220 protein-coding genes and 1 tRNA gene (2 of these 221 only partly in view) are annotated in these 230,686 nt (G+C 38.2%); 125 read left to right on the top strand and 96 right to left on the bottom strand.

Annotated features, from left to right (window positions below; translation table 11 throughout):
- Positions 1–1,026 carry the 5' portion of an aspartyl protease family protein gene (locus tag ESY88_RS05670; protein ID WP_147085661.1) on the bottom strand. The gene continues 330 nt to the left of window position 1, outside the view, so the window shows 1,026 of its 1,356 coding nt (coding positions 1–1,026); the start codon lies at positions 1,024–1,026; its stop codon lies off the left edge, out of view.
- 104 nt (positions 1,027–1,130) lie between these two features.
- Here ESY88_RS05670 and ESY88_RS05665 point away from each other — a divergent pair, with 104 nt between their 5' ends.
- The 10 genes from ESY88_RS05665 to ESY88_RS05620 all read left to right on the top strand — a co-directional run bounded on the left by ESY88_RS05665 (position 1,131) and on the right by ESY88_RS05620 (position 11,637).
- Positions 1,131–2,321, top strand: a complete 1,191-nt coding sequence (locus tag ESY88_RS05665; RefSeq protein WP_147085660.1) for a pyridoxal phosphate-dependent aminotransferase — start codon at positions 1,131–1,133, stop codon at positions 2,319–2,321.
- Complete coding sequence (gene murB / locus ESY88_RS05660) at positions 2,322–3,335, top strand: UDP-N-acetylmuramate dehydrogenase (RefSeq protein WP_147085659.1); 1,014 nt, start codon at positions 2,322–2,324, stop codon at positions 3,333–3,335. It abuts the gene before it with no gap.
- 243 nt (positions 3,336–3,578) lie between these two features.
- Positions 3,579–4,115, top strand: a complete 537-nt coding sequence (locus tag ESY88_RS05655) for an RNA polymerase sigma factor (RefSeq protein ID WP_147085658.1) — start codon at positions 3,579–3,581, stop codon at positions 4,113–4,115.
- A gap of 4 nt (positions 4,116–4,119) precedes the next feature.
- Positions 4,120–4,920 (top strand): anti-sigma factor, encoded by an 801-nt coding sequence (locus ESY88_RS05650; RefSeq protein WP_147085657.1) that lies wholly within the window; start codon positions 4,120–4,122, stop codon positions 4,918–4,920.
- Positions 4,921–5,013: 93 nt separating this feature from the next.
- Positions 5,014–5,217, top strand: a complete 204-nt coding sequence (locus tag ESY88_RS05645) for a membrane or secreted protein (RefSeq protein ID WP_147085656.1) — start codon at positions 5,014–5,016, stop codon at positions 5,215–5,217.
- A gap of 3 nt (positions 5,218–5,220) precedes the next feature.
- On the top strand, positions 5,221–6,336 hold the full coding sequence (locus tag ESY88_RS05640) for a glycosyltransferase (protein ID WP_317128664.1): 1,116 nt from the start codon (positions 5,221–5,223) through the stop codon (positions 6,334–6,336).
- Positions 6,327–6,878, top strand: coding sequence for an RNA polymerase sigma factor (locus tag ESY88_RS05635; protein ID WP_147085655.1), 552 nt, complete (start codon positions 6,327–6,329; stop codon positions 6,876–6,878). Before ESY88_RS05640 ends, ESY88_RS05635 begins: the two co-directional genes overlap by 10 nt.
- A gap of 603 nt (positions 6,879–7,481) precedes the next feature.
- Complete coding sequence (gene lipA, locus ESY88_RS05630; RefSeq protein ID WP_147085654.1) at positions 7,482–8,360, top strand: lipoyl synthase; 879 nt, start codon at positions 7,482–7,484, stop codon at positions 8,358–8,360.
- Positions 8,360–9,376 carry a type I glyceraldehyde-3-phosphate dehydrogenase gene (gene gap, locus ESY88_RS05625; RefSeq protein ID WP_147085653.1) on the top strand — a complete coding sequence of 339 codons (1,017 nt, stop codon included), beginning with the start codon at positions 8,360–8,362 and terminating at the stop codon, positions 9,374–9,376. Before lipA ends, gap begins: the two co-directional genes overlap by 1 nt.
- 29 nt (positions 9,377–9,405) lie before the next feature.
- Positions 9,406–11,637: an ATP-binding protein gene (locus tag ESY88_RS05620; protein ID WP_147085652.1), complete on the top strand. Its 2,232-nt coding sequence runs from the start codon at positions 9,406–9,408 to the stop codon at positions 11,635–11,637.
- Here the strand turns inward: ESY88_RS05620 and lpxK are convergent.
- Positions 11,634–12,647, bottom strand: coding sequence for a tetraacyldisaccharide 4'-kinase (gene lpxK, locus ESY88_RS05615; protein ID WP_317128663.1), 1,014 nt, complete (start codon positions 12,645–12,647; stop codon positions 11,634–11,636). The two genes, ESY88_RS05620 and lpxK, sit on opposite strands and share 4 nt — an antisense overlap.
- A 49-nt stretch (positions 12,648–12,696) precedes the next feature.
- On the opposite strand from lpxK, the gene ESY88_RS05610 reads away from it, so the two are divergent.
- The 3 genes from ESY88_RS05610 to msrA all read left to right on the top strand — a co-directional run bounded on the left by ESY88_RS05610 (position 12,697) and on the right by msrA (position 15,369).
- Entirely contained in the window at positions 12,697–13,791 is a 1,095-nt protein-coding gene (locus ESY88_RS05610) for a Nif3-like dinuclear metal center hexameric protein (RefSeq protein ID WP_147085651.1), read from the top strand.
- 2 nt (positions 13,792–13,793) lie between these two features.
- Positions 13,794–14,573: a zinc ribbon domain-containing protein gene (locus ESY88_RS05605; RefSeq protein WP_147085650.1), complete on the top strand. Its 780-nt coding sequence runs from the start codon at positions 13,794–13,796 to the stop codon at positions 14,571–14,573.
- 130 nt (positions 14,574–14,703) lie between these two features.
- Positions 14,704–15,369 (top strand): peptide-methionine (S)-S-oxide reductase MsrA, encoded by a 666-nt coding sequence (gene msrA, locus ESY88_RS05600; RefSeq protein WP_147085649.1) that lies wholly within the window; start codon positions 14,704–14,706, stop codon positions 15,367–15,369.
- Between the two features lie 73 nt (positions 15,370–15,442).
- Here msrA and ESY88_RS05595 read toward each other — a convergent pair whose 3' ends face one another.
- From ESY88_RS05595 to purH, 9 genes are all read right to left on the bottom strand, one after another.
- Positions 15,443–16,333, bottom strand: coding sequence for a M28 family peptidase (locus ESY88_RS05595; protein WP_147085648.1), 891 nt, complete (start codon positions 16,331–16,333; stop codon positions 15,443–15,445).
- A gap of 329 nt (positions 16,334–16,662) precedes the next feature.
- Positions 16,663–18,405: an autotransporter outer membrane beta-barrel domain-containing protein gene (locus tag ESY88_RS05590; RefSeq protein WP_147085647.1), complete on the bottom strand. Its 1,743-nt coding sequence runs from the start codon at positions 18,403–18,405 to the stop codon at positions 16,663–16,665.
- Positions 18,406–18,415: 10 nt separating this feature from the next.
- On the bottom strand, positions 18,416–18,886 hold the full coding sequence (locus tag ESY88_RS05585; RefSeq protein WP_147085646.1) for a T9SS type A sorting domain-containing protein: 471 nt from the start codon (positions 18,884–18,886) through the stop codon (positions 18,416–18,418).
- Between the two features lie 256 nt (positions 18,887–19,142).
- Positions 19,143–20,423 (bottom strand): rod shape-determining protein RodA, encoded by a 1,281-nt coding sequence (gene rodA / locus ESY88_RS05580; RefSeq protein ID WP_147085645.1) that lies wholly within the window; start codon positions 20,421–20,423, stop codon positions 19,143–19,145.
- Positions 20,424–20,425: 2 nt separating this feature from the next.
- On the bottom strand, positions 20,426–22,372 hold the full coding sequence (locus tag ESY88_RS05575) for a peptidoglycan D,D-transpeptidase FtsI family protein (RefSeq protein ID WP_147085644.1): 1,947 nt from the start codon (positions 22,370–22,372) through the stop codon (positions 20,426–20,428).
- Positions 22,369–22,875: a rod shape-determining protein MreD gene (gene mreD, locus ESY88_RS05570; protein WP_147085643.1), complete on the bottom strand. Its 507-nt coding sequence runs from the start codon at positions 22,873–22,875 to the stop codon at positions 22,369–22,371. Before mreD ends, ESY88_RS05575 begins: the two co-directional genes overlap by 4 nt.
- Positions 22,868–23,695, bottom strand: a complete 828-nt coding sequence (mreC, locus tag ESY88_RS05565; RefSeq protein WP_147085642.1) for a rod shape-determining protein MreC — start codon at positions 23,693–23,695, stop codon at positions 22,868–22,870. Before mreC ends, mreD begins: the two co-directional genes overlap by 8 nt.
- A gap of 19 nt (positions 23,696–23,714) precedes the next feature.
- Positions 23,715–24,743, bottom strand: a complete 1,029-nt coding sequence (locus ESY88_RS05560) for a rod shape-determining protein (protein ID WP_147085641.1) — start codon at positions 24,741–24,743, stop codon at positions 23,715–23,717.
- Positions 24,744–25,151: 408 nt separating this feature from the next.
- A complete protein-coding gene (gene purH, locus ESY88_RS05555) occupies positions 25,152–26,684 on the bottom strand; it encodes a bifunctional phosphoribosylaminoimidazolecarboxamide formyltransferase/IMP cyclohydrolase (protein WP_147085640.1) in 1,533 nt (510 codons plus the stop codon).
- 146 nt (positions 26,685–26,830) lie between these two features.
- Here purH and ESY88_RS05550 point away from each other — a divergent pair, with 146 nt between their 5' ends.
- On the top strand, positions 26,831–28,084 hold the full coding sequence (locus tag ESY88_RS05550; protein WP_147085639.1) for an ABC transporter permease: 1,254 nt from the start codon (positions 26,831–26,833) through the stop codon (positions 28,082–28,084).
- 308 nt (positions 28,085–28,392) lie between these two features.
- Here the strand turns inward: ESY88_RS05550 and ESY88_RS05540 are convergent, their stop codons facing one another.
- Positions 28,393–28,851: a GAF domain-containing protein gene (locus ESY88_RS05540; protein WP_147085637.1), complete on the bottom strand. Its 459-nt coding sequence runs from the start codon at positions 28,849–28,851 to the stop codon at positions 28,393–28,395.
- An 89-nt stretch (positions 28,852–28,940) separates the two neighbouring features.
- Between ESY88_RS05540 and xrtF the strand changes: the two genes are divergently transcribed.
- From xrtF to ESY88_RS05505, 7 genes are all read left to right on the top strand, one after another.
- Positions 28,941–29,492: an exosortase family protein XrtF gene (xrtF, locus tag ESY88_RS05535; protein WP_147085636.1), complete on the top strand. Its 552-nt coding sequence runs from the start codon at positions 28,941–28,943 to the stop codon at positions 29,490–29,492.
- Complete coding sequence (locus ESY88_RS05530) at positions 29,485–29,922, top strand: exosortase F system-associated membrane protein (protein ID WP_147085635.1); 438 nt, start codon at positions 29,485–29,487, stop codon at positions 29,920–29,922. The genes xrtF and ESY88_RS05530 overlap by 8 nt, the downstream gene beginning before the upstream one ends.
- A gap of 50 nt (positions 29,923–29,972) precedes the next feature.
- Positions 29,973–30,386 (top strand): HYC_CC_PP family protein, encoded by a 414-nt coding sequence (locus tag ESY88_RS05525; protein ID WP_223270736.1) that lies wholly within the window; start codon positions 29,973–29,975, stop codon positions 30,384–30,386.
- A gap of 68 nt (positions 30,387–30,454) precedes the next feature.
- Complete coding sequence (locus tag ESY88_RS05520) at positions 30,455–30,859, top strand: cupredoxin domain-containing protein (protein WP_147085634.1); 405 nt, start codon at positions 30,455–30,457, stop codon at positions 30,857–30,859.
- A gap of 127 nt (positions 30,860–30,986) precedes the next feature.
- Entirely contained in the window at positions 30,987–33,227 is a 2,241-nt protein-coding gene (locus tag ESY88_RS05515) for a TonB-dependent receptor (RefSeq protein WP_147085633.1), read from the top strand.
- A gap of 282 nt (positions 33,228–33,509) precedes the next feature.
- Positions 33,510–33,866, top strand: a complete 357-nt coding sequence (locus tag ESY88_RS05510) for a heavy-metal-associated domain-containing protein (protein WP_147085632.1) — start codon at positions 33,510–33,512, stop codon at positions 33,864–33,866.
- A 105-nt stretch (positions 33,867–33,971) separates the two neighbouring features.
- On the top strand, positions 33,972–34,880 hold the full coding sequence (locus tag ESY88_RS05505; RefSeq protein ID WP_147085631.1) for a hypothetical protein: 909 nt from the start codon (positions 33,972–33,974) through the stop codon (positions 34,878–34,880).
- A 103-nt stretch (positions 34,881–34,983) separates the two neighbouring features.
- Here the strand turns inward: ESY88_RS05505 and groL are convergent, their stop codons facing one another.
- The 7 genes from groL to miaB form a co-directional block, all read right to left on the bottom strand.
- Positions 34,984–36,618, bottom strand: coding sequence for a chaperonin GroEL (gene groL / locus ESY88_RS05500; protein ID WP_147085630.1), 1,635 nt, complete (start codon positions 36,616–36,618; stop codon positions 34,984–34,986).
- Between the two features lie 156 nt (positions 36,619–36,774).
- Positions 36,775–37,050 (bottom strand): co-chaperone GroES, encoded by a 276-nt coding sequence (gene groES, locus ESY88_RS05495; protein ID WP_147085629.1) that lies wholly within the window; start codon positions 37,048–37,050, stop codon positions 36,775–36,777.
- Between the two features lie 510 nt (positions 37,051–37,560).
- On the bottom strand, positions 37,561–37,920 hold the full coding sequence (secG, locus tag ESY88_RS05490; RefSeq protein ID WP_147085628.1) for a preprotein translocase subunit SecG: 360 nt from the start codon (positions 37,918–37,920) through the stop codon (positions 37,561–37,563).
- A complete protein-coding gene (locus ESY88_RS05485) occupies positions 37,917–38,903 on the bottom strand; it encodes a hypothetical protein (protein ID WP_147085627.1) in 987 nt (328 codons plus the stop codon). The genes secG and ESY88_RS05485 overlap by 4 nt, the downstream gene beginning before the upstream one ends.
- A 173-nt stretch (positions 38,904–39,076) precedes the next feature.
- Entirely contained in the window at positions 39,077–39,583 is a 507-nt protein-coding gene (locus tag ESY88_RS05480; RefSeq protein WP_147085626.1) for an LptE family protein, read from the bottom strand.
- 72 nt (positions 39,584–39,655) lie between these two features.
- Positions 39,656–40,924, bottom strand: a complete 1,269-nt coding sequence (locus tag ESY88_RS05475) for a sigma-54 interaction domain-containing protein (protein ID WP_147085625.1) — start codon at positions 40,922–40,924, stop codon at positions 39,656–39,658.
- Positions 40,925–41,101: 177 nt separating this feature from the next.
- A complete protein-coding gene (miaB, locus tag ESY88_RS05470; protein ID WP_147085624.1) occupies positions 41,102–42,547 on the bottom strand; it encodes a tRNA (N6-isopentenyl adenosine(37)-C2)-methylthiotransferase MiaB in 1,446 nt (481 codons plus the stop codon).
- 243 nt (positions 42,548–42,790) lie between these two features.
- Here miaB and ESY88_RS05465 point away from each other — a divergent pair, with 243 nt between their 5' ends.
- The 9 genes from ESY88_RS05465 to ESY88_RS05425 all read left to right on the top strand — a co-directional run bounded on the left by ESY88_RS05465 (position 42,791) and on the right by ESY88_RS05425 (position 54,307).
- Entirely contained in the window at positions 42,791–43,234 is a 444-nt protein-coding gene (locus ESY88_RS05465; protein ID WP_147085623.1) for a hypothetical protein, read from the top strand.
- Positions 43,235–43,255: 21 nt separating this feature from the next.
- A complete protein-coding gene (locus ESY88_RS05460) occupies positions 43,256–44,479 on the top strand; it encodes an LVIVD repeat-containing protein (RefSeq protein WP_147085622.1) in 1,224 nt (407 codons plus the stop codon).
- A gap of 164 nt (positions 44,480–44,643) precedes the next feature.
- Complete coding sequence (gene topA, locus ESY88_RS05455) at positions 44,644–47,202, top strand: type I DNA topoisomerase (RefSeq protein WP_147085621.1); 2,559 nt, start codon at positions 44,644–44,646, stop codon at positions 47,200–47,202.
- A 7-nt stretch (positions 47,203–47,209) separates the two neighbouring features.
- Entirely contained in the window at positions 47,210–48,376 is a 1,167-nt protein-coding gene (locus tag ESY88_RS05450; protein ID WP_147085620.1) for a formimidoylglutamase, read from the top strand.
- Positions 48,377–48,560: 184 nt separating this feature from the next.
- Entirely contained in the window at positions 48,561–49,931 is a 1,371-nt protein-coding gene (gene porK, locus ESY88_RS05445) for a T9SS ring complex lipoprotein PorK/GldK (protein WP_147085619.1), read from the top strand.
- A 59-nt stretch (positions 49,932–49,990) separates the two neighbouring features.
- A complete protein-coding gene (gene porL, locus ESY88_RS05440) occupies positions 49,991–50,629 on the top strand; it encodes a type IX secretion system motor protein PorL/GldL (protein ID WP_147085618.1) in 639 nt (212 codons plus the stop codon).
- Between the two features lie 52 nt (positions 50,630–50,681).
- Positions 50,682–52,247, top strand: coding sequence for a type IX secretion system motor protein PorM/GldM (gene porM, locus ESY88_RS05435; protein WP_147085617.1), 1,566 nt, complete (start codon positions 50,682–50,684; stop codon positions 52,245–52,247).
- 42 nt (positions 52,248–52,289) lie between these two features.
- Positions 52,290–53,189 carry a type IX secretion system ring subunit PorN/GldN gene (gene porN / locus ESY88_RS05430; RefSeq protein ID WP_147085616.1) on the top strand — a complete coding sequence of 300 codons (900 nt, stop codon included), beginning with the start codon at positions 52,290–52,292 and terminating at the stop codon, positions 53,187–53,189.
- A gap of 74 nt (positions 53,190–53,263) precedes the next feature.
- Positions 53,264–54,307 (top strand): NAD(P)/FAD-dependent oxidoreductase, encoded by a 1,044-nt coding sequence (locus ESY88_RS05425; RefSeq protein ID WP_147085615.1) that lies wholly within the window; start codon positions 53,264–53,266, stop codon positions 54,305–54,307.
- Here the strand turns inward: ESY88_RS05425 and ESY88_RS05420 are convergent, their stop codons facing one another.
- Positions 54,308–54,703, bottom strand: coding sequence for a DUF983 domain-containing protein (locus ESY88_RS05420; RefSeq protein ID WP_147085614.1), 396 nt, complete (start codon positions 54,701–54,703; stop codon positions 54,308–54,310).
- Between the two features lie 81 nt (positions 54,704–54,784).
- Here ESY88_RS05420 and ESY88_RS05415 point away from each other — a divergent pair, with 81 nt between their 5' ends.
- The 6 genes from ESY88_RS05415 to ESY88_RS05395 all read left to right on the top strand — a co-directional run bounded on the left by ESY88_RS05415 (position 54,785) and on the right by ESY88_RS05395 (position 59,551).
- Positions 54,785–56,692, top strand: a complete 1,908-nt coding sequence (locus tag ESY88_RS05415) for an ABC-F family ATP-binding cassette domain-containing protein (RefSeq protein WP_147085613.1) — start codon at positions 54,785–54,787, stop codon at positions 56,690–56,692.
- A gap of 31 nt (positions 56,693–56,723) precedes the next feature.
- Complete coding sequence (locus tag ESY88_RS05410; RefSeq protein ID WP_147085612.1) at positions 56,724–56,906, top strand: CPXCG motif-containing cysteine-rich protein; 183 nt, start codon at positions 56,724–56,726, stop codon at positions 56,904–56,906.
- 140 nt (positions 56,907–57,046) lie between these two features.
- Complete coding sequence (locus tag ESY88_RS05405; protein ID WP_223270735.1) at positions 57,047–57,955, top strand: leucine-rich repeat domain-containing protein; 909 nt, start codon at positions 57,047–57,049, stop codon at positions 57,953–57,955.
- Between the two features lie 156 nt (positions 57,956–58,111).
- Positions 58,112–58,184: transfer RNA gene (locus ESY88_RS05400), tRNA-Met, on the top strand.
- Between the two features lie 375 nt (positions 58,185–58,559).
- Positions 58,560–58,736, top strand: a complete 177-nt coding sequence (locus tag ESY88_RS21345; protein ID WP_223270734.1) for a hypothetical protein — start codon at positions 58,560–58,562, stop codon at positions 58,734–58,736.
- 5 nt (positions 58,737–58,741) lie between these two features.
- Positions 58,742–59,551 (top strand): ParB/RepB/Spo0J family partition protein, encoded by an 810-nt coding sequence (locus tag ESY88_RS05395; protein ID WP_223270740.1) that lies wholly within the window; start codon positions 58,742–58,744, stop codon positions 59,549–59,551.
- Positions 59,552–59,701: 150 nt separating this feature from the next.
- On the opposite strand, the gene ESY88_RS05390 is transcribed toward ESY88_RS05395, so the two are convergent.
- Both ESY88_RS05390 and ESY88_RS05385 read right to left on the bottom strand, forming a co-directional pair.
- The gene (locus ESY88_RS05390; RefSeq protein ID WP_147085611.1) at positions 59,702–60,418 is read right to left on the bottom strand and encodes a LytR/AlgR family response regulator transcription factor; all 717 of its coding nucleotides are present in this window, start codon (positions 60,416–60,418) and stop codon (positions 59,702–59,704) included.
- Positions 60,411–61,472, bottom strand: a complete 1,062-nt coding sequence (locus tag ESY88_RS05385; RefSeq protein ID WP_147085610.1) for a sensor histidine kinase — start codon at positions 61,470–61,472, stop codon at positions 60,411–60,413. The genes ESY88_RS05390 and ESY88_RS05385 overlap by 8 nt, the downstream gene beginning before the upstream one ends.
- Before the next feature lie 379 nt (positions 61,473–61,851).
- On the opposite strand from ESY88_RS05385, the gene ESY88_RS05380 reads away from it, so the two are divergent.
- The 39 genes from ESY88_RS05380 (at position 61,852) to ESY88_RS05190 (ending at position 98,308) form a co-directional block, all read left to right on the top strand.
- Complete coding sequence (locus tag ESY88_RS05380; protein ID WP_147085609.1) at positions 61,852–62,217, top strand: hypothetical protein; 366 nt, start codon at positions 61,852–61,854, stop codon at positions 62,215–62,217.
- Between the two features lie 29 nt (positions 62,218–62,246).
- Entirely contained in the window at positions 62,247–63,488 is a 1,242-nt protein-coding gene (locus ESY88_RS05375) for an alpha/beta hydrolase-fold protein (RefSeq protein ID WP_189702527.1), read from the top strand.
- A gap of 151 nt (positions 63,489–63,639) precedes the next feature.
- Positions 63,640–65,073: a serine hydrolase domain-containing protein gene (locus ESY88_RS05370; RefSeq protein ID WP_147085607.1), complete on the top strand. Its 1,434-nt coding sequence runs from the start codon at positions 63,640–63,642 to the stop codon at positions 65,071–65,073.
- Positions 65,074–65,420: 347 nt separating this feature from the next.
- A complete protein-coding gene (locus ESY88_RS05365; RefSeq protein WP_147085606.1) occupies positions 65,421–65,981 on the top strand; it encodes a Crp/Fnr family transcriptional regulator in 561 nt (186 codons plus the stop codon).
- A gap of 73 nt (positions 65,982–66,054) precedes the next feature.
- A complete protein-coding gene (locus ESY88_RS05360; RefSeq protein WP_147085605.1) occupies positions 66,055–66,690 on the top strand; it encodes a hypothetical protein in 636 nt (211 codons plus the stop codon).
- Positions 66,687–67,226 (top strand): AAA family ATPase, encoded by a 540-nt coding sequence (locus tag ESY88_RS05355; protein ID WP_147085604.1) that lies wholly within the window; start codon positions 66,687–66,689, stop codon positions 67,224–67,226. Before ESY88_RS05360 ends, ESY88_RS05355 begins: the two co-directional genes overlap by 4 nt.
- Positions 67,227–67,298: 72 nt before the next feature.
- Positions 67,299–69,596 carry a S41 family peptidase gene (locus ESY88_RS05350; RefSeq protein WP_147085603.1) on the top strand — a complete coding sequence of 766 codons (2,298 nt, stop codon included), beginning with the start codon at positions 67,299–67,301 and terminating at the stop codon, positions 69,594–69,596.
- A 121-nt stretch (positions 69,597–69,717) separates the two neighbouring features.
- Positions 69,718–70,317 carry a Crp/Fnr family transcriptional regulator gene (locus tag ESY88_RS05345; RefSeq protein ID WP_147085602.1) on the top strand — a complete coding sequence of 200 codons (600 nt, stop codon included), beginning with the start codon at positions 69,718–69,720 and terminating at the stop codon, positions 70,315–70,317.
- Positions 70,318–70,408: 91 nt separating this feature from the next.
- The gene (locus ESY88_RS05340; protein ID WP_223270733.1) at positions 70,409–71,206 is read left to right on the top strand and encodes a DUF2306 domain-containing protein; all 798 of its coding nucleotides are present in this window, start codon (positions 70,409–70,411) and stop codon (positions 71,204–71,206) included.
- A 161-nt stretch (positions 71,207–71,367) separates the two neighbouring features.
- Complete coding sequence (locus ESY88_RS05335; RefSeq protein ID WP_223270732.1) at positions 71,368–71,703, top strand: DUF6326 family protein; 336 nt, start codon at positions 71,368–71,370, stop codon at positions 71,701–71,703.
- Between the two features lie 76 nt (positions 71,704–71,779).
- Positions 71,780–72,502, top strand: a complete 723-nt coding sequence (locus ESY88_RS05330) for a DUF4386 domain-containing protein (protein ID WP_147085600.1) — start codon at positions 71,780–71,782, stop codon at positions 72,500–72,502.
- Positions 72,503–72,729: 227 nt separating this feature from the next.
- Positions 72,730–72,930 carry a hypothetical protein gene (locus ESY88_RS05325; RefSeq protein ID WP_147085599.1) on the top strand — a complete coding sequence of 67 codons (201 nt, stop codon included), beginning with the start codon at positions 72,730–72,732 and terminating at the stop codon, positions 72,928–72,930.
- 117 nt (positions 72,931–73,047) lie between these two features.
- The gene (locus tag ESY88_RS05320; RefSeq protein ID WP_147085598.1) at positions 73,048–73,656 is read left to right on the top strand and encodes a hypothetical protein; all 609 of its coding nucleotides are present in this window, start codon (positions 73,048–73,050) and stop codon (positions 73,654–73,656) included.
- 452 nt (positions 73,657–74,108) lie between these two features.
- Positions 74,109–75,332, top strand: a complete 1,224-nt coding sequence (locus ESY88_RS05315) for an alpha/beta hydrolase-fold protein (protein ID WP_147085597.1) — start codon at positions 74,109–74,111, stop codon at positions 75,330–75,332.
- Between the two features lie 975 nt (positions 75,333–76,307).
- The gene (locus tag ESY88_RS05310) at positions 76,308–76,652 is read left to right on the top strand and encodes a single-stranded DNA-binding protein (protein ID WP_026813265.1); all 345 of its coding nucleotides are present in this window, start codon (positions 76,308–76,310) and stop codon (positions 76,650–76,652) included.
- Between the two features lie 122 nt (positions 76,653–76,774).
- Positions 76,775–77,158, top strand: a complete 384-nt coding sequence (locus tag ESY88_RS05305) for a DUF6876 family protein (RefSeq protein ID WP_147085596.1) — start codon at positions 76,775–76,777, stop codon at positions 77,156–77,158.
- An 11-nt stretch (positions 77,159–77,169) separates the two neighbouring features.
- Positions 77,170–77,367, top strand: a complete 198-nt coding sequence (locus tag ESY88_RS05300) for a hypothetical protein (protein ID WP_147085595.1) — start codon at positions 77,170–77,172, stop codon at positions 77,365–77,367.
- A 430-nt stretch (positions 77,368–77,797) separates the two neighbouring features.
- Positions 77,798–78,196, top strand: coding sequence for a BfmA/BtgA family mobilization protein (locus ESY88_RS05295; RefSeq protein ID WP_147085594.1), 399 nt, complete (start codon positions 77,798–77,800; stop codon positions 78,194–78,196).
- 38 nt (positions 78,197–78,234) lie between these two features.
- Positions 78,235–79,266: a MobB family relaxase gene (gene mobB / locus ESY88_RS05290; RefSeq protein ID WP_147085593.1), complete on the top strand. Its 1,032-nt coding sequence runs from the start codon at positions 78,235–78,237 to the stop codon at positions 79,264–79,266.
- A 5-nt stretch (positions 79,267–79,271) separates the two neighbouring features.
- On the top strand, positions 79,272–80,852 hold the full coding sequence (locus ESY88_RS05285) for a type IV secretory system conjugative DNA transfer family protein (RefSeq protein ID WP_147085592.1): 1,581 nt from the start codon (positions 79,272–79,274) through the stop codon (positions 80,850–80,852).
- Positions 80,853–80,988: 136 nt separating this feature from the next.
- Entirely contained in the window at positions 80,989–81,381 is a 393-nt protein-coding gene (locus tag ESY88_RS05280; protein ID WP_147085591.1) for a hypothetical protein, read from the top strand.
- A gap of 179 nt (positions 81,382–81,560) precedes the next feature.
- On the top strand, positions 81,561–81,890 hold the full coding sequence (locus ESY88_RS05275) for a hypothetical protein (RefSeq protein ID WP_147085590.1): 330 nt from the start codon (positions 81,561–81,563) through the stop codon (positions 81,888–81,890).
- 39 nt (positions 81,891–81,929) lie between these two features.
- Positions 81,930–84,329: a TonB-dependent receptor gene (locus ESY88_RS05270; RefSeq protein ID WP_147085589.1), complete on the top strand. Its 2,400-nt coding sequence runs from the start codon at positions 81,930–81,932 to the stop codon at positions 84,327–84,329.
- An 18-nt stretch (positions 84,330–84,347) separates the two neighbouring features.
- Positions 84,348–84,899: a type 1 periplasmic binding fold superfamily protein gene (locus tag ESY88_RS05265; RefSeq protein ID WP_147085588.1), complete on the top strand. Its 552-nt coding sequence runs from the start codon at positions 84,348–84,350 to the stop codon at positions 84,897–84,899.
- A gap of 173 nt (positions 84,900–85,072) precedes the next feature.
- Positions 85,073–85,393, top strand: coding sequence for a hypothetical protein (locus ESY88_RS05260; RefSeq protein ID WP_147085587.1), 321 nt, complete (start codon positions 85,073–85,075; stop codon positions 85,391–85,393).
- A 300-nt stretch (positions 85,394–85,693) separates the two neighbouring features.
- Positions 85,694–86,314: a cupin domain-containing protein gene (locus tag ESY88_RS05255; RefSeq protein WP_147085586.1), complete on the top strand. Its 621-nt coding sequence runs from the start codon at positions 85,694–85,696 to the stop codon at positions 86,312–86,314.
- Complete coding sequence (locus ESY88_RS05250; protein ID WP_147085585.1) at positions 86,284–86,463, top strand: hypothetical protein; 180 nt, start codon at positions 86,284–86,286, stop codon at positions 86,461–86,463. The genes ESY88_RS05255 and ESY88_RS05250 overlap by 31 nt, the downstream gene beginning before the upstream one ends.
- A gap of 83 nt (positions 86,464–86,546) precedes the next feature.
- A complete protein-coding gene (locus ESY88_RS05245; RefSeq protein WP_147085584.1) occupies positions 86,547–87,212 on the top strand; it encodes a YiiX/YebB-like N1pC/P60 family cysteine hydrolase in 666 nt (221 codons plus the stop codon).
- Between the two features lie 251 nt (positions 87,213–87,463).
- Complete coding sequence (gene folE, locus ESY88_RS05240) at positions 87,464–88,120, top strand: GTP cyclohydrolase I FolE (RefSeq protein WP_147085583.1); 657 nt, start codon at positions 87,464–87,466, stop codon at positions 88,118–88,120.
- Between the two features lie 4 nt (positions 88,121–88,124).
- Positions 88,125–89,345, top strand: coding sequence for a GTP-binding protein (locus ESY88_RS05235; protein WP_147085582.1), 1,221 nt, complete (start codon positions 88,125–88,127; stop codon positions 89,343–89,345).
- Positions 89,346–89,356: 11 nt separating this feature from the next.
- Positions 89,357–90,058: an ABC transporter ATP-binding protein gene (locus ESY88_RS05230; RefSeq protein ID WP_147085581.1), complete on the top strand. Its 702-nt coding sequence runs from the start codon at positions 89,357–89,359 to the stop codon at positions 90,056–90,058.
- Between the two features lie 11 nt (positions 90,059–90,069).
- Positions 90,070–91,479, top strand: a complete 1,410-nt coding sequence (locus tag ESY88_RS05225; protein ID WP_147085580.1) for a DUF3526 domain-containing protein — start codon at positions 90,070–90,072, stop codon at positions 91,477–91,479.
- The gene (locus ESY88_RS05220) at positions 91,476–92,792 is read left to right on the top strand and encodes an ABC transporter permease subunit (RefSeq protein WP_147085579.1); all 1,317 of its coding nucleotides are present in this window, start codon (positions 91,476–91,478) and stop codon (positions 92,790–92,792) included. Before ESY88_RS05225 ends, ESY88_RS05220 begins: the two co-directional genes overlap by 4 nt.
- On the top strand, positions 92,789–93,142 hold the full coding sequence (locus ESY88_RS05215) for a MerC domain-containing protein (protein WP_147085578.1): 354 nt from the start codon (positions 92,789–92,791) through the stop codon (positions 93,140–93,142). The genes ESY88_RS05220 and ESY88_RS05215 overlap by 4 nt, the downstream gene beginning before the upstream one ends.
- Before the next feature lie 80 nt (positions 93,143–93,222).
- Positions 93,223–93,630: a hypothetical protein gene (locus ESY88_RS05210; RefSeq protein ID WP_223270731.1), complete on the top strand. Its 408-nt coding sequence runs from the start codon at positions 93,223–93,225 to the stop codon at positions 93,628–93,630.
- Positions 93,631–93,693: 63 nt separating this feature from the next.
- Positions 93,694–94,233: a hypothetical protein gene (locus tag ESY88_RS05205; protein WP_147085577.1), complete on the top strand. Its 540-nt coding sequence runs from the start codon at positions 93,694–93,696 to the stop codon at positions 94,231–94,233.
- Between the two features lie 17 nt (positions 94,234–94,250).
- Positions 94,251–96,458, top strand: coding sequence for a carbohydrate binding family 9 domain-containing protein (locus ESY88_RS05200; RefSeq protein ID WP_147085576.1), 2,208 nt, complete (start codon positions 94,251–94,253; stop codon positions 96,456–96,458).
- Positions 96,459–97,388 (top strand): DUF5829 family protein, encoded by a 930-nt coding sequence (locus tag ESY88_RS05195; RefSeq protein WP_147085575.1) that lies wholly within the window; start codon positions 96,459–96,461, stop codon positions 97,386–97,388. It abuts the gene before it with no gap.
- 107 nt (positions 97,389–97,495) lie between these two features.
- Entirely contained in the window at positions 97,496–98,308 is an 813-nt protein-coding gene (locus tag ESY88_RS05190) for a hypothetical protein (protein WP_147085574.1), read from the top strand.
- Positions 98,309–98,386: 78 nt separating this feature from the next.
- On the opposite strand, the gene ESY88_RS05185 is transcribed toward ESY88_RS05190, so the two are convergent.
- A complete protein-coding gene (locus ESY88_RS05185) occupies positions 98,387–98,878 on the bottom strand; it encodes a hypothetical protein (RefSeq protein ID WP_147085573.1) in 492 nt (163 codons plus the stop codon).
- 187 nt (positions 98,879–99,065) lie between these two features.
- On the opposite strand from ESY88_RS05185, the gene chrA reads away from it, so the two are divergent.
- Complete coding sequence (chrA, locus tag ESY88_RS05180; RefSeq protein ID WP_147085572.1) at positions 99,066–100,187, top strand: chromate efflux transporter; 1,122 nt, start codon at positions 99,066–99,068, stop codon at positions 100,185–100,187.
- A 185-nt stretch (positions 100,188–100,372) separates the two neighbouring features.
- On the opposite strand, the gene ESY88_RS05175 is transcribed toward chrA, so the two are convergent.
- A complete protein-coding gene (locus ESY88_RS05175; protein WP_147085571.1) occupies positions 100,373–101,155 on the bottom strand; it encodes a DUF2971 domain-containing protein in 783 nt (260 codons plus the stop codon).
- A 68-nt stretch (positions 101,156–101,223) separates the two neighbouring features.
- On the opposite strand from ESY88_RS05175, the gene ESY88_RS05170 reads away from it, so the two are divergent.
- The 3 genes from ESY88_RS05170 to ESY88_RS05160 are packed head-to-tail and all read left to right on the top strand — an operon-like array spanning position 101,224 to position 103,786.
- The gene (locus ESY88_RS05170; RefSeq protein WP_147085570.1) at positions 101,224–101,511 is read left to right on the top strand and encodes a helix-turn-helix domain-containing protein; all 288 of its coding nucleotides are present in this window, start codon (positions 101,224–101,226) and stop codon (positions 101,509–101,511) included.
- Between the two features lie 5 nt (positions 101,512–101,516).
- On the top strand, positions 101,517–102,767 hold the full coding sequence (locus ESY88_RS05165; protein ID WP_147085569.1) for a type II toxin-antitoxin system HipA family toxin: 1,251 nt from the start codon (positions 101,517–101,519) through the stop codon (positions 102,765–102,767).
- Between the two features lie 26 nt (positions 102,768–102,793).
- Positions 102,794–103,786: a hypothetical protein gene (locus ESY88_RS05160; protein ID WP_189702526.1), complete on the top strand. Its 993-nt coding sequence runs from the start codon at positions 102,794–102,796 to the stop codon at positions 103,784–103,786.
- 128 nt (positions 103,787–103,914) lie between these two features.
- On the opposite strand, the gene ESY88_RS05155 is transcribed toward ESY88_RS05160, so the two are convergent.
- Genes ESY88_RS05155 through ESY88_RS05115 form a run of 9 tightly spaced genes read right to left on the bottom strand, consistent with a single transcriptional unit; the run spans position 103,915 to position 111,189 of the window.
- On the bottom strand, positions 103,915–104,283 hold the full coding sequence (locus ESY88_RS05155; RefSeq protein ID WP_147085568.1) for a hypothetical protein: 369 nt from the start codon (positions 104,281–104,283) through the stop codon (positions 103,915–103,917).
- A 7-nt stretch (positions 104,284–104,290) separates the two neighbouring features.
- A complete protein-coding gene (locus ESY88_RS05150; protein WP_147085567.1) occupies positions 104,291–105,148 on the bottom strand; it encodes a DUF4138 domain-containing protein in 858 nt (285 codons plus the stop codon).
- 31 nt (positions 105,149–105,179) lie between these two features.
- Positions 105,180–106,109, bottom strand: a complete 930-nt coding sequence (gene traM, locus ESY88_RS05145) for a conjugative transposon protein TraM (RefSeq protein ID WP_147085566.1) — start codon at positions 106,107–106,109, stop codon at positions 105,180–105,182.
- Positions 106,110–106,139: 30 nt separating this feature from the next.
- Entirely contained in the window at positions 106,140–106,754 is a 615-nt protein-coding gene (locus ESY88_RS05140) for a conjugal transfer protein TraK (RefSeq protein WP_147085565.1), read from the bottom strand.
- Between the two features lie 11 nt (positions 106,755–106,765).
- On the bottom strand, positions 106,766–107,608 hold the full coding sequence (locus ESY88_RS05135) for a hypothetical protein (RefSeq protein WP_147085564.1): 843 nt from the start codon (positions 107,606–107,608) through the stop codon (positions 106,766–106,768).
- Positions 107,609–107,610: 2 nt separating this feature from the next.
- Positions 107,611–108,192: a conjugal transfer protein gene (locus tag ESY88_RS05130; RefSeq protein WP_189702525.1), complete on the bottom strand. Its 582-nt coding sequence runs from the start codon at positions 108,190–108,192 to the stop codon at positions 107,611–107,613.
- Positions 108,193–108,196: 4 nt separating this feature from the next.
- Positions 108,197–110,599 carry a TraG family conjugative transposon ATPase gene (locus ESY88_RS05125; RefSeq protein WP_147089823.1) on the bottom strand — a complete coding sequence of 801 codons (2,403 nt, stop codon included), beginning with the start codon at positions 110,597–110,599 and terminating at the stop codon, positions 108,197–108,199.
- Positions 110,592–110,870: a hypothetical protein gene (locus tag ESY88_RS05120; RefSeq protein WP_147088463.1), complete on the bottom strand. Its 279-nt coding sequence runs from the start codon at positions 110,868–110,870 to the stop codon at positions 110,592–110,594. The genes ESY88_RS05125 and ESY88_RS05120 overlap by 8 nt, the downstream gene beginning before the upstream one ends.
- 31 nt (positions 110,871–110,901) lie before the next feature.
- Positions 110,902–111,189: a hypothetical protein gene (locus tag ESY88_RS05115; protein ID WP_026813281.1), complete on the bottom strand. Its 288-nt coding sequence runs from the start codon at positions 111,187–111,189 to the stop codon at positions 110,902–110,904.
- 189 nt (positions 111,190–111,378) lie between these two features.
- On the opposite strand from ESY88_RS05115, the gene ESY88_RS05110 reads away from it, so the two are divergent.
- The 4 genes from ESY88_RS05110 (at position 111,379) to ESY88_RS21340 (ending at position 113,404) form a co-directional block, all read left to right on the top strand.
- Positions 111,379–112,008: an N-acetylmuramoyl-L-alanine amidase family protein gene (locus ESY88_RS05110; protein WP_147088462.1), complete on the top strand. Its 630-nt coding sequence runs from the start codon at positions 111,379–111,381 to the stop codon at positions 112,006–112,008.
- Between the two features lie 201 nt (positions 112,009–112,209).
- Complete coding sequence (locus ESY88_RS05105; RefSeq protein WP_147088461.1) at positions 112,210–112,581, top strand: ArsR/SmtB family transcription factor; 372 nt, start codon at positions 112,210–112,212, stop codon at positions 112,579–112,581.
- 11 nt (positions 112,582–112,592) lie between these two features.
- Positions 112,593–113,198: a mercuric transport protein MerTP gene (gene merTP, locus ESY88_RS05100; RefSeq protein ID WP_147088460.1), complete on the top strand. Its 606-nt coding sequence runs from the start codon at positions 112,593–112,595 to the stop codon at positions 113,196–113,198.
- Positions 113,198–113,404, top strand: coding sequence for a GDCCVxC domain-containing (seleno)protein (locus ESY88_RS21340; protein WP_147088459.1), 207 nt, complete (start codon positions 113,198–113,200; stop codon positions 113,402–113,404). Before merTP ends, ESY88_RS21340 begins: the two co-directional genes overlap by 1 nt.
- A 79-nt stretch (positions 113,405–113,483) precedes the next feature.
- On the opposite strand, the gene ESY88_RS05090 is transcribed toward ESY88_RS21340, so the two are convergent.
- From ESY88_RS05090 to ESY88_RS05070, 5 genes are all read right to left on the bottom strand, one after another.
- A complete protein-coding gene (locus ESY88_RS05090) occupies positions 113,484–114,146 on the bottom strand; it encodes an ATPase (protein ID WP_147088458.1) in 663 nt (220 codons plus the stop codon).
- Entirely contained in the window at positions 114,130–114,882 is a 753-nt protein-coding gene (locus ESY88_RS05085; protein ID WP_147088465.1) for a hypothetical protein, read from the bottom strand. Before ESY88_RS05085 ends, ESY88_RS05090 begins: the two co-directional genes overlap by 17 nt.
- 3 nt (positions 114,883–114,885) lie before the next feature.
- A complete protein-coding gene (locus tag ESY88_RS05080) occupies positions 114,886–115,170 on the bottom strand; it encodes a helix-turn-helix domain-containing protein (RefSeq protein ID WP_147088457.1) in 285 nt (94 codons plus the stop codon).
- Between the two features lie 323 nt (positions 115,171–115,493).
- Positions 115,494–116,330, bottom strand: a complete 837-nt coding sequence (locus ESY88_RS05075) for an RteC domain-containing protein (RefSeq protein ID WP_147089821.1) — start codon at positions 116,328–116,330, stop codon at positions 115,494–115,496.
- A 188-nt stretch (positions 116,331–116,518) separates the two neighbouring features.
- Entirely contained in the window at positions 116,519–117,853 is a 1,335-nt protein-coding gene (locus ESY88_RS05070) for a phage integrase SAM-like domain-containing protein (RefSeq protein WP_147085553.1), read from the bottom strand.
- Between the two features lie 224 nt (positions 117,854–118,077).
- On the opposite strand from ESY88_RS05070, the gene ESY88_RS05065 reads away from it, so the two are divergent.
- The 4 genes from ESY88_RS05065 (at position 118,078) to ESY88_RS05050 (ending at position 119,407) form a co-directional block, all read left to right on the top strand.
- Positions 118,078–118,350: a GIY-YIG nuclease family protein gene (locus tag ESY88_RS05065; RefSeq protein ID WP_317128662.1), complete on the top strand. Its 273-nt coding sequence runs from the start codon at positions 118,078–118,080 to the stop codon at positions 118,348–118,350.
- Positions 118,351–118,428: 78 nt separating this feature from the next.
- Positions 118,429–118,704: a GIY-YIG nuclease family protein gene (locus ESY88_RS05060; protein ID WP_317128661.1), complete on the top strand. Its 276-nt coding sequence runs from the start codon at positions 118,429–118,431 to the stop codon at positions 118,702–118,704.
- Positions 118,705–118,782: 78 nt separating this feature from the next.
- Positions 118,783–118,995, top strand: coding sequence for a GIY-YIG nuclease family protein (locus tag ESY88_RS05055; protein ID WP_317128660.1), 213 nt, complete (start codon positions 118,783–118,785; stop codon positions 118,993–118,995).
- A gap of 139 nt (positions 118,996–119,134) precedes the next feature.
- A complete protein-coding gene (locus ESY88_RS05050; RefSeq protein ID WP_317128659.1) occupies positions 119,135–119,407 on the top strand; it encodes a GIY-YIG nuclease family protein in 273 nt (90 codons plus the stop codon).
- A 474-nt stretch (positions 119,408–119,881) separates the two neighbouring features.
- Here the strand turns inward: ESY88_RS05050 and ESY88_RS05045 are convergent, their stop codons facing one another.
- The 3 genes from ESY88_RS05045 to ESY88_RS05035 all read right to left on the bottom strand — a co-directional run bounded on the left by ESY88_RS05045 (position 119,882) and on the right by ESY88_RS05035 (position 121,672).
- Positions 119,882–120,619 carry a haloacid dehalogenase type II gene (locus ESY88_RS05045; RefSeq protein ID WP_223270728.1) on the bottom strand — a complete coding sequence of 246 codons (738 nt, stop codon included), beginning with the start codon at positions 120,617–120,619 and terminating at the stop codon, positions 119,882–119,884.
- Between the two features lie 87 nt (positions 120,620–120,706).
- A complete protein-coding gene (locus ESY88_RS05040; protein ID WP_147085551.1) occupies positions 120,707–121,354 on the bottom strand; it encodes a DsbA family oxidoreductase in 648 nt (215 codons plus the stop codon).
- Positions 121,355–121,357: 3 nt separating this feature from the next.
- Positions 121,358–121,672, bottom strand: coding sequence for an EthD family reductase (locus ESY88_RS05035; protein WP_147085550.1), 315 nt, complete (start codon positions 121,670–121,672; stop codon positions 121,358–121,360).
- Positions 121,673–121,920: 248 nt separating this feature from the next.
- Here ESY88_RS05035 and ESY88_RS05030 point away from each other — a divergent pair, with 248 nt between their 5' ends.
- From ESY88_RS05030 to ESY88_RS05010, 5 genes are all read left to right on the top strand, one after another.
- On the top strand, positions 121,921–122,364 hold the full coding sequence (locus tag ESY88_RS05030) for a hypothetical protein (protein ID WP_147085549.1): 444 nt from the start codon (positions 121,921–121,923) through the stop codon (positions 122,362–122,364).
- 94 nt (positions 122,365–122,458) lie between these two features.
- Positions 122,459–123,643 (top strand): TolC family protein, encoded by a 1,185-nt coding sequence (locus tag ESY88_RS05025; RefSeq protein WP_147085548.1) that lies wholly within the window; start codon positions 122,459–122,461, stop codon positions 123,641–123,643.
- Between the two features lie 18 nt (positions 123,644–123,661).
- The gene (locus ESY88_RS05020) at positions 123,662–124,000 is read left to right on the top strand and encodes a hypothetical protein (RefSeq protein WP_147085547.1); all 339 of its coding nucleotides are present in this window, start codon (positions 123,662–123,664) and stop codon (positions 123,998–124,000) included.
- 110 nt (positions 124,001–124,110) lie between these two features.
- A complete protein-coding gene (locus ESY88_RS05015) occupies positions 124,111–125,616 on the top strand; it encodes an efflux RND transporter periplasmic adaptor subunit (protein ID WP_147085546.1) in 1,506 nt (501 codons plus the stop codon).
- A 594-nt stretch (positions 125,617–126,210) separates the two neighbouring features.
- Entirely contained in the window at positions 126,211–129,291 is a 3,081-nt protein-coding gene (locus tag ESY88_RS05010; protein WP_147085545.1) for an efflux RND transporter permease subunit, read from the top strand.
- A 103-nt stretch (positions 129,292–129,394) separates the two neighbouring features.
- On the opposite strand, the gene ESY88_RS05005 is transcribed toward ESY88_RS05010, so the two are convergent.
- Together ESY88_RS05005 and ESY88_RS05000 are read right to left on the bottom strand one after the other, a co-directional pair.
- Positions 129,395–129,796, bottom strand: a complete 402-nt coding sequence (locus ESY88_RS05005; RefSeq protein ID WP_147089819.1) for a hypothetical protein — start codon at positions 129,794–129,796, stop codon at positions 129,395–129,397.
- A 71-nt stretch (positions 129,797–129,867) separates the two neighbouring features.
- On the bottom strand, positions 129,868–130,233 hold the full coding sequence (locus ESY88_RS05000; RefSeq protein ID WP_147085543.1) for a SprB repeat-containing protein: 366 nt from the start codon (positions 130,231–130,233) through the stop codon (positions 129,868–129,870).
- Between the two features lie 473 nt (positions 130,234–130,706).
- Between ESY88_RS05000 and ESY88_RS04995 the strand changes: the two genes are divergently transcribed.
- The 3 genes from ESY88_RS04995 (at position 130,707) to ESY88_RS04985 (ending at position 135,293) form a co-directional block, all read left to right on the top strand.
- Positions 130,707–131,918 (top strand): serine hydrolase domain-containing protein, encoded by a 1,212-nt coding sequence (locus ESY88_RS04995; protein WP_223270727.1) that lies wholly within the window; start codon positions 130,707–130,709, stop codon positions 131,916–131,918.
- Positions 131,919–132,214: 296 nt separating this feature from the next.
- On the top strand, positions 132,215–132,532 hold the full coding sequence (locus ESY88_RS04990; protein ID WP_223270726.1) for an Hsp20/alpha crystallin family protein: 318 nt from the start codon (positions 132,215–132,217) through the stop codon (positions 132,530–132,532).
- Positions 132,533–132,647: 115 nt separating this feature from the next.
- The gene (locus ESY88_RS04985) at positions 132,648–135,293 is read left to right on the top strand and encodes a cation-translocating P-type ATPase (protein ID WP_223270725.1); all 2,646 of its coding nucleotides are present in this window, start codon (positions 132,648–132,650) and stop codon (positions 135,291–135,293) included.
- A 399-nt stretch (positions 135,294–135,692) separates the two neighbouring features.
- On the opposite strand, the gene ESY88_RS04980 is transcribed toward ESY88_RS04985, so the two are convergent.
- Complete coding sequence (locus tag ESY88_RS04980) at positions 135,693–136,280, bottom strand: superoxide dismutase (protein ID WP_223270737.1); 588 nt, start codon at positions 136,278–136,280, stop codon at positions 135,693–135,695.
- Between the two features lie 238 nt (positions 136,281–136,518).
- Positions 136,519–136,743: a heavy-metal-associated domain-containing protein gene (locus tag ESY88_RS04975; RefSeq protein ID WP_147085540.1), complete on the bottom strand. Its 225-nt coding sequence runs from the start codon at positions 136,741–136,743 to the stop codon at positions 136,519–136,521.
- Between the two features lie 385 nt (positions 136,744–137,128).
- Here ESY88_RS04975 and ESY88_RS04970 point away from each other — a divergent pair, with 385 nt between their 5' ends.
- The 3 genes from ESY88_RS04970 (at position 137,129) to ESY88_RS04960 (ending at position 142,672) form a co-directional block, all read left to right on the top strand.
- Positions 137,129–138,190 (top strand): mechanosensitive ion channel family protein, encoded by a 1,062-nt coding sequence (locus ESY88_RS04970; protein ID WP_147085539.1) that lies wholly within the window; start codon positions 137,129–137,131, stop codon positions 138,188–138,190.
- Positions 138,191–138,239: 49 nt separating this feature from the next.
- Positions 138,240–141,536, top strand: a complete 3,297-nt coding sequence (locus ESY88_RS04965; RefSeq protein ID WP_147085538.1) for a PAS domain S-box protein — start codon at positions 138,240–138,242, stop codon at positions 141,534–141,536.
- Positions 141,537–141,601: 65 nt separating this feature from the next.
- Positions 141,602–142,672, top strand: a complete 1,071-nt coding sequence (locus tag ESY88_RS04960; protein ID WP_147085537.1) for a response regulator — start codon at positions 141,602–141,604, stop codon at positions 142,670–142,672.
- A gap of 322 nt (positions 142,673–142,994) precedes the next feature.
- On the opposite strand, the gene ESY88_RS04955 is transcribed toward ESY88_RS04960, so the two are convergent.
- On the bottom strand, positions 142,995–143,312 hold the full coding sequence (locus tag ESY88_RS04955) for a YtxH domain-containing protein (RefSeq protein WP_147085536.1): 318 nt from the start codon (positions 143,310–143,312) through the stop codon (positions 142,995–142,997).
- Between the two features lie 204 nt (positions 143,313–143,516).
- Between ESY88_RS04955 and ESY88_RS04950 the strand changes: the two genes are divergently transcribed.
- Positions 143,517–144,017: a hypothetical protein gene (locus ESY88_RS04950; RefSeq protein ID WP_147085535.1), complete on the top strand. Its 501-nt coding sequence runs from the start codon at positions 143,517–143,519 to the stop codon at positions 144,015–144,017.
- A gap of 809 nt (positions 144,018–144,826) precedes the next feature.
- Here the strand turns inward: ESY88_RS04950 and ppsA are convergent.
- A complete protein-coding gene (ppsA, locus tag ESY88_RS04945) occupies positions 144,827–147,238 on the bottom strand; it encodes a phosphoenolpyruvate synthase (RefSeq protein ID WP_147085534.1) in 2,412 nt (803 codons plus the stop codon).
- Between the two features lie 265 nt (positions 147,239–147,503).
- Between ppsA and ESY88_RS04940 the strand changes: the two genes are divergently transcribed.
- The 4 genes from ESY88_RS04940 to ESY88_RS04925 all read left to right on the top strand — a co-directional run bounded on the left by ESY88_RS04940 (position 147,504) and on the right by ESY88_RS04925 (position 150,055).
- A complete protein-coding gene (locus ESY88_RS04940; RefSeq protein WP_147085533.1) occupies positions 147,504–148,262 on the top strand; it encodes an SDR family NAD(P)-dependent oxidoreductase in 759 nt (252 codons plus the stop codon).
- A gap of 163 nt (positions 148,263–148,425) precedes the next feature.
- Positions 148,426–149,205, top strand: a complete 780-nt coding sequence (locus tag ESY88_RS04935; protein WP_147085532.1) for an RNA polymerase sigma factor — start codon at positions 148,426–148,428, stop codon at positions 149,203–149,205.
- A gap of 193 nt (positions 149,206–149,398) precedes the next feature.
- A complete protein-coding gene (locus ESY88_RS04930; RefSeq protein WP_147085531.1) occupies positions 149,399–149,623 on the top strand; it encodes a hypothetical protein in 225 nt (74 codons plus the stop codon).
- Positions 149,624–149,695: 72 nt separating this feature from the next.
- The gene (locus ESY88_RS04925; RefSeq protein ID WP_147085530.1) at positions 149,696–150,055 is read left to right on the top strand and encodes a hypothetical protein; all 360 of its coding nucleotides are present in this window, start codon (positions 149,696–149,698) and stop codon (positions 150,053–150,055) included.
- Between the two features lie 3 nt (positions 150,056–150,058).
- Here ESY88_RS04925 and ESY88_RS04920 read toward each other — a convergent pair whose 3' ends face one another.
- A complete protein-coding gene (locus tag ESY88_RS04920; RefSeq protein WP_147085529.1) occupies positions 150,059–150,814 on the bottom strand; it encodes an LOG family protein in 756 nt (251 codons plus the stop codon).
- Between the two features lie 497 nt (positions 150,815–151,311).
- Between ESY88_RS04920 and ESY88_RS04915 the strand changes: the two genes are divergently transcribed.
- Positions 151,312–151,794: a fasciclin domain-containing protein gene (locus ESY88_RS04915; RefSeq protein WP_147085528.1), complete on the top strand. Its 483-nt coding sequence runs from the start codon at positions 151,312–151,314 to the stop codon at positions 151,792–151,794.
- Between the two features lie 792 nt (positions 151,795–152,586).
- On the opposite strand, the gene ESY88_RS04910 is transcribed toward ESY88_RS04915, so the two are convergent.
- From ESY88_RS04910 to ESY88_RS04870, 9 genes are all read right to left on the bottom strand, one after another.
- Positions 152,587–153,858, bottom strand: a complete 1,272-nt coding sequence (locus tag ESY88_RS04910) for an MgtC/SapB family protein (RefSeq protein ID WP_147085527.1) — start codon at positions 153,856–153,858, stop codon at positions 152,587–152,589.
- Positions 153,859–153,894: 36 nt separating this feature from the next.
- Positions 153,895–154,281 carry a hypothetical protein gene (locus ESY88_RS04905; protein ID WP_147085526.1) on the bottom strand — a complete coding sequence of 129 codons (387 nt, stop codon included), beginning with the start codon at positions 154,279–154,281 and terminating at the stop codon, positions 153,895–153,897.
- Between the two features lie 436 nt (positions 154,282–154,717).
- On the bottom strand, positions 154,718–155,902 hold the full coding sequence (locus tag ESY88_RS04900; RefSeq protein ID WP_147085525.1) for an acetate/propionate family kinase: 1,185 nt from the start codon (positions 155,900–155,902) through the stop codon (positions 154,718–154,720).
- A 13-nt stretch (positions 155,903–155,915) separates the two neighbouring features.
- Positions 155,916–158,009, bottom strand: coding sequence for a phosphate acetyltransferase (gene pta / locus ESY88_RS04895; RefSeq protein WP_147085524.1), 2,094 nt, complete (start codon positions 158,007–158,009; stop codon positions 155,916–155,918).
- A 494-nt stretch (positions 158,010–158,503) separates the two neighbouring features.
- Positions 158,504–159,028 carry a hypothetical protein gene (locus ESY88_RS04890; RefSeq protein ID WP_147085523.1) on the bottom strand — a complete coding sequence of 175 codons (525 nt, stop codon included), beginning with the start codon at positions 159,026–159,028 and terminating at the stop codon, positions 158,504–158,506.
- Positions 159,029–159,421: 393 nt separating this feature from the next.
- On the bottom strand, positions 159,422–161,812 hold the full coding sequence (locus ESY88_RS04885) for a DUF2309 domain-containing protein (RefSeq protein WP_147085522.1): 2,391 nt from the start codon (positions 161,810–161,812) through the stop codon (positions 159,422–159,424).
- Complete coding sequence (locus tag ESY88_RS04880; RefSeq protein WP_147085521.1) at positions 161,809–163,296, bottom strand: proton-conducting transporter transmembrane domain-containing protein; 1,488 nt, start codon at positions 163,294–163,296, stop codon at positions 161,809–161,811. Before ESY88_RS04880 ends, ESY88_RS04885 begins: the two co-directional genes overlap by 4 nt.
- 98 nt (positions 163,297–163,394) lie before the next feature.
- On the bottom strand, positions 163,395–163,637 hold the full coding sequence (locus ESY88_RS04875; RefSeq protein WP_147085520.1) for a hypothetical protein: 243 nt from the start codon (positions 163,635–163,637) through the stop codon (positions 163,395–163,397).
- Positions 163,637–163,942, bottom strand: coding sequence for a hypothetical protein (locus tag ESY88_RS04870; protein ID WP_147085519.1), 306 nt, complete (start codon positions 163,940–163,942; stop codon positions 163,637–163,639). The genes ESY88_RS04875 and ESY88_RS04870 overlap by 1 nt, the downstream gene beginning before the upstream one ends.
- A 115-nt stretch (positions 163,943–164,057) precedes the next feature.
- On the opposite strand from ESY88_RS04870, the gene ESY88_RS04865 reads away from it, so the two are divergent.
- The 3 genes from ESY88_RS04865 (at position 164,058) to cysM (ending at position 167,179) form a co-directional block, all read left to right on the top strand.
- Positions 164,058–164,981, top strand: a complete 924-nt coding sequence (locus tag ESY88_RS04865) for a LysR family transcriptional regulator (RefSeq protein ID WP_147085518.1) — start codon at positions 164,058–164,060, stop codon at positions 164,979–164,981.
- 511 nt (positions 164,982–165,492) lie between these two features.
- A complete protein-coding gene (gene epsC / locus ESY88_RS04860; RefSeq protein WP_317128658.1) occupies positions 165,493–166,320 on the top strand; it encodes a serine O-acetyltransferase EpsC in 828 nt (275 codons plus the stop codon).
- Positions 166,301–167,179 (top strand): cysteine synthase CysM, encoded by an 879-nt coding sequence (gene cysM, locus ESY88_RS04855; RefSeq protein ID WP_147085517.1) that lies wholly within the window; start codon positions 166,301–166,303, stop codon positions 167,177–167,179. Before epsC ends, cysM begins: the two co-directional genes overlap by 20 nt.
- Positions 167,180–167,354: 175 nt before the next feature.
- Here the strand turns inward: cysM and ESY88_RS04850 are convergent, their stop codons facing one another.
- From ESY88_RS04850 to ESY88_RS04815, 8 genes are all read right to left on the bottom strand, one after another.
- A complete protein-coding gene (locus ESY88_RS04850; protein WP_147085516.1) occupies positions 167,355–168,479 on the bottom strand; it encodes an efflux RND transporter periplasmic adaptor subunit in 1,125 nt (374 codons plus the stop codon).
- An 11-nt stretch (positions 168,480–168,490) separates the two neighbouring features.
- Positions 168,491–172,804 carry a CusA/CzcA family heavy metal efflux RND transporter gene (locus ESY88_RS04845; RefSeq protein WP_147085515.1) on the bottom strand — a complete coding sequence of 1,438 codons (4,314 nt, stop codon included), beginning with the start codon at positions 172,802–172,804 and terminating at the stop codon, positions 168,491–168,493.
- 70 nt (positions 172,805–172,874) lie between these two features.
- Complete coding sequence (locus tag ESY88_RS04840) at positions 172,875–173,267, bottom strand: hypothetical protein (RefSeq protein ID WP_223270724.1); 393 nt, start codon at positions 173,265–173,267, stop codon at positions 172,875–172,877.
- A gap of 125 nt (positions 173,268–173,392) precedes the next feature.
- Positions 173,393–173,602: a YgaP family membrane protein gene (locus ESY88_RS04835; RefSeq protein WP_147085514.1), complete on the bottom strand. Its 210-nt coding sequence runs from the start codon at positions 173,600–173,602 to the stop codon at positions 173,393–173,395.
- 18 nt (positions 173,603–173,620) lie between these two features.
- Entirely contained in the window at positions 173,621–173,926 is a 306-nt protein-coding gene (locus ESY88_RS04830; RefSeq protein WP_147085513.1) for a hypothetical protein, read from the bottom strand.
- A gap of 159 nt (positions 173,927–174,085) precedes the next feature.
- On the bottom strand, positions 174,086–177,280 hold the full coding sequence (locus ESY88_RS04825; RefSeq protein WP_147085512.1) for an efflux RND transporter permease subunit: 3,195 nt from the start codon (positions 177,278–177,280) through the stop codon (positions 174,086–174,088).
- A gap of 58 nt (positions 177,281–177,338) precedes the next feature.
- Positions 177,339–178,469 (bottom strand): efflux RND transporter periplasmic adaptor subunit, encoded by a 1,131-nt coding sequence (locus ESY88_RS04820; protein ID WP_147085511.1) that lies wholly within the window; start codon positions 178,467–178,469, stop codon positions 177,339–177,341.
- A 120-nt stretch (positions 178,470–178,589) separates the two neighbouring features.
- A complete protein-coding gene (locus ESY88_RS04815; RefSeq protein ID WP_147085510.1) occupies positions 178,590–179,897 on the bottom strand; it encodes a TolC family protein in 1,308 nt (435 codons plus the stop codon).
- 337 nt (positions 179,898–180,234) lie between these two features.
- Here ESY88_RS04815 and ESY88_RS04810 point away from each other — a divergent pair, with 337 nt between their 5' ends.
- A complete protein-coding gene (locus tag ESY88_RS04810) occupies positions 180,235–180,684 on the top strand; it encodes a KTSC domain-containing protein (RefSeq protein WP_147085509.1) in 450 nt (149 codons plus the stop codon).
- Between the two features lie 221 nt (positions 180,685–180,905).
- Here the strand turns inward: ESY88_RS04810 and ESY88_RS21865 are convergent, their stop codons facing one another.
- Both ESY88_RS21865 and ESY88_RS04805 read right to left on the bottom strand, forming a co-directional pair.
- Complete coding sequence (locus tag ESY88_RS21865; protein ID WP_394343948.1) at positions 180,906–181,145, bottom strand: type II toxin-antitoxin system HicA family toxin; 240 nt, start codon at positions 181,143–181,145, stop codon at positions 180,906–180,908.
- A 2-nt stretch (positions 181,146–181,147) separates the two neighbouring features.
- Positions 181,148–181,513, bottom strand: coding sequence for a hypothetical protein (locus ESY88_RS04805; protein WP_147085508.1), 366 nt, complete (start codon positions 181,511–181,513; stop codon positions 181,148–181,150).
- Positions 181,514–181,711: 198 nt separating this feature from the next.
- Here ESY88_RS04805 and ESY88_RS04800 point away from each other — a divergent pair, with 198 nt between their 5' ends.
- Together ESY88_RS04800 and pncA are read left to right on the top strand one after the other, a co-directional pair.
- Positions 181,712–183,109: a nicotinate phosphoribosyltransferase gene (locus ESY88_RS04800; RefSeq protein ID WP_147085507.1), complete on the top strand. Its 1,398-nt coding sequence runs from the start codon at positions 181,712–181,714 to the stop codon at positions 183,107–183,109.
- 64 nt (positions 183,110–183,173) lie between these two features.
- Entirely contained in the window at positions 183,174–183,779 is a 606-nt protein-coding gene (pncA, locus tag ESY88_RS04795) for a bifunctional nicotinamidase/pyrazinamidase (protein ID WP_147085506.1), read from the top strand.
- A 95-nt stretch (positions 183,780–183,874) separates the two neighbouring features.
- Here the strand turns inward: pncA and ESY88_RS20880 are convergent, their stop codons facing one another.
- From ESY88_RS20880 to ESY88_RS04740, 12 genes are all read right to left on the bottom strand, one after another.
- On the bottom strand, positions 183,875–184,015 hold the full coding sequence (locus ESY88_RS20880) for a hypothetical protein (protein ID WP_189702530.1): 141 nt from the start codon (positions 184,013–184,015) through the stop codon (positions 183,875–183,877).
- Between the two features lie 73 nt (positions 184,016–184,088).
- On the bottom strand, positions 184,089–185,546 hold the full coding sequence (locus ESY88_RS04790; protein ID WP_147085505.1) for an NAD(P)/FAD-dependent oxidoreductase: 1,458 nt from the start codon (positions 185,544–185,546) through the stop codon (positions 184,089–184,091).
- A 66-nt stretch (positions 185,547–185,612) separates the two neighbouring features.
- A complete protein-coding gene (locus ESY88_RS04785) occupies positions 185,613–186,734 on the bottom strand; it encodes an ABC transporter permease (RefSeq protein ID WP_147085504.1) in 1,122 nt (373 codons plus the stop codon).
- A 171-nt stretch (positions 186,735–186,905) separates the two neighbouring features.
- Positions 186,906–188,012 (bottom strand): ABC transporter permease, encoded by a 1,107-nt coding sequence (locus ESY88_RS04780; protein WP_147085503.1) that lies wholly within the window; start codon positions 188,010–188,012, stop codon positions 186,906–186,908.
- 360 nt (positions 188,013–188,372) lie between these two features.
- Entirely contained in the window at positions 188,373–188,759 is a 387-nt protein-coding gene (locus ESY88_RS04775) for a GxxExxY protein (protein ID WP_147085502.1), read from the bottom strand.
- Positions 188,760–188,879: 120 nt separating this feature from the next.
- Complete coding sequence (locus ESY88_RS04770) at positions 188,880–189,608, bottom strand: ABC transporter ATP-binding protein (protein ID WP_147085501.1); 729 nt, start codon at positions 189,606–189,608, stop codon at positions 188,880–188,882.
- 38 nt (positions 189,609–189,646) lie between these two features.
- Positions 189,647–190,549, bottom strand: coding sequence for an ABC transporter ATP-binding protein (locus tag ESY88_RS04765; protein WP_147085500.1), 903 nt, complete (start codon positions 190,547–190,549; stop codon positions 189,647–189,649).
- A gap of 6 nt (positions 190,550–190,555) precedes the next feature.
- Positions 190,556–191,014, bottom strand: a complete 459-nt coding sequence (locus tag ESY88_RS04760; RefSeq protein WP_147085499.1) for an OsmC family protein — start codon at positions 191,012–191,014, stop codon at positions 190,556–190,558.
- An 18-nt stretch (positions 191,015–191,032) separates the two neighbouring features.
- Positions 191,033–191,536 carry a hypothetical protein gene (locus tag ESY88_RS04755; RefSeq protein ID WP_147085498.1) on the bottom strand — a complete coding sequence of 168 codons (504 nt, stop codon included), beginning with the start codon at positions 191,534–191,536 and terminating at the stop codon, positions 191,033–191,035.
- Positions 191,537–191,547: 11 nt separating this feature from the next.
- Positions 191,548–192,462 carry an HlyD family secretion protein gene (locus tag ESY88_RS04750; RefSeq protein WP_147085497.1) on the bottom strand — a complete coding sequence of 305 codons (915 nt, stop codon included), beginning with the start codon at positions 192,460–192,462 and terminating at the stop codon, positions 191,548–191,550.
- Positions 192,463–192,657: 195 nt separating this feature from the next.
- Positions 192,658–193,908 carry a TolC family protein gene (locus tag ESY88_RS04745; protein WP_147085496.1) on the bottom strand — a complete coding sequence of 417 codons (1,251 nt, stop codon included), beginning with the start codon at positions 193,906–193,908 and terminating at the stop codon, positions 192,658–192,660.
- Between the two features lies 1 nt (position 193,909).
- Positions 193,910–194,524, bottom strand: a complete 615-nt coding sequence (locus ESY88_RS04740; protein ID WP_147085495.1) for a TetR/AcrR family transcriptional regulator — start codon at positions 194,522–194,524, stop codon at positions 193,910–193,912.
- 513 nt (positions 194,525–195,037) lie between these two features.
- On the opposite strand from ESY88_RS04740, the gene ESY88_RS04735 reads away from it, so the two are divergent.
- From ESY88_RS04735 to ESY88_RS04725, 3 genes are read left to right on the top strand one after another with little or no spacing between them, the layout of a single operon-like run.
- Entirely contained in the window at positions 195,038–195,892 is an 855-nt protein-coding gene (locus tag ESY88_RS04735; RefSeq protein ID WP_147085494.1) for a universal stress protein, read from the top strand.
- Between the two features lie 17 nt (positions 195,893–195,909).
- Entirely contained in the window at positions 195,910–196,746 is an 837-nt protein-coding gene (locus ESY88_RS04730) for an ATP cone domain-containing protein (protein WP_147085701.1), read from the top strand.
- Positions 196,747–196,750: 4 nt separating this feature from the next.
- Complete coding sequence (locus ESY88_RS04725) at positions 196,751–198,124, top strand: MBL fold metallo-hydrolase RNA specificity domain-containing protein (RefSeq protein WP_147085493.1); 1,374 nt, start codon at positions 196,751–196,753, stop codon at positions 198,122–198,124.
- A 240-nt stretch (positions 198,125–198,364) separates the two neighbouring features.
- Here the strand turns inward: ESY88_RS04725 and trxA are convergent, their stop codons facing one another.
- The 3 genes from trxA to ESY88_RS04710 are packed head-to-tail and all read right to left on the bottom strand — an operon-like array spanning position 198,365 to position 199,965.
- Complete coding sequence (gene trxA / locus ESY88_RS04720) at positions 198,365–198,661, bottom strand: thioredoxin (RefSeq protein ID WP_189702524.1); 297 nt, start codon at positions 198,659–198,661, stop codon at positions 198,365–198,367.
- 12 nt (positions 198,662–198,673) lie between these two features.
- Positions 198,674–199,684: a c-type heme family protein gene (locus ESY88_RS04715; RefSeq protein ID WP_147085491.1), complete on the bottom strand. Its 1,011-nt coding sequence runs from the start codon at positions 199,682–199,684 to the stop codon at positions 198,674–198,676.
- The gene (locus ESY88_RS04710) at positions 199,681–199,965 is read right to left on the bottom strand and encodes a heavy-metal-associated domain-containing protein (RefSeq protein WP_147085490.1); all 285 of its coding nucleotides are present in this window, start codon (positions 199,963–199,965) and stop codon (positions 199,681–199,683) included. The genes ESY88_RS04715 and ESY88_RS04710 overlap by 4 nt, the downstream gene beginning before the upstream one ends.
- 1,026 nt (positions 199,966–200,991) lie before the next feature.
- On the opposite strand from ESY88_RS04710, the gene ESY88_RS04705 reads away from it, so the two are divergent.
- A complete protein-coding gene (locus ESY88_RS04705; protein WP_147085488.1) occupies positions 200,992–201,624 on the top strand; it encodes an arsenate-mycothiol transferase ArsC in 633 nt (210 codons plus the stop codon).
- Positions 201,625–201,627: 3 nt separating this feature from the next.
- Entirely contained in the window at positions 201,628–202,668 is a 1,041-nt protein-coding gene (gene arsB, locus ESY88_RS04700) for an ACR3 family arsenite efflux transporter (RefSeq protein WP_147085487.1), read from the top strand.
- A gap of 154 nt (positions 202,669–202,822) precedes the next feature.
- On the opposite strand, the gene ESY88_RS04695 is transcribed toward arsB, so the two are convergent.
- Genes ESY88_RS04695 through ESY88_RS04685 form a run of 3 tightly spaced genes read right to left on the bottom strand, consistent with a single transcriptional unit; the run spans position 202,823 to position 205,572 of the window.
- Positions 202,823–204,787, bottom strand: coding sequence for a heavy metal translocating P-type ATPase (locus ESY88_RS04695; protein ID WP_147085486.1), 1,965 nt, complete (start codon positions 204,785–204,787; stop codon positions 202,823–202,825).
- A 44-nt stretch (positions 204,788–204,831) separates the two neighbouring features.
- Positions 204,832–205,248, bottom strand: coding sequence for a Fur family transcriptional regulator (locus tag ESY88_RS04690; RefSeq protein WP_147085485.1), 417 nt, complete (start codon positions 205,246–205,248; stop codon positions 204,832–204,834).
- 15 nt (positions 205,249–205,263) lie between these two features.
- The gene (locus ESY88_RS04685; protein WP_189702523.1) at positions 205,264–205,572 is read right to left on the bottom strand and encodes a methyltransferase domain-containing protein; all 309 of its coding nucleotides are present in this window, start codon (positions 205,570–205,572) and stop codon (positions 205,264–205,266) included.
- 113 nt (positions 205,573–205,685) lie between these two features.
- Between ESY88_RS04685 and ESY88_RS04680 the strand changes: the two genes are divergently transcribed.
- The 5 genes from ESY88_RS04680 (at position 205,686) to ESY88_RS04660 (ending at position 209,603) form a co-directional block, all read left to right on the top strand.
- Positions 205,686–206,345 carry a peroxiredoxin gene (locus ESY88_RS04680; RefSeq protein ID WP_147085484.1) on the top strand — a complete coding sequence of 220 codons (660 nt, stop codon included), beginning with the start codon at positions 205,686–205,688 and terminating at the stop codon, positions 206,343–206,345.
- 156 nt (positions 206,346–206,501) lie between these two features.
- Positions 206,502–206,855 carry a rhodanese-like domain-containing protein gene (locus ESY88_RS04675; protein WP_147085483.1) on the top strand — a complete coding sequence of 118 codons (354 nt, stop codon included), beginning with the start codon at positions 206,502–206,504 and terminating at the stop codon, positions 206,853–206,855.
- 273 nt (positions 206,856–207,128) lie between these two features.
- Positions 207,129–207,737 carry a class I SAM-dependent methyltransferase gene (locus ESY88_RS04670; protein ID WP_189702522.1) on the top strand — a complete coding sequence of 203 codons (609 nt, stop codon included), beginning with the start codon at positions 207,129–207,131 and terminating at the stop codon, positions 207,735–207,737.
- A gap of 79 nt (positions 207,738–207,816) precedes the next feature.
- Positions 207,817–209,148 carry an MBL fold metallo-hydrolase gene (locus tag ESY88_RS04665; RefSeq protein ID WP_147085481.1) on the top strand — a complete coding sequence of 444 codons (1,332 nt, stop codon included), beginning with the start codon at positions 207,817–207,819 and terminating at the stop codon, positions 209,146–209,148.
- A complete protein-coding gene (locus tag ESY88_RS04660; protein WP_223270722.1) occupies positions 209,145–209,603 on the top strand; it encodes a methyltransferase family protein in 459 nt (152 codons plus the stop codon). The genes ESY88_RS04665 and ESY88_RS04660 overlap by 4 nt, the downstream gene beginning before the upstream one ends.
- A gap of 230 nt (positions 209,604–209,833) precedes the next feature.
- Here ESY88_RS04660 and ESY88_RS04655 read toward each other — a convergent pair whose 3' ends face one another.
- The 5 genes from ESY88_RS04655 to ESY88_RS04635 form a co-directional block, all read right to left on the bottom strand.
- A complete protein-coding gene (locus tag ESY88_RS04655) occupies positions 209,834–210,466 on the bottom strand; it encodes a TlpA family protein disulfide reductase (RefSeq protein ID WP_147085480.1) in 633 nt (210 codons plus the stop codon).
- 12 nt (positions 210,467–210,478) lie between these two features.
- Positions 210,479–212,137, bottom strand: a complete 1,659-nt coding sequence (locus tag ESY88_RS04650; RefSeq protein WP_189702529.1) for a bifunctional metallophosphatase/5'-nucleotidase — start codon at positions 212,135–212,137, stop codon at positions 210,479–210,481.
- Between the two features lie 14 nt (positions 212,138–212,151).
- Entirely contained in the window at positions 212,152–212,574 is a 423-nt protein-coding gene (locus tag ESY88_RS04645; RefSeq protein ID WP_147085479.1) for a sulfur reduction protein DsrE, read from the bottom strand.
- A gap of 6 nt (positions 212,575–212,580) precedes the next feature.
- Entirely contained in the window at positions 212,581–212,979 is a 399-nt protein-coding gene (locus ESY88_RS04640) for a DoxX family protein (RefSeq protein ID WP_147085478.1), read from the bottom strand.
- Between the two features lie 91 nt (positions 212,980–213,070).
- Positions 213,071–213,433, bottom strand: coding sequence for a hypothetical protein (locus tag ESY88_RS04635; protein WP_223270721.1), 363 nt, complete (start codon positions 213,431–213,433; stop codon positions 213,071–213,073).
- Positions 213,434–213,753: 320 nt separating this feature from the next.
- Between ESY88_RS04635 and ESY88_RS04630 the strand changes: the two genes are divergently transcribed.
- The gene (locus ESY88_RS04630) at positions 213,754–215,688 is read left to right on the top strand and encodes a M1 family metallopeptidase (RefSeq protein WP_147085477.1); all 1,935 of its coding nucleotides are present in this window, start codon (positions 213,754–213,756) and stop codon (positions 215,686–215,688) included.
- A 101-nt stretch (positions 215,689–215,789) separates the two neighbouring features.
- On the opposite strand, the gene ESY88_RS04625 is transcribed toward ESY88_RS04630, so the two are convergent.
- Entirely contained in the window at positions 215,790–217,640 is a 1,851-nt protein-coding gene (locus ESY88_RS04625) for a monovalent cation:proton antiporter-2 (CPA2) family protein (RefSeq protein WP_147085476.1), read from the bottom strand.
- 310 nt (positions 217,641–217,950) lie between these two features.
- Here ESY88_RS04625 and ESY88_RS04620 point away from each other — a divergent pair, with 310 nt between their 5' ends.
- Positions 217,951–218,331: a rhodanese-like domain-containing protein gene (locus tag ESY88_RS04620; protein WP_223270720.1), complete on the top strand. Its 381-nt coding sequence runs from the start codon at positions 217,951–217,953 to the stop codon at positions 218,329–218,331.
- A gap of 324 nt (positions 218,332–218,655) precedes the next feature.
- On the opposite strand, the gene ESY88_RS04615 is transcribed toward ESY88_RS04620, so the two are convergent.
- Positions 218,656–219,870, bottom strand: coding sequence for an MFS transporter (locus ESY88_RS04615; protein WP_147085475.1), 1,215 nt, complete (start codon positions 219,868–219,870; stop codon positions 218,656–218,658).
- A gap of 888 nt (positions 219,871–220,758) precedes the next feature.
- Between ESY88_RS04615 and ESY88_RS04610 the strand changes: the two genes are divergently transcribed.
- Together ESY88_RS04610 and ESY88_RS04605 are read left to right on the top strand one after the other, a co-directional pair.
- A complete protein-coding gene (locus ESY88_RS04610) occupies positions 220,759–222,792 on the top strand; it encodes a protein-disulfide reductase DsbD family protein (RefSeq protein WP_147085474.1) in 2,034 nt (677 codons plus the stop codon).
- 320 nt (positions 222,793–223,112) lie between these two features.
- On the top strand, positions 223,113–223,622 hold the full coding sequence (locus ESY88_RS04605) for a DUF3124 domain-containing protein (RefSeq protein WP_147085473.1): 510 nt from the start codon (positions 223,113–223,115) through the stop codon (positions 223,620–223,622).
- Between the two features lie 20 nt (positions 223,623–223,642).
- On the opposite strand, the gene ESY88_RS04600 is transcribed toward ESY88_RS04605, so the two are convergent.
- Entirely contained in the window at positions 223,643–225,859 is a 2,217-nt protein-coding gene (locus ESY88_RS04600) for an FUSC family protein (RefSeq protein WP_147085472.1), read from the bottom strand.
- A gap of 905 nt (positions 225,860–226,764) precedes the next feature.
- On the opposite strand from ESY88_RS04600, the gene ESY88_RS04595 reads away from it, so the two are divergent.
- Complete coding sequence (locus ESY88_RS04595) at positions 226,765–227,238, top strand: MarR family transcriptional regulator (protein ID WP_147085471.1); 474 nt, start codon at positions 226,765–226,767, stop codon at positions 227,236–227,238.
- A gap of 385 nt (positions 227,239–227,623) precedes the next feature.
- Here the strand turns inward: ESY88_RS04595 and ESY88_RS04590 are convergent, their stop codons facing one another.
- The 3 genes from ESY88_RS04590 to recR all read right to left on the bottom strand — a co-directional run.
- The gene (locus ESY88_RS04590) at positions 227,624–228,994 is read right to left on the bottom strand and encodes a dihydrolipoamide acetyltransferase family protein (protein ID WP_147085470.1); all 1,371 of its coding nucleotides are present in this window, start codon (positions 228,992–228,994) and stop codon (positions 227,624–227,626) included.
- Positions 228,995–229,080: 86 nt separating this feature from the next.
- On the bottom strand, positions 229,081–230,181 hold the full coding sequence (locus tag ESY88_RS04585) for a glycosyltransferase family 2 protein (RefSeq protein WP_147085469.1): 1,101 nt from the start codon (positions 230,179–230,181) through the stop codon (positions 229,081–229,083).
- 7 nt (positions 230,182–230,188) lie between these two features.
- Positions 230,189–230,686: the 3' portion of a recombination mediator RecR gene (recR, locus tag ESY88_RS04580; protein ID WP_147085468.1), read on the bottom strand. Its footprint extends 120 nt past the window's final position; only the last 498 of its 618 coding nucleotides appear in the window; its start codon lies off the right edge, out of view; its stop codon occupies positions 230,189–230,191.

Here is a 230,686-nt window from a genome sequence, read left to right as displayed (position 1 = left end):
GTTTCGTTCTTGCACAATTCTTTGGCCTCGTTGTTCTAAGACAATACCGCTGCGATTGTATCTGAAATCATCATTGAAATTTTTATTTTTCCGAAGCGAAATTTTAGAGTTGGGGTAATCCATTATAACGTGAAACCGTTTTAGGATTTCTCCAGAAAGGCTGCCATTGCGGTCTTGTATGAGTCTAGCGTGACTTATGGAGGTAGAATCTGGAAACGCCACGTTAACATTGGTCAATTGAAATTTGTCCAAGCTAAATGCATCAATTTTAGAGCGTTTGCCATACACATTACCGCTGAGTCCTCTACCGAGAAAATCCTCAAAATAATTGATGCTGTCTGAAATGATCCCAATACTGTCATTTTCGAAAAGCCAAAGTCCATCGGAACTGCCAGAATCAATCAATAATTTTACTTTTTTAGACTGATCAGCGATTTCGATATTGCCTTCTATGTAAGGTTTGTCATTATGGAAGTTCAGGTTAAAGGAAGTACATTTTCTACAATCCTTGTAGGTATAGGTTTCTGGCTTGTGAAGTTTTATGAATTTTCTTCTGTAATTGATCTCCACAACAAAGTCTTTAAAAAGGTCGTAGCCTATGATGCCATGGATGGGAACGCCCAGTCTAGGAGTGAAATTGATGCTTTGATCAAATACAACATAAATATCCTGGTTGATGTTGATCGCATCGCCGATCTTTATAAAATTCCTTCGGGACCTTAAGGCTCTTACCGCTTCCCCTCCACCGAGCCCTCGAAGAAAAATCGTTTCCACCTCGTTGATCTGTAGGGAATCGGTGTTTGTGATATTGAATAAAATGGGTTTGCTTACTCCAGAATCCAACAGGAAGGAAAGCTTTACACCATTGAGCTCCACGGGCAAAATGATAAGGTTGTTGATAAGCTCAAATCTTATTTTGTCCTGGTCTTTGGTAGGTAGGTTAAACTTATTTTGGGCGAATACCTCCGGTGCTCCTAAAGTGAAGATAAAAAAGCACAGGGCATATTTGATATAGGTTATGATCATTATTTACTAAGTTACAAATCCTTGATTAAATATTAAGTTAATATAGTGGCTTTTTAAAGGCGGTTCCATAATATTTTCAGAACTTTGCAGCTTAATTTTCAACTATGCCAAAGATTTCTGAAAAAGGGCAATCCATGCCACAATCGCCAATTCGAAAATTGGTTCCTTTTGCTGAAGCAGCTTATAAAAAAGGAAAAATTGTTTATCATCTCAACATTGGTCAACCCGACATAAAGACGCCTGAAATCGCCATGGATGCAGTACGAGTGCACTCTTTGGATATTTTAAGTTATACCCGCTCAGAAGGTTCTGAAGAATACCGAAAAAAAATCGCCAAGTATTACGCCAAAAACAGTATTGATGTCAATCACGATGATATCATAGTGACTACTGGTGGTAGTGAAGCCTTGCTTTTTGCCTTCGGAAGCATAATGGATTCTGACGATGAGATTATTATCCCAGAACCATTTTATGCCAATTATAATGGGTTTTCAATAGCTTCAGATGTTAAAGTCGTGCCTGTGATTTCGAAATTTGAGGATAATTTTGCCTTACCAGAAATTGCTGAATTTGAAAAACTCATCACGCCAAAAACAAAAGCTATCCTAATTTGTAATCCCGGTAATCCAACTGGTTATCTCTATTCAAAAGAAGAAATCAAAAAGTTGGCAGAGATCGCTGTAAAACATGATTTATTTATCATTGCTGATGAGGTTTATAGAGAGTTTGTGTACGACGATAAAGAGTTTTACAGCATCATGCAGGAAGAGAGTTTGAAAGAGCATGCCATCATGATCGATTCTGTTTCTAAACGTTACAGCATGTGTGGTGCCAGAATTGGTTACTTGGTGTCCAGAAATAAAGAGGTTATTGCTACAGCACTCAAATTCGCACAGGCGAGATTGAGCCCTCCAACACTCGCGCAAATCGCAAGCGAAGCAGCATTGGATACACCACAATCTTACTTTGACGATGTCATTGAGGAATACGTTGAACGTCGTAACGTGCTCATTGAAGAACTGGAAAAAATTGATGGTGTTAAAGTGGCTAAACCACAAGGGGCTTTTTATTGTATTGCAGAACTGCCTATCAATAATGCCGATAAATTTGCACAATGGCTGTTGGAAGAATTTGACGTTGATGGGGAAACCGTCATGGTGGCTCCTGCTGCCGGTTTTTACTCTACCAATAACGTCGGTCAAAATCAGGTAAGATTGGCTTATGTGCTCAACAAAGCGAGCTTGGTAAAAGCAGTCGCGATTTTGGGTAAGGCTCTCAAAGTTTATCGCGATTAGATGCATATTGAAACCAATATATCATTAAAAACTTTAAATACTTTTGGCATTGATGTCAAGGCAAAGCACTTTGTCTCCATTCATTCGGTTTCAGATTTACAAACCCTGTTGCGTAAAAAGGAGTACCCCAAAAAGCTTATTCTTGGCGGCGGCAGTAATATGTTGCTTACCAAGGATGTGGATGCACTCGTGATTCTTATTGATATAAAAGGCATTGAGGTTATAAAAGAAACTCCAAAAGGTGTTTGGGTCAAAGTCTGTGCCGGTGAGAATTGGCATGACTTCGTGCTATATACCATAGACCATGATTTTGGCGGATTGGAAAACCTGTCGCTTATCCCAGGCAATGTGGGTACTGCGCCAATCCAAAATATTGGTGCTTATGGCGTTGAGTTGAAAGATACATTTCGATCGTGTGATGCTGTACATGTTGAGACTGGTAAAGTCAAAACATTTTATAAGGAAGATTGTGATTTTGGATATCGGGATTCTGTGTTTAAGTCCCAGTTGAAAGGCCAGTATATCATAACCAGTGTTGTTTTCGAACTTAGTAAAGAGGCGCATGTGCTTAAAACGACCTATGGTGCTATTTCATCCCAACTCGAGCAACGGCAGATTTCCAATCCAAGTTTGAAAGATGTTTCTGAAGCGGTCATTGCAATTAGGCAGAGTAAGCTGCCAGACCCAAAAAAGATAGGAAATAGCGGGAGCTTTTTTAAAAACCCAATCATTTCTATAGCACAACTCGAAAAATTAAGAAAATCCTTTGAAGGGATGCCAAGCTATCCAATATCAGACACTGAGGTAAAAGTGCCTGCTGGATGGCTCATCGAACATGCGGGTTTTAAAGGAAAAACTTTTGGCAATTATGGGGTGCATAAAAACCAAGCCTTGGTTTTGGTGAATTATGGAGGTGCCACAGGTTTAGAAATTCTAGGCTTGGCAAGACTTATTCAAAATACCATTTCAAGACTTTATGGGATTGACATTGAAGCCGAGGTAAATGTCATATAATATAAAAAGCCTCAATCTCTTGAGGCCTTTCATGCTTTAAAATATAATTTGAATAAGCTATTAATCAATTCACCTTTGAGGTAGAAGTATATTATATTTTAAAGAATTTATTGCGATGCTTAATCAATTCCGATTAAGTATAATTTTACTAATTTTACCAACTTTATCTATAGATACGTTCAAACTTTTCATTTAGATCTCTTTGACGGAATTTATTAAGTCGAAAAAATAAAATACTGATTTTTGAGCACACCAATCGAAAAAAATATTGTTTCCTTATTAGAACAAGGTGACGAAAGAGCTTTGGATCTTCTCTATGAATATTATGGAGATAGTTTGTATGGTGTAATCCTTCAGGTCACCTCAAATGAAGAGCTAGCTCAAGATGCACTGCAAGAGACCTTCATCAAGGTATGGAAAAACGGTAAAAAATACGATTCCAGCAAGGCTAAACTATTCACTTGGTTGTATCGAATAGCCAAGAATACGGCCATAGATAAATTGCGAAGTTTTAAAAATAGATTTGAAAAGGAAGTCCAAATCGATAAATCAGACGTATATATCCTACCAACAGCGAGTTTAAATCAAGATGTTATGGATTTAAAAGAGCATGTTGCGCGATTGGAGGACAAGTACCAAATTGTATTGAAAGCCTTGTTTTTTGAGGGGATGACTCAACAAGAAGCAAGTGAAGAGCTAGATATTCCGTTGGGTACCATAAAATCCAGATTAAAAATAGGCCTTAGAGAACTTAAAAAAGTTTACGTCCCAAAAATTTAATACTATGGAAAATAAATTACATACGTTTTTACAAAGCGACATGCTTGAACGCTACGTGCTTGGAAACACCTCTGCTTTAGAAAATCTAAAAGTGGAATCTTATATTGAGATGTATCCTGAGGTCGAATTGGCTTTTGAAGAAATGCAAATCAATTTAGAGATCTTGGCAAAATCCAACGCAGTGGTAGCGCCAAAACATGTTTTGGAAAATGTTAAAAAAGTAATTGAGGTTGATAACACACCGGTTATCACTTTAACCAATGATCGAAGAAGAACACCGTGGTACAGTATTGCGGCTAGTATTACAGCACTATTATTTGCAGGCGCCTCATTTTTAATGCATCAAAAGAATTTAGATCTACAACATGAGAACCAAGTGGTTGTTGATGAGGTTTTTGACTTGCGAAGTGATATTGATGCTAATAATAAAAAATTAGATGAAGTCATGCGTCAGTTTAAGGATCTTAATAATCCTGAAACCGAAAAATACGTGATGCGAGGCAACTCACGCGCTAAAAATCTTAAGACTGTAGCATACATCAATCCCGTGGATAAGACCTCTATGATTGATGTTGTGACCCTGCCCCAGATCAATGATAATGAAGATTATCATCTATGGGCAGAAATGGAGGATCATTTTGTGAGTTTAGGGATCTTAAATCCTGCTGAGAAGAAGATGCAGTCGATGCCATATATGGAGAATGCCCTTGGGTTGAGTATTACCATAGAGCCAAAAGGGACTAAGAACAGCAATTCAGACAATGCGGTTGCAGAAATAGAGCTCAATAATAATAAAAATAATTAATAGCAATTTTCAATTATGCAAAGCCACTTTTGATTGATCAAAAGTGGCTTTTCTTATTCAAAATCGGTACCTTTGCGCAAATAGTTATCTATTATGAAATTAATCATAATCACATTAATCCTATTGGGATTGGGCGTTGCGGGAATCGCAATAAAAATCTGGGCTAAAAAGGACGGAAAATTTGCAGGGACCTGTGCAAGTCAAAACCCTATGCTCAATAAGGATGGAGATGCATGTGGCTTCTGCGGAAAAACGCCAGAGCAATACGAGAACTGTAATGAACCTCAACATTCTTAGGCATTGATTGTAGTTTTTAACGTGATCTTTTACGCTTTTATTGCTGTTGTTTGTGTTCAAATCTATTATTACACGGTTGTCTTTGGACGATTTTCTGCGCTAAAAACAAAAAAAGCCGCTTTTAAAACACCTCCTGTCTCTGTAATTGTTTGTGCTAAAAACGAGGCAGACAACCTTAAAAGAAACATTCCCTTCCTATTATCCCAAGAGTATCCAGAATTTGAATTGATTTTAATCAATGATAATTCCAGTGACCATACCCTAAAGGTCATGACTGGATTCCAAAAGCTACATGAAAATATTAAAATCGTTAATGTAAAGCCGGTGGAAGCATTTTGGGGCAACAAAAAATATGCGCTTACTTTAGGTATAAAAGCAGCTACCCATGAAACGCTTTTATTTACTGATGCTGACTGTTCTCCCAATTCCAGCCATTGGATCGCTGAGATGTGTGTTCAGTTTGATCAAGAAAGGCTGTTGGTACTCGGTTACGGTGCGTACGAAAAAATAAAAAGGTCTTTTTTAAATCGGCTCATTAGATTTGAGACCTTTTTTACTGCAGTGCAATATTTTTCTTATGCTACGACAGGCAATGCATATATGGGCGTGGGCAGAAACCTTGCCTATAAACGATCTCTTTTTTTTGAAGCAAATGGCTTTATTGGGCATATTCAGGTTAAATCTGGTGATGACGATTTATTTGTGAACCAAGTGGCGACGAAATTAAATACTGCAATTTGTGTCTCAGAACACGCATTTACAAGCTCAAAGCCTAAAACTGATTTCAAATCCTGGATCCTTCAAAAACGCAGACACGTAAGTACAGCCAGTCATTATAAGACCAAACATAAACTTATGTTGGGCTTATTTTATGTTTCCCAAATTCTATTTTGGATACTAGGGACAACGGTTCTAATCTTAATGTTGCATTGGGAAATCGCGGTGGCGCTCATTGCCTTGCGGTTTGCCATACAATATATGGTGTTGTTTGCAGCTGCAAAAAAACTCAATGAAAAAGATCTCATATTTTTATTGCCTGTCCTTGAAGTCTTCTTGTTTAGCGCTCAAATGGTTATATTTATACAAAATCTCATCTCAAAACCAAAGTATTGGAAATAAAACAAGCCATTGAACGCGCAAAGAACAACGACCAAATGGCCTTTAGTTTCTTGTTGGATCGTTTTTGGAACGATGTGTATGGGTTCCAATTGAAGCGCACCGAAAATGAAAATGACGCGGAGGATATTACCATTCAATCCTTCTCAAAGGCCTTTGATAAAATTGAGACCTATAATAGTGATTATGAATTCAAAACCTGGTTAATCGCTATCTCAAAAAATCTTCATATAGATCTCATTAGGAAAAAAAAATCAATCATCTCCAGCACTTCTGCCAATAACGACGAAGAAGATTATTATGGTGTTATCGATGATTCGCCTTCACCAGAAGATCAGCTTATTACCGAGCAAAATCTTAAAAAGCTGCTTAGGGATATTAAGAAACTCAAGCCACATTATCAGGACGTAATCAACTTGCGTTATTTTCAGGAATTGACGTATAAGGAAATCGCAGCGCATTTGGATGAGCCCATTAGTAATATAAAAGTGAAACTGCTCAGATCAAAGAAATTATTGGCCGAGATTATCAAAAAAAGCGCATAGACTTCAGCTGAAAAACAAAAGTTCCATTTTACTTACCGAAACTGCCAGTAGCTGCCATCTAAAAATTGCAGAAGCCTACTTCGGATTAATCCCTTTAGAGGGTTTTATTCCCCCGAGGCTTACCTCGAAATATAAAGAACATCTTTCAAATCATACCTTTTGGGCTTGCCTCGAGGTTATTGATTTCAAGCTGAGGTATAGACTGAATTTTGAGATGCGCAAATGGACAGCTCGTTAAAAAATAAGTTTTGGGATTTAAAAAAAATGCGGTTCTGTGTGACTCACATTAATTAAGCTGCTATGCTCATATTCACTGATAAAGCCAAAATACACTCAAATATTTTCAGAAAACGACTTGGCGTGTTTGAATTTTATGGCATCCGGTGCATCGTTAAACTTTCATGACCCTTCTATCTGCTTTAGGAGGAACAATGATTTTAACTGGTAGTTTTTAACCAACAGTCTGTTTTCCAATTCATAAAATCCACTCAATAACTACCTGTAAAATTTTATCCTGAATTGGCTTTAGTCTTTGGTGACTTACTTTAATGTGGCCGCTTGTTTGTAATTAACTTTGTATCTTTGTAATCCTAAATCAATGGCATGAATACAGAGACATTATCCAAACCTATTGTTGAGCGTCAACCGAAACCAAAATGGTTGCGGGTTAAGTTGCCAACAGGTCAAAAATATAAGGAATTACGAAGCCTCGTTGATAAATATGAGCTCAATACCATTTGCACGTCTGGCAGTTGCCCCAATATGGGCGAATGTTGGGGTGAGGGTACAGCTACCTTTATGATTTTAGGAAACGTGTGTACCAGATCATGCGGCTTTTGTGGTGTAAAAACTGGACGTCCAGAAACCGTTGATTGGGATGAGCCAGAGAAAGTTGCCCGTTCTATAAAAATCATGGGTATCAAACACGCCGTTCTTACCAGTGTGGATCGAGATGATCTAAAAGATATGGGAAGTATTTTGTGGAGTGAAACTGTAAAAGCAGTGCGACGCATGAATCCTGAAACCACTTTAGAGACCTTGATTCCCGATTTTCAGGGTATCGAAAAGCATATCGATCGTATTATTGATGTGGCGCCAGAAGTGGTGTCCCATAACATCGAGACCGTAAGACGTCTCACCCGTGAGGTGCGCATTCAAGCAAAATACGACCGCAGTTTGGGCGTGCTCAAGTATTTGAAGGAGCAAGGCCAAAGGCGCACAAAATCGGGCATTATGTTGGGCTTGGGAGAAACACGTGAGGAAGTTATAGAAACACTTCACGATCTACGGGCCAATGATGTGGATGTGGTCACTATTGGGCAGTACCTTCAGCCTAGTAAAAAACACTTACCAGTGAAGTATTTTGTGCAGCCAGACCAGTTTGACGAGTATAGAGCCATTGGTTTGGATTTAGGTTTTCGCCATGTGGAGTCTAGCGCCTTGGTAAGATCTTCTTATAAAGCACAAAAACACATCAATTAATGATCAAGGTTGCCATTAACGGGTTTGGTCGCATCGGTAGACGTGTTTTTAGACTTATTGAAGCGCGAAATGACATGGAAGTGGTTGCCATCAACGACCTTGCAGATGCCAAGACTCTAAGTCATTTGTTGAAATATGATAGTATTCATGGGGTTTCTAAGCAGGAGATCAGTTCTAAGGACGGTACGATCATCATCAACGGCCGGGAGATTCCCTTAAGTCATGATGCACACCCAAAAACCATTGATTGGCGCATGCATCAACCCGATTTTGTGATTGAAGCCACTGGGAAATTCAAACAAGAAAGCGACTTAAATTATCATATTGAAAACGGCGCCAAACGAGTCATTTTAACAGTTCCGCCTATTGAAGACAGCATAAAAACTGTTGTTTTGGGTGTTAATGAAGACATACTTCAAGGCGATGAAACCATCATTTCAAATGCCTCCTGCACCACCAACAATGCCGCGCCAATGATCAAGGTCATCAAAGAGCTTTGTGGCGTAAAGCAAGCTTATATAACTACAGTGCACTCTTATACTACAGATCAAAGTTTACACGATCAACCCCATAAGGATCTCCGCAGAGCAAGGGCTGCGGGACAATCCATAGTGCCCACCACTACAGGAGCCGCCAAGGCACTTACCAAGATTTTTCCAGATTTATCTGAAGTCATTGGTGGTTGCGGTATTCGCGTACCTGTGGCGAATGGATCTCTAACGGATATTACCTTCAATGTAGAAAAAACCGTTTCCATAGAAGAAATTAACAATGCCTTCAAACTTGCAGCCAAGACGCATCTTAAAGGAATCCTAGAATATACTGAAGATCCCATAGTGTCTATAGATATCGTTGGCAACACCCATTCCTGTGTCTTTGATGCCTTAATGACCTCGGTGATAGGGAATATGATAAAAATTGTGGGTTGGTATGATAATGAGACGGGTTATTCTAGTAGAATTTGCGATTTAATTTGCAATTTATCGATGAAATCATCACGTTTATCGAATAAATAATTATATTTGTTTATCATAAATGGCTAATAATGTCAAAATCAAATAATTTTATTTCCATTTTTTTCATGCTACTAGCTTGTGTCTCTTTTGCACAAGACTTAGATACTGAGGATCCCGAGGTTTTAAAACTTCGAATGGAAAACAACATGCTCCAATCTGAATTTGATATAGGCCATGGGAATTATTTTAATGCCAAGGATAACCTTGAACGGGCAATGGCTTTGGCAATTCGCATTGAAGATAAAAAAAGCGAAGGCTTTATTCATACTAGAATAGGCAAACTCCAACACACCGTTAAAGAATTTGATAAGGCTTTTGTGTCACTCACAAAAGCTGCCGAGATACAACGCGAGCTCAATGACTACAAAAATTTAGCCATTACCTATAGCATCCGTGGCTCACTGCATGCTAGTAAAAATGAATACCAAAATGCATTGGATTACTACAATTCTGCCAAAACTTTATTTCATGAACATGACCTTGAAAAGTTAAGCACCGAAGTAATGCTGAATGAAGCCAAGATTTATTATGAATTAGAGGAATATGATAATTCAAAGGTTTTATTGGACGAAGTCATTGAAAATGCAACACAATTCAATCAAAAAAACACGTTGTCAAGTGCCATGATTTACAATGGCAAGACCTTGAACAGATTAAATCAAGAAGATTTGGCCATCACTGCGGTCAGTGAAGGTTTAAGCCTAGCCAAAAGCAATGACTATTTAGAAACTATTAACGAAGCGTATCTTACGTTTAACGAAATATTCCAAAAAAAGGAAGATTATAAAGCGGCCCACAATTACTTGTTGAAGCACATGCAGCTATCAGACTCGATCTTAAATGTGGAACGAAAAAACCTGACGCCAGAAAGCCGTGCGGCTTATCTGGAGGCCTACAGCATTGCAGATTATGAGAAAATGAAAAAGCAACTTGAGGACATTGAGTCTGAGAGCAGCCTTTCAAGAATCACTACCATTTTAAGCATCGCATTAATAAGTATTCTATCGTTGTTAACACTCGCATTGTATAAAAACAACAATATCAGGTTGAAATCCAATAACATGCTGCTAGAGAAAAATGACGATTTGGTAGAGGCCATGCGATTAGCTGAATTGGCCTCAAAAACCAAGGCCAATTTCCTTTCAACCGTTACCCATGAGCTGCGAACGCCATTATACGCGGTCACAGGATTAACAAACATGCTATTGGAAGAAGAACCAACCAAAGAGCAGATACCGCACCTCAAATCCTTGAAATTCTCTGGGGATTATCTCTTGCAATTTATTAACGATATTCTCCAAATCAATAAAATTGAAGCCAACAAGGTGGATTTAGATCCCATTTTATTCAATTTGAAAACCAAGGTGGAGAATGTCTGTTCTGCGCTCAATAATTCAGCGTTGGATAATAATGTCATCTTGCATTATGAATTCCAAAAAGACCTGGAGGAAACCTTTATTGGCGATAACCTCAAAATTTCGCAAATACTAATCAACCTCATTGGCAACTCCATAAAATTCACTAAAGATGGTGATATTTGGGTACGTGTTTACAGTATTTCAAAAAACGGAAATGAGCATTTGATTCGATTTGAAATTGAGGACAATGGAATCGGGATTTCAAAGGAAAAGCAAGAGCACATGTTCGAGAGTTTTTCACAGGGCTCCATCCAAATCAATAGAAAATATGGTGGTACTGGCCTTGGGCTTTCCATTGTTAAAGGTCTTATTGATATTTTGAAAGGTAATATCTATCTCAAAAGTGACCTGGGCAAAGGCACCACGTTCTTTTTTGAAATTCCATTGACTTACGCGCCAGAATCTGTTAAAATCGAAAAAGTGGACTATTCAAAAAACATAAGCAGTTTAGACATTAAAAACATTAAGATCTTGATTGTGGAAGACAATAAGATCAACCAGATGATCACCAAAAAAATATTGACTAAGATGAATTTAGAATGCGAGGTCGTAGATAATGGTGAGGATGCCGTTGAAAAGGTACGCGAAAACCGTTATGACGTTGTTTTAATGGATATTCACATGCCAGGAATAAGTGGTTTGGAAGCCACCAAGATCATCAGGGGCTTTGATAAGACACTTACAATTTTTGCCCTCACGGCGGTGACCTTAGAAGATAAAATGCACGAGTTTGATGAGGCCGGATTTGATGATATCATTTCCAAACCGTTCAAGCAAGAAGATTTCGAAAAGAAATTGTTTGACACTTTATCATCAAACGCAAATACCATAGCTTCAGCTTAGCGAGGCTTAACAAACTGCTTTATGCAACGCTCAAAGGCCTCTGCACGATCAATTTCAAAAAAGATCGGTAAATAGTATAGTTGCGTTGGTGTTGATGCAAAATGAGGTTTCAAGCGCACATAATCCTTTTCAGTGCTAAGAATACATTGCTTTTGCTTCAATACTGCAATCTCTTCCGCAGTAAAATCATGGTGATCCTTAAAATTTAGATGTTCAAAGTCAATCTGCTCTGATCTTAAGAAATTCAGAAACGGATCTGGATTGGCAATTCCCGTGACCACTGTGACTTTTTTATTTTTCAATTGTTTGAACGCCTTCCTGCCGACTTCGTTATAAATAGCGTCGCTGTAGTTGATAGAACTAAAAAAGACCTTCTGTTCAATGCTTGGTTTCAATGCGGCAATGATTTCCTGTTTTTTTATTTCTGAAAGATTTGGTGGGCATTTGGTTACCACAATCATATTGGCGCGCTTGGCACCAGACCTTGGCTCACGTAAATCACCCGTTGGCAAAACGATATCGTCGCTGTACAGGGATCCAAAACCGGTTAGAAGGATGTTATAGCCGGCAGTCACTTTTCTATGCTGAAAAGCATCGTCCAAAAGAATGACGTCGGGTTGCTTAAGCTTTAAGAGACGTTCAATGCCGTTTTGTCGGTTAGCATCAACACTTACTGTAATATCCTTGAACTTCGAATAGAACTGAAAGGGTTCATCACCCAAGGTTCTGGCCGATGCATTTTCACTGGCCAGCACAAAGCCAGAGGTCTCCCGTTTATAACCGCGACTTAAGGTGGCAACGCTGTAATCTGTTTTGAGCAATCGAATCAAAAATTCGATCATCGGTGTTTTTCCAGTGCCACCTGTACTTAGATTACCAACGCAAATCACTGGAAGGTCATAGGACTTTGAAGTCTTCCAGCCCCAATCATAGCCTTTATTGCGCAACCAAGTGATCGCGTAGTAAAAGGGAACTATGGGCAACAGTAATTTTCGGAGTAGCTTCATCATAACGAATGTAAAAATTTTATCTTTGTTTTTAAACTTAACAGGCTTTAAAATGAAGATTCAAGAAGTTATTGATTTCTTAGAGGAACTTGCCCCTTTAGATTATGCAGCCAATTTTGATAACGTAGGGCTTTTGGTAGGCGACAAAAATCAAAAACTCACAGGCATTCTAGTAACTTTAGATACTTTGGAAGAAGTTGTGGATGAGGCCATTGCCAAAAACTGTAACTTGATTGTGAGTTTCCACCCCATTATTTTCAAGGGTTTGAAAAATTTAACAGGAAAGGATTATGTGCAAAGAACCGTCATCAAGGCCATACAACATAACATCGGCATTTATGCCATACATACCGCTCTAGACAATGCCTACAAAGGGGTAAACGCTATTATTTGTGATCAATTGAAGCTCATCAATAAGCGTATTTTAATTCCGCAGCAAGGGACGATCAAGAAATTGACGGTATTCGTGCCCAGTAGTAACGCGAAAGCATTGAGAACGGCACTTTTTGAGTCTGGAGCTGGAAATATTGGCAACTATGATGCTTGTAGTTTTAATTCCGAAGGCATTGGGACCTATCGCGGCAATGAAGATTCTAATCCAAAAATCGGTAAAAAGGGAGAACTGTACGAAGCTGCTGAAACTAAAATTTCAGTGACCTTCAATAAGCACGTTGAAGCCAAAGTGCTCAAGTCGCTTCTGCAAGCCCATCCTTATGAAGAAATTGCCTATGAAGTAACCACCCTAGAAAACAGCAATCAACACATCGGTATCGGCATGGTGGGCGAATTGGTGCAAGCGCAAGAGACCAGGTCTTTTTTCAAGGATTTGAAGTCGCTCATGCATGTGGGTTGCATTAGGCACTCAGCACTCACTACCGAAAATGTCAAAAAAATCGCGGTTTTAGGGGGGTCTGGCAGTTTTGCAATTGCTGCGGCCAAAGCTGCAGGAGCCGACGTTTTGATTACCGCAGATCTCAAATATCATGATTTCTTTGCGGCGGAAGGGCAGATTATTTTGGCAGACATTGGCCACTATGAAAGTGAGCAGTTCACAAAAACCTTTTTAGTGGACTATCTCTCGAAAAAAATCACTAATTTTGCAATCGTTTTATCAACAACGATAACAAATCCTGTAAAGTATTTATAATTATGGCAAAAAAAGCTGAAGCATCTGTTGAAGATCGTTTAAGAGCCTTGTATGATCTCCAATTAATTGATTCTAGAATAGATGAGATTAGAAATCTTCGAGGAGAACTACCTTTGGAAGTTCAAGATCTAGAAGATGAAGTGGAAGGACTCAATACACGTCTCGAAAAAATGGGAACAAGTCTTGAGTTGATCGACAATGACATTAAATCCAAGAAGAACTTGATCGAGGAGGCTAATGCACTTATAAAAAAGTACAGCGAGCAACAAAAGAATGTTAGAAATAACCGAGAATATAATTCCTTGACCAAAGAGGTTGAGTTTCAAGAATTGGAAATCCAATTGGCCGATAAGCACATCAAAGAATTTAGGGTGCAAATCGAGCAGAAAAAAGAGGTCGTCACTGAGACCAAAGACCGGTTGAAAGAACGCAAGTCCCACTTAAAGCACAAACGCGGTGAACTGGACGCCATCTTATCTGAAACACAAAAGGAGGAAGATGCGCTTCTCGGCAAGTCTGAGGATTTTCAGAAAAAACTGGATGAGCGTTTGGTAAATGCCTACATGCGTATTAGAAATAATGTGAAAAACGGTTTGGCAGTTGTACCTATTGAAAGGGGTGCTTCTGGAGGTTCGTTTTTTACAATCCCGCCTCAGGTTCAAGTGGAAATCGCTTCACGTAAAAAAGTGATAACCGATGAGCATAGTGGGAGAATTCTTGTAGATGCTGAGTTGGCAGAGCAAGAACAAGAGAAAATGAAAAAAATGTTCGCTAAACTCTAAGCGATCACATACAATTCACAAAATAGCCTCTGCATCTGCAGAGGCTATTTTTTTTAGCATAATTTTCACATCTTAGCGCTTAAGGTTGTCTAACTTATAGCGACATAACATAAGAACAAAAAACATGTATATGAAAACCTTTCTAACAACACTTTTTACCGTTATTTTATTTAGCTGTCAAAATACAGCACAACAAGCCAATTTGAGCAAGGAGCAGCAAGAGGTCATCAATGCCGATCCTGTTGCGGTCCCGATGGAAAATGGCATGGCCAAGGCTTATTTTGCCAGCGGTTGTTTTTGGTGCGTAGAAGCAATTTATGACAGTGTAAATGGTGTTGACGATGTGATTAGTGGGTATGCGGGAGGCCATACAAAAAATCCAACCTACGAGTCAAGCAATACTGGTAAAACAGGGCATGCTGAATCGGTAGAGGTTATTTATGATCCTGAGGTTGTGAGTTTTGAAACTTTGGTCGATGTGTATTTCGCCTCTCAAGATGTAACCCAAGTAAATGGGCAGGGCAATGACCGTGGATCGCAATACCGCTCCATCCTTTTTTATCAAAATGAGGCACAAAAGAAAATCATTGATGAAAAGAAATCAGCTTTAGGCGCTAAAATGAACGAGAAGATCGCTGCTGAAGTCTATCCTTTTCAAAAATTCTGGATCGCGGAAGACTACCATCAAAATTATGAGCGTTTACATCCTAACGATGGGTATATAAGAAATGTGTCTGTGCCTAGATTAAAACGGTTTCAAGCCAAGATGCCAGAAGTGTTGAATAAAAATCATTAAGATTTCCAAAATATGATAGAAGAGGATCTTTCAGTTTTAAGTAACTGAAAGATTTTTTTTTGTGGAAATGTGCCTAATCTGATAACCCAACAATGAGTTGAAGTATGTAATCGCGTATTGTAACGATGCCTTCATAATTTATATATTGGGCGTCATCACTAGGTTTGTGATAATCTAAATGTACGCCAGTGGTCATACTTAGGCAGGGTAGGTTTTGGGCGTGAAAGGTTTTGGTGTCTAAGAGTTCCAGTTTTTTTTCTGAACCTTTAAGCACAAGGAGGTTTGGGTCAATTTCAGTAAAATTTTCAAAATAGGAATCTGCAGCTTTGTTACTGTAAATGCGGATGCTTTTGAGCTCAGGATCAAAGCGTCCTACCATGTCAATATTGATTACCGCACTAATAGTATGATCCATTTTTGTTTGATGCTGTAATACTTCAGCAAAAGCAGAGGACCCATGAAGCCCCAGCTCATGGCCAGAATAAAAGGCAACAACATAGTTGAAATCCGTTAATTTACGTTCTATTATGGCTTGAAATAAGCTTATCGTCAATGCCACTCCAGAGGCATTATCATCGGCACCATTGTGTATTTGACCTGCAGTAAATGCAGTCGATAAATCGCCACCTAAACCAATGTGATCATAATGGGCGGAGAGTAATAGGGTAGTATCTGAATTATTGTCTAAAAAATAATAACCATTGTTGGCGATTAGTGTTTCATAAGTAGCCGTTTTTATATCAAAGGCTTGGCGCTGCATCTTTAGGTCGGTAAACTTGGTAATGCTGTGCTCAATATAAGCCAATGTTTTAAGCTCCTCTGCACTTCCAGCGGCTCTTCCGTAGAGACTGTCATTAGCCAATGTGTAAATGCAGTGCTTTATGGATGCAATAGAAGTGGCATCGTAGGTTGACTGCGCAAAGCTTGTAATAGAGAAAAAGAAGTAAATGAGTAGGTGTTTCATTGTTATAGATCATTAGTGTGCCATTAAAAATAGTTTAGTTTCATGAATCTTTTAGGCATAAAGGGTTTCCCTTTTTTTTAAAAATGACACCTTGCTTTTTAGAAATAATTTTAAGGAGATGGAGAAGCCATTGTTCCTTTTAAGCTATATCCGTTTGTCAGATAGTTAGAGTCAAGTCTTTCCCGAAAGCTTTCGGGATTGGTTCTAAAAGCGAAGCGCCTGCCTGCGGTAGGCAGGGTCTTATGTCTTTTATCGTACAACAATGGTTATAAATATAAAGGCTTCCGTTTAATTGGGAAGCCTTTTTTCTATAATAAACCAGATCAAGATTAATTAGCGCCTTTAGGTCTTTCAACTTTGGTAAGATGGGCAGGCATATTTCCGAAGCGAATATTGGCTCCATCCCACCAAATACCTTGGCCTTTAGCATCTGTATTGCCATCGTTGAACAAGACTTGCTGAATGTTCCTTTCGAACGAAGGATCGGTTACTTTCTTTGTGGCTTTATCCATGCCGTTGTCGATACGGTTTCCAACTGAAATCCAAGAAACGTCCACATTACTTGAGCCATTGTCCATTTCTTTGATGCTAAACCCGTTTCTATCTATAGACGCAATATAGACGCCATTGCAATTGCCCTTTGGCGTCACGGTCACTTCCGGACTTTCGCCCAATAAGGATTTGAATTGCTCATCAAATAAAATGCGCGCCTCTCCATTTACTAATTTGGCGTTTCCTTTGGCGTATATGGTAGACTCTACGCTAGTCACTGCATAAACAGGTGTTACTTTATTATTTGCTGTGGCTACCAATTCTACATTTTTTCCTAGAGTATAGAGATTTCCAGAGTTGTAGGAAGAAAACAAATCACCAGCATTTAATTGACCAATAAGGCTCCCTTTGGAAGCTGAGCCAATCATTCCGAAAAAGCCACCTCCAAAACCAGAGATTTCAGTGTTTGGTAAAAATCCAGCACCAGCACCGTAGGCATTCGATCCATAAACTCCATAGGTAAGAGAGGCGCTTGTTCTGTATCCAAGTGCTCCCCAATAGTTACCACCGTTATCTGCACCTAAAACACCGCCTGTTCGCGTAAAATCGTTGAAGTTCCAACCCCCAACGCCGAAAGAATACTTGTCTCCCCAAAAGCTGTTTCCTGCCGTGCCTGTATTTGTTTTAGTCAGGCTGTATCCAGTACCTTCATTAGGGCTGTTTCTTGTTCGCCACCCTATAAGTGAATGCTGGCCGTCACCTTCATTTGTCAATTGGTTTTTATAGACATACATTAAATATTTTTGATTCGGACTCGAATTGACGGCCACTGCGGTACCATTATCTTGGATCATGGAGTTGCCAGCAACAGCGCCAGCGGTTGTCCATTTAAGATGAAAGTTGTTGTTGCCAGTTCCTGAAATACCTGAACCCCCAGTAGCACTTCCAATAACGAAATTGCCATTTTCGTCCACAGCAACAGGTCGTGTTCCTGTACCTGCTAGGCCTGTGACTTTACCATTGGTAGTAATGGAAGTACCGTTTACGCTGTGCGTATTGGTAGCGTCATCCCATGTGAGATTGGCGCTTCCCGCGGCATTACCTTCATTATTGAAAGTGATTTGTGTATTCGTTCCTGCAATTGGCCCTGCAGGACCTTGTGGACCTTCAGCCCCTGTGGCTGAATTGGCTGCATAAAGTGCATAAGGCACGCTCAACATTTGACTTACGCCAACGATGGTATAATTATTACCACCTGTAGGATCTGTTTCGGTTTTTATGAAATACGGTCCGTTTGACCAATCAATGGCAGACATCGAACCTGATACAACCGTCCCATTGCCAATGATCAAACTTATGAGGCCGTTTGAATTTGACGATGTTAATTGGGTTTCTGTGTATACACTAGTGCCTGTCTCGGTGCCTTGCAAAATACTTAAGCGCATCCCAATGTTTGCATTGCTAGTTAATTCATCGGCAGAATTGCGCACCACTGCTTGATAAGTGAAGCCTTCTGGGGATTGGGCAAAAGTGAACGTGCTCAAAACGAATAGAGTTAAAAAGAGTAATTTCTGTTTCATCGATGGGGTTTTAATTTTTAATGAGTTTAAAGGTTTTGATGCGTTTTTTGTTCAAAACGATGTTGAAAAAGTAGTTAGCTGTCTCTAAATGGCTTATATCAATTTGGGTGTGATTGGCACTAATACTACTTTGGCTCAATATCCTCCCGTTGATATCCACAATTTCAAAGCGGGGAGTGCCTGAAAACTTGGTTAAGTTTAATTTTAAATTTACAAGAGTGGTCGCAGGTACGGGATAAAGTGTGGCATTGATTGCAGTCTCTACACCTGTGACTGAGAGCGCATAAATCTCAACAGGTTGCTGTACGCCTTCAAGCATGGAGGCATTGGTGTTGGATTTGGTTTGATAGGCCACTTGACCAACCGTATAATCTACAGATCCTCCAGTTCCAATAGCGTTTCCGCCACTGCTGACTATATCTTTTTGAGCATAGCTCATGGTGACCAGGAGGAAGATAAAAAGCGGGAGAAGGTTTTTCATAAATAGCGATTGGTTTTAGAGTACCAAATGTAGTCGGAATTGTATAAGAAACAAATTATTTAGGTATATAATCGGTTAAATTTGCGTTTTAACGAAAAAAGATAGTAGTGAATGCGATTAAAAAACGCTTTATATTCGAATTGAGGGTATTAAGATTGTCAATGTTTCCATAGGTCAAAAGCCTTCCGTCCAAAACGGGATGTTCAAAAACTAAGGTGTCGCGATGAAAAACGAACGGGAGTCCTTTGGTAATTTGCTACCACTCGTTGATTTTATTGCTATCCAATTTCACGAATATAAATAATAGAATCGTGAATCCCCAAAGTCCGGAGCCACCATAACTAAAGAAGGGTAGGGGGATGCCAATCGTTGGAATCAAGCCCATGACCATCCCAATATTTATAGTAAAATGCACAAATAAGATAGATGCCACCCCATAGCCATAGACCCTACTAAAGGTAGATTTTTGGGATTCTGCCAACACTAAAACGCGAATGATCAATGCCATAAATAGGATGATCACGATAGCACTACCTAGAAATCCCCATTCTTCACCAACGGTGCTGAAAATATAATCGGTATGTTGTTCGGGCACAAACTTTCCTGTTGTACGGGTGCCTTCCATAAAGCCCTTCCCCGATAATCCGCCCGAACTGATGGCTTGTTCTGATTGGATGAGGTTATAGGCTTCCTCTTTTTTCATCTGTTCCAATTTCGCAGGATCTTTCTCTAGGCGCAACCAAAGGCTAATTCTGTTTCTTTGATGTGTTTGCAAGCTATTTTCATAGAACAGTTCAACGCCATAGGAGAAGCCAACGCATACCAGTAAAAGTACGATGGGCTTCCAAAACGCAGCTCGCTTTTTTCTTCTGAAAAAATAGGAGATAAAAATCACAAATGCGGCCGAACCAGCAGTAATGAGGATGCCAAATTTAAGTGAGATTACGGCCAAGAGAATCGCAGATATTGCGATAGTTAGATATACTTTTTGGAGACCTTCTCTATAAAACACAAAGAAAAATGAAGCATAAACCAATGTAGAGCCCGTATCATTTTGCAGCAAAATCAATATGGAAGGTAATAGAATCAAACCAGCGGCTTTAATTTGATCACCAAGGGTCTTCATGTTTGTTTGCAGATCGCTCATGTATTTTGCTATGGCAAGTGCGGTGGCGAATTTTGCAAATTCACTGGGCTGTATGGTCATGCTTCCAACACCATACCAAGCCAATTGGCCATTGACGTTTTTTCCGAAGATAAAAAGTCCCACCAAAGACAACATGGCAATTATATAGATTATGGTTGCAAAACGCTCATAGAATTTTGCTTCCAACGATAGGATGAGAACGATTAATAGTGTGGAAAGACCAATAAAAACGAGATGTTTCCCATAAAGTTTAGTGATGTCAAAATAGCTATCAATCTCACCAACATGCGATGCTGATACAATGTTCAACCATCCAAAGCCCACAAGCAACAAGAACAAAATAATTGTAATCCAATCAAACTTAAAGTCTCTATCGGTTTCTCTCAACATATTTAATTAAGGGGTTGATTGGTTTCGAATTCAAGAGCGAAATGATCGACGGGGTGGTCTTTTACATTGGGGACCACTTTTAGGGTGGTTTCCCTATTGATTTTGAAGGGTTCGCCAGAATAGGGTTTTAGATACTCATCTTCCAAGCTGTGGGTAAGGATCCAATCTTCCATATCGGTTCTAGTGATGTTTCCATTAATATGCTTTTCTATCATCAAACTGGCAATTCGTCCTGCAAAACGGCTTCCCCAATATCCATTTTCAACAAATACTGCAATTGCGATTTTAGGATTATCCTTCGGTGCAAACGCCACAAAAATGGAATGGTCTGTCAATTGCGTTTTTACACTATCAATTTTCATGAAGTTCTCGGCAGTTCCTGTTTTTCCGCAGATATCTATACCGGGAATTCTCAAGGATGTGGCGGTACCTTCATTATAAACATCAAACATGCCTTGCACCACAGGCTCGAAATGCTGTTTGTCAATTGTGGTATATTTAGGTTTGGTAAATGTGCTATCAATCTCACTCCCTTCAATATTCTTGATGATATGAGGCGTGAAATAATAACCACGGTTGCCAATGGCAGCTACCATATTGGCTAATTGTATGGGTGTGGTTTCCACTTCACCTTGGCCTATGGCATTGGAGACAATATAGGTGGAGCCCCAACGATTGTCGCCATAGGCACGATCGTAGTAGTCACCATCGGGAATGCGGCCGGGTTGGCCCACTGCTAAATCATTATTCAAGAAGTTGCCCAGTCCAAAACTCTTGGCGTGATTGGCCCAAACATTCATGCCCTTACCGGGGTCCTTATATTTGTCAATGATTCGTCTATATACATTTACGAAATAGGCGTTACAAGATTGAGAAATGCCACCATTCATGGCAAGCGGGCTGGGATGGCTGTGACAGCCTGTAAGTTTTTGACTGCCGTAGTAATATCCCATGCGGCATGGGTAGGTATCATTTGTATCTATTACGCCTTCCTGTAAGCCAATAAGCGCATTCATTACTTTAAAGGGCGATCCTGGTGGGTATTGTGCCTGCAAACCTCTATCAAAAGTGGGCTTTAAACGTTTGTCTAAAAATAATTTGGAAAAATTTTTATTGCGCTGTCTGCCCACCAAGAGATTTGGGTTGTAACTAGGAGCTGTGACCATTGCCAAAATTTCCCCTGTGCTTGGTTCTATAGCCACAATGCCACCGTGCTTGTTGGTCATAAGCAGTTCACCATATTTTTGCAGTTCAGCATCAATGGTAATCGTGATGTCTTTGCCAGGTTTTGGTAGCGTATCGTAAATGCCTTCCTTGTAGGGGCCGATATTTTTATTAAAACGGTCTTTCTGTATAAATTTGATGCCCTTTACCCCTCTAAGCACTTCTTCATAAGAAAGTTCAATACCCTGTTTCCCAATGAGGTCTCCTAAATTATAATAGGGTTTGTTTTCAATAGTGCGCTGATTCACTTCTCCCAAATCGCCCAAAACATTCGCACCTATTGAGGTTTGGTAATCTCTTATGGATCGTTTTTGGATATAGAATCCCTCAAACTTTCTCATTTTTTCCTGTAAGGCCGCATAGTCTTGTTTGGAGAGCTGAGGAACAAAAGGTGAAGGCAGGCGAGGCGAATAGTGGTTGGCCTTATTAAAAGTTTCAATAAAGTAATCTTTGGTTATTTTTAGGAGTGCGCAAAATTCTAAAGTGTCCAAGGGCATGACTTCTCTTGGAATGACCATCACGTCATAAGAGGGCTGGTTGGCCACTAAAAGCTTGCCATTTCTATCGTAAACATAACCGCGTTTAGGGTAGTCGTAGACTTTTCTAATGGCATTATCTTCATAAAGGGCATCGGTATTTTCTGTATAGATTTGCAAATAAAATAAACGTGCAATAAATAACAGACCAACAGTTATGACGGTAATAAATAAAAGGAGTTTTCTCATCGTTGCTTGCTACTAAATAATACTGTAAACAGGAAACACAAAAGTATAGTGAAAATACTAGAGAACAAGGTTTTTTGAAGGATCATAATTACATTCGAAACGTTAAAAATCTCTAAAGAAAACAGGATCAAATGATGGCATACCGTTAATACGGAAAAGTAGAGCATGCGGTTGGTCAAATCGGTTTGGTTAAATTTGATGCTTTGGTGCTCATAGAGCATTCCGAAACAAAACTTTAAAAGGCCAGGTCTAATGTAAGCGATGGTTACACAAGCTGCCGCGTGTACGCCGCCTGAATTTGAAAAAAGGTCTACAAACAAGCCGAAAATAAAACTCAACAACAAAAACAAGGTTCTATTGTTTTTTACCGGATAGAGCAAAACAAAAAGAATATAAGGATAGGGATTGATTTGCCCCATGAAATTGATATGATTAAATACCAAGACTTGAGCCAAGATCAATACAATGAACCTTAATATGATATTGGTGTTCAAACTATTCACTCAACTGGTTTTCTAATGCTTTTATCTCTGAAGCATCTTTGTTTTTTATAATATATACGTGATACAAACTGGTCATATCGTTAAAAAGTTTTACACTTATCGTGTAAGTATCTCCACCAGGATCGATGTCAAAGGACACGATGGAGCCAATAGGAATGCCCTTGGGAAATATGGCCGACTGGCCTCCAGTGGTAATCGTGTCGCCTACCTTTACAGGGGCAAATTTTGAGACGTCTACAAGTTGTACAATTTCTGATGATTTAGCGTCCCACCTCAAAGAGCCAATATGATTAGACTGCTTCAATTGTGCATTGATTCTACTTCTACTGTTTAAAATAGAAAGCACTCGCGAATAATTTGCTGAGGTATTGTCAATGATACCAACGATGCCTTTTGAGGTAATGACTCCCATATCTTCGGTAATGCTGTCATTTTTTCCAATATTAAGGGTCAAATAATTTTTGCTCAAGCTGTAATTGTTGTTTATGACTTTCGCTTTATTAAACCGATATAGGGCACCTGTTGAACTCGTATCCAATGTGATTGGCTCTTTTTGCAAAGAATCGCTTGGATTGAAAATTTGGCTGCGCAACCTGCGATTCTCCTCAAACAATTGCTGATTTTGTTCCTTTAGGGTAAAATACGTTGTAACCTCATTGGCACGCTCATAAATACCGCCTGTAAAAAAATTGGCAGAATTGATGAACTTGCTTCTGTGGTAAGAATGGGATTGAATGGTTAGCCCCAGAGAAATTCCAAACAGCAACAGAAACAAAAGGAAATTCTTGTTTCTAATAACAAAATTGATAATTTGTTGCATGTGATGTGGTTGTTCCCTATTACTTAATCAATATGCTCTTGAATCTCGCAAGGTTTTTAAGAGCGATACCTGTACCTCTAACCACTGCTCTAAGTGGGTCTTCAGCAATGTAAACGGGAAGATCGGTTTTTTGGGAAAGACGTTTGTCCAAGCCTCTTAACATCGATCCACCACCAGCGAGGTATATGCCGGTATTGTAAATATCGGCTGCCAATTCTGGAGGGGTTTGCGATAAGGTTTCCATGACAGAGTCCTCAATTCTCAAAATGGATTTATCGAGTGCTTTGGCAATCTCACGGTAAGAAATTTGAACTTGTTTTGGCTTGCCTGTCAATAAGTCACGACCTTGAACGCTCATTTCTTCTGGTGGAAGATCGAGATCTTCCGTAGCCGCTCCAATTTGAATTTTTATTTTTTCCGCAGTGCGATCACCAACATAAAGGTTGTGTTGGGTGCGCATGTAATAAATAATGTCGTTGGTAAATACGTCGCCAGCAACCTTAACCGATTTGTCACAAACAATGCCACCCAATGCGATAACCGCAATTTCAGTGGTGCCACCGCCAATATCTACAATCATGTTCCCCTTGGGTTGCATGATGTCAATCCCAATCCCAATCGCTGCTGCCATTGGCTCATGGATCAAATAGACTTCTTTGCCATTCACACGTTCACAGGATTCTTTTACCGCACGCATTTCCACTTCGGTAATGCCTGAGGGAATACAAACCACCATACGCAAAGCTGGTGTGAACAATTTCTTCTTGAGTGCAGGAATGTTCTTGATGAACATGCTTATCATCTGCTCAGACGCATCAAAATCGGCAATAACACCATCTTTTAAAGGTCTTATGGTCTTTATGTTTTCATGGGTTTTACCCTGCATCATGTTGGCTTCCATACCAACGGCAATGATTTTTCCTGAAATTCTATCTCTTGCAACTATAGATGGACTATCCACCACAACTTTGTCATTGTGGATAATTAGTGTGTTCGCGGTTCCTAAGTCTATGGCTATTTCTTCAGTTAAGAAGTCAAAAAATCCCATTCGTTATTTGGTATTGTGAGGTTGTTATTCAGTTAAGTTTGACGTTTTGGGCGTGCTCGGTAAAAATAGTAAAACTTAATAAATATATATGGTTTATTTTAGATTTCAATTAAATTGGTGTTTAAGGTTTTACCGCCTTCTTATTAAACGTAAGTTTTTTGGTTTTGGATGTTTTTACAGTAACCTATTTGAGCTGCTGCTTTTGATCATTTTTATCTGCGGAAGTTGGTTCCTGCCAATTTCAGCATTAATCAAAACCATTAAATCCTTGGCATCACATCAAAAGGGCTAACCTTTCTAATCGGAAGAGGTATTCGCCATACCAATCACATTCTATTACCAGTGCTCTTTTGAGACCAGGCTCACAGTGCTTTTGTTGGTCATAAGCTGCTTGGTGTTGCGATGATTCTAATGTTTGAAGTGACGTATGCCGGTCATTACCATAGAAACCTCATTGTCATTGCAATAATCAATACTTAACTGATCCTTGATAGAACCACCTGGCTGAATCACAGCGGATATACCAACTTTATGGGCATTTTCAACACAGTCTGGAAACGGAAAAAAGGCATCACTCGCCATTACCGCGCCTTGCAAGTCAAATTTAAAGGATAAGGCTTTATGTATGGCCTGGTTTAAAGCATCCACACGACTGGTCTGTCCTGTGCCACTTGCACATAATTGTTTGTTTTTAACCAAGACAATGGTGTTTGATTTGGTATGCTTGCACAGTTTTGAAGCAAAAATCAAATCGTCCAATTCGCTGGCGTTTGGTTTGCTGGTCGTGGCATAGGTCAAATCTTCTGGAGCATCTGTCTTGCTGTCTTTTTCTTGCACCAATACGCCGTTGAGACAGGTTCTCACGGTGGTTTCGGCTAAGGGTGCATCTTTCAGGATCAATAAGATTCTGTTTTTCTTGCCTTTTAATATTTCTAAAGCTTCGGAAGAAAATGAAGTGGCGATCACAACCTCACAAAACAGATTGTGAATCTCTTCTGCAGTGGCTTTGTCAATTTCAGTGTTGGCGATAAGAATGCCTCCAAAGGCCGACACAGGATCACCAGCCAAAGCATCAACATAGGCTTGATGAATACTGTCGCGTTGCGCAAAACCACAGGCGTTGTTGTGTTTTAAAATGGCAAAGGTGGGTTTTTCGCCCTTAAATTCGTTGATCAAATTGACCGCTGCATCCACATCGAGCAAATTGTTGTAACTGAGTTCTTTCCCGTGAAGTTTATCAAACATGGCGTCAAAATCGCCAAAGAAATAACCTTTTTGATGCGGATTCTCACCATACCTCAAGACCTGACCTTGATTTTCACTGATTTTGAAAGACGCAATCTCATGGTTTTTGTTGAAATAATTGAAAATAGCCGAGTCGTAATGTGAAGAGACATTAAAAGCTTTGGCTGCAAAATGTTTTCTGGTTTCTTCGGAAATGCTTCCGTTGCCCGATTTCAAAAGTTCTAGGAACTCCGCATAATCTTCCATGGAAGACACGCAAACCACATCGGCATAATTTTTTGCTGCTGCGCGAATCAATGAAATCCCGCCAATATCAATCTTTTCAATAATATCTTGATTGGAAGCGCCTGAAGCCACCGTTTTCTCAAAAGGATATAAGTCCACAATGACCAAATCAATTTGCGGTATGTCAAATTCCATAAGCTCTTTTTGGTCACTATCATTTTCCTGACGGTTTAAAATGCCACCAAAAACTTTAGGGTGCAAGGTTTTTACACGACCACCCAAAATGGAAGGGTAGGAGGTTACCTCGTCAACAGGGATCACTTCGATGCCCAAATCCTTGATAAATTTTTCGGTGCCCCCTGTAGAGTAGATCTTGACGTTTTGTGAATCAAGTGCTTTAACAATAGGTTCTAATCCCTCTTTGCTAAAAACCGATATCAATGCCGATTTTATGGTTTTGTTGTTGCTCATGCTGTTGTGTTGTGGTTTAGAAAGTGCAAAAGTACATATTCTAGTAAAGCTTTTACGGGTAGAAACCGCAGTTTATTTGTATTTTTTGTAACAATAGATTGTTGAAAACGTCCTATCTTTAAATCCTATTAAAATCAGCCTCATTCATGCTCGTCTATTTAAGGTTATTTGCTGAAAGTTTTTCTTTTGCCATCAACGCCTTGCGCAACAATAAGCTTCGTACCTTTCTCTCCCTATTGGGTATAACCATTGGTATTTTCTCGATCATTGCGGTTTTAGCAGCTGTAGATTCTTTAGATAAAACCATTAAAGATCAATTGAGTGGTCTGGATAAAAACACCATGTATCTGGCCAGATTTTCTTTTGGCCCAACAGATGTGCCAACCTGGAAGCGTCTGCAATTCCCTGAGGTTTCCTACACTGAATATAAGTATTTGAAATCCACTCTTTCTGATGCCGAGAATATGGCTTTTCAGCTATTTGTCAAAAGAGAGAATATTAGTTTCGAGTCCAAATCTGTAAATAGGGTAAATACCGTTGTGGCAAGTCATGAGTTTGAAGACATACAGGCTCTGAAATTTTCCAAAGGTCGATTTTACAGTGAGTCCGAATCCAATTCTGGGCGGCCAGTTGTTGTTATCGGCGATGATATTGCAAACCAGCTTTTCGGTAGTTTGGATCCCATAGGCAAGCGCGTACGCATCTACGGTCAAAAATTTACGGTCATAGGCGTAGTGAAAAAAGAGGGTTCTGGTTTGTTTGGTGACAGTAATGACGTTTCAATGTTCTTGCCCGCCAATTATGTTCGAAATCGTTTTGGCGATAACAACAAAAACATGAATCACATCATTATTATAAAACCTACTGAAGATGTTGATATTGATGCACTCAAGGCTGAAGTCACACAGCTCATGCGCAGCCAACGCGGCTTGAAACCCGACGAGATCGATCCATTCTTTATTAGTGTCATTTCCGGGTTACAGGATGCCATTGATGACATTATCTCCACCTTGAACATTATTGGATGGGTCATTAGTGGGTTCTCGTTGTTGGTAGGTGGTTTTGGTATTGCCAACATCATGTTTGTAAGTGTGAAGGAGCGTACCAGCCTTATTGGCATTCAAAAATCACTGGGTGCAAAAAACCGATTCATACTGTTTCAGTTCTTATTTGAAGCGGTCATTCTTTCTATCTTGGGCGGTATTGTTGGCATCATTATGGTTTGGTTGGTAGCCTTGGCTGCTAATGCCTTTGTGGAGGATTTTACCTTTGTATTGTCCTTTTTCAATATCTTTTTGGGCTTTGCGCTTTCAACGGTAATCGGATTGATTTCTGGTGTGATTCCTGCGATTTCTGCCTCTAAACTGGATCCTGTGGAAGCGATCCGAACGGGGATGTGAAGCAAATTAGTGTTGAGTCGCAGTCTCAGTTTGCGGTTTTCCGTCCCTCGGTCTTCCGTCTTCCGTCTTCCGTCTTCTGTCTTCTGTCTCCCGTCTCCCGTCTCCCGTCTTCCGTCCTCCGTCTTCCGTCCTCCGTCTTCCGTCCTCCGTCTTCTGCCTCCGTCTTCTGCCTCCGTCTTCTGTCTCCCGTCTTCTGTCTCCCGTCTTCCGTCTTCCGTCTTCCGTCTTCCATCTTCCGTCTTCTGTCTTCCGTCTTCCCTATCAGTTTTCAGAACCTTCGAAAATAAAATTGTGAGATAGTCTCTGTGTTATGCCAGCATCATTGCCACTTCCTCACAAACAAATTCCAAAAACCGTTCATCTTCCGCAGTAAAAGGATCTGCTGTGTTGGAGTCTATATCTATTTGTCCAATGTTTTCGCCATTCACAAAAAGAGGGATAACAATTTCTGCTTTCACATTGATACTGCAAGCGATGTAGTTATCTTGAGCCGAAACATCGGGCACCACGAAATTCTTGTTGGAGACTGCTACTTGCCCACAAATGCCTTTGCCAAACGGAATGATGGTATGGTCGGTTGGGGCGCCTACATAAGGGCCTAGCTTGAGCTCATTTTTGTCGCCATTCTTAAAGTAAAAACCTACCCAATTGTAATGAGGGATCTGTTGTTCCAAAAGACTGCAAATGCTTAACAAGCGTTCATTGGTGCTCGCAGTTGTCTGATTTATTATAGTTTTAATTTGTGGTTTTAAGGGGTCGAAAGTCATATGTTGATTAAATTTTGGTAAAAGTATTCAAAAAGTGGGATTGGGGAATTCATTTTATATAATTTTAACGGTCAATAAAAGAATCGCATTTGAAATCTCTTTTTTTAAAATATAAATCGGTTGTAGTATTTATCCTCACGTTTCTAGCGGTTTATTTTGTGCTTTCTTTTGCCTATAATCTGTACTTGGAGTTTTCAAATGGGTCGATATATTATCCAGATTATATTACCAATCTCGTTGCCAAACAAAGTGATGAACTGTTGAACACCTTTGGCTATGATGCCAAAGTATTGCCTCATCCCGATGAGCCTTCCATGAAAGTGATTGTAAATGGCAAGTATTTGGCAAGGATTATTGAAGGTTGCAACTCAGTAAGTGTGATTATCCTCTTTGTATCGTTTATAATTGCTTTTGCAGGGAAACTGAAAACCACATTTTTTTACATGCTCTCTGGCAGTGTTTTGATTTACGTGGTCAATTTAATGCGCATTGTTATTTTAACCATTGGCCTCTATAATTATCCATGGCGACGCGATATTCTCCATACCGTTATATTTCCCATGATCATCTACGGGATGGTATTTTTGTTATGGATGTTTTGGGTCAACCGATTTTCTAAACTGAAGAAACGCCATGCGTAACCCCATTCGTTTCATAGTGCTGTTGGTATTGTTTGGCTTGCTGGTGCTGGTTAGGGTGTTTGAGAATGAGCTCTTTTATGATCCTTACCTCTTGTTTTTTAAAAATGACTATCTGTACATGGATTTTCCAAACAGGGAGATTTTGAAGCTAACCTTATTTACAAGCCTAAGATATGTTTTGAATTCTGCGTTGTCATTGGGCATCATCTACTTGTTTTTCAAGGATGTGTCTATCCTGAAATTTTCAACACTCATTTTCAGCATCGCTTATGTGCTGTTGATTTTAGTCTTTTTGTATTTCGTGATCCATCCGCGCCAAGAGGATTATTACCTTTTTTTCAACGTTCGGCGATTTTTGATTCAGCCCCTTCCATTGCTATTACTGTTGCCTGCATTTTATTATCATAAACTGAGGCATGACAAAAATTAAGACCTTCGTGAAAAAAAGAAATGCTGAATTAATTTCGTAATTTTGCAGCTATGGTAAAACAGCACTTCCGTAGAATATTTTCCCTGCTTATGGCATTTTTCGTGCTGTTGTCTACGGTTTCATTTACCATTGGTAAGCATTTTTGTGGTGATGAGTTGATAGATGTTTCTGTGTTTGTTCAAGCCGATCACTGCGGAATGGCGATGGAAAGCGACAAAAACTTAGTTCCAGAAAAAAAGAGTTGCTGTAATGATGAGTTTGAAGTAGTAAAAGGTCAGGATAAACTGAAAATAACCAAATACGATGATCTGCAGTTTGACCAACAGTTCTTTCTATCAAGTTTTGCTTATCCCTATAACAAACTCTTTGAAGGGGTGCCTTTGCAAATCATTCCGCATAAAAATTATTCTCCGCCCAATTTGATCGCCGATATACAGGTTCTAGATCAAGTGTTCCTTATTTGATTGCACGTTTTAAGTTGATTCCGCAATGTCGGGACTCGCATAATGTGTTTAATCAAATAACGTATTCAATGAAATCCCAATTATGGCTTTTAGCCACTTTGCTTATTCTGTCGATAAAGCAGTCTTACGCACATTGTTCTACAAATGAACTGGCGATAAGGGAACATATCCTTAAAGCCGAAAAACAATCTGGTACTAAAACAGATAACTACAACGCGAGCAGAACACTTTACCGAAGCATTCCTAATCCCACTTTAGCGCTTAATGAGGACGAACAAGCAGTCGTTTACGTGACCAATAGGCTGGCTGTGGCTGCTTCCGTCCACTGGCGAGTTGTGTGTTATCCATCGTTCGTTGGCATCGGAACCCCTTCCGCAGATTGCCCCAAATTTATATTTTATTCGAAACGGGAATCACTCAGTGTGCCGGCTCAGCGTATGTGTTATCAAAAACGCAGTTATAATGCCATGTGACGGTAATCGATTGGTTCAAGGCTGGAAAAGGGTTCTTAGGCCTGCCAGCCCAAATTTTGAGAACCATGCCAACTGGCTATATTATTGAAATCTACCTCAGATTTACAACTACAAATTTTTAAAAAAAATGAAATACATACTTTATATATTCTGCCTACTACCAATCACGATGTCGTCCCAAGACAAGATTGAAGGCATCATTACTGAAAAAACTTCAGACAATACAATGTTTCCGCTGGCAGGTGCCAATGTATTTTGGATGGGCACATCGGTTGGAACCGTAACAGATATTGACGGAAAATTCAGCATTCCTTATCAGGAAAATTACAAAAAACTGATTGTTAGCTTTATTGGTTTCAAAACCGATACTTTGACCATTGAAAGTGTGAAATACATCAAACACGAGCTCAAGGCCACCAGTGATTTGGATGAAATTACACTTACCGCAAGAAAACAGGCAAGTTCTCGCTCCTACATGCAAGCCCAAAATATCCTTACCGTAAGTAGCGACGAATTGCTAAAGGCAGCCTGTTGCAACCTGAGTGAGAGCTTTGAGACGAATCCTTCCATCGATGTCAATTTTACCGATGCCTTGACGGGTGCGAGACAAATAAAAATGTTGGGTCTTACCAGTAAGTATATTTTGATCACTACGGAGAATATTCCGTCCATTCGAGGGGCTTCACAGGCCTTCGGATTGAGTTTTATCCCAGGAACTTGGGTGGAGAGCATCCAAATCACCAAAGGTGCCGGCAGCGTAGTCAACGGGTTCGAAAGTATCGCAGGACAAATCAATACCGAACTGCGCAAGCCTTCCACCGACGACCGCCTTTTTGTGAACTTCTATGGAGCCAATAGTGAGCGTATGGAACTCAATACCCACATCAATACCAAAGTGAGTGAGCATTGGGATACGGGGTTTTACATTCACGGGAATTCGCACAAAAAGAAACACGATGTCAATAACGATGGTTTCATGGACATGCCACTTTACGAACAAATCAACGTGATGAACCGATGGCAATATACCAATCCCGAAAAGGGTTTGGTCAGTTTTATAAATGTGCGCTATCTCAACGATTCCAAGCAATCGGGACAATTGGATTTTGATCCAGACACCGATAAGTTCACGACCAACTCCTGGGGAAGTGAAATTGATACCGAGCGTTTTGAGATGACCTCGAAATTAGGCTACGTGAATCCGGAGTTGCCATGGCAAATTCTTGGCGCGCAATTGAGTTTTAGTAGTACTAATCAAATTTCATATTATGGCTTGAATCTCTATGACATCAATCATAACAGCTGGTATTCTAACGTGATTTATAATACGATCATCAGTGATTCTAGGCACAAAATTAAAACCGGTCTTGATTTTACTTACGACCATTACGATGAGTTGGCCATCAACCGTGATTTTGAACGAAGTGAGCGTAGTTTTGGAGGTTTCTTTGAATATGCTTTTGATGATTTGAGTAATTTCAGCATGACTGCGGGTTTGCGTTTTGACACGCATAATCTGTTGGGTGAATTTGTAACCCCTCGTTTACATGTGCGCTATACGCCTTGGGAAAAATCGGCCTTTAAGGCGTCTGTGGGAAGAGGGAAGCGCAGCGCCAATATATTTGCTGAAAACCAAAGCATTTTTGCAACATCGCGATCGATTAATATTTTGGATTCAGGTGGAAGGATTTACGGTTTAGATCCTGAAATCGCTTGGAATTACGGTATTTCTTATCTGCAAGGTTTTAATCTCTTCGGAAGAAAGGCAGATATCACTCTTGATTTCTATAAAACCGATTTCAAAAATCAAGTGGTGGTGGATTGGGAAAACGCTAATGAGCTTAATTTTTATAATTTGCAAGGCGAAAGTTATGCCAACAGTTTTCAGGTGGAGCTTAATTATGATATGTTCGAGCGTTTCGCTTTTAGAACGGCTTACAAATATTACGATGTTCAAACCCAATATCAGGTGGGTAAACGCTCAAAACCCTTGACGCCAGAACATCGCTTTTTTGCAAATGCTTCCTATGAAACCGATGTGAGCCAGGGGCAAACCACCCAGTGGAAATTTGATGCGACCTACAATTGGTTGAGTGAGCAGCGCTTTTCTTCCACAGCAGCAAACCCTGAGGCGTTTCAACTGCCAGAAGAGTCGCCAACCGTGGGCACTTTAAATGCGCAAATCACAAGGGTGTTTTCTCCCAGATTTGAAGTATATTTAGGAGGGGAAAACATCACGAATGTGAGGCAGAACAATCCCATTCTTGGAGCAGAAGACCCTTTTGGGCCAAATTTTGATACCAGCTTCGTTTATGGCCCAATATTTGGGAGCCTGTATTATGCAGGTTTGCGCTTCAGGATTCCTTAATTCCTGCGCAGGCAGGAAACTTGCGATAAGCAACTAAATTTTGAAACCTAGAATGAGCCAGAAAAAAAAAGGAAAAATTAATATGCCACGAATACACGAATTTTTTTATTAATATTCGTGAACTTGCCTACCGGCAGGCAGGCTCGTGGCAAGACAAAACAACATTATATTAAAATTGAATAATAAATAATCCACACGCATACACAAAACCTTTAGACAAACATTCGTGAACTTACCTACCGGCAGGTAGGTTTGTTGCAATAAAAATCAAAAACAATAATTATGAAAAAACTAGTATTCACTTTAACCGTATTAATTTCAACACTAACATTTGCACAAAACAAAAATGCCAAGGCCTCTTTGGAAGTTGATGGCGTTTGTGACATGTGCAAAGAGCGCATTGAAAAAGCAGCCATTAGCACCAAAGGTGTCAAATCGGCAAAATGGAGCGTTGCCACCCATGAACTCAAGCTCATTTTTGACGAGCGCAAGACCAATTTAGACAGCATCTCCAAAAGCGTTGCTGCGGTAGGTCATGACACCAAAGCCTATACAGCTACAGATGAAGCTTATGATTCGGTACACCCATGCTGTCGCTATCGGGATGAAGCTGTTAAGGAAGATCATAAACAAGACTAAATAAAAGTCCAAATCTTGATATTGGTTTTATTATCACGACTTAACGCAACCTCTTACATCTCATTGAGACTATAGGTAAAGAGGTATAACTAACAAAAGCAAATTATGAAAAAATTAGAGCGTGTATTGATCGTAGTAGCTGTTTTAATTCTCACTTACTCATGTGAAAACGAACCTATAAATGATCCTGTCGTCAATAGTGAGCAGCTTACATTCATACAAGAGGTATTTACCATAAATAATCAAAGTGCGTCAACTATAGGTTTTACGTTCGATAATAACCAAAACACTAAAATCGATTATGGTGGAAGTCGCGCTGAACAGTTCTTTTCAAATGGAACTATGAACTCAATACAAAATTTTGATGCCAATAATGTTCAAATAGGGGAGCTCAATTTCTCATACAACGATTCAAAACAACTAACCGAAATAAGTATAAGTTCAATAGAAAACGGAACGACTACTTTACAAAGTAAACTTGTATTTGAGTATGCTGCTAATCAAATTACTTCTACAAGGACCTATTACACCATGGATGGCAGTATTGATGAAATCGATTCGACTAATATTTTCACTATTAATGGAGCTAATCAAATTATTAGATTCGATGATACTGGAATTGATGCATTTTGGGAAGCTACCTATGCTGATGGTGATCTTTCAACAATACTCGTTAGCGGATATGGAAATAAAGACGGTTCGGGCAACTTTACCCATACGGTCAACTTAGCTTCCGATAGTTACCAAAAGGAAAAATTTAGATTTGGACCAGAATGGAAAAATAACATTATGCTTTTTAATCAAGTAGGTGGTTATTCCTTTAAACAATTAGCAGAGTTAGGGACTCATTATTTATCTGGATATACTTATACTTCGGCTTCAGATTCAAATATGCAGATTACATTATCTGTGACTTATGAATTTGACAATCTCAACCGATTAACAAAGCAGACCAAAAACAAGCTATTTTTTCAAAGCGCTCATGATCACGTATTAACCTATGACTATCAATAAGAAGTATTAAAAGACTATAAAACAAAAAGCCTTTGATTTTCATCAAAGGCTTTTTTAGTTATAAAAGGTATTGGTCAAAGACCTTGTGAATCGAGACTATCGATTACATCATGCCTGGCATGCCGCCACCCATTCCTCCTGACATTCCGCCAGCAGAGTCTTCTTTGATGTCTACCAATGCACATTCCGTCGTCAAGATCATACCAGCAATTGAAGCTGCATTTTCCAAGGCGATACGTGTCACTTTAGTAGGGTCAATAATTCCCGCTTTTAGCATATCTACGTAGGTCTCAGACTTGGCATCAAAACCGTAATCTTTTTTGCCTTCCAATACTTTGGCAAGTACAACACTGCCTTCGCCGCCTGCATTCGAAACGATTGTTCTCAATGGCGACTCGATTGCTCTAGCTACAATTTGAATTCCAGTAGCTTCATCTGCATTATCTGCAGATAATTTTTTGATCACTGCAATGGTTCTTACCAAAGCAACACCACCACCAGCAACAATACCTTCTTCTACAGCTGCTCTCGTAGCATGCAAGGCATCATCAACGCGGTCTTTTTTCTCTTTCATCTCCACTTCACTGGCTGCACCAACATAAAGTACTGCAACACCTCCAGCCAATTTAGCCAAACGCTCCTGCAATTTTTCTTTGTCGTAATCACTAGTTGTGGTTTCGATTTGCGCTTTGATTTGGTTTACTCTTGCTTTGATATCGGCTGCTTTTCCGGCACCATTTACAATAGTTGTAGTATCCTTATCAACGGTTACAGTTTCAGCGGAACCTAACATGGTCAAATCGGCATTTTCCAATGAAAATCCTCTTTCTTCAGAAATCACAACACCTCCTGTTAAGATGGCGATGTCTTCTAACATTGCTTTTCTTCTATCACCAAAACCTGGTGCTTTTACTGCGGCGATTTTTAAGCCTCCACGTAATTTATTCACTACCAAAGTTGCTAAGGCTTGACCGTCAACATCTTCTGCAATGATTAATAATGGACGACCAGATTGTGCCACAGGCTCTAATATTGGAAGTATTTCCTGTAAATTGGAAATCTTTTTATCGAATAAAAGAATATATGGATTTTCTAAATCAGCGATCATCTTGTCAGAATCCGTCACAAAGTAAGGGGAGAGGTAGCCTCTGTCAAACTGCATGCCTTCCACAACATCTACATATGTATCTGTTCCTTTTGCTTCTTCAACAGTGATCACACCTTCTTTACCAACTTTACCAAATGCTTTGGCGATGAGATCACCAATGGTCTCGTCGTTATTTGCAGAAATGGAAGCCACTTGCTTAATCATTTCTGAAGAGTTGCCTACTTTCTTGCTTTGCTTTTGAAGCTCTCTTACAATCTCAGCAACCGCTTTATCGATACCGCGTTTCAAATCCATTGGGTTTGCACCTGCAGCTACGTTTTTCAAGCCTTCAGTTACAATGGCCTGAGCCAACACAGTTGCAGTGGTTGTACCATCACCCGCCAAATCGTTAGTCTTGGAAGCAACTTCCTTAACCATTTGAGCGCCCATGTTTTCAAGTGCATCCTCGAGTTCAATTTCTTTTGCTACGGTAACACCATCTTTGGTCACTTGTGGTGCTCCAAAACTTTTACCTATGATTACATTTCGACCTTTAGGGCCTAATGTTACCTTAACTGCATTAGCCAATGCATCTACACCGCGCTTTAATCCGTCGCGGGACTGTATATCAAATATTATATTCTTTGCCATCGTTTAAATTTTGTTTTAGCGTTTCCACGAAAGTGGAAATCTGTTTGTTTTTGGATTTTAGCTGTTTGCACTTGGCATATAGCTAAAAGATTGAATTAGTTGCTCTTTTATGTAGTGTTCTAGCTTCGGGCTAACAACCCATAGCTAATGGCAATTTTACACAATTGCCAATATATCACTCTCGCGCATGATGAGGTAATCTTTACCTTCTAATTTAAGCTCAGTACCTGCGTACTTTCCGTAGAGAACGGTATCGCCTGACTTTACAGTCATTTTTTCATCCTTGGTACCTTTACCAACAGCGATAACTTTTCCTTTTTGTGGTTTTTCCTTAGCGTTATCTGGAATGATGATTCCTGATGCTGTCTTTGTTTCAGCTTCAACAGGTTCAATTAGAACCCTATCTGCAAGCGGTTTGATGTTTACACTCATTTGTATGTTTGTTTTTATAATTAGTTAATAATGTGATGCTGCCTGTAGAACAAAAAATGAGCCAATAGAAGTGAACTGACAAACTTGCAGACCTGAGTAACCCGGGAAAAGAGAATTTAGATCGCTTTGCTTCTAGAGCCTAGATCGCTGCGCTTCTAGAACAAAGACCGCTTCGCTTTTAGAACCAAGAGCGCTACGCTTCTAGAGCCTAGATCGCTTCGCTTTTAGAACCAAGAGCGCTACGCTTCTAGAGCCTAGATCGCTTCGCTTTTAGAACCAAGACCGCTTCGCTTTTAGTACAAAGAACAAAGACTTGATTGTGGTTGATTCAAACGGATTGTAGATTTTAGTTCTAGTTCTATTTTTTACTCTATTTTTTTTCTAACCTCTAACCTCTAACCTCTAACCTCTAACCTCTAACCTTTATCCTCTAACCGCTGCTAAGTCATTGCTGCAAACAAAAAATGCCAACTGTAACAGCTGGCATTTTGTATGATTAAAAAAAGAATTTTAGTTTGTGGAATCTGCTGGTGTCGCAGTATCATCAGCTTGTGCTGGTGTTGCCATTGGTGTTGCAGGAGCCGATTCGATAGTTTGTTCGCCGCTTATGATTTTAGACTCGGTATTGCCACCAGCGCCTGGGATTGCAAAGTTGGAAATCAAAATCAAAGCCAACAATAAAGTTGCCAAGGCCCAAGTACTTTTATCTAAAAAGTCGGTCGTTTTTTTGACACCTCCCATTTGTTGGGTACCACCTCCACCGAAGGAAGAAGACAATCCGCCACCTTTAGGGTTTTGAACCATAACAACCACGACTAGTAAAAATGAAACTAGTATAATTAGGATTAAAAAGATAGTAAACGTACTCATTGGTTTTTTGGATTATGTTCTTGTAATTGTTTTACCGCTTTAATTTGGTCTGCAAAGAAACCACTTTTTTCTGGATATTTCAAACTTAAAACTTTATAAGATTGAATTGCCTTTTCATAGTTGTTTTGTTCGAGGTAAATTCGCGCCAAAGTTTCAGTCATAAGCCCGTCATTACTGGTGTGGTCGTTTTTTACCAACTCAATTTTCGGACTCTCTTTTGATGGGACTATTTTGGGGTTATTTTTTAAGAACTTGTCGATGAGCTTGAATTTTTCATCAATGGCAGCACTGTTTTTCTGCGGAATTTCATCGTCTTTCACTTCCTCTTTTTCTGAAGTTGATGGCTCCGATTCTTCAGAAGACAGTTCTTCTGCTTTGCGCTCAATAGGTTTGAAACCAGTAATATTAAGCCATTCTGCAAAAGAATGGGTTTCGTTTTGGTCAAATTCCAGGGGTTGACCCATTTTCAAGGTTTTTTCTGGGGCATCAGGACTGTTATTGTCACTTATTTTAGAAGCGGTTGGTTGGGGTGACTGTTTTTGGGAGGCCAGAGATTCTGGGATATTTCCTGCTTTTTTCTCAAACAATTCTGGATCCAATACACCTTCGGTATTTGCAATTTGCTGTTTAAGCGCATCATCTATAGTCACTTTCTTAGCAACTGTAATATCGTCGTGGGCATTGACTTCAATATCCCTGAGCTGTTCAGAATTTTGCTTTATTCGCTGGGAGATTTCATTTTGATTAAATACTTCGGAGGTGATGTAATCAAACAATACGCTGCGATCTGTAGTATAGGCTGCAGTGACCTTGAGTTCTTGATTGTATTGGGGACTGCCCTTGGCCATCAAGCCTTTCAAGTATAAGGCCCTCGCCGACTGCACAAAAGGATACGTTGCCAAAAGTTGATGCAAGGCCGTGGTTTGATCAACACTGATGTGCTGCGGTTGCTGAAGCAAATATGTAAATTGTTCTTTATTCAATGTTCAATGTTCAATGTTTGGCTCCTAAATCCCCAAAGGGCGACTTTTGGAGTAGTTGATAGCCCCGATTTTTCAATATTTTTTTAATGTGTTTTCAATGACTTTATTGAGATCAACAACTAGTTTTTTTAAGTTTCAATCGTCAATCGTCAATCGTCAATCGTCAATCCCCATTACCATTGTGCCAGGGTTGCATTGAAAATATCTTGGGTCAATCGCTCAAAAATCTCCTCAATGGCGGTGTCTTTCAAGTTGCCAACCAATTGTGCGCTTCCAGTGTAATCGTAGAAAAACGAAAAACTCTGCTCAAATTCCTCCTCGGGTTTGCTTTGGTCGTAGAAACGAACGCGCACCGCAATGGTCAATCTACTTTGCGCTGCAGTACTATTGGCTTGTGCGGTGGTTGGTGAGATGCGGTACTCTGTAATTTCGCCTTCATAGACCAAATCACCGTTGGTATTGGTAAGTGATAGATTGGTTTGATTCAAGATGAGATCTTGCAATGCCAAAGTAAAATCGCGATCTAAACCCGGTTCTACCAAGATGGCAGAATTTTGGAAATAATTGACCTGAAAGGTTTCTATGTTAGGGGCAATTGAAATCCCGGATAATGAATAAGCACCACATCCTAAAAACATGGGGAGGCTGCAAAACGCCAGTATGTATTTGATTAATTTCATCTTTAGCTTTTAACTTTCTCAAATAAACGAATTGCAAATTAGAATTAATTGTAATGCGCTCATAAACTTCTCTTAAAGATCAAATTGCTTAATCTTTCTGTACAAAGTGCGCTCACTAATGCCCAACTCGGCAGCTGCCAATTTGCGTTTGCCTTCGTGGCGCTCCAAGGATTTTTTGATGAGTTCCAATTCCTTGTCGTGTAAGGAGAGCGTTTCTTCTTCTTCAATTTCTTCGGCAAAATAGTATTTATCCTTCTGCTTTTCTTCTAAATCTTCTATATCCTGTTCAAATTTTTCAGGTATGGAGAGTACTTCCAGGTCCTCAAAATCTTCCTCGTAGTCTTCTTTTTTACGCTCGCCATAGATTTTATTGATGAGGCCTTCATGGTCTTTTTCAACATTGTCATCCTTGCCACTTTTTATGAGTTCCATGGTTAATTTTTTGAGATCATGAAGGTCGCTTTTCATATCAAAGAGCACCTTGTAAAGAATCTCACGCTCGTTGCTGAAATCACTTTCAGACTTAGAATTATTGACCACCGCGGGCAGGTTATTGCTCGCATTGGGTAAGTAATCGTTGAGTGACTTGGCGTCTATGGATCTTTTCTGCTCCAACACCGAAATCTGCTCTGCAATATTACGCAGTTGTCTGATATTTCCATTCCAACGGTGTTTTACGAGCGCGTTTACTGCATCATCTGTGAGTTTGATGGTGGGCATTTTATATTTGAGAGCAAAATCACTAGCGAATTTACGGAAGAGCAAATGAATATCCTCCTTACGTTCCCGAAGTGGAGGAATGTTGATATCCACAGTGCTCAATCGGTAATACAGGTCTTCACGGAAGCGTTCTTTTTTAATGGCTTCAAATATATTCACGTTGGAGGCAGCCACGATGCGTACATCTGTTTTTTGAACTTTGCTCGAGCCTACCTTTATAAATTCGCCATTTTCAAGCACACGGAGCAAGCGCACCTGTGTGGTCAAGGGCAGTTCTCCCACCTCGTCCAAAAAAATGGTGCCACCATCGGCCACTTCAAAATAGCCAGAACGGGTATTTGTGGCACCTGTAAACGCGCCTTTTTCATGACCAAATAACTCACTGTCAATTGTGCCCTCAGGGATTGCGCCACAGTTCACTGCAATGTATTTGCCATGCTTGCGATGCGACAATTGATGGATGATCTTTGGGATACTCTCCTTACCAACACCACTTTCTCCAGTAACCAGCACCGAAATATCGGTAGGCGCGACTTGGATGGCTTTCTCTATGGCACGGTTGAGTTTGGGATCATTACCAATAATCCCAAAACGTTGTTTTATAGCTTGAATTGAGTCCATAAGCGCCTTATATCCCTAAAGGGAAACGGTTATGGTTAGACTCAATGGGGGATTTTATAGTATATGTCATGGCTTTTTTGCTGTTTGAGTTTTATTTGCAAGAGAATTTATTGATTTATCATAATTTTTGATTCCAAGTCATCACAAAATCGTACCCCTTTGGGGGCTAGGGGGCTTCTAGGAGGCGATTTCTCCAATCAAGGTCGCACTGGTGCAATCCATCACCTTGACCTTTACCAAATCACCTACCTTATAGTGTTCCTTAGGAAACACTGCCACGATATTTTGCGAAGTTCTTCCAGACCATTGTGCATCTGATTTTTTGGACTCCTTTTCAATTAACACTTCAACGATGCTGTTGAGGTATTCTTTGGTTCTTATTTCACTGTGTTCTCGTTGTCTCTGCACGATTTCTGCCAATCGTCGTTTCTTGGTTTCCTCTGGCACATCGTCTTTGAATTTACGTTCGGCCGTGGTTCCTGGTCGTTCCGAATAAGTAAACATGTACCCGAAATTGTACTTCACATAATCCATTAAACTCAAAGTGTCCTGGTGATCTGCTTCCGTTTCCGTAGGAAAACCAGAAATCAAATCCTGACTTACGGAGCATTCTGGAAGAATACGCTTGATGTTGTCAATCAATTCAAAATATTGTTCACGGGTATGCAGGCGGTTCATGGCCTTTAGAATGCGGTCGCTACCGCTTTGAACAGGCAAATGAATGTGCTTGCAAATGTTGTCGAATTTGGCCATGGTCTCAATCACATCCAAGGTCATGTCCTGTGGGTTAGACGTTGAAAACCGAATGCGCATGTGCGGTTGCGCCTTGGCACAAAGTTCTAAAAGGGCAGCAAAATTAACCGCCGTGGCTTGTTGCAAATCGCTGGCTTTGACAAAATCTTTTTTGAGTCCGCCACCATACCATAAATAGCTATCTACATTTTGGCCCAATAGCGTGATTTCCTTGTAGCCTTTATCCCAAAGATCATTGACTTCCTCGATGATGCTTTGTGGGTTTCTGCTGCGCTCACGACCTCTTGTAAAAGGCACTACGCAAAAGGTACACATGTTATCGCAGCCCCGGGTAATGGAAACATAGGCAGTGACGCCATTGCTATTCAAGCGCACTGGCGAAATATCACCATAAGTTTCCTCTTTGGAAAGAATGACGTTTATGGCATCACGACCTTCGTCAACTTCGGCCAAAAGATTGGGTAGATCTTTATAGGCATCTGGTCCAACCACAAGATCCACGATTTTTTCCTCTTCCAAGAATTTGGTTTTCAAACGTTCGGCCATGCAGCCGAGTACGCCCACTTTCATTTTTGGGTTGATGCGTTTTACGGCATTGTATTTTTCGAGGCGTTTTCTCACGGTTTGCTCTGCCTTGTCCCTAATAGAACAGGTGTTTACCAAGACCAAATCGGCATCCTCTAAATGCGGGGTGGTATTGTAACCTTGATTCAAAAGTATGGAAGCCACAATTTCACTATCGCTAAAATTCATGGCGCAGCCATAACTCTCGATATAGAGTTTACGGGTATTGCCTTGCTTTTGCTCCAAAACGAGTTGCTCGCCCTGTTTACTTTCATCAATGGGTTTTTCCTTTGTCGTTTCCTGCATATTGATTTGCCTTTTGTTCAAGGGGTTTTGATTGAACTTGCAAAGATACTATAAATTTAAATGTTGTGACAAAGTGTCAGCAGTGATTTTTAATTTGTATGCAAGAAAATTATATTTTTCCATGAAATGCCTATTATTGCGCGATTAGTTTTTTGCTTAGCCTGGTCAAATGGAAAAATTTGAAAATTGTAACTAGTTTGACGCAACGTTTCAGCATTTTGGTATCTAATTAAAAAAAGGTGTATGTTTTCGAAATTGCCCAAGTATCTAATATTGTGCTTATGTTTTGCGTTCTTATTTGTCAATTCAAAATGTAGCGATGATGATGAAGTTGACGGTAATTGTGGTCCAGCTGCGGTAATCGATTATGGGTATTACAATGCGGCTGAGTCCAACAATTATGACATGGTGAGTGCCAACATAACGGGCAATTGCCTTAATGTAGAAATAGCTGCAAGTGGTTGCGATGGCAGTAATTGGAGTTTGGTACTGTTAGATTCTGGCGACATTGCAGAATCGAATCCTGTACAACGTGATTTGAAATTGGTGTTTTCTAATTTGGAAGACTGTCAAGCCTTTGTTAGCCAAACTCGTGTTTTTGACCTTGCAAATCTTCAAACTCCAGAAGATCATTCGGTCATTTTGAATATTGATGGTTTGGATGAATCTTTGACCTATATATACTAACAACATTGAACCTTTATAAAGATGAAAAATTTCGCTCTTTTTTTAGTGGTCTGTTTCCTTTGGTCTTGCAACAAGGACGACCAAGTTGAAACCTATACCTACACCTTGGGTATCCCAGAGACTATGACCAAGGTTGAATGGAGATCCCAAGTTGCTGTTCAAGCGCCTAAGCCAATAGCCAGCGTTGGTAAAATTTACGCCTATCAAAATTACATCTTCATCAACGAAAAGCACAAGGGTGTGCACGTTATAGATAACAGTGACCCCACAGCGCCACAGGTGGTAAGCTATATCAATATTCCGGGAAACGAGGATATTTCGATTAAGAATGATTTTTTATATGCCGATAACGCCATTGATTTAGTGGTGTTTGATATTTCCAATATTAATTTAATTCATGAGGTCGAGCGCTTAGAAGATGTGTTCAACTATTACTCCGATTATCAAATGCCAGCCGAGGTTCAAGCAGCAGATTACAGTAATTTTGATGCCGATTCCCAAGTTATTGTGGGTTGGCGCGTTGAGGAGCGCACAGAAATTGTAAATTATAATGAATCTTTTTTTTCTGATAATTCTTTAGCAACGAATACTGTGGGTACGGGCGGCTCTCTAGCGCGTTTTCAAATTGTGAATGATTTTTTATATACGGTGGGGAGCTTTGAACTTAAAACCTTCGACATCTCCAATTTATCACAGCCCAATTTAGTCAATACCAATACGGCAGGCTGGAATATAGAAACCATGTTTCATGCAGATGGTTTTCTGTATCTCGGTGGGAGCAATGGCATGTTTATCAATAGTATCGCCAATCCAGCTGCACCAGAATATGTGTCTATGTTTACCCATTGGGATGGCTGTGACCCCGTCGTCGTTGATGGTGATTACGCCTATTTGACCCTAAGGGGTGGTAATGCTTGCGGACAAGAGTTAAGCACCCTAGAGGTCATAGATATTAGCGATAAAAGTAATCCTACGCTTGTTGCACAGCACGCGTTAGACAGTCCTTATGGGCTTGGTTTTAAAGGGAATGATCTTTTTGTTTGTGATGGAGCCTCAGGCTTGAAAATTTACGATAAGACCAATCCGTTAGATCTGCAGCTGTTACATGTTTTTAGTGATGTGCAGGCGACCGATGTCATTCCTTTGGAGGATCGATTGTTGATGATTTCCGACGCGGCACTTTATCAATACAACTATGATGACCAAAATAACATCGTGCTGTTGAGCACTTTCAATCTCAATTAAAAAAACCGTTATTCTGTAAAAAAAAGCCTGAAAATTCTCAGGCTTTTTTTATTCGGTTTATTGGACAAGCTCCGTACTTTTTAGGATAAAATGCTAGTGATATTCGTTTAAATTAGGAAGATAACTTTTTTTTCACATACATTTGTAGCTCTAAACATCCACATATGCCGAAGAATTTAGTTATCGTAGAGTCCCCAGCAAAAGCCAAAACCATTGAAAAATTTTTAGGAAAGGACTATAAGGTCGAATCCAGTTTTGGACACATTGCCGATTTACCTTCCAAGGAATTGGGGGTTGATGTTGAGGGTGATTTTGCGCCTAAATATCAAGTATCGAAAGACAAAAAGGATATTGTCAAGAAATTGAAGGAGCTCGCGAAAAAAGCAGATATGGTTTGGTTAGCGAGTGATGAGGATCGCGAGGGAGAAGCCATTGCATGGCATTTGGCAGAATCGTTAAATCTCGATAAGGCCAAGACCAAACGAATCGTTTTTCACGAGATTACCAAATCGGCCATTCAAAAGGCGATTGAAAACCCAAGAGGCATTGATTATGACTTGGTAGACGCTCAACAGGCGCGTCGGGTTTTAGACCGTATTGTAGGTTATGAGTTATCACCAGTGTTATGGCGTAAAGTCAAGGGCGGCCTTTCAGCAGGACGCGTGCAATCGGTTTCTGTGCGCTTGATTGTTGAGCGTGAGCGTGACATCCAGAATTTTACCGCAGAAGCTTCCTACCGTATCGATGCCGAATTCTCCAATGAAGATGGACAGAGTTTTAAGGCGAAGCTTCCGAAGAATTTCTCAACCAAAGAAGAGGCCTATAAATTTCTTGAAGATAATGCCAAAGCCGAATTCAAGGTGGCAGACCTTCAGAAGAAACCTGCCAAGAAATCGCCAGCCGCACCGTTTACAACTTCCACTTTACAGCAGGAAGCTGCCCGTAAACTAGGCTATTCCGTGGGAAGAACTATGAGCAATGCCCAACGTTTATATGAAGCGGGTTTGATTACTTATATGAGAACCGATAGTGTGAACCTTTCCGAAGAAGCCAGAAAAGGAGCACAGGCCGAAATTGAATCGGCTTACGGCAGTAAATTCAGCAAACCAAGAACTTATAAAGGGAAGTCCAAAGGCGCTCAAGAAGCACACGAGGCCATTAGACCAACCGATTTCAATACACACAGTGTCAATATAGAACGCGACCAAGCACGGTTATACGATTTGGTTTGGAAACGCGCCATCGCCTCACAAATGAGCGATGCCCAATTGGAACGTACCAATGTAAAAATAGAAGCCAGCACACATGCTGAAACCTTTACTGCTAACGGTGAGGTCATTAAGTTTGAAGGTTTTCTAAAGGTGTATTTGGAAGGGACTGATGATGAAGATACCGAACAAGATGGGATGTTGCCAGCCATGAAGGTCAATGAAACCTTATTGAACAGTTGCATCACAGCGACCCAGCGCTTCTCAAGACCGCCATACCGGTATACGGAAGCCTCATTGGTAAAACAATTGGAGGAATTAGGCATTGGCCGACCATCAACTTACGCACCAACCATCTCGACGATTCAAAACAGGAATTATGTAGACAAAGGTGCCAATGAAGGCGTAGAACGTGATTACACACAATTGACGCTTCAAGAAGGCAATATAAAGGATAAAACCTTAACCGAAAAAACCAATAGCGATAAGGGCAAATTGATCCCAACCGATATTGGGATGATCGTTACAGATTTTTTGGTGACCCATTTTGGTGGGATTTTAGATTATAACTTCACTGCCAAAGTAGAAGCCGACTTTGATCAAATTGCTGAAGGCAAGGAAGATTGGAAGAAAATGATGAAAAACTTCTACAAGGAGTTTCATCCAAGAGTGGAAGATGTTCAGGAAAATGCCGAGCGTGAGTCGGGTGAACGTATTTTGGGCAAAGATCCAAAAACCGGAAAGCAGGTAAGCGTGCGTTTGGGTAAATTTGGGCCTATGGTACAAATTGGTACGGTTGACGACGAGGAAAAACCACAATTTGCCAGTTTATCGCCAGACCAACAATTAACCTCCATTACTTATGAGGAAGCGATGGAATTGTTTCAATTACCAAAGCAATTGGGTACTTATGAAGGCGAAAATGTGGAGGTCAATAATGGCCGTTATGGGCCTTACGTGAAACATGGAGAGATCTTTGTCTCGCTTCCAGCAGGTACAAATCCTGTGGATGTTGAAAAAGATGTGGCGATTGAACTCATCAAGGAAAAGCAAAAAGCAGATGCTCCTATATATATGTTCCAAGATTTACCTGTTCAAAAAGGAAAAGGGCGTTTTGGACCTTATATAAAGTGGAACAACATGTTCATCAATGTGAACAAGAAATACGATTGGGACGATCTATCTGACGACGATATTGTAGAGTTGATTGAGACCAAAATCCAAAAGGAGAAGGACAAGGTAATTCACAACTGGGAAGCAGAGGGCGTGAGAGTAGAGAAGGCCAGATGGGGAAGGCATAACATTATCAAGGGGAAAACCAAAGTGGAGCTTCCAAAAACTGTGGATGTTAGCGATATGACCCTGGAAGCCGCCATGGCAGAATTGGCTAAGAAAGCACCAAAGAAAAAGGCTGCGGCAAAAAAGAAGGGCGCAAAGACCGCTAAGAAGTCCACCGCCAAGAAAACAAGCACTACAAAGAAAGCAGGCAGCAAAAAATCATCTTCCAAAAAATAAGCAGTAAATGAATTTTAATTTTTTGTCTCCAGTTTCAGAGGAAGTGCTATCGCATAATGCGACGCTTTCTGCACAGGCGCTCGGCAAAAAAATACGAATTCACTCCAAAACAGAAGGCATTCCAGAGTTGGATGGTGTGCAGTTGGCTATCATTGGCGTTTTGGAACATCGCAATGATGTTAATTATACAGGCCAATCCTTCGGTTTAGAAACCATCAGAACCTCATTGTATTCGCTATTTCCAGGAAATTGGAATACGACCATGGCAGATTTGGGAGACATTCTTCCAGGCGATTCAGTTGAAGACACTTACTACGCTCTTAAAACGACCATTTCACTTTTAATAGAGAAAAAAATCATCCCCATCATTTTAGGGGGTAGTCAAGACTTGACCTATGCCAATTATCGCGCTTATGATACCATGGCGCCTATGGTCAATATCGTTAATGTGGATAGCAATTTTGATTTGGGCGATGTGTCCATCGAGATGAAAAACAATAGTTTCCTCGGAAAAATAATCTTGGAGCAACCCTATAATTTGTTCAATTACTCGGCGATTGGATACCAAACCTATTTCAATTCTCAAGAAGAAATCGATTTGATGGAGAAGCTTTATTTTGAAGCTTATCGTTTGGGAGAGGTGAGCAATAAGCTCAACTTGGTAGAGCCCGTGATGCGAGATGCACATATTGTGAGCATAGACTTAAAATCGGTCAGAGCTTCAGAGCTTGGTGACAACCAAAAGTATTCACCCAATGGTTTTGATGGAAAGGAAATCTGTGCCATTGCACGTTATGCAGGTATTAGTAATAAGGTATCCTCATTTGGCATTTATGAATTTAAACCTACCAAGGCGTTGGACACTACGCCCATGTTGATTTCCCAAATGATTTGGTATTTTATTGAAGGTGTCAACTGTAGGGTAAATGATGATGATTTTGCAAAAGAGGATCAGCATCAAAAATTCAATGTCTTGATAGATGATGACGAACTGATTTTTTATAAGAGTATAAAATCAGGCCGTTGGTGGATAGAAATACCTTTTTTGCCAAATGTTAATAATAAATTAAAAAAGCATGCGTTATTACCTTGCACTCATGAAGACTATATGGAGGCAAGTCACGGTAAAATACCAGAACGATGGTATAAGGCGTATAAAAAAAATAGCTTCTAATTAGCCCGTGAATTCGCATTTGAACGTGTTTTTAATCGACGAAATGTTAACTTTTAGGGATTAACTGCAAAAAAAGTAGAAAAAAGTTGGTAATTACAAATTATATAAATATGTTTACCGCCTTGAAAACATTAAGCGCAAATTTACGCACGATTACAACTAAACAATTTAACCTCGAGTTTCTATGAATTTTAAAAAGTTTGCTTTATTAACAGCTGTTTTAGCTCTCTTAGTTGGTTGCAACTCTGGTGACAGAGGTCAACTTGTTGGAGTTAAAGGAAAGAAATGGCATCCTGAAAAGCCTTACGGTATGACACTTGTACCTGGTGGCGCTTTTATTATGGGGAAGTCAGATGACGATTTACCGGGAGTTCAAGATGCTCCAACAAAAACGGTCACCGTGAGAGCCTTTTATATGGACGAAACGGAAATTACAAATTCAGAGTACCGCCAATTCGTAGAATGGGTACGTGACTCGACCTTACGATTGAAGCTGGCCATTCTTGCCGATGATATTGGCGAAACTCCAGGAAACGGTGGTATTGGTGAATTTGCATTTATGGATGCAGATCCAGCAAATATGACAGTTTACGAGCAGTATATGTACGATAATTACGCTGGTTTGGGACCAACAGGTTACGAAAGCAGAAAATTGAATCGCGATATACAGCTTGTTTTTGACACTGCAGATTATCCTGATGAGTATTACGCTGAAGTCATGGACACCATGTATTTGCCTATTGAAGAGTCTTACAACGGTCAACGTACTTGGGATGTGGACAAGTTTAAGTTCCAGTACACGTATATGGATATCAAGAAAGCCGTAAAAGACAGAAGCTTGAAACGCAGTGATGTTTTGGTAACTGAAGAAGTCAAAGTGTATCCAGATACAACTGCTTGGATTAGAGATTTTTCTTATTCTTACAATGAGCCAATGCACAACGATTATTTTTGGCATGATGCCTACAGTAACTATCCAGTAGTTGGTGTGTCTTGGAAACAAGCCAATGCGTTTTGCCAGTGGAGAACACTTTATCACAATGCCGATAGAAAGAAAAGAGGCAAGCATAATGTGAATACCTATAGATTACCTTCAGAAGCAGAATGGGAATATGCTGCAAGAGGTGGTCTTCAAGGCGCGACTTTTCCATGGGGTGGCCCATACATTAAGAACGACCGTGGTTGTTTTATGGCCAATTTCAAACCTTTAAGAGGAGATTACGCCGCCGATGCAGCACTTTACACTGTAGAAGCCGATTCTTATGAGCCTAACGATTTCAACTTATACAACATGGCTGGTAACGTTTCTGAGTGGGTGCAAGGGTCTTATGATGCTGCGTCTTATGAATACATGGCGACCTTCAATCCAACTGTGAATGATCCTGATAATGAACGTAAGGTTGTTCGTGGCGGATCTTGGAAGGATGTTGCTTATTTCTTGCAGGTAAGCTCACGGGATTATGAGTATGCCGATTCCGCAAGAAGTTACATTGGCTTTAGAACCGTACAGGACTATTTAGGGACCGAGGTCACCAAAAATGCCGCAACCAATTAATTCAAACTAATTAACACAACTAAATTAATCGATTACTCAACTTAAATCAAAAAAAAATTATGGCACAAAAAGGTAAACTCTCACAAATGAATATGGTCTATGGCCTAGGAGCGGCAATTGTAATTCTTGGAGCATTATTTAAAATTCAACACTGGCCTTATGGTTCTTTGATTCTTACCATAGGTATGGTTGTTGAAGCGATCGTATTTACAATTTCTGCTTTTGAAAGACAACAATCAGATTTGGATTGGTCTTTGGTTTATCCAGAATTGGCAGGTGGTGCAAATTTTGGCAAAAAGCAAATCAAAGGTGAAGATCCTAAAGATGCTGAAGGCTTGTTATCCAAAAAATTGGATAGTCTATTAAAAGAAGCCAAAATAGATGGTGAGTTAATGGCAAGTCTAGGCACTAGCATCAAAAATTTTGAAGGTGCAGCTAAGGGAATTAGCCCAACTGTTGATGCAATGACAGCACAGAAAAAGTACAGCGAAGAAATGTCTTTGGCTGCTGCTCAAATGGAATCCTTGAACAGTCTTTATAGAGTGCAAATGGAAAGTGCAAATCGTCAAGCGACCATCAATGAGGAGTCGGTTGAGAGCGCAACCAAATTGAAAGAACAAATGAAGTCTTTAGCATCTAACCTATCTTCTCTTAATGGAGTTTACGGTGGAATGCTCTCTGCAATGAACAAAAACTAATTGGTTTTTTTGAACTAGTAATATTAATGAATAACACTAAAAACTAATTAAGATGGCAGGAGGAAAATTATCTGCAAGGCAGAAAATGATTAACTTGATGTACCTGGTCTTCATTGCGATGATAGCCATGAACATGTCAAAAGAAGTATTGTCAGCCTTTGGTCTAATGGAGGCTAAATTTGAAGAGTCCAATGAGACAATGACAGAAATGAACACTAAGTTATTGGCTAACTTAGAAACAAAAGCTGAAGAGAAACCAGCAGAATTTGCAACAGCCGCAGAAAAGGCGAAGCAAATCAGCACGGTTTCAGATGAGTTTTTTAACTACTTGGAAAGCTTAAAGAGCAATATAACTAAAACAGGTGATTATAAAGTAGATCCCAAAACCGGCAAGCTGCCTTTTGAAGAAATGGATAAAACCGATATCTTGGATGAAGCTTGGTTTACTGGAGATAGATTGACCAAAGAAGGTCAGGAGTTCATGGAAAAGATTGCCGCTTATAAAGCTGAAGTCAAGAAAATCATTGGAGACGACGTTAAATATACGAGGGCTATCGAAAACTTTGAAAAGCGCTTTAACACTACGCCAAAAACCAATACAGACGGTAAAAAGATTGAATGGTTGGATTACAACTTTAAGGGATTCCCAGCGATTGCCTCTTACACCAAACTAACCGCATTGCAAAATGATGTCAAGGTGACGGAAGCGAATATGTTTAACGTATTCCTAGGCAACACATTGGATGAAGCGGTCTCTCTTAAAAACTATACTGCCATTGTAATTGCTGATAAGTCTGCGTTTTTTGCAGGTGAGAAATTTCAAGGGAAAGTGGTTTTAGGTAAATACGCTAATGTTACTCCAACAGGTTTAAGTATTGGTGGACAGTCTGTTGATTTGGAAGAAGCAATTGACTCCACAGGAGCTGCACGCTTAGATTTTAATGTAGGCGGTGTTGGTGAGCAAAAAATTGATGGAACCTTTACGTTTTTGGAAGATGGCAAGGCATTGGAAATCCCAATCAAAGGAAACTATGTGGTAGTGCCTAGACCAAACTCTGCAACCATTTCTGCAGATAAGATGAATGTGGTCTACCGTGGTGTAGATAACCCAATGACCATTTCGTTTGCAGGTGTTCCAGATAACAAAGTTACTGCAAATGGTGCTGGTCTAACTAAGGCATCAGGCATGGGTAAATACACTATGAAGCCAACCTCTGGAAGAGAAGTTGCAATTAATGTAAGTGCAACCTTAGACGATGGTTCTAAAGTAAATGACAAGGCGGTGTTTAGAATCAAGGATATACCAAAGCCTTCTGGACAGATTGCTGGTCAAATAGGGACAGCTAAATTACCAAGAAAGAATGTTGAGATTGGTAGAATTGAAGCGGTATTGGAAGATTTCGACTTCGATTTGCCTTTAACAGTAACAGGCTTTAAAATCAAGGTGGAAGGAAAACCGTCCATCACAGTTTCAGGAGATCGTTTGAACGGAGCTGCAAAAGCTGCTTTGAGCAGTGCACCTCGTGGCTCACAAGTGCAAATATTTGAAATTAAATCAAGAACAAATGGTCCTGCAATTAAACCTGCAAACCCCTTGGTAATTGAATTGACTAACTAATAGGTGTTTTATTAGTTAACCCAAATTTAAAAATTGAAAAAGATGACTTATAAATTTTTATTATCAATCGTTGCCTCAGTGGGTTTGACATCTGGAATGTTTGCCCAGGCAAATATTTTAAATGCCAAGACACCTAAGGAGGTTGGCGTTAAAACCGAGGCTCAGTTAGCTTTGGATCATGACAAGCCGCTGGAATATGGGTATGTTGATGATAGAGACATTCTGTTTTCTAAAATGACCTGGGAAAAGGTGGTTTTGGATGAACGTGTCAATTTTCCGCTTTATTTCCCTGTGGATACCAACAATATTGGTAAAAACAGACGTTCATTGTATCACACCTTGATCAGTGCTGTTAAATCTGGAAAAATCAAGAATATTTATAACGATTCTTACTTTTCAAGCAAGAGAACCGAAAAGGAACTTCAAGACATCACAACAAAAGTGGATACTTTGGATATTGGTTATGATCAATTGAATGCCGATGGTTTTGTGTCTCCAGAGTATATTACAACCACCAATATTGAAGCTTTTCATATCAGTGCCTACTTAATCAAAGGGCTTTGGTATTTTGATAAGCGTTTGGGTGAGTTGAAGTATCGTATTTTGGGGATAGCGCCAGCAGCACCAGATGTTAACTTTTTGGAATCAGAAAACGAAGCTCAGAAAGTGCCGAATGCCTTATTTTGGGTATTCTATCCAGAAGCGCGTCAAGCCTTGAATGATGCAGATGCGTTTAACAATCAAAATAGTTCAGCGCCAATTACCTTTGACCATTTGTTGAACTCTAGACGTTTTAGCGGTTTCATGTACAAAGAAGAAAATGTATATGGTGATAGAGAAGTCAAGGATTATGTGGCAGATAACGCTTTAATGCAACTGTTGGAATCTGACCGAATCAAAGACAAGATTAGAGACTTTGAACAGGATATGTGGAATTACTAAAGCTGCAATTCTTATACTAATTAAACGCCCGCTAATTTTAGTGGGCGTTTTTTATTTCAACTATCTTTGCCAGGATGAAAAAGGTAGATTATATCGTAGTAGGTTGCGGCTTGGCAGGCATTGCTTTTTGTGAGCAACTCCGCGCAGCGAATCGCTCATTTATGGTTTTTGACAATGCGTCACAGCAAGCCTCCAAAGTGGCTGCGGGTTTATACAACCCTGTGACTTTAAAGCGGTTTACCAAGGTTTGGAATGCGAAATCGCAATTAGACTTGGCCATTCCCAAATATAAAGCCTTGGAGCAATTGCTTCAGCAGAAACTAAATCACGAATTACCGGTTCGAAGAAAATTTGCTTCCGTAGAAGAACAGAACTCATGGTATGTGGCGTCAGATCAGCCTGTACTTAGTGATTTTATGCTGCCAAAAATTCTGAAGAATGCGAATGCCGATTTGATTGCCGCTCATGGATTTGGCGAAGTGCTCCATTCGGGCAGAATCGATACGTCCCAATTGGTGCCGAGTTATCAAAGCTATCTTGAGGAACGCAATCAACTGGAACGTGCTGGTTTTGAACATGCGGCGGTTGGTTTTGAGTCTGGACACATTCAGTATAAAGACTTTGAATCAAAATATATCGTTTTTGCTGAAGGCTTTGGCTTGGCGAAAAATCCGTTTTTTAGCAAGCTTCCGCTTAGGGGTTTAAAAGGCGAAATGTTAACCATTAAGGCTCCAAATCTTCAAATGGATTTTGTATTGAAATCCTCCATTTTTTTGGTGCCCTTGGGCGATGATTTGTTTTGGGTTGGTGCCACTTACGAGCATCATGACAATACGCATACGGTTTCCGAAGAAGGAAAAGAACAATTACTGTCCAAATTAAAGTCTGTGATTACCTGCGAATTTGAAATAGTTGATCAGGTTGCTGGCATTAGGCCAACCACAAAAGACAGAAGACCAATGGTAGGACGTCATGATACCCATGAACAGATGTTTGTGCTAAACGGTATGGGATCCAGAGGCGTAATGATTTCGCCATACGCGGCCAAACAGCTTTTTGAACATATCGAGCTTGGTACGGCGTTGGATCCTGAAATTGATATCAAAAGATTCAATTAACTAATCTTGCTTCCCTTTTTCAGCCAATTCCTTATTATAGTTCACGAACATGTTGATCCAGATATTCCTGGAAAGTCGCATGATGATTGGCCCAAAAGCGATCAAAGTGATAACGATGGCGATAAAGGCAGCGGTAAGTGTCAAACCTAAAAAGAGATGAGTTATCACAAAGGCAGCAGTTGCAAAAGCGACACCAACACCATAACTCACATACATGGAGCCATAAAAGAAGGCAGGTTCCAAACGGTATCTAAATTTGCAATGCGCGCAATGACTATACATTGTCAATACATCGCGAAGCACATAAGGGTTGCTGGTTTTATACATCGATTCTTGTTGACATTTAGGACAAGTTCCTGTAAATATGCTATAAATTTTTGTGCCTTGAAACATGATTTAAAATTGATTACTTTTGCGCTTTGTAATAAAACACAAATTTAAGGCTTAAATAATAACTATCTGTAACAAAAGTTCCAAATGCTCAACATCCATAACCTTTCCATATCCTTTCAAGGCGAATATCTTTTCGAGGAAATCACGTTCAAACTCAGTGCCGGCGACCGGGTTGGTTTGATTGGTAAAAATGGCGCAGGCAAATCGACCATGCTCAAGATCCTCTCCAAAGAAATGGAGCCCGACTCTGGTCAAATTGCTGCCGATAAAAACTTGAGCATTGGCTTTTTAAAGCAAGACATAGATTTTGTGTTGGGAAGAACCGTTTTGGAGGAATCTTATGAGGCGTTTCAGGAAATCAAAGATCTTGAGGGTAAAATGGAGCACATCAACACCCAATTGGCAGAGCGCGCCGATTATGAGAGTGAAGGTTATAATCAAATAATGATAGACCTCAATGACGTGCAACACCAATATGAAATCATTGGAGGTTATAATTATCAAGGAGAGACTGAAAAAATATTGCAAGGTCTGGGCTTTAAGCGCGAGGATTTTGAAAAGTTGACCGATACCTTTTCCGGAGGTTGGCGTATGCGTATCGAGCTCGCCAAATTGCTTTTACAAAACAACGATATCTTATTACTGGATGAGCCCACCAACCACTTGGATATTGAATCCATTATTTGGTTGGAGAGTTTCTTGAAGGGTTATGTTGGTGCGGTAGTAATTGTTTCTCACGATAAGATGTTCTTGGATAATGTGACCAATCGCACCATAGAGATTTCCCTCGGAAGGATTTACGACTACCCAAAACCCTTTACCCAATTCATGGTATTGCGCAATGAACTCAAGGCGCAGCAATTGGCTTCTCAAAAGAACCAGCAGAAGCAAATTGACCAAACCGAAAAACTCATCGAAAAATTCAGAGCAAAGGCCAGTAAGGCCACTATGGCGCAGTCGCTCATCAAGAAATTGGATCGAATGGATCGCATTGAAGTTGATGAAGATGATAATAGTGTGATGACCCTTAATTTTCCGGTGTCAGTCATACCCGGAAAAGTCGTCGTGGAGGCCAATCAAATTGCAAAAACCTACGGAAAAAACCATGTGCTATCCAACGTCAATCTCATGATCGAGCGCGATAGCAAAACCGCATTTGTTGGTCAAAACGGACAGGGAAAATCAACCTTAGCCAAAATTATTGTTGGTGAGTTAGAGTACAAGGGCCATTTGAAACTGGGACATAACGTACAAATTGGTTATTTCGCCCAAAACCAAGCCGAATATCTCAATGGCAACAAAACCGTGCTGGACACGATGATCGATGCCGCCAATGAAACCAACAGGAGCAAGGTTCGGGATATTTTGGGATCCTTTTTATTTAGAGGTGATGAGGTTGAGAAGTATGTGAAAGTGCTATCTGGTGGTGAGCGTAACCGTTTGGCATTGGCCAAATTGATGTTGCAACCATTAAACGTCCTTATCATGGATGAGCCTACCAACCATTTGGACATGAAATCGAAAAACGTACTTAAGGGAGCGCTCAAAAAATTTGCGGGCACATTGGTAGTGGTATCTCACGATCGGGATTTCCTTCAAGGTTTGACCAATGTGGTCTATGAATTTAAAGACCAGCATATCAAAGAATATTTAGGTGACATTGATTACTACCTACAGCAACGAAACGTTGAGAATTTAAGGGAAGTTGAAAAACGTACCGTAATAAAAGAAGTCCCCAAAGAGACGAGTAAGCAATCTTACGAAGACCAAAAGAAACTGAAATCCTTGAATAATAAATTGAGCAATATTGAGTCAAAGATTGCGAGTTTAGAAAAGGATATTAAAAAGGACGACGTAGATCTGGCCACCAATTACAATAAAACCATCGCCGATAACAGTTTTTTTGATCGTTATCAGTCTAAAAAGAAGAAGTTAAAGCAACTCATGAGCGATTGGGAGAATGTCACTCTAGATTTGGAGGGGATTTCATAAACCGAAATTGGGTATTAACTACAAGAAACTAATGGAAGAACAATTTTTTCAATGTCCGTATTGCTGGGAAACGATTTCGATGTTAGTGGATGTTTCCCAATCCCATCAATCTTATATTGAAGATTGTGAAATTTGCTGTAATCCTATACAATTGATAATCAGTTCCCAAAATAATGAGATTGTAGGATTTGATGCCCTAAGTATAGAACAATAGGAAATTACATAAAATACTAAAAATCAATTTAATATATATTTTTTCGATGAACGGCTTTGCATTTCATCGAAAAAAATTGGTAGATCGTCGATATTATTATACTTTCGTTTTCATAAGTGTCCTTAATTAATTCTGTGTTTATGAAAACCGCAAAACTATCCCTACTACTGTGCTTGGCCAGTTTATTCACATTTGCCAATGTGTCTCCTAAAGAAAAAGCAGCTTTGGTTGCCTTTTACAAATCGACCCATGGCGAATCCTGGACCAATACATGGCAACTAGACAAGCCCGTAGAGGAGTGGTTTGGCGTCGTGGTGGAAAATGACAAGGTAACACAACTCAATTTGTCTTTCAATAAGATCAAGGGTGAACTTCCTGAGAATTTTGGAGACTTGATTCACTTGACGCAAATCAATTTTTTCAGAAATCAAATATCTGGCAAGTTGCCAAATTCCATATCCAACTTCAAGGCATTAGTAACCTTGAACATGGCTTTTAATGAGATAAGCGGTGCGCTGCCAGATTCTATTGGTGGTTTGGAATCTTTAGTGACACTTCAACTCTTCATGAACCGAATAGAGGGCAAAATACCAGTTAGTATTGGTCAGCTCAAAAATTTGGAGCATCTTGAATTGTACAATAATAATATAACAGGAGAGTTACCCACTTCTTTGAAAAATTTGACTAAGCTGAAATCCATTTTGGTAAGTAGCAATAAGTTTTCAGGCAAGCTGCCCTCTGAGATCTCTTACTTGAAAAATCTAAAGGTGCTTAGTCTTTTTGATAATAACTTTTTTGGGACGCTGCCAAATTCGATTTGTGATTTAACTGGTTTGGAAGAATTAGTATTAAGCAACAATGCGTTCTACGGAAATTTACCTACAAATATTGCAGCATTAAGCAAGCTCAAAGTATTGATGTTGGGCAATAATGCATTCAAAGGCGAATTGGTTAAATTGGAAGCCAAATTCCCTAACATGCAGCAATTTGACATCATAAACAGTGACAATCAAGGTACCATCGTAACCTTGGACGAAGAAGAAGATTAATCATGTTAGCTTTTAGTTAGAATAACTCTCAACATTAATTTGTTGGGAGTTATTTGTTTTATTGAGAAAATGCTTTTATATTTGCAGTCCCAAAATGATGGAGTCGGTATTATGAGCCGGCAAGTTGAAAGCTAAAAAGTCACTTGGAAATTATATCGCGGGATAGAGCAGTAGGTAGCTCGTCGGGCTCATAACCCGAAGGTCACTGGTTCGAGTCCAGTTCCCGCTACTAGTAAAGACAAGGCTTCACAGAAATGTGGAGCCTTTTTTTATTCTACCTAGTACAGAATAAGTACAGAATAAACGTATTCTCAACATTTAATAACTTTTGATGTCAATTACTTCCATTTAGCTTTAAACTACGTTAAAGTACTGTAGATATTTTAGATTTTAGTTGGATATAAACCTTATTCCTTCGTAAGGGGGAGTTTATTATCATACAATATGACCGCAATTTAAACTCGTAAAATACTTCCATCAAAAGACTACGGCATAAAGCCATCGCTTCTTTCCCTACTCATTTATTCCGTTTCCTTTTGAGCCAAGATTTTATCTTCCGTTTGGGTTCTGCTTAAAATATTGTTTAATCTAAAATTTAAGTATTATGACAACAGAAGCAAGTACAACGAGAAGGAGCGGGAGAAAGAATGTACCCGTTAAGAAAGAAGTCAAAGAGAAATTGACACAAAAGGCCATTGAGCTAAAAATCCAGAATTTACCTATTGGGATGATTATTCCAGACCCGATGAACCGAGAAAGAACTTTGATGACAGCCATTTAAAACAACTGTCTGAAAGTATTGCAGAACACGGTGTATTACAACCAATAACGGTAAGAAAATCTGTAAAGGATTTTACAATCGTGATGGGCGAACGTCGCTATCGAGCCAGTAAATTGGCTGGCAAGAAAACGATACCCTGTATTGTTAGAACTTATAAGAACAATGATGTTTTGGAAGTTCAAATCATAGAAAATCTGCAAAGACAAGACGTTGAGCCTACCGAAGAAGCAGAGGCGATTGCGTACCTAAGCGAAAAATATACGCCTACTGAAATTGCAAAAAGATTGGATAGAACGGATAATTTTATAAGACAGCGCTTAAAGTTAGCTGGTCTAATTGAAGGGTTTAAAGAATTTGTCCGCAGAGCCGAAATGACTATTTCATTGGGTGTAGGTGTAGCTCTCTTTGAACCAGAGGAACAACAGATGATGTTGGAAACGATGGGCGAAGATTTTAATGCGCATCAAATTAATCGTATGATTAAAGAGCAGACCTTCGACTTAGAGAAAGCATCTTTTGATGTAGCGGATAAAAAATTGGTAGCAAAGGCTGGGGCTTGCATTGAATGTCCGTTTAATGCAGCAAATCAAGGCAATTTGTTTGGCGATGGTAAGATGGTCTGTACAAAATCAGCTTGTTATGAAACGAAGAAAAGTAAATCATTCTTGAACCTGATTGAGAAATCGAAGAAAGAGAATATTCTCTTAATTCCTGAAATACGACAGTACTGGGCAGATGACGAAAACAATCAACTGGTTATATCGCAATTGGAAAGAAATGGCAGGAAAGTCTATCTTCTGGATAATGTCGAATGAATAGAAGAACCCATTAAGGTAGAATACCAGTATTACGATAATTCTGAAGATGAAGTAAAAGCAGAATTGGAAGAAGCGCTTCAGAGTTATAATGAGGAATTGTAAGCGTTATTTAAACAGCTTTTAATATGTGTTTATATTGAATGAATTTCAAATATTTTCGAGGAATTGCAAAACCTTTTTTTTGTAAGTTCTACTTATGGGAAGTATTTTATTATTAATTGTAATACGTTCGTTCTTAAATGATTCGATATGATTTACAGCGATTATATACGAACGGTGTATTCTCAAAAATTTCTGTATTGGGAGTTTAGCTTCAATGGTAGTGATTGTTTCTCTTGTTACGATTGTGTTTTGATCCAAATGCATTTTTAAGTAGTCACTATAACTTTCAATGAATATAATAGAGTCATAATCTATCTTAATCATCTTACGATCTGATCTTACAAAAATAAAATCTGATTTTTCATCGCTTGACCTCTCTGTTTCTGGTGTATTTCCGTAGATTTCAAAATAGGTATCTAAAGCTTTTTTTAAACGTTCAAAAGAAAATGGCTTTAGTAAATAGTCAACTGCTTTAAGCTCAAAACCCTCTACAGCGTAGTCTCTGTAAGCGGTTGTGAAAATAATTTTAATATGGGTATTAATTGATTTTGCAAAAGAAATCCCAGAAATCCCAGGCATATTTATATCTAGGAATATTAAGTCAATTTGCTGATTGCTGATCTGCTCAAAAGCTTCAATTGCATTACTACAACTTGCCACTACTTGTATGTTGTCTATTTTTGACAAATGTGTTTCGATGATTTCTCTGGCGATATCCTCATCATCTACAATCAAACAAGAAATAGTTTGGTCTTTAGACATTAGCTGTAGTTTTTAATTCCAAGTACACCTCAAAATTATCATCAGTAGTAACTATAGATAATTCGTGTTTATTGGGATACAATAAGTCTAACCGTTTCTTAATATTTTCTAATCCAATACCACCTTGAGCAAGTGTATGATCAGAAATAGAATTTTTTATCCTGAAATAAAGCACCTCATTAGCTACTTTAATGTCAATATCGATTTTTAATACTCCATCTTTTAGGCTGCCGTGCTTAAAGCTGTTTTCTATAAATGGAAGTAGAAGCATAGGAGCAGTAGTCATATGTTCTGATTTTAATTTCACATCCATAGTTACACGTAGCGTATCATTAAAACGCATTTTCTCAAGCGATATATAATCTTTAATATGGTCTATTTCTTCGGTAATTGCTACCAAAGGCTTTTCAGTTTGGTATAATAGGTAATCAAGTAAATTAGAAAGTTTTAAAATCATATCTGGTGTTTGCTCAGCTTTCTTTAGCGCCAGACCATATATACTATTGAGAGTATTAAACAAAAAATGTGGGTGGATCTGCATTTTGAGATACTTAAGTTCTTGTTCTTTCAATTTGAGTCGCGCTTCTAAGATTTTTGCTTCCAACTCAGCACTATTCTTTGATTGTTTAAGATTTAACTTCAATAACTTAAAAGCACTAACAACGATAACAACTAAACAAATACTAATAATTATAAAAACACTGCTTTTACTTAAAACAGTCATTTTTTCAAATTTAAAATTTGTTAGATATGCCAATGCAAAAAAGATTGAAAAAACAGCAGTTAAAACTAAAATGATTAACGCGTAAATACTATAAAGTCCAAATAAAAAGTAACGTTTTGAAATTAAATAATCGGGTAATAATTTGTATATAGAAACGTATGTAGCGCCTATAGTTACAGGCATTAAAAAGAGAGAGAAGTAAAAAACATTCATCTCAAACGTATTACCAACTCCAAAAATAGAGGTGAAGAATAATAAAATTAAACTCCAAAATAAAATATGACGTAGTGTACGTTTTAGAGGTTTTGTTATTTGTGGTTTTATCTTCACTTTAATCGTTTAATTCACCTTAAAAATCCACCTGCTTTGCGGGTGGTGATGTCCTGATGGCTATGCCTGTATTGCGTATTCTTTGATACTGTTGCGTTCTATTTTTGAGTAAAAGGGCAAAGTCGTACAGTTGAAAGCACTTGCCATAGTCGCCCCCTACGGGAGCTAGCCAAAGCCACCTTCTAAGAAGGTGTGATTTTTACTACTACAATAATAGTGCATTTTTTGTTCCCGATTTTTTTTTGTAGATGAATTACAGGTTTAAGTCGAGTTTTAACCATAACGTAGAATCCCGCCTTAAAATGGTTGTTCGTCGCATAATTAATTTTTGAAGCAAATTTCATCTTAAATTTGGATAATTAATTTTAAACTTTAAACTATGATGGTATTAAATGAAGGTGGGCCAGCGATGTATATTATTCTATTGTTATTATTACTGTCACTATTTTTTATTGTAAAAGCTTTTTTAAGCAAAACCAAAGACGAAGCACATTCAAAAAAAATGATTGGCTTAGCTATAGACTCAAGTTTATTATCACTTGTTATAGGCTGTTTAGGCTCACTATTAGGAATTATAGACCTGTTTGATATGGCCCAAGCGCTTGGGGAAACAAGACCAGACCTTTTTTCGGTAGGATTAAAAGTATCTCTATTAACCATTGCTTTTGGGTTGCTTTCATTTGTAATAGGAAGGTTAGGAATCTTAATCTATAAATGGAGCTTAAAATCAGAATTAGAGAAATAAATTTTTTTATCACAATTAACACACAACTTATGAAATTAAAATCACTTAGCTTATTTACTCTAATAGTACTATGTTATACTGTTAGTATCGCTCAATCAAAACAGTTAATAAATATTGGTCAATCCAATACTATATATTCTAAGATCCTTAAGGAGGAGAGAACAATCTGGGTTCAAGTTCCAGAAAGCGTAAATGCAAAAACAAATCACCCTAATAAATATCCTGTGGTTTATGTCTTAGATGGTGGAGTACATTTTCTTTCTGTTTGTTCTGTTATTAATCAATTATCACCAAGCTCAGTTCCTGAAATGATTGTAGTAGGAATAGGAAATTCAGAAAATAGAACAAGAGACCTTTCACCTACTAAAGTAAAAGAGGCACGTGGTTCTTCAGAATGGGTAAAAGATTCTGGAGGAGGAGAGCGTTTTACAGATTTCATTGCGCAAGAATTAATCCCTTATATAGATAATACCTATCCAACTGCAAATAATAAAACTTTTATAGGTCATTCGTTTGGTGGATTGTTAGTTGTAAACACGTTAATAAATAGGCCTGAATTATTCAATAATTATATTGCAATTGACCCAAGTTTATGGTGGGATAATGAAGTGCTAACAGGTAAAATAGCAGATAGATTACCTAGTGAAAAGTACAAAAATAAATCGCTATTCCTTTCTATGGCAAATCCCTTACCACAGGATACAGAAAAAGATATTAATGTATTGATAAAAGATAATTCGATGAGCACTGAAGGATTACGTGCCATACACCGATTCTCAAAAACAGTTTCAGAAGCTACCAATAGTTCTTTAGATTTTAATTACAAGTATTATGAAAATGAAGATCACGGAACTATCCCGCTTATTTCTATATATGATGGGATGCGATTTCTTTTTCCTTGGTATAAAATGAGTGGAAAACTTGTGGATATTATTAAGAATCCAAACACAACAGCAGAAAAACTAAAAAATGCTTTTAATACTCGTTTTGATATGCTTTCTAATAATTTGGGTTATCAAGTATATCCAGAGGAAGAAATGCTAAATAATTTAGGGTATATGTTTATGTCTAATTCGCCAAAAAAATCTTTTGGACTCTTAGAAATGGCAATCAAATACTATCCAAAAAATGCAAATGGATATGATTCTATGTCCGATTATTATGTATCACAAAATGACTTTCAAAATGCTATTTTGTACAGTGAAAAAGCATTAGCAATAAGTGGTTCTGATTATCATAAAAATAAATTACAGAAATTGAAAAACAAATAGAATGTTTGAATAGAAAATCTATGAGCACACAATCTTAAAATTGGGACTCAGAAAATTTTGGTTATAACTGTGAGTTGATATGGGTGGAAATTAGCATACACATTTTAGAGTTTTAGCCAATTATTACAAGGAACCAAAACATCATAAACGAATGAAAAAAACCCTTCTTGCTCTAATTATCTTATCAGTGATAACTGCTTGCGAACAACAAAAGGAGAAAAAATACAATGAATTTGAAATTGTAGAAAATACAAAAACCAAGAGGCTTGATTCGTTGTTCATTGAATTCAGGAAATATGAAGAATTTAGCGGAAACGTATTGGTCGCTGAAAATGGAAAAATTGTTTTTCAAAATAGTTATGGACTTGCCAATGAGGAAACTAATCAAAAATTAAATACTGAAACTGTTTTTGAACTTGCATCTGTTTCCAAGCAATTTACTGCAATGGGTATAGTACAACTACATAAAGATGGAAAGCTCTCATACAATGACTTGATAGACAAATACATTCCAGAACTAAAAAATTACAAAGGAATAACGATAAAAAATCTTTTAACCCACACAAGTGGACTTCCTGACTATATGAGTGTAGCGGATAAAAAATGGAATAAATCTCAAATTGCGACTAATGATGATATAATTTCATTATTTCAAGAATTTGAGCCTGAACAGGAATTTGAGCCTGGACAGGATTATGCATACAGTAATACAGGTTATCTTATATTAGGAACAATAATTGAAAGGGTTAGTGGTAAAAGTTTTGAGGAATATCTGAACGAAAAGATTTTTAAGCCTCTCGAAATGAAAGAAACTCTTGTTTATCGCAGAAGATATGAACCTAAAGAAGTGTCAAATTATGCTCAAGGTTATATCTACTCTGATAGTCTTAACAGAAGGATATTACCCGATGAGAATGGAAAGGAAAACTTCTATATTTATTTGGATGGTATTGTCGGAGACGGAATGGTTAACTCAAACCTTCACGATTTATTAAAATGGGATAGAGCTTTATACACAAATTATTTAATCAACGAACAGGATAAAAACTTGATTTTTTCGCCAAATAAATACTCTGATAGTTTAGAAACAAATTATGGATTTGGTTGGTATATCAAGAAGGACACAACATATGGAAAAATAGTTAGCCACGGAGGAAGTTGGGCAGGATACAGCACTTATATCGAACGGCATTTAGTTAATGATAAGACAATTATTATTCTTCAAAATCACGGAACTCGAAAAATAAAAATGCCTTACAAACAGATACAAAATATTTTATATGACTTACCAGTAGACAAAACAGTAAGATTAGAAGATAAGACCCTTAAAAGATATACTGGTATTTACAAAGAAGAAAATGGTAAAGATGTAGAACTAATTTTCAGGGAAAAATCATTATGGGTTCCAATAAGTGCAACTACAAAATTTCCTTTAATTCCAATTTCAGAAACTAAATTTAGATTATATGGTTTTCGTCCAGAAGTTATTTACGAGTTTATTTTGAATGATAAAGGAGCTGTAGAAAGCTATAGAGTAATACTAAAAGAAACAGGAGTTGAAAGAACTGCAAAAATTAAGGAATAACTGGCTGCAACACACAATAAAGACTAGATAGTTCAAAAGATTTCCATAACCCACTTAGCATATTCCCCTACATTCCAAACTTTCTGCTGAAAAAGCAGAAACCAATATATTAAGTGAAAAGAGCTTCACCACAAGAGTCTTGGACACAATCCCCAATTTCAGCTTTCCGTTCCGCTAACCCTTCCCGTTCCGAACCGTCGGGACTAGGAAGGAAGACTTCATTACTAAGCCAAAATCGTGAATCAAGTCCGCTTTTATCTTTTTTTCATAACGATAATACTATATTGGGCAAACATTAAAAGCAATTATCAATAATTTATGCTTAAGGACAAGAACTAAATAGAACGATGGATAAATCAATTTTAGAACTTCTTAAAAAGGCTGGGAATTTTTCTGAAAAAGAATCCATACTTCTAAAACAAGAACTTCAACACAGAAAATTAAACAAGGAAGATTTTTTACTTGAAAAAGGCACTACCTGCTCATCATTATGTTTTGTGATTTCAGGTAGCTTTTATCAATATAATGTTGATTTGGATTGTAACAAAAATGTTATCGACCTTAACATACCTAATGATTGGGTCATAAATCATAAAAGTTTCACGACTAGAAAGCCATCAGAATATGCAATTCAAGCTTATGAGGATAGTTTTATCTATGAGCTCTCAATAAATGCAATACATAGACTCATTGCTAAATCGCAATCGTTTTTGCAAATGGGTAAAATTTTAGAAGAGTCAACATCACGAATTGATTTTTTCGACAACAATAATACACCAGATGAAAAGTATTGCTTCATACTTAAAAACAAACCAGACCTACTTCAAAAATTTCCACAAACTATATTAGCGTCTTATCTTAAAATCACGCCAGAAACGTTGAGTAGAGTTAGAAAAAGAATTAAATAATTTCTTGATTTCAATCAAGTGATGGACTTTGATAAGCCATTGATATTTGCTTTCTAAGACAAATATCACTTCAATGGAAAATCAGTATTACAAAAGCACAAGTATTTCACTTATTGTAGGAGCATTGCTAATTATAGTAACAATGGCGCTACATCCTAGTGGCGGAAGTATTGAGCATATTATCAAAATTTCCAAAACTATCAAAATTGCGCATTCATTGGCTATTTTCAGTTTGCCCATCATTCTCTTTGGTTTTTATGGACTAACAATTCGTCTTTTAGACAAATGGAGACTGTCAATATTAGCCTTCATAATTATTTCGTTCGGACTTGTTGCAGCAATGTTTGCGGCAATATTTAATGGACTGACCTTACCTTATTTTTTAAATCAATATTCGGAAAGATTAGAAGAAAATATCGAAGTGTTAAAACCAATAACAAACTACAGCTTTGCTATAAATATACCGTTAGATTATATTTTTATTGTGGCTTGTTGTTTGACAATAATGATATACTCTATTATCATATTGTTAGAAAATAAATTACCAAAATGGATTGGGTATTTAGGAGTTTTTATCGTGCTGTTTTCAATCATTGGTGCGTTAACTGGCTTTATTTTTACAAGCTTAACAGGTTTTAGAATTTTCACATTCAGCATAGCAGCTTGGATTCTATCTAGCGGTGTATTACTATATAAATCTAGTCAATGAAAATACTACTATTTGGAGCTTCGGGTTGTGGTACGACGACACTTGGAAGAGAAATTCAAAAAAGTACAGATTTTGTCCATTTGGATGTGGACGATTATTACTGGAAGAAATCCGAAACACCTTTTCAAGAAAAAATCCCTTTAAAAGAAAGAAACAAGAATCTGAAAAAGGATTTTGAAACATTTCAAAACGTCATAGTAAGCGGTTCAATGGTAAGCTGGGGAAAAGAATGGGAAACAGCGTTTGATTTGGTAGTTTTTATCCGATTAGAAAATGATGAACGAATGAAACGACTCGGAGAGAGAGAAAGAAAGCGGTATGGAAAAAAGCTATATAGAGATAAAAATGTTCAACAGAGTTCAAAAGCTTTTTTGGAATGGGCTAATCAATACGAAAACCCAAATTTCAATGGCAGGTCACTAAAAACTCACAATGATTGGATGAAATCAATTGATTGTAAGGTTTTGAAAATGGATGGAGAAACTAAGTTAGAACATAAAGTAGAAATAATTATTAAAGAAATAAAAATTTTATGACTCATAACAACTAAATCCTTAGTTGAAACTAAATATTTAGTTATATTTGTGAACCACTCAATATTGCATCCTATGAAACACTTCCTTTTAAGTATTGTTTTTTTATCGTTTAGCTTAGTTTCAGAAGCGCAAACAACAGGCTATTTTAAACATCTCGTTTTTCGAGAAACACCTTATTCTGAAATCAAAGGAAGAATACCTCTAACAGAGGAGGAAGCCCAAAATGTAAATCATTTTAAACTAAGTTATGATTTATCTAATAGACTAATCCGTATTGAATATCTATACAAAGAAATTCGTATCGACTTAAATAGAAGCGGTATTCTTGATGGTAAAAGAGCGTTAGCACCGAAAACGGAAATAACCTATACCACAGACACCGAAACGCGAATGTTCTTTGATATTGACGGTAAACCAACTACCAACGGAATGGGCGTATTTAAAGAAGTGTATTCCTATAATAAAAAAGGAAAAAGAATTGGTTTGAAGTTTTTCGATAAAAATGATGAACCTATCAATAATAGCTGGAATATTTTTGAATATACTTGGAAACACATTGATAACAATTCTGTTTTTGAAACAAGAAAAAATGTTGGAGGTGCAGATGTCTCTATGAGACCTTATTACAAGTTTTATAACGTGCTTTACAAATTTGACGATGACGGATTATTACTATCAATGAATAATGTAGATAGTAAGTTGAAACTATTAAATGATGAAACAGGAATTGCCATAGATAAAGCTACTTACGATAAAAATAATAATCTTGTGAGCTTCAAGTTTTTCAATGCAGAAAACAAACCTGTGGTGGGTTCTTTCTTGGGGTCAGCTGGAGGTTTTGCAACCTATGACAAAAATGGAAATTGCTTAAAATATGCGACCGTTGATTTAGACGGAAATCTTAAAATGAGTACAAGAAGTAATGACGCGTATTCAAAATACACCTTTGATAGCATCGGTAATTTGATTGAACGTAGTAGTTACGACACAAATAACAAAATACTAAAAAAGCGAGATGTTACAAGCGTAAAGTATGTTTATGAAACGGAAAACCCAGTACAGCTTTTAAAAACTGAATTATACCACACCATACCAAATAAAACAGCTAAAGATTCTATTCTTGAAAGCCTAAATAAAAAAACCGAAAAGGATAAGTTAGTTGAAGATTTTAATCAATTATTAGAAACGCTAAAAGAACATCCGGCACAGTTTGAATTTATTGATAAAACAGCTTACGAGAAACTTGTAAATTATCAACGAGAAAAAATAAAAGACTCGATGACCGTTACGGAATTTTATCAAGTAACATCGCCCATAGTTGCGAGTTTAGGTTGTTTACACACGCGTATTGTAGATACTCGATTTTTCAGAACACCTCAAAAATATTGGTTGCCACTAATTGTATGGTTTGAAGATGAAAAGATGTACGCCATAAACAATTGTGTCGAAAATATTGAGATGAATGCAGGTTCTGAAATATTAGAAATCAACGGAGTTTCATCAAATGAAATTTTCAAAATTCTAAAAACGACTATTTCTGCTGATGCTTACAATCAAAGTTTTTATAGAGGCGATTTGAACGTCAACTTTTTATACTACTACCACAGTTACTATGGATTTGATTCTGAATACAGGATAAAATTCAAGCCCTACAATTCTGAAAAAATAATTACAACCTCATTTCTTATTGATGAACCTGCACCAGCCTATAAAGAAGAAATCAATAACAAGCCTATATTAGGTATCGATATAAACAAAGAAAACAGGACTGCTATCATCAAGATTAAGAATTTCAATTTCTTCCCAAGAGGTAGACAAAATATCGATTATTTTAAGGAAACAATTGATGCTTATATGAAACAGATAAAAGATGAAAACATACCTAAAGTGGCTTTTGATTTAAGGGGAAATAGAGGCGGAAATCCTGAATGCACTAACCATATATTATCATATATCACTAATACTGAAATAGACTTTTATGAAGATAATGAGCTCAATAAGAGCAGAGATAGAACTATATCTGTAACGCCCAAATCTGATAATAATATAAGTGGCAAAAATATTTTCATATTAACAGATGGTCGTTGCGCATCTGCTACTGCTCAAATGTTAGCTGTTATAAAGCATAATCAATTAGCGACCATTATTGGAGAAGAAACTGGAGGTACATACAGCACGCATCCGGGACGAGGAGTGACAGCACTAAAAAACACAAAACTTGGGTTGCAAATAGGTACAGAAAGAGAATCTGTGAATGTTCCTAATTTAGAGCTTGATAAAGGTATAATTCCACATAAAGAAATCGAATTAAAGCTATCTGATATCATAAACGGAGAGGACCCATTATTGAACTATATTTTGAAACAATAGGCGATTGAATTTAAAGTTAATGTTCCAAAGCTTTGCTATCGGATAAAAAACAACATTTGCAATCACAAAATAACAATAAAATAAAAAAAGTTAAATTTGTCACAAGAAATTAACTAATAAAATGATTGATTCACAAACAACCGAGCACTATTTTGATGTCTTATTTACTTACGTTCGCTTACTTGTGGACATACCGAAAATTGACCAGCATATTTGTCGAGAATATTTCAAACCAATAGTCGTAAAAAAGGATACCTTATTAGAAAAGGAAGGAACTGTTCACGGATATCACAATTTTATAGTTAAAGGCTATATGCGGATTTTCCATCACGACCAAAATGATGAAGAAATAACAACCAATATAAATGACGGCCCACGTTTCTTTACATCATACAACCATTTTGTACACAAGTCCATTTCCAACGAAAACCTTCATTGTATTACCGACTGCGAATTGTTAAGAATTAAACGTGATGATGTTGACATTACTGCTAAATTAGGTATTACTCAACTGGATTACAGTATGAAAATACTACAATATCATTTGGAAAAAAATAAACAACGAACTATTGATTTAACTACATTGACAGCGGAAGAGCGTTATCTTAAGTTTATGAGAAACAGTCCGTCTATACTTAAAAATGTGCCTTTAAAATATATCGCATCCTATCTTGGTATGAACCCTGGTAGTTTGAGTAGAATAAGAGCACAGATAGGATAATCTTTAATTCCCCAATTAATTCACATTTGTGAAGTTCATTTTGTTTCAATCATCCATAGTTTTGTTTTTAACAAAACTATAAGAAATGCGATTGAGCCAATCATCAATTCCAGAACGGGTTTTGGGAATATCAACAACACTATTATTTGTTGTTATATTTCTAGGACAATTTATTTTTGCCCTCTATATTTTGGGTTTGTATGGAATAAGTGGTTTAGCAGGGGATTTTGAACGGTGGAATACAGCTGCACCACACGGTTATGATAAGAATGACATAACAGGCAATATCTTTTTTGGAATGCATATGGCATTGGCAGCGGTAATTACAATTGGTGGCCCGCTACAATTGATTAAAGGGCTTCGAAATAGGTTTAGAAAACTTCATCGAATTAGTGGTAGAATTTATATTACGTGTGCCTTTTTGATAAGTCTTGCAGGTTTCTATTTAGTTTGGGTAAAAGGTAGTGTAGGCGGTTTGGTAGGTTCCATATTTATAAGTTTTAATGGAACGCTCATATTTATATGTGCATTTTATGCTTTGAAAAAAGCCTTGAACAAACAATTTTCAGAACATCAAAAGTGGGCAATTCGCTTGTTTTTGGTAATGAGTGGTGTTTGGTTTTTTAGAGTTTTTTTGATGCTGTGGCTTACCATTTTTAAAGGACCTGTAGGTTTTGACCCGATTGCATTTCAAGGGCCTGCATTAGTATTCCTATATATGCTAAGCTATTTATGTCCAATTCTATTGGCAGAATATTATTTTAGAACAGTTAAAAAATCAAATATAAATAAAGTAGTTGGCGCAGTATTGCTATTAATTATTACTGTAGGTGTGTCAATAGGTTCATTTGCAGCAACAATGGGCTTATGGCTTCCAAATATTAAATAGTTTTTTGATTATACTTCTGTATTTTGAAGAGGGATTTTGATATGATATGCAGAATCATTAAGAAGAAGTAAGTATAATTTTCAAAGGCCAGGCAACCATTAGTGAAAAAACCACGTCTATATAATTAATAGACCAAGTTCAATTTAATAACCAACCAAAGGATGTTAGAAAACCCAAAAATAAACATTAAAATCAAGCTTGCTGCGTTGTGGGCTTCCGTAACGTTCTGCTACTTATATGGCGACTATTTTGAGCTCTACACACCAAATAAAGTAAACAGCTTAGTTACTGGCGATAATATAATGGACAGTCCCACCACCTTATTAATAGCATCAATAATTTTGGCGATTCCATCGGTTATGGTTGCAGCTTCAATTATCCTGAAACCGAAAATAAACCGGATTCTCAATATCTTATTTGGAATAGTATTTACTATAATGATGGTCGCAATAGGAATAATATCAACTGATGAATGGTATCTATTTTATGTATTTTAGCGTTTTTAGAAAGCATTATTACCGCATTAATTGTTTGGTATGCTTGGAAATGGCCTAAAGAAAAAACTATTCAATAATGGAAGAAATATCAAGAAATAAAAAAGCAAGACTTGCTGGAATATTGTATTTATTACTCGTAATCTCTGGATTTATTTACCTTGTCTATATACCATTGGAGTTAATTGATTTAAATAATGCAGCAAAGACTTTGGAAAATATTCAAAGTTCAGAACTCTTATTTAGACTTGGCATTGTTACCGCAATTTGCTCTTCTCTTATTTTTATGTTATTACCATTGGCGCTTTATAGCCTTCTAAAAAGTGTAAATAAAGTTTCCGCAAAATTTATGGTACTGTTTGCATTAATAAGTATACCAATTTCGTTTATAAACATCTTAAATAAATTTTCTGTATTAACCTTAATCAATAAATCAGAATACGCAGAAAAACTTGGACAAACAGAATTGCAAACCCAAGTAATACTATATCTTGAAAATTATAATAATGGAGTTCAATTATCACAAGTATTTTGGGGACTTTGGCTCTTACCCTTTGGCTATTTGGTCTATAAATCTGGCTTTCTTCCAAAAATTTTAGGCATATTCTTAATGGCAGGTTGCTTTGGTTACTTGATTACATTCTTTGGTGGTTTCTTATATCCAGACTTCAACAAAACAATTGTCTCTGATATCGTTGGGTTTCCAGCACCAATTGGAGAAATCGGAATTTGTTTGTGGCTTCTAATTATGGGAACTAATAAGTTGAACATAAGAAGAAAACCTTTGATTGACAATAGATAATTTAATATTTATAAAATATACATTTAACTACCATACAAACAACTGAATTACAACAAAGAACAAGCTGACATTTTTATTGATAATTCTATTTTTTGGAGTTATTTCCAATGGGTTGAAAACTATTTGATGGGAATGAAAAATATGAAACAAAATAGGGATTAAGAAATTCAAAACACGGTTTTTGTTGGTATTCGGCTGACTATAAAGGAAATAAAATTAATTATGGAATGGGTTATGGAGGACAGGTCATAATTTTGATTCCAGATAAGGAACTAATTATCGTTACAACGCATAATCACGACACACCAATTGGAATTGAGCAACAAATAAAATTTTTAAAAGAAAAATTACCAAAAACTCTTAGAAGAATATGTGAGTTTATAAAATACAATAATATTCAAAATCCAATGATTTTCTTAATGTATTAAAGCTAAAAATAATCATTAGTTTCAAGTCCTAAAAATAATGAATTCAAACAGTTTTTAGATATCACAATACAAATTACAATTTTTTACACGGTTCAAATAATCATAAAATCGGCTTAAATGAAACAAATACATCTCTGGTTTTTTAGTATATATTTCTTGATTTTTATGGTTCATCAAAATTATGGGCAAGATATTCAAATGGAAATTGGATTAGCAATTGGTAAAGTTAATGGCAAGGGTCACAATTTAGGGAAAGGTGAAATCCATTTTAATATTTTAAAGACTTATAAATTTGGACAGATAGGATTAGACTTTTCTAATGGAGGGAATTTTATTCCTGGCACTAGGGCTATAGAAGAGGATAATATAGAAACGCTTTCTTCTTCAGACTCAAAATTTGGAGCAATTGCAATATTATTCAGACTAAAAATTAAGAAACATTTCTTTATTGAACCGAGATTTGGATATGCATCATTGTATTCTTTTGTAAACACTGTGGATAGAAACAGTATATCTCAAGATAATATTACAGCTGGCTTAGGAGTTGGAAGTAAAATTAATAGGTTTACAATTTCGTTACGATATCAGTATTTTGGAACAACGGATAATTATGAAGGGTTTAGAAACTCTACACTGATTAAATCAAATTCGGAAACTTTAGAAATAATATTCTTAAGAATGTCTTATAGTTTTGGTTTGGATAAGCTATTTAAAAGCAAGGGGTAAAACAAATAGGCTGTTTTTAAGATAATTTTAGAAAATAATCTTAAGAATATGTTCTGATGTTAGAACGAGAATATTATCTTAAAAACGGAACCACCCATTTGTAAAAAATCTATATTTTAAGAAAAGAGCTTCGCTACAAAACTTCTTGGACACAATCCCCAAGTTTGACTTTCCATTCCGTTAACCCTTCCCGATACTCTGGGAAGGAACACTTCATTCCCGAGCAAAAATTGTAAATTAAGTCTTCTCACTAATTTTAAGAAATGAATTTTGCTAAAAGTTGCCTTATCCTTATTTTTTTAGAGGGATAACATTATATTTATAGTGTATATAACAAGTTAGAGACAATTTAAAAAAAACCACCCAAGTTCAAAACAGAAAAGTCAGGAGTAATTTTTAATGTTGTGGTTTAACCAAAATGAATATACTAAAACTAAAACCTTACCAAAGAAATGAGAAAGTCTAAAATTGTAATTACTATCATCACGGTTTTCCTATGTTTCAAAGGGATAGCACAATTCAATCAAAATGATGAAAAGCAAATAGTAATCGGAAAAGTTGATAGTTTATATTCAAAAATACTACAAGAACAAAGAGAAATTTGGGTACATATACCTGAAGACTTTGACAACACTAAACAATATCCTGTTATTTACGTATTGGATGCATCTCAAAATTTCTATGTTATTACTGGAATGTTAAAACAACTATTACCTTGGCAAATACCTAATTCTATTGTAGTTGGCATTATAAATACAGATAGAACAAGAGATTTTACACATACTAATGTTCCTTTTCAGCGCGGACACGAATCCGAAACTTCTGGAGGTGCCAGTAATTTTATAAAGTTTATAGATGAAGAGTTAAAACCATTTATAAATAACAAGTATCCAACCGAAAATAACAGTACCATTATCGGCCATTCAACAGGTGGTTTATTTGTACTTTATTCATTCTTACATCACGAAAATTCTTTTGATAATTATTTGGCAATAGACCCAAGCCTTTGGTGGGACAAAGAAAATTTAGTTAAAGAAACTCAAGAACTACTAAATAAAGGAAACCGAAAAGAAAAATCATTATATGTAGCAGTAGCTAATAGTATTGGTAAGGCAATGGATACAGTAAAAGTTAGAAAAGACAAAACTGAACCAACCGAACAGATTAGAGCTAATTTAAAGTTTCACGACCTATTAGTGAAAAATAATAAAGAGCTTAATTTTAAATGGGAATACTTTAATAACGAAGACCACGGAAGCGTTGTTATACCAGCCCAATATAATGGATTAAGGTCTATTTTTTCTTGGTTTCCATTCCCGGAAATGTGGCGTTTTAATACACCAAAAGAATTTACTAGTAAGCAATTGACAGAACCATTTCAAACGCATTATAAAAAACTAAGCATTCGTATGAAACGTGAAGTAAAACCTGATTGGGAATTACTAAATCAAGTTGGGTTCTTTATGCTGGACGGACATAATCTTCCTAAAAAAGCATTAGCGTATTTAGAATTGAATGCCGAATTCTACCCTAATCAATCAAAAAGTTTTGTTGCTTTAGGAAATTATTATTTATCTCAAAAAAACAAATCAGAAGCAATTAAACACTATAAAAAAGCTGTAGAAATGGATGATAATCAAGAGGCTCAAACTAAACTAAAAGAAATAGACGAGTAAAAAAATTGTCTCTAACAAGTGATATAAATAATTACATTATCCTTTCCATAACCCATTCAGCCCATTCCCCTGCATTCCGCAGAAAAAGCTTCATTTCGGGAAAAGCGCTTCATTATATGAGGTCTTGGACACAATTTAAAAGACTACGATTTCCATTGCGCTGAACCTGCCAGAAAAATGGCAGAATCGCTTCATTCCCAATCTACATCTTTCAAATCAAGTCCGCTTTAAATACTACGGAATAGAATAATACACTTTCATAATACGGTCAGCACATTCCCCTACATTTCACGCTTTCTGCTGAAAAAGCAGAAACCACTACATTCCGTGAAAAGAGCTTCACTACAAACATCTTGGACACAATCCCCAATTTCAGCTTTCCATTTCGTTAAACCTTCCCGCTGCGCTGGGAAGGAACACTTCATTCCCGAGCCAAAATCGTGAATTAAGTCCGCTTTTTCATCGGAAAGGCATCGCCTCGATTTTCTTAACGGAATTTTCGGCGCGGTCTTCTTGAGCCCTTACTCGAAAATGCCTAAAAAACGAACCGCTGCCTTGCACATTTTAAGGGGTTTATAATGGATAAAGCCTTTGTTGTTTTTCGGTACAGCGAAAAACAGGCACGACATAACCACTTCTAATTTAAACCCAGCTGCTTATTTCGCTTAACTGTCGGTACGCTCAAACGCAACTGCGTTTAAAAGAATTGCTAATGCCCTTATGGAACTTGTCAAGACTATACAAGTTTTAGTGAAAAATAAGGTTTCTACTTCCTTGAAATCCGCCGAAAAAGGCGGATTTACTACGTCGCAAACACACCTGATTTGTTCCCTAAAAGTCTGGACAAAACCCACTCTATCCATTGTGCGGTGCACAGAAGAAAAGAACAAACACCCCTTAAAATTCAATTCAGTTTAAATCAAAAAGGGGAAATATAAACCAGTCTGTAACAAAGCAGACACAAATCTTTTTATTATGAGTACTATAAAAAATCACGTACAGTTAATTGGAAACGTTGGACAAGAGCCAACCATTACGAACCTTGAAAGCGGAAAGAAAGTCGCCCGATTTTCTTTAGCAACAAATGAGTATTATAAGGACAAAGAAGGCAACAAGCAAACAGATACTAATTGGCATACCGTAGTAGCTTGGGGAAAGACTGCCGAAATTGTAGAAAAGTATGTCGTTAAAGGCAAAGAAGTTGGAATATCGGGAAAACTTAAAACCCGAAGTTATACAAATGATGATAACGAACAACGCTATGTTACCGAAGTGGTGGCAGATGAAATTTTATTACTTGGAAGCAAAGACGACAAGTAAATCTTAAAAATGAAAGAGGGCGTTCCTCTCGAAAGTTGCGCCCTCTTTTTCATTATTCACACTTTAAATAATATGTACAATGAAATCGAAGATTCACGATTTCAATTTAAAAATATAAAATTATGAGTAAAGCACAAGTTAACGAAATTAAGGAAGGATTGCAACATTTTCACGGAACGGAAATGTTCTATCAAATCCCATTATTAAGAACTCGTTTTACAGACGGATTGAAATATTTATCAGAAGTAGCAGAATGTTTTTGGCTCATTACAGATACCTCGGTAATTGCAAAAAGTCTGATGAACAGAAGCGAATTTGTAACCATAGACTTTAAAAGATTGCCCAAAGAAAAACAAGATTATTCTGGTTATGAAGCCGAGATAATTTACAGCGATGGCAACGATAATATTCTGGAAAAACACGGGTATCGAGCGACAGATTTTCCACTCGATGAACTGCGGTTATTTTTTGTAAATGACACGCTGATGTTACCAAGCGAATACTAAATTTTGAAGTTATGATTTATATAAAATTTCAAGATTTGAGTATGGAAAAACAAGAGGAACTTTTACAAGTTTCAAGAGAACACGTTACACATCTTTTTGGGGATTCCATAAAAAAGTATGTTGAAGAAACTGGGGCAAATTATGAAAATTTAATAGACGAAGAAATGATTAAAAACCTATATAATTACAACTTCGTTTTTAACATCTAATTTCCTAAAGTTAGTTTTAGCACCTCTAAATTTTAGAGGTGTTTATTATATGCTAATTCATCTCATATCAATAAAAAAACGTATCTTTATTTCGCTGGAAATACAGCACACAAATTAAAGTAGGGTTATCCACTTTTCGACTTTCGCCGATAACCGTACACATCGAAAAATAACATATCGGAAAATTATTTTCCTAAAATGGCAATCGGTTTTTTAACCGGATTGTATGGAATTTTGTCACGCTTGCGCGTGACGAAAAGGAATAGCAAGAGGGTAACACGCTGCGCGATGTTTCGGATTCCTTTTCGTTTTCAAATAGCTGATTATCAGCGATTTGAATATATTTTAATTTCCTGACAATCAACGATTTGCGACAAACGGGCTGGAAACGCCCATTTTTAGGGACGGTTTTGCGACAAATCGGCGAAATATGGACTCATTTATCGGAATTAGATTCAAAAAGGAAACTGCAAAACGTTTCCAGACTTTCTCACGTACTTACTTTAAATCGCACACCGAGGCAATGGTAACGATGCTCGATTTTTTCTTCTACAATGAGATTTCCCCAAAAGAAAAATTAGGACCAACAGGGCGAACTATCGAAGCTAAACTTTTGAAAAGAATTAATGCAGTTATCGCCATAATGAGGGACGTTGAAAAGACACAAACTAAACCTACGGTAGCGATGATTCAATCACTTTTTGAAACCGAAGAGCCAACTAAAAAACCGCTCATTGTAGAAAAGAAATATGCAGAAGAAAAGAAAGAAGTACGCTTTCGCGAAATCGAGTCTGCGAGATTCACGACCAAAGGGAGAGCGAAGCGGTAAAAGCAAAATCCAAACAATCAACTATAAATATTTTAAGGATGTATATCACAATCACAGCTCAAAAATTAGGCGGTAATTATAGCCAAAGTTCAGCGGATTTTGTAGGCTATTTAGAGAAAGAAAATGAAGGCTTAGAACAACGAGATATGGAACATTTTTTCAATCAATATGGCGATGAAACTTCTGCTGAAAAAGTGGTCAAAGAAATCGATGGAAACACCGCAAAACTGAAAAAGAAAGAACCCAAATTTTATTCCATTACGGTCAGTCCATCCAAGTATGAATTAAAACGATTACAGAACAGTCGTGATGATTTGAAAACCTATACTCGTGAGCTAATGAAAGATTATGTGGCATCCTTCAATCGGGAAATTAATGGACGACCCATAACAATTGATGACATTAAATATTATGCAAAAATTGAACATCAGAGAACCTTTAAAGGAACAGATTTTCAAATAAAAGAAAACCAACCTATCGCTACAAAAATATTGCAACTCAAAACCGATATCCGAAATATTCAAGAAGGGCGAGCTGAAGGGAATATTAAAAAGATGGAAAAAGAAATTGCCAAATTGGAACGCCAAGCACCACATCAACAAAATGGAAAACGGATAGTTCAAGGAATGGCAAAAGACGGAAACCAAAGTCACATTCATATTATCGTGAGTAGAAAAGATGCTTCAAATTCCGTCAGTCTTTCCCCAGGAAGTAAACACAAAGCTTCGGAAGTTGAGATGCACGGCAAAAAAGTAAAACGTGGTTTTGACCGAGATAAATTTTTTGACAAAGCAGAAAAGACTTTTGATAAAACTTTTGGCTACAAACGCAACTTTGCCGAGACCTATAAAGCACGAAAAGATTTTGTGAAAAATCCCAATCTCTACTTTGCTGCCTTGATGAAATTACCAGCCAACGAAAAAGCATTGGCATTCAAAATGATTACAAAAACGGGATTACCAGTCATCCCAAGTATTCCAGTAAGTCAGGCGCAAATTGCACTTCGAGTTTTCAAGAGATTAAGACGTGGTGCTGAAATTGCCATAAAATCAAGTTCCATCGGAATCTAAATAGTATGCAAATAGACAATCTTATAACGATACTTTCAATTATTGGTCTGGCCAGTACTGTTTTCTATGCAATGTTTCGGGTAAGCAGATATGCTTTTCTTCTGAATATTTTATTGCTTTCAATTCTTGTATTCTATGTTTCCGAAGGAAATGAATTAATAAAATTATTGCTCTATTTAGTTTGCCCTCTACTATTAATTAATACAGGATTGTATGTTTTTCTGCATAAAACCGAACAAGCACAAAATGGCGAAAGTAAATATCAAGTCAATTTTGCAACAACCAAAGGAAATTTCAAATTAGATAATATCAAGCGTGGTGCATCCATCATCGGTTCTGCGGGAAGTGGTAAGACTGAAAGTGTGGTTTATGGTTTTCTGAAACACTTCCAAAAAGAAAACTTCTGCGGAATCATTCACGATTACAAAGATTTTGAATTAACCGAAATGGCATATCCACTTTTTAAGGATAGCAATATTCCGTTTAAGGTCATATCCTTCGATAAAATCATTCATAGGGTAAATCCTATTGCACCACGCTATTTAGAGAACGAGGAAAGCGTAAACGAGGTTTCACGAGTGTTAATTGAAAACCTTTTAGAGCAAAGAGAAAGCGGAACAACCGGCACAACAAAATTTTTCAACGATGCAGCTGAAGGTTTGATTGGTGGCTTGATTTGGAAATTGAAAACGACCTATCCACAATTCTGTACCCTTCCGCATTTGATTGCCATTTATCAATATCTGGACACGGATAGTCTAATTCAATTTTTAGAAACTAATAAAACATCACGAGCGATGGCAGATGCTTTTATTAGCGGAAAAGATTCTGATAGACAGACCGCAGGTGTTAAAAGCACCTTGGCAAATGCGCTCAAACGAATTAGCACACAGCGTATTTTTATGGCATTGTCCGCAGACGAAGTGCCACTAAATATAAATAGTCCAGAAAATCCTTGTGTGATTTCGATTGTAAATAATCCAAAATTTGAAACTTCGTATTCGCCGGTTATAGCCACAATCATCCATACAATTACAAAGCAAATGAGCGTTCGGAATAGCGAACCTTCATTTTTATTAATGGAAGAAGCGCCAACCATCCGTTTATTGAATATGCATCGTATTCCTGCAACATTAAGGAGTTATAATATATCTACAATCTACGTGATGCAAGACAAAATTCAGAACGATATGATGTATGGCGACAAGGCAAGTAAAGCCATTTTAAGTAACCTATCCTATCAATTCTTCGGAAAAGTTAACGACCCAGATACCGCCAAATATTACGAACGTTTTTTTGAAATTATCAAAGACCCAACAAAAAGTATAAGTCGTGGCCACAATCTTGATTTTGATACTCGAATTACGACTGGAGAGAAAGAGATTCCAAAAATTAGAGCGGATGTGTTTTTCCGTTTGAAGCAAGGCGAGTTTATTACGTATGCAGATGGTAAAGATAAAAAGGTGCAGTTTAAATTATCAAAAATTCAAAGAGAGCTTCCAAAAGAATCCAACCAATTTTCGCCAGATGATTTAGCTGCTAATTTTGAGCGGGTTTATGATGAGGCGAGGTCGATTTTTAAGTAAGTAATATTAAACACACAAACCAAATTTATTTCTTAATCCTTTGAAATATTGGCAGATAAAATTATATTTATTGTTAATACAACAAGTTGTAAATAATTTAAGCAGCCCTTATTAGTTGAACTTACAAAGCATAATTATGAAAAATTTAAAATTTATCGGAATTTTTTTACTCTTCGGAATCTGCTTCTCTTGTAGCGATAATGATGAATTGACACAAGAACAAGAAGAACAAAACCTAATTCAAATGTTCTCTGAAATTGAAAGCTCAGCAAGGAGTGTAAATTGTAATGATTCATCTGAATGGGATTTTACTAGCTATGGAAGTAAAAATTGTGGCGGTTTCGGTCCAGTTGGATTTATAGCCTACTCAATAAATATTGACACGCAACTTTTTCTTGAAAAAATAGAAAAGCACAAGAGGGCGCAACAAAGATTTAATGAAAAATGGGAAATAATAAGCGATTGTTCTCTTGCATCCACACCAATTAGTATAATATGTGAAGATGGAAGTCCTGTTTTTGCATATTAAAAGTCGAATTTAATATATACAAACACGATATGTGCCCCTTACAATTTGAAATTTAGTCCTTGCTCAAATCTTCACATAGAAGAACTTGAAACAAGAAAATTAAAACCAATAATACTTCTTACACTATTTTTAACATATTTCCCCAATATTTCATTACTTTTGCACTTTCTAAGCAAACAATGGATAATACAAAACAGATTGGTAAAAATATAGCGGCATTTTTGCTCTTAGTAGCTTTAATGTTTCCTACTGCCATTCAGCTATTACATAGTTGCGAAGGTCACGAACATATTGCTTATGAAGGCAGTAGCTCACAGATTCATCAAGAGGTTTCAGATTGCCATATTTGTGATTTTCACTTGGCTTCTTTCAACTACGATATATCAGAATATCCTAATTTTCACCTTCCAATTATACCTGTAAAGATTGAAACAGACTTATCTTCCTTACAGTTACATTCCTTTATAACAACCAATACACAGCTACGCGCACCACCTACATTTTCTTAATAAACAAACACTAATTTATTATGTTAATTAAGAATTTATATGCGCACATATGCATTTTTGATACTGCTATTATGCAGTATATCATCTATATCACAAAATTGTGACAATACACTTTCTGGAACGGTAACAGACCTTCACGATGGGTCTTTACTTGTAGGAGCAATACTTATTGTTGCGGGTTCTGAAAAAGCTGTACAGACAGACATCAACGGAAAATTTACCATTTCAAATCTTTGCAACGACACCTATTCCATACAGGTATCGCATCCCTATTGCTTGGCCAAAGGTTTTACCGTTAAAATAGCTGGCAACACGACCAAGAACTTTAAGTTGGAACACCATTTGGAAGAATTGAACCAAGTTACCGTTGAAGGGAAAGCCTTCAGCAACAAGTCTAAAACAATTCTTGAAAACACAATTTCAAAGGAAGAATTAGAACGTTTTAGTAGCGGGACGCTCGGCGATGCGCTAAACAGTTTGAGCGGCGTTTCTTCCCTCAATACTGGGAATACCGTTATCAAACCTTTAATTAATGGACTGCACAGCAGTCGTGTAGTTATCATAAATAATGGCGTTCGGATGGAAGACCAAGAATGGGGAGCAGAACACGCCCCAAATGTGGATATCAATTCGGTTGGCAACCTGACTTTGATAAAAGGAGCAGGTGCATTGCAATACAGCGGAGATGCATTAGGAGGAGTCATTATTGCTGAAGCTTCAAAAGTTCCCGTTAAAGATAGCCTCTACGGTAAGACCTTATTTACGGCAGCATCAAATGGGCGTGGCTCGTCAATCACTTCCCAATTGACCAAAAGCTATCAAAGCGGTTGGTATGGAACGGTACAGGGAACATTGAAACGTTTTGGCGATTTTGAAGCACCCGATTATGTATTGAGCAATACAGGCATTTTTGAGCGCAATGCTTCTTTGCTATTTGGGTTTAATCATTTTGATTATGGCATTGAGGGGTATTATTCATTTTTTAAAAATGAAATTGGCATTTTAAGAGCATCCCACCTGGGAGGTGCACAAGACCAAATTCGAGCAATAAATAGCGATAGACCTCTAATTATTAATGATTTTACTTACGACATCGACGCGCCCAAACAAGATGTCACGCATCATCTCGCCCGAATAAAAGGTTTCAAAAGGTTTGACAGCTTCGGAAAATTGAGCCTACAATATGATTTTCAACGAAACAACCGTTTGGAATTCGATATTAGACGTGGAGACGACAGGGATAAAGCTTCGTTAGATTTAGAGCTGGACACCCACACCCTATTGCTTGATTTGGATTCTGATTTAACAGACGAAATAAACCTAAAGACGGGTTTAATGGCACGATACCAAAACAACTTTGCAGACCCAAATACCGGAGTGCGTAGATTAATACCCGATTATGATAAATATGATTTGGGCATCTATGCCATAGCCGATTACCGATGGAACGATAATTTGCTTTTAGAAGCGGGTGGACGTTTTGATTACACCTATATGGACGCTTTTAAGTTCTATCGCACCTCTTTTTGGGAGTCCCGCAATTATGATGAACTCTTTCCCGAAATTGTCGTTGAGGAACTGGCTAATCAAATTTTGACGAATCCACAGCTCAATTTTTATAACGCCTCGGCAACTTTGGGAGCAACCTACGATTTTGATGATGAATATAAATTGTTTTTCAATTATTCATTGGCGTCACGAGCACCAAACCCTTCCGAACTTTTTAGCGAAGGTCTACACCATTCCGCTTCTCGTATCGAGCTGGGCGATTTGAGGTTCAATTCAGAAATAGGACATAAAATAGCATTGACTTTTCAACGAGATAATGATGTGTTTGGCTTTTCAATTAATCCATACATAAATACCATTAACGATTTTATCATTATCGAACCTACCGAAATCCAGCAAACGGTAAGAGGTAATTTTCAAGTTTGGGAATACAGGCAAACCAATGCACAACTATTAGGAGTAGATGTGGATGCTTCTTACGCTTTCGCGAAAGCGTTCCGTTTCAATCACCAGTTTTCATTTATAAAGGGCTATGACCGTACAAGGGATGAACCTCTGATAAGCATACCAGCTATAAATACAAAGAATGAGGTTGTATATCAAAATCCAGATTTAAAAAACCTACGGTTGGCATTGCAGAGTGAATACGTATTTCGCCAGAACGAATTTCCCGATAACAATTTTGAAGTGTTTATTCCACAGACAGAAACAATGGAAACTGTTGATGTAAGCACACCGCCTGATGCGTACCATTTGCTCAACTTTAATTCGAGCATAGACTTTAACATAAACAAGAAATCAAAACTAACGGTAGGTTTTAGTGTCGCTAATTTATTTGATACTTCCTACCGAAATTACCTAAACCGTCTGCGCTATTATGCGGATGATTTGGGCAGAAACTTTTTATTAAACCTTAAAATCAATTATTAATTATTAAAATCAGAAACTATGAGAAATTTAAAATTTTTAGCAACTGCAATTTTTGCAACCGTATTATTTGTATCGTGTTCAAACGACGATGATACGCCAGAAGAGGTAAACGAAGAAGAAGTAATTACTACGCTTACCGTAACACTTACACCTGATGGAGGCGGAACACCAGTTACGTTACAGACCCGTGATTTAGATGGCGATGGCCCTGATGCGCCTGTTATTACAACAGGAAACTTGGCAGCTGGAGTTACTTACAATGGTAGCATTGTGCTGCTTAACGAAACCGAGACACCTGCGGAGAACATTACTTTAGAAGTAGAGGAAGAAGACGATGAGCACCAATTTTTCTACACTATTGGTGGTGGGCTCGATGTTACAACGGCTTATGCCAATTTTGATGGCGATGGAAACCCATTGGGAACGCAGTTTACACTTACTGCGGGTGCAGTAAGCTCGGGAACTTTAACCTTCACGTTACGTCACGAACCAATGAAGCCAAATACAGGTCTTGGCGATGCAGGTGGAGAAACTGATATCGCAGCTTCCTTTAATGTAATGGTACAATAGATTTGAATTAGTCACACTTTTCTTTGTTCCAAGTGAGAAGCCCTCTACATCTTTTTTGTAAAGGGCTTTTCTTTAATTTATTACCTATCATTTTTTGAATGGAAGAACCTATACAAACTATTAACAGAAAAAATAACGCAACAAATGTTAAATTTTATTATTTTTGAATAATTATGAATAGTTATTTAAAAAATACTATTTCCCTTTTTTTCTTGACGACGTTCTTGTTGCTCAAGGTTGTAAACCTGCACGAGGTTTCCCATATAACTTCAGATAAAGACACACAGCATTGCGAACAATGTGCGTTTATCGCTCAAGCGGGTCAGACTACACCCTTAAATGTACCAACACCCCAAGAAAATATTTCATTTGTAAATCCTTTTGATTTTGTAGAGCATAGTGCTGCATACACCTTGTATGTCGCCCCTCACCAAAAGGTACTGCATTCAGATTACTTCCACAACAAGCCGCCACCAAACTCTTTATTGGGATAATTACGGCTTTTCTTCAGTAAATTACTTTAGATAAATTACAGTCAATACCTATATCAGGATTATACGTTTAGTATATGCTTGTCCTACAGGTTTGAACCATATATTTAATAATCCATCCGTTACTATCCTTTGTTATTGATTGGGAAATCTTCATTTCCTACGATAGCCTTTATTCAATCTTTATATATAAAACTATAAAATTTCAGCAACCCTATTAAGTGGCTGTTATTGTGAATAATGGCAACACAGATGTGAACCTATCGACAAACGAAAATTCCGTGTGTTAAAATTTTAAATAGTATGGACGACTTTAAAAGAAGAGAATTTATCAAACTTTCGACAATGGCTTTTGCTGGTATTGCTTTACAGTTTTCAAACGTTTCTGCGTATGCACTAAATGCGAATGGACAAAATGGTTTTTTAGGAAGCAATCCTGAAATGAATTGGGATGCCTTTATTTCTAAAATACAAACATTAGCCAAAACACAGCACCTAAAATCTTGGAACCAGTCAGCGTATTTGACCCAAGTGAAGGCGCTTATGGATAAATGCAAATTCCCTGAGTTTCAAAAAGTAGAAAAGGCATTTAAAGAATACAAGAACAATAAGCCTGATTGGTTTGAACACGAATTATTGCACCAAGAAATTGATTTTCAAGTCTCGCTCTTGCAATTTGAAAAAGGGGAATACATTCCCCATCACGACCATCCAGAAATGTGTGGAATTATCAATATGGTAACAGGTAATGCATTGGTAAAAAATTATTCCCTTGAAAAACATCTTGATACAGAAAGAACCGTTGCAAATGGCGAAAATGAATTGTTATATAAATCTTGTGTAATTAAAGAAGTACAAACGAAATTTTACTACCAAATAAAACTAGCATACTTATGGCTTCAGAAGGTAATATCCATTCTTTAATGCCCAACAAGTTTACGCAGTTAGTTGACATATTTACACCAGCCTATAATGATGAAAATACAGCGGCTTCAAAATGGTTTAAAGTAGATGAGAAAGAAACTTTTGAAGGAATTCCAAATCAATATTTAGCAGAATATGCTGTTGGATAATAATGTTAAAAAAAACAGGATTAATAATAATTGGACACGCCTTAAACATTAAACAACGTAAAACTTCTGCAAATTAGAAAAATATGAAAATTAGGCTTTTGAATAAATTATTGTTTTTCTATTGCTGCACTTTGTCAATAAGTTGTAATCATTCTTACCAAAAAGTAGGATTTCAAGAAGGCGATTTGCTTTTTCAAAATCTGAATTGTGGGGAATTATGTAATGCTATTGAAGCGGTAACAGAAGGTATTGATGGCAAAGATTTTTCTCATATTGCATTAGTGGTAAATGTAAATGACACTTTAAAAGTAATTGAAGCTATAGGAAATAATGTGCAGATAAATTCTCTAGAAACTTTCTTTTCAAGAAGTGGAGATACTGCCAAAATTGAAAATGTAACAGTTGGGAGATTAAAAAAACAATACAAGAACTTAATACCTAAGGCAATAGCAGAAGCTAAAAAAATTATAGGACAACCATATGACAATATTTTTTTATTGAATAATGGGAAAATGTATTGTAGTGAAATGATTTATGAAATATTTAAAGAGTCCAATAAAACCAAAGACTTTTTTGTATTAGAGCCAATGACTTTTAAAGACCCTAAAACAAAAGTATTTTTCCCAGCTTGGGTTAATTATTACAAGCACCTAAATAAAGAAATACCCGAAGGACTATTAGGTATAAATCCAGGATTAATTTCTCGTTCAAACAAAATTTCAATTTTAAAAATAGAAAACTATAAATGACAAGAACAGCAAAAGAAATTGTCCGTAAGCGGGTTTTTAGGTACAGGGTAAACAACCCTGATAAACCAATTTAAAGCCTTAAAGAAGGCTTTAAAGTTGTCGTATCCGTAAGGGGTATACGCTATTAAACATAGATACCACGTTCGAACAGAAGGAAAACAATCTTTTTCAGCTTTGATACTTGTTACATATCTATAACCTAAAGAAACTGTTAATGCAATACAGGTAATTGCTTTACAAACTAAATAAATATGAAAAAAGAGTTAATTGAAGAAATTGGAGATAATCATATACTAACAAATATTGAAACCCCTCTACTTTCAAATGCTTTTGAAAAATCAGATGAAGAAAAGATTGAAAATATTCAACGCTACTTTTCAAAAATAATGCAAGAACTAGGGCTCGACTTAAAAGACGAAAGTCTGTCAGGAACACCCTATCGTTTTGCAAAAATGTACGTAAAAGAATTGTTCTATGGATTAAATCCAATCAACAAGCCTAAACTATCAACATTCCCAAATAAGTATGGTTATAAAAAAATGCTTGTAGAACAAGATATTACTATTGATTCGTCTTGCGAACATCATTTTTTACCTATCACAGGACACGCACATATTGGGTACGTTCCCAATGAAAAAGTTATTGGTCTATCGAAAATAAATCGATTGGTAGATTATTATTCACATCGCCCACAAGTACAAGAAAGATTGTGTTTGCAAATTCTAAATGATTTGCAAGAAACATTAAATACAAAAAATGTAATTGTTGTTCTGAATGCAAAACACTTATGCGTTTCATCAAGAGGAATAAAAGACAAGGACAGTTCTACAACTACTATTGAGTTTGGAGGCTGTTTTGAGGATATAGAAAACCGAAACGAATTTTTTCTAACCTTAAACAAAAAATAAACAGATGACAAAGAAATTACCAGTAACCGTGCTAAGCGGTTTTTTAGGAGCAGGAAAAACAACATTGCTCAACCACATTTTGCATAATAAAGAGGGCTTAAAAGTTGCCGTAATCGTAAACGATATGAGTGAGGTAAACATAGATGCCCAGCTCGTAAAAAATGAAAACACCCTTTCAAGGACCGAAGAAAGACTGGTGGAAATGTCCAACGGCTGCATCTGCTGTACCCTACGTGAAGACCTTATGATAGAGGTTGAAAAGCTCGCCAAGGAAAATCGTTTTGACTATCTACTCATTGAGAGCACAGGAATTTCAGAACCCATTCCCGTGGCGCAGACTTTTAGTTTTGAAAGCGAGGATGGCAGTATTGACCTCAGCCGTTTCAGCTATGTGGATACAATGGTTACTGTGGTCGATGGGTTCAACTTCCTAAAAGATTTTTCCAGCCCAGACTACCTCACATCCCGTAACTTAACAGATATAGAGAATGACACACGAACTATCGTTAATCTGCTCACAGACCAAGTAGAGTTTGCCAATGTCATTATCCTAAATAAAATAGACCTGATTACCGAAGAAAAGTTAAAGCAGTTGTATGGCATCCTTCAAAAACTAAATCCAAATGCGAGGATTATTCCAGCTAAAAATTCTGCTGTACCCTTATCTGAAATCATTGGCACTAAGTTATTTGATTTTGAAGAAGCCGAAAATTCGGCAGGTTGGATACAGGAATTGGAAAACGAACACACCCCAGAAACGGAAGAATACGGAATAGGCTCAATGGTATTCCGAAGTAAAACACCCTTCCATACAGAACGCTTTTGGGAATTTGCCACATCAGGATTTCCTGCAAACATCTTACGCAGTAAAGGATTATTTTGGTTGTCCTCACGTCCTGAACAAGCTTTAATTTGGAGTTCGGCAGGAGGTTCGTTAAAGACCGACCCAGCTGGTGTATGGTGGGCATCAATGCCATTTTCAGAACGTATTGGTTATGCCGCATTTGTAGATAATCAATCTTTTATAGAAAGTGATTGGCACCAAACTTATGGCGACCGAAAGGTCGAACTCGTATTCATTGCCCAAAATTTAGACAGAGACAAGCTTACCAATTTATTGGAGAAATGCCTCTTAACATCGGACGAGCAAAAACTTTGGAAAAACGGGGAATTACAAGTAACAGACCATTGGCCAATAGAAACTCTTGAATATACAAAAAGCTAAAACAGATAAAGATGATACAAATAAATGAACTCACAAAAAAGTACGGCGATGCTACCGCACTTGAAAATTTAAATCTAAAAGTAGGCAAAGGAGAAATCTTTGGGCTTTTAGGTGCTAATGGCGCAGGGAAATCCACAACAATCAATACCCTGTTAGGATTTATAAATCCCGATTCTGGAAGCGTACAAATCAATGAAATTGATACCGTAAAAAATGCGCAAGAAACCCGAAAACTCATTGGCTATATTCCTGAAAATGTAAATCTCTATCCCTATTTATCGGGACTGGAAAATCTGGATTATTTCTGCAAGTTGGCAGGATTAAAATATACCAAAAGTGAATTAGAAGAATTTCTATCTACTTGTGGTCTGGAAACCAAAGCACACGCTAAAAAAGTGAGCGGCTATTCTAAAGGAATGCGACAAAAAGTGGGCATTGCCATTGCGTATGCCAAGAAAGCACAAGTCTATTTATTAGATGAACCTGCAAGCGGTTTAGACCCATTAGCGAGCAACGAACTTTCTGTGTTACTTAAAAAATTGGCTGCTGAAGGTGCAACCATTTTAATGGCTTCCCACGATATTTTTCGTGTACGAGAGGTTTGTAACCGTATTGGCATTCTTAAGAACGGCATTCTGGTAAAAGAGCTGAATAGCCAAGACGTGAGTGCCAACGAGCTGGAGACTTTGTACCTAAAATTTATGCAAAATTAAAAACGAATATTATGTTTCAGATTATTAAAAACGAATGGCGATTTTTACTACGTAGTCGCATATTTTTAGGTATTAGCATTGGGTTTATTGCTATTTTGATAGTGTCCGTTTTTTTAGGGAATTATCAAACACAAAAGCAAGACCAGACGCAAACTAACGCTAAAGAACACGTGCGCCAACAATGGGTAAGCATTGACGAAATGAATCCGCATAGCGCAGCGCATTATGGTACATATGTCTTTAAACCCGCCAATTTATTGAGCAGTCTCGACGAAGGGGTTAACAGCGTAACAGGAAATGTGCTTCGGGTTGAAGGTCACGTACAGAATGAAATCGTTCATTCTGAAGCCTCACAAATGCAAGTAGTTTCAAGATTTGGCAAACTCAAATCCTCACTTTTATTACAGTATATCGTTCCATTATTGTTGATTTTTTTGGCCTTTAATTCTGTAAGCAGCGAAAAGCAAAGTGGCAGGCTTAAACTGCTCATCTTACAAGGTGCAAAACCAATACAGCTTATTTTATCCAAAACATTTTCCGTTTGGCTGTATGGTCTGTTATTATTGCTTTTTGTGATTGTGGTTTATGGTATTCTAAACCTTCAAAGTCTCACTTCGGAAATTTTATTCAGAACAGGATTGTTCTTTTTATCATACGCGCTCTATTATTTTATCATCAGCGGGCTCACCGTTTTCTTTTCTGCAAGATGGCAAAATGCAACACTCGCCTTGACATCAATGTTGGGGATTTGGATACTTTGGACGATTTTTCTACCCAATGTTTTAATGAGTTCTGTTGAAAAGTGGCATCAATTACCCAGCCGAAACGAATTTCAGACCGCTATGGACGAAGACCGCTCAAAAGGTTTGGACGGTCATAACCCTACTGATGAACGTACTAAAGCACTTGAAGAAAAAGTGCTAAAAGAATACAAAGTAGATAGCCTCTCTCAATTACCAATCAATTTTGATGGGTTATTGATGCAGGCAGATGAGGATTATGGTAATAAAGTTTGGGACAAGCATTTTGGGAACAACCGAAATGTATTGCAAGAACAGAAACAGAGCTTTCAATTGGGTGGCATCGTAAACCCGTTTATATCACTTCAAAACACAAGTATGGGCTTTATGGCAAGTGACAATGTACACCATCAGGAATTTTTGCTACAAGTTGAAAATTACCGAAGGGTTTTTATAAAAATGCTGAATGACGAGCACGCCTTTGGAGGTTCAAAAACAGGTAATTGGGGAAAGAATGCCGATAATGCGTTTTTTAGGTCGGTGCCAGATTTTGATTATAAACCAACCCAACTTTCGGTTGTGTTTTCAAACTATATGCTCGACTTGGCATTGCTGGCGTTTTGGTCAGTATTAGTTTTTGCACTTATTCTTTTTGGAACTAAAAAAATTGAAATCTTATGAGAAGTCTTCAGATATTTATATACGAGTGGAAACATTTTACACGAAGTCCTTTCAAAATCGTAGCACTCATATTGTTCATCGTGGCAAGTATGTACGGTTTGCACAATGGTGCCGATTTATATGAAAAACAAAACAATGAATTTGAGCGGCTCACTCAAGAAACAGAAACTGAAATAAAAACAACCCTATCCTACTTTGAGAATGGCAAAAAAGGCCCAGATGAAAGACCTTGGGTGGACAATACGCAACCATTTTGGGCAATTTATAATGCACCAACCTATGCGTTTAAAACACCATCACCTACTATAGTCTATGCGATTGGGCAAACGGAACAATACGGATTTTATAAAAGGATAAATACGTGGAGCAACCCGTATGATGCAGATATGACACAGGAAATTTCCAATCCAGAGCGTATCCAATCTGGTACGTTAGATTTTTCTTTTTCAATCCTATTTCTCTTGCCACTTTTGCTATTGGTGTTGCTGTACAACATTAAAGGGAAAGAAGAAGAGCAAGGATTTTTGCCACTCATTTTTGTGCAAACAGGTTCCAAAAACTGGTGGATAGTTTCACGAACTGCATTCTACACCCTACTACTTCTACTCGTTTTAGTTGGTGTAATGGTTTATGGCGCAACACTTACCAATGTTTTTAAAGCCAATGCCGATAGCTTCTGGAGCATCCTAATTTACGTAACCATCTATCTCTTGTTTTGGGTCATTATTTATTTTTTAATTCTGAAGTATAGTAAAAGCACAGTATCAAACACCTTGTTAATGATTGGCGTGTGGTTGCTTTTTGCATTTATTATTCCAGCTACCATTCAGCAATGGATAGCTATCGAAAAGCCAACCAATCTAATGGTCGACCTAATTGATGTTAAACGAGATAAAACCAGCGAAATAAATGAGCAATCTAAAGCATTGATTAATAGGCAAATGTTTGAATTATATCCTAAATTAAAAGAAACCAAAACCTTTAAAGACACCACCATTGTTAGAAAAAGGGGAGGCTATTCAACTAATGCTTTGGTTACTATCGAAATGAAAAATGCAACCAAAAGTATTGAAGAAGACAACAATGCTAAAAACAAACTTGTTGAAACTACGTATTGGATAAATCCAATCACCTTTTTTCAAAATAAGTTGAACAAACTAACGAACACCCATTACGAAGACTATGAATCCTATAGAAATGCCATTCAAAAAAGCGTCGATGAACGAACCAAAATTATGGTTTTTGATATTTGGAATGATGTTACTGTAGATAAAGAAAAATACTTAGAATACAATAAAACATTCAGTAAATGACACAAACAAAAAAGATATATTGGGCAGATAAATTAGGTGCCATAAGTGCGTTTCTTTGTATAGTACATTGCCTATCAGTACCTGCATTTCTAACGATGGGTATTGGGTTTTTGGAAAATCCCGTAATCGCATACCTGTTTATTTTCGTAGCCTTTATTTCAATCTACAACGCTACTAAAGGTAAAATATTTAAAGGAATAAGTATTTTTCTGTGGGTTGCTTTTGCTGGTTTTGTGACATCCTTATTACTTGAAGAACGTGCTGAAATTTTTGAATATTTAATGTTCTTTTTTTCAGCATCTATTGTTATCGGACATATATATAATATACGGAATTGTTTGAAAACTTAATGAGTATTACCTTTTATAATTTGATTGGCTCATCATATAAATAACATTTCTAAATTAATTTTAACTTAAAATTCTAAACAATGATTACAAAAGAAGAAGTACAAAAAGTTCAACAACAATGGGGCGAAGGCGTCGTAAAAATCGGCAGCCTAATGAATGATGAAAAAGAGTGTAAAGCTTTTACAGAGAATTTCCTAAAAGAGCGCTATGCCTTTCACAAAAGCAATGTACTGTTCAAACCCACAAAAACGGCTCAAAAACAGTTCAGGCCTACACAAGAAGGTGCGCTGTCCTATTTTATTGTGGGCAATGGTACATTTTCTGAAGATGGCGGTTTTGCACTACAACCTTGGACAAACGTTCGGTTTGAGAACAACGGGTTTATCTTGGAAGAAAAACGTGCTATCGCAATGGGCAACTACTTTTTTACAGACCTTACTGGTGGAGAAACCAAAGTGGAATATACCTTTGGCTATACCCCTCGATGATAATGGCGAATTGCTGATAGACCTGCACCATTCTTCGCTGCCGTATAATCCTGAACCAGCCGTATGAGCATCGATTCGGAAAATACAAAAAGCAGGCTGTTTTTAGTATGCCCAAATGGATTTATGGAAGTCCCTGTTCGAGAAAAGTTCGGGGACAATTCCTATTTCTTTACGGCGATGGCTGTGTTTTTTGAGTGGGATGAGGCATCACAGCACAACTTGATGGAGTTTGTGCAACGAAGAAATATTTCCGAAATCTATTTTGTAGGTAACTTAGATAACCCTTTGTATGTCAAATTTATAGACAATCCCGTAATCCCATTGCGAGTGCCTTGGGAGAGGCAGCTCGCTCTCGGATATACAGATTTAAAAACAGAAATTGAAGGACTTGCTGGAGCAAAAATGAAAAACAAAATGCTACTTGCCGATTATTTAGAGCGTCAGATGTCGTTTTTAAAGGCGCTTCCTGTTTTAGGCAGCTACTTATTAAAAGAGGATATAAAGATAAATGCAGTCGTTTATGACCCTGCTGACCATAGTTTTCAAAGCGCCACCAAAGTCAGTTTTCAAGGGAAACTGCTATCAGGAATTTGCTATAATTAATTTAAAAGGATGACCCGATGAAAGAACATATCGTCTTGTTTATTTTTCTTGCCTGTTATAGTGTGGTGTATGCCCAAGAAACTGCAAACTTCCCACCACCACAAACCCCTTTGGAAGTAACGGTCATAAAGGCAACATCTAGTATCAAAATAGACGGTATTCTCGATGAAACTGATTGGGAAAATGCCCCAATAACGGATGACTTCTTTCGGATAGAACCCAACCAAGGAGGAGCGAACAAGTACAAAACAGAAGTGCGCTTTCTTTACGATGATAAAAACTTGTACGTTGGTGCTTTTTGTAAAGATTCAGTTGGTTTAAAAGGAATACGGGTGCAAGACTTGCGACGTGATTTCCTATTTGGGGAAAACGACATCATTGCCATACAGCTCGATGCACAGAACACCAAACAATACGCAGTATCTTTCCAAACAACACCCTATGGCAACCAGCGTGATGCACAGATTTTTAACGACAATAATACAGATAACGATTGGAACGCACTTTGGTTTGTAAAAACAACCCGCACAGAGGACGGTTACTATGCCGAGTTTGCTATTCCGTTTAAATCTTTGCGATATGACAAACCAGAAGATGGCAAACCCGTGGAATGGGGATTGACGATGTTCCGTTTGGCACGTAGAGAGTACGAACAGACCGTTTTTCCAGCTATCCCACAGGCATATTCCCCATACCGAATGACCTATGCGGCAAAGCTCACAGGACTTGAAGTTCCTGAACCATCAGCAAACATACGTATAGAACCGTATTCCCTTTATCAATTCGACGAATCCAAAAGTGGCGATGCAGTTACCGCTTCGGATAACCAGCTTAAAGTGGGTGGAGACGTGAAATGGGCAATCAATCCTAATGCTGTTTTAGACCTGACCATCAATACCGATTTTGCACAGGCAGATGTGGACCGAGCGGTAAATAACCTCGAACGTTTCAATATTTTCTTTCCTGAAAGACGACAGTTCTTTCTTGAAAATTCTGGGATATGGGCCGGCGCATCAGATTTTGCCGTAGTGCCTTTTTTTAGCAGGCGCATTGGTCTTCAAGGAGGTTTTAACGCTGAACCGGCACCTTTAGACGTGGGAGCACGCTTTACGGATAAGGACGAAAACCGAACACTTGCTGGACTCTATGTGCATCAGCGGGAAACCGATAATTCAGCAGCGGCAAATTTTGGGATATTTAGATATGCTCAAAATTACGGCAAGGAAAACAATGTAGGTGTGATGCTAACCCACCGTTTGGATGAGTCGTTTTCAGAATTAGGACTTGACCGCGCCAATAATACTACATTGACAGTTGACGGTCTCATACGCCCAAAAAACGAACTGACCCTTGAATATCTGGGAAGTGGTTCTTATGACGAGGCAACAAATATCAAGGGAATTGCCGGAAAGGTATTTGCAGGCTATCAAGCCAATAACTTTTATGCAGGCTGGTTAACAAATTTTGTAAGCCGCGACTATTTGTCAGGAACAGGTTTTGTATTCCAAAACGATGTCATACAGCACAATCCTGGGGGTTATTACATTTGGCGTCCCGAAAAGATAAAATGGATTCGCCGTTGGGACCCTGGTGTTTTTGTGGACTTTTATCACGATTTTGAAAATCCCGAGAACTTTCAGCAGGCAAGCATCAACATTTTTCCAATTTTTACTTGGTTCAAGGACAACAGCTTTGTCCAAGCTTCCCTCACACCTACGTGGCAGAACATCAATTTTGATTTTTCCCCTTTAGGGTTAGCGATTGCACAAGGTAATTATAGGTACACCCGTTATTTATTGAGCTACAATACCGACCAGTCAAAGAAGCTTTCAGCTTCAATGAAATATAGATTTGGTAACTTTTATGATGGGAGTTTAAACACGGTTGAAGCTGGGTTGCGTTATGCACCTATACCTCATATCGCTTTGTCTGGAAGCTATGAGCATAACACGTTAAAAAATATAGGGATTTTAGATGCAGATTTAGAAACCGACCTCTACACCGCAAGCCTTCGCTTGGCACTCAATCCAAAAGTACAACTTTCCACTTTTTACCAGTACAACAGTTTTGATGAACAAGGTCGTTGGAATGTTCGCTATAGTTGGGAATATATGCCGTTATCATTTATTTATTTGGTATTCAATGATACACAAACCGATGCTTTTGACCCGATACAAAGAAACACCCAATTCATCAGCAAAATCACTTTTTTAAAACAGTTTTAGATGAAGACAAAATATATACAAGTTACTTTTTTGGTTATTATCTTTTTAGCAGGCTGTAAAGAGCAAAAGAAAATGCCCGAAGAGCCCTTGATTGATAAAGATAAAATACAAGCAATGTTCAACAAAAACCCAAACAATGTGCTTTTCAACCATTTTTATATTGTTTTGGACAGCAGTACTTATTCACAATTCCGCTCAAATGCATTTTTGAAGGAATCGTATGCAGGGTTGGATAGCGGTATGCCCGACTTTAATGAAATAAATGATACCGTAAATGCTATCTATTTGCGTGGCGAAACCCATTATCTGGAAATTTTACGCCCCAACAATAGCTTTAAAGAACCTGTGGACCAGATAGGCATTGGTTTTTCATTGGGCGGGCAAAAACCGTTTTCCATAAATAACAGCCTAGAACTTAAAGAAGATAATACGAAGTTTTTACGTGCTTCAGACACAGCTTCTTTTACCATAAAAGATAAAAAACACACTTGGTACAAAGCTTTTTATACCGTTGGGATGAAAACCAATCTATATACTTGGTATTCCTATTATAATCCTGAATTTTTGGAGGCTATAGATGGAGAAAAGCGGGATAACTACAATCGGGAAGATTTCTTAAAAAAGGCTTATGTTCCAGAAAAATTATTTAAAAATGTGGTGTCCATTACGTTGAATTGTAATCTGGCAGACCATTACCGCTTCGCCAAAGAATTGGAATTGTTGGGCTGTTCCCTCGAAAAAAAAGAAGGGGATGACCTCATATTTAAAGTTGGAGATATTTACATTAAACTCATTTTGTCACAATATAAAGGGAAGAGTGAAATTATTCAGATGGAAACCACTCTTAATCAGGAGGACAATAGAACGATAGAAATTGGGGCTATAACCATTAAAACAGAAGGGAAGAAATCCCTATGGACTTTTAGGTAATACCTGATATCAATAAAGTCTTATTTAATCTAGGAAACGAATAATTAATCTTAAAAAACAAAACAATGAAATCAAAGATTCAAGAATACCCAATAAAACATTCAACAATGAGTAAAACAAAAATGCTAAGTTTAGCGGCCGTAACTTTGCTAATGGCGATAGGCTGTAAAGAACCAAAGAAGAAGGATGTTAAAAGTCCAATGGCCACCGAGAGTGAAATTATTTCTGAAGCGTCATCTATCACCATTGAAAAATTGGAAGGCTCGCCTGAATATGCAGATGCTTCACTTAAAATGATGAAATCCGTAGAAATGAAAATAAGCAAAGCGGGAGAAGTGGATTTTGCCTTCGACGTAAACAATTATGAATTAGGCGCGCAGACCGAATCCAAAAACGCTGACCGATTAGCCAATTCAGGTAAAGGGCAGCACATCCATTTTATTTTGAATAACCAGCCGTATTCCGCACATTATGAGCCAAATTTCAAAAAAGAAATTCCAGAAGGGGTGCATCATTTGGTCGCCTTCTTGAGCCGTTCGTACCACGAATCTGTCAAGAACGATAATTCAGTAGTTGTCAAAAAATTGATGGTGGGTAGCGACCCTAAAGATGTCCAAGATTTGGATATGGAAGCCCCAACGCTTATTTACAGCCGCCCAAAAGGCGAGTATGCGGGTAAAGATACAGAGAACCTACTGCTTGATTTTTTTGTGCTCAACACTACACTTTCTGAGAAAGGAAACAAGGTACGAGCTACGATAAACGGGGAAGTGTTTATGATAACTGAGTGGGCACCGCAAGTTATCAAAGGTCTTCCGTTAGGCGAGGTAACAATCAATCTTGAACTTTTAGATGCTGAAGAGAATTTGATACCTGGCGTGTTTAACGAGGTAACCCGAACTGTTATGCTTAAGGAATAATAGATTGCTTATTTCTTCAACCAAAAAAAATCCGTGCATTGTAGCACGGATTTTTAGTTTTGGTATGGCTTCGGATATTTACTGTTCTTCCATATTTTCTACCATTCTTTCTTTAAGGTCTTTATGCTCTTTCATCATCATCTCGTGCTCGTCTTCCATAGAGCTGTGTTCTTCCATCATCTTATCGTGGTCTTTCTTCATCTGTTTGATTTCAGCTTCCATCTCTACCGCATTAAGGTTGTCAAAATCGGTTTTTAACTTTTTGTGCCCTTCTATAATTGCGGCGTGGCTTTCAATAATGGCATCGTGCTTTTTAAGGATAACACCGTGCTTGGCTACATCCCCTAAAAGTGTAGAATCCTGTACTTCCATTCCTTCAACTTCTTCTGAAAATTTTTGGTGCTCGCCCATCATACTTTTATGGACTTCCTCAAATTTCTGGTGCGCCATTTCTATTTTATCACTTTCTGTCATCAAAGTGTCATATTGTGCGCTAAGGTCTTTTTTCTTGTCGTCGCAACTTATAAAGATAACTGCGGTTACTGATAGTATTAGTAACAATTTTTTCATTTTCGTTGTATTTTTAATGTTGACAACAAAATTAAGAAATTTAAGCTGAACCATTGCAATTTCAATTTGATACATTTTTCACAAAGGCACTATTATTAATGATACCATAACATAGTAAATTTAAAATTTATATATTTTGAACTTCGTTTTGCATTAAATAGCACACCGTTTTCAAAACGTTACGATTATGTCAAACAAGAAAGAACTTATAGAAATAGCAAAATTGTTTTTTAAGCTTGGAAGCATCGCTTTTGGCGGTCCCGCAGCCCACATCGCAATGATGGAAGATGAAGTTGTAAAAAAAAGAAAGTGGATGACACAAGAGCACTTTCTCGACCTTGTGGGTGCAACCAATTTAATTCCAGGCCCAAATTCTACCGAAATGACAATGCATTGCGGTCACGAACGTGCAGGTTGGAAAGGCCTTTTTGTGGCAGGATTTTGTTTTATTTTTCCAGCAGTCGTTATTACTTCAATTTTTGCTTGGCTTTACCAACAGTATGGACAATTGCCAAAAGTTGAGCCTTTTATATATGGCATAAAACCAGCTGTTATTGCAATCATCATAATGGCGGCTTTTCGACTTGGAAAAAAAGCGGTAAAAAATACGGAACTCGCAATTTTAGGTGTTATAACTTTAGTTGCCTGCTTATTCGGAGTAAACGAAATAATCGCTCTTTTTGGTTGTGGTCTGCTTGGCTTGATTATCTATTTCTTTAAAAAAAATACACGTAGTTTAAAGAGTTTTATTCCGCTTTTACTTTTTCAGGTAGTCGACCCTTCAAAAATTGGGACATTAAAAATGTTCTTGACGTTCTTAAAAGTTGGTGCAATACTTTACGGTAGCGGTTACGTGTTATTTGCTTTTCTCGACACGGAATTAGTCGCCAACGGATGGCTAACAAGACAAGCTTTGATTGACGCAGTTGCGGTTGGACAAATAACGCCAGGACCCGTTTTATCTACTGCAACCTTCATAGGATGGCAAATGAATGGAATTACGGGTGCAATCGTTGCAACTTTGGGGATTTTCCTTCCTTCATTTCTTCTTGTGCTGATATTAAATCCATTGATACCCAAAATGCGCAAATCAAAAATCATAGGAGCGATTTTGGATGCAGTAAATGTCGCAGCGGTTGCCTTAATAATCGCAGTTTGTGTAGAAATGGCAAAAGACACCTTGACCGATTGGCGTACCATTTTAATTGCCGTGGCAAGTTTAATCGTGGTCTTTGTTTTCAAAAAAGTGAATAGTGCATTTATCGTTTTGGGCGGAGCAATCATTGGATATGTATTGACTTTTATTTAAATATTCGCTTTGTGCTTGCAGGGAATGAAATTATCACAGGAATTTTACCAAGTTTTTCTCAGACAGATTTAGCGGCTAATTTTGAAAGGGTCTATGAAGAAGCGAAGTCTATTTTCAATTGAATTTGAGGTGGTGCAATAGGTGGTGTAATGGGTGGTCAAATAGGTGGTCAAATATTTTATTTCTTATTTAGGAATATACAACGGCTTATAAGATAATTTCCCTATCGAAACTGGCTCAATTACTTGAAAAATATTTACTTTATTATAATTGTCTTTGACGATACCCACTACTGTATTTATAAAGTCTTGCTCGGCATCACAGCCAATAAGTACATTTTGTAAAGACGAAGGCTTAAATTTAATCTTTCCAGTTTCTTCTTTGAGCAGACGAAGTTCTTTTTCATAAGACCATTTTTCGGTTTTTTTATAGAACAAGTCAATGATGTGATTGGGTTGTGAAATTGCGCTGTATTCTCTTTCTTTTATACGTGAGACATAATGAATTGGTAGAATATTATGAAAAAAAGAGGAGTCATCACTACTGTCAAAATGAAGGCAGATACCCTTGTTATTTTCAGAATAGATGTCCCATAGTTTCTCATTCATTGGGTACATTGTAAAGCAGGCTATCCCAAAACTCGATACAAATGGTTTTATTTTGGTTGAAGCAAATTCTTGAAGCCTATCTGCATCCATATTCTTATCAAAATAAGCTTTGGTTTTTGGGTCAAGAATATTCTCTGCAATTGTATTATAAAGCAGCTTTTGCTCTTCAGGGTTAGTTGACAATTTCACAAATTCTGGATTAGAATCTAATTCATCATTAAGTGAGTCCCTATCTGAAAACCAAATATAATTTTCTTTAAGCTCGCTTAAAGTATTTACATTGGGCGGACGGAATCGAAATACATTCGGTATTCCCATTTTTATTGATAGCTCGTGGTCTTGGTCAAAAATACTATACACAATTACAAATCTTTAATTGTCGCTAATTTACAACAAAAATTGTATATTTGTCGTAAATGAGCAACATTATGAACTCTAAGAAAACCATTCTTCTTCCAAAATACAAGAAGATTTTTGAACAGATTGGGGAAAATATAAAACTGGCGCGTAAGAGAAGAAAACTCACGACCGAACAAGTATCCGAACGTGCCGGCATACATAGAGCTACGCTTTATCGCATCGAAAAAGGCGACCCAGCAGTTTCCATAGGGTTGTATTTTAATGTGTTTAGGGTGCTGAATCTTCAGGACGACTTTTTGAAGCTGGCAGTAGATGATGAATTTGGAAGAAAATTACAAGACCTTGATTTATTATAAGCGGTATGGCAACAGGAAAATTTGATATATATGTATTTGCAGACTGGGCAACTTTAGAGAAGCCAACCTTTGTAGGCGTACTTTCCGCTCATTTTGCCAAAGGCAAAAAAGCATTCGGTTTTGAGTATGATAAAGATTGGTTAAAAACCGATGCACAACGAATATTAGACCCAGATATAGCATTCTTTTCTGGACCACAATATCCAACAAACAAAGAGAATTTTGGAATATTCTTGGATAGTATGCCAGATACGTGGGGGAAAACACTTATGAAGCGCAGGGCAGCACAAGATGCCAGGGCAAAGGACGAAAAACAGAAAACACTTTACGAAATTGATTATTTGCTCGGTGTTTTCGATGAAAGCAGGATGGGTGCCCTTCGCTTCAAAACCGATTTGGAAGGACCGTTTTTAGACAATGATGCCCATACCCCTACACCACCTTGGTCTTCATTGGGCGATTTACAGGAAGCGGCCAGACAATTGGAAAGTGATGAGCAAAATGACGAAATCAGAAAATGGATTGCCGTTCTAATTGCGCCCGGTTCTTCATTGGGTGGTGCAAGACCAAAGGCCAATATTTTTGACGCTCAAAAAAATCTATGGATAGCAAAATTCCCATCGAAAACAGATACTATCGATAAAGCCTCTTGGGAATTTCTGGCATACCGTCTTGCCGTTGATTCGGGTATAGAGATGGCGGAATCAAAAATTGAAAAAATTAGCGGACAATACCATACTTTTTTAACGAAACGATTTGATAGGTACAACTCAAGGCGCATCCATTTTGCCTCTGCGATGACAATGACCGGCAATACTGAAGATTCTATCAAAGATACTGCACCAAGCTATCTTGAGATAGTTGAATTTATAGAGAATTACGGTGTTGATGTGGAAGCTAATTTGCATCAGCTGTGGCGGCGTATTGTGTTTAACATAGCGATTTCTAATACGGACGACCACTTGCGTAACCACGGATTTATATTAACTGATAAAGGATGGATTTTATCGCCAGCGTATGACTTAAATCCATCCATAGAAAAAGACGGACTTTCCCTTAACATAGATATGGATGATAATGCATTGGATTTTGAGTTGGCTAAAAGTGTCGGTAAATATTTTCGCTTAAGCGAAAAAGAAATGCAGACCATTCTTGATGATGTGCTCTCAGTTGTGAAAAATTGGAAAATTATGGCAAAAGAGATAGGGATTAAAAACTCGGAAATGCAACTAATGGCTGGGGCTTTTAGATGGTAGCCATATGACTGACTAAAAATAATTCAATGATAGAAACTCAAATTTCGATTTTAATAAATAGGAAATCAGATATAGAACTGACCAAGAATTGCGTTATTAATAGTAAAATTCAGTTTCCAATTTTTATTTGTGAATATGAAGAAAACTTCGCTCTTAATTTTACAAGCGACTACGAAGAATGGGAATTGGATAAAGCAATACTTAATTGCTTTACAGATTATGAATTTACTGAAAATCTCAAAAAAGGTCGTAAAGAAATAAGACTACAAATATCTCGATATCAATCTGAATTATATACTGATGGTTGGGGACGTCCGTTAGAAAACCCATTAAACGAAACTAAATATTTGGTAAAGAAATCAAAAAATAAATTGACAAGATTCAATCCAAGAATAACAGTATTATTCGAAGATAAAGAACAGAGCTATTACGTTAATATCGTTGATGGAGTAAACAAAAATACAGACGAAAAAGGCTTTTTGCTTCTTAATGAATTTAGAAATAAAGATACGAACGACAAGTCTGAAATTCTAAAAGACAGACTTTATAAAACACCTCTTGAAGCGTTTCATTATGCTCACAACAGGATGGAAAGTATAGTAAATAATGATTTTGAAGAATATTTAAAAAACAAGAAGAAAGAAATAAGGAAACGGCAAAGAATTCCCCGAAAAAGGGTTCGGGATTTTATAAATTCCTGTAACGAAAATGATTTAGATGGTATCTTAAAAAACCTTGACAAAAATTTCATTTTTAAGAAAAACGTTAAATGGAAAACCGAATCAGAATTTAATGGGATTGAGGAGTTTAAGAAATATATAGAATCCAAAGACCAAAATCTTTGTTGTATAGGTTTTAAAATACGTTCTTCTTGGAATATCAATTTACCCTTTAGCATTACTATTGGGGTTAAATATTTTCCAGATTCAACCAACAAGGATAATATAACATTAAAATACAGACAGTATATCTTTGAATTTAAGGACGATAAAATAATACGAATAACAGAAGAAAAATAACTACGGTACACAACAATAATATAAGTAGATGATTGTTCTCGCTTATTCTGAAAATTCCGAAAGAATTTTCAACTTGGTGCTTACTTACAGAGTTAAGTGCCAACCTGCGCAACTGCTTATAGCCGAAATTATTCAAATGGGCCTTTATCCCTCGGCCCATTATGCGTAACCTTCCATTGCCCATCTTCTTGGACTAATTTAAAAACACCAGGCTTTGGGTCGTAAGCTGTGGAATATTTTATCCAAACAAATTCGCCATCCATAGCTTCATCTACAATCTTGAAATTAGATTCTGAATTTTTATCTTTAGCAAACATTTCTTGTATGCTTGAAAGGTTGGCGTAGCCTTCCGCAGTAGTATGCTTTTTTAAAGCTGCCTTATCGCCGTGATAAAAACTTTCGGCTACTACTTTAGCAGTTTCAGGTGGCGACATATCCTTATTTCCTGAACAGGAAATGAATAAAAGTACGAGTGAGCAAATGACTATTTTTTTCATAACAGTATTAATTTGGGTTATTGATATATTTGTGCGATACCTTCAATTTTAAATCCCGTTCCCCGTTTTTCTCATTCAATTCCACAACCAATCTGCGGTCATTGCTTATCGAGAATTTAGGCAGCACGTAAACCAATCTTACAACTTCACCTTCAGTTATCTTTTGTGGAAGCTTGTATTTGAATATAGGTTCTTCAAATAGTTTTTGTAACGATTTCTTTTTGCCTTTTTGTCTTGTTTCAACTGAAAGATTAAGAAAATTCAAGTCGTAATCCAATGTCGATTTATTCTCAATCTCGATAACGAAATACAATTCTTCTTTGTCAAAAACGATATTTTTAATACTCAAAACGATGCCTTCATTTCGTTTTTGTATCGTAGCTATACGTTGCCTTTTGTCAAGAAGATAAGAAGAAAATTTAGTATAATAAAAGGTCTTATTATCAACGGAATCTTCAATCTTCTTTACTACAGTACTATCATTAACGAAAGGTCTCTCATTGCCTATACTACTTGCTTTCGAAACGAAATAATTAAGCTTCGAGAGATGTTTTTTATACTTTACAATATACGAAAAAATCGAGCCATTTCTGTTGATTACTAATAGATTACTTTCTTTGCCAGGTTTTGCTTGAAGCAATCCAAAATACTGTTCTTTTTCTCGATTGTAGGTAAATACAAAATTGTCTGCGCCAGTAACCCCTTGCCGTATGGGTTCTGGAAAGAACAGCGCAACATTTTTGGTATCGTTTGCGTAAATAGTGTCAAGAATCTGTGGCGTTTGAGCTGTAGCCTGTGCCGAGCAAAGTCGAGGTGCGAAAGCGCAAACAATAATAAGAGCTGAAATAAGGATATGTTTTTTCATAAGAGTGCGTTTTTAAATGCCCATTATGGGCTCATAATTTTGGTTTTAGAATTAGTTTGTAATTGTTCAACACCGTCACTTTTATGTTTCGGTTACTGCGTCTAAATACTTTTGTTATTCCGCCAACTTGCGGGACGGTTGGTATATTGATATCGCTGATAACATCATCTAAAACTTCGGTAGTTACCTCTGCCCTAAAGTTATTCTCAACGTATATACCTTCGCTACCATCTTGTAGGTCAAAAGCCTTTAAACTTGTAGGATTGTGATTTATATTTTCGATTTTTATAATTGTTCGGTTAGGCTGAAAACTCACTAGACCATAGATAGGTGTATTCTTTTCAATAGTTATGTTGTTGATTTGGGCAGTCTTGGATAAACGCATTCGTATGCGTGAATTTGCCTGTACAACTTGGCTGCCATCTACGATTACATAAATAGTTTCATCTGTATTTTCTATGATGGAAAGGTCATTGGGTTTGGGCGAAGCTGCAAAGAACAATTGATGCTCAAGACCTAATTCTTTGGCCTCAATCTTTTGCTCTCGCTTTATATCAGCTGTGTCGATTTTCTTTGTGATTTTTCTGTCAGCTTTCTTTTGTCCGAAATTTTGATAACGCTTTTCCGAATATTGAATCTTACCTGATTCGTAAATGCTATCTACAATACGTTTTTTTTCCAGTTCTGGTAAATTTGGGTCATAGAAGCCAAGCGAATCAATCAATTTTTCGTCATAGATACTTGGTGCATTATTCTCACGAACTTCTTTTAGGTCGTTAATGGCGTCCAATTTAGAATCATACTCTTTTTGGTTTTCGTCCAAATCAGGAACTAAAGTTTGTTTTAGGTTCTCGTTCTCACTTTCATCATCGCCCATTACAATCACGGAATAGGATATCAGGAATATGAAAATCACAGCCAGTACCGCTGCAAATACTATTTTATTTTTCTCTACTTTCATAATCGTGGTTTTTAAATGCCGATTATCGGCTCAACTTTCATTGTTTAATTTTTTTAGTGAGTTCTCGAAATAGTTTGTAATCAATAAACCGTGTGGATTATTGGGGAAGTTTCTGTCTACTGGAATTAAGTTTCCGCTAGAAACAAGTTCGTAGGTATCTATTATTGAACCTCGATTGATTTCAAATACGGTAACCGTTCTAAAGACATATGTTCCGTTTTGTTCTTCAACTTGGGAATCGATGCTCAATACTTTTTGAACGAGCGAATATTGTAGTAATCGGTTATATACACCATCCGCTTTCTTCTGTCGATAAAGGTTGTCCACGGAACTATTACCTAACCAAAGTGCCTTTTCAAGATTTCGTTCATAATTACTAGCATCAATGTTATAGAAATAGTTGTGAAACAGGTCTAAATGTGCCAAAGCTTCAACCTGAAAGTTTTCTTTTTGAGTAATCAATTTCAGCGGAATAATACTGCCATCAGTATTGATGGCAAAAGCACTATTGAGTGCTTTTTTATTGGTAGAAAAAGCCATCCAAAGTGAAAATGTGCTAGATAAAAATGCAAGGACAATTACTGCCAAAACGATAAACCGATTCAACTTTAAAACGTTATAAATATTCTTGTATGGTGTTTTCATTCTGTATGTAATTAGCTGGTAAATAATCTAAGCGTAAAGGACGTGGCGCGTTTATATAGTTTGAATTTTAGGAAAACGATAAAGCATACAGACCCTAGCTGTACCACAGGTGCAAAAAAGCCTTCGCCGACATCTGTTCCAAAAAGATTAACCCAGAAATTAGTATTGATTTCAGTATAGAGCGCATTAACAAATATGTTGACTAAAAAGAAAGCTGGTACCAACATATAGACCGCAGCATACAACTTGAAAAATGTATAAGCTAATGAGCGAAATTTCTCAAAAACTGCTAGGCTAATAACCAAGGGAAAAAACGCCTGCATTATTCCTAAAAGGAAAAACCGTTCAGCTAAAAACAAAGGGTAAATGAACAAATCTAAAATCCAAAGAATAATGCCAATGATGAAAGCAAATATTTTAAATCCGTAGAGTGGTGTAACCAGAGCTTCATAAAGTAATGTCATTGCATTTTTGGCGGCATCCATTAGGCCTATATCTTCTTCAATGGGAATATCCTGCATCTGTAAAGGCAATAAGGCTGGTGCAGTACCACGATATTGAGCTTCAACGGAAACCAAAATACTATCGAAGAAACCTAATACTTGTGTTGAAAAGATGACCAAAATGACAATTGCAAAATTCTTCATCAATTCCCCAGGACTCAATCCCCAAGTGTAACCGTCTTTATCTGCAATACCTTCATTGTACTTTTTAAGGATGTTGACCAGAAAAAACAGAACAGCAAGCGTTTTCATTCCTGCAATGGTGTATTGCGAGAAGCTACTGTTCTGTATGGTTTGAAACACCGTATCGATGTATTCCAGTCCAATCCCTAAAAGTATGGTTGCGGTCATCTTTAGTATTCCGTTTCGCGATTATTGATTTTATCCTGCATTTTTCTGAAGGAAATAATATCCTTGTAACGTCTCGTTTTGGTAGTGATATTGGAAACCATTTCTTTTGATTCCAGTTCTTTTTCTTTCAAGACTTCCTCACGTTCTGCATCACTCATTTTTAGGTAATCGCTGGATAAAACTTCATCAATAAAATCTACCGTTTCTAATGAGTTTTGGACTATGGCATCGAATGATTCCACGACTCTGGAAACTTCATCGGGTTTGATGTAGGGCGAATTTAAAATGTCCTGTAAATCATTTTGCATTACATTGATAAGGCGCTGATTGTTGTCTGCAATTTCTTGGACAGCGTTTAGTTGTTGAACCACGCTTGAAACCTGCTCGATGGCTTCTTTAGCATCTTTTAAGAATTTTACAGACTTAATCATTTGAGCGGTCTGTTTACCCGATTCCAAAAGTTGTTTTACCAAACTGATAAAATTTGTGTTGTCATACGTGGGCATTCCTTGCGCGGAAGCATTTCCCGACATAAATAAGGTCAGGGCTACGGTCATTACTAAAATTTTGATTTTTGTCTTCATAATATTACGTTTTAGATGTGAATTGAATAATTGCTTTTTCCATATTGTGATGTTCATTGTAGAGTTTCATTATGTCTTCATTTTCCTGTCCATCGGTTAGGTAAGCTGCGTACACTTCCTTCGGAACTTCGAGACGGAAAATGTTACTTTCACGACCAATTTTGATGAACATTTCGGTGTACTTGCGTGGACCGGAAAGGTTGTTCTTGATTGACTTTAATTGGTTTAAATCGTGGCTGGACAGATTGAGCCTTTTGACCAATTCGTCATAACCCTTTTCATTATTTAGGCTATAAATAACTTGTGTATTTTCAAGTATGCTTGCCGATGTAGAATTGTTAGGAAGCTGATTGATGGATTGCAGAATAATCCCAATCGCACCGTTCTGTTTACGAATAGCTTGGTAGTAGAATTCCACGCTTTCCAATACGTTATCAAACTTCAGTTGTTTGGCAAACTCATCGAATAGGATGATGCCTTTTTCCGCTCTGTTTTTCCAAATGGTTCTTTGGATAGCTGATTTTATGAGTTTCAACATTACGGACAGGATTTCTTTATTATCCTTGACTTCATCCAGCTCAAAAACAATTAATCTTTTGTCTTCAATTTTGTAAGTCTGGTCTTCGCTTACCTCAAACAAGAAACTGTATAGACCATCGCCGACATATTCGGACATTACGTGCAAGAAGCTCGTCACATTGAAGTAGTCGGGATGGATTTTTAAGGTTTTCAGTAGGTCTTTCTGATTCCTTTCTATAAAGCTGTAAAAACCATCCAAAGAGTGTTTTTCTGTTGTACTATCATAATAATGACGTAATATCTTTTTTACCGAAACCGATTGAGCCTTGGTCACTTTCATATCTGAAGCAAAGAGTTCAAAAAGGAAAACCGATAAATCTTCCAACCGTTCCGGTGTCAAATCTTTTACATCGCTGATGTAAAAAGGATTAATGCCTAAGTTTTTTCCGCTTTCATAACGAAGCACCGTATATTTTTCAGGATAAAGCTTTGCGAATTTGGTATAAGAACCACCCAAGTCGATAATGACCAAACGAACACCACTTTCAAAATATTGGCGTAGAATATTATTGGCCAAAAAGGATTTTCCTTCGCCTGTGGGTGCAAAAATGGCAAAGTTTCTCGCTTTGATGCGTTTCTTCTTTTCATCCCAAACATCCTTTAAAACGGGAATGTTATGTTCTCTATCATTAAAAATGATTCCAGTATTATCAGATTTGTAATTTGTATTATTGATAAACAGACAAAGTGCGTGCTTTAAATCCGTTACGTATAAATCGTTATTTGAGAAGTTGGAAGAGAAACAGCAGTAGCTATTAAGGATGTAATTCTTCCGTTCTTCGCCTCTCGGGTAGTATGGGATGATATCCAGTTCCTTAAACTCGGTCTTGATTTTTGAAGTTATTTTATCGAGTTCTTTAGCTTCCTTTGCCCAGTAAACGATGTTTAAATGACCACGAATAATACGTGCATTATCATCGGCATTAATTTGGTCAAGGATATGTTGGATTTTTCCTAAAACTACTTTGTTCTGTGAACCGAAATTGGAACTTTTATTAAGTTCCTCAATTTTCTTATCGAGCAGCTTGCGCCACTTTTGTTTATCATCCAAATATAAAATTTGATTGATAATGTGGTTTTCATTAAGCGTAAGCCCTAAGCCATCAACGAACCCTTGATGAAACACAAAATCGTCAGAAGTGAATTTCTCATTGGTTTTGCTACTCTGTACACTTTCGCCAAAGCACAGTTCGCTATTGATGGCGAGGGCATCAAAATGGTTTTCGCCAATATTGACGCTTTTCTTATCCAGTAAAATATCGGTATCAAATCCCTCATTAAACCCATTGAAATAGCTATTCGTTAATTGCTGAATCTCATTCGCATTAAGCGGAAGAAAGGCCATTTTCCGACTATTGTTAATGAAAGAAACCGAATCACTTACCGAGTTGGCGAAACTCTTTATGTTGTCGTCCAGTTCTTGAACGATTCCTTTTGAAATTTTTCGGAACGGATTGACGTATTTTGGATTGTTGAGCGCCTTGTTTTTGGTCAGTATAAAGAATAGATAGCATTTGTGTTCAATATGTCCACGACCTTTAAAATGCTCGTGTGTTGCTTTCTCTAAAAAGGTTTTGTTAGGAAGTTGTTCTGAAGAATAGGACTTCTTCAAATAGATATCCTGTTTATGAACCACAGTACCAACAGGCAAAGATTTTAATGCCTGAAACCAAGAACCGTGCATATCCTCAAAATCCTTTTCAGAAAGCGAATAGATTTCTGGCAGATTGCCTTCATAGCACAAGACCACATTGCCATTGTTGGCAAAGACGATATTGTCCTGAATATCTGCGATGGGTTGATATGCCGAGAGGTTAATCTTATTCATAATTAAAGCCTGAATTTCTTTTGTTGCTTATAATTTTTGGAAAGGCTTTTGCCGACTGAAATAGTTGTGGGTTATTAGCCATCCTTGTTAGAGCAATATATAAGGCTGCATTGAAAACCATAACGCCTATTATCATTAAGAAGCTGAATGAAAAAATGATGATTAATAACGAAGCAAGTATTGCAACCATCATTAATGCAAACAGGGAAATAGGCAGCCCAAAAATGACCGCCCGTTTCCTGATGTTTTTATATACCTCGAATTTCTTCATATAGCTTTGTAATTAAATCCCACTTAGTGGATTATACTACGATTCCAATTAGGTAAGTAAAGATTCCGACTACTGCACCAGCAATAAGAACAAATACTAAAACTCGGGTAATCCCCTTTTTCAAGTCTGCATTTTCCCCAAAAAAATGTCCTGCATTGAACAGGAAACCTACAAGAAAGATTACACCGAGTAGTATTGGAAAAATGGTTCGGATAGTGTCGCCAACATCATTAACTGAATCTTCTATGCCACCAATTTGAGCAAAAAGCGAAGTGGATAAGAGCGAAAGGAATGATGCTAAATAGAGTGATTTTTTCATAATAAAATTGTTTAGATTTTTATGCTATTTTCGTTATTGGAAATTTACATATATTTGTTTTTAAATAACTGATAATCAAATATTTGTGAATAAAATATTATTTGATATTGTTTGAATTCCGTTGCTATTAATTGGTATCAAATGCTATGGGTTTTTGAATGGAAGTTGTTGATAACCTGAAAATTGAAAATGAAAAAAGTGCTCAAAAACGTCAGTTTTGTCTTTTTGCTTCTAAAAATGTGCATCATTTTTGGACAAGAAACGAGTGCCCAAAAAAGAATAATTATTGATGTTGGACACGGTGGAAAAGATTCTGGGGCAATTGGTGTAAATGACATCCAAGAAAAGGATGTGGTATTGGGTATTGCAAATGCCATTTTGAGGCTAAATAATGAATTGGAAAAGCCTCTTAATATTTATTTGACCAGGTACAGCGATACACTTATTTCATTATCGGACAGAACCAAACTTGCCAAAATCCTAAAAGCAGATTTGTTTGTGTCGTTACATTGTAATCATTCAGATAATCCTGATGCGAGAGGTGTTGAAGTTTATGCTTCAAAAAAGCAAGGAAAATATTCAAGACAGTCTGTATTTATTGGCTTTCAAATTGAAAAGGCGTTATGTAAAACCATAGGTTATGAAAGTAGGGGTGTAAAGTTTGGGGATTTTCAAGTGATTAGGGAAACAGTTAATTACTGTCCTTCCTTACTATTAGAACTGAGTTTTTTGAGTAATCGGGATGAAGGAAGTTATATCTCAGATGCCTTAAATATCCAATTTATTGCCAGCACTATCTTATTATCCATTCAAAACTGATATTATTATGAAAGACCTATTTTTAGAGTTAACAAAGAGCTTGAAAGCTATTTTTTTAGAATTTATTTCAGAGATAATTTTATTGTATAAATCCTTCAGAAGATAACTTGCTAAGGTTTTTTCAGATAAGTGAATAAACATATTTAAGTATTTGCTTAAATACGTAAATAGTTATACATTTGTTCGACAATATAAAGTATTATGAAATTAGAAATAACCTGTACAAGAGCAGAAGCTAACCTAAAACAGTTGCAAAATTGTATGGAAACTTTGGATAAAATGGAAGGAAGTTTTCAAAAAATAACAAAATTATTATCCCTTGCTGGTAATGATGTAAGACTGAAAATTCTGTTTTTATTGAATAAAGAAAATGAATTGTGTCCTTGCGATTTAGCTGATATATTGAAAATGAGTGTTCCAGCCGTATCACAGCACATCCGGAAAATGAAGGACGCCGCGATTATAACAGCAAGAAGAGACGGGCAAACTTTATACTATTCATTAAATGAGGATGAAACTGATATATTGAACAATATCTTCAAATCAATAAAATTAGAAAGAAAAATAGCATAAATTTTATAGCAATGAGTACAGAAGAAACATCAAAAAAAGCAGCATATACAGGTTTGTTTGCTGCTGTAGCCGCATCATCTTGTTGCATACCACCAGTTATTGCGCTTATTGCTGGAGTTGGAGGAAGTACATCCGCCTTATCTTGGATGGAACCTTTTAGACCCTACTTAATTGTTTTAGCAATAGTCGCAATTGGCTATGCGTGGTATGATTATTTAAAGCAAAAAAAAGTAGAAGATTGCTGTGAAATAGATGCAAAACCAAAGTGGTTTCAAACCAAAGGATTTTTAATAGGAATTACGCTATTTGCGGTTATCTCAATTAGCTTTCCATATTACTCTCACATTTTTTATCCTGATAATAAAAAAGAAATTGTTATCGTGAATCAATCAAACATTCAAACCGTGAATTTTGATGTTCAAGGTATGACTTGCGCTTCTTGTGAACAACACGTTACGCACGCAGTTAAGAAATTAGAAGGTATTGTTAACGTGGCTGCTTCTTTTGAAAAAGCTAATACAAAAGTAGAATTCGATGATTCGAAAACTTCCAAAGAGGATATAGAGAAGGCAATTAATTCAACGGGTTACAAAGTAATCGACAAAGAGGAAAACTAATGGAAATCGAATTAAAATCAGAAATTACCTGTCCAAACTGCGGACATAAAAAAGTAGAGGAAATGCCAACAAACGCTTGTCAATTCTTTTACGAGTGCGTGAATTGCAAAACAGTTCTCAAACCAAATGAAGGCGATTGTTGTGTCTATTGTTCATTTGGAACGATGGCTTGCCCACCAATTCAGGAAAACAAAAGTTGCTGTTAAAAATTTCCTTAGCCATTAATGAGGATTAGATAGTAAATGGTACTATATCAAGTAACACATTCATCAAAGTCATTTTAAATCACTTCCGCTTATCCCCAGCTTTAGTATCAAAAGCTATCAAATTAAACAATTCCCTCATTCTGCTACGAACCCTATTGCCATACCGTTCTTCCAATTCTTCAGCATTGAGGTTGGTGGTAGCGTGGGTTTTAACTTTGTGTTTGGTATCAAGATAAAGTTCGTATCGTGAAAGCAAAACTTCACCCATTACGTTCAAGTCTTTGCCGTAAAACCGTCCAGCAGGTTCAACACCCAAATCATCAAAACAGTAAAATTTGGTATTGCCATATTCTTCAACTGTTTTAAAACCTAAATGATTGAAGCCAAATGTTACATTTCGGCAAGGAATCATTTCGTAAGGTCTTTGCATAGGCACGATGTGACGTAATAATTTCATTAAGCTGGTCTTTCCACATCCTACGGGTCCAGAAAGTAGAATGCCTTTATCAATATCAATTCCGTAGTTTTTGCAGTTTTCCTTATCCTTGATGAAATAAGAACAGAGTTTTAATAAAATATCTTTATCCTCATCATAAATCCTGAACTTTTCGCCAAACAACAGTTTGCCTTTTGCATTCAAGTAAATCAAAATTTTTGGGAAGTCGTAGAGTATGCTTTTACCATCGAACTTTCCGAGCGAATATTCTACGCCACCTTCGGTTATTTTAGAGGGGTTGTCCATAGTCTTTGTTTTTAGTGGTTCGCAAGTTGTCCTTGATTTGGGACGCTTGTTTTTTGTTTGATTTGTTTTCCTCGTCAAATAGTTCGGTTCTGTCCATCCAGTTTGTGGCTACGGCGCGCCAATCTCTAATGTCATTTCCATCGCTCGTTTGCCAATTCCGAGTTTGGTAATGCTCAAAGAATTTTTTTGCTTCATCAGCATCAAAACCTTTTTCTTCAAAAAAAATAAAAACGGCCTGCCAGCCCTTTGGTTGTTTTATATTGTTTTCTTGTTTGTTATTGTTTATAGTAGATACCAATGCTTGTCCACCTATGGGACGGTGTTGGTTCACTACTTGTCCATTTATGGGATGGTGCTGTCCCACAACTGGTTCACGTATGGGATGGTAGTGTTCCGCAAGTTGTTCTAATGTGGGATTGTACCGTCCCACAACAGGTTCAACACTTGTCTCGATAATGGCCATCTTTATCTTACTGCCTTTGTATGGATTGTTAGATGGGAAATAGGACAGATATAGCCAAGCGTCTAAATCTGTGATACATCTATGATACGTGGATTTTGAACCTATCTTTGCACAGCGCATTAAATCCCTTCGGTTTACATAGAGTTCATCTGCAAACCGTGAGCTGTTCCATTCTTGAAACAGCGCCATATATAAACTGATATGGGTCGGATTTAGGCGGTCATCAAAATAGAACTTTTCAAAAGCCGAGTTAAGTAGCTTTATATAGTTCATCATTTAAGAATTTAGACCGTGCTGGACACGGTTGGCATCCATCACATTTTGAATTTCCTCTGTATCGTAGTAAATGATTCCGCCCACTTTTGTATAAGGCAGCGTACCATTGATGCGAAGGTTCTGAAGAGTGCCAGGACTCACTTGAAGCAAATCCATCACTTCGGAAGATTTTACATATTTCTTGACCTTTCCTTTGGATTGATTGGTAAGTAGTTTCTTAATGTCATCGAGTAATTCCATTTTGAAATCTCGAAGGTCGTCTGTGGTAATGATACTTGTCGGCATAATAGAACGGTTTTAAAGAAAAGGACTATCAATAGTTCCATATTTTTAATTGATAGCCCTTAACCTGATTTGACTTTCGTTCTACAAATTTGAGTAGGATTAATGGATTTTATTCCCCAGTACGACCGTAGTACGGTTAAAATTTAACATCTTGAAATTTGAGAAGTTTTGATGTGTTTTATTGCGGCTTTCGCGAAAGCGCAACATCAAATACCTTTAAATTTTATAAAAAACAGGTCTAAAATAGAATCACCGTAGGTTAACCGTAGTACGGTAGTTTTTTAACATATTAATTGTGGGTATTGAAAGTAGGAATAATTGATTTATTCCTCGCTCTTGTCCATTTCTATGAGTAGTGATGTAGAAAGTTCGTCCAGAAAAAGTGTTCGGCTATTTTTCCTGTTTTTGATGTCGTGATAGGTCTTATAGATGTCTTTTGGCGTGAAGTCGAATATCTGTTCCAGTTTTTTAGAAACTTGCATTATGCCTTGATTATCTTGTTTACCTAAGCCTTTTGAGCATAGCGAATAGAGCAATTCTACATATTCTGTATTTGAAAATGGCCAATGTATTTTTTTAATCGGTTTAATGGATTTAAGTTTACCGTTTAAACCGTTGCGAATTTTAAATTTTTTCTCATCTAAATAAGTTGCTAGCGAATCATAGGCTCTGTATTTACCAAGAAGCATATCTCTTGGTGTACAAAATTCAGGGTCTTGGAAATAGAATTTAGATGTAGCTATAATGTAAGATCCCAAATATTCTCTTGTATAATATTCTTTATCAAAATGAGTATGTTTTGAATCAGCATATTGCGTGAAGTCCAAATTGTAGCTAAAGAAACGATTGACTTTCTGCATCTTTCTTCTAATAAATTTGCGTTGTGATTCTTTGTCTGTTTTGGGGAATTGAATTTCAAAGGAACGAATTTCAGAAAAATAGATAAGATGTCTTAATGGGATTTGTTTTGTGTGCTTAAAAAAATAAATCTCATCCGAGATAGAGGCGAAACCTTTGTTAATAATTTCCTTTTTAAATTGACCTAAAAGTTTCGTGCAGACTATTATAGAATGCTTTGAGCGTTGCATAATTGTCTCTGAATTTTCTTCAATTTCTAATAATTGTTTTTCTAGATTTTGTGCGAGTAAATGTAATTTCATACCATACCTAATTACAGAGTTAGTAACTGTTAATAGTAGGGTCGATATTAGATAAGGTAATTACAAAGAATTATGTAGTTGACGTTCTATAGACAGTTTTTTACTGGAAAGCTGCAAAAATTATGCCTTTCTTAAAATTTCTTAAAAGTTGGTACTTGCGAAGTGTTCTTTAAATGGTAAAACTCAGATTAAAAACTAATTACACTATCCAAAGCATCATCAGCATCTCTATGAATAAAGTTTGCTTGATAGTTTAAAGTAGTTTTTAAGTCGCTATGTCTGTAAAGCTTCTGTAACATTAATGGGTGGATTTTATCCCCTGCAATATTTCCAAAAGTGTGACGCGCAATATGATTAGATAAGCTTTTGTCAATATCACATTGAGCAGCGATTCTAATTAAATATTTATTGAAGAGTTTAGTGGCATTTCTAGTCTTAGTAAAAAAATCTTCATCATCATTTGGCCGGACTTCATTTAAAAAAGGAAAGATATATCCACCATTATTTTTTCTGTTCATTTTGTAAAAATCTAGAATAGCTTTCGCTTTTTCGGGAACTTTAAGGCTTAAAGGCTTCTCGTTCTTATTCATAACGTAATACAGCCTATCATCCTTAAAATCAGACCATTTTAATTTTACAACATCTGAAATACGAATACCAGCAAAATAAAAGGAAATCAACCATACATTATGCGTATGCCAAATCGAAGAATAAGGTTCTAATTTCAATGATTCAATTTTTTCGACCTCTTCGATAGTTAGACCTATCTTATTACTAGTTCCTAATCTGATTTTTTCTTTGTCACCAGCAAAAGGGTAATACTTTGCAGAAACCACACCATCTTTAATGGCAACATTGAAAAGTGTTCTGATAAAAATTAATTGATTTGAAATTGTTCTAGTTTTCTGATTAAGATAAGCGGAACAAAAGGTTTTATAGCGTTCTAGAAAAGCCTGATTAATATCTTGAAACTTCAAATCTTTTTTCTTTTGGAAATGTTCAATTCCATCAATAAAGGAATATTCCGACTTTCGAGCCTTGCCAACTCTATCTTTTCTTCGTTTTGCAATACCTTCGATAACATCTTTTTTAGTTAAGGAAGTTTTGAGATTTAAAAACTCTTCAATGTTGTATAAAATAGAAAGCTCTGATTTGGCTACTGAAAAAACTTTACGGTCATATTTTGTTTTTATCCGTTGAGCAGCAACTGCAAAAAACGATTTAGAGCCGCCTGGACCTTTCAGTTTTTGTTTGACCTGTTTTGGAGTAATATTTTCATCTTGGTTATTTAAATAAACATCGTTGGCTTCTGTTAATTTTTTAAGTAAAAAATTATTTAGCATTTTATAATTTGGATGACTTCTTTTTGCTTGTCCAGCAACTTTATCCCAATCCTTTGCAAGAACGTATTGACCAAGCCACTTATAATTAGTCTTATAATTTGCACTTATTCTTATGGCCAATGGAATTGTACCATCCTTTTTAATCATATTTTTACGAAGAACAATTTTTATATTAGCCATAACTTACTTTTTGCAATGATAAAGATACAAAAACTAGTACAGAATAAGTACAGAATAATTTGGTATCGGATGCCTATAATTGATGATAAATTTTATTAAAATTATGTAAATCATTGATTTTAAGTAGTTTTAAGTTTTGTTAGTTGCTGTACGGACTAAGCTCATAACCCGAAGGTCACTGGTTCGAGTCCAGTTCCCGCTACTAACAAAACCACGCAAACCGCGTGGTTTTTTTTTACTCTATCTTGGATTTTGTGACGTACATACTGGCCTCTGAGAAGACCGCGAATCTCTATAAGGGGCACACCTCAAATTTAATCGGGCGCTTCAAATCCCACAACGGACTTTCCAAGAAGGGCTGGACGGTTCGCTACCGGCCCTGGCGAGTGGTCTATGTGAGGTTTTTTGCAACCAAGAGCGAGGCAATGGGTCATGAGCACTGGCTCAAGTCAGGAGCAGGACGGGAATGGATAAAAGACCACCTGAAAGTACTCTAGCTCATCGGGTCCATATCCGCCGATGGCGGACACTGGTTCGAGTCCAGTTCCCGCTACTAACAAAACCACGCAAACAGCGTGGTTTTTTTTTTTTACTCTATCTTGGATTTTGTGACGTACATACTGGCCTCTGAGAAGACCGCGAATCTCTATAAGGGGCACACCTCAAATTTAATCGGGCGCTTCAAATCCCACAACGGACTTTCCAAGAAGGGCTGGACGGTTCGCTACCGGCCCTGGCGAGTGGTCTATGTGAGGTTTTTTGCAACCAAGAGCGAGGCAATGGGTCATGAGCACTGGCTCAAGTCAGGAGCAGGACGGGAATGGATAAAATGCCACCTGAAAGCACTCTAGCTCATCGGGTCCATATCCGCCGTTGGCGGACACTCGTTCGAGTCCAGTTCCCGCTACTAACAAAACCACGCAAACCGCGTGGTTTTTTTTTACTCTATCTTGGATTTTGTGACGTACATATTGGCCTCTGAGAAGACCGCGAATCTCTATAAGGGGCACACCTCAAATTTAATCGGGCGCTTCAAATCCCACAACGGACTTTCCAAGAAGGGCTGGACGGTTCGTTACCGGCCCTGGCGAGTGGTCTATGTGAGGTTTTTTGCAACCAAGAGCGAGGCTAATGGGTCATGAGCACTGGCTAAAGTCAGGAGCAGGACGGGAATGGATAAAAGACCACCTGAAAGCACTCTAGCTCATCAGGTCCATATCCGCCGATGGCGGACACTGGTTCGAGTCCAGTTCCCGCTACTAACAAAACCACGCAAACAGCGTGGTTTTTTTTTACTCTATCTTGGATTTTGTGACGTACATATTGGCCTCTGAGAAGACCGCGAATCTCTATAAGGGGCACACCTCAAATTTAATCGGGCGCTTCAAATCCCACAACGGACTTTCCAAGAAGGGCTGGACGGTTCGTTATCGGCCCTGGCGAGTGGTCTATGTGAGGTTTTTTGCAACCAAGAGCGAGGCAATGGGTCATGAGCACTGGCTCAAGTCAGGAGCAGGACGGGAATGGATAAAAGACCACCAGAAAGCACTCTAGCTCATCGGGTCCATATCCGCCGATGGCGGACACTGGTTCGAGTCCAGTTCCCGCTACTAGGAAAGACAAGGCTTCACAGAAATGTGAGGCCTTTTTTTATTCTGCAAAGTACAGAATATGTACATTCTGAATATGAGATGCCTTTTGATAATGAATTGACATCGTTCTGGATATGGGGTTGAAGCTTTTGAATGCCGCCTGTCTAACTTTTTCATCCCATTTAGCCAATCTAATCAGTGCCGAGGTCTTGTACTTTGTAGTGTTGAATATTTAAGATAGTTTAGACATACTAGAAGAAAATCCCTAAAATAATATCAAAGAACACATACAACGAGCAATTGATTATATACGTCGGTAGGCGTTCGTTTTAGACGCCTAATCCTATTGTTACATGGTACTATTTGTATCAATAGTTTGGTTTCAAATGCTGATTAGATGTTCTAACAGTATCGAATCCAATAGTCTTTTGCAAGTTTAGTACTTGACTAAAATGGCTGCTATCTTTTGTAAATCTGGTTCGTTGATTTCGGTTTTTGCTGCCAAAGGAAACAGTTGTTGTCCTGGCCTACTCACAAAAGCGGCACGCCAACCTGCCCATGAAGCACCGGCTACATCCCAACCGTGAGCTGCAACTAGCATAGCCTCGCTTGGTTTGACTCCCATTTTGTGTGCTGCCCAATCATAGGTGGCTTTAGAGGGTTTGAATTTCCCAATGTCTTCAACACTCAATCGTTCGTCAAAATAATCTGTTAAGCCGGCACTTTCGAATTGTTTTTTAACAGCTTCGTTAGATGAGTTTGTAAACGAGACTAATTTATAACCATCTGATTTGAGTTGAGCCAAGGCAGCTTTCACTTCTGGGTGTGCGGGCAAACCACGTAAAGCATTCACGACGGTTTCCCGTGCCTTAGCTTGAGTGATGTCAATGTTGTTATTTGCCGCCACCATTTGCAGAGCTGCCGCACCTATGTTAGCAAAATGGTCGTACTGCCCACTCGTGGTCATCACTAAAGAATACTGAAGCATGGTGGTAAACCATAGCGCTAACAAATCGTCTCTACCCTCCAGGGCTTGGGCCACCTGCGCTCTGACTTGGGTGAGGTCTAGGAGTGTTTCGTTGACGTCAAAAAACAATACTTTGGGTCGAATTTTTGTCAAGTTTAAGTCTTCTTTTTCTTGTGCGTTTTCTGAAATTGGTTCTGTTGTGCCCATAATCCCCATGTTTCTTCTGTCGTTTTCCAGACGTTTGATTTCTTATTTGACTAGTTCAACTAGATAATTAATACCACTTGACCTATTTTATGCTTGCTCAAGGAGTTCGGTCAATACCTCCTTAAAAACACGCACAGGTTGTGCACCTGTGACGGCACTTTTTCTGTTGAACACGATGGTTGGTACTGAGTTCACACCTAGATTCTTCCAATAGTCTTGTTGATTTCTGATGTCTTTACGTGCGTCTTCACTATCCAATCTTGCCAATGCTCCTTCCGCATCTAAACCTACATCCAATACCGCTTGTTTTAAGATGGCTCTATCGGAAACGTCTTTGCGTTCGCTAAAGAATGCCCTTGTCAAGCGCATTTTCATCTCGGTTTGTTTGCCAAATTCTTTGGCGTATTCTAACAGGACATGCGCTTCGAACGTGTTGACCATTCTCATAGCATCAAAATAATCAAAGGTAAAACCAAGTTCTTTCCCAATTTCCGTCATGCGCTGCTGCGATTCTATTTGTTGCGCTGGAGTAGAACCGTATTTTTCTGTGATATGTTCTTGTACGTTTTGACCTTCCGCAGGCATGTTTGGGTTTAATTCAAAAGGATGCCATTCTATATTAACCTGGTCTTGAATTCCCAGTTCTGAAATGGCTTTTTCCAAACGTTTGTAGCCGATGGTACACCAAGGGCAAACTACATCTGATATGATATCTATTTTTAGTTTTTTTGTCATCTCTTAAAAAGTTATCACTTCACTTATTTGCATCTGTCCTTGAACATTCGTAAAATTTTTTACATCGGCAGCAAACGTTTCAGCATGAGGACCAAATGCCGCTTGAAAAGATGCTACATCTTCAAAGTTTAAATGTGCAATGGCAATATATGGAGCGGGTTCTCCAGGCACTCTACTTCCAATACCTAAATCTAACTCTAATCCTTTCAACGCATTGCCAACAGCTTTAGAGACCATAGGTAAATGGTTGTTTTTGTAATATGCTGCATCAAACTCAACATCTTTACCGTTTGGATACATTATGGATACTTTTATCATAACTATATGTTTTTAGGTTAATTTTCTTTTTATAAAGTTAATAAACCTTCCGCACATACTGGGATTCTATGTTGTAGTTTGTCATACTACTGTCAATTCCTCATCGGTAAATGATGCTTAATGCGTGTTTAAGAGCAGTATCGGTTCTAAACGTACCAATAGTAGATTCAGCACTTCTAACCAATAGATTGGCTCCATCCGGCTAGAATAATTTTCCCCGACGGAAAATAATATTATATTTGCAACTGATGCAAAAACACAATCATATAAAAGCACTTTTCTTTTTAGGCATATTCGGCCTAATGCTTTTACATCAAGTAGTACCTCATTTACATCATCAACACGACGTTGAACACTCACATAAAGCTGTTTCAAATAGTAACAGTGACAGTCATAGTCATCATCACGATGTTCCAGAAAAAGAAAGTTCTAATAAAGGGCTTTTAGATTTATTTCTGGAGGTTCACATACATTCTGTAGTTGCTAATGAAATAGTTGTAACTCACAACAGTAGTGTCAAACAACTCAAGCTTAAAAAGGATGTAAAAACATCTATCTTTCTTAATCGTTATAGCATTTCCATAAACTATGATGATGAAGCCGAAAAGCTTACGGTCTATCATCCGCCAAATATTTATTGCCATCAATACCTCTCCTCCCTCGACACACGAGGCCCACCCTCTTTAGGTTAATCGTTTAGGAACATAGTACTGCTTCGGTACTATTCCTTTTTACAAATTCAGACCTGTCTGCTGACGGGCATGATTAAACCTAAAATTTCAAACAATGAATAAATACATCGTATTCGCAATTTGCGGGTGCCTGTTCTTTATTAATGGTTTCTCACAAACAACAAACATAGAGGAACTGCTTAATGAAATAGAGCAGAATAATATAGAGCTAAAGGGCTATCAATCGTTTATTGAAAGCCAACAACTTGAAAACAAGAGCACTAATAATTTGCCAGACCCACAGCTTTCTGGGTTTTATTTGCCTTTTGGCGATAATGCAACAGGGGATTATACCGAATATCAAATATCTCAATCTTTTGAATTCCCAACGGTATATGCTGCACGTGGCCAATGGAATGCCTCTAAATCACAACAGCTAGAATCTGGCTATGAAAAAAGAAGGCAGGACGTATTGCTTAATGCCAAGGAGCTTTTAATAAAACTCGTTTTCTTGCAAAAGCAAAAAGCGATTGAAACCGAAAGGAGAACCCAAAGCAAGCAGGTTTTCGACCAAATTCAGGAACTTTTCAATAAAGAGCAAGTAGGTATTTTAGATTTGAACAAGGCTAAAATTGCCTGGATTCAAGAGCAATTTATAGTTCAGCAGATTCAGAGCGACCTCCAAATTCAAATGTCCAAACTTAAAACCTTGAATGGAGGGAAGCCATTGGCATCACTTTCAGCATTGATAGTTTTGCCTGCTGAAATTGGTACAATAGAAAATCTTTGGCAAGAAAAATTAACGAAGGAGCCTCTATTGCAGGAATTGAAAGCCAATGAAACTGCTTCATTTCAAAAAGTAAAATTGGAGAAAAACAAAGTACTGCCAAACATGGCACTGGGCTATAATTATCAAGGGGTAAGCGGAAACAATTATTCTGGATTTTATGGCGGGATTTCGATTCCACTTTGGAGCAGTAAAAATAAAGTAAAAGCTGCCGAAGCAAATTATGAGTACCAGCAATCCAATACCGAAGTAATCACTACCTCGCTTTACACACAATTTCAAGAAACATATAATCAATACCTATTGATGCTCGAGAAGTTCAATGAGTATCAAACCACAATGGGTAATTTAAATAGTGAGCAATTGCTTTTTAAAGCTTATCAGTTGGGCGAGTATTCGTTTATGGATTATTACGTGGAGCTTCAGTTTTATCGAAATGCATCCGATAAAATGCTGCAAATGGAAATGGAATTACAATTGCTTCAGACGCAATTATTAAAACATCAATTATAACTTTTAAAACATACACTAATGAAATCGAAGATTCACGAATACCAAAACAAACATTTAGCAATGAGTAAAATTTCAAAACTAATAGTCACAGTAGCAATAGCATCAACTTTTTTGCTAAGCTCTTGTAGGGACACAAAAACTGAAGCAACAGACGACCACGGCCACGAACACGAAGCCGATGGAAGCCATATGGATGAAGAAGCTGTGGAACAGGAAGAATTTCAAGTAGGAAAAGATGCTATGGAAACAACGAAAGAGGAACACGGTCACGAACACGATGCGGACGGTAATCATTCAGATCATAATGACTCTGAAACTCACAAACACGATGATGGCGCTGAACACCACGAGCACTAAAGAATAACTGATACTAAAGATGAAACATCCATTACCTAAACTATAATTGCACAAACGTATGATTATTTGGATGTACCATTTGACCGATAAAAATCAATAAATAAAGACAAATGAAATATTTAATAATAGCAGTGTTCGCCTTTTTGGCAATGTCTTGCAATGAAAAGGCAGAAGACGCACACGCACATAATGAAGATGGTAGCCACGCCGGAGAAGAAATTCCGCGATTGAGCCATACCATTTGGACGGATAAAACCGAATCATTTGTAGAATTTCCTGCATTGATTGTTGGTAGTCCCAGCAGGTTCGCAGCCCACTTTACGGTGTTAGACAAGCACCAACCCGTTCGCGAAGGTTCGGTTACGCTTAGTTTAATTAAAGGAGATAAAGGGTTGCGCAATACTGCCGAAAAACCTTCATCGCCGGGCATTTTTTCGCCAACCATTCAGCCTAAAGAAGCAGGAACCTACCAACTTGTTTTTGAGTTGAAAACACCTGACTATTCCGATAAAATTACGATAAACGATGTAACTGTTTATGCAAATACGGATGATGCCATAAAAGCATTAGGTACTGCCGAAGAAGATGCTGGAATTTCATTCTTAAAGGAGCAGGCTTGGAAAATCGATTTTCAAACCGCAGTAGTGGTTTCAGGTGAAATTTATGATGTTATTAATACTTCTGGGGTTTGGATGCCATCACCAGGTTCGGTAAAATCATTGGCAGCAAAATCCAATGGCGTGGTCGATTTTAAAGTGAATAACCTCACGGAAGGCACCGCTGTAAAACAAGGTCAGCTTCTGATGAGTTTGAACAGTCAAGGTTTGGCTTCTAATAATTTGAGTACTGAAATAGCCAATGCACGTTCCAATTTTAATCAGGCAAAATCTGAATACGAACGTAAAAAAGAATTGTACGATTCTAAAATTATCCCGAAGTCAGAATTTGAAAAAGTGGAAAGCAATTTTTCAATTGCCAAATCCAATTATCAATCCTTGACATCGGGTGTTTCCGGCGGAAGCAAACAAATTCGTGCGCCATTTGAGGGTTTTATTAAGTCTATTACAGTTTCCAATGGCGATTATGTAGAGCAAGGTGTGGCATTGGTTACTGTTGGCACGCATCAATCCAAAGTATTAAAAACCCAGTTAGCACCTAATTATGGACTTAGTATGGAAAATGTACAAGGTATTTGGTATCAAACTAAAAACGGAGAATGGAAAAGCGTTACAGATGCCGAAGGGGAAATTCTTTCTATTGGTAAAGATGTAGAGCGAGAAAATCCATTGATCTCAGTTTACGCGAAAGTAAATGTAGACGTTGATATGCCAGAAGGGAGTTTGACACCAGTTCAAATAGCAATGGGGAATGCCACCCAAAACACAATGATTCCTGTGAATGCCATATTGGAAGACTATGGCAGTTATTCCGTTATCGTTCAGCTTTCAGGCGAAAGCTTTGAGAGACGACCTGTGCAAATTGGAAAACGCAATGGCGAGAATGTAGAAATACTGCAAGGTCTGGAAGTGGGCGAAGTGGTTGTGACAACTGGCGCTTACCAAGTTAAAATGGCTTCAATGTCAGGCTCAACACCTGCTCACGGTCACGATCATTAATTAGTTGTGAGCTTTGAGTTGTGAGTTGTGAGTTGTGAGCTTTGAGTTGTGAGAAGTGAGTTGTGAGCTGTGAGCTATGAGTGAAGATGTCTTGAAAATTCAACCTCCAGTTTCAAAAACTGGCTCTATGTTGTTTTGAGAGGGTAATGGTTTACACCATAAAAGTTGTTGCTTTATTTCTCTGTGTAACTCCGCGGAACTCTGCGAATCTCTGTGTAATAAATAGCGCAGAGATTCGCAGAGACAAAAGAGATTCACGGAGAAATTGGTTTAAATACTGATAGCACATCTGTTATTTAGGCCATTGCATTTTACCCGCAATAGTCAACATAGAACCCAAAAATTCGACCTCCAGATTCAAAAATTGGCTCTGTGTTGTTTCGAGTGCATAACGGTTTACACAATAATAGTTGTTACTTAATTCCTCTGTGTAACTCCGCGGAACTCTGCGAATCTCTGTGTAATAGCTATAGCGCAGAGACTCGCAGAGACAAAAGAGATTCACGGAGAAATTGGTTTAAATACTGATAGCACATTTGTTATTTAGGCCATTGCTTTTTAGTCACAAAATTCAACATTAAAAATTCAATAAAAATGTTAAACAAAATATTATCAATTTCACTTCACAATAGATTGCTCATTCTGTTGGGAGCGGTTGCGTTGAGCGTGTTGGGCGTGTATTATGCCCGCACAATGAACGTAGATGTATTCCCAGACCTTACAGCGCCAACGGTAACTATTCTTACCGAAGCGCACGGAATGGAATCTGAAGAAGTAGAAAAATTAGTAACCTATCAATTGGAAACAGCCTTAAATGGTTCGCCTAATGTGAGACGGATCCGTTCGTCATCGGCAGCAGGAATTTCCATTGTTTGGATAGAATTTGAATGGGGAACCGATATTTATCGGGCACGACAAATTGTAAGTGAACGCATCCCTATGGTTCGTGAGAACTTGCCTGAAGGTATTGGCGCACCAACAATGGCGCCTATTTCATCTATTATGGGCGAAATAATGCTCTTGGGTGTGACTTCTGACAGTTTATCACCGATGGAGTTAAGAACTTTATCAGATTGGACAATTAGACCACGAATCAAAGCAATTGGTGGTATCGCAAATGTAGTGGTCATTGGAGGCGATTATAAGCAATACCAAGTATTTGCCAATCCTGAAAAGATGAAGCATTATAATGTACGTCTTACAGAATTGGTAGAGCACGTGAAGGAAGCAAACACCAATGCACCAGGAGGCGTCATTAATCAATATGGAAATCAATACATTATAAAAGGAAGCGGTAGAGCTTATGCTCTGGAAGATCTGGAAGAAGCGGTTTTAAAACAAGTGAACGGTCAAAGCATCAAAATCAAAGATGTAGCAACTGTTCAAATTGGTGCTGCCGATAAAATTGGCGATGGTTCTTTAAATGCAAAACCGGCAGTAATCTTAACCATTTCAAAACAACCCGATGTCAACACCTTGGAACTGACAGACCGATTGGATGAAGCTATTGTTGATTTACAAAAAACCTTGCTAAAGGGTGTCGACATCAAAAGTCAAATTTTTAGACAGTCGGACTTTATTGATGCTTCCATCAGCAATTTGAATCAGACCCTATTGGAAGGTGCATTCTTTGTAATGATTATCCTTCTCATCTTTTTAATGAATTGGAGAACCACCTTAATTTCCTTATTGGCAATTCCTATTTCACTATTGGTGTCCATCATCATTTTAAAATGGTTGGGTTACACCATCAACACGATGAGTTTAGGAGGTATGGCAATTGCCATTGGAGCTTTGGTGGATGATGCCATTATTGATGTGGAAAACGTTTATAAACGCTTGCGCGAAAATATAAGGAAGCCAAAAGAGGAACGCGAATCAACCCTGACAGTTGTACGAGATGCTTCCGTAGAAATAAGAAGCTCAATCATTATCGCAACCTTGATTATCATTGTATCTTTTATTCCCTTGTTCTTTTTGAGCGGAATGGAAGGACGTTTGTTGCAACCTTTAGGAATAGCATTTGTCACTTCAGTATTGACATCTTTAATTGTTGCGGTAACCGTAACACCAATTTTATGTTCCTATTTATTGGATAATGAAAAGCTTTTAAAGAAACAATCTGAAGGCACAAAAGTGGAACGTTGGTTACAGAAACATTATGGCAACCTCTTGGAGCGAGCTACCAGAATCCCTAAAACAATTATCGGTGTGACAGTCATCGCCTTTATCATAAGTATGTTGGTTTTAACCCAATTGGGACGAAGTTTTCTGCCAGAATTTAATGAAGGCTCTATGGTAATAAGCGTGGTAGGTCCACCGGGAATGTCTTTGGAAGAAAGTAATAAAACAGGTAATTTAATCGAAACAATTTTATTGGATTTACCCGAAGTGGAAGTCGTTACCCGAAGACAAGGGCGTGCTGAATTGGACGAACACGCACAAGGCGTTAATGCTTCAGAAATAGATGTGCCTTTTGTACTCGAAGACAAAACCAAAGAAGCATTTTTTGAAGAAGTCCGAAACAAATTGAGCATCGCACCAGGCGTTAATATTACCTTAGGACAACCCATTGCACACCGAATTGACCATATGCTTTCGGGTACACGAGCCAATATTGCCATCAAGATTTTTGGTCCAGACTTGCAACGCTTGTACGAGGTGGGCAAAAGTGTAGAGCAAAACATCAAAGATATCGATGGATTGGCAGATGTTGCGGTTGACCAGCAAATTGAAGTACCACAGATTCGCATCCAACCAAAACGCCAAATTCTCTCGGCTTATGGAATGACGGTAGGTAACTTAATGGAACAGGTGGACATTGCATTTGCGGGCGAAGAAGCAGGCGAAATTTATGAAGGTCAGAAGTATTTTGATTTGGTGGTTCGCTATGAAAAACCGTTTCGAGATGATATAGAAAACATCGGCAATGCTTTAATCAGTTTACCAAATGGAGGTCAAACCACTTTGGGCGAATTGGCAACGGTAGCTTCTGTTAGCAGTCCGAGTAAGATTAGTCGTGAAGACGTACAACGTAAAATTGTAGTGGCTGCCAATGTTCAAGGCAGGGATTTACGTGGTGCCGTGGAAGAAATCAAAGAAGTTGTGGCGAACAATGTAAATATGCCAGAAGGGTATCGCATTCAATACGGCGGACAATTTGAAAGCGAAGCCAAAGCATCACAATTACTATCTATAACAGCAATTGTTGCCATTGCTATTATTTTCTTGTTACTCTATTATGAGTTTAAAGATGTGAAATTGGCTTTTGTGGTGTTGATCAACCTGCCATTGGCACTAATCGGTGGAATCTTGATTGTGTATTTTACATCAGGCATTATCAGTATCGCAGCAACAATTGGTTTTATTAGTTTGTTCGGGATAGCCACTCGTAACGGAATCTTATTGGTTTCCCGTTATGAAGATTTGAGAAAAGAAGGAATAAAAGGATTTCAGTTGATAAAAACTGGAGCATTAGACAGATTGAATCCAATTTTAATGACAGCCTGTACAACAGGTTTGGCATTGATACCATTGGCATTGAAGGGCGGCGAACCAGGCAGTGAAATCCAAAGCCCTATGGCCGTGGTTATTTTAGGTGGTTTGCTTTCTGCAACGGTTTTGAATTTGTTGGTTATTCCATGTGTGTATATGTTGGTCGTTAAAAGACGCTAAGTGAGATTACAGATAATACGTCCTGCCCAATCCAAACAATAAAAAATTTATGGGTTGTGAACAACAAACGATGTTCATAATCAAAATTTTGGGCAGGATATATTTATGTGATAAGAAAATTTGAGGTAAACCCTCTGGAAATCTTGATAATGCCCATTCTAAACGTAAAAAATGTGGCACCTAAAATTAGCCACACCACAATAAAAGGAATCTGATTCTCCCTGATATCGCCATTAGGGTGCCTCAAGGGAACAGGCGTATCGTATTTTATTTCTGCCAGATAATGAGCTCCTTGCTCTATAAGCTCCTTGCCACTATCTGAGTTAAAAATAAACGGTCCTTCTTCCATCAGGAATTTGATCGTGCCATTGGTCAATGCTTTTACAGTCTCTACTTGATCTTCATCAATTGTAACCAAAGCAATCTCTTGACCTTCTTTTACCTCAGCCCCATCAGCTACCAATTTTTTTGAAGCGTATAGGTTTTTACCGTTTTGGCACTCCAACTTGGGGCTGGCACTGGTTTCACGTCAGCATAAATCACGGGATCATACAATCCTATGGCAGCGAAGGGATCTCAAAATAAAACGCTGCTCATGAGCGTGAACAATGGATCGAACTTGCTATTGAATGTTTCTGTAATGGATTGCGCTTTTACAGTATAGGATCTCGAAATTGATTTATTCTGTGAATCTGTAATGATGACTTCATAAGGAATCCCTTCTACAAGCCCTGATGCTTTATTGGATTCTAATGCCGTTTCCCGATTAGACCATTTGAAACTAAAAGGTGGAGTACCTCCAAGGACATTCAACTCAATATAGCCATCATTTATGACGGAAGTGGGATTGCCGGTTTCAGCCTCAACCCTTAAACGATCATTGGCTTTGGATGTGCTTTGTTGGCTTTGCGAGCTTGTTGTGAGGAGTAGAAAAGATATCAAGAAACAACAGTAAAGACTTTTTCATAGTTGTTTACTATTTACTGTCATACACGCTTTTAAGAAAGGGAATCACTTGCTTTTGAGAACGCTTTTTTCAATTTTTAATTGATTGTAAAATAAAAGTTTAAAACACCATACAAATTGGAAAAAAATAATGTTTTGCATGAAAATTAATCGGCCTTTTGCCCTAATTGAACACGGGTTCAAAAGCATTTTTTGCATAATAGACATAAGAGCGCTGTATCATGGGCTGTCACGATTACGCAGAACTTATGGTAACTATTAAAATGAGACGCTTACGAAACACTATTTGCAGTTTTATGTTAGTATAGGTGGTTGCTTTTCGATATTCAAATTTATGAGAATTCTGATTCTGAAAATCCACGGGCTTACATTAATCTAATTATGTGAGGCTTAGGTTTTGAATATTTAGGAATGATTGTTACCTTGTCGCCAAATCTTAACAGTTTCATTTGAAAAAAAATATTAAAAATATAGCCGTAGTACTCATACTTGTTTTATGTGTTTTCTTGTTGGTCACTCGTTCTTCAGCATCTGAGAATGTAATGGTCGCAACGCATCTAGAGACAGTAGCTGCAACAGCTATCAAACCCCAGTCAAAGGAGAAATCTCCCATTTTGATAGAGCGATACCCTGAAAACACTACAAAAGGCGTGCGCCATAAATTAGATTCGTTATTGCAACGAATTAATGAAAGACATGATTTTCACGGCGCAATATTAGTGGCTAAAAACAATAAAGTACTTTATAACAATCAAATAGGGTATGCAGACTTCAACAAGAAGACACCACTGCATGAAGAATCTGCGTTCCAGTTGGCCTCAGTGAGTAAACAGTTCACGGCCGCTGCTATTATGCTACTGAATGAGAGGAATCAAATTAAGCTAACAGACACCGTAAACGCCTATTTCCCTGATTTTCCCTATGCGGATGTGACTATTGAGAATCTTTTGAATCATACCGGTGGATTGCCAAAATATTTTTGGGTCGCTGAGCATAAATGGCAACAAGAAAAAGCACCCATAAACAGTGAAATGATGGCACTGCTAGAGTCAAGTAATGTGCAACGGTTTTTCAAGCCTGGGCGTACTTTTGATTATTCCAACACTGGTTATATCGTTCTGGCTTCTATTGTTGAAAAGGTTTCTGGTACTTCTTTCAGCTCTTTTTTAAAGAGTAACATTTTTGAACCACTGGAAATGAAACACTCTTATGTCTACAGTTTTGAGAATGACAGTATCAAAGAAAATCAACTGGATGGGTATCGATTGTATAGAGGATGGCGGCATCTCAAAATACGCGGTACTGTAAATGACGCCATTGTTGGCGATAAAAATGTATATACCACAACCGAGGATTTGTTTAAGTGGACCCTTGGATTAAATACAGGAAAACTCCTTACCAAAGCCTCGTTGGATCTTATGTATTCAGAAGGAGAAACGGTTCACGGGAGAAAAATACCCTATGGCTTTGGATTCAGAATTGATACTAAAGAAAAAAACCGCATCTATCATCACGGCAGATGGAATGGGTTTGGCACAGGACTTACCAAATATTTAGAAGATGATCTGGTAGTTATTGTCTTAGAACATACGAGTTATAAGGCTATAAGATCACTAAACGAAAAAATCAAGGACATTGTTACAGAACATTTTGGCACTTGATTTTGTAGTAGCGGTTGTCAACATTAATAAGCCTTTCAAGACATTGAGAGGCTTTTTTATTTGATTGCAAGTCGGAAAATGAACTAAAGTTAAACCCTCTGACCTAGGTCATTTCCAAAACACTTGGTTCATCATAAATTAGTAGCCACTGAAGTGTTTAATCTCTAAATTTTTTAAATTATGTCACTCGTAAAATTTAACAGAAGACATGGGGGAATCTTATCAGATCAGATTTTTTTGACAATAGCGATTTCTTTAACAATCAACCTTGGGACAATCAGTTGAATGAACCAGCATTGAATATTAAAGAAGCCGATGACGCTTTTGAAGTTGAATTGGCTGCACCCAGATTTTCCAAAAAAGATTTTGAAGTCACCATTGATGATGGCTGCTTACATATCTCAGCAGAAAATTCTTCTTCCGAAGCCGAAAAAAAAGAGAACTACACACGTCAAGAGTTCAGTTATAGTTCTTTTGAGAAAAGCTTAATGCTTCCAGACTCTGTGAAAGAAGAAAATGTTAAGGCACATTATAAAGATGGTGTTTTGCGTTTTAATCTTACTAAAAAAGTAGCATCTGAACAGCGCAAACCAAAAAAAATTGAGGTTTCTTAGTACGCAATCTTTTTGCATGCGCTCAAAACACCCTTTGCCCAAAACTTAAATAAAAGATTTGGCAAGAGGGTTTTTTTAATTTTTACCTTATTGCTATCATTAAAATCCAATTATTATGTTAGAACCTTTTGCGCTTTCCATAGCAGCTGTTGTAGAAAAATTAAATAGCAATCTCACTGATGGCTTAACTGAAAACGAGGTAAAACAACGTATAAAAAAACATGGAAAAAATGAAATCGCTGCTAAAGCGGGTAAGACAAAACTAAAAATCCTTATGGATCAATTTAACGATCCCATTATTTTCATTCTTGCCGTAGCAGCAGTGCTTACCTTCTTTTTCAATGACGATTTGCCAGAGACCATCGCTATAATTACGGTGATCTTAATTACCGTGATTATTGGATTTATAATGGAATTACAAGGTCTTCGTTCTTTGGAAGCCCTTCGTAAAATGGGCATCACAGAAAGTAGCGTTTTGCGCGACGGAAAAATAAAAGCTATAAAATCATCATTATTAGTTCCTGGAGATATCATTATAATAGAAGCTGGAGACGTGGTTTCTGCTGATGCTCGCCTTATTACCATTGAGAATTTAGCCATTAAAGAAGCTTCGTTAACCGGAGAAAGTAGAGCCATACTTAAGACCATAAATTCGCTTCCAAAAAACACAACCTTGCCTGATAGGACAAATATGCTATTTAAAGGAACGACGGTAGAGCAAGGTTCTGCGAAAGCAATCGTTGTTGAAACAGGATTGCATACGCAACTTGGTAAAATTCAGCAAATGGGAAGCGAGGTTGAAGAGCAGCGCACACCATTAGAGAAAAAGCTGAGTGAATTGAGCAAGTGGCTTATTTGGCTGACCTTAATTTTTGCCGTCCTCATTATTTTTACCGGATATTTAAGAGGGCAGGACATGCTTTTAATCATAGAAACAGCAGTAGCATTAGCTGTTGCAGCAATCCCAGAAGGACTTCCAGTGGTTGCAACCATTGCCTTGGCTAGAGGAATGCTCAAACTATCCAAGCGACAGGTCATCATTAAACAAATGGAAGCGGTAGAGACCTTGGGAGCTACAAACATAATTTGCACAGATAAAACAGGCACACTTACCGAAGATAAAATGCAGGTGCATACTTTGGTTTTTGAAGATGAAACAGTAACCGAAATCCAAAACAAAGCCCATGCTTACTTCAACGAATTAGAGAAATCTGAAGCTTTTAATGCCATGTTGATGACCAGTATGTTGTGTAACAATGTTATTTTGAATGCTGAAGAACTGCGCGGTGACAGTATTGAATTGGCACTCATTCAATTTGCTGAAAAAGTACATTTCAATCCCAAAAAAGTCAAAGAAGAGCATCCTGAAATCATGGAGATCCCTTTTACAACGGAAAGTAAGTTGATGGCAACATTAAATAAAAATGAAGCCAAGGGTTATACGGTTTATGTGAAGGGCGCCTTTGAAAGTGTGATACATCACTGCAATACGATTTTGAAGAATAACACATCAGAAGAATTCAAAAACAAAAAAGAATGGATTAGTCGTGAAAATGATTTAGCATCTCAAGGATTAAGACTATTGGCTTTTGCGTTCCGCAATCACGAAACCAAGCCAAATAAAAACGATTTATTATCAGAGTTGACTTTTATAGGCATCATTGGATTTTTAGATCCAGCCAGAGAAGATGTGGCATCCACCATAAAAGTTTACAAAGAAGCAGGTATAAAAGTGGTTATGATGACAGGAGACCATCCTGGAACTGCCAGAAAAATTGCTGAAGAAATAGGCTTAATATCCACAAATGCGACTTCAAATAGCATTATACATGGAAAAGATTTACAGTTTGAAGGTGAACACCGCACTAATCAAACAAAAATTTTGGATGCTTCAGTCTTTGCAAGAGTAACACCAGAACAGAAGTTAAAACTGGTTCAACTCTTCCAGGAGAACGAAAACGTTGTTGGCATGTTTGGCGATGGTATCAATGATATTCCTGCATTACGCAAGGCAGATATTGGTATTGCAATGGGCATTAGAGGTACGCAAGCTGCCAGAGAAGCTGCGGATATTGTTCTTAAAAATGACAAATTTACCGCCATGGAATTGGCAATAAGTCAAGGGCGTGCTGTTTTTGATCATGTCAGGCAATTTGTAGTCTATTTATTATCCTGCAATTTGGCAGAGGTGGTTTCTGTAGGTTTAGCGGCTTTATTGGGTTTACCCGCACCTTTGTTACCGCTACAAATCTTATTTTTAAATTTGGTTACAGATATATTTCCGGCATTAGCCTTAGGAATGGGTAAAGGCGAAGTGGATATTATGAAACGACCACCCAGAAAAGCAAACGAACCCATTTTGACCCGAAAACTGTGGTCGTCTACCATTATTTATGGGATTAGTATAACCGCAGCGGTTGTGGGTATTACGGCGTATGCCTACTTTGGATTGGAGTTTTCAGCCCAAATAATAAACAATATGGCATTCTATACTTTGGTACTAGCCCAATTGTTTAATGTTTTTAATATGGCTGAAAATAAGGTCTCCTTTTTTAAAAACGAAGTCATAAAAAATCCTTGGGTTTGGTCTGCTATTGGTATATCCCTGTTTTTGACAATAGGTGCCTATTATATTCCACCAGTGGCAAACGCACTTTTCTTAATCAATTTATCTTTAGAACAAATAGGTTGGGTTATTGTTTTCGCATTAGGATCATTGGCTTTATCACAAATTATAAAGCGTTTGGGAGGTACATTTTAAATGATAGTTTTATGGACAGGTATTGTCCAAGTTGACGCCACAGTTAGCCCGGGTTTTATTTGTTATTAGAGTCTTTTTAAATCTGTCTCAATACAAACGCTGTGATGTTTTAATTGAAAAAAACAATCGGCAGGATTAAAATTATTGTGTACCCATTTTTTGTCATATTGTCAAAAAAAATATGCGAACACTAGCCTGCAGGCTTGCAAGTCTGCGAAATCTGCGGGAACTAAACATAAGCGCATGGAAGAATTATCCCGCAGATTTCACTGATTTACACAGAATAAAAAACAAATATTTGTTTTTGGTGATGAAATAGAGATGTTGCTATAATGGAACCATTTATAGCATTATGATGTTTTACAAACAATCGATAAAATTATAAGGACAAATCGAAAATTAAAGCATTCTGGCTTCCACTTTATTCCAATTAATAATGTTTAGGATTTTATTAAGGTACTCGGTTCTTTTATTTTGATATTTGAGATAGTAAGCATGTTCCCAAACATCAATACCTAAAATTGGTGTTCCGTTCATCTCTGCTACTTTCATTAAAGGATTATCTTGATTAGGTGTAGAGAAAATACGCAGTTTTTTATCAGTATCCTGAACAACCCAAGCCCAGCCAGATCCAAAACGTTTAGCACCTGCCTCTGATAATTCATTCATAAAAGCCTCCTCTGACCCAAAATCTTCGATAATTTTGGCTTTAAAGGCATTGCTCATCGTGCCACCGGGAGTTAAGATGTCCCAATAGAGACTGTGATTAAAATACCCACCACCATTATTCCGTATCGCTTCAGAGAGATTATCCATACTTAAAATTTCTTCAATTGTTTTTCCAAAAATATTGGCGTCTTTTAACGCTGCATTCAGTTTATCGGTATAGCCTTGATGGTGTTTTGTATAATGAATTTCCATAGTTAAAGGGTCTATAGTGTCAGGAAAGGCATTATAACCATAAGGAAGCTCGGGCAGCGTAAACATACCTGTTGCTGTTGTCTTAATATTTTTATCCTTTATTGATGCTGATTTGCAGGCCGACAGTAGCACGGAAGGCGCAATGTAAGCACCTATTGAAATCAATATGCTTTGTTTTAAAAATTTCCGTTTGTTCATGGTTTCTGTTTTTTTTCAATGGCATGGTTTAATAAGGTGTAATAGAAACTTGCGTTATACACTTGGCTTGTAATGCTGTCTTTCTTGAGGTATTTCCATTTCAAGGTTAAGCATCTAAAATATTATCATGCCCAAGTATGGTATAACCCATCATTTCAAGGACGTGTTTGGCATGTTCAAAGTCGTGTTTCGTAAAAAAGTCAAAGCTTACGGTTTCCTTTTTTAAGTCAACCGCTACATCACTAATATGTCTTAATTCAATAAGCCTTTTTACAATGGATTTTGTGCAAGTGTCACAGATGAGGTTTTGTATGTGTACTGTTGATCTCATTCTTTGAGTATTGAAAAGATTTGGGTAATGGATGTAAATTTTTCGTTTACAAGGCATTGTGAATGCCGTTTTATACAACTTTCTAAGTAGCGTCAATGGTATTTTATAAAATTAAAAGACGCTCATTAAGATTCATAATCATTAAAATTAAGTCCTTGGGATTGATCTTAACATGACCCTGGTCATTTGGTTGAGAATAATGCTCTATTTCGCCAGAGTCTATAAAGCAGCAATATATTGAGTGATCCCAATGCAATGGGCTAATTATTTTGGCCTGACTGACAAGTAGATGTAGATCCCATAACTGCTATTATCTAAGCTGATTTTAATGATAGATGTCATATTTAAATTGCTTTAAGACAGCTATTTTTACTGAAAAAGACATTTGGATACTATTTTCTCAAAATTAAGCATTACCGACCTTTGGTTAAAAATTGTCATAACTTTTGCCGTATGTATTCTTGTGGGATTGGTTTTACAATTGGTGGTCTTTTATCTTTTAAAGACCTATAACAAAAAAAAGCCAACGGTTTTAAAAACACAATTGTTAAAGCACTTAGAAACACCCGTAAAACTTCTCTTGCCTATTTTATTTATTTATAGCTCGTTTGGTTTATTCAGTATAAGTAAGGTTTGGCATACTGTGATTGAAGTTATCATTATTGTCAATTTCACTTGGGTCTTGCTTGCAATTATAAGAGCCGTAGAGGAAATAGTAAAACAAAAATTCACAACCAATAGCAGCCATAAAGCTAAAGAACGAAAAGCAATTACCCAGATGCGTTTTATAAAGAGTGCGTCTATCGTTGTTATTGTGACACTGGCCACTGCTACTATTTTATGGAATATCCCAGCGGTAAGAACCATCGGCACAACCATTCTTACCTCTGCTGGCGTTATTGGTATTATTGCAGGTGTTGCTGCTCAAAAATCCATTGCTAACCTCATAACAGGCATGCAAATCGCGTTTACACAGCCTATTAAAATTGATGATGAGGTGGTTATTGAAGGCGAGTTTGGCACTGTAGAGGACATCACACTTACTTATGTGGTAATAAAAACCTGGGATTGGCGACGACTGGTATTGCCATTAAACTATTTTAACGACCATCATTTTATTAACAGAAGCTTCAATTCACCCGAATTGATAGGCACCGTTTATTTGTATGTCGATTATACGTTTCCAGTGGCTGAGCTGCGAAAAAAATGTCTTGATATTATTGGAGAAAATATACTATGGGACAAAAAAGTAGCCCAATTATTAGTAACCAACGCCGATGCCGTTAGCGTTGAAGTAAGAGTCACATTTAGTGCTAAGAATGCAGCGAGCGTGTGGGATTTAAGTTGCCAAATTAGGGAACAGCTCATAACTTTCATTCAAGAGCAGTTCCCAGAATCTTTGCCAAAAATAAGACGAGAACCACCCATAAGCCAAAAAGAAACCTAATGTTTGTTTTATCTTGTAAAATAGATAACTTTATAAAAATAAATAGGTTATGCCAATTTCTATGATGACTGATGTTCCAAACGAAGATCTTTTTCAAAATATTTTTCAATCATCTGTTGAAGGTATTTTAGTAGTTGATGAAAACGGAGGCATTGTCATGGCAAATCGGGCTTGCGAACAGTTATTTGGTTACAATCCTGAAATTTTAGCAGGCAAAAACATTGAAATCCTTATTCCACAACAATTTAAGCAACATCATAAAAGACATTTTGAAACCTATACAAAAAATCCAAAAGCAAGAGCCGTTAGTAAAGACATGGATTTATGGGGTATCAAAAAAAATGGCATCCAATTTAGTTTAGACATAAGCTTAAGTCCTACAGTCATTGATGGTAAACATCTAACCATTGCTTTCTTGCGAGATGCCAGTAAACGTAAAGAAGATTTCAATAAAATTAAAAACGTTAATAATGAACTTTCAGGAAGTAATAGAAGGTACAATACCTTATTAAATAACTTGCAAGGTATTGTGTATCGCTGTAAAAATGATCGGGATTGGACGATGGAATACATTAGCGAAGGTTGCAAGGAAATAACAGGATATTCGCCTGAATACTTTTTGGAGGGTAAGGTTCATTTTTCGCATTTGATATTTGATGAAGACCAAGATAAGGTATGGAATGATACAGAGCATGGGATTGATAAACGGCAACCTTATAGTTTAAACTATCGCATCACAGATAAGAACGGCCATGTTAAATACATGCAGGAATTGGGACGTGGCATCTATGACAGCAATGGTAAGCTTGAAGCTTTGGAAGGGTTTATAACAGACATTACAGCAAAAAAAGAAACCGAACTGGAATTACGCAGAAGCGAATTCAAAACCAAAGCGCTACTAGAAGCGATTCCAGATATGATGTTTATACAAGATGAATTTGGCAAATATCTTGAGTTTTACGTCAATAGTCCAGAAAATTTATTTCTGCCACCAAAAGACTTTATTGGCATAAACATGAAAAATGTTTTGCCTCCAGATGTTTATAAAATAATAAAGCAGTCACATGATAAGGCCATGGCATCTGGAACAATGCAGATTGCAGAATATAGCGTTCAAGGTAAAAAAGGAATAGAACATTTTGAGGCTCGCGTGGTATTGATCAACGACCACGAACTGTTAACAATTATTAGGGACGTGACAGAAGAAAAAGTCAGGGAGGACTTGCTAAGCATAAGAAACAACGCGCTAGCTTCAGCAAATAATAGTATTATAATTGCAGAAGCACAACATCAAAACACGCGAATTATCTACTGTAATGACACTTTTGAGAAAATGACAGGATACACTGAAGCAGAAACACTGGGTAGGAATTGTAACTTTCTTCAAAACCACGATCGAGATCAAAAGGAGATTGGCATTATGAAAAACGCTATCGCAAATGGCGAGGCCTGCAACGTGGTATTGCGTAATTACAAAAAAGATGGCACGCTTTTTTGGAACGATCTAACGATTACACCTGTACATAACGAAAATCATGAACTAACACACTTTATAGGTGTTCAAAATGACGTGACCACTAAGGTAAAAGAGGAAGACCTTAAAGATAAAACCCAAAAGATATTAGAGTTAATAGCGCAAGACAAACCCATACTAGACATAGGCAAAAAAATTATAGAAACTGTTGAAGGGCATCTTAACGAGGGTATTGCCACTATTTTGCTATTAGATAAAGAAACCAAAACACTGCACAAATTGGTCGCACCGAATTTACCAAAAGCATTTTGCAATTATATTGAAGGTACTGCCATTGGTCCAAAAGTAGGCTCAAGTGGTACAGCTTCATTCTTAAAAAAGGAAGTGATTGTAGCTCATATTGCAACCAATGTGCTTTGGGAAGATTATAAAGACATGGCACTAAAAAGTGGTTTAAAGGCCTGTTGGGCATTTCCTATTTTATCGTCCACCAATCAAGTGCTCGGCACCTTTGCCATTTACAGTAAATTGGAAAGAAAACCTTCAGCTAAGGAAAAAGAAATGCTTTTGAATATGACTTACCTGGCGAGTGTGGCTATAGAAAAACATCAAAATATCACAGCCTTGAAAGAAAGCAAAAAGGAACTTGTAGACTATGCCCAAAAATTAGAAGAAAAAGTAGAAGCGCGCACAAAGGAAGTTATGGAAACCGTGCAGAAACTGGTAGAGACCAATTTAAATCTCGAAGACCAAATAATGATAACCAAGCAAGCAGAAAGTGACGCCATAGCGAGTAAAAGCATTGCTTCAGAAATTGCAAAAAACTTCCCAAATGGTTTCATTGCTGTAATAGATAAAGATTTTAAAGTTGCATTTGCTGAAGGGGAAGCATTAGCACAATTAGGCTTAAAAGAATTTAGTAAGGAAGGAATTTTAGTGGATGACGTTACGGTTTTTTCTGAAGAACGAAAGACAAAAATAAAAGAATACACCACAAAAACATTGACAGGCCAGCATCTCGCTTTCGAAATTTCTTATAAAAACAGATACTTTGTTGTAAACACAGCGCCTTTATATGATGAGCATAATAAAATAAGTTATGCACTACACGTTTACAATGATATTTCAGAACAAAAAGCATTTGAATTCAAAATACAAAATGCCTTTAAAAAGGAAAAGGAATTAAGCGAGCTCAAGTCGCGCTTTGTGTCTATGGCATCTCATGAGTTTAGAACCCCATTGAGTGCCATACTTACGTCGGCAGTTTTAATTGGTAAACAAAATGAACCGGGAAAAGAGCTTAAAAGGGAAAAGTACGTTGAGCAGATAGAGAGAAACGTAAAAAACATGGTGGTTATCCTAAACGACTTTCTCTCCTTAAGCAAATTAGAAGAGGGGAAGGTGCAGCCATTGCTAGAACGGTTTGATTTAATTTCCTTTTCGAAACTCTTGATCAAAGAAATTAATCCCATATTAAAAAAAGGACAAACTATTGATTTTGGTAAGGCTAATAACGAGCTTTGGGTGCATTTGGATGCAAAGTTATTACGTCATATCCTTAGTAATCTTCTGGCAAATGCTTCAAAATACGCATTGCCAGAGACAGTTATCGATTTTATCATATCTCAAAATCAAGAAAAGCTGCTCATACAAATCACAGACCACGGTATGGGTATTCCAAAAGAAGAGCAGCACTATTTGTTCGATCGGTTTTTTAGGGCAAAAAATGCGGCCAACTTTGAAGGTACCGGATTGGGACTAAATATTGTGAAAAGCTATACCGAATTAATGGGTGGATCCATTGGTTTTGAAAGTCAATTGAATATTGGAACAACTTTTTGGATTGCTTTTCCTTTGAATAATAGAGAATAAGAAAAGAAACTGAGAATAACATATTGAGTTTCCCAATGTCTTGGGGACGAAAAAAAAATTTTTCGATGAAAAAAGTACTAATTATTGAAGATAATAAGGATGTTCGTGAAAACACGGCAGATATCCTAGAGCTCTCAAATTATAAAGTAAGCACTGCTGAAAACGGTAAAATCGGCCTTGATTTGGCAATGAAACTACTTCCCGATGTTATAGTGTGCGATATCATGATGCCCGAACTAAATGGCTATGAAGTATTACAAACATTGAGTAAAAACACCAAAACGGCAAGTATTCCGTTCATCTTTCTTACCGCCAAAACGGAAAAAACCGATGTGCGAAAAGGCATGAATTTGGGTGCCGACGATTATTTGACCAAACCCTTTAGTGAAACTGAATTGTTAGAAGCCATAGATTGCCGATTGAAAAAACACGACTTTCTTAAAATGGAATTTTCTCGCAACATTAAAGGCGTGTCCCAATTTATTGAAGAAGCTTCAAAATTCTTGGATTTAGAGCATCTCTCAAGAGACTATACTGCGAAAAAATACAACAAGAAGGAGCTCGTCTTCATGGAAGGTAATGCAGCCAATTCCTTATATTTTATAGAATGTGGTGTCGTAAAGACCTTTAAAACCACAGAAAAAGGAAAAGAATTTGTAACAGGTTTTTACGGTACTGGTCATTTTGTAGGTCAGTTATCTTTATTGTCAGACCATGGAACCTATATGGAGTCTGCTGCAATACTTGAAGAGGCAGAGCTTTACGAAATTCCAAAATTAGATTTTACAACACTTATTCACGGTAACAAAGACGTTGCTAATAAATTTGTGAGCTTAGTCTCTAATAATTTGGTGGCCATGCAAGAAGAAATGATGAATGTAGCATTTGCTACGGTAAGGCAGCGCGTGGCAAGGGCATTAGTACATTTGCATACCAATGGTATTCTATCCAACAATGAAGCGAATGGTATTAGTATAGTAAGAGAAGATTTTGCGGGTCTCATAGGTACTGCAACCGAAACAGCTATACGTATGCTAACCGAATTTAAGGACGAAGGATTTATATCCATAGGTGCTGCCAGAAAGATAGTGATAGAAGATATAGAGGCTCTAGAGGCAATTGCAGTGTTTGGTTGAAAATAGAGTAAACAATTCCTGTTATGTTTTTAATTTCTCAATGAAAAAATGTACAGCACTGATGCGTTTATAATCGTTCAGCTATTCAAGTATTTGCTAATGCCTGCCCTCAAACAAAAACAATCGCAACGTCATAAATAATAGGGTTAGTAACAGCGTTGATTAAGCCAATGTGGTTTAAAAAAATACTGTTGCTTTTGTGTTGTAAGTGCTTTTGAATCTTTAGAAACGGCCTTGATGTGTTTTAAATACGAACTCAAATAGGCATCTCTTCAAGCCCATCGTTGAAACGGTCAAAAGTTATAGAAGCTTATTTGTGCAGTTACGCATTTTTATTTTTAAGATCTTCTAGTTTGCCTTCTAAAGCACTAATGAGATCTTCCGCTTTATAGTTCATTTTAGAAATAGTGGCCTCTAATTTTTTGTCAAACGCTTTCTTTTGATCATGAGCGCTTTTGCTAAGATCATTTTTGGCATGTTTTAATCGCTCTGAAATATCGTGCGCAGTATCTGTTACACCGTGCTTAATTTTCCCTCTTGTCTTGCTGCCTTTGTAAGGTGCATAAAGAATACCGACCGCTGCTCCAATGACCGCTCCTGTTAAAAATGAAATAAGTAGATTTCCATTATTGTTTTCCATGATATCAATTATTTATAATTATTAGCTAAAGATAGAGAAAGATCGCTTTACACAAAATGATGCAGGTCAGTTGAAAACGTTTATTGGAAGATTTTAACTTATTCTATGGTGACCTGTTTTTTGCAAATTGACCTATGTCATTTACAGCGTTTAAAAGGCGTGCTATATTGTATCACGATTGGTATTTTGCCATTTTTTTCAATAATGAGGTCAGCTAATTATAATATAAAAGAAAAACAGATCTATTTCAAAGTGTATCAAGATCTTCCACAGTTGGAGAATGCTTTGAAACACTTAGAAGAGCAACGCTTTTTACAAGTTCAAGTTTCTGTATTAGGAAAAAGTGAGCAATTTCATGTTGATAAAAACACAGCAATTTCGAAAGATACAGATACCATAAAAACGTATTGGGAAAGCCGCTTGGGCAATACGATGAATTTTGGTACTTTTTATAATCCACAAACGGGATCTGTTTTTATTGTAGGGTCTTTAGTATCTACATTTCTGCATAAAATAAACGGAAAGTCTTTGGCCACATTATCCTCTGGCCCTTATGGTGTTTTTAGAGGAATTGGTGCTAGTGAAGCCCAAGCCACGCACTGTTTAAAACAGTTGAATGATGGTAATTATGTATTGATTTTAAGAGGTTTTGAACAAGAGTTGCAAGCGTTTGATGCATTATCTTGCAGGCCGATTGATAAATAGCCAAACAATTTTTTTCGAATTGTAAGTTCAAGTAATAATTGCATCAAACAGAATTAAAAACAAAAACTGGAAGTCGAAACTTCCAGTTTTATGCTGCTACAAAAATTAATTTTGTGACTAACTTCAAAAATTGATTAATAGCATCTTTGTATTCTTTTTTGAATAATTATTTTTTCTAGTATTGAATAGTGCATTAAAATAGAAACTGGAAGCCGAGACCTCCAGTTTCCTAATGAAACGATTCATTTTAGCTGTACCTTCAACCAATCAATCAAAGCTTCCATTTCTGGAAATTTATAAAAGATCAATTTTGGCAAAACAAATTCAATCGCTTCATATGAGCCAAGTTTGCCTTACAGCAATCGCTGGCCAATGTTATATTTTCAATAAAATCTGGGACATTTTACTGTCCCAGATTTCTGGAGTAAAGCACTCTTTAGAACCTTTTTGTATTACCTACACTTTTTGCAAAGCCAACCTAATAACTTGAAAGCCTTTAAGAATCTTTTACCACCTAAAATTCAAGTGTATTGCTACAGCAAGAATCTATATGTTTATATTTCAAAGAACATTTATATTTCTAGTATACTGCTAATATAGAGCTCTTTATTGGTGTTTTAAATGACCTGGGTCAGTTGCGCTATTTTCAGTTATTTTTTTGTTCATATCAAATCAATCCATAAAATAGTTTAAGTCCTAAATGGCAGAGACCTTTCTGAAGATAGTGTTGATACTAGTCTCTGAAGGGTCTTAACAGCTATAAGATCATAAATAGTGTCATAAAATAAGGCATAGTGCTGTGAAGCCTTTTATTTGTAAAAAATAAAATCATCGTGCTCATCTACTTTTTTTAAATCCTTTTCCGCTTTATTGATATTTTCAATTCCTTGCAATAGCGCATCTGGATTAAAAGAAATACTATCAATGCCTTCTTTAACCAGAAAAGATGCAAATTCAGGAGAGTCACTTGGTGCTTGGCCACACAAACCTATTTTAGTGTTTGTTTTTTTAGCCGAATGGATGGCCATTTTAATCATCTGTTTTACGGCGTCATTATTCTCGTCAAACAAATCCTTCATTAATTCTGAATCTCTATCAATACCCAATGTAAGTTGTGTTAAATCATTAGAGCCTATGGAAAAACCATCAAAAATTTCAGCAAATTGTTCCGCTAAAATGACGTTGCTCGGGATCTCTACCATGGTGTAAATTCCCAAGCCTTTGTCGCCACGTTTCAAGTCGTTTTCTGCCATGGCAGCCACTACTGTTCTACCTTCCTCCAAGGTTCTACAAAAGGGCACCATGATTTTCAAATTGGTCAAGCCCATGTCTTCACGTGCTTTTTTAATGGCTTTACATTCTAATACAAACCCATCCTTGTATAAGTCATTATAATAGCGCGATGCACCTCTAAAACCTAGCATGGGGTTTTCTTCGTGAGGTTCAAAATCCTTTCCACCAATAAGATTGGCGTATTCATTGGTTTTAAAATCGCTTAAGCGTACAATCACTTCTTTTGGGTAAAATGCCGCAGCAATCGTTGCAATGCCTTGCGATAGTTTATCTATAAAATAGTCTTTTTTATCAGTGTAGGTTACAGTGATTTTTTCAATGGCTTTCTTTACGGAATCGTCTTTGATCTGGTCGAACTTTACCAATGCCATCGGGTGTACCTTAACATGATGGGTGATGATAAATTCCATTCGTAATAAGCCCACGCCGTTATTGGGATAACTTGCCAATTGAAAAGCACTTTCAGGATCGGCAAGTATTAGTTTTACTTCGGTTTTAGGCAAGATTATGTTTGAAAAATCAATTTCTTCCTCCTCAAATGCACATGCGCCTTGATAGATATAACCCGTTTTTCCTTGAGCACAAGACAAGGTAATTGCATCTCCATTTTTTATGGTTTGGGTAGCGTCGCCACATCCCACAATTGCAGGAACGCCCAGCTCACGGGCAACAATTGCTGCGTGACTTGTTCTGCCTCCTTTATTGGTCACAATACCTGCGACTTGTTTCAAAAGCGGATCCCAGTCTGGTGTGATGGTATCGGTTACAATAATGGTGTCTGGTGTTAATTGATCGGCCTCTTTTGGGGATGTTAATAGACGTGCTTTCCCAATAGCGATTTTTGAGCCTACAGCATTTCCTTGAGATAATAGTTTCCCTTTATTTATTAGCTTATAGGCAATGTGGATGTTCTTGTTGCGAGTGTTGTGAACCGTTTCTGGGCGTGCCTGCGTAATAAATAATTCGCTGGTAATACCATCTTTTGCCCATTCAATATCCATGGGTTTTTGATAGTGGTCTTCAATCAAAGTTGCCCATTTTGCAAGTGTAATCAGCTCGTTGTCGGTTAGGACAAACTGTTCTTGTTTATCTTTTGGCGTCTCTATGTTGGTAATGGTTTTTTCCTGGTCAGCTTCAGCATAAATCATGGTCAGTTTTTTATCGCCTAATTTTTTCTGGATAATAGGATATTTATTGTGTGCTAAACTTGGTTTGAATACATAAAATTCATCTGGACTCACGGTGCCTTGAACAATGTTTTCTCCCAAGCCCCAAACCCCAGAAAGTAATATCACGTTCTCAAAACCAGATTCTGGCTCTATGGTAAAACCTACTCCAGAACAACCTTTATCTGACCGCACCATAATTTGCACACCAACCGATAGTGCCACATCATCATGTTTAAAACCTTTGTCTTCTCTATATTTTATGGCACGATTGGTATAAAGGGAGGCAAAACATTTTTTTACGGCTTCAAGTAATGCGGTGCCGCCTTTTACATTCAAATAGGTTTCATGCTGTCCGGCAAAACTGGCATCTGGAAGGTCTTCTGCCGTGGCACTACTTCTTACTGCAACTTCTTTTAAGTCCTTGCCACATAATAGGGTATATTCGTTTTTGATTTCTTCGGAAAAAGCTTCGGAAAATGTAGCACTTAAAATAAGTGCTCTCGCTTGTTTTCCGATGTCTTTAAGATTGGCGTAGGCATCTCTATCGAGTTGCGTTAAAATGGTTTCTAATTTTGTTTGAATGTTGTTTTCTTTCAGAAATTCCCAAAATGCAAACGAGGTGGTTGCAAAACCATTGGGAATGCGAACTCCTTTAGAAGTGAGCTCATTGTACATTTCGCCTAGTGAGGCGTTTTTTCCTCCAACACTTGCAACATCTCTAATGCCTATTTCACTGAATTTTTTAATACGTGATTTCATGTGGTTTGAATCTTTCAGATTATATAATCTAAAAGTACCTTTTTCATTGGTGTTTCAAAATGATGCAGGTCAGTCTAACAGTTGTTTAAAGAGAGTGAAGTATTAGGGCATTCTACCTTAAGTTTTGAGGGTGCTCACAAAAGTGAATAATAAAAAAGAAGCAGGCATCTGAATTCCCATTTATTATGCCCGACTGACCTGTATCATTGTTACTTGCCTAACAACAGGTTAACTTTAGAGTATAAAATCAAAATAATTAGAAATCATGAAAAGAGCAGAAAAAAAAGTGGTTATCGTCACAGGAGGCGCAAAGGGAATTGGTCGTGAAACGTGTCTTTTGTTAGCAAAGGAAGGCGCAAAAGTGGCAGTGGTTGATATTCTTGATAAAGAAGGTCAGGCATTGGCTGAAAAAATAAACAAGTCTGGTGGTGTATCAAAATTTTGGCATCTTGATGTGAGTGATGAAAAAGAAGTTGAGAAAGTGTATGCTGAAGTCGTTAAAGAATTTGGCAAACTTGATGCCACCGTAAACAATGCAGGAATAGCCGGAGCAGATAAACCATCGACCGAAGTAACTGAAAAAGAATGGGATCTTGTTATGAATATTAATGTAAAAGGTGTGTTCTTTTGCACGAAATATGCCGTGCCTCACATGAAAAAATCGGGTGGCGGAAGTATTGTAAATATTTCTTCTATATATGGCATCATCGGTGCGGCAGATTTGCCAGCATATCATGCTTCTAAAGGCGCGGTTAGAGTGATGTCTAAAACCGATGCCATACAATATGCAAAAGAGAAGATTAGGGTCAACTCTGTGCATCCAGGTTTTATTTGGACACCTCTAGTGGAGGAGTTAGGCAAAGATAAACCAGGATTCCGTGAGCAATTGGATAGTCTGCACCCCATAGGTCATATTGGTGAAGCAATAGACATTGCATATGGAATACTCTATCTCATATCAGACGAATCTAAATTTACTACTGGAAGTGAATTGGTTATTGATGGCGGATATACTGCTAGATAAGTTAGTCCATACGTTTAAGTAATGGCGAACCTGTTAGGCATCCCGATACATCATGGCTTAAGAGAATGACCTAAGTCATTTTGCAATTACCCATAGAATTGCACCTTTATGTTTGGATGAAATCTGCAAGGATTCATCGCAATCCTTCAAAATCAAGAAACCCATGAAAAACACCGAAACCTATTCCCAGAAAAGTAACTTCAGAATCGTTGTAGAACACACGTATCTAAAGCTTGTGAAATCAAAAAAACAAGACGATAAAGTGACGTTTAACCAACAACTCCTAAAAATATTGCCAGAAGTTAAAAAATACATTAACGGAAGGCTTAATACTGCCATAAAAAAAGGACATTTCTCAAAAGGAAAGTACAAAGCAGATGATTTTTCAGATCAACTTTTTATTGAAATCTATGACCATATCGAAACCATTAAAGATGAAAAAGATTTCTATTTATGGGTGTTTAAAAAAACCAATGAATTATTGGAAGATACCATAATCGAAGAAGAATTTGATGATCTATTCTTTCAAAATATCGATGACTATTCTAAACCCGAATGGGACGCCATGCAAGAAAAGTTCAGTACCGATGGTGATGGTGATTTGTTGATGATTGAGGAATTGGATGATAGCTCGTACAATCATAATGATTATACGCTCAACCACGTTTTTATTGAAAATGACGAAAAAGAGATGACCGAAAAACTAGATAAGGACTTGAGTGAGGAAGCTGTCAATCTTCACATTCAAATGGTGTTGCACAATCTACCAGTATCCATGCGTACTGTTTTTGAGCTATCAACCCAACAACGTCTCGGTATAAATGAGATTGCCCAAGTCATAGATAGCACCGTTAAAGAAGTTGAACAACTTTTGAAGGATGCCCGAAACGCATTGCAAATAAGTCTTTTTAACAGATGTAGCACTAAAGCCACAAATGACTAAAAATCAAGTTATGAAAACAACAAATCAAAACCTAAAAACACAATTTCTATTGGGAGCGGGACTAGACGTTTTGCATTTTGAAAGTAAGGAATGGTTAGATGTTATCGCCTTTTGAAAAGATGAAGTTCGGTTTTTTGATGATTTATTAAAGAAAAAAGAAACTTCAAAAAAGAACAATCCTGAATACGAACAGATGCTGAAAAACCTGAATAAAATTCATGCAGATTTGTTCGACGATCTGGAAGATAGCATCCTGGCGCACGAAAAACTATTGGCAAGAATAGAAAAATCTGAAAAGGGATTGTCTGATGCCGATTACAGATCGCAACACCAACATCTGTTTTTGAAAATGAATACGTTTACCAGTGATTTTAAAAGCTTCAAAAAAATAGTTTTTGGCTATGTGAAAAAGCTCTAAATGATGTCTACTGAAGCAATGAATCCAGAATGTAAGCATTTTTTCAGTAGTTAATTTCTAAAATGAAAGCCTATGGAATTGTTAATATATAGTAGAACCTACGCAGAGGCGGATGCCATGCGTAACTTTATTGACTTTTACTATAGCCTTCACATGACGCATTTGGCCAGTGATTTATTGGCTAAAGGGCTTTCCCCGAAACAAATTTCAGATGCAGTGTTAAAGGCCACAAAAATCGCCAATGCTTTGGGTGTTGAGGTGCACAAGCATTTTAGGCCAGTTTTTAGTGGTATACGCCAAGATATCATACAAGACTGCAAACTCTCTGATTTGGGATTTGGGTTGGTATTGATGAATGCGGATACCAGCTTATCTGTGGTTGGCGAATTTCAAATGAATGTTTTGAAAAAATATTTGGATAGTAGATTTTGAGATTTATTCGGTTTTTTGCTTTTTTGCAGTAATTTCTTTCTCCCCAAGCCACCACTTGCTTTTTGTTGTTCTGATTAAAAGAGGTGCGCCATATGTAGTTTCTAATTTGGTGTTGATATAGGCCATCCCTTCGATCACAGAATCTGTGACCAGAAAGAGATCTAAATCGGTTTTAGAAATGGTTCCAATGTCTTGCATCACTTTAGTTTGCTCTAATAATTTGGACCAATACTCTTTACCAAATAACACCACGGGAAAATTGGATATTTTTTTAGTTTGGAGCAATGTAAGTGTCTCAAAAAGTTCGTCCATTGTGCCAAAACCTCCAGGAAATACAGCAAAAGCATAGGAGTATTTTAGTAGTAACACTTTTCGAACGTAAAAATGTTCCATGGCGATGTTAAAATCCAGGTACGGATTTGGCTCTTGTTCTTCTGGTAATGCTATACTACAGCCAATGGACTTGCCAGAAACATCTTTAGCACCTCTATTTGCGGCTTCCATAATGCCAGGGCCACCACCAGTCATAATGGTAAAACCCTTTTGTGCTGCTAACTGAGAAAATGCGCTTGCGCTTTTATAATACACATTGTCTTCGCCAAATCTTGCAGAGCCAAAAACGGTAATGCACGGATTTACAAAATGTAGTTTTCTAAAGCCATGAATAAACTCAATTACAATGGCAAGTAAACTCGTGAATTCCTTAAACCGGCTTCTTCTGCCACCAAGAAATTCTTCTTCTTTTTGATCCTGCCTCATACCTGACTATTGTTTTTCAAAAGTATAGTGAAGATCAAAGTTTTAAACTGATATAGATCAATTCAGAAGCTATTTTTTTTGACCTTTTTTTGTTAGATCATAGTATTTATTCATAGAATAAAACAGCATGTTAGGCGACTTAAACAGTAAACACATTGAACAGGTATTACACAGTTTAATTATTGGCAGAATTGGCTGCCATGCCGATAACAGAACTTATGTCGTTACTGTACCTATGCTTATGACGGAACATATATCTACGAACATACTACGGCAGGTTTGAAGATTGACATGATGCGAAAAAATCCGATGGGATGTTTTGATGTTTTACACAAGCAAGTCCTGCAAAAACTTATAATGAATGGAGGTGGGATTATCAGGTTTTATTTCATCTCAATTAATAATTTTGTTTAATCTTTTGTTAAATAAGTTAAACAGTATATGCATTGCCCTATCTTTGAGTATAAATCACCAATAAAATAAATTTTAAACAGATTATGGAAAATTCAAACGACAAAAAAACAGGACAAGACACTCCAAATATTGTAGGAGTTGCTGCAGGTAATGACGCTTTTGCCACTTTGGTAGCGGCAGTAAAAGCAGCAGGATTAGTGGATACATTAAGTGGTCAAGGGCCATTTACAGTATTTGCACCTACAAACGATGCATTTGATAAATTGCCAAATGGCACAGTAGAAAGTTTATTGAAGCCAGAAAGTAAAGATAAATTAACAGCGGTTCTTACTTACCATGTAGTAGCTGGAAAATTTGAGGCAGCAGCAGTAATGGATGCAATTGCTAAAAATGATGGAAAGTTTACAGTGGATACAGTTCAAGGTGGTCAAATTCACTTAGGTCTTAAAGACGGAAAAGTAATCTTAACTGATGCAAACGCAGGAACAGCTACAGTGGTAATCGCCGACGTAGCAGCTTCAAATGGTGTGATTCATGCTATCGACACGGTTGTAATGCCTAAGTAATTAAAATATTATTGCAATAAAGAGACTATTTTAAAAGATAGTCTCTTTTTTTTTTGATTTTTTTTTGTTAAAATTATTGGCTCTAGTTCAATCTAGCGTTGCTACTATTAATAAAATTGAAATCATAAAGCTTGTAAGTTGGCACAAACCTAGAAAATCGGATTATTACCTTTAGGATCAGGGAAAAAATAATTGGATTTTGGGCATTTTGTTTTTGCCCCTCCCGATAGATATCGGGACTAATGGGAGCCAAAACGCCGAAAATCGGTTATTTCAACCCTACCAGCCATTTTAGACTAGAGCCAATTTATTCTATTTTTTCCTAGGCTCATCAACGGGTCCCCCAAATAAAATCTGGTTGACCTCGCTTACTTTCTCCATTTGTTTTTAGGTTTTTATTAGGATGCCGAAAGACAGGTACTTTAGTTGTGGCTGCACCGGCATTTGGACTTGTTTTACGGATGTCTTGAAAGGGCTAAGTAAGATCTAAAGGTGTAGAAGTAATAAAAATCAATGCTCAATAGCCACTCAGTTTTTCAGGTCCTATTTTATTGAATCTCATAATTTATTGATAAAGGGTAATTATGTTTTGGGTTTATTAGTATCTGGTTTAAGACTCAAGACCAAACTCGCTAAGCTTTGCGTGAAGGATTGCAGCGGAAATCCCGCAGCACTTCTCCCGATGTTTATGGGGAGAAGTGTGAGGAATTGTAGCGGAAAGCCTGACCCTTGTGGTCACGCCCCAATTAAATATCACACTCTAGATCTTCAACTATTTTATTGAACACAACACTAGTTTGTGTTGAAAAAAATATAAGCTAGCCCCACCAAAATGACACTTCCAAAAGCATAGCTCACGCGTTTACCCGCCGTTTTTGAGCCTTTTAAAGCGGTGATGCCAAGTTTTACCAACATATTGCTTAGAGTGGCTGCAATGATAACCGATGTTGCGAGTTGTGTTTTTTCAGAATCCAATGAAAATTTTGCCATGCTTATGGTAATGGCATCAGTATCTGCCAAACCAGCGATAAAGGCTGAATAGTACAAACCGCGTTCTCCAAAAAACTGATTGCTATAAAACACAGCAAATAGAATGAGCAGATATATGGCACCAAAACCAATGGCATTGAGCATATCTAATGGATTGCCAAGTTTAATATTGGTGTCGGGTTTATTATCGTCCTTTCGCATTAAAAGCAAGGTAGCCACAATACAGACCAAGGTCAATAGTGCGAAAGGTAGGGCGAGATGTATTAAAATTGCGGCATTGAAAATATAGGTTAAAAGGGCAAGTCTAGGAAACATAATGGCAGATGCCACGATGATCCCCGCACTATATTTTTTAGATAATTCTGGCGACGCTTTGCTCTTTGAAGCGTAATTCCAGGCCACTGCTGTGCTGGATATGAGTCCGCCAAGAATTGCTGTGAGAATAATCCCTTTTTTAGAGCCTACAAATTTTACTAGAAAGTAGCCAATAAAATTGATCAAAGATACGATGACGATGATGGAGCCAATTTCAAAAGGGTTCAACAGGTTATCTGGGCCATAGTTTTTGTTTGGTAAAAAAGGAAGAATCAATAAGGCAATGATTGAGAATTTTATGAATGCAAAAAGTTCTACGGAAGTAATATTACTGATAATTGAAACGAACTTGGTTTTAAGGGAAAGCAAGGTCACAAGTATCACGGCTGTGGCCACTGCCTCTTTTAGAAATTCTGCTGAAACCATGACCCCCAGAATAAATGTGGCTATTAAAGCCAAATTGGTGGTGAGACCTTGCCCATATTCTTCTTGTTTTTGAGAAAAATGGTACAATGCCAAAAACAAAATGAAGCTGCCTAAACTTATGATGACTAGCCAATTGGAAAATTGTTGTGTAAGACTCCCTAAAGAAAAACCAATGATGGTAACAATAGGGAAGCTGCGTATGCCTGCAAACCCTTTGTCTTTAAGCTTGTCAAACTCCCTCTCTAAACCAAGAATAAGCCCAACACCTGTGCTAATTAAAACACCAAGCATGTAAGAGCCCACTAATTCATTGAGGTCTTGAAATGTTTGCATCTATTTTAATGAGATTACTGAACGGTTTCAATGGTGTTACATGTATTTTTCAAGAAATTTAAAAAACTCTTCTTTAAGTTCTGCGTAAATTTGTCTTTGTGTTTCTATACGGTTTCTGAACTCCACATGCTGCTTCGTCATTTGGGTATCCAATGCATCTGAGCCAGTTTTGCTTTGGCCGGCAATACGGGTTTCGTGTTTTTCAATGGTCTCATTTAAATCTTCAATGACGCTCCCATGAAGGATGAATTCATTTTGATAATGCTCAAGTTGCTCGAGAATTTTTTTATCTGTCCACCGGGTTACCAATTCACTCAATCTGTTGTTGAACGATTTTAGCTCGTCTTTCCAAAAATCGAGTTCTCCTTTCCACTGTTGGTGCTCAAAGTGCATGTTTTCGTTGTATAAGACTTTTGTGGCCATGATTTATGATTTTTAGTATTAGTATTCAATTTCAGTTTGTTATTTCCCTTATACCGCAAGTTACGGGCAAGTGGAATTTTTGTGCCCAGTGCGCTCATCAGGCTGCTGGGGTCATTATGGTTTTTGATTAGTTCTCAATCATGATCTGAAGATTTGCGTTATTCTAAACTTCTTCGAATATAATTCAAAGCAGCGCCGAGCAAAATGATCTGGGTCATTCACAAGGTATATTTTGGCTTTGCTCTTTTTATGGGAATAAATCGCATGTAATCATAACACTTTGTATGTGCTATTTATAATACCGATTGGGATTTCGAGTTGTGGTGCTGTAGCGTTTAGCTCTAGCTCCAAACAATTACACACTAGAATTTATAGGAGTAGGGTAGCAGTGATGTGTTATTTTAAAAAGCCCCAATATCAATCAAGGAAAACGCAATTAATGCACTAGTTGAAAAGCTTGTTTTGCAATCTCTAATTCTTCGTTGGTGGGAACTACCAGTATTTTTACTTTGGAAGCATCGGTATGGATTTCTCTAATATTTTGCGTCCTAAATTCGTTTTTGCTGTCGTCTAGAGCGATGTTGAAGCAATCCATATCGGCACAGATCAATTGTCTTAGCGTACTTGAATTTTCGCCGATTCCCGCCGTAAAAACAATGGCATCCAAACCGTTCATGGCGGCGATGTATGCGCCAATGTATTTCTTTATTCGGTAGGCATTCATTGCTAAAGCCAGGACGCAATGTGCATTGCCTTTTTCTGCTTCGGCTTGAATATCCCTTAAATCACTGTATCCTGTAAGACCCAACATGCCGCTTTTTTTATTGAGTAGTTTATCGACTTCGTTTAAGCTATAGCCTAAATTATTGACCAAATGAAACACAATCGAGTGGTCGATATCGCCACTGCGGGTTCCCATGATTAAGCCGGGAGAAGGAGAGAAGCCCATACTATGATCTATGCTTTTACCATCCATAATTGCGGTTATGCTACAACCATTACCTAAATGAATGCTAATGATTTTCGACCTTTGCAGCTGTAAATACGCAATTGCCTGTTCTGAAACATATTGGTGGCTGGTTCCATGAAAACCATAAAGCTGAATCCCATGGTCTTCATAAAAATTGTTGGGAATGGCATACTTCTTGGCTTTTTCAGGAATGCTTTGATGAAAAGCAGTATCAAAAACCGCGACTTGTCTTGCCAAGGGAAAAAATGCTTCAGCAACAAGGATGCCCACAAGATTACTAGGGTTGTGCAAAGGCGCTAAAGCAGCATACTGCTGAATCTCTTGCTTAACTTCCGCAGTGATTAAAGCGGTTTCTGAAAAAGAATTTCCCCCATGAACCACGCGATGTCCAACCACTTCAATCTCGTTGCTTTTTTGAATTACCCCTGTTTCAGCATCAAGTAGTAGGTCCAAAATTTTGTGCAGTGCTTCTTGATGCGTTTCTATGCGCCCTATTTGCTGTATGCTAGTGTTGCTTCTCGTGTAATTTAGAATGGCGTCTTTATGACCAATACGTTCTACTAGACCACTACAAATCAACGCTTCGGAAGGCATCTGTATTAACTGAAATTTTATGGAAGAGCTACCAGAGTTGATTACCAGTATGTTCATAGGTTTTTTTGTTTTAAATATCCTGGGCTTGAATGGCCGTTACAATAACGGTGTTAAAAATATCATCTACCGTGCAGCCTCGGCTTAAATCGTTAACAGGTTTGTTTAAGCCTTGTATTACTGGCCCAATGGCTAATGCTTTGGTTTCGCGCTGCACTGCTTTATACGTATTGTTTCCGGTATTAAGATCGGGGAAAATAAAAACGTTTGCCTGACCTGCAACTTCAGAATCTGGAAGTTTTATTTTGCCCACTTTTATGTCAACCGCAGCATCATATTGAATAGGGCCTTCTACTTTTAGATCTGGTCGTTTGCTTTTAACGATTTCCGTGGCTTTTCTAACGCGTTCCACATCTTCTCCCACGCCCGAAGTCCCAGAAGAATAAGATAACATTGCAATTTTAGGTTCAATCCCAAAAGCAAGACTGGTCGCTGCCGAGGAAATGGCGATTTCTGCCAATTCTTCTGAAGTAGGATTGGGATTGATCGCACAATCGCCATATACTGAGACACGATCTTCCAAACACATAAAAAACACCGACGAAACAATAGAAGCCTCCGGTTTGGTTTTTATAAATTGAAGTGCTGGTAGAATGGTGTGTTGTGTGGTATGAATGGCTCCAGAAACCATACCATCGGCATCTCCCTTATAAACCATCATTGAGCCAAAATAAGACACGTCTTCCATCAAATCTTTAGCCATCGCGAGATTGACGTTTTTATGTTTGCGAAGTTCATAGAGGGTTTGCGCGTAGGCTTCAAAATGGACAGATGCAATGGGGTTTATGATGTTGATGTTATTCAAATCCAGTGCAATGCCAAGCGTCGCTATTTTTTCTTCTATCTGTTTTCTATCTCCAAGTAATGTGATTTTTACCGCGTCCAAATCGATTAACTGTTTTGTGGCGGTTAAAATGCGCTCATCCAGTCCCTCAGGCAAAACAATGTGCTTTTTGTTGGATTTTGCTTTTTTCAATAGGTTATACTGAAACATTCTAGAGGTGATCCCACTTGTTTTGAAGGTGATGAGACGATTTACCAGCGCATCCACTTTTACATACTTTTCAAAGTCCTGGATGGAAGTTATGATCTTTTGTGTGTTCTCAGCATAAATTCGTGATTTTATGGTGCCAATGGAATTTGCGACAGCAAAAGTGCCTTCGTTTGTTGAAATAATTGGAACAATATCTGAAAGCCCTTCTATGAGTTTAATAATTGATTCTTCGGGTATAAGACCACCCGTAAGCACAATACCAGATATGGATGGATAATTTTCTGAAATGTTTGCCTGCAAGGCTCCTAAAATAATATCGGCCCTGTCGCCCGGCGTGATGACCAAGCCATTTTCTTTTAAATGCGTGAGGTAATTGCGCAGTTGCATCGCTCCAACACTAAAATTGCCCGCTTGATTATTGATGTAATCGGCTCCAAAAAGTACTTTTGCCTGGAGTACTTCCACAATTTCTTTTATTGAAGGATTTGCTAAAATAGGATTCGTGGGGATGGCACCGACAATGACCTGTGAAGGCAAGTATTTTTCCAATTCAGAAACCACTAAAGCCTGATTTTTGTCTTCTACTTTATTAGCGATGACAGATAATACCTCAACCCCTTTTTCTTCGAAGGAATCAAAAGCCATCTGTAAGTTTCCTACAAGTTCTTCCAATGTTTTGCCAACACCACTTGCTAAAATTATTGCTGGCACACCCAAATTTTTGGCAATCAATACATTAATATCAAATTCTATGATAGAGCCTTCGCCAGTGAAACTTGTTCCTTCCACCAAAACAAAATCAAAGCGGTCTTCAATGGCTTTATACTTTTCAATGATCTTGCTAATGATCTCATCATCTTTGTCCTCATTTTTCATCTTAATGACTTGGCTTCGGGTAAACGCATAGGCATCTTCAAACTTTATATCCAAATTGAAATAGGTCGAGACTGTATTGATATGGTTATCGATTTTCCCTGGCTTGAAGTCGTCAATGATAGGTCTATAGTAACCTACTTTGGCAGCCTTTCCCAATAGCGATTGCATCATTCCCAAAGAGACAATGGATTTTCCGCTGTTGGGTTCGGTGGTGGCAATATATATGGCTTTGTTCATTTTTAATATTTTATCAAAAATAAGAAACCTTAGGCATTCCATTCGCATAGACCGGCATTATTGCCAAGATGTTTTCTATTCATACTAAAATGACTTTAGTTAATACTTTTATTTTGGATAGCTTGGGATTGGGTTGTTCCTCATAGTGTTTTCAATCATGGTTTTATGCAAATCCTGATCGCATTCCTTTAGTGCACGGGGAATGTGAATATTACTTCGCCGGGTGTTTTAACACTTCAATTGGAGCCAGATCCCAAAGTATTTACACTTGTAAAAAATTCTTCTGTAGAACCTTGACATAAAGAATCACACGGTAAAAAGATGCAATAACAAATAGGATAAGTCCCAATTAAGATGGATTTGTACACTGATTTTGATTTTAAGGCTAGGCTGTTATGGCTGGATGGGGCTTAAGTATTAAACTAGATCAGTTCTTTAGGGTTAAAAATGTACTGTTGTTACTTAAGGTCTTGATTGTTTTTATGGCATGGATTCTATTTCTTGTTTTTGAGAAGCCTATCCAGTCTTTTAATAATTTGATCTGTAAAAACCGATACATCCACCATAATGGATGCGCCTGTTATCGCATCGATATTTTCCATTTGTTCCAGACCGTTCCATGAGGTTGTTAGCATCACTATCTTCTTTTCCGATTCAGGACTTTTGTCCATGAACGCTTGAACTATTTCGGTGGGGGCGCCGGCCTCCCAACTGTGAAGCATAAGGATGGCATCAAAATGGGCAGCATCTGTATTTGCCAAACCCTTGACCTTAATGACATCAACAGCCACGCGGGAAGCATTGTAATGCTTTAAGACCCTCGCAGCAATAGAATCTTTAAAAGGACTGCCCATTGCGGCAATCAAGAGCTTTCCATCTAAAGCAGTGGAATTGACCTCTTCGTCATTGGGAACGTCCAGAGTGTAGGTGTGTTTATACCAATATAAAAAAAGCAGGGATGCACAAAGCAGAAGTATGGTAACCAAAATCAGTTTTTGTGCGAAATTGAAGTTTTTCATTGGTTTCGATTGTTTTCCGTCTTTTTGCTGTTTTTCTCTTGTTGTTGTGATTTTCACATTCGTGGAACAGATGATTAGTTTAGTGCCTATAACCTACTCATAACGCAGGGCATCAATAGGGTTTAATTTGGCTGCTTTTAAAGGGTAGGGGTGCTAATGGAGTAAGTACTAATTATGCTGTTCAAATTTCTGGGTCGACCATTAGTGCGATTGGTATTGGACAAGTTTCAAAATAAAAAACCACAACGGCTAGGAGTGGGAGGTTGGATATGGGATAAAACAGAAAACGATCATCCGCTTTTTTGTGTAATCTTATAATCTTATAGGTTAGCGACCGTAAAAAAGTACGGCCATCATTGATATGATGGCCGTTCAGCTTCCTGTTCAAGGTAGTTACATCGTAATTTCTGTTGTGGCTAATTCTGAAATATCGATTTTTACTAGGTTTGTTTCTACTTTGTTTTCGGAAGTTGATATCCATTGTATGGACTTTTTGTATCTGTAAATCTCATTGTTTTGTTTAGGATCCATGACCATCAAATAAATCCATTCGTTATCGAGTAGGGTCTTTAAGCTGCTGTTCCTAGCTAGAATTTTCGACACACGGGAGATGGGTGCTTGAATCATGACCGATAATCGCAAAGGTTGGTGGTACATGGCATCATCTGAAAGGTATAGGGATTGGAGAGGCAGTCCCATTTTGAGGTCGCCGCCATTTCCTTGAACCACACCAAATTTGCCGGTTATGTTATGGGTTATTTTAGAACCCCCTCCAAAAATGCTGTTATCCACCGTAGAAAAGTAGTAGTGGTTATTAATCCATTGTGTCACGACCATTGGCCCTTGCATGATGCCCTCAAGCGAAGTGCCAGAAATGTCTAATTCCCAATCGTACGAATGAAGAAAGCAGCGACTATCCAGGTTGGTATGCTTAGTAAGATGTCTGGGTGCAACGATGAAGCCCGCATTTTGAGAAAGGCCCCATTCTGGTCGTGTTTCGCCCCAATCGTTTGCTTTTTGTTGTGCCGTGGATACGCTGTTGCCTTTGGAGCCCAATCTATTTTGGGTGGCTGTTTGCTGTGCTTTTGAGAGATTGCTTTTTAAATTCTTGATAAGCTGCCCGTGAGACTCTGGAGCTTCCGAATCAAAAAGAACGATGTCGTCGGTTGTGGTATTGTGTTCTGCTCCTAAAAAGAGTGTAGCTTCTGGAATCAAAATATCGTGAGTTTTTGCCAAAGCGTCTCTAACTTCTGGCAAGTTGGCAAGTTTTGCCAGCATTCGTGCATTGTGTCGTCCTGGGCTTGCTGCACAGGCACCGCAATCTAAGCTCGAACTAAATGGGTTGTTGGCAGAGTGGCTTCCGTGGCCTACAAAAAGTACCAAAGGCGCAAACTGTTTCCAGCCCATCAGGTCGAATGCCGATTTTACAATCCCCACTTTTTCTTCCAGCGGAATTCCAGGCGCATCTGTTTTCTCTTGCAGTGCTCTGTTGATGTTAGGTTGGCAGGTCGCTTCCATGTGGGAAGCGTTTTTTTGATTTTTCCGATAGATCAAACCAGGCGCTAGTGTTCTTGCCATCAACGACAGCCCGTAATAAAACCCAGACCCTTCAACATAACCAAAGGCCGATGGCAGCATGTTTTTCATGCGTTTAAGGAAATAATCCGCGAATTTTATGAGCTCATTTTTCGTTCCGTATGCCAAAAATTGTGCTTTTTTGTCTGCTTGGGCTGTTTCTGAAACGGTGTATGCCGAAGCTAAAATTGGCGGACAGGATTTACGAGTGATACCATCATTTAAACTCTGGTAATCCATGGCGATGCCAAAAAATCCAGCATAACCAAAGGTTTCGTAATTGCCTTTGGATTCCACATGTCTTCGGATGAGTTCAGACCGCGTATCGATACAAAACACCATCTGCGCATCTGGAAGTGCCGCTGCATTTTTAGATGCCGTGGAAATAGCTCCGTTTTCCAGAGTCTTGACCAACTGGTTTTGCCAGCTTTGTTCCCAGGCTTGTAACCAAAGGTGTTGCAGTTTCGGTATGAGGTCATTCGGAATATCTTCTGTTTTTTCTGGAAGTATCGGGACATTCAATTTATGGGCTGTCCAAAGTCGTGCTGCCAAATAATCCATCAAGTCTATCGGGAAGTCTTTTTGCCAGTCTGAATTGGATTGCGTACGATGATTGATATAGCCTGTCCATCCAGGGAGTGCTGCCAAATGATGGGTAAATAATTTGGTATAATCCGTTTCAGGATAATCCTTTAAAAGCTGTTCCAATGTTTCCGCACTTGTTTTCGGAATTTCCTTTAGCGAGTTTGTTCCCATTTCAGAATCGTAAATAACCAAAAGTCTCCAAGCGGTGTAGAAGCCTTCACTTCTATAGGGCATATCCCATTCTGCAAGGCCTTCATCCAAAAAGGCAGACAACCATTTTGCCATGATACGGTCTACAGCGTGATTGCCATTCAATTCTTCCGTAGATTTTTGGGACTCCAAGAGTTTCAAATAGACCTCTGGAGTTTCAGATAAACCATTTGCTTTCAGAAGTGAAATCATCACCTTCTTATCAATATCGCCCTTTTCCCATGCTTGCCGATAGAGTCTTGCCGCTGGAAAGGCATTGGCATTGAAATGCTTCTGGGCTGAACTTACTGCTTCCTCAAACGATGCGTCTTCATAACCCGATAAAGGATTGGAGGCTACAAAAGTGTATAAAGGCCATGTTTTACCAATCACTTTTGAAGCCTCATTAATGCTGTTTAGAATAACTTGGTTCATATTGATTTTGATTTATACATTAATACTGAGTTCTTATAGGGTTGGGAAATGTTCATTAACTTGACATAGAGCCAAGGCAGTTTTTTATAGACTCCCAATTTCATGATGAAAAAACCAAGTAGAAAGATGATACCAAAGGTGATTTGTACCCATGTTAAAGGTATTGGCTGCGCAACCATTGGCATATCCAACATGAGAATGCTAACGCCATTGTACATCAAAGCATAAATACCTATTCCTGCAACAAAAAGTACCGCTGGGACAAGGATTTTTTGCACTAAGGAAAGACTTTGCTCCTTGACCATATTGTAAGTGGCCTGGCCCACAGTTATGGCAACAATGAGTGTTAAAAAAACACCACTATCCATTTCCAGACCTTTGCCGGTCCAGATTGCAAATAAGTAGGCGCCAAGACCGCCAAATAGCAACACAGCAAGGGCTTGAAGTGGTTTGATTTTTAGTTGAACATGTTTTTCTGGCGTCGTCTGCGCTATTTCTTCCCCAGAAGACAAAAACAAATAGGCTTTATAGAATCCGTGTAGGATTAAATGTGCCACTGCCGCATTGAAAAAGCCTAAACCACATTGCATAATCATAAAACCCATTTGGGCAATAGTGGAGCAGGCCAATTTTTGCTTGACATTGACCTGTAGCAGTTTTGTGAATTGGGCAATTATGGCGGTAAGCCCGCCGATGATAAATAGAATGGTCAAGGTATTGGACGCAAATAAAAGCGTTGCAAATAAAGCCAATAAAATCCCTGCACCATTAACGAAACCTGCATGCATCAACGCTGAAGCTGGCGTTGGTGCAGTCATGGCAGAAAGTAACCAGCGGTGAAATGGATACATTGCCGATTGTACAACCGCTGCCGAGATAATGCACAACGCCGATGGTATAAGTATGTAAAGTGGTAATTCGCTCACAACGGTAGACAAACCGCTAATTGTAAAGGTTTTGCTATAAAAAGCCAATAGCAATAAACCTATGGTTAAGAAAAGCGTACCGATCAAAAAGTACTTTTGGGTAAATTTTGAGGCCTCTCTGGCTTCGCCCCATGTTTTATCGATACCTATCAACTGAGACATAAAAATCCCCATGATTAACCAGCTAAAAATTAAGAGTACAACATGGTTGGACATGACCAAGAGCATTACCGATAAGGTAAAGCCCAAGCAAAGCATCATAAATCGGGAATGGAATTTAAATCCTGATAGGTAGTTCCCGGCATAACTGCCTATGATGGCACTAAAAAATGTGACGGTGGTCCAGATTAGAATTGTAAAGCCATTGATCCTGAACAAGCTTTTCCAGCTCCATTCTGGCATGTTGAAGAAGTTGAGTGTTAGAAATGCGAGGTTTCCAAGAAACAGAAGCCATAACAGCAAGGTCACAAATCTGGAAACCATGGGCTTACGCGTGTCAATTGGGTCACTTTTGGTGCTTTGTGGGTGCATTGAATCTAAATGATTTTCGAGTGTCATTATGAAGTATTTAGTGAATTTAGTTCGCATTAGCGGCTTAAGATGATGCAGTTGTTCGATTGGTTTTTCAAATATCTAAAGCGATACAAGGCCGTTCTTTAAGTTGGGTCTGTGTAATTTTTTCTATCTGAATTTGGTTCGTTTTCATTGCTTTTGCCTAGCGTCCTTGCAAAATAAACCATGCTGAGTATGAGACTGCAAATAATGAGCTTATCTAAAAAAACATGGTTGTTAAAATAAGATATGCCAATAAAAAACAGCAAGATCCCTAAGCCAACGATTGGTAGAATTTTTGATTTTGAGAATGACATCTGTGGTTTGGATTTTCTTTTAGTTATCATTAGGCAACGGTTATTTCGAGAATACCATTTATTTTTAAATTTTGACCAGAGCCCCTTTTGCTATTGATAAACTCGCGAGCAGTCGCTTTTTCTTTTTCAAGCTCCCCGATACGTCCATCAAGTTCGTCAGTCTTACAGGTGTGGTTGCCTTCCCACATTTGAAGTCTTTGTAACTTGTGAAAATTGATTTTCTCGTTGATCAGATTGATAATAATATCTGAAGCTTCAGAGGGCGTAAATTCGCCTTTTACCAGTTGAATTTTTTGACTTACTTTTTCGGTTTGTGCTAATTCCTTTGTTTTCATTTTAATTGAATTTTTTAAAATTATTAGATATTGTATGTATTCACCGGCACAAAGATTATATATATAATTCATTTATTTTTATTTATATTTGTAATGTCATGTATAAAAAATATTTATGAACTACACGCTTCATCAACTTCATATATTCCTGAAAATAGCTGAACTAAAGAGTATTACAAAGGCTGCGGAAACCTTGCATTTAACTCAGCCAGCCGTTTCTATACAGCTCAAAAATTTTCAGGATCAGTTCCCTATTCCACTTACGGAGGTGGTGGGAAGACAACTGTATGTAACAGACTTCGGATTGGAAATCGCCACTGCTGCAGAAAAAATCCTGAATGAAGTACATGCCATTAATTATAAAACGCTTGCCTATAAAGGGCAACTTTCGGGGAGGCTAAAAATCTCCACCGTTTCCACTGGAAAATACGTCATGCCTTATTTTTTATCTGGTTTTATGAAGCAAAATGAAGGGGTTGATTTGATTATGGACGTGACCAATAAAACACGGGTTGTGGAAAGTTTGGAATTGAATACCGTCGATTTTGCATTGGTGTCGGTCTTGCCAAAAAAATTAAAAGTGAATAAAATTACCCTGATGCAGAATAAACTCTACTTTATTGCCAGTAACAACTTGGAAATCAGAAAGGGTATGTCTAGAAAAAAGATTTTTGAAGAACTGCCTCTAATTTATCGTGAGCAGGGCTCTGCGACGCGAAATGCAATGGAAACATTTATTGCGAACAACAATTTCTCGGTGCGAAAAACAATTGAATTAACCTCCAATGAAGCTGTAAAGCAAGCGGTGCTTTCTGGTTTGGGATGCTCAATCATGCCACTCATTGGCATTAGAAATGAGTTGAGAAATAAAGAATTGCAAATTTTGACGGTTAAGGGACTTCCTATTGTTACGGCTTGGAATTTGATTTGGCTAAAATCAAAAAAACTATCCCCACCGGCAGTGGCTTATCTTGAATATCTAAATAAGGAAAAGGAAAGAGTGATTGACGAGAAATTTGCCTGGGTTGATACCATTTAATTAACCACAGCTGCATCGAAAAAGCCTTGCCTAACCGTATTCTATTGCCTATATCGCGATGATTGATACCATAACAATTGAAGTCCATACCGGTTAATAAACATGGTTTTCTGTTGCCCTATTATCGTAAATAAGCGAAAATTTGACTTATTCCTTTGGCTTCCTCGCCATTGACTACCATTTTTTATTCTGAAAGCAAAACACCAAAATCCAGAAGTTGAAAGCTTATATAATACCTTGCGTTTCGCTTTTTATAAGTGCGCAGCAATTCAAAACTTGAAAAGACATAAGCAACAGCAAAGGTTAATCGTGATGCCGCTATGGTATGCAAGACTTCAATGAAACCATACGAATCTCACAAAAACGATGAGCACTTTAATTTCCCTAAAGTAAAATACCTGAAACATGAAACACACATAAAACCCTCATCCAGGAGATCAATTTAAAAAGAACCAAAATAAATACGTTTTCACAGACTTTTTTATTAAGTTTTGCTAAAAAATACGTCTCTTTGAAAAAACAACTTATGGATCAATCAACATTGATACAGGCTATAACCCAGCAAAAACAAGAAATTAATGTGTCTGTCACCTTAAAGCAAGAATCTCAGCGGTTTACGACCTTGCTATTTAATGTATTATTTGACCGAGGCACAGACGCTGAGAAAGCACTTGTTGAACTTGAGGCTTTGTTTCTTAAGATTAGAGACCTGGCCTGTCCAGAAATTAAGGGCGCTCCTTGCAAAAGGTGGGAAGACTTTACTCAAATCATCCCAGATTTATTTGGCAGTTTGAAAAAGGATGCCATGGCCATTTACAACAATGACCCTGCAGCCCGATCTATTGAGGAAGTTTATTTGGCCTATCCGGGGTTTTTTGCCATTGCCATCTACAGAATGGCAAGAGAGTTTTTTGTCTTGGGATTACCGCTCATCCCGCGATTAATGACAGAATATGCACACCAGCTCACCGGCATCGATATTCATCCGGGAGCCCAAATTGGGAGTTCTTTTTTTATTGATCATGGAACAGGTGTGGTTATTGGCGAAACAGCAGAAATACATGACAATGTCAAAATCTATCAAGGGGTTACTTTAGGCGCCTTAAAGGTCAAAAAGCAACTTCAGAATATAAAAAGACACCCCACCATACAAAAAAATGTGGTCATTTATGCAAATGCCTCTATTTTAGGCGGAGATACCATTATAGGAGCATACAGCGTGATAGGAGGGAACACTTGGTTGACCGAATCTGTTGCAAAAAACTCCATAGTCTTGCACACTCAAGATACTCAAATCATTACAAAATCGCACAAGTCCGATGAACAAAACGATAATTGATCTAATAGGAAATACGCCTTTGGTAAAATCGATGGTATTGAATACAAACCCAAATGTGAGCTTGTATTTTAAACTCGAGGGAAACAATCCGGGAGGAAGTGTGAAAGACAGGGCGGCATATAATATGATTAAAACGGCACTGGATACTGGGCAAATTGATAAAACATCCAAACTCATAGAGGCTACTAGCGGAAACACTGGTATCGCACTGGCAATGATCGCTGGGATATTTAAATTGGAGATAGAGCTGGTCATGCCCGTCAATGCCACAAAAGAGCGTGTGCAAACCATGAAGGCCTACGGCGCGAAAGTGACTTTGCATCCCGACGGCATAGAAGGTGCTCGGGATTACGTCATCGAAAAAGTTGAAAATGAAGGATACTACACGTTTGATCAATTTGCAAATGAGAACAACTGGAAAGCGCATTATAAAACCACAGGTCCAGAAGTTTGGCGAGATACCAATGGAGAGGTGACACACTTTGTTTCCTCTATGGGCACCACGGGAACCATTATGGGCACCTCTAGTTTTTTAAAGGAGCAGAATAAAAACATTCAAATTGTAGGTGTGCAGCCTACTGATGGGTCTAGCATACCTGGGATAAGAAAATGGGCAGAAGCATATTTGCCGAAAATATTTAATGCCAGCAAAGTAGATAGAACCATCGAAGTAAGCGAAGACGAAGCCGTGGCAATGACCAAAAGATTGGCGAAGGAAGAAGGCATCTTTGCAGGAATGAGTAGTGGAGGAGCCACCACAGCAGCTTTAAAACTGGCGAACGAACTAGAGAGCGGGGTTATAGTAAGTATCATTTGTGATCGTGGGGATCGCTATTTGTCGTCAGACCTTTTTGAATAAAGTCACAGGCAACCCCTAAAGCTACTAAAACAAATGGTGGCCTGCTTGAAACTTTAGTGCCCACTTTCATTGGCATTACTGGTCCTAATAGATGTTCAAGTCAAAGGTTCCCCGCTGGTTATACTGGTAGTGTAGATTTTTTTTGGGATAGCCTAAAAAAAGGACCAACTAGATTTTATTCAGCCATTGCCATAAATGCACCTTTAACTAAAACGTCTTTATCTTTTATATCTGAAGTATTTAGGACTTCAACAAAGTCTTCAGTTTGTTGTCCTAGCTCCAATTTCACTTTATCAAAAAGATAATTTTCTGTTTTTTGGTTCAATACCAAGACAAAATGATTGCCGTCAACTTCTACTACGGCATCTTTAGGTAAGGCCAAACTGCTTTTTGAATCTGTGATGATTTCTGCTTCAATAAACATACCTACAATAAAATTGGCTCGTTTTTCGTCTTCAATATGACCGTGTACTTTTACGGTTCTATTGGTTCCATCTACGGTAGTGCCAACCAAATGGACTTTGGCATCAAAGGTTTTGTTGGAGGCTTCAGGGATTTTAAATGTTATTTTTTGTTCCTTTTTAATATTCAGAATGTCTTTCTCAAAAACAGATAATTCTAAATGGATATGCGCTGTATCAACAATTTCTAAAATAACATCGGCAGGAGATACATAGGTGCCATTATTCACATTCACTTTAGTTATAAAACCTTCAATTGTGGCATACAAACTAATTTTTGAGGTAATTTGACCTTGCTCCACAGACGACGGATTGATATTCATCATATTCAACTTTTTTTGCAAGCCATTGTATTGAGCCAAGCTACTTTTGTAAGAGCTTTCTGCCTTCAAAAAGTTTTTTTGCGATGTTATGTTTTCATCAAAAAGTGTCTGTTGCCTTTCGTATTCAGATTTTAGGTAATTCAATTGCTCTGCCACTTCCAGATACTGTTGTTGTATTTCAACAAACTCAGTATTTTCGAGCGTTACCAACAGTTGACCTTTATTCACTTTATCACCTACCAACAAGGGGGTTTTGGTAATATACCCACCCATAAAAGTACTAATGATTGCTTTATTTTGCGGTGGCACATCAATCATACCGTTGGCCCTTACTAGTTGATTGAATGCATGTGGCGTCAATTTTCCCAATTGCATTTGCTCGCCCTCAAATTGTGATGTGCTTACCGCAATTTCGTTGCTGTCAAGTTCTACTGCCTCTGGTGTATCGCTTTTTTTTTCTGAATTTTCGCAAGCCACTAAAATAAGCGAAAATAGTATGGTATATATAGGTTTCATTGTTGTTGCGTTTATAGGGTTAGGTAATTGATTGCGATCACGGTTTGATTGTACTTGTTGAGGTTTTCGAGATATGTTAATTCAATATCGGTTGCGGTTTCCATACTTTGGATGTATTGAAAAAAGTCGATTTCTCCTTCTTTGTAACTACGTTCGGCAGTTTTTATGATTTCTTCGGAAAGCGCTTTCCCCTGGATTTCATAATAACTAATAGCTTCGTTATACTGCTGAAGTTTTGCCAGTAATGTGTTGTACTTAGCATTTAATTGGACTTTGTAATCTTGCTGTTGCTCTTCAACGATGTCTTGAGCAATTTTTGAAGCTTTTATTTTTGAGGTATTGCCACTAAAGAACAAAGGGATTTTCAAACCAAATAGATAGCCTTTGATCGTGGCGTTTAAATCACTATTCGAACCTTGAAAATATTCCACACTTAAATCTGGAAGGAGGTTTTGTCTCTCTTTGCGATACAAGGTCTCATAGTAATTTTTAGAATCTTCAAAGTATAATAGCCCGACGTTTGCTTCGGTTGAAATAGCTTCTAATTCCAATTTTTTAAGAGGCTCCTCAATGACTGCCACACGATCAATTTGCACTACTTTTTTCAATTGTTCTCTAATCAGGATAATCTCCTGCTCTGCCTGTTTGTAAAGTGTGTGTAACTGTTTTTGCTTTGATTTGGCGGTAATCATTTCCAAATAATTGGTTTCGCCCAATTCAAAGCGTCGTTCTGCCGCTTTCGCAAAATTTTGATAGAGGCTATCTAGATATTGAAAACTTCTTGCCTTGTTTTTGGCATAGCTTAAATCGTAATACGCTAAAAATACATCTCGTTTTAAAGTCTGCAATCCTATATCGTAATTGGATTGCTGCATCTTGGTTTGGGCCTTGTTTACATTTTTTTCAGCAAAATAAACCGTTGGAAATTTAAAGTCTTGTGAAATGCCAAAGACATTTAAAGGTTCTCCGTTGATAGCTAGGTTGTTTTCATCATAACTATAATACACGGCCGTTTTATCAAAACTGAAGGCGCTTCCTATCAAGGCATTTGATTCATCAATTTTTAAAGACGACGCTTTTAAACCGGCGTTGTTCTTTATTGCTAATTGTAAGGCTTCATCAACCGTTAAAGCTTTGCCTTGCGCGCTCATTGTAAATGAAAGCAGGATGAGTGCTATTGAGACCATTCCTTTTTTGTTCATTTTCAATGCTGCTTTTTCTTCAAACCAGGCATATAACACTGGTAACACAACCAAAGTGAGAATCGTCGCAGTTACCAAGCCGCCTATAACCACTGTTGCCAATGGGCGTTGCACCTCAGCTCCTGCGCTGGTGGAAATGGCCATAGGCAAAAAGCCCAGAGCCGCCGCCGCCGCCGTTAGTATTACCGGGCGCAAACGCTCTGAAGTTCCTTTTTTGATACGTTCTTCAATATTGGCAAAACCTCGTTCTTTGAGTTCTTTAAAATGTTCAATCAAAACGATGCCATTTAACACGGCAATGCCAAAAAGCGCAATAAAACCAACACCTGCTGAAATGCTAAATGGTAAATCCCTCAACCATAACAATAAGATGCCTCCAACCGCAGACAAAGGTATTGCGGAGTAAACCATAAGTGCTTCTTTAACAGATCCGAAAGCAAAATAGAGTAAGATAAAAATAAGCACCAATGCAACGGGCACTGCAACCAATAAACGGGCTTTTGCACTTTGAAGATTTTCAAACTGCCCGCCATAGGAAATAGTATATCCTGTAGGTAATTTGACCTTACTTTCAATAATGGCTTGCACATCATCAACAACCGATTGCAAATCCCTGTTACGCACATTTATACCAACTACAATACGCCTTTTAGTGTCATCTCTTGAAATCTTGGCAGGTGCTGTGGTGTATTTGATTTCAGCCAATTCACTCATGGGTATTTTAGTTCCATTAGGGGTGTCGATGTATAAATTTTGAAGACTTTCAAGGTTTTTGCGATGTGCTTCATCCAACCGGATAACCAAATCAAAGCGTTTTTCGCCTTCAAAAATGCTTCCAACAGTGCCGCCTGCAAACCCCATTGAAATGACTTGGTTCAAATCGGCAATGTTTAAACCGTAGCGGGCAATTTTACTTCGGTTGTAGGTCACACTCATTTGAGGCAAGCCTTCTACTTTTTCAACACTAATATCTGCCGCGCCTTCCACATGTTCAATCAAATTCTTTATTTCGTCTGCCTTGGACGCCAAAACGGATAGATCTTGACCAAATATTTTGATGGCAACATCAGCTCTAACACCAGTAATTAATTCGTTGAAACGCATTTCAATGGGCTGTGTGAACTCGACTTCCATACCGGGAATAACCGTTAATGCCTCTTTAAATTTAGCGGCCAGCTCATTTTTGCTCTCGGCAGAAGTCCATTCTTTTTTTGGTTTTAATTTGATAATGACATCACTTTCTTCCATAGACATTGGATCTGTTGGCACTTCTGCTGCACCAATTCTACTTACCACTTGATCCACTTCTGGAAACTTATCCAAAAGGACTCGTTCAATTTTTGTAGTAATTTCAATGGTTTTGCTCAATGACGTTCCTGTTTTTAAAATGGGTTGAATTACAAAAACACCTTCATCTAAGGTAGGCACGAATTCGCCGCCCATTCTACTAAAAATCCAGAAGCTTGTTGCCAATAAAAGTATGGATAGTGAAATCACTGTTTTTTTATTGCCCAACGCCCAGTTTATGATTGGTTTGTAGCCCTTATTCAAGAATTTCATTAAGCGTACTGAAATGTTCTTATCCCCTTGTTTGCTGGGTTTTAAAACCAGAGAAGAAATAACAGGAACATAGGTCAAACAAAATAACATAGCACCAATAAGTGCAAAACTGAAGGTTAGCGCCATGGGTCTGAACATCTTTCCTTCAACGCCACTCAATGATAAAATGGGTATAAAAACAATGAGGATGATCAATTGCCCGAAAATGGCAGAGTTCATCATTGTGGACGCACTGTTAAGGGTAATGGCGTCGACCTTTTCTTGCCTGTCTTCCTTGGATAGGGATTTTATTTTTGTCACTTGTGCGGTAATCTGAAAGGCAATGAATTCGACAATAATCACAGCTCCATCTATAATGATTCCAAAATCGATAGCACCCATACTCATCAAGTTGGCATCAATTTCGAAGATATTCATCATTGAAATGGCAAACAATAAACTCAACGGGATTACCGATGCCACGACCAGGCCCGAACGCAGATTTCCCAATAACACCACCACCACAAAAATCACGATGAGCGAACCTAATATCAAGTTTTCGGCAACTGTGAACGTGGTTTTACCAATAAGCTCACTTCGCTCCAAAAACGCGTTGATATAAACACCTTCTGGCAAAGCGCTTTGAATGGTGGCGACACGCTCCTTAACAGCGTCAATAACTTCCTTTGAATTCGCATCTTTAAGCATCATCACTTGGCCGAGGACTTTTTCGCCTTGCCCATTTCCTGTGATAGCCCCAAAACGTGTTGCGCTGCCAAAGCCTACGTTTGCAATGTCTTTTATGTAAATTGGTAAGCCTTCATTTTTAACCACGATGTTTTCAATGTCTTCAAGAGACGAGATCAATCCTTCCCCTCGAATAAAAAAGGCTTTATTTGTTTTTTCGATATAGCCACCGCCAGCAACGCTGTTGTTTTTCTGCAACGCGGTATAAATATCCAAAATAGCAATGTTCATTGCTTTCAATTTCTGCGGATTGATGGCAACTTCATATTGTTTTAGAAATCCGCCCCAAGTATTTACCTCAACCACTCCTGGAATACCAGAGAGTTGGCGTTTTACAACCCAGTCTTGGATAGTGCGCAATTCTGTAACAGTATAGCGGTCTTCAAATCCTGGTCTTACATCTAAAATGTATTGGTAAATCTCACCTAAACCAGTTGTTATTGGCCCCATTTCGGGGCTGCCAAAACCTTCTGGGATTTTCTCTGAAGCTGATTTTATTTTTTCAGCGATCAATTGTCTCGGCAAATAGGTGCCTAAATCTTCATCGAAAACTATAGTAACAACAGAAAGGCCGAATTTTGAAACCGAACGAATTTCTTTAACACCAGGTAAGTTTGCCATTTCCAATTCCACAGGGTAGGTGATAAATTGCTCTACATCTTGGGTTGACAAATTTCTGGATGTCGTGATAACCTGCACTTGATTGTTGGTGATATCAGGAACGGCACCAATGGATATTCTGGTTAAAGAATATATTCCGAAGCCAACAACAAATGCGATAAGCAGAAGAATAATGAGTTTATTCTTTAAACTGAATTGTATGATTTTTCTCAACATAATTCATATATAAAACGTGATAAGCTAGCAAGAAACAGCTTATGAAAAAATGATTATAATCAGTAATGAATTAGATGAGCTTAGGTGGTTGAAAAACAGAAGGTTTTTCAAATAGGGAATGGGTATCCTTATAAAAGAAGTTAAATGGAATTTTCACAAAGTACGACTGATGAATAACGTAATCAATTGTATTTAAAGTGAAAGAAGTGTTGAATTGCGTTAGAAGCTGCTGATTGTCTTTAAACGGTAAGTCTTTGTGATCTTCATGCGTATTGGCATGTTGATATCTAGCCTCACCATAATGTGCGGCCATAAAATCAACAAATGAGTGGCCATAGGCTTCTGCATGATAATTGGCGTGTTTCAATAAGACTTTGAATTTTGAAATGTCTTCAAAGTTGATGTTGACACTTTGTGCAAGAATCAATAAAGAATACGATATGGCAACCCATTTACTCATCATCCATGCGAAGATACTAAAAACATAAAACTATTTTCGTAGCGATTGTTGTGCATGATTGAGTATCTATTGAAATTATTTTTGGCTTGAATTAAAATGCGGTTTCAAAGGAACAGGATAAAACCCTATTAGTTAATCGAGCAACTATTTCCGCCTTTTTTAATGCCTAATTTCAATAGAATGCTTTCAAGCAAACACCATTTGGTAAATGCCGATTGGATTAAATTAACGCCAATAAATACTGTAAGCCATATCCAGTTTGGGTTGACATAAACGGTTAGGACAACACTCAATAATACCATTGTGCCTACAATAACTCTAAAATAGGTGTTTAACATTTGTTTTGATTTTTAAGTTTATATGAATTTTTCAATAGGAACCACCACTGCTTTTATGGGGTTGCTCGTTTCTAGATTAGAATTAAATACTTCTATCAATTGGAATAAATCATCAATGTATTGATCTTCAGTAAACGAAAAAAACAGACGCGATTCATTGCCTGCTTTTTCGCCAGAAAACCAACTCGATGCCATCAATATTGAAGATCCATTTTTATGACCATCAATATCTGAACTGCTGAAGCTTTCAATATTGGCCTTTTTGAAGAGTTTCAATACGTCTTTCTGAAATTCTTCGACTGCGGTTACGATTACTAATTTCATTTTGTTTTTATTTTACAACCTGCAAGGTTTCTAAAACCTTGCAGGTTTGATTGTCAACTTTATTTTATACCTACAAGGTTTTGAAAACCTTGCAGGACTCAACATTTCCAGATTGATTACTTTATCCTGCGTGAATCTGCGCTATCTGCGGGACAATTATTATTTATAATTCTTCTTCTCTATCATGTAATACACCAATGGCACCACCAACAATGTCAACACAGTCGAAACAATAGTTCCTCCCATTAATGAGATGGCCAAGCCTTGGAAAATAGGGTCAAATAGTATTACGAAAGCTCCAATTACAACGGTTCCTGCGGTTAAGAGAATTGGTGTGGTTCTTACGGCTCCGGCTTCCACAACTGCTTGTTTGATTGGTATGCCTTCATCTAATCGAAGGTTGATAAAATCAATCAGCAAGACCGAGTTTCGTACCATGATTCCTGCCAAAGCGATCATCCCAATAAATGAGGTTGCTGTAAAAAAGGCGTCCATGATCCAGTGCCCCAAAATAATCCCGATTAAGGATAAGGGTATGGCCACCATCATGACTATTGGTGCTTTAAAGTTTTGGAACCAACCTACAATCAAGATGTAAATCAAGATAATCGCTCCTAAAAAGGCAATGCCTAAATCCCTAAATACTTCCAATGTGATTTGCCATTCGCCATCCCATTTCACGGTGTAATCATCCTCATATTCTGGTTGACCTAAATACATTTCGTTTAGGGTATAGCCTTGTGGTAATGGAATTTCTTTTAGTTTTTCTTCCATTCCTAAAATAGCATAGGCAGGGCTTTCCAAATCGCCGGCCATATCTGCCAGAACATAGACCACACGCTTTTGGTTCTTGTGGTAAATGCTTTTGGCAGCTATTGTTTCTTTGATGTCCACTAAATCTGCAATTGGCACCATAGTCCCTTGGGTCGAGCTTACTTTAAGTTGGGAAATATCGGTAATGGTCGATTTTTCTTTTTCATCTAAAGTCAATACCAGCCCAACTTGGTTTGAGGCGTCTTCGTCATACAAGGTAGTGATTGGTCTGTTGGACAAGGCCATATTCATGGTGTGGGCAATCTGTTGTGGTGCCACACCATATAACATCGCTTTTTCCTTGTTGATATCAAATTGATACTCGGTTTGGTCGTCTTCAACCATCCAGTCAATATCCACAACATCATCTGTATTTTTTAAAATCGTTTGAATGCTGTTGGCGATCTTAATTTGCTCTTTGTAATCAGGACCATAGACTTCGGCTACAATGGTAGACAATACAGGAGGTCCTGGTGGTACCTCAACCAACTTGACATTGGCATTGTATTTTGAAGCAATTTTTTGAATGTCTGGTCGTAATAATTTTACAATGTCATGACTTTGCGCACTGCGTTTACCTTTAGCAATCAAATTCACTTGAATATCGGCCATATAGCTGCCACCACGTAAATCGTAATGACGCACCAAACCATTAAAGGTTATTGGGGCAGACGTACCCACATAGTTTTGGTAATTCACGACTTCTGGACGTGTCGATAAGTATTGTGAAATCTCTTGGGTCACAACGCCTGTACGTTCCAGGGTTGTACCTTCTGGCATATCAATGACGATCTGAAATTCATTTTTATTATCAAAGGGTAGCATCTTTACGGCAACCGATTTTGTAAAAAACAATACCATTGTTGCCAATAAGATTGCAAACGTGCCTCCCAAAAACAACCAGCGTTTTGCGCTGCTTTCCAATAAAGGACGTTCTAATTTGTTGTAAATTTTATATATGAAAGTATCTTCTAATGGTTTTTCAACTTTTTCAGGCTGACCTTTCTTCTCTTTTTCCCTTAAGAAAATATAACCCAAATACGGTGTAATGGTCAATGCGACAAACAAGGACAAAATCATCGCAATAGAGGCTCCAATTGGCATTGGTGCCATATAAGGCCCCATTAATCCGGAGACAAACGCCATGGGTAAAACCGATGCAATGACTGTAAACGTTGCCAAAATGGTTGGGTTTCCAACTTCATTGATGGCATACAAAGCCGCTTGTTTAAAGGGCAGGCGTTTCATTTTGAAATGCCTGTGCATATTTTCGGCAATGATAATGGAATCATCCACTACAATGCCCGTTACAAATACCAACGCGAAAAGCGTGATTCGGTTGAGGGTATAATCCATCATATAATAACTCAACAAGGTCAAGGCAAAGGTAATTGGGACCGATAAAAACACGACCAATCCGCCACGCCAGCCCATTGCCAGCATCACGACTAGTGTTACGGCAAAGATGGATCCAATAAGATGCCACAAGAGTTCTGAAACTTTATCAGAAGCGGTTTCTCCATAGTTCCTGGTGATTTCAACGTGCACATCATCAGGAATCAACGTGCTGCGTAAATGCTCCACTTTATCAATAATGACCTCCGAAATTTTCATCGCATCAGCACCTTTTCGCTTGGCAACTGAAATGGTTACTGCAGGATATTCAGATTTGAATTCGGATGCTTTTTCGCTACCTTTTCCAAATCCCAGGCTCACATAATTTTTCGGTACTTCAGGGCCATCGATAATCGTCGCCACTTGTTTCAAATAAATCGGTCGGTTTTGTTGCACCCCAACCACTAAATTTTCAACATCTGTAGCCGATTCTAGAAACGTTCCTGTGGTTACTAAAAACTCGGTGTCATTCTTATCAAAACTGCCTGAACTTAACTGGGCATTATTCCCTTTAATCATTTCAGAAACGCTCAAGAAATCCAATCCGCTGGCAGCTAATTTGTCTTTGTCTAAAACCACACGTAATTGGCGGTTACGACCACCAATTTTATGCGTTGTCGCGACATCGTTTATCTTTTTGATTTCGGCTTCCAGCTCTTGCGCCATTTGGCTTAATTGGTAATCGTCGTAGTTTTCGCTCCACAAAGTCAGTCCCAACATGGGTACATCATCAATGGCTCGTGTCTTTACCAGTGGAAAAGTGACACCTTCCGGCATTTGGCCCATGTGTTTGCTGATTTCGTTGTAGAGTTTCACAAACGAACGCTCAATATCTTCGTCCACATAAAACTGCACGATGACCATGCCTTGTTCCTTCATTGAGGTGGAATACACGTATTCCACACCTTTGATATTTGAAATCAATTGCTCCAAAGGCTTCACGACTCGAGATTCCACTTCGGTTGGACTTGCGCCAGGATAACCCACAAAAATATCTGCCATTGGTACATCAATTTGTGGTTCTTCCTCACGTGGAATTAAAAACGAGCTGTACACACCAACAACCATAAACACAATCATTAAAAGCACAGTGAGCTTTGATTGTATAAAGATTTTTGCGATTTTTCCTGCGATACCTTCTTTCATAATAAAATCCCCTCTAACTCCCCGAAGGGGAGAACGATTACGGGTTGTTTTTTAGTTCTTAATTATTATAGTTTGTTTCCGAGTTGACTCCCTTCCCTTCGGGAAGGGCTGGGGATGGGATTATTTTCACTCCATTATAAAGCTTTCCATCAGCAGAAACGATATACGTTTCGTCCGCAGATAAACCAGATAACACTTCTACTTGATTGTCAAAGGTTCTGCCTAAACGCAACCAACGCAATAGGGCTGTATTGCTCTCACTTACCGTATAAACCCCAGATAATTGACCATTGTTAATAATCGCCGCTGTTGGAATCAAGACCATCTCGGTAGCCGCTTTTTTCTCTACCGGAAATTGAACCGACGCAAACATTCCCGATAAGATGTTGACATCTGTTTTATCCAATGCGATCTTCACTAAATATTGTCCGCCTGTATTTTTGGACGACGTGCTAATTTCAGATACGTTTCCTTTTAAGGTTTTATTAATTGATTTTACCAAAACATCTACTTCAGCACCTTGTTTAATTTGAGAAATTTCAGTTTCAGGAACCATAGCCATGACTTCAAAATTACCTGGCGATTCTATGGATATTAAAGCTTGTCCTGGATTGGCCATATCGCCTTCCTCCACTGATTTGGCGGTCACAACTCCACTAAAAGGGGCTGTGATATTGGTATAAGCATATTGAGCATTGACCTCATTTTTCATTTGTTTAGCTGATTCCAAACGGGCTTTTGCCATTTCATAACGTGCTGTCATATCATCCAGTTCCTTTTGTGATGCGCTGTTGTCTTCGAATAAATTTTTGAAGCGCTTATAATCTTTTTGGGCATTATTAAAAGCGACAGTTGCTTCAGTAATACCCGCATTGACTTGCGCGCTTTTGGCTTGCAACTCGGCATTATTGATAGATACCAATAATTGACCTTTGCTCACTTTGTCGCCAACGTTGAATGGGGCTTTTTTTACGAAACCCATCATTCTGGTGCTTAAATCGGCATTGTTGACCGATTGTATTTTACCGCTAACCGATAAAAACGGATTGGTGTTGGATCCAGAGACTTCACTGACCTGAACTTTAACGGCAGGCCTCTTATCAGCAGCCACGTTGTTTTCTTCACTGCCACAACTTGCCATAAAAAGTGAAGCTGTTATGACTATTAATAAGTAAGTATATTTTTTCATTTTAATTGCTTTAGTTTTAATTGCCATGAATGTTTGTCTTGACTCTTGACTCTTGGTTCTTTATTCTTGTTTCTCGTTTGATTTATTTATCCGCAGACTTGCTAATTCCCCCTTCGCGGGTTAGGGGGCTAAAAACTGTACGTAAGCTTTTGCGTAATTGTATTCAAAAATAGTTTGGTAATATTCCAATTGCTTTTGGGCGAATTGTGTTTCAGAGACTAATAAATCGGAAGTTTTTTCTAAACCTTCTTTAAATCGGTTGGTTCTAATTCTCAAGGATTCTTCAGACTGTTCCAATGCTAATGAGGTTAAGCTTAGCTTATTTTCCGCATCAATTAAAGCGCGCTTTGCTTTATTTAAATCCAAATTGCTTTGTGATACATATTGCTTGTATTGCAGTTTGGATTTTTCAAATTCAGCTTTACTTTTTTGCGCTTTCCCGAACCTTTTGGAACCTTGAAAAAGATCCCAGGTCAATTGCGCTCCAAATAAATACCCGTTTGAACCGCCTTGAAAAATTTGATCGTCATATAATTCATAACTGCCAAACGCATTCAATCTTGGTAAAAACGCCATTTTATCGGCTTTGTTCATCGCTTCATAAGCGTTGGTGGCCAATTGCATGGCTTTGATGTCCGACCGGTTTTCTGAAATAGACGTTTTCTCCATTTCGAAAGAGGACACTGTTAAACTATCTGTTGGCATGTAAGCCACATAAGTGTCATCACTCATTAAGAAAGACAGGTAGTTGGATGCATTCTGCACATTGCTTTTTGCCATTTGCAATTGATTTTGCACTTCGGTCACGCGCACTTCCACATTAAGCACATCGGCGCGTTGCAAATAACCTTGCTTAAAACTGTTATCTGCTAATTTTTTATTAGAGTTGGCTGCTTTCAATGCTTGGTCTAATACGTCCACGCCTTTGTAAGCCAATTGCAATTGCATGTATGCTTTTTCGACTTCAAAGACTAGATAGTCGGCTGTTCTTTCGGTCTTTAACGCCATAGCATCCATTTTTGACTTGGCTGCTTTACGTTGAAATATGCCATCTACATTGATTAAGGGTTGCTGAATTTCAAATTTTGTAGCGTAATTCTCAATCTGCGATGGGTTGTTCAATAGCACTGGATTAAAATCATTCTGGGTTAATATGCCTTGATTCAGTTTAGAACCAAAGGCCATTAAGGGATTTGTAGTGGCAATGCCTGTATGACTCGCTGTGATATTTGGTAAAAAAACCGCATTGGTTTGTCTGTAATCTGCTCGGGCTTCAATAAACTCTTGCTCAGATATTTTTAGTGAGGTATTATCTTGGTTAACCCTGTTCAAAACTTCCGTTTTGGTAAGAGGGATAATTTCTTGCGCTTGCAGCGATGCGGTCAAGCCCAAAAAACAAAGCGTAATAGCTAATACGTTGTTTTTCATGTTCTAATCATTTATACTGCAAAAATAGGTTGGAAGATCGTTTTGCTCAGTAACCAATGTTACATACAAAGCAGCAGCCTTGAGGAGGCTTTTCAGTTTCAGCCATAATCAGTGATTCTGAAGTTCGATTATTTTGCGAGTTTCGTGGTATGCATCGAGGATTCCGACGGTTTCTCAATGCTCGAAAAGAGGTCTTTGCAATTGGATTTATAAATTATTGGTTTTCAGCAGAAAGAACAGCAAGGCGCTAATAAATATTTAACACAGCAATAAAGCGTATTATAGTATTTCATGTGATATTATAGCGTACTTTTGCGCCCTCAAATAAAAAATTGATATGAAGCGCATAAACGAATACAAGAAACTCTTTGGAGTCGAAAATCAAGTTGAATTAAAGACCTTGAAGAAGAGTTACCGCGACTTAGTGAAAGCGTGGCATCCAGACAAGTTTCAGAATGGAGACGCCTTACAGGAAGAAGCGGAAATACAAAGCCGAAAGATTATTGATGGGTATCACTTTTTGGTAAGCATCGCACCAGAAACCATTGAAGCCAATTTGCCAAACTATACCGAAACCATCACAAATTCTGGGATTGCAGATTACGTGCATAAAGGCTTATTATTGGAAATCACGTTTTTGGATGGATCTACTTACGAATATTTTGGGGTTACCAAACCAGTCTATATTAAAATGATCAATAGCGATAAGCTCAACCGTTTTGCAAAACGGAATATTTATCCTAACTATATTTATAGAAAGTCGAAACGAGTTTTGGAGGAGGTTTAATCCAGAATTGGAATAGGAATCGGCTAACTAGTCCTAATTTAACAAATAGAAGCATTAGAAAATAGAAGCCATTTATTTTAAGAAGGGGACACTCTTGAGTACGATTAGTTGCGTGTCTCAAGCAGTAAATTTAGCAAATAAAAACGAACTTGAAAACCCGATAGGATTTACAGGATAAGGAGCAATTAATGATACGCAATGTTGGCAAATGATTATTTTTATCAACAATTCTTCTTTGCCCATTTGTTGAATTCAGAATTGGTTTTCCCCATAGATTTTAAACATGTTCCAATGTGAAATCTGGGAACATCTTTTTTATGTCCCCAAAAAGTTACAGTTCTCCAACAATTCGGGCATTTCCAGTGATGATGAGTTCCTTGTTGCCGGTCAAAAACACAACCACAAAAAGTAAGGTAGGCTTCCCAGCATTTAGTTGGCACAGGTTTATTGTATTCACCCATTGCTAAACAGCTATTGGGATTTTTTGAACTTGAGTGTCGTCTGGAAGATTAAATTCTTTTTTAATATCTTCAAAAGTAGTTTCACTCAAATGGACTAATCTCTTATCAAAGAATTTAGCTTTTTCCCAACCTAACTGTTTTAAAATTGAATTAATTTTCAATTCATCCAATTGAAGTAAATTTTCTGAAAATTCATTTAGAGAAATTTTCATCATTTCATTAGCTTCCTCTATACATTCTCCGTAAGAAGATATTTGAAGACTTGGAAGATAAATGATATGAGCATCACCTTCTTTAAAACCAACTCCATTTAATTGGGCTTTAAAGATTTTTTTTCTATGGTCGATGTTGATAGTTTCTTTTTTCATATTATAAGGCAAACAAATATAATAATTTATGTCAAATTTGTATGTTAAATAAATCTAACAAATTGTATCCGTGAGGGCTGTTAGTCATAATGTTTGCCAACCAAAGTTATTCAAACTTGTTCCCTTTATTTTTTTAGATAGCCTTAACAAGTAATTTGTCAATTTATGGATATCTTGACGGTTTAAACTCACAATCTCATGAACATAACAGCAGCATATACCGATTACTATCAACTCACGATGGCGCAAGTCTATTTTGGCACCAAGCCCAATGGGCGAGCGGTTTTTGATTATTATTTCAGAAGCAACCCATTTAACAGTGGCTATTCAATTTTTGCCGGACTTGAAGATGTGCTGAATATTCTTGAAACACTCGAGTTTACAGCTTCCGATATTTCATATTTGAAGCAACACGGCTTTGAAAACGATTTTTTAGAGTATTTAAAGGATTTTCGCTTCCGCGGAAGTATTTTTTCAAGCAAGGAAGGCGATGTTGTTTTTCCTAACCGTCCTATTTTACAGGTGGAAGCGAATATTATAGAAGCGCAGATTGTAGAAACGCTTTTGCTGAATATGCTCAACTTCCAAACCTTGATCGCCACAAAAGCCAGCAGAATAAGACGCAGCGCGAAAGATGGCATTTTACTGGATATGGGCTTACGTCGCGCGCACGCCACTGGTGGCTACTACGCGTCAAGAGCAGCAGCCATTGGCGGTTTTGACAGTACCAGCAATGTGAAAGCAGCGGAAGATTATAACATCCCATCCTCAGGCACCATGGCGCACTCGTTTATACAAAGTTATGAGGATGAATTACAGGCGTTTCGGGATTTTGCAAAGATGCGACCGGTAAATTGTGTGCTCTTGATAGATACTTACAATACCCTTAGAAGCGGCTTGCCAAATGCGATAACGGTAGCCAAGGAAATGGAAAGCAACGGAACGCAATTGATGGGCGTGCGTTTAGACAGTGGCGATTTGGCCTATTTGTCTAAAAAAACCCGAAAACTCCTGGATGATGCCAATTTGGATTATGTGAAAATTGTAGTTTCCAACCAATTGGATGAATATGTGATAAAAAGTCTCAAGGATCAAGGAGCGCCTATAGATATTTTTGGCGTTGGTACAAATCTGGTCACTGGAAAACCAGATGCAGCGCTGGATGGCGTTTATAAATTATCGGAATATAATGGAGACCCTCGCATCAAACTTTCTGAAAATATCATCAAAGTCTCGCTGCCTTCCAAAAAACAAGTATATAGAATGTTGGACAGCACTGGGATGTTTTACGGGGCAGATGCCGTGGCGCTGTTCAATGAAGCTGAGGTTGCCCAAATGGAGCATCCCTTCGATGCTACAAAAAGCTTGAACCTTAGTTCTTTTAAACAAGAGCCTTTGCTTGAAAAGGTCATGGAAGATGGTAAAAGAACAACGCCATCTCGATCGGTCTCTGAAATAGCCGACTATTCAAAATCGCGTCTCGCTCAGCTTCCCGATGAATACAAGCGTTTTCAAAATCCGCACATCTACAAAATAGGGCTTAGCACTGCGCTCAAACAAGAACGCGATACCTTAGTTCAAAAACATAAATTTTAAACTGAAATGTCAAGTCCTCAAAGCCTAACGTCACGGAAAAAGCTCTTACTAAAAAAATAATATTATGAAAACGCTTCTTATAATTGATGTACAGAATGATTTTATGCCAGGTGGTTCGCTTTCCGTTGCCGGTGGCGATAAGATTGTCCCAATAATCAATGGCATTCAGCATAAATTTGATTTGGTGGTTGCCACCCAAGATTGGCATCCCAAAGACCACGTGAGTTTTGCTTCCAACCACGAAGGGAAATCTGCCTTTGATGAGATTGAACTTCAGGGCAAGCCACAAACCTTATGGCCAGATCACTGTGTGCAAGACACGGAAGGCGCACAGTTTCATCCTGATTTAAAAACTCAAAAATGTGAAGCTATTTTTAGAAAAGGAACAGATAAATACATGGATAGTTATAGTGCTTTTTATGATAACCAACATTTAAAGTCCACCGGCTTGGCGGGTTATTTAAAGGAAAAGGGAGTCTCGCAACTTTTTCTATGTGGTCTCGCCGCAGATATTTGTGTGTATTATTCCATTTATGACGCCTTTAAAGAAGGCTTCGCCTGTTTCTTTATAGAAGATGCCTCTCAAGCATTAGATCCTGAAGCCTTCAAGGACATTAAAGAAAAGATGGTCAATCTGGGCATACAAATGATTACTTCGGAAGGCATCTAGGACGAATTTTCAACGCAGGTCAAGGATCAAAAAAAAGCGCCCATTGTATAAATGAGCGCTTTTCAACAATCAACCAATAATCACTGACAACCAAATCAGTTTACTTTTCGAGTGCTACCATGACCTCCAGCTACAATAAGCATGATTTTTATGCTTAAGTAAATGTATTTGAAAAACTGGATGATGGGATTCATCATTTTAAATCTTTGATATTTTGAAATACGCTGTGTCATCATCTTATGTTTTTTAAGGAATCAATCTATTGTGAACCTGTTTTTATTCAGGAATCAACCTTTATTGATTTGATCCCTATTCAGGAATCAACCACCAAAATGGTCGCATTTTGGCTTTATAAATAAAGGCATAGTGTAAGCTTAGTTTGAGCCAATGCCCTGCCAAACCAATTTCCCCAAAGGTTTTGCTTAATTGTCGGCCTTGTGTTTTTGGGTATTTTTCATAGTCTGGTACAATGGGATAGGTGGTGATGCTTACGCCACTTCCTGTGGTCATGCCGAAGCCTGCAGAAGCAATACATGCTGCACCCATATTTCCCATAGATCCTTTATGGGTCAAGGATTCTTTTCCGTTCTTGATAGTATCTATAATATTGTCTGCCACTATTTTAGCCGTAATTCCAGAAGGCATTCCCGTGCGTGGTGGTGCAGGGAAAATCTCTGTTCCGTTTTTGCTCTTTCTAGGTTTTGAAATGCTGTGGGGTGGCGCGAATGCTATTCCGGGTGCGAAAATGTTTTTGTAAGTCGGATTTTGATAGGTTTCTGGCCAATCTTGCACAGACCATTCTTCGTATGGTTTTGGTGTATAATTGGCATCGACAATCATAAATCCTTTGAAGAGTTTTTCTGTAATGTCGTTTTCGTTTTTATCAAAGGCTTTAAAACCATGACCAGAAAACGAGGGGATAAGCATTGCAAAATCATAGATTTCTGATTTCTGTTCGCCTTCCAAATTTTCGTAATGCGCCACACCATCTTCAATTTTGTTGACACCAGCACCCAAGATCCATTTGATATCGCGATCTTCAAAAATCATTTCAATCATTTCGTGGGATTTCATGGTCATGCTGCCATAACTCAGCAACATGCCATCCATTCCGAAATCGCCTAATTGGTATTCGTTGGAAATCCAAGTCACTTCAGCCATGTCACGCACCTTATGTTTGCGCAGTTCTTCTTCCACATTTAAAATGTACTCAAAAGCGGCACCTTGACAGGTGGATTTTGCATGGCCTGTACCAATTAAAATTTTCGCTTTCTTGCCCTGTTTCATCTGCTCAATCAATTTCTTTAAACCCTCCCAAGCATGATCTGCATGGGTATAGGTGCACACAGAATAGGCCTTGTTTTTTCCAGGAATTAAGCCTTCAGTAGCTTCAAAATTAAGTTTCGGTCCTGTGGCGTTGATTAAGTAGTCGTAGGTAATTTTTTCTTGTTGGCCTTTCTGTTCGCCAAAGACATATTCCGCCAGAACATAAGGTTTTTGTTCCTTTTGATCGCCTTCAGGATAGAACGAAACCGCTTTAGCCTGTTTATAACCAATATGTTTCTTTTTGTATAATGGCGCTAATGGGAATAGAATTTTTTCAGATTTCATTCTGCCAATGCCAACCCAGATATTCGATGGAATCCATTGGTAATTACTATTAGGCGACACTACTACAACTTCATGTTCTTTAGGCAGCTTTCTGCGTAAGTGAGATGCTGCTGCGTGACCTGATATTCCTGCGCCTAAGACAACTATTTTAGCCATGACCTTAATTTTTATTGAAGATAGGTTCCTTTTTCAAAAAGCAGCGTAACATTAGTTACATAAGATTTAGGTTGTTTTTTTATAACTCCAAACCGCTAAACCATTCATGACCAATGCATAAAGCAATGTTTTTAAGACCTGCGGAAGAATATCCATAAATCCGGAGCCTTTGAGCATGACCATGCGCATGACTTCTACAAAGTATTTGATGGGATTGAACTCAGTGACAATTTGCGCCCATTGCGGCATACTCTCAATAGGCGTGAATAAGCCACTCATTAAAATGAAAATAACCGTAAAAAACCAAGCGATAAACATGGCCTGTTGTTGTGTGTCCGTAAAATTTGAGATGAACAAACCAATCCCCAAAACCACTAAAATATATATGGAGGTGTAGAAATACATGAGCGGTAAGCTGCCAATCATGGGGACGTTGAAAATGAGTTTGGCGATGATTAAACCGATAGTCAATAGCGCCATCCCAATGACCCAAAAAGGAAAGAGCTTTCCAATGATGAACTGGCTTTTTTTAATGGGTGTCACATTGATTTGCTCGAGGGTGCCAATTTCTTTCTCACGTACAATATTCATTCCTGAAAGAAACAGCGTGATCATTGTAACCAGCAACACCAAAATCCCGGGCACCATAAAGGTTTTATAATTTAAGGTTTCGTTGTACCAGAATAGGGGAATCGTGTCAATACTTAGGGGCTGAATAACCTGATCGGAAGGCTGTAACAAATCAACCTTCAAATGTTGGTTAAAACCCTGAATAATCTGATTAACGTAAACATTTTCCACTCCTGCTGCTGCGCCATCAATCGCATTGATGGTCACCCCTAAAGTGTGGTGTTTCTCATTTTGTAAATCGCGCTCAAAGTACCGTGGAATCTCCAAAACCACATCAACTTCGCCCCTCAGCATTGCTGAACTTGCCAAGCCTTCCGAAGGAAAATGGGTAAGCACATCAAAATAAGTGGAGGCACTGAATTTTTCAACCAATGCTCTAGATGTCGAGGTATGATCATGATCAATATAGGCAAATTTGATATTCTTAACTTCGAAAGTGGCTGCGTTTGATAAAATAATAAGTTGGAGTAGTGGCAGCACAAAAATGATGGGAAGCATGCCTTTATTTCTAAAGATTTGCTTGAACTCTTTTTGGATGATATAGCCGATTATTTTCATAATATTTCCCATCTTTAGACTCCGCTTAAGATAAACTCCAATGGGAATCTCTTTTTAATTTTTACTCGTTTTTTTGCCACGAATCTGTCTGCCGACAAGCAGGTACTCGACTATTTTTATTTCACTACCCACTACCCACTACCCACTACCCACTACCGACTGCCAACTATTTCACTCGAGCCTAATTTTATATTTCTTCACACTCAATGCAATGAAGAACACCGTCATTCCCAATAATATCACTGTTTCTTTCCATAGATATTCTAAACCAACACCTTTGAGCATTATTCCTTTGATGATGATGATAAACCATTTTGCCGGAATGATATGGCTAATAATTTGAAGTGGCATTGGCATGCTCGAAATCGGGAAAATAAATCCAGACAATAATATAACGGGTAGCATGAGCCCCATTAAGGAAATCATCATGGCGGTTTGTTGCGTTGCTGAAATGGTTGAGATCAATATGCCCAATGCCAAAGCGCTTATGATGAACAGAATGCTTTCTAAAGCCAATAAAAACAAGCTGCCTTGAACTGGCATTTTGAATATGAAAATGCTTAACAGTACAATCACTACAGCATTGATAATGGACAGAAAAATATAGGGAAACACTTTTCCTATAATGACCTGAAACGGTTTTAAAGGCGATACCAATAAAATTTCCATGGTGCCCAATTCTTTTTCTCTTGTGATGGAAATGGAGGTCATCATTGCAGAAACCAGCATCAAAATAATGGTCATGACCCCTGGAACAAACATATACACGCTTTTTAATTCCGGATTATATACCATGCGTGTTTGCGGCACGATTTGATAAGCAATTGTGATGTCCTTATTCAGTTGTTTTTGGTACTGCTGAAGGATGGCGTTGACATAATTGCTGATGGTGTTTGCCGTATTTGGGTCTGTGGCATCTGTGATTATTTGAATGGTTGCTTTGCGGTCTTTGATAAGGTTTTTACTGAAATCCCTTTCAAAATTCAAAACTGCTTTCACATGCCCTTTTTGAAACACCGAAGCGATGTCTGCTTCGCGTTCGATCATTTGCTTGATGCTGAAATATTTTGAAGCTGCTATTTTATTGATGATTTCTTTGGTGGTAGCATCTTTTGAATGGTCTAAAATGGCGATGTCCACATTATTGATTTCATTGGTAATGGCAAAACCGAACAGTAAAATTTGGGCAATGGGCATTCCGAAGAGAATAAACAAGGAGCGTTTATCCCTAAAAATGTGGTAGAATTCTTTTTTTATAAAACCTATGAATCTTTTCATCCTAAGTCCCTGCGAAGGCAGGGATCTCTGTTTTTAATTGTTAAAATTTTCTGTTTCCTGCAGATCTCGATTTCTTTCCCGCAGATCACGCGGATTTTCGCAGATTTTTTTCCGATGATTAACGTTGATTTTTGTAATCTTTTTTCTGCGTGTATCTGCGGGACACTTTTTTCATTTCCCGCGGATCTCGCAGATTGGCGCAGATTTTTTCCCGATGATTAACGTTGATTTTTGTATTCCTTTCTCTGCGTGCATCTGCGAAATCTGCGGGACATTTTTTTTCTTTCCCGCAGAACTCGCGGATTTTCGCAGATTTTGTTTTGTTTGTTTTCTGCGATAATCTGCGCCATCTGCGGGACACTACAATCCATTCACTTTCCTGAAAATGCCTTTTTCGATATTATCTACATTGAAATTCACGAGAATTCCTAATTTCAAATTAGATAGTTTTAAATATGTCAAAACTTGTTTGTGATGCACTTCCGCTAAATTTTCAACCGATTTTATCTCAACAACTACTTTTTCATTTACTAGTAAATCCAATCTAAATCCTAAACCTAATTTATTGCCTTCATAAAATACAGGCAATGGCACTTGGTTTTTTGCCTCCAATCCTTGTTTTCGTAATTCGAAACTCAAGACCGTTTCATAAACTGATTCCAGTAAACCTGGACCCAATTCGTTGTAAATCTTAAAAATCGCACCTCTAATTAAATATGAAATATCGTTTTCTGTTTTTTGTTCCATAATTTTAGATTTTAATTTTTTCCCGCAGATCTCGCTTTTTTTCCCGCAGATCTCGCGGATAACCGCAGATTTTATTGGGTGTTCTTCCGCGTAAATCTGCGCCATCTGCGGGAAACCTTTTCATCCTCTCGCCAATTTCAAAAACACATCATTCATATTTGTAGCTTTAAATTGCTCTTTTAATTTTTTAGGCGTATCCAATGCTTCAATTTTCCCGTTGACCATAATGGAAACCCGATCACAATATTCGGCTTCATCCATATAATGTGTGGTTACAAAAACGGTAGTGCCCTGATGCGATGCTTTGTAAATCATTTCCCAAAATTGCCGCCTGGTAATTGGATCCACACCACCTGTAGGCTCATCCAAAAACACGATTTTTGGATCATGCAACAGCGCCACCGAAAAGGATAGTTTTTGTTTCCAGCCCAGAGGTAAGGAGCCCACCAGTTTAGTTGCGACATTCTCCAAACCTAATTCTTCAATCAGCGCCTCCGATTTTTCTTTGATGCGTGTTCTTGTCAATCCGTAAATGCCACCAAAAAAAGTGATGTTCTCTTTAACGGTTAAGTCATCGTACAAGGCAAACTTCTGACTCATGTACCCAATGTTTTTTTTGATGTCTTCTGCATGTGTAAACACATCAAAGCCTGCAACATTGGCCTTTCCAGACGTTGGTTTGGAAATGCCAATCAACATTTTCATCGCTGTGGTTTTTCCTGCGCCGTTAGCTCCTAGAAACCCAAAGATTTCGCCTTTTTTAACATCAAAAGTGATGGCATCTACGGCTGTGAAATCCCCAAACATCTTGGTTAATCCTTCTACGTGTATGACGTTGTTGTTTATCATCTTTAGTTAAACCTACACGGTTTTTAAAACCTTGCAGGTTATTTTGCCAATTCCATAAAGGTGTCTTCAATAGTAGCCACCGTTGGTTCAATTTCAATGGCCGAAAGATTGTTCGATTCTAAATACTGAAACAGTTCTTTTGGGTTGAAATCTGTTCTACTGTCAGTGTAATGCACATATTCTCCAAAAGGATACACGCTGTGGTTATGTTCATAGTCATTTAAACTTTTAATGAGCTGATACATATTGTTGGCCTTAACGTTGTAAATTGCCTTTGGATAATGCCTTACAATAGCTTCAGGGGTATCGATTTCCAATATTTTTCCATCTTGAATCAATGCGATCCGATCACACAAAGCAGCTTCATCCATATAAGGTGTGGACACCAAAATGGTAATGCCTTTTAGTTGCAAACGTTTTAGCATTTCCCAGAATTCCTTTCTCGAAACTGGATCAACACCAGTGGTTGGTTCATCTAAAAACAACACCTTTGGTTTATGGATCAAAGCACAGCATAGCGCTAGTTTTTGCTTCATTCCGCCAGAAAGTTTACCAGCTCTTCGGTCTTTAAAAGGTTCAATTTGAACATAGATGTCCTTGATCAAGTCGTAGTTTTCTTCAACCGTGGTTCCAAAAATAGTGGCGAAAAAATTCAAATTTTCGGCCACTGTTAAATCCTGATACAATGAAAATTTCCCAGGCATATAACCCACACTTTTTCTGATGTTTTTATAATCGGCAACCACATCAAAACCAGCCACCGTTGCAGCGCCTTCATTGGCAATCAATAAAGTGGTCAAAATCCTGAAAAGCGTTGTTTTGCCTGCACCATCAGGACCAATAAGTCCAAAGAGTTCTCCTGCCTCTACTTCAAAGGAAATATCCTTTAAAGCGCTTACTTTTTTATAGGATTTACTGATATGGCTGATGGAGATGCTCATGTGGTGTTAATTTTGAACACTCACTTTTATGTCCATAGTGATTTTTGAAGTAATGGAGTTTGAAATCAGGCAGGCCTTTTCTGACTTTTCTATGACGCGTTCCACACGTTCCCGTTGTGATTCGTCTGTGATGACGACTTCAGGAAACAAGAGCACTTCACTGATGACGAACTTGCCATCTACGTTCTCCAAAATACCTTTAGAACCGCATTTGAAACTAACGAATTCGATTTTTGAATTTTCGGCAATTGCCAAAAACGTGGTCATTAAACAACTGGCAACTGCAGCCGTAAATAAATGTTCTGGAGACCAAATATGTGGCATTCCTCCTGGAAATTCTGGCGGTGTTGCCACTTCTATGCAGTTGGTCTCCTGGGTGTCTTTATGTTCTAATTCTGGGGAGCACATCATCCCTTTTCGGGCTTCGGTCCAACTGATATCGACGTTATAACTATGTTTATCCATGGTGTTTTGTTTTAAATGTTATTTGAAATAGGTGTTGTACCCATTGATGTTTTCTTCGATACTTTGTTTGATTTTTGCAGCATCTTCAACCGTTTTTGTTTCAGATAGCGCTTCAATTTTATCCATTAAAGGCAAGAGCCAGATGTGCAAATTATCATGTGAAGCACCTTGCATCGTGCAGTTTTTTACCACATTATTCTTGTCATCATTTAGCTGTTCTGCTAATTTGTGATAGGCATCCAAGGTGCTCGTTGTTTGAGTTTTCATGGTGTTTTGCATTTTTTGCACACCTTCATTTGTTGGTGCATCGGCTTGCCATTTGTTACCGTTGTTCATTACGATTTCGTTCGTCCAAGCATTTTGATACACGTTGGAAACTTTGTCGCTATGATCGTTGTTCTGTTCATTTGTAGCTTCTGCAGATGGTTTGGCGGCTTCTGTTTTTGTGTTTGTTTCTTCATTTTTGCCGTCTTTGCAGCCTACTAAAGCCAATAGGCCCAGTGTGATAATTACATGTTTCATTGTTTCTGATTTTAGTTATTATTATTATTATTATTTGAATTGGTTATCCATAATTCTGCCGGCATGCCAATTTTTAGGCTTCCGTCGTTAGTGACGTCCACTTTTACGGCATAAACCAGCGCGACCCGTTCTTCTTTGGTCTGAATTATTTTTGGTGTGAATTCGGCTTCCGAAGCGATCCAACTAATTGTGCCTTTGTACGATTTCATAGCATCGGCATCATCAATTTTGACGCTTACTTCTTGACCTATTTTAATGTTGGCCAATTGTGTTTCACTGATGTAAACCCGCAATTGCATGGTATTGAGATTGGCAATTTTATAAAGTGGTTTTCCAAAGGCAGTGATTTCGTTAGGTTCTGAATATTTAGTCAAAACAGTTCCGGTTACTGGATTTATGATTTTGCTTTTTTGGATTTGATCATCGATTTGTTTTAACTGAACGTCAATGCTCTTCAATTCGTTAACGACAGGCGCATTCTGGATTTCTACACTTTTAATTTGGGTTTTGATCACATTAATTTCCCCTTGTACATTGTCTAATTGCTGTTGCGTACCTGCGTTGTCTTTGATGAGGTTTTCAGTCCGGGTTTTATTGGTGTTTGCTGTTTTTAATTTGGCGTCTAGCACATTAATTTGAGACAATACACCTTTGGATTTAGAACTGATGACTGACTTTGAAACTTCTAATTGCTCACGCTTTAGCCCTAAGGGAATGGTGTCGATATACCCTATGATTTGATTTTTTTCTAATTGATCGCCCTCATTAACATCAAATTGGAGCAATTTTCCGTTATTCTCGGCAGAAACGGTTACTTCTGTAGCTTCAAAATTTCCGTAGCCATCTGCTTTATCGTTGCCGTTCCCGCAGGATAACAAGCTCAAAGCTAGAATGCTTATTCCTAATATATAGTTGTGGTTTTTCATGATTATCTTTCTTGTTTTTGTCCCTCAGATCTCGCAGATTTTCGCGGATTCTATTTTGAATTATTTCTGCGTCGATCTGCGTAAGCCGCGGGAAATTCTATTTTTGTGTCCCGCAGATCTTGCAGATTCTCGCAGACTATTTTTAATTCATTCTGCATTTATATACGTCTATCTGCGTCATGTGCGGGAAACTTTTTATTGTCCTTTAATGACATTATAATTTGCTTTTGCCAGCTGTAGCTGTATTTTATGTGTGACCAAGGTATTTTCATCCTCATATAAATTTGTGAGTTCCGTAATGTAGGCCGATGCGGTGATGACGCCGTTTTTCAATTGGGAATCAGCTGATTTTAGGACTTCTTTTCGCAAGTCAATAATCTCCAAATCAGAAGTAATAAAGCTTTCAATTTTAGCGATTTCCTGTTGTTGCTGATTCAGCTCAATACCAGTATTCAGTTTGAATAATTCGGTTTCTGTATCGACGATATCTTTAGTAATTGACAAAGATTCACGTTGTTTTTTGTTGGAATTCCAGTCGAAAACATTCCAATTCAATTTGATGCCGACTGTATAAAAGGGTTGAAAGGAATTATCCAACATATTCAAGCCTGGATTGCCATAGCCACCGGTCGCAAATCCCAATAATTTGGGTGCGTTTTGTTTGGCTATCAAGGCTTCATTGCTTTCAATTTCGTTTTTTTTAAGTTGAAATAATTGGAGTTCGGGTCGGTTTAAGTTGGTGTTTAACTCATTTTCTAACAACGGATTTTCAAAGCTCGTGTAATCGGCCAAAGATTTTCCGATGATGCTCGAAAGCGTTTCTATCAAGGAAGCCTTATTGCTCTCAACTTCGCTAAATTGCTGATGGAGTTTCAACAATTCAGCTTCTAAAACCTTATCCGATGTTGGTAAAAGCACACCATATTTGATACCTGATTGTACTTCACTTAATTTTACTTGTAGTAGCTCCTTTTTCGCCGCTAATAATAGTTGTGTTTCCTGCGATAATAAAATTGAAAAATAGAGTTGGTTGATGTTTTGTTTTAACTGATAGAGATTGACCTCTACCTGTTTTTGCTGTGTTTTCAATTGGGCAGCTCTTACCATTATTGATGCATCCGTCGCCCCAGCATTATAAATAAGTTGATTGACAGATAGTGTTGCGCGATATTGGTCATTGTTTAAAGCTTCTATGTTGGTGTTGGGAATAGGAATTTCAATCACATCAGACTGATAAGTGGCTTGTGCATCCACACTGAACTGTGGCAATTTAGAATTTGAAATAATGGCTTTATCTAACTTGCTCTGTGCTTCAAAAAGTTGCGATTGTTTTGCTAATGGGTAATTAGTGGTGGCCAGTTCATAGCATTCCTCCAAGCTTATATTCTGCTGTCCTAACATTGGAACGCTAGCAAATACTATTAAAATGAAGGTAAATCGTTTCATCTTAGTGCGGTTTTATGGAATTAATGATAAAATTGGCGACTTCTGTTTTTCGGCTTTCTACGAATGTTTCATAATCCTGTTCATCTTTATTGGTAAACGCTTTGATCAATGGTTTCCCTAAAAAAGGAAAAATGTTGAGTGCTATGATATTGACGAACAATTGATCGGCATCAATGGGGTTTAGAAGTCCGTCGTTGATTTCAGCATCCACTTGTGCTTTGAATTTATCGAGATTGGGGAAACCCGTATTCTCTTTTAGTTTCACAATGAAATCTTCGTTTCTGTTTAGCTCTTGAATAATAAAATTTGGTAAATACGGATGCTTCATCATAAAAGTGGTATAGTTAACCGTAAAGTTTTTGACCTTATCTTCAATGGAAGATTCATCATTCAAAATGATATTCAATTGAGGCGCCAACAACGAAAAAGCCTGATTGAACACGGCTTCAAACAGCAGTTGTTTGCTTCTGAAATAATAGTGAAGCATGGCTTTATTGATTCCCGCTTCATCGGCTATATGCTGCATGCGGGCGCCATCCATACCTTTGGTTTGAAATACGGTTTTTGCTGCAACCAATATTTGTTCTTCTGTATTTTCGTCCTTCGTTTTCGCCATTGTTAACTGTATAGTTTAACCATTTGGTTAACAAAGATACAACATATTATGAAACGGGTGCTAACTGGATTAGTTTAAACGCATGCTCAACAGTTTTTAAGTGTAGTGTTAAGCGTGCTTCATCCTGAAGTTTTTTTACGCGTTCATTTAAGCAAAAAACGTCTATCTTATCCGCGATGCTAGTTCCAACAGCACTGTTATAGGTGCCTACGCGAAGTGCCACAGGGGTTTGTCCATTTTCAAAGACCTATGAAAGATCAAAGCTGCTATTGTTCAGTTTTGATTCAGTAATTCAAAAAGATATTAGCAGATGTATCGAAGATCTTGAAATAATCATGCTACCATGGTTAATTAGAAACCTTGTCTTTCCATATATCATGAATGCGCAGTGATAAATCAACTAAGGTTTCACTAAGCCCTACCTGTTTCAGCCATATCTGTATAGCTGATATTTATCATTGTCAAAACAGGAAGATCCAACTACATTTACTCGGTAATCAAAAAACAGAACTTATGAAACGAAAGATATTATTGCCAACAGATTTTTCAGATAATTCCTCACAGGCCATCAATTATGCAACGGAGCTTTATAAAGACGTACCTTGTGTTTTTTATCTTCTCAATGTATTTTATATCAAATCAAAAGATATTGAAAGCATAATAAACATGGATAAAGGAAGCCCCATGTATGAAGCCTCAAAAGCTAATTCTGAAAGTGGACTTAACAAACTCTTGGATCATTTAGACCCTAAAGAAAACGGAAACCCAAATCATAGTTTTGAGACCGTCACAGTGTTTAACAATATCGTGGAAGCCATTAAAACAGTGGTTGAAGAAAAGGATATTGAACTTATTGTTATGGGTAATCGAGGTGAAACCAATTCCAGAAGTATCGTTTATGGAAATACGGCTTTGGATGTTATGGAAAAAATCAGGAATTGCCCCGTTATAGTAGTGCCTCAATCGGCAAAAATGGGCCTCCCTAAAGAAATTGTTTTTCCAACCAGCTACAAAACCCACTTTAAAAACCGTGAATTGAGCTATCTTATTGATATTGCCAAAAAGTGCGATGCATCAATTAAGGTTTTGCATATTTCAAATGAAGACCACTTAACCGAAAAACAATTAAAGAGCAAAAAGCTCTTGGAAGACATTTTCAAAGATGTAAATCACTCCTTCCATTATTTAAGCAATATGTCTGTTCCCAAGGCCATTAATTGTTTTGTGGAAAGCCGAGAAAGTGACATGGTCGCATTCATCAATAAAAAACACACTTTTTTTTCAAGTATTCTTTCACAACCCTTGGTAAAAGGGATTGCCTATGATTCTAAAGTGCCCATGTTAGTGATGCACGATCTACGAAATTAAAACTTCAAAAAATGAAAATGGACACCAATTTTAACGTCATAAAATCCTCTGGAGAAAAAGTGAAGTTTTCATTGGATCGATTACGTGCCTCATTGAGAAAATCTGGAGCAGATGGTCAAACAATCACCCAAATTGTGGACAAAGTGCAAGGGGAGTTATACGATGGCATCTCAACAAAGGAAATCTATAACAGGGCATTTGCATTACTCAAAAAGAAAGACAGCTACCTCGCATCAAAATACAAACTCAAAAAAGCAATTTATGAGTTGGGGCCAACGGGTTATCCCTTTGAGCGCTTTGTAAGTGCGATTTTAAAATATTCGGGTTACGAGACACGCGTGAGCGAAATAATGCAAGGGCATTGTGTGACTCATGAAATAGATGTCATAGCCCATAAAAATGGCCATACAACTGTGATAGAGTGTAAATTTCACAGTGAAGAAGGACGAAATTGCAATGTCAAAGTGCCATTATATATCGCATCGCGTTTCAAAGATGTCAAAAGCCACTGGGATTCAAAAGCTCATGACACAAAACTAGAGGCAGGATGGGTGGTCACGAACACACGTTTTACCGAAGATGCACGGCAATTTGGCAAATGCATTGGCTTGTATCTATTGAGTTGGGATTATCCAAAAAATGATGGGTTGAGAGATAGAATAGACCGACTCAGTTTATACCCCATAACGGCTTCAACGCTATTGACCAATCGCGAGAAACAATTTTTGTTGAGTAGGGACGTGGTACTCTGTAGAGATTTAAAAGACGACGTTTTTTTCTTGGACCATCTTGGAATTTCGGAAACTCGTAAGTCAAAGATCATAAACGAAATTAAAATGCTTTGTAAAAACTGAAACTATGGATCATCATGTGAAAATTAATTTTTTGGGCGCAGCCGGTGTTGTTACGGGCTCAAAATTTCTCATTGAAACCTCCGAAAAGACTATTTTGATTGATTGTGGGATGTTTCAAGGACTTAAAGAATTGCGGGAACTTAATTGGTGTGACCTTCCTATTGATGTCAATGCAATCGATTTGGTGTTGCTAACCCATGGCCATTTAGACCATGTAGGGTATTTGCCACGCTTATTGAAGCAAGGCTTCCAAGGAAAAATCGTTGGCACAGCACCTACCTTGGCGATTGCCGAAATCATATTAAGGGACAGTGCAAAAATACATGAGGAAGAGGCTGAAAGAGCCAATAAAGAAAAATACACCAAGCATCATCCGGCCTTGCCATTTTATACGGTTAAGGATGCTGAAACAACAATTCAATTGTTTGAAGTTGAAATGGAAGACAAATGGATACATCTGTCTGAACATATATCCTATCGTTTCCAATATAATGGTCATATCATTGGCGCAACCTTTATAGAGTTGGATATCAATTCCAAACGCCTCGTGTTTTCTGGAGATATTGGCAGATCCAATGATTATTTATTGGAGGATCCTAAACGTCCCGAATGGGCAGATTTTCTCTTTGTGGAAAGTACCTATGGCAATAAACTGCATTCGGAGGAAGATGTGGAGCAGATTCTTACAGACATCATCCTGGAGACCATTCATAAAAAAGGGAATCTGATTATTCCGAGTTTTGCCGTTGAACGTTTACAAACCTTGATGTATATTCTGTGGAAGTTATATCAGAAAAATAAAATTCCGAACATTCCCATTTTTGTAGACAGTCCAATGGGAAGCAATGTGCTGGACGTTTTTAGTCGCTTTCCGAAGTGGCATAAACTGCCTATGGCTGAATATAATGCCATGTGCAATCACGTCAATAGTGTGCAATCGTATAAAGAAACCTGGGAAACCATTGATGATAAACGCTCCAAAATCGTCATTGCTGGTAGCGGAATGGTTACCGGAGGAAGGGTGCTCACGTATTTACAGCAGCTCATCGATGAACCCTCAACAACCGTTTTGTTGGTAGGGTATCAGGCTGAAGGCACTCGTGGCAGGCAGTTGTTTGACGGTGCCCATGAGATTAAATTTTCAGGAAAATACTATCCGGTAAAAGCCACTGTCAAACACATTGAAAGTTTATCTGCCCATGCAGACCAGAACGGATTGCTCAATTGGATGAGCGCTATTAAGAACATTCCAGAAAAGGTCTATCTCATCCATGGCGAGCCGGCAGCTCTGGACGCTTTTAGAGTGAAAATAAAGGACACTTATAATTGGAATGTCACTATTCCCAAACTATCTGATGTAGAAACATTAGTCATATAAAAAGTTTGGGATAATGGAAAAAGGAGTTAAATCTGAATAGTTTTACTGCGATAAGAGCAAATATGAACCTTGTCTTAAGTAAAAAATCTTAAAATCAATATTCTTGCCTCTAAATAGTATCAAATCTCAATCAGTCAATAGATCGATATAAGCTTTGAGAGCTGGGGAAACCAAGATGGAATGCCAGCCTGCGTAAGTCCCACTGTAACGATTGTCCCAAAAAATCTCATCAAAAAGCCATCAACCATTGGTCTTAATCACGTTGATGATATCATTTTTTTGAAGCACACCCGATTGTCTCCACACTTGTTTTCCGTTTTTGAACAATAGCATTGTTGGCACACCTCGCACTTGGTATTTGGCAGCTAAAGCCTGATTTTTATCCACGTCTATTTTAACAATTTTGACCTTATCTCCAAGGTCTTCTTTGACTTGTTTTAATATTGGTGCCAGGGTTTTACAGGGTCCGCACCAGTCTGCAAAAAAATCAACCAAAACAGGTTGATCTTGATTTATTAATTCTGAAAATTTACTCATAATTTTATGTTTTTAGTTATCAAAGGAAATGCGCCATATCCCTCTCACTTCATTGACATCGTAACCAATAGCGTTATCTTTTGGATATAATAAGCTTATCTTTTGAAGTGTAGCGGCTTGCATGGTCTTGTTTGGTTTCCCGTGGCATTGCAGGCACATGGTATTGGTTGTGATTGGATAATATACCTGCACCTTATCATCCAATTCTTTAACAATTGGGTTGGGCTCCTCTTGATTTGCAATTACTTGTTTGAAAGTCTCAATATACTCTAATTCTTCGTCATTGGCTTGATTGTTTTGATTCCTTGGCTTATCGGAAACGCGCTTGATGCTCGCATGAAGTACCACCGCCATACTATCTGTTAAAGGGTAGGCTTCTTCATTGCAAAAAGCCAAAGCTCCCAGAGTGCCTTCATTTTGGATGGCTTGCATCAAGTTTTTCCCCAATACGGCTTTGGTGGTCATGGCGTATTTTAAGCCGCGTTCTGCATAACTCAGGTTTTCAAAATCTATGGCAGCCTGCTGCTTTTGCATCTGCTTACTTTTTGCTTTACCCATGCCATTCTTAGCACCTTTTCCTTTTCCTTTTGCTCCGTTGAAATGCGCTTCAAACCACTCTGGCTGCTCAATGGCGTTATCAAACATGTAATCTCCAATTAGAGCAATGGTTTCTTCAGGATAAACGGTTTTTGGCATCACACCAAAACGCTTTACCGCGCCGTACATTTTTGCATGCGCTGCGGTTGGATTCTTAATCCACGCTTGTAGATCACTAATGAATGCTGCTTTTGTGCTGCTCTCGTTGATATAATGTTTTTTAACAGCAATCATAGGCGGGCCAATTCTATCCGCTTGACTTGCTGATGGACTGTGGCAGACATAACAATTGGTTTCCATAAGTTTTTTACCTGGATGCGGTTGTGCATCTTCGATCTCTTCGGCAGCAACATACTCTGTTTTTTCAGAATTTTTACAACTCAAAAACGAGACCAGTAGCATTGAAAGCAGTATTGTTTTTTTCATGTTTGTGAATTTTTACTGTGAAATTTCCCCGTGGCGCAGGTTACAAATGATTTTGCTTTGGAGCTCAATGTGTTGTCATTCTCGATAGATGGATAACCTATACTTTTTAATCGTGCTTTTACCAGTACCGCATTCACATCATCCTTATGCTCAAAAGAAACACTACTAGTTTCCACATCCACATAAATATTGGATCTATGTTCTATAGATGAGATGTTACTGGAAATCGTATGGGCGCAACCGCCACAGTTTAAGTTTTGTACAGGAATTGATGTTTTCATGATTTTAAAAGCGAGTTTAGTTTTTAGTTGTGAGTTTTTAGTTTTTTGGTTGTGCTTTTGACTTAACGTATTTTAAGTTCAAAACAAGCTTTCCGTTTCTGTTTTGAAAATTAGATAATGGTCTTTGAATGACCATTATCCATGGCTTTGAGTTCTTGTTGATCGTCCCTGCTTTTCTGTTATTTAAACTACAGCCGTTGCATGGCGAACCTGCCTTGTAAACCATTAAGAGTCAGCTCTTTTTTATGGGCTTATCACAAATTTATCAAATTTAAGCCAGTATAGGTGTAACATAAGTTACTCAAGGCAAAAGGCTGCCGGGGTAGGACGTAAAGCGCTTCGTATTGAAAACAGGTGGCATAATAATCAAGCGTCTGGAATTGTCATGTTTCAGCAGAAGTTATTGGTATTCAAAAAAACGCAGCCATAAAAAAGCTAAACCCCAGCTGTTTTGTAATGAAGTTTTAGGCCCCCTTCCAAACTTAATTTTAACGAGTCGAGATCCATTTTTTTTGAGTCAGCAAGCCTTCGGGAGGGAAGTTCGGAATTTATTGAATGAGTCTAACAGCGTCTTCATGAGCTTGGTTTTATCTTTACTTGATAGGCTCGAACAAATTGTTCAACTGGTGGAAAGCTTGTTCCGAATAATGAAGCAGAACGCTTTGGCGGCAAATTAAATGCGAATTGGCTTCGGGTAAATTCGAGATCATTCGAATTAATTGTGTTTAAAAATGAAATACATTTCCAGTTCATTAGAAGCTCATTTTTTTTGCCTTTATTTTTTCAGTATAAAAAAAATCATTCAGAAGCATCGGGTGCACAGATGACAAACTGTTTGTAGCAACCAAATCCATTAAATTCTGAATATTAGTTTTGCTGGCTCATTAATAATCGTAATATTGCAATATAATGTTAAAGTACCTCTGCGGAATTCCTAAGTTTCAAAATTAAATGTGCAGTGTTGCCCTTTGTTAGCCCTATTATCATTAAAATAGATTGTTGCCAAAAGATAGAAAACTCAAGAACATGACCTCAACCCAATCCGGCGTTTTCCCAGCATTAACAACTACAATTCAAAGCTTAAAACCCGAAACAATTAGTGAGTCCCGCAAGAAGGAACTTCAACCCTTAATTGATTTTATCCAGTCAAAAGTTTCGAACCAACAGGAAATTCGTATCAATTTCATTTGCACACACAATTCGCGAAGAAGTCATTTCTCACAAGTTTGGGCACAAACTTTCGCCACTCATTTTAAGATCAAAAATGTATTCTGCTATTCTGGGGGCACAGAAGCTACAGCTTTGTTTCCAACGGTAGTGGATACTTTAAGGAGTTCTGGTTTTGAAATCAGAACGCTTTCAGAAGGCAACAACCCAATTTACAGTATTAAATATGCTGAAAACGAACACCCTATCATTGGGTTCTCGAAAAAGTTGGATGCTGATTTTAACCCAAAGTCTGAATTTGCGGCAATTATGACCTGCTCGCAAGCAGATGATGGCTGTCCGTTTATTGCAGGTGCTGAAACACGAATTCCCATAACCTATGAAGACCCAAAGGTCTTTGACCATACACCCCAAAAAGCTGAAAAATACAGTGAAAGAAGCCGGCAAATCGCAACCGAGTTATTTTATGTTTTCAATCAAATCAATTCCTGAATAATGGCCTCAAAAAGATTAAGTTTTCTCGATAGTTATTTAACACTCTGGATTTTTGTCGCTATGGCAATTGGCGTGGGACTTGGGTATTTTATTCCAAGCTTTCCCAGCATTATAAACACTTTCAATAGCGGGACAACGAATATTCCCATTGCAATCGGACTCATTTTAATGATGTACCCACCTTTGGCAAAAGTAAATTATGCATTGTTGCCAAAAGTTTTTAAAAACACAAGAATCCTCTCCATTTCTCTGGTTTTGAATTGGATCCTTGGGCCTGTTTTGATGTTCGTTTTGGCTATTACCTTCTTACGTGATTACCCAGAATACATGGTCGGCCTTATTTTGATTGGGCTGGCGCGTTGCATTGCCATGGTTTTGGTTTGGAATGATCTCGCGGAAGGCAGTAGCGAATATGGCGCTGGCTTGGTGGCATTGAACAGTATTTTCCAAGTTTTTGCTTATAGTTTTTACGCTTGGATTTTTATAACTGTACTACCACCTTACTTTGGATTTGAAGGCGCCATTGTAGATATTTCGATACAAACAATTGCTGAAAGTGTCGCGATTTATTTGGGAATTCCTTTTGTAATGGGCATATTAAGCCGATTGATTTTAGTAAAACTGAAAGGCGAAGCATGGTACACTGAAAAATTCATCCCCAGCATTTCGCCGCTGACTTTGATAGCCCTCTTGTTTACGATTGTGGTCATGTTCTCATTAAAAGGCGAGTTGATGGTTGAAATCCCAATGGATGTTTTGATTATCGCAGTGCCACTACTTATTTATTTCAGTTTGATGTTCATCATTGGCTTTTTCTTGACCAAAGCCACGGGCGCAGATTACGATAAAACTACAGCTGTGGCTTTTACCGCCGCAGGAAATAACTTTGAATTGGCCATTGCAGTGGCGATTGCAGTTTTCGGACTCAACTCTGGACAAGCATTTGCTGGGGTGATAGGGCCTTTGGTGGAAGTTCCTGCTTTGATTGTATTGGTTCGGGTTTCATTTTGGCTGCGGAAAAAATATTTCAAAACCATTTAATGCTACTTAAAATCCAAACGCTGCCTCAGGCCAAAATGATTTTTAAAAATGGTGAAGTACTGCTGAATATATCAAGAAAAATTAAGTGCTGAGTTACATTAAAATTTGAATGGTCGTTTCATGGCCCAATGCGATAGGATTTAGTCACATGCTCCTATTCCCACTTCATCTTTTGCAACCTAACGGCATTCAAGATCGCCAATAGGGCAACGCCTACATCTGCAAATACAGCTTCCCACATGGTGGCTAAACCACCGGCACCTAATAGGAGCACTACGATTTTCACACCAAATGCAAGTCCGATATTTTGCCATACAATACGCCGCGTAGATCGACCAATCTTGATGGCTCTTGCAATTTTTGAGGGTTGATCGGTCTGGATGATTACATCTGCGGTTTCAATGGCCACATCACTGCCCAAACCTCCCATTGCAATACCAACATCGCTGGTTGCTAATACGGGTGCATCATTGATTCCGTCGCCAATAAACGCCACTTTTGTGACTGGTTGTTGTTTCAGTTTTTCTACTTCGTTGAGCTTGTCTTCGGGTAATAACCCACCTTTTGCCCAATCAATGCCCAATTCATTGGCAACTTGCTGTGTGATGGAATCCTTGTCGCCAGACAGCATGATGATTTTCGAGATGCCCAATTCGCGAATTTCCTTGATGGCTTTGTGTGCGTCATCCTTCAGCTCATCTGCAATGGTTACGAAGCCGGCAAATTTGCCATCGATCCCAACCATAACTATGGATTCAACAATGGTATCGGTTTCAGTAGGAACTTGTATTTGGTTGGAGAGCATTAAAGCTTTGTTTCCAACCAGCAGCATTTTTCCATTTACCGTGCCTTTCAAGCCTTTTCCTGCAATTTCGGTAACATTGGTGGCTTGATAATCGGCTCCATCAGCCTTATATGCCAGTATGGCTTTGGCTATGGGATGTGTGGATTGTGCTTCCATTGCCATGAGGTACTTCATGAATTCTGCGACATCCATACCGAGGGATTTCACATCTTTTATTTTGAATACCCCTTTGGTAACTGTTCCGGTTTTATCCATTACCACAGTATTTACTTTGGTCATTGCGTCTAAGAATGAAGCTCCTTTGAACAGAATCCCATTACGGGACGCAGCACCCAATCCTCCAAAATAGCCTAACGGAATAGATATTACCAAAGCACAGGGACAGGAAATCACCAAGAAAATCAAGGCGCGATACAGCCAATCCCTAAACACATAGTCATCAACAAAAAAGTAGGGCAGAAGGGTAAGTCCAATTGCCAGAAAGACCACAATTGGTGTATAGATTCTCGCAAACTTACGAATGAACAACTCGGTTTTTGACTTACGGGCTGTGGCATTCTGCACCATATCCAAAATGCGGGCAATAGAACTGTCCTTAAATTCTTTGGTGGTTTCAATCTCAATTACGCCGTCCAGATTGATGCTTCCTGCAAACACCTCGGCGCCTTTTTGAATGCTGTCCGGTTTACTCTCCCCAGTTAGAGCCGCTGTATTGAATGCTCCTTTTTCTGAAAGTAAAACACCATCTAAAGGCACTTTTTCTCCCACACGCACTTGAATCGTTTCGCCTATGTTGACCGTTTCAGGAGCAACAGAAATAAAATCAGAATTCCGATACACCAAAGCTTCATTGGGACGTACATCCAACAAAGCCTGAATGTTGCTCTTTGCTCTATTTACCGCTGCACTTTGGAACAATTCGCCCACGGCATAGAATAACATCACTGCAACCCCTTCAGGATGCTCGCCTATCGCGAATGCACCTAAAGTGGCGATGGACATGAGCAGAAATTCTGTAAAGAAAGCAGCATTTTTGATGCTCTTCCAGCCTTCCTTGATAACAGGGAGACCCACAGGAATGTAGGCAAGCGTATACCAGACTACGCGCAGCGATCCTTCAAAAAACGGGAATGCCTCAAAATAATCTACTGCAATTCCTGCCATGAGCATTACAAAACTAAAGATTGCAGGGATATAGGTTTTAAAATTAGACACAGATTCTGCACTACTATGGTTGTGGCCATCGTCTTTGCCATGTTCGCCAGCATGTTGCGTTTTATCTAGGTCTCGAAGATTGACTTTTTTCTTTTTCATAATAATGGCAAGGTCTTGAAATTTTTAATGCAACAGAAGTGCATTTATTCTGAGCTGCACTTCTCGCAAATGCCTTTTACCACAAGGTTTGCATTTTCGGCCAAATAGCCATAGGGCAGATTGATATGAGGAATTTTGTGTGCTGTTAAGCAAACGGTTTCGTCACAATTACTGCAATGAAAATGCAAGTGCAGGTCTTGGTCTAGCTCGCAATTGCAACCAGACTCGCAAAGCGCATATTTTGAAATCCCTGTACCATCGTCTATTTGGTGCGCGATCCCATTTTCTTCAAAGGTTTTAAGCGTTCGATATAGCGTGCTGCGGTCTGATTTTGAAAAAGCGCTCTCAATATCGGTCAAAGCCACAGCTACTTCTTTTTCAGCCATATATTTGTAGATCAAGATTCGCATGGCCGTTGGCCGTACTTGATGGGCTTCCAATGTTTTTTCTATTTCGGTCATTTGTTCAATGTGATTTTAATGAGAATGTGCTGCGTCCCCTTTTTTCATTTCAGCCATAAGGTAATAAGCATTGTTTTGGGCAAATTTTGTGCCCGATTCTGGCGCTTTCATAAAGCGCAGGGCTACCCAACCTGCATCGCGCTGAACATCGGCATCAATGCCTTCGATCAAAAAATCGTTCTGATAAAACCATTTCAAATTCCTTCCGTTGCCACATCCCACATCAAGAATGGATTGGCCAGGTTGATAGCGGCCTTTCAATATTTGATCAATAACATAAATATCCACATTGCCCAATAAATTGTAGGTCTGCTCGTAATTCATATAAGAAAATTTAACTACAATATAACAGAATTTTCAGTGACTCTGTAACCTGAGTTACGCTTATTGAGTATTAATTTGAGTAACTTTAGAGTTCAAAACTAAATACACGTATTATGGAAAATGAAGAATTGAATACCGGGTACGCCATGCCAAGAATTGGCGATCAAGCCCCCGACTTTAAGGCGAAAACCACTAAGGGCGATATACAAATGGCTGACTTTGCCAAAGACAAGTGGACCGTGATGTTTTCACATCCAGCCGATTTCACACCGGTTTGCACTACGGAATTGAGCGGATTTGCACAACGAAAAGATGAATTCACAGCATTAAATACAGAGTTGCTGGGATTGAGTATTGATAGTATCCACTCCCATTTAGCGTGGGTCAATAACGTTCGCGAAAAGACAGGCGTCTATTTTGATTTCCCTATCATTGCCGATATAGATATGAAGGTAGCCAAGCTTTACGGCATGTTGCAACCCAACGAGAGTGAAACGGCAGCTGTGCGGGCTGTGTTTTTTATAGATCCAAAAAAGAAAATCAGATTGATCATGTACTACCCGCTCAACGTAGGTAGAAATATGGACGAAATCTTGAGAGCGCTTGAGGCTTTGCAACTTTCAGATGAGCATAGTGTCTCCATGCCTTTGGATTGGAAAAAAGGGGATAAAGTGATTGTTCCGCCACCAAAAACGCTGGATCAAATGAATGACCGTATCAATGACGATACTTGTGAGAAAGTAGATTTCTACCTCGCTAAAAAGTCATTGTAAGCACGAAATTTGACCTCTAAATAAGGATTTTTTAATGGAAAAGCGTCGAGCAGTCGGCGCTTTTTCTGGTTAAAGTAACAAAGGTTACCGAGCATCCATCTTTAAGTTTATAATTTCACCGCCGTAAACCTATTTTAACTCAAAATTATTTTAATTATGACATTATTCAGTATGATTTTCGGTTCCAAATCAGCACAGACCGATACGATTAAAGTGCTTTCCGCTTCAGCATTCAAGGAGGCCATTTCAAATAAAAAAGTCGAATTGGTTGACGTTCGCACGGCACAAGAATTTAAAAAAGGCGCTATTGAAAAGGCCAAAAACATCGATTTTTTTCAGCAGAATAAATTCAACACCGCATTTGAGAAATTAGATAAAGACAAACCCGTTTACCTGTATTGCCAATCTGGCAATAGAAGTGGGCAGGCCTCAAGAAAGCTTGACGCCATGGGTTTCAAAGAAATCTATGATTTTAAAGGAGGGTATAGCCGCTGGCCATATAAAAAATAAGGCTGCGGAAGACTTCCATAACCATTCAACATTTAAGAAGTTGTGGTGGTTTGGCAGGCATTCCGAAGACATTTAGAAACATTCAGAAGCTAAAGGTATATTGTGCCTGTGGCTAAAATCGTTTATTTTTAAGCAGAAGGATTGAATTCTTTTGCCGGGCTGCATGCTTTCAAGCAGTTCAATAGTATATTGGCCTTTATGGATGCTCAAGGAATACGGGTCTCCATTGGTGGGTTGCAAGACATTGAAAAATGATCACAAAAAAAATTGAGAATGAATACAAAACAACATTGGGACGCTGTTTATGGAAATAAAACCCCAGATCAGGTAAGTTGGACCCAAGAGAAACCTGAAATCTCATTGCAATTGATTGAAGCTACAGGATTGGCCAAAACAGCTAAAATCATAGATGTAGGCGGCGGGGACAGCAAACTTGTGGATTATTTACTTGAAGCAGGCTATCAACATATTACGATATTGGATATTTCTGCCAAAGCACTCGAAAAAGCAAAAAAGCGTTTAGGCGAAAAGGCCAGCAAAGTACGCTGGATTGTGAGCGATATTAGCACCTTTGAACCAGAGGAAACCTATGATTTATGGCACGACAGGGCAGCCTTCCATTTTTTAACTTCGAAAGAAGAAATTGAGCATTACCAGGCAATTGCTTCTAAATGTGTTCGTGATAGTTTGATCATTGGTACGTTTTCAAAAGAAGGCCCCACAAAATGTAGTGGTTTGGAAATTTCTCAATATGACGCAGTAGAATTGTCAAAAGTATTTGAAAATCACTTCACAAAAATAGAATGCCTTAGCACAAACCACGAAACCCCGTTTGGTACTCTACAGAACTTCCAGTTCTGTAGGTTTAGGAAACTCAAATAAAACCGGGATTATGTATCAAAGGTTACAGTGTTTTAGGATAATCTTTGTTATTTTTATGTCAAAATGAAACGATATTGCTATGAAGATAAAACAATTTGAATACACACCACTGGCACATTATTCCTATGCCATTGTAAGCGAAGGCAAAATGGCAGTTATAGACCCAGAAAGAAATCCCGCACAATATTATGCCTATGCTGAAGCGAACAATGCAAAAATAGTTGCTGTTATTGAAACGCATCCGCACGCCGATTTTGTGAGCTCACATTTGGAGATTCACAAAACAACTGGCGCTACCATATACAACAGTAAAAAATTGGGAGCCGATTATCCGCACCAATCTTTTGACGAAGGTGATGGTATTAGCTTGGGTCAAATTAGCTTAAAAGCCATCAACACGCCGGGTCATTCGCCAGATAGCATAACCATAGTTGCCGAGCAAGGCGATGAAACGGCGCTATTTACAGGCGACACCTTATTTATAGGCGATGTGGGCCGACCAGATCTTCGGGAAAAAGCGGGCAATATGAAAGCGAAGCGCGAAGATTTGGCTGAGATGATGTATGACAGCATTAGCACAAAATTCAATGATTTGCCAGATAACGCATTGGTTTTTCCAGCCCACGGCGCAGGTTCGCTCTGCGGAAAGAATTTGAGTGACGCTGCCAGCAGTACTTTAGGGGATGAGCGCGCGAACAATTGGGCATTTAAAAAGCAATCCAAAAAAGAATTCATGGATACGCTGCTCGATGGCCAGCCCTTTATCCCACATTATTTTGGCTTTGATGTGGATATGAATAAAACCGGTGCCGACAATTTAGAGCCTGCCATTGCAAAAGTGCCGTTTGAAGCCCATACGGCTGCTGAAGGTTTGATTGTGGATGTAAGAAATGAAGTAGCCTTTAAGAAAGGCCATTTAAAAGGAAGCATAAACATACAAGCCGCTTCTGTAACCGCAAAATTTGAAACTTGGCTGGGCGCGATCATTAAACCGAAAGATTCGTTTACCTTGGTTTTGGATGCTAAAGAGAATAAAGACCCAATACTGCACCGTGTCGCTAAAATTGGGTACGAAAAGCTACTCAAGAAAATCATCACGCTCAAAGATGAAAATTTAGTGAAAACAGAAAAATTGGATTTGGCAGATTTCAAGAAAAATCCAGATAACTATACCATTGTTGACATTCGCAATCAAAGTGAGATCGACGAAGGCCTGTTTTTTGAAAACGCACATGCGCATCCCTTGAATGAGTTACGGGATACCGCCAAAGATATTCCAACCAATAAACCTATCGTTGTGCATTGTGCCGGTGGTTATCGCAGTGCAGCCGGAAGTAGCATTTTAGAATACAAATTGAATGGAGTCACGGTTTATGACTTAAGTGATGATGTTGAACAATTTAAAAATTGAACCTAAAAAAGCCCATAAAAGACTATGTTTTTGTAATGGTGCAACTGCTTATTTTTGTAGTGTACTTTTTACCAATACAGTTGATCACAATAGAACTACCCGAATGGCTAAGCCATTTGGGTTTGTTTATTTTGTGGATTGGCCTTCTCTTTGGTATTGTGGCGCTCTTGCAACTAAACAACAAACTTTCGCCTTTCCCGTCGCCAGTGGCAGCAGGTAAATTGATAACCAATGGCGCTTTCCGCATATCGAGACATCCCATTTACACCGCTTTGATCTTTTCGGGATTTGGATATGCTGTGTATCAATCATCGGTTTATAAGATTTTGATAGCAGTGTTGCTTCTGATTTTATTTTACTTTAAGTCGCGTTATGAAGAAGGATTGCTTAGCAAGAAATTTTCAGAATATCAAAACTATAAAAAGCGCACCCGAAGATTTATTGGTTTTCCGTAGCATTACCAAAGGTCAAATAGGGGCTTATTCTGGCGACCTCTTTAATGCCTGTCAAAAACATCGCATTTAAAGATTTGTTTAAATGTCGAGAAAAAAGATCTTGATTTATTCTGAAGGCAGGAAATTGCCAACATCCATTAAAATAGGATCAACAATTTTGAGTCATCTCAAAAAAAAAACCGCACCAATGGAAACTTGGATGCGGATTTTTTTTGTTTACAGTGCTGTAACTACATTAGACCATTCAAGAATTTTTTGAATTCAGGGTTGTCATAATCAGCCATTCCCTTATGGGTCAATGCCAAGTTGCCAGCGGCATCAATCACATAGGTGGTGGGAAGGGCATTAGATTCAAACATTGCGGGAAGCGCACTTACTGGCGCATAGATAGGCAGGTCATACCCTTTGCGTTTGTCAAATGCTTTAGCCTTTTCGAAATCGGTGTCAAATGACAGTATCACAAAAGCAACATCATCGCCCATTTCTTCGTGCAATTTATCGATACTCGGCATTTCGGCAATACAGGGAGGGCACCAAGTGGCCCAAAAGTTCATAAAGATGACCTTGCCTTTCAGTGCCTCCAAAGACTTGGTGTTGCCATCCCGATCAATCATCTGAAAATTGAAATCGGCTTTAGTGAGCTTCGTTATATTAGCCGTTTCACTCCTGTTTTCATTGTTTTGTGCTTGGGCAATTCCCGCCACATCAGGATTCATCAAGCCGGTTGCTAGTAATCCGCGTTGCGCAAAACCAATGACTTCAGTATGCAATCCTGTTGCATATAACACGACTGCTAGTATGGCGAAAACCCCATATTGAATCCAGGTTTTCTTTGTGTCTTTGCTTTTTTTATTCTTGTCCATATTTTTTAATTTTTATTGAAATTTATAATCTGTATTTGGTACGGTTGAAAAGGAATACCTGCCAAGATAGTCGCAATACGCCCGCCCTTCCAAGCTGGGTGAAATGGGCGAATTTTTTTTGAGATACGCTTCAACGGCCTCATGTATGGTATAATCCATCACTTCAACATCTTTGACATTTGGAATGCGGCACAGGTTGTCAAGCGGATCGCCGGGACGCACACAAGCCGAAACGGTATAGTATTGCTCATCCACCATGGGTTCCCCATTTACTTCTATGGCAGAAATGCGGTTGCCCTTATCATTCTGACTGTTAAAATTGACCTTCATGCCAGAGAAACGTACCAGCCAACCACCGAAACGCTCGGTTGGGTTTTGGGCAAAAGCATTGTGCATTTCCTTTTCCAACCAGTCCTTTATTTGTTTACCTGTGGCTTTTCCAGTTTTTACGGGTTCATTAACTGGAAGTAAATTCCATAAGTTTGCTCGGGTAATAGGCTCAGGTTTTCCGTTTTTTGGCACTATTGGATTTCCAAAACGGAAACCATTAGAGATGGAGATGTCTGCACCTGTTTTCCAACGAGCGGCATCGGTAATCATATTGTCCATTGGGTTTTCAACGGTTAAATACCTATAGATTGGCGTATTTGTGTAACCCACCACCGTTTCTAAATGTGCCTTGTACGGCGCTTTTGCCTTATCCACAAGTGCTTGTATAGTTTCGTCTGCGGGAAATACTTCTGGATCCACATCGATGAGCTCATAAGCGTCGTCCACCAATGTTCCATCCACAAAATGCAGCGTCAACTTTCCTACAAAAGAGCCAAATGCGCCTGGCTCAGTGACCTTGGCATATGTGCCTTGGATGGGAACTCTTACCCGCTCGTGGGTGTCGTTGCCCAAAATATAGTCTGCATTTTCAGCAATGGGATTATTGGCAAGTTCGATTTGCTTAAAAATACCAATATGTGTGACCAAGAAAAGCACATCTATTTTTTCGTTCACTTTGATGTCATCCACTATTTTCTTTAGTTCACCATCAAGGCCGCTAAAACCTATGCCTTCACTAAAAACAGGGTTTTGCCGAACAGGCACATCGGGATCGTTAAGGCCTATAAAACCAATGCGAACGCCTTCAATTTCCTTAATTGAATAACTCGGAAATAACGGGGCTTTAGTTTTGTCATGATACATGTTCTGCACGATGACATCGGTTTCATAGCCTGCCATAATATCCATCATGATCTCCTTGCCATACACAACTTCCCAATTTCCCGGGATGATCACGTCATAGCCCATATTTTTAATGATTTCCGGCAGTACTTTACCTTCAGAAAGCGCTGTATAGCCGCTCCCCTGTATGAGATCTCCGCCATCTACGATGATGGTTCTATTGGGGTTTTTTTTGCGTTCTTGCTCAAAGAGGGTCTTTATATTGGCAAGACCACCACGATTCTTGAAGACTACTTTTTCATTTTCCCAGAACAATTCGGGGTGAGTGTCTAGCTGCCCGTGAATATCGGCGGTTTGCAAAATGGTAATACTCAAGGTGTCTTTTGTACTTGTTGCGCTTGCCGTTGATTTTGGTGTTTCCGTTTTACAGGAAACCGAAAGCATTAGTATTCCTGCGAAAACTGAGCTTGCCGCAAATGTGCGCTTAAATGATTTCATAAATGTTCTCATAGTTATAGGCTTATGCTTTTATATCCTTTTTTCTGAAGCTGGAAATTATGAAGAATCCCGTTTTCGACAATCTTCATTTTCTTTGGGACTTTTGTTTTATCGATCTTGAATTTATTCAGCGAAAACCCACAGGCAATTAATTGGACACCTGCTTTTTCAGCCTTTTCAATAAACGGATCCATTTTTTCGGAATCTGTAATATCACCTATTTCTCTTCCGCAGATAATGACCTGAAAATCTCCAAAGCTTTCGCCGTCTTCTGCTTTAAGCGCTTCCGCAGTTAGAATAATAGGTTGTAATTGGGCTACTTTTTTAGTGAGCAGCACATAATTGTTTTTGCTGCTGTTTAGTTGCTGTGCCTCGAGATGCGTGTTGCTAAAGAGGCTAAGCATTAAAAAGATTGAACTAAAAATATATGTTTTCATGTGTGTTTATTTTAAAGGATTATTGGTGTCGTTCACTATAAAAAAGAGAAGACCGCCTAAAATTGCTATGTTTTTAAAAAGTGGTCCAAGGGTAGTTATTTGACCTACTTGAACTGTTAATGTGATGGGGATTAAAACTGCCATCAAAATTATTGCTGCCCATTTGGTTTTATATCCTATAAGAAATAAAAATCCTGCCGCAACCATTACGATGCCCGATGAAATGATGAGCCATTGTGGTTCGCCAAAAAAATGGGCGATACCTTTAAAACTGGCTTGTTCGATTCTTTGGGCTGTTTTTTCCACATGGAGTAGGTGGTTAAACCCTGCAATGAGAAAGATACCACTGGTAAAAACGCGTAATAATTGTATGGAACGACGGCTAATTAAAATTTTTGTCGTCATTGTCAATGCTGTAAATAGAATGTTAGATTTTTTGCCGTGTCTATAAGCAATAGTTCATTTGAACCATTGCGAAACCGACTTTACATGGGTATTAAGCCAAACGAGGAGGAGGAGAGGCGTTTTCCAAGTACAGAAAACTTAATCTTGAAGAGAAATGTTCATTGAAAACTGCTTTGGGTTTTGGGCAATCGGTTTCCCAAGTGAACAATTCAAATTGAAACTGAGCGCTGCAAAAACCGTCTAAGTTAATCACTCGAGAATCCAATTGATCTGTTTGCGAGAGATTTGCTGTTTTTTCTGAGAGATTTGCGAGTTTTTCTTTTTTACAATGCGGATTTACGAAAGTGATATCACTCCCGCTGAACAAGGCGTTCAGCCCATTGGCATCTATGGCAATGAATTTTGCCAAAAAGAGGAATGCCAACAGAGCCGCTATGTAAGGTTTTGTTTTCAAGTGTTTGCAAACATAAGGGAAATGGTTTTCTATTTGTGTAACATTTGTTACCCAGCCCTGTTAAAAATGACATAAAAAAAGCCATTTAATCATTATGCAAAAATTGTAATTGCCTATTAAGCACTACAAGTCCCTGTTATAAATGCATTACCAACTAAACTTGATGGGCAATCATTGTTTCAAACTTGAAATTTTGCTAGGGCGGGTCTTTCGATGTATTGTTCAGTTTGAACGGGCTTTTCTGAAGGCTATTTAGTAACATGAATTCTTCCTTTCAATTTAGTATATTCGCAGCTGTTTTTCATTTGAAACATTTAATCATGACGTATTTCAAAAACAGCATTTTACTAGGACTATTGGCTGTTGCTTGTTCCTTTTCAATTTCTGCTCAAGAAGCCAAACCAGACAATCAACATCTTTTTGATGATTTTAGTTATAGAAAGGGCAATGTCTACCGAACTGCCTCCGGAAAACCGGGTCCAGAATACTGGCAGAATGCGGCCGATTATGATCTGGAAGTCACATTAGACGATAAAACGCATAGTGTCACTGGTAGGGTAACCATAAAATACACCAATAACAGCCCTGAAACTTTGGACTTTATCTGGCTTTATTTGGAACAGAACCGATTTACACAAAACTCTCGTGGCACATTGACCACACCAATTCGAGGCAATCGTTACAATGGTGATGTGGAAGGTGGTTTTGAATTGGCAAATGTTTCGGCTCAGACAAAAACGGGCACTTCCTCCAAATATTTAATCACAGATACGCGCATGCAGATTTTCCTGGATCAGCCCTTAGAAGCGAAAGGTGGGGAAGTTACCCTAAAAATGGACTTTGACTTCAAAGTGCCTGTTGAAGGGATGGATCGCATGGGAAGGTTGGATACGAAAGAGGGGACAATCTACGCCATTGCCCAATGGTATCCGCGCGTGGCAGTCTTTGATGATGTTGTGGGTTGGAATACGGAGCCCTATTTGGGTGCAGGAGAGTTTTATTGTGAATATGGCAATTTTGATGTGAAAATCACGGCTTCCGCAAATCAAACCGTAGTTTGCTCCGGAGTCTTGCAAAATCCAAAAGAAGTATTGACCAATACCCAACAAAAGCGTTTTGCAGAAGCAGAAAAGAGCGATGCAACCATTTACATCATCAAACCTGATGAGGTTGGAACGCCTATTTCACAAGCCAAAACCAGAGGCACACAAACTTGGCACTTTAAAATGGAAAACACGCGTGATGTGGCTTGGGCTGCCTCGAGCGCTTTTATTTGGGATGCCGCCCGTATGGATCTTGGCAATGGAAAAACAGGATTGGCGCAATCTGTATATCCTATAGAAAGTGACGGGAATAGCGCTTGGTCACGCTCAACGGAGTATACCAAGGAATCGGTGGAATTTTACTCGGAGACCTTTTTTCCTTATCCGTATCACAACGCGATAAATGTGGCGGCAAACGTTGGTGGGATGGAATATCCCGGAGTGAGTTTTTGCAGTTTTGAAAGCACGAACGCAGACCTCTGGGGCGTGACCGATCACGAGTTTGGTCACAATTGGTTCCCGATGATTGTTGGCAGCAATGAACGCCGCTACCCCTGGATGGACGAGGGCTTTACCACCTTTATAAACCATTACAGCAGCAAAGCCTTTAACAATGGCGAATACCCCAGCGCAACTGGTAGCCCACGCAATCTGGTTAGATATCTTACTTACGATCAACGCGAAGGCATTGACACGTCTCCTGATGTGGCGAATGCACGCAATTTGGGCTACACCGCTTATTATAAACCAGCGGCCGGCCTTTACATGCTAAGGGAATACATTCTTGGTGCTGAGCGCTTTGACAATGCCTTTAAAAGTTATATCAATTATTGGGCGTACAAGCATCCACAGCCCAACGATTTTTTCAATCACATGGAAAATGTTGCTGGTGAGAATCTGTCTTACTTTTGGAAAGGTTGGTTTTATGGCAACGGTAATATTGATTTGGGCATTGCTTCTGTGGAAGCGTATCAAGACAATTATCTGTTGACCATTGAAAATAGCGGACAAATCCCAATGCCTGTGGAGCTGTTGGTTATTTACACCGACGCTACCACGGAAAATGTGTCACTTCCGGTAGAAATTTGGCAACGTGGCAATAGTTGGAGTCACCTTTTTAAAACTGATAAAACGATACAGCGCGTTGTTTTGGATCCTAACAAGCTGTTGGCAGATATCAATATTTTGAATGATTCCTGGAATAAACCATAAGGTTCCCAATCTTATCTAGGCATAGACAGTCCCTGAACTCTAAACATTGAACATTGAACTTTGAACATTGAACATTGAACTTTGAACAGTGCAGCCCAAACTCAGTTTTTGTGTTTAGCAAGATCGCTGCTGCCCAGATTGAGGTCCTCATCCAAAAGCCGCTCTTGCAGGGCAATTTCCTGCCTAGCCTTAAAAATATAATCTTTCCTGTTATTTGCGCTTGCTGCCAACCTGCTAAAACTCTCATTGTCCAATCTAATGAACTTTTGAGCTTGCTCCTCGGTGGCTGTTTGATCAAAGCCCATGAAATAGAGAACGTCACTTGCCAATCTTACAGAGGTTTCAAATGATTCTCTATAAATATTTTCGATACCCATATTGAAGAATTCATAGGCGTCATAACGGTTTTTGGCTCTTACCATTAATTTTAATTTGGGGTACTTTTCTTTTAATTTTCTCATCAAACTTAAGTTGACGTCTGGATCGTCTATGGCTGAAATTAGAAAATCAGCATCGGCAATACCAGCAGATTCCAACAGGTCAATTCTTGAAACATCTCCATAATAGACTTCAAATCCCATTTTCCTTAAATAATCCACCCGATTTGAATTAGAATCGATAACGGTGGTTTGAACGCCGTGTGCACGCAGAAACCGTCCCACGGTGCTGCCAAAGTGACCAAAGCCCAATAAAAGTACCTTATGTTGTTTTTCTATTTGATCCATAGGTCGTTTTTCCGATTCCTTGGTGCCTACTCTTGGTAACACAAGACGCTCATTGAGAATCCATATAATGGGCGTGAGCGTCATGGTGAGTGCAGTTACCACCAATAGAATATCCAGTTGCTCGCGTGTGAAAATATTCAGCTGAAACGCGAAAGAAAGCACTACAAAGGCAAATTCGCCAATTTGCGCCAATCCAACTGTCAATAAAAGGCGTTGGTCAATCTTCAGTTTAAAAATCCAGCCAACAACAAACAAGACGAATGCTTTTAGCGCAATCACACCCAATACCAAACTCGTGATTAACAGCGGTTGCTCTCCAATCACGATAAAATTAATGGAGGCACCCACGGCCATGAAGAAAAGCCCCAGCAGCAAACCCTTTATAGGGTCAAGTGTGCTTTCGAGCTCGTGTTTAAATTCGCTGGTGGCCAAAACCACGCCACCAAGGAATGCGCCCAACGCCGGACTCAAGCCCACCAATTCCATCAAATAGGAAATGGCGACCACAATCAATAAGGCTGAAGCCACCAAAAGCTCTCTAACCCCTGAGCGGGCGACCAATCTCAACACAGGTACAATCACATACCTTCCTGCCAAAACGATGAGCACAATGGAAGTGAAAATGCCCACAGCTTGCAGGGGCAAAGGCAGATTGTTAAGTAAATTGACGTGGGTTGTACCAGTGCCTTCTTCGGGAAGTGTTGCCGAAACATTGGATAGCAAGGGAAGCACACCCAACATGACAATCACAATAATATCCTGAAACAATAGAATGGAAAAAGACGAAGCGCCGTAGATGGTGTTCATCAAGCCTTTTTCCTTATTGGTCTGTAAGGTAATAGCTGTGGAGGATAGGGCGACCGCCATGGCTATGGTAAGGGCGATGTTCCAATCCAACCCAAAAGCGTAACACACCAAATACGTGAGTAGAATGGTGCCAAATACCTGCGACATGCCTAAGCCTAAAATGGTTTTTCGCATTTTCCAAAAGCTCCTCGGTTCTATTTCCAAGCCAATCAAAAAGAGCATCATGACGACGCCAAACTCCGCGAATTCCATGATGTCCTCGCCTTCGTGGCCTACAAAACCAAGAATATAAGGGCCTATAAGCATACCGCCGAATAAATAGCCTATTACTGAACTTAAGCCTAATTTCTTGGCGAGAGGCACACAAATAACCGCACCTGCGAGAAATACTATAGCCTGTAAAAGAAAACTCCCACTCATCTGTTTTTTTTTATAAAATTACTGCTTTCAAAATTGATTGTCAGTTAAATTACCAAAAGCTACCCATTGTTTCATTCTGGCGACCTGTTTAATACATCCCACGATAAGAAACGGATATGCGATTTTAGAATAGGCAATATGAAATTAGCGACAATGGTTCAGTAAAGCACTGGCATTTACTCAAAGATCGTTACTCAAAGGTCATTTGCGGTTAGCAGCATTATTGCAAGCTAATGCTTCCTTACTTACTTACAACCAAACTGTTTTTAATTCATTAACTTTGTGACTTATAGTTCAAAATCATTTACCCATGAAACATATTTTTCTATTTATAGCATTTGCAATGAGCTGCACTTCTGTAAATGCGCAAGATCCAGAGACCATCACAGTGTTAAACGCGACAGATTTTCAAAAAGCCATACAGCAAAAAAATATAAAATTAGTTGATGTGCGCACTGCTGAAGAATATAAAGTAGGCGCCATAGATGATGCCGTTAATATTGATTTTTTACAACCTGAGACTTTTGAAAACCAATTTGAAAAGCTTGACAGAAAGACAGCCGTTTTTATTTATTGTCGTTCTGGCAACCGAAGCGGAAAAGCGGCACTGAAACTAAAAGCTATGGGTTTTGAAGCGATTTACGATCTTGAGGGAGGCTTTATGAATTGGGCCAATAAAGATCTTGATTGAATTTTAGCACAAATTATTAAAACATAAAGAAACCGCATCAATGTTATAATTGATGCGGTTTTTTAGTTAAGCAATTCTTGTTGCCAGCTTGATATCTGGGTCAGTTTAAAAACGCTTCATTCAGAGGGGTTTCCTAAGTTTCGTTTGATACTGGTCTTGTTTTTTGAATGTTTAAAAATGCTACCGCAACTTGGTAAGCTTGGAAACAGGATATTTGAAATAGACGTATTCAACGCGATAAGATGCGATTTGGATCTCGGTTCACGGCTCTTTGCGTAACAAGCACTGCCAATTCAACTTAGCGGTCTTGGTTCTTTTTTGACTTCATTCTTCCACAACCATAGCAACCTTTTTGATGCGTTGTGCATTTAGGGTTGCCAAAACCAGCATGCCTAACAGGAACAGCATGAGTCCGTAAAAAGGCACGCCGTAGTCAATGAGCATACCAATAATAAGTGGTCCCAAGGCGGTGCTCAATACCATGAACATTGTGAATAGGCTTCTAATGGTGCCCAGTTTTTCCACACCGTACACTTCGGCGAGCACCGCAGTTTTGACTGTGCCTGCAATACCGGTGGTCACTCCTGCGAATAATAAGAACAAAAGTGCGCCAATAATGCCTTCCATAAAAGCAAAAGGAAGCAAGCCAAGTGCCATGGGAATCAAATAAAAGCGAAACAGTTTTCGGGCACTGAATTTATCGACCCAGAGTCCGCCAAAAATGGACATCACAAAACGGGTAAGCGCATAGGCCGTAAAAAAAGTGGCATAGAGTGGTGCAGACCAGCCCTTGTCTTGCACAAACACGTATTGGTAGAAAAATACAGCGGTCGCGGTAAAACTGAGCGTGAAACTGGAAGGCATTATGATGAGGAATCGCTTATCCTTGATTACGGCTTTGAGATTACTGAACAATACCCTAAAGGAATGCTTTTGAGCTATTGAAGCTTTATTGTCAAAATGGCTGGTGTCTATAAAATACAAGCGAATCAAATACAAAATAATTACCACAGAGCTTACTCGTGCTGCAATCTCATAACCGTAAAGCGCGATCAAGGTAGTTATGCCTATGGGGAAAATAGCCTCGCCCATGGCATAGCCCAAGGAAGCAATACTCAAGGCTTTCCCGCGATCGCGTTGATAGTGACGGGACATGACGGTTAAACTGATATGGCTTAGCAAGCCTTGTCCGCAAAGACGCAGCCCTATGAGTGAAATAATGAGAAGTGCAATGTGATAATGTGAAAAACCCAATAAAAAGGTGGAGCAGGCGAGTCCCAATAGCGTAAACGCCGTTACTTTTTTAACCGATTTATGATCTATGGTGTGCCCTACGGAAAGTAGGATGACCGAGGAAATAATTGTGGCAATGGCATAAACACCTCCAAAAGAACCTTCGGTCAATGCGAATTTTTCAATGATTTTGGGTACATAGAGCGAAATGAGAAAGGTTTGACCGAAACTGGATAGAAAAGTCAAGACCCAACCAAAACTTACATCGCTGGCATTCGATTTCAGAAAATGGAACAGTTGTTTCAAAAAATGAGAATTTATAATGGAAAAAGCTGCAAGGTGTGAAAATTAACTGGTTTAGCCATGATTATAGTGGTTGGTCTCAAATAGGGTTCAGGGAACGTGTTTTTATAATCTCGCTTTTCTAGAATTAATATGAAGCTAAAAATTGTTGCCTCTCTTGAAGCTTCGGCAGCACGAATCGGTCTGAAGTGCGAATATTGAAACAAATCTGTGCGTTCTTCAACTATAAATTCATTAGTGTGATTAAAAGTTGATTAACCCTCTTGAGGCATGGCTTTAAAAGATAGTCAAATGAACACCCTGTTTTTTTTAAACTAATTTTATCGAGGGGATAGGGCGTTTTTACTACAAATTTAGCTGCTTGTCATTTAGTTTACAAGCATCCCGTAAGCTTAGGGATTGTTCTTTGAGCTCACAGTCCTGTAGATCGGGGCGGTCTTGATTCTATTTCGGACAACACTAATATAAATCCAGTTTAGATACCATCCATGTCAAAAATAATTAATACCGGTTTTTCCAAGCTTAAACGTTGAAGGCTTTAAAGTTGAGGTTGCGATTCTTTTAAACAACATTAACAATCTCAAGTTCGCAATTGGCAAAGTATTAGCAGTTGGCACAAATTTGTTATTTAAATTTGCAGGTTTGTGAGCTTAAGAAGAGGCGACCCAGGCTTGTGATTTGATAGCATCAGCTTTGAATACTCATGACGTTTTGAGGCGATTTAATTACTCACATCTTAAAGGATTATTTTAAAAAACCTTAAGTTTGAACTGTGGTTCAAAAGTTTCCGAATGATGGGCTGTTGCCAAGGCATAAATTATAACAAAAACCGCTTGGTAAAGGAATTAATTTCGGCTTCCAAGTAAATAAATGCACCAATTATCTACCCTTATGAAATATGTAATACTACTTTTAATAGGTTGTTATCTAGGCATAACGAATGTTTCCGCTCAAATTTTAGAACCTGTTAAGTGGACCACCTCTATTGAAAAAGTTTCAGAAACGGAGTATGATCTTATCGCCACTTCCAAAATTGATGCAGGTTGGCATTTATATTCCCAAAATGTGCCAGAGGGTGGCCCCATCCCAACAACTTTCACTTTTGAAACCAATGCCGATTTTGAATTGCTAGGTAAGGTTGTGGAAGAAGAAGGACGCACCATTAACGATCCTGTCTTCAACATGCGAATCAAGTTTTTTGAGAACAGTGCACAATTTAGACAGCGCATCAAAGTATTGAACGAAGAATTGTCTATCGTAAAAGGTGAAGTTGAATTTATGGTATGTGATGACACGCGTTGTCTTCCGCCAACATACATCGATTTGAATTTTAATTTGGACGGCAGCAATAGCAACCTTACATCTTCAGAAAATGCTTCGGAAGGCAACAGCGCTGTCGATTTTCAAAATCCGGAAAAAAGTGAAGCAGCCGCTCAATCTGAAAAGGCTACAGTTGCAAATGAAACTAAAGCTGAAGGAGAAGTTCAGGAAGGGCTTTGGACTATTTTTATTTTAGGGCTTGGTGCAGGGTTGATTGCACTGTTTACGCCATGTGTGTTTCCATTGATTCCAATGACGGTTAGTTTTTTTACCAAACAAAGTAAAAACAAGGCTCAGGGTATAAAAAATGCATTCATTTATGGGCTTTGCATCATAGTGATCTATGTGATTCTCGGTACAGGTGTCGTGGCCATCTTTGGGGCGAGTGCCATCAATGAATTCTCCACCAGTGTGACGTTTAACCTGCTGTTTTTTATCATTCTCGTGATTTTTGCGGTCTCCTTTTTAGGAGCTTTTGAGATCATGTTGCCCAATTCCTGGGCCAATAAAATAGATAGTAAGGCAGATAAAGGGGGTTTCACAGGTATCTTTTTTATGGCTTTGGCCTTGGCCATTGTGTCGTTCTCATGCACGGGGCCTTTTGTGGGCAATATCATCGTGCTTTCGGCCACCAAAGGCGGATTGGCACCAATGATTGGGATGCTAGGCTTTTCAATAGCATTGGCACTTCCATTTGGTTTGTTTGCGGCGTTCCCAGGTTGGTTGAATTCACTGCCAAAATCTGGAGGTTGGTTAAATACCGTTAAGGTGGTGCTCGGGTTCTTGGAATTGGCATTTGCCTTTAAATTCCTTTCCCAGGCCGATTTGGTACTGCAACTGCATTTCTTAGAACGTGAAGTTTTTATTGCGATATGGATTGCGATTTTTGGAGCGCTCGCGTTTTATCTCTTCGGAAAAATCAAATTGCCACATGATTCGCCACTCACACATATCTCGGTAGGGCGATTGAGCTTAGGGCTCTTGGTTTTGAGTTTTACCATTTACATGATTCCCGGACTTTGGGGTGCACCGCTAAATTTGATAAGTGCCTTCCCACCGCCATTGGATTATGCTGAATCGCCTTATGGTGTTGGTAATTCTAAAACCTCAGGAAGTTTTATTTCAAATGATAACAAAGAACTTCCGGAAGGTGCACATCTCTTGGCGCCGCATCAAATCTTGGCCTTTAACGATTACGACAAAGGTATGGCTTATGCGAAAAAAGTGAATAAGCCAGTAATGTTGGATTTCACTGGGTGGGCCTGTGTGAATTGCAGAAAAATGGAGCAGAATGTTTGGCCCGAAGACCAAGTGCTCAACGTCTTGAAAAATGATGTCATCTTAATTTCATTGTATGTGGATGATAAGCGTAAACTGCCAGAAAATGAAGTCGTGGCGTCTAAGTTGAGACCTGGCAAACAACTCAAATACATTGGTCAGAAATGGAGCGAGTTCCAAGCCATCAAATTCAAGACCAACACCCAGCCGTATTATGCCTTGCTGGATACCGATGGTAAAGTGCTTAACAAACCCGTAGGCTACACGCCAGATGTGGAGGAGTATTTAACATGGATGCAAGAGGGGGTAGAGGCGTTTGAGGAATGAGTGTGACATGTTGCAATACGTGGTTGGCGTTAGTTTGACCTATCACTAAATAAGTGAATGTAGATAATTGGCTGCATTTATTAATCCGTTTTTCCTCAAATTATCTACAGTTAATTTGAGTCTTCCTTTTGACCACTGCTGCTGTGTTTTTCAAACTAATGCTTCCGATGACTTACAGTGTAAAGAATTTTGAGATAACTCAATACATTCAGCGCAAGAGTAGCTATAAACGCAAAGCCTTCCGCAGAAAATCCCAAGGGGACTAAAGTTTATATCTTAGCTAATGCTTACATTTACATTAAGCTTAAAAAATTTGCAGGATGAAACAAGTACTTCTATTATGCGCGTTGATTGCGATTATGTGTTCTTGCGAGCAACCGAGGGCCTTGAGCTCTACAAATCCTGTAAATTGGGAAAAGCGCATGGTCAAGACTGCCTTGCCAGATTCGTTGGAAACAGGTAGTACTTTTCTCTCTATCTATTCACAGATTCATGTACGCAATGAGAATGAGTTTTCCACTTTAACGGCTACCGTGAGTTTGCACAATCCCAATCGTATAGGAGATTTATTCATTGATGCGGCGGTGTATTATGACACAAAGGGCGCCCCTATTCGTACCTATTTTGAGAAGACCATCCGCATAAAACCCATGGAAACCGTTCAAATCATCATAGATGATAAGGATGATACAGGCGGTACTGGTGCTAATTTTGTGTTCGACTGGCAAAAATTGCCAAAGCAAAATGCACCTATTTTTGAAGCCATCATGATCTCCACTTACGGGCAGCAAGGCATCTCCTTTGTTACGGTAGGTAAGGAGTTGAAATGAACTGAATTTATTGATCGTAATTATTCCAAATCCAAACCTGCTGAAAGCCTTAGCAATTTATCACTCATGGTTAGCAACCAATTCATCTGCTCCCAAATTAAATGGGCTTCTTGATGCTGTTGCAAATGTGGTAAATTGGCAAAAGCTTCTTTCTTGATCCGTTCTGAAGCAATCTCGATGGATGAATCGAATGTTGGAGTAGCTGGTACTTCCGAAGATAATTCCCTTGGCTCTTTATTGAGGTCTAAATTTTTAAGAATTGTATCTAAATTATTTAAAATGACTTCTGCAACTTCAGAGAATTCTGCAGAGGCTTCGGTGGTTTTGTGGTGTTGTAAATAGGTGCTCAAGGATGCCAAAGACGATAGGAAGTTGTGGTTGAGCACTACCAATTCATAATATTGGTTTAGGGATTTCTGTTTAGATTCGGGTTCCTGCGCCATACGTTGAAATGCAGCACTCAAGTTGGAGGTTTGCACAAAGGCTTCTTTGCGGGATACTTTAAATGCGGTCGGGATTTGTCCTTTTTGCTTATAAAATTCGCTGATGTTCTTAAAAAATTCACGATTGGCTTTGAGGCTGTTTTTGATATTGTCCCCAATGTCCATAAATCCCCAAGCTGGCCAAAGCCATAACATCGCCAAAAAGGACAAGGTAGCGCCAATAAGCGTGTCAATGATTCTATACTGAATCACATTTAATACATCTGGTCTTATAATGGCATAAATGAATATCACACTTAGCGTGATAAACGTTGCTGATGCCTTGTAATTTTTTTGCAGCATTGAGAAGGCGATCACTAAGGAGCTAATTCCCAAAACGCCATAAACGTAAGGGTTTTGGACTACGAATACCAGCCCTGTGGCAATGGCGCCTCCAATAAGCGTACCTAATATGCGGTCTTTGGAGCGCGTTTTTGTGAGTCCGTAACTGGGCCGCATGATCACGATGATGGTCAATAAAATCCAATAGGGATTTTGGAAATCAAAATACTTACCTATGCCATAACCAATCATCATGGTGGCGGCCAATCGCAGGCAGTGCTTGAAAATGGTGGACTTGAAGCTAAAATTTCTAAGTAGTAACTTGGGATCGTAATCTTGAGACACTATAAATCGTCGTAAACTGTCACGGGTTATAAATTCGGTAGTGCTCAAATCGGGATCGCTAAGCAACCATTTGATGCGCTTGATACGCTCAAACTGTTGTTCTTGATAGGCCAATAAATTGCGCATCATGAGATAGCCATCATAATCTGAAGGGTTGAGCTCTTTTTTATAATGCTTGATTTGAGTTTCAGCTTCCAGGAAAAGTGAAACGATATTTGTGTGTTCTGGTAATTTTTTTGGGTTTTTTTTATGCCGTGAGATTTCGGTAAGTTGTATGGCCAATTCAAAGATCAAACTTTGAAATTTCTTAATGTACTCTGGATGTTTGGTTAAAAGGGCATCCATTTTGACATAATTCACGGGATTGGCAATCGCAGTTTCCAGAAGCTCGACCAATTGCACAAAAATGAGCAGTTGTTTACCTTCGTAATTTGATTTTCCTGAGTTTATTCTTGTGGCCATCAAAATATCGCGCATGGTGGCATGTTTTTCAATGAGCTCATTTTGCAGGGTTAATAGTTCGGTTAGTAAATCCTTCCTATTCTCTTGCGGGCCAATGAGTTTTCCTCGAATCACCAAAAAATTGGCTGTGCGCTCAAATATTTCAGCTAAAACCTCTTCGGTTTGCGCTCTAGGGTTCAAATGATACCAAATTACAGATAAGAGTAAGTACCAGAGTCCGCCAAGGCCTATGAGTAAGGAGTATTCATAAATTTCCAATTCTTGGACTTGATGCGCAAAACTCAAAACCAAGGCCAATAATCCTGAAAAACTTATGAGTGATGCCCTAAATCCATACACCGAGATATAGGCGATGCCAAAGGTGAGCAGTCCTAAAACTACAATTAGAAAGTAGGAGAGCAGGTGTAGATAGCCTGCAATAAAACTAACCAGCATTACCAAGGCAGCAGAATATAAAATGCCAATGGTTTTATGCTTCAAACTACCGTGAACATCACTTGGAGAGCACCAAAACGCACCAAAGCAAACGGCAAGCCCAATCTCAAAACGATCAAAACTCAGGCCTAAGACAATGGGCACGCTTATCGCTATGCCAATGAGGATGGCCTTAGAAAAGTTCGTGCTTTTAAAGAAATTCACTAATTCTTTGAATGCGTTTTTGAGCATTTTGTGGTGTTGGTTAAGGCGCTAATCGTAAAGCACAAAGATACTAATGGACGCTTGTTTTTTATGAGCCTTTAAGTCTAAAATATCAAATTTTGTCTAACTGCTACGCTGTTGAGTTTATAATTGGCTAGCAATAGTGCAATTGTATTGAGGTTTAGAGAAGTTTATAAGACTTAGCAACAATATAAGGCTAATATCAATAAATGGGGTGGCTCTGATCAAAGTCGGTTCCTTTTTTAAAACGCCATACAGACTAAGTAATACTAATACTTACAAAAAGCAACACCATGAGAATGCAATCCTGGTTTCTCACGAGCCTGATATTCATTGCAGCGCTGCATGTAAAAAATTGGAAGACTTCATGATTGGAGGTTCTGGTAAATTGTCGATTTTTCAAAATGTAAAAATGCTGTGCTACGCCACAAAGACCTATATAATTCCATGTCATATTAAGTAAACTTATGAACGCGAAGCTGTCAACGAAGGTCTATGGAAGATTGCCAGACAAATAAACCTTATGGGTAGCCATGGCATTGGCAAGGGCCGTTTAAAACGAGTGGCTGCGGCAAGTGAAGCCGCAACGCTCTAGCTGCTAACCGAGCGTGTTTATAAAGCGCAGCATGGCAAAGCGAATCCCAACCTAGATCATTTAGGCAAATTAAAGATGCAAGCGGTTGAAATCTTAGTCTGTGGGCAAGTTTTGATAAATACAAGATTAATCCCCAGGCCGAAATAAACTGTTACATTTACTTAGTCTGATCTGCACTTGTAGCGATAGCAAGCTATCAAATGGAAGGATAAGTCCCCAGGATTTCAAATCATGGTGTATAAATATATGGATTAAGACTAGTTTTTCAACTTGAGTTCGTTATATTATGAACTAAAGATGAGTTAAAAATAGAAGGATGTCTAAATTGGAAGAAAAGCAAGAACTAATAGAAAGCATAGGTATTCAAATGGAACAGCGTTTAAACGTTTCGCCGCTTGCCGCGAGAATTTATGCATTGTTGGCACTATCCAGTTATGAAGGATTGAGTTTTGATACCATTCGCAATAGCATTGGTTCCAGTAAAAGTTCGACCTCTGTAAACCTCAATGTCTTGATCCAGCTGAAATATGTAGAATACCGTACAAAATCTGGTGATAGAAAACGTTATTTTAGGGTAGCTAAATATTTTCAAATAAGTGCTTTAGAGCAGCAAAGTCAAACTTTGGCAACCGATATCAAAATGGTGGAAAAAATAAACGACTTCAACAAAAACCATTATCCTGAAAAATTTGACAATGAACAGTCACTGGGCCAGCTAACTATTGATTATTTGTTAAAAATGCAGAGTTTGGTCAAAAACACCATTGATCAACTTAAAAAATTATCTTGATTTGGGGGTTGTATTGTCTTTAGAAGCGGTTGAAATTTTAATTGAAAATGGCTTTAGTTTAATCAAGCTTTGATTCTTTAAATTTAATTTAAAATCCAGATATTTTGAGCTGTCTCAATTATGATGTCTCTATGGGACATTGAATTAATTAATATTTGTTGATCACCAATAGTTTACACCTCTGGACAGTATGCCATTAGGCAAATCGCGTGGGTAACCCAATAGAACCCCACAAAGTCCAGACTGCTAGGGCAGGCAGAATGAAGAGTATCCAGCATGACTATTAAATTGCAAAAAAAAATGGAGAGGAAGAACGATCAAACGTTCTTCCTCTCCAATGTTTTTATATTGGCATCAAATTGATCCTAGATCATTTCAGGTCTTTTTAAATCTCGCGATTGCTATCCCAAGCTTCTAAATGATCTTTGACTGCTTTAACAAACTGTCCGCCAAGTGCGCCATTTACGACTCTATGGTCGTAAGAGTGCGACAAAAACATTCTATAGCGAATACCAATAAAATCGCCCTCTGGCGTCTCAACTACAGCAGGCACTTTGCGTATGGCGCCCAAGGCCAAAATACCCACTTGTGGCTGGTTGATGATAGGCGTGCCCATGATGCTGCCAAAGGTGCCCACATTGGTTACGGTATAAGTTCCTCCTTGAATATCGTCTGGTTTTAATTTGTTTTCTCTTGCGCGACGGGCAAGATCATTGACTTTTTTGGTCATGCCCACCAAATTGAGCTGGTCGGCATCTTTGATCACAGGAACAATGAGGTTGCCATCTGGCAGCGCAGCCGCCATGCCAAGGTTAATATGTTTTTTCTTAATGATTTTATTGTCCTGTAAAGAAATATTCATCATTGGGAAATCTCTCAAGGCTTTTGCTATGGCTTCCATAAAGATGGGTGTAAAGGTCAAATTCTCGCCTTCGCGTTTTGCAAAACTATCCTTTACTTTTTTACGCCAGTTCCAGATTTTGGTCACATCGGCTTCGATAAAACTTTGCACGTGTGCAGCCGTTTGGGCCGATTCTACCATGTGATGCGCAATGAGTTTACCCATTCTGCTCATTTCTATGATCTCATCTTCGCCAGAAGCCACTATTGGAGCTGGTTTTTTAGGCTCTGCAGCCGATTTTTGTTCTGCCGCCTTTGGATCTGCAGCTTTGGCCGGTGGTGCTTGTGCCGATTCGCTGGCGTTTTGTGCGGACTTCGACCCTCTATGGGCAACGTAGTCTAAAATGTCATTTTTAGTGACACGATCGTCTTTTCCTGTTCCAGAAATGGTATCCAGTTCAGATTGGGGAATGCCTTCTTTCTTAGCAATATTCTTAACCAGAGGTGAGTAAAAACGCGCTTCGGTACTGCTTACAGCTTCGGTTTGAGCCTTGGCAGCAGTAACAGTATTTGAAACTTCAGCAACATGAGAAGTTGCTTCTTCCTTGGTTTCATTAGAAGTAGATTCAGATTCAACTTCAGTTTCAGTTTCAGTTTCGGTTTCGTTGTCTTCGCCTTCAGTTTCAATAATGGCAATCACTTCGCCCACTTGAACCACATCATCCACTTCAAAACGTTTTTCAATTAAAACGCCATCTACCTCACTCGGGACTTCGCTATCTACCTTATCTGTGGCAATTTCAAATACCGCTTCATCTGCTTCGATTTTGTCTCCTACATTTTTCAACCAAGAGGTTACTGTCGCTTCCGCAACACTTTCACCCATTTTAGGGAGTTTTAATTCAAACTTTGCCATATCTGTAATTTAATGCCTTTATTTGTTTTGAGATTGCAAAATTAATGAAAAAACACATATTTTATTGTGTTTTCACTAAGTATTTGCTAGTGGAATGTTATGACTTCCCCTTGGTATTTGGAGCTGTCACTTCCGAGGATAAAGTTAGAGTTTTTTGGTAGAATTTTGAATCTGGCACTGCAATTTTTAGGTTTATGGTCTATAATTTCTATAATCCGCTTAAAACTGAGATCGTTATTGTTCAAAATAAATTCACTGTCATCCAAATAGCTTTCAAGCGATTTTCGAACTTCTAAAGCTTGACCTAACCGATTTTGGAGGGCTTCATTTTTTTCTTCGGAAATAAAAAACCTTTGTTTCGGCACTGATTTATGGACGATTTCGGGTTTTTGCATCACGCTTGCCAGCCGAATCCCAATCCAGACCATGATATTGAAAATGGGATTTGCCTTGAAATGCTTTTTGTAGAAAATTTGCATGGCACCATAAAAACGTTTGGCGTAAACCTTGTCTTTTAGAGTGCTTTCGCCTTTGTAATGAATAACCGTTGTCTTGCCAAAATAACTGTTTTGGTAGCCTTGTTTCAGGGTTTTATAAGAGAGATCAATATCATCGCCATACATAAAATACGCCTCGTCAAAACCGCCAACTTCATTGTAAACCGCTCTTTTGAGTAACATAAAGGCGCCTACTAAGATTTCTATTTCTCCAACCCCATCTGCATCCAACTCTGGAACGTAGTAGGCGGCTGTGAAACCCAACATTTTTTTTACTGAAACCCAAGGTGTTGGAACGTGGCGTTTGCTCTCTGACAGGAATTGCCCTTGCCCGTCAATGAGTTTACAGCCCAAAATACCAAGCTTGTTTTGAGTTTCAGCAAAATGGAGTAAGCTTGTAAAAGTGTCTTCTGCCACAACCGTATCAGGATTGAGTATGCATAGGTATTCGCCCTTTGCAATAGCAACACCTTGGTTGTTGCCTTTTGAAAAGCCCAAATTTTCTTTGTTTTCTAAAAGTTTTACCTTCGGAAACAATTGTTTGACCATGGCACAGCTATCATCGGCTGAATGATTATCAACCACAATAATTTCTGAATCAATTGCAACCAAAGCGGCCTCTACACTTTTAAGACAAAGCTCTAAAAAGTAGCGTACATTATAGTTGAGTATGACGACGGAAAGTTTCAAATGCAGCTCAAGATTTTAGGGAGGCTTCAAACGGAATACGGTTTATGATACTTCTGCCCAGGGTAACTTCATCGGTATATTCCAATTCATTACCTACTGAAATACCTCGTGCAATGGTTGAGGTTTTGACCTTGAACTCTTGGATTTGTTTGTAGATGTAAAAATTGGTGGTGTCGCCTTCCATGGTCGAGCCAAGAGCGAAAATGAGCTCAGTGATTTTGCCCGATTTTACTTTTTTAACCAGCGGCTGGATGTTGAGATCGTTGGGGCCAATGCCATCCATCGGTGATATTTTACCGCCAAGCACGTGATAGAGTCCTCGAAATGAACTGGTGTTCTCAATCGCCATGACGTCCCTAATATCTTCAACCACACATACAATGTCTTCGAGCCTATTTGGATTGGCACAGATTTCACAAAGGTCGTTATCGCTTATATTGTTGCAGTTTTTACACAGTTTGATATCGTTGCGCATGTTGCTGAGCGCTTTTGACAAGTCTGAGGT

Source organism: Subsaximicrobium wynnwilliamsii (assembly GCF_007997225.1).
GTDB classification, from domain to species: domain Bacteria; phylum Bacteroidota; class Bacteroidia; order Flavobacteriales; family Flavobacteriaceae; genus Psychroserpens; species Psychroserpens wynnwilliamsii.
This window is presented reverse-complemented; position numbering and strand designations above follow the sequence as displayed.

Excerpts from the sequence above, each read along its gene's own strand:
- ESY88_RS04590 (WP_147085470.1), bottom strand. The coding sequence starts at position 228,994 with ATGGCAAAGTTTGAATTAAAACTCCCTAAAATGGGTGAAAGTGTTGCG.
- ESY88_RS05125 (WP_147089823.1), bottom strand. The coding sequence starts at position 110,599 with ATGAATAAGATTAACCTCTCGGCATATCAACCCATCGCAGATATTCAG.
- ESY88_RS04670 (WP_189702522.1), top strand. The coding sequence starts at position 207,129 with ATGAATACAAAACAACATTGGGACGCTGTTTATGGAAATAAAACCCCA.
- ESY88_RS05460 (WP_147085622.1), top strand. The coding sequence starts at position 43,256 with ATGAAAAATTTCGCTCTTTTTTTAGTGGTCTGTTTCCTTTGGTCTTGC.
- ESY88_RS05350 (WP_147085603.1), top strand. The coding sequence starts at position 67,299 with ATGAAACACTTCCTTTTAAGTATTGTTTTTTTATCGTTTAGCTTAGTT.
- porL (WP_147085618.1), top strand. The coding sequence starts at position 49,991 with ATGGCACAAAAAGGTAAACTCTCACAAATGAATATGGTCTATGGCCTA.
- ESY88_RS05010 (WP_147085545.1), top strand. The coding sequence starts at position 126,211 with ATGTTAAACAAAATATTATCAATTTCACTTCACAATAGATTGCTCATT.
- ESY88_RS04780 (WP_147085503.1), bottom strand. The coding sequence starts at position 188,012 with ATGAAAAGATTCATAGGTTTTATAAAAAAAGAATTCTACCACATTTTT.
- ESY88_RS05480 (WP_147085626.1), bottom strand. The coding sequence starts at position 39,583 with ATGAAATTAATCAAATACATACTGGCGTTTTGCAGCCTCCCCATGTTT.
- ESY88_RS05110 (WP_147088462.1), top strand. The coding sequence starts at position 111,379 with ATGAAAAAAGTGCTCAAAAACGTCAGTTTTGTCTTTTTGCTTCTAAAA.
- lpxK (WP_317128663.1), bottom strand. The coding sequence starts at position 12,647 with ATGATGAAGCTACTCCGAAAATTACTGTTGCCCATAGTTCCCTTTTAC.
- ESY88_RS05295 (WP_147085594.1), top strand. The coding sequence starts at position 77,798 with ATGGACTCATTTATCGGAATTAGATTCAAAAAGGAAACTGCAAAACGT.
- ESY88_RS05515 (WP_147085633.1), top strand. The coding sequence starts at position 30,987 with ATGAAATACATACTTTATATATTCTGCCTACTACCAATCACGATGTCG.
- murB (WP_147085659.1), top strand. The coding sequence starts at position 2,322 with ATGCATATTGAAACCAATATATCATTAAAAACTTTAAATACTTTTGGC.
- ESY88_RS05380 (WP_147085609.1), top strand. The coding sequence starts at position 61,852 with ATGATGGTATTAAATGAAGGTGGGCCAGCGATGTATATTATTCTATTG.
- ESY88_RS05280 (WP_147085591.1), top strand. The coding sequence starts at position 80,989 with ATGAAAAATTTAAAATTTATCGGAATTTTTTTACTCTTCGGAATCTGC.
- ESY88_RS04765 (WP_147085500.1), bottom strand. The coding sequence starts at position 190,549 with ATGAGCATCTCCATCAGCCATATCAGTAAATCCTATAAAAAAGTAAGC.
- msrA (WP_147085649.1), top strand. The coding sequence starts at position 14,704 with ATGAAAACCTTTCTAACAACACTTTTTACCGTTATTTTATTTAGCTGT.
- ESY88_RS05320 (WP_147085598.1), top strand. The coding sequence starts at position 73,048 with ATGAAACAAATACATCTCTGGTTTTTTAGTATATATTTCTTGATTTTT.
- ESY88_RS05040 (WP_147085551.1), bottom strand. The coding sequence starts at position 121,354 with ATGACAAAAAAACTAAAAATAGATATCATATCAGATGTAGTTTGCCCT.
- porM (WP_147085617.1), top strand. The coding sequence starts at position 50,682 with ATGGCAGGAGGAAAATTATCTGCAAGGCAGAAAATGATTAACTTGATG.
- ESY88_RS04770 (WP_147085501.1), bottom strand. The coding sequence starts at position 189,608 with ATGATAAACAACAACGTCATACACGTAGAAGGATTAACCAAGATGTTT.
- ESY88_RS05035 (WP_147085550.1), bottom strand. The coding sequence starts at position 121,672 with ATGATAAAAGTATCCATAATGTATCCAAACGGTAAAGATGTTGAGTTT.
- ESY88_RS05085 (WP_147088465.1), bottom strand. The coding sequence starts at position 114,882 with ATGAACTATATAAAGCTACTTAACTCGGCTTTTGAAAAGTTCTATTTT.
- ESY88_RS05150 (WP_147085567.1), bottom strand. The coding sequence starts at position 105,148 with ATGAAAAAACATATCCTTATTTCAGCTCTTATTATTGTTTGCGCTTTC.
- ESY88_RS21865 (WP_394343948.1), bottom strand. The coding sequence starts at position 181,145 with ATGGGTGAATACAATAAACCTGTGCCAACTAAATGCTGGGAAGCCTAC.
- cysM (WP_147085517.1), top strand. The coding sequence starts at position 166,301 with ATGAACAAAACGATAATTGATCTAATAGGAAATACGCCTTTGGTAAAA.
- ESY88_RS04645 (WP_147085479.1), bottom strand. The coding sequence starts at position 212,574 with ATGAAAACATATATTTTTAGTTCAATCTTTTTAATGCTTAGCCTCTTT.
- ESY88_RS21345 (WP_223270734.1), top strand. The coding sequence starts at position 58,560 with ATGACAACAGAAGCAAGTACAACGAGAAGGAGCGGGAGAAAGAATGTA.
- ESY88_RS05255 (WP_147085586.1), top strand. The coding sequence starts at position 85,694 with ATGGACGACTTTAAAAGAAGAGAATTTATCAAACTTTCGACAATGGCT.
- ESY88_RS04915 (WP_147085528.1), top strand. The coding sequence starts at position 151,312 with ATGGAAAATTCAAACGACAAAAAAACAGGACAAGACACTCCAAATATT.
- ESY88_RS05030 (WP_147085549.1), top strand. The coding sequence starts at position 121,921 with ATGCAAAAACACAATCATATAAAAGCACTTTTCTTTTTAGGCATATTC.
- secG (WP_147085628.1), bottom strand. The coding sequence starts at position 37,920 with ATGAGTACGTTTACTATCTTTTTAATCCTAATTATACTAGTTTCATTT.
- ESY88_RS05270 (WP_147085589.1), top strand. The coding sequence starts at position 81,930 with ATGCGCACATATGCATTTTTGATACTGCTATTATGCAGTATATCATCT.
- miaB (WP_147085624.1), bottom strand. The coding sequence starts at position 42,547 with ATGCAGGAAACGACAAAGGAAAAACCCATTGATGAAAGTAAACAGGGC.
- ESY88_RS05045 (WP_223270728.1), bottom strand. The coding sequence starts at position 120,619 with ATGGGCACAACAGAACCAATTTCAGAAAACGCACAAGAAAAAGAAGAC.
- ESY88_RS05160 (WP_189702526.1), top strand. The coding sequence starts at position 102,794 with ATGATAGAAACTCAAATTTCGATTTTAATAAATAGGAAATCAGATATA.
- ESY88_RS05375 (WP_189702527.1), top strand. The coding sequence starts at position 62,247 with ATGAAATTAAAATCACTTAGCTTATTTACTCTAATAGTACTATGTTAT.
- ESY88_RS05665 (WP_147085660.1), top strand. The coding sequence starts at position 1,131 with ATGCCAAAGATTTCTGAAAAAGGGCAATCCATGCCACAATCGCCAATT.
- ESY88_RS05210 (WP_223270731.1), top strand. The coding sequence starts at position 93,223 with ATGATTACAAAAGAAGAAGTACAAAAAGTTCAACAACAATGGGGCGAA.
- ESY88_RS04840 (WP_223270724.1), bottom strand. The coding sequence starts at position 173,267 with ATGATGAGTAAATGGGTTGCCATATCGTATTCTTTATTGATTCTTGCA.
- ESY88_RS05475 (WP_147085625.1), bottom strand. The coding sequence starts at position 40,924 with ATGGACTCAATTCAAGCTATAAAACAACGTTTTGGGATTATTGGTAAT.
- ESY88_RS04595 (WP_147085471.1), top strand. The coding sequence starts at position 226,765 with ATGTCTAAATTGGAAGAAAAGCAAGAACTAATAGAAAGCATAGGTATT.
- porN (WP_147085616.1), top strand. The coding sequence starts at position 52,290 with ATGACTTATAAATTTTTATTATCAATCGTTGCCTCAGTGGGTTTGACA.
- folE (WP_147085583.1), top strand. The coding sequence starts at position 87,464 with ATGAAAAAAGAGTTAATTGAAGAAATTGGAGATAATCATATACTAACA.
- ESY88_RS05345 (WP_147085602.1), top strand. The coding sequence starts at position 69,718 with ATGATTGATTCACAAACAACCGAGCACTATTTTGATGTCTTATTTACT.
- ESY88_RS05260 (WP_147085587.1), top strand. The coding sequence starts at position 85,073 with ATGAATAGTTATTTAAAAAATACTATTTCCCTTTTTTTCTTGACGACG.
- ESY88_RS05155 (WP_147085568.1), bottom strand. The coding sequence starts at position 104,283 with ATGAAAAAAATAGTCATTTGCTCACTCGTACTTTTATTCATTTCCTGT.
- ESY88_RS04680 (WP_147085484.1), top strand. The coding sequence starts at position 205,686 with ATGGAAAATGAAGAATTGAATACCGGGTACGCCATGCCAAGAATTGGC.
- ESY88_RS05165 (WP_147085569.1), top strand. The coding sequence starts at position 101,517 with ATGGCAACAGGAAAATTTGATATATATGTATTTGCAGACTGGGCAACT.
- ESY88_RS04695 (WP_147085486.1), bottom strand. The coding sequence starts at position 204,787 with ATGAAAAAGAAAAAAGTCAATCTTCGAGACCTAGATAAAACGCAACAT.
- ESY88_RS04675 (WP_147085483.1), top strand. The coding sequence starts at position 206,502 with ATGACATTATTCAGTATGATTTTCGGTTCCAAATCAGCACAGACCGAT.
- ESY88_RS04690 (WP_147085485.1), bottom strand. The coding sequence starts at position 205,248 with ATGACCGAAATAGAAAAAACATTGGAAGCCCATCAAGTACGGCCAACG.
- ESY88_RS04665 (WP_147085481.1), top strand. The coding sequence starts at position 207,817 with ATGAAGATAAAACAATTTGAATACACACCACTGGCACATTATTCCTAT.
- ESY88_RS05590 (WP_147085647.1), bottom strand. The coding sequence starts at position 18,405 with ATGAAACAGAAATTACTCTTTTTAACTCTATTCGTTTTGAGCACGTTC.
- ESY88_RS04950 (WP_147085535.1), top strand. The coding sequence starts at position 143,517 with ATGAGGTCAGCTAATTATAATATAAAAGAAAAACAGATCTATTTCAAA.
- ESY88_RS05560 (WP_147085641.1), bottom strand. The coding sequence starts at position 24,743 with ATGGGATTTTTTGACTTCTTAACTGAAGAAATAGCCATAGACTTAGGA.
- ESY88_RS05315 (WP_147085597.1), top strand. The coding sequence starts at position 74,109 with ATGAGAAAGTCTAAAATTGTAATTACTATCATCACGGTTTTCCTATGT.
- ESY88_RS04800 (WP_147085507.1), top strand. The coding sequence starts at position 181,712 with ATGAACATAACAGCAGCATATACCGATTACTATCAACTCACGATGGCG.
- ESY88_RS05250 (WP_147085585.1), top strand. The coding sequence starts at position 86,284 with ATGGCTTCAGAAGGTAATATCCATTCTTTAATGCCCAACAAGTTTACG.
- ESY88_RS05220 (WP_147085579.1), top strand. The coding sequence starts at position 91,476 with ATGAGAAGTCTTCAGATATTTATATACGAGTGGAAACATTTTACACGA.
- ESY88_RS05355 (WP_147085604.1), top strand. The coding sequence starts at position 66,687 with ATGAAAATACTACTATTTGGAGCTTCGGGTTGTGGTACGACGACACTT.
- ESY88_RS05275 (WP_147085590.1), top strand. The coding sequence starts at position 81,561 with ATGGATAATACAAAACAGATTGGTAAAAATATAGCGGCATTTTTGCTC.
- ESY88_RS05135 (WP_147085564.1), bottom strand. The coding sequence starts at position 107,608 with ATGACCGCAACCATACTTTTAGGGATTGGACTGGAATACATCGATACG.
- ESY88_RS05105 (WP_147088461.1), top strand. The coding sequence starts at position 112,210 with ATGAAATTAGAAATAACCTGTACAAGAGCAGAAGCTAACCTAAAACAG.
- ESY88_RS04805 (WP_147085508.1), bottom strand. The coding sequence starts at position 181,513 with ATGAAAAAAGAAACTATCAACATCGACCATAGAAAAAAAATCTTTAAA.
- ESY88_RS05245 (WP_147085584.1), top strand. The coding sequence starts at position 86,547 with ATGAAAATTAGGCTTTTGAATAAATTATTGTTTTTCTATTGCTGCACT.
- ESY88_RS04960 (WP_147085537.1), top strand. The coding sequence starts at position 141,602 with ATGAAAAAAGTACTAATTATTGAAGATAATAAGGATGTTCGTGAAAAC.
- ESY88_RS05335 (WP_223270732.1), top strand. The coding sequence starts at position 71,368 with ATGTTAGAAAACCCAAAAATAAACATTAAAATCAAGCTTGCTGCGTTG.
- ESY88_RS04760 (WP_147085499.1), bottom strand. The coding sequence starts at position 191,014 with ATGGATAAACATAGTTATAACGTCGATATCAGTTGGACCGAAGCCCGA.
- ESY88_RS04985 (WP_223270725.1), top strand. The coding sequence starts at position 132,648 with ATGTTAGAACCTTTTGCGCTTTCCATAGCAGCTGTTGTAGAAAAATTA.
- groES (WP_147085629.1), bottom strand. The coding sequence starts at position 37,050 with ATGAGTGTAAACATCAAACCGCTTGCAGATAGGGTTCTAATTGAACCT.
- ESY88_RS04775 (WP_147085502.1), bottom strand. The coding sequence starts at position 188,759 with ATGGAACAAAAAACAGAAAACGATATTTCATATTTAATTAGAGGTGCG.
- ESY88_RS05310 (WP_026813265.1), top strand. The coding sequence starts at position 76,308 with ATGAGTACTATAAAAAATCACGTACAGTTAATTGGAAACGTTGGACAA.
- mobB (WP_147085593.1), top strand. The coding sequence starts at position 78,235 with ATGTATATCACAATCACAGCTCAAAAATTAGGCGGTAATTATAGCCAA.
- ESY88_RS04875 (WP_147085520.1), bottom strand. The coding sequence starts at position 163,637 with ATGATAACTAAAAGAAAATCCAAACCACAGATGTCATTCTCAAAATCA.
- ESY88_RS04785 (WP_147085504.1), bottom strand. The coding sequence starts at position 186,734 with ATGAAAATAATCGGCTATATCATCCAAAAAGAGTTCAAGCAAATCTTT.
- ESY88_RS05300 (WP_147085595.1), top strand. The coding sequence starts at position 77,170 with ATGATTTATATAAAATTTCAAGATTTGAGTATGGAAAAACAAGAGGAA.
- gap (WP_147085653.1), top strand. The coding sequence starts at position 8,360 with ATGATCAAGGTTGCCATTAACGGGTTTGGTCGCATCGGTAGACGTGTT.
- ESY88_RS04940 (WP_147085533.1), top strand. The coding sequence starts at position 147,504 with ATGAAAAGAGCAGAAAAAAAAGTGGTTATCGTCACAGGAGGCGCAAAG.
- ESY88_RS05465 (WP_147085623.1), top strand. The coding sequence starts at position 42,791 with ATGTTTTCGAAATTGCCCAAGTATCTAATATTGTGCTTATGTTTTGCG.
- ESY88_RS04650 (WP_189702529.1), bottom strand. The coding sequence starts at position 212,137 with ATGAAATCATTTAAGCGCACATTTGCGGCAAGCTCAGTTTTCGCAGGA.
- ESY88_RS05230 (WP_147085581.1), top strand. The coding sequence starts at position 89,357 with ATGATACAAATAAATGAACTCACAAAAAAGTACGGCGATGCTACCGCA.
- ESY88_RS05520 (WP_147085634.1), top strand. The coding sequence starts at position 30,455 with ATGAAATCCCAATTATGGCTTTTAGCCACTTTGCTTATTCTGTCGATA.
- ESY88_RS04965 (WP_147085538.1), top strand. The coding sequence starts at position 138,240 with ATGCCAATTTCTATGATGACTGATGTTCCAAACGAAGATCTTTTTCAA.
- pncA (WP_147085506.1), top strand. The coding sequence starts at position 183,174 with ATGAAAACGCTTCTTATAATTGATGTACAGAATGATTTTATGCCAGGT.
- ESY88_RS04910 (WP_147085527.1), bottom strand. The coding sequence starts at position 153,858 with ATGCAAACATTTCAAGACCTCAATGAATTAGTGGGCTCTTACATGCTT.
- ESY88_RS04745 (WP_147085496.1), bottom strand. The coding sequence starts at position 193,908 with ATGAAACGATTTACCTTCATTTTAATAGTATTTGCTAGCGTTCCAATG.
- ESY88_RS04740 (WP_147085495.1), bottom strand. The coding sequence starts at position 194,524 with ATGGCGAAAACGAAGGACGAAAATACAGAAGAACAAATATTGGTTGCA.
- pta (WP_147085524.1), bottom strand. The coding sequence starts at position 158,009 with ATGAACAAAGCCATATATATTGCCACCACCGAACCCAACAGCGGAAAA.
- ESY88_RS04900 (WP_147085525.1), bottom strand. The coding sequence starts at position 155,902 with ATGAACATACTGGTAATCAACTCTGGTAGCTCTTCCATAAAATTTCAG.
- topA (WP_147085621.1), top strand. The coding sequence starts at position 44,644 with ATGCCGAAGAATTTAGTTATCGTAGAGTCCCCAGCAAAAGCCAAAACC.
- ESY88_RS04815 (WP_147085510.1), bottom strand. The coding sequence starts at position 179,897 with ATGAAAAACAACGTATTAGCTATTACGCTTTGTTTTTTGGGCTTGACC.
- chrA (WP_147085572.1), top strand. The coding sequence starts at position 99,066 with ATGTCAAACAAGAAAGAACTTATAGAAATAGCAAAATTGTTTTTTAAG.
- porK (WP_147085619.1), top strand. The coding sequence starts at position 48,561 with ATGAATTTTAAAAAGTTTGCTTTATTAACAGCTGTTTTAGCTCTCTTA.
- merTP (WP_147088460.1), top strand. The coding sequence starts at position 112,593 with ATGAGTACAGAAGAAACATCAAAAAAAGCAGCATATACAGGTTTGTTT.
- ESY88_RS05365 (WP_147085606.1), top strand. The coding sequence starts at position 65,421 with ATGGATAAATCAATTTTAGAACTTCTTAAAAAGGCTGGGAATTTTTCT.
- ESY88_RS04905 (WP_147085526.1), bottom strand. The coding sequence starts at position 154,281 with ATGGCCACAAAAGTCTTATACAACGAAAACATGCACTTTGAGCACCAA.
- ESY88_RS21340 (WP_147088459.1), top strand. The coding sequence starts at position 113,198 with ATGGAAATCGAATTAAAATCAGAAATTACCTGTCCAAACTGCGGACAT.
- ESY88_RS05425 (WP_147085615.1), top strand. The coding sequence starts at position 53,264 with ATGAAAAAGGTAGATTATATCGTAGTAGGTTGCGGCTTGGCAGGCATT.
- ESY88_RS04730 (WP_147085701.1), top strand. The coding sequence starts at position 195,910 with ATGGACACCAATTTTAACGTCATAAAATCCTCTGGAGAAAAAGTGAAG.
- ESY88_RS04980 (WP_223270737.1), bottom strand. The coding sequence starts at position 136,280 with ATGTTTACGCTGCCCGAGCTTCCTTATGGTTATAATGCCTTTCCTGAC.
- ESY88_RS04835 (WP_147085514.1), bottom strand. The coding sequence starts at position 173,602 with ATGTTAAACACCTATTTTAGAGTTATTGTAGGCACAATGGTATTATTG.
- ESY88_RS04925 (WP_147085530.1), top strand. The coding sequence starts at position 149,696 with ATGGAATTGTTAATATATAGTAGAACCTACGCAGAGGCGGATGCCATG.
- ESY88_RS04935 (WP_147085532.1), top strand. The coding sequence starts at position 148,426 with ATGAAAAACACCGAAACCTATTCCCAGAAAAGTAACTTCAGAATCGTT.
- ESY88_RS04810 (WP_147085509.1), top strand. The coding sequence starts at position 180,235 with ATGAAGCGCATAAACGAATACAAGAAACTCTTTGGAGTCGAAAATCAA.
- ESY88_RS20880 (WP_189702530.1), bottom strand. The coding sequence starts at position 184,015 with ATGATGACACAGCGTATTTCAAAATATCAAAGATTTAAAATGATGAAT.
- ESY88_RS05575 (WP_147085644.1), bottom strand. The coding sequence starts at position 22,372 with ATGAGAAAACTCCTTTTATTTATTACCGTCATAACTGTTGGTCTGTTA.
- ESY88_RS04920 (WP_147085529.1), bottom strand. The coding sequence starts at position 150,814 with ATGAGGCAGGATCAAAAAGAAGAAGAATTTCTTGGTGGCAGAAGAAGC.
- groL (WP_147085630.1), bottom strand. The coding sequence starts at position 36,618 with ATGGCAAAGAATATAATATTTGATATACAGTCCCGCGACGGATTAAAG.
- ESY88_RS05020 (WP_147085547.1), top strand. The coding sequence starts at position 123,662 with ATGAAATCGAAGATTCACGAATACCAAAACAAACATTTAGCAATGAGT.
- ESY88_RS05015 (WP_147085546.1), top strand. The coding sequence starts at position 124,111 with ATGAAATATTTAATAATAGCAGTGTTCGCCTTTTTGGCAATGTCTTGC.
- ESY88_RS05235 (WP_147085582.1), top strand. The coding sequence starts at position 88,125 with ATGACAAAGAAATTACCAGTAACCGTGCTAAGCGGTTTTTTAGGAGCA.
- ESY88_RS05075 (WP_147089821.1), bottom strand. The coding sequence starts at position 116,330 with ATGAAATTACATTTACTCGCACAAAATCTAGAAAAACAATTATTAGAA.
- ESY88_RS05510 (WP_147085632.1), top strand. The coding sequence starts at position 33,510 with ATGAAAAAACTAGTATTCACTTTAACCGTATTAATTTCAACACTAACA.
- ESY88_RS05610 (WP_147085651.1), top strand. The coding sequence starts at position 12,697 with ATGAAGATTCAAGAAGTTATTGATTTCTTAGAGGAACTTGCCCCTTTA.
- ESY88_RS04830 (WP_147085513.1), bottom strand. The coding sequence starts at position 173,926 with ATGAAATTAGTAATCGTAACCGCAGTCGAAGAATTTCAGAAAGACGTA.
- ESY88_RS04705 (WP_147085488.1), top strand. The coding sequence starts at position 200,992 with ATGACCTCAACCCAATCCGGCGTTTTCCCAGCATTAACAACTACAATT.
- ESY88_RS04885 (WP_147085522.1), bottom strand. The coding sequence starts at position 161,812 with ATGAACCAAGTTATTCTAAACAGCATTAATGAGGCTTCAAAAGTGATT.
- ESY88_RS04600 (WP_147085472.1), bottom strand. The coding sequence starts at position 225,859 with ATGCTCAAAAACGCATTCAAAGAATTAGTGAATTTCTTTAAAAGCACG.
- ESY88_RS05195 (WP_147085575.1), top strand. The coding sequence starts at position 96,459 with ATGAAGACAAAATATATACAAGTTACTTTTTTGGTTATTATCTTTTTA.
- ESY88_RS04620 (WP_223270720.1), top strand. The coding sequence starts at position 217,951 with ATGAAACATATTTTTCTATTTATAGCATTTGCAATGAGCTGCACTTCT.
- ESY88_RS05540 (WP_147085637.1), bottom strand. The coding sequence starts at position 28,851 with ATGACTTTCGACCCCTTAAAACCACAAATTAAAACTATAATAAATCAG.
- ESY88_RS05595 (WP_147085648.1), bottom strand. The coding sequence starts at position 16,333 with ATGAAACACCTACTCATTTACTTCTTTTTCTCTATTACAAGCTTTGCG.
- ESY88_RS05650 (WP_147085657.1), top strand. The coding sequence starts at position 4,120 with ATGGAAAATAAATTACATACGTTTTTACAAAGCGACATGCTTGAACGC.
- ESY88_RS04725 (WP_147085493.1), top strand. The coding sequence starts at position 196,751 with ATGGATCATCATGTGAAAATTAATTTTTTGGGCGCAGCCGGTGTTGTT.
- ESY88_RS04930 (WP_147085531.1), top strand. The coding sequence starts at position 149,399 with ATGCTGAAAAACCTGAATAAAATTCATGCAGATTTGTTCGACGATCTG.
- ESY88_RS05130 (WP_189702525.1), bottom strand. The coding sequence starts at position 108,192 with ATGAAGACAAAAATCAAAATTTTAGTAATGACCGTAGCCCTGACCTTA.
- ESY88_RS05285 (WP_147085592.1), top strand. The coding sequence starts at position 79,272 with ATGCAAATAGACAATCTTATAACGATACTTTCAATTATTGGTCTGGCC.
- ESY88_RS05585 (WP_147085646.1), bottom strand. The coding sequence starts at position 18,886 with ATGAAAAACCTTCTCCCGCTTTTTATCTTCCTCCTGGTCACCATGAGC.
- ESY88_RS05505 (WP_147085631.1), top strand. The coding sequence starts at position 33,972 with ATGAAAAAATTAGAGCGTGTATTGATCGTAGTAGCTGTTTTAATTCTC.
- ESY88_RS05205 (WP_147085577.1), top strand. The coding sequence starts at position 93,694 with ATGAGCATCGATTCGGAAAATACAAAAAGCAGGCTGTTTTTAGTATGC.
- ESY88_RS05190 (WP_147085574.1), top strand. The coding sequence starts at position 97,496 with ATGAGTAAAACAAAAATGCTAAGTTTAGCGGCCGTAACTTTGCTAATG.
- ESY88_RS05550 (WP_147085639.1), top strand. The coding sequence starts at position 26,831 with ATGCTCGTCTATTTAAGGTTATTTGCTGAAAGTTTTTCTTTTGCCATC.
- ESY88_RS05225 (WP_147085580.1), top strand. The coding sequence starts at position 90,070 with ATGTTTCAGATTATTAAAAACGAATGGCGATTTTTACTACGTAGTCGC.
- ESY88_RS05620 (WP_147085652.1), top strand. The coding sequence starts at position 9,406 with ATGTCAAAATCAAATAATTTTATTTCCATTTTTTTCATGCTACTAGCT.
- ESY88_RS05405 (WP_223270735.1), top strand. The coding sequence starts at position 57,047 with ATGAAAACCGCAAAACTATCCCTACTACTGTGCTTGGCCAGTTTATTC.
- ESY88_RS05080 (WP_147088457.1), bottom strand. The coding sequence starts at position 115,170 with ATGCCGACAAGTATCATTACCACAGACGACCTTCGAGATTTCAAAATG.
- ESY88_RS04850 (WP_147085516.1), bottom strand. The coding sequence starts at position 168,479 with ATGAAACCTATATATACCATACTATTTTCGCTTATTTTAGTGGCTTGC.
- ESY88_RS05090 (WP_147088458.1), bottom strand. The coding sequence starts at position 114,146 with ATGGACAACCCCTCTAAAATAACCGAAGGTGGCGTAGAATATTCGCTC.
- ESY88_RS04845 (WP_147085515.1), bottom strand. The coding sequence starts at position 172,804 with ATGTTGAGAAAAATCATACAATTCAGTTTAAAGAATAAACTCATTATT.
- ESY88_RS04865 (WP_147085518.1), top strand. The coding sequence starts at position 164,058 with ATGAACTACACGCTTCATCAACTTCATATATTCCTGAAAATAGCTGAA.
- purH (WP_147085640.1), bottom strand. The coding sequence starts at position 26,684 with ATGAGCAACAACAAAACCATAAAATCGGCATTGATATCGGTTTTTAGC.
- ESY88_RS04605 (WP_147085473.1), top strand. The coding sequence starts at position 223,113 with ATGAAACAAGTACTTCTATTATGCGCGTTGATTGCGATTATGTGTTCT.
- ESY88_RS04715 (WP_147085491.1), bottom strand. The coding sequence starts at position 199,684 with ATGAAAAAAACAATACTGCTTTCAATGCTACTGGTCTCGTTTTTGAGT.
- ESY88_RS05525 (WP_223270736.1), top strand. The coding sequence starts at position 29,973 with ATGGTAAAACAGCACTTCCGTAGAATATTTTCCCTGCTTATGGCATTT.
- ESY88_RS05200 (WP_147085576.1), top strand. The coding sequence starts at position 94,251 with ATGAAAGAACATATCGTCTTGTTTATTTTTCTTGCCTGTTATAGTGTG.
- ESY88_RS05415 (WP_147085613.1), top strand. The coding sequence starts at position 54,785 with ATGCTCAACATCCATAACCTTTCCATATCCTTTCAAGGCGAATATCTT.
- ESY88_RS05215 (WP_147085578.1), top strand. The coding sequence starts at position 92,789 with ATGACACAAACAAAAAAGATATATTGGGCAGATAAATTAGGTGCCATA.
- ESY88_RS04685 (WP_189702523.1), bottom strand. The coding sequence starts at position 205,572 with ATGAATTACGAGCAGACCTACAATTTATTGGGCAATGTGGATATTTAT.
- ESY88_RS05330 (WP_147085600.1), top strand. The coding sequence starts at position 71,780 with ATGGAAGAAATATCAAGAAATAAAAAAGCAAGACTTGCTGGAATATTG.
- mreC (WP_147085642.1), bottom strand. The coding sequence starts at position 23,695 with ATGCAACAAATTATCAATTTTGTTATTAGAAACAAGAATTTCCTTTTG.
- ESY88_RS04790 (WP_147085505.1), bottom strand. The coding sequence starts at position 185,546 with ATGGCTAAAATAGTTGTCTTAGGCGCAGGAATATCAGGTCACGCAGCA.
- traM (WP_147085566.1), bottom strand. The coding sequence starts at position 106,109 with ATGAAAGTAGAGAAAAATAAAATAGTATTTGCAGCGGTACTGGCTGTG.
- ESY88_RS04750 (WP_147085497.1), bottom strand. The coding sequence starts at position 192,462 with ATGAAAAACCACAACTATATATTAGGAATAAGCATTCTAGCTTTGAGC.
- ESY88_RS05025 (WP_147085548.1), top strand. The coding sequence starts at position 122,459 with ATGAATAAATACATCGTATTCGCAATTTGCGGGTGCCTGTTCTTTATT.
- ESY88_RS05450 (WP_147085620.1), top strand. The coding sequence starts at position 47,210 with ATGAATTTTAATTTTTTGTCTCCAGTTTCAGAGGAAGTGCTATCGCAT.
- ESY88_RS04735 (WP_147085494.1), top strand. The coding sequence starts at position 195,038 with ATGAAACGAAAGATATTATTGCCAACAGATTTTTCAGATAATTCCTCA.
- ppsA (WP_147085534.1), bottom strand. The coding sequence starts at position 147,238 with ATGAAATCACGTATTAAAAAATTCAGTGAAATAGGCATTAGAGATGTT.
- rodA (WP_147085645.1), bottom strand. The coding sequence starts at position 20,423 with ATGTTGAGAGAAACCGATAGAGACTTTAAGTTTGATTGGATTACAATT.
- lipA (WP_147085654.1), top strand. The coding sequence starts at position 7,482 with ATGAATACAGAGACATTATCCAAACCTATTGTTGAGCGTCAACCGAAA.
- ESY88_RS05265 (WP_147085588.1), top strand. The coding sequence starts at position 84,348 with ATGAGAAATTTAAAATTTTTAGCAACTGCAATTTTTGCAACCGTATTA.
- ESY88_RS05140 (WP_147085565.1), bottom strand. The coding sequence starts at position 106,754 with ATGAAAACACCATACAAGAATATTTATAACGTTTTAAAGTTGAATCGG.
- ESY88_RS04870 (WP_147085519.1), bottom strand. The coding sequence starts at position 163,942 with ATGAAAACAAAGGAATTAGCACAAACCGAAAAAGTAAGTCAAAAAATT.
- ESY88_RS05360 (WP_147085605.1), top strand. The coding sequence starts at position 66,055 with ATGGAAAATCAGTATTACAAAAGCACAAGTATTTCACTTATTGTAGGA.
- ESY88_RS05170 (WP_147085570.1), top strand. The coding sequence starts at position 101,224 with ATGAACTCTAAGAAAACCATTCTTCTTCCAAAATACAAGAAGATTTTT.
- ESY88_RS05370 (WP_147085607.1), top strand. The coding sequence starts at position 63,640 with ATGAAAAAAACCCTTCTTGCTCTAATTATCTTATCAGTGATAACTGCT.
- ESY88_RS04975 (WP_147085540.1), bottom strand. The coding sequence starts at position 136,743 with ATGAGATCAACAGTACACATACAAAACCTCATCTGTGACACTTGCACA.
- ESY88_RS04825 (WP_147085512.1), bottom strand. The coding sequence starts at position 177,280 with ATGAAAGAAGGTATCGCAGGAAAAATCGCAAAAATCTTTATACAATCA.
- ESY88_RS05410 (WP_147085612.1), top strand. The coding sequence starts at position 56,724 with ATGGAAGAACAATTTTTTCAATGTCCGTATTGCTGGGAAACGATTTCG.
- ESY88_RS04955 (WP_147085536.1), bottom strand. The coding sequence starts at position 143,312 with ATGGAAAACAATAATGGAAATCTACTTATTTCATTTTTAACAGGAGCG.
- ESY88_RS04820 (WP_147085511.1), bottom strand. The coding sequence starts at position 178,469 with ATGAAAAAATATACTTACTTATTAATAGTCATAACAGCTTCACTTTTT.
- ESY88_RS05120 (WP_147088463.1), bottom strand. The coding sequence starts at position 110,870 with ATGAAGAAATTCGAGGTATATAAAAACATCAGGAAACGGGCGGTCATT.
- ESY88_RS05070 (WP_147085553.1), bottom strand. The coding sequence starts at position 117,853 with ATGGCTAATATAAAAATTGTTCTTCGTAAAAATATGATTAAAAAGGAT.
- ESY88_RS05115 (WP_026813281.1), bottom strand. The coding sequence starts at position 111,189 with ATGAAAAAATCACTCTATTTAGCATCATTCCTTTCGCTCTTATCCACT.
- arsB (WP_147085487.1), top strand. The coding sequence starts at position 201,628 with ATGGCCTCAAAAAGATTAAGTTTTCTCGATAGTTATTTAACACTCTGG.
- ESY88_RS05325 (WP_147085599.1), top strand. The coding sequence starts at position 72,730 with ATGGGTTATGGAGGACAGGTCATAATTTTGATTCCAGATAAGGAACTA.
- trxA (WP_189702524.1), bottom strand. The coding sequence starts at position 198,661 with ATGAGTAAATTTTCAGAATTAATAAATCAAGATCAACCTGTTTTGGTT.
- ESY88_RS05185 (WP_147085573.1), bottom strand. The coding sequence starts at position 98,878 with ATGAAAAAATTGTTACTAATACTATCAGTAACCGCAGTTATCTTTATA.
- ESY88_RS04625 (WP_147085476.1), bottom strand. The coding sequence starts at position 217,640 with ATGAGTGGGAGTTTTCTTTTACAGGCTATAGTATTTCTCGCAGGTGCG.
- ESY88_RS04655 (WP_147085480.1), bottom strand. The coding sequence starts at position 210,466 with ATGGACAAGAATAAAAAAAGCAAAGACACAAAGAAAACCTGGATTCAA.
- ESY88_RS05605 (WP_147085650.1), top strand. The coding sequence starts at position 13,794 with ATGGCAAAAAAAGCTGAAGCATCTGTTGAAGATCGTTTAAGAGCCTTG.
- ESY88_RS04610 (WP_147085474.1), top strand. The coding sequence starts at position 220,759 with ATGAAATATGTAATACTACTTTTAATAGGTTGTTATCTAGGCATAACG.
- ESY88_RS04880 (WP_147085521.1), bottom strand. The coding sequence starts at position 163,296 with ATGACACTCGAAAATCATTTAGATTCAATGCACCCACAAAGCACCAAA.
- ESY88_RS04630 (WP_147085477.1), top strand. The coding sequence starts at position 213,754 with ATGACGTATTTCAAAAACAGCATTTTACTAGGACTATTGGCTGTTGCT.
- ESY88_RS04710 (WP_147085490.1), bottom strand. The coding sequence starts at position 199,965 with ATGAAAACATCAATTCCTGTACAAAACTTAAACTGTGGCGGTTGCGCC.
- ESY88_RS04890 (WP_147085523.1), bottom strand. The coding sequence starts at position 159,028 with ATGAAAAACTTCAATTTCGCACAAAAACTGATTTTGGTTACCATACTT.
- ESY88_RS05645 (WP_147085656.1), top strand. The coding sequence starts at position 5,014 with ATGAAATTAATCATAATCACATTAATCCTATTGGGATTGGGCGTTGCG.
- ESY88_RS04755 (WP_147085498.1), bottom strand. The coding sequence starts at position 191,536 with ATGAAACATGTAATTATCACACTGGGCCTATTGGCTTTAGTAGGCTGC.
- ESY88_RS05305 (WP_147085596.1), top strand. The coding sequence starts at position 76,775 with ATGAGTAAAGCACAAGTTAACGAAATTAAGGAAGGATTGCAACATTTT.
- ESY88_RS05390 (WP_147085611.1), bottom strand. The coding sequence starts at position 60,418 with ATGTCTAAAGACCAAACTATTTCTTGTTTGATTGTAGATGATGAGGAT.
- ESY88_RS04640 (WP_147085478.1), bottom strand. The coding sequence starts at position 212,979 with ATGACGACAAAAATTTTAATTAGCCGTCGTTCCATACAATTATTACGC.
- ESY88_RS05530 (WP_147085635.1), top strand. The coding sequence starts at position 29,485 with ATGCGTAACCCCATTCGTTTCATAGTGCTGTTGGTATTGTTTGGCTTG.